Source organism: Paenibacillus sp. 79R4 (assembly GCF_013393165.1).
Lineage (GTDB): Bacteria > Bacillota > Bacilli > Paenibacillales > Paenibacillaceae > Fontibacillus.
Genome location: NZ_QJOT01000001.1, coordinates 1 through 230,686, shown reverse-complemented (window position 1 = coordinate 230,686; position 230,686 = coordinate 1). Strand labels below are relative to the sequence as shown.

Sequence of the window (230,686 nt, the reverse complement as noted above, 5' to 3'; positions counted from 1 at the left end):
GGACATATCGATGATTCTCTCCTCGTAGCTGGAGGAATGGAAGGATTCATTCGCAAACCGGCTCTCTTCATGCTCCGGACTAAATAATTCAGTCAGTGAATCCTCTTTCATCAGATTGATATAATTGTACAGGGAGTGCGTGATATCCTCTTCCTTAATCGCCAGCCCCTGTTTATTCTGGCTCCGATACTGATTGGGCGCCATGCCAAAATGCTTCTTGAACCTGTCATTAAATGAGCTGATCGAATTAAAGCCTCTGGAAAAAATAATATCGCTAATCTTCCGGTCAGTAATCACCAGATCAGAGCAGACAAGCTGCAGCCGATACTCAAAAATATAGGTCATCATATTGATGCCAAAGCTCTTCTTAAACAGCTTCGACAGATAAGCCGGGCTCATATTGAACTCCCTCGCGGTATCTTCCAGCGTCAGCGGCTCAGCAATATTATTGTTGATATACAAGAGAATATCCGTAATCTTTCTATCCAGGGAGAGAGCGCCCTCGGGCTCCTGCTTCTCTCGTGAAAAGCGCTGCTCAATCAAATTTAATATTTCAAGGATCTTCACCTTGCGAAGAATAGGTGTATTCCTCTTCTTCTTAATGTCCAGGAGCGCTAACTCGGATAAATATCTCTTCATAAGAGCAATGTCATTCGCTGTCGTCTGATGAGCCATTCCGAAGGTTAACGAATCGAAGCATTCCATCTCGCTGCGCAGAAAATCTTCACGAATTTGCAGAGCACAGACGATATTTTGAGTGGTCAGCGACTGAATGGAGTGACGGTAACAGCTATTCACAATAGCGACCTCCCCTTCGCTGAGCATCATCTCCTGCTTCTCTACCTCCAGCTTGATCGAGCCTTTGATGACAAAAATAATCTCTATAAAATCATGCCAGTGATAGGGGACCACCCTCACCTGGTGAATGAGTAATCTATAAGGAACCGTGTAGTTCTGCGGTAACACAATACTTTCATATTGCAAATATATCCCTCCTGATCAGCGGGTTCACCTTCCGTCATTTTCTCTACTATCGTGGAAAAACGGGTATATGGCAATAACAAAGATTTTTAGCTTGCGACTAAATGTTCAGATTTCCTACGCAATTAGCCATCCAGTACCATTGCCTATCATTCTTATACTTAGTAATATACAATTATTTAGGAAAATATTAGAAGTCACATTTATAAAGGAGAGAAACTAATGACTATTCAGCAACAAGCAGCCATGCAGTCGATGATCGAATGGCTGGAGCATGAGAATGAACTTGGGCGGAAGCCCAGCAAAATCGAGATTGCGGGAGAATTTGAACTGCATGAGATGCACTACTATATTTTTAAGTACAAGAAATCGATGTTGGGCAAATGGATGCTCGGAGTCTGCGGTGGATATGAAGATCCATCCGATACGCAGCATTGCGGTCATATTTTCAGTGAGATGCAGCCTTATAATCCGGCTACTGCAGAGCAGGAAGCCATCGCGATGGTTGAGATGATTCGCGAGTATTGGATGAAGCAGGCGGCAGCCATTGAAGCCGAGCAATCGGAAAATGAGGACACCGAAGAAGAGGAAGGCGCATCGGGCATATTCAACGGGTTTGTCCTGCTGAATACTCACGAATGCGATATTGAACAGATCAAAGCCAATTTACAGCAAGATTGGGGCATCGTCTGTCCGCCGGCTGATGGGACAGATGCAAGCTCTGCGGAGAACGAAGGCACGATTGTATTTGAAGCAGACGGCTTCACCCTGGCACTCAGCTTCGTAGATGCGCCTGTACCGGATGGGGAAGCCGAGCATTTTGCACAAGCCAATTACCTCTGGAAGGAGGCGGCTCAGGTCACCAGTACACATGTCTCCCAGATCATTTTGGCTGTTTTTACGCGCTCCGGCTCCTCTCTCGACAGCGCCAAGCTATTTACCAAGCTGGCGGCAAGCTGCTTGAAGCTGCCTAATGCGATAGGCATTTATACGGCAGGAACTGTATTCCAGCCTGAAATGTATATAGAAATGACCGAGATCATGAAGCAAGAGAACATACTGCCACTGCTCAATCTGGTCCACTTCGGTCTGGTCGGGACCGAAACCGGGTCAGGGGCTTATACCTACGGGTTGAGAGCATTCGGGAAGGATGAGATCGAGATCATCGACAGCCAGACTACACCAAGCGAGCTGCGCGACTTCCTGATCAGTATTACGGATTATGTGCTTGAATATAACGTCACTTTGCGGGACGGAGAGACGATCGGCTTCTCGGAGGAACAGAAGCTGCAAATCATCCGATCCGAAGGCGTGTACGTGGATGGAGACAGTGTAAAAATTAAATTCTAACACCCCTGCTTCGACTAACAGCCGAGCGCTGCGTTAGAGATCACCTCGTCGCTCGTCACTGCTGTTGTCTGCATCCACCGGTAAAAAAGCTGATAAACTGCTGTTTTTCACATACGAAATGGCTTGTTTAGAATAAACCTGCAAATCTGCAGGTTTATTCGGCTTTTTCTTTCGAATCAGGCCGATCCACAACTCCATAGTTGTTATCTCTAGCCTCTGACCACCGCGCGGTTAATTAGCCATTGCTATCATATTCATAAGCTGTTGTTCAATCCCTGTAATTTTATGATTCTCCCGGCAGCAGATATATTTCTCAAGCTCACAAGCGTGATGGTCGATCACCCGATAATCCCTGATTCCAAGCGCAGCGGTATCCGATTCCGGGATGAGAGTTACCCCCATGCCAAGCTGGCACATGCTGATCAGAGACTCCAATGCAGCGATTTCTACGAAATCTGTACGTACCACCTCATAATCCGCAAGTAATTGATCGAACACTTTCTTGTAATAGCAATTGCTGGAGGAAATAATCAGGTTCTCCCCCTGCAGCAGCATATCCAGCGGCTGATCCAGATTTCTGCCGATCAATACTAATCTCTCAGCTCCGTATTTCTTATAATGAAGCAGCTTCGTATCTGTTTTCCCTACCAGGAAGCCGATGTCGATCCCCCCGTCAGCAATTTCATTCTCAATTTTCTGCGTACTCCCGGTCTTCACCGTCACTTTGAGGTTCTTATACTTTTCATATAATGTCTCCATCGCTTGATTGAAATTAGGCGGGTTTTTGCTTACCATAAGCCCGATTCTCAACGCGGGATTCTCCTGACTCATCATGCTCCGGGTCTCTTCCCATAACAATACGATCTTCTTAAATTGCGCATAGAGCTTCTTGCCCTGCTCATTTAATTCCATTCCTCTTGGTCTTCTATAGAACAGTTCTGTATCAAATTCGCTCTCGATCTTCTTAATCTTGGCTGTCATATTGGATTGCAATTGATGCAGCTCCTGCGCAGCAGACGAGATGCTCCCCTGCTCTGCGACCGTGATGAACGCCCTCATATTCTCTATATCCAACAGGCCTCACCCCTTACGTATCACTTATTTTGATATATAAATTAAATATATACATTATTTTTAATATCACAACCATATTATACTACTCTAAAGACAGGGAGGTTATAGGATGAACAAAATTAAAACAGGCATCATCGGGGGTTCGATCCGAAACCGCTGGGCCAGCTCAACGCATATTCCGGCTCTGCTCCATAGTGGGCTTCATGAAATCACAGCAATAGCAACCACAAATATAGCTTCAGCCCAAGAAGCGGCGGACCAAATTGGACATGTCAATGCCTATGACGATTACATCAAAATGCTTGAATCGAACGATGTCGACATGGTTATAGTCAGTGTCAAAGCCCCTTATCACCATAAAGTTCTACTGGATGCAATCCGTGCCAATAAGCATATTTACTGTGAATGGCCTCTGGCTGTTACTGCGAGCGAAATCGACGAGATCATGGCGCAGCTCCATACCTCTCGGGTCAAGCATGCCATCGGTCTACAATCCCGTCAGGCCGACGAGGTACGCAGGGTTAAAGAAATGATCGATCGGCATGAAATCGGCAGAATACTGTCCGTTAATATCAAGTCCTCCACACAGGCCAAGGGCAATTGGACGGACTCCGGCAGCAGCTATATTCTGGATCGCAGCAATGGAGCGACACTACTGACAATCAACGGCGGTCACATTTTGGATATGGTCAGCTACCTGTTCGGGCATTTTACCGAAGTTCAGGCCAGCCACCATACGCACTATACCGAAGCCCGCTTCACGGATCAGAGTCGTACTATCGCAAAAAATATAGAAGATCAGTACATCATTCAAGGTAAAATCAACCGGGAAATCCCCGTTTCGGTCCATCTTCAGGGCGGAGCCTACCCTCAATTTATATTGGAGGTTCAGGGCGAACAGGGGATCATCCGCCTCTATCAGAACCGTTCTATCGGTCATCCGCAATACGGTGGTCTGAGTGTGTCCTTGGTAAAATACGAATCAAGTCAAGCAATTGCTTCGAGCCGGCCCGATGATTTCACATTGGTAATGGAGGATACGAAGGAGTTCCCCCTTACCAATGTAGCCCGAGCCCACCAGTCTTTTGCCGAAGACATACTTTCGAATTCAGATAATCCCAAGACGCCGGACTTTCATTATGCCGCTTACTTGCATCGATTGATTCGTGCTATAGAGGAATCGGCAAGAACCGGCAAGCGGATATATCTGAATTGAGGAGAATGCTTCTCCGCGAAATCAACTTCAATAAGGACACCTCCTGAGGTGTCCTTATTACGTAAGACATGGTCTGATGTCTCCTTCCCTAGAACAACAACAGTAGAGTCCCCCCTACGACGAGCAGCAGGCCAATAAAGGATCTGGCCGACAGCCTCTCTCTAAGAAATATGTACGAAAAGATCACGGTAACTACAATGCTCAGCTTGTCGATCGGCACCACGAGACTGGCCTTGCCATCCTGCAGAGCCCGGTAGTAGCATAACCAGGATAGGCCGGTTGCCAGGCCGGACAGACCGATGAACAGCCAGTTCTTCCTGTCGATCTCCCTCATCAGCGTATGCTTCTTCTGGAACAACACGATGCCCCAAGCGATGACTAATACAACAACCGTACGGATAGCGGTGCCCAGATTGGATTCGATATCCTGAATCCCTATTTTGCCAAGGATCGAAGTGAGAGCAGCGAAGATCGCGGATAACAGCGCATAGATCAGCCAGGTTCTTCGTCCCGAAGCAGAAGATCCCGCAGCCTCCGTCTTCTTCTCGATCATCAGATAGGTCCCCAGCCCAAGCAGGATGATCCCGATTCCCATAAATAACGTCGGCACCTCTCCCAGGAATAAAAAAGCGAGCAAAATCGTAAGAATCGTGCTGCTCTTGTCGATCGGTGTAACTTGATTAACCGTGCCCAGTTGTAAAGCTCTGAAATAACATAACCAGGAAGCCCCGGTCGCAGCGCCGGACAGAATCAGAAATAAAAGCGTCCGGGCGGAGATGGAGTCTATCGTATTCTGTGAACCAACCACAAACACCATCACCCAGGAGAACAGCAGCACGATTATCGTGCGCAGCGCCGTAGCCAGATTGGAGTCCGTATTCTTAATGCCGATCTTGGCCAGAATGGAGGTCATGCCCGCAAATAAAGCCGATCCGCACGCATAAAGCAGCCACATAAATCCCACTTCCTTATGAACTATGAATGATATCGTTTCATGAATGGAGTCTAGGTTCAAGTATATTATAACTTTCCGCTATTTTCTCCCCCACGCTTAACAAATCGCCAATAATTCCAAGTTCGAGTTAACGATCCATTAACAAACCGGATGTATACTGTTCGTACAGCAAAGTAAAACACATCATTCGAAGAAAGGGATGTAAAAGAGATGGGAATCCATACGTACTTTCAGTCGTTAACGGATCTGGAGCGGATTATCCGTTGTCCGGGCAGATTCAAATTCCAGGAGCATAGCGTATCCGAACATTCCTGGAAGGTCGTGCAATACGCCAAGACGCTTGCGGACATCGAGGAAAGCCATGGAACCACTGTGGATTGGAAGAAGTTATACGAGATTACGAGCAGCCATGATTACGGCGAGATCTTCATCGGGGATATCAAGACACCTGTGAAGCACTATTCCTTGGAACTGCGGGCGATGCTGCAGAAGGTTGAAGAGGGAATGGTCGCTCATTTTATTGATGAGCATATACCTGAGGAATTTCAAGCTATCTTCCGCAGACAGCTGCGCGAAGGGAAGGACGATTCCGTTGAGGGGCAAATCCTTGAGGTGGCCGACAAGCTGGATCAGATCTATGAAGCATTTGCTGAGTTGCAACGGGGGAACACCGAGAAGGAGTTCATCACGATGTACCGCAGCGCTTTGATTAAGATCAAACAGATCAAGCTGCACTGTGTCGATTATTTCCTGCATCAAATTCTGCCGGATCTGGTTCGTGAAGGCTCACAATCCCCGGTCGACATTGAACAGATTACAAATGAAGCACTGGCCTCTGTCTCCCACACTTAACCCCCGCTTCAGCCTCAAATGACAATTTCAACCTGGATTCAGCTTAACTGCCTCATCATAGCGGATCGGCCTGATCCCTCTTTGCTTGTATTGGACAGATAGTCGCGGATTGGACCAGAACTGGCTGTCATATTGCCGGGTTCTGGCAATTTGCTGTCCCGACTCATAGGCATTGCCTAATGCTCTCATCTCCTCCGAGTCCACAGCCGGATGGGTAACCAGTAAATATCGCCCGGCCCCAAGGGCTTCAATCTGCTCAAGATGCTTGGTTACAACGTCGTCAGCCGCGCTAATGCTTATATTTTCGAATAAGTAGTCCCACCAATAGACCAGTCCTCGAGCAGTACACCAGGCACGGAGCTCATCTTCCAGACCAGGGATCGCTAACTCGGGTACCATATGCGTATCAACATAGGCGATACGGAAGCCCAACTCTGTTAGCTTGGCGAACTGAGCCTCAAGTTCGAGCATGACCTCCCTCATGAGGGGCGGATGCTCTTTGAAGTAATCAGGATGCGGACTGAACCAGCCATCTGCCTCAATTAAAGAAGGAACCGACGCAGGGTCCGCCACCGGACCCCATTTGATATCGTTCCATTCGGCATTCAGGACGAAATGCAGTCCGAAGCAGATGTCAGCCCTCCCTGCGAACATCTGCGCCGCTTCGCGGACGGCTGGACAGGTCGCCATAATGGAGACATTCTTCAACACGCCACCTTCCAGCGCTCTCTCAATACCCAGGTTCGCAGCATGGTTGCTTCCGCCATCGTCAGCTCTCGTGATGATGCAGATCTCTTTATCCATAGGTCACCTCCTGCGTTATTACGGAGCAAGCCTTTTTCGCTATTTCAGCCTCTATTACTTTACAGCCCCTTCGGCAATCCCCTTGATAATATACTTCTGGGCGATAGCATAGAAGATGACGACAGGAATAATGGTCAAGGTCAAACCCGCCATAGCCTGGTTCCAGACGATCGTGAACTCTCCGAAGAAGTAGAACGTCGACAGTTGGATCGTCCGCAGTCCCTTATCAGACAGCGTCAAGGAAGGCAGCAGGTAGTCATTCCACGTACTGATTACATCCAGTATTGCAACAGTAATCGTTATCGTCTTCAGCATCGGGAACACGATTCTCCAGAACACGCCAAACTTGCTGCAGCCGTCCAGCGTAGCGGCCTCCTCCAATGCAATCGGAATCGACTTTATAAATCCATGGTACAAAAATACGGCGATACTGGCATGGAAGCCGACATTCATGAAGATCAGACCGCCATGCGTATTCAGCATCGGAATATGAAGGTAGGTGCGAATCCAGTCCATTACTTGCATCAACGGCATCATCAGCGTCTGGAAAGGAATCAGCATCGTCGAGATAAAGGCCATGAACATCAATTTACTGAGTTTATTATCCGTTCTCACCAGCATCCATGCGGTCATGGAGGCAAGAACGACCACGAAGATCACGGTCAGCACGGTAACGAAGGTGGAGTTGCCCAGAACCGTCAGGAAATTCATCTTCTTCATCGCGGCTTCAAAATATTGAAGGCTGAAGGATTCCGGCAATGCCAGCGCATTATTATACAATTCCGCCCGCGTCTTGAAGGAGTTCACGAGCATAATGTAAATCGGCGACAGGAACAGGAGGGCAAGAAGGGCCAACAGAATGGAGCTGATTGCTCTGCTAGTTCGTCTCATTACATCTGCACCTCTTTCTTCTTCGTGATGATTACCTGCGTCAATGTCACCAGGGCCACGATCAAGAAGAACAGGATCGCCTTCGCCTGACCCACTCCATATCGTCCGTAACCGAAGATCTCATTAAAGATGTTCATCGCGAACATCTCTGTCGAGTGAACCGGTCCGCCGTTCGTCAAGCTCAGGTTCACGTCATAAATCTTGAACGCACCGGATAACGTCATGAAGAAGCAGATTGTAAAGGATGGCATAAGCAGCGGGAAGGTAATCTTCGTCAGCCTGTGCCAGATATTCGCACCATCCACCTTGGCTGCCTCCAGCAGTTCATCAGGAATCCCTTGAATCCCGGCAATATAGATGATCATCGTATATCCGGCCATCTGCCAAGTAAATACGATAACCAGGGCATATAAAGCAAAATCAGGGTTGATCAGCCAGTTGAAGAAGATTCCTTCAAGCCCGGTCTTGCCACCGAGGAACTTGAACGCATCTGTGAAGATAAACTTCCAGATGTAACCAAGGATCAATCCGCCAATCAGATTCGGCATAAAGAAGAACGTACGAGCCAGCTTGCTAGTACGCAGCCCGTTCGTAACCAGCAATGAAAAGGCTAAGCCCAGCAGATTCACACTAATGAGTGCCAGCAGTGTGAATTTAAGTGTATGCCCTGCGGAAGAGAAGAATCGCTCATCCTGGAATATCGTTACGTAGTTGTCCAGACCGACAAATACTTTCGGATTAGCCGAGATTCCATCCCAGCTAATGAATGAATAAGCAATCCCGATAATAAACGGAATAATGACGACGATCGTAAAAATGGTGAACAAGGGCATCGTAAATAACCCGAACCAAAGTTTGTCTTTTCTTTTCATTACCACACGCCCTCTCCAGTTCAGTCTAATTTGATACAGGGTTGATGAAACACAAAAGCCTAACACTAGGGAGTAGGCTAGGCTTTTTAGAAGGTGGTTCAAAAAGTCCGCTTTGGATAAGCAAACCGGCCTTTTTGAACGCACTTTTCATGTCTCATCCTCGATGTTCAAATCGATTATTTAGCGGCTTTTGCCCATGCATCATCCAGATTCTTCAGATACTGCTCTCCGGTTATACCATTATCCAGGAAGAATTCAGAGGTTACCGGTGTCAGATCGTTTACGATAATGCCTTGCGGGAAGTAGTTCATCGCCCACGGAATGGTATTGCCACTCTTCGTTGCCTCGAATACGGCTTGAGACAATGGGTCCAGTCCCTCTGCTTCAATATTGGTCATTGCCGGAATGAACTTGAATTTATTCACGATCGTATCCTTACCGGTCTCACTGTTATAGAGCCAATCCAGGAACGCGTTAGCCGCCTTGATCTCCTCTGGTTTCGCGCCGTTGTTGATCACCCAGCCGCCCGGAATATCGACGGACAGCTTGCTATTGCCAGCGATCGGCAGCGCCATCATGCCGATGTCGAGATCGCCATAATCGGCCAGCATGCCATAGCTCCAGTTGCCTTGGTGTACCATTGCCGTCTTGCCCGTAGCAAAGTCACCCATTTGCGTATCATAAGTAACTTCCATCGGATTCACAGAATTCTGTCTGATCACTTCCATAAACTTGGCGAACTCCTGGAATTCCTTCGTATCAGCCATCTTGACTTCGCCGTTATTCAGCTTATTGATATAATCAATCGGATCGGCCTGAAGGGCAAACGGTGTATTCAAAATATGTCCGATCAGGAAGTAAGCTTCCTGGGATAGGCTCAGCCCGTTAATTCCTTCAGCCTTCAAGCTCTCCATCTTGCTCGTAAAGGAAGCGAGATCGGTTACGTCCTTCGGATCAACCAGACTCTTGTTGTACACCAGACCGAAGCCTTCAACCCCGATCGGAACGCCAACAACCTTGCCGTCGACTTCCAGAGCCATATTCGGCGCGATATTTTTAACATAGCTCTCATTGCTCATGTCATAATAGTAAGACTTAAATTTCTCCGCTTCTGCCCCGGACGCAATACTGAAGATTGTAGGACCTTCCTTCGCGGCCAGCTTCGCTTGGAGTTGAGTGATATAGGCATCGCCAGCGGAGCCCCAAACCTCAACCTCGTTCCCGGTCTCTTCTTTGTATTTGTTGGCCAGCTCCTCCAATGCTTCAGCAATCTCAACCTTGCTCTGGAAAAGCGAGATTTTCGCTTGCTTCTCCGTGCCTCCGGATGTATTCGAAGAATTTGTGTCTGTGCCTGAATTTGCAGTATTTCCATTAGTCTTGCCGCCGCAAGCGACGAGAGATGCGATCAATACCATCATCGCCAGGAAACCAAATGCCTTTTTTGTCTTCTTCATGCTTTCGCCCCCGTTAGATATTTTTGACCAGATCGATTCATATTAAGCAGATTCCCTCAGAGATCATAGTCTGAAACTCTTGCCGCTTCAACTTGACAACGTTTTCAAACTATTATGCCCTTACTGCTGCTAAGTTAATTATATTTCGCCAAGATCTGTCTCCAATAGGGAAACTCTTCGCCAGTATAGGTAAAATCTGAATCATTCCGAGCCGTTCAACGTTCCTGCTGCTTCTTGCGATATTGAGAAGGAGATTCACCGACATGCTTCCTGAACACTTTGCCAAAGTAATTATCATCCTCATAGCCTACGATCCGGGAAATCTCGATAATGCTAATGTCCGAATGGCCCAGCAGCGATTTGGCCTTCTCCATCCGCAGCTGCGTAAGATAGCTCATGATCGTCGTATCATAGTTCTCCTTGAACTTCTTGGAGATATATTGCGGACTGAAATAGAATCTGTCAGCGAGTGAAGTCAGGCTGATATCCTCGCCAAGATGGGATTCAATATAATGCCGGATCGCATGAATACTGCGCAACGAGGCCAGATTCTCCCTCTCCGATTCAATCATCATCCAGAAGGTATGTGTCAGAGCCTTCTCCCACTCCTCCAAGTCGCTAAGCCACAGCGATAAAGGCTCGATATGCGGCTCCAGCTCAAGCTGCCGAGAAATACGCATAATGAGCAAATTGGCCTCGATGGTGTAATGCTGCAATTCTTTTAACGATAAATAACCCCTGGCTCGCAGTTCCTGCACAAAGGAGCGGATCAATTCCCCCAAATACTCCTTGTCCTGCTTCTTCAACGCCTCCAGCACCAATAGTTCCCGATCCATGAGTCCAGGCATTTGCCGCTGATCATTCTCTATCCGCTGCCCATCCAGCATGTTGGATTTCAGAATTTCCCTCTTCGCCTCTTTCAATCCGGTCAGAATATCCCGGTAGCCAAGCTTCAGTCGGGACAACCCTGAGAAGGTCTCTACCCGAATGGTGGAAGCCCAGGATTCCTCCAGCTTCCGGCGATAATAATCCATCTCGGCGGCTGAAATATTCCCTGCTGTAAATACGCAGAGGAAGGATTCCATACGGAAGAAATAGTGATGGGTTAACGGATTTAGTACATCGCGCAAAATGTTCCTGACGGAGAACAAGAGCAATGACTCATCCCCCATAAAATGCCGATCCACGACCTCGCCGGCATTCCGGGGCAGGAAGAGCAGAATATAGAAGTCTTCCAACGGGAAGCCTTCCTCTGTGAGCAATTGCCGGACTCCTTCGTGATTCGCCGTCTCGCTCTGCAGATAAGTCGCCATCTTCTGTTCATTAAGCAGCGCTTGCGCCTCATTTACCTGATGGCTCCTTCTCCATTCCTCGCTTTTATTCTGCTTGCTCTCTACAATCGCTTCAACCGCCCGGGCAATCGCTTTATCCAGATCGTCGATTTTAAAGGGCTTCAGCAAATAATCCACACCATCAGCCAGCAGAGTAGCCCGGGCGTAACGGAATTCCTGGTACCCGCTCAATACGATAACTTTAGAATCCCAGCCCTCCTTGCGGAGTGCTTCAAGAAAGCCAATCCCATCCATCCGTGGCATGCTCATATCGCAAATAATCAATTCCGGAGTCTCCCGCCGGACGATGTCCAGCGCCTCGATTCCGTCACCAGCCATATATATCTCAGTAATGTCGTAATTGGCCCATTTGATGGACAACTCTACACTCTCCCGAACAGGCTGTTCATCGTCTACAATCAGTACTTTCACTTTCTTCACACTCCTTGTTCTGTATAAGTTGAACTACAGATTGCACCGAGGAAGACGGCCGGGTGTTCTCTCTTAGTTCAACTCCCCTGCTGATATGGAATTTCCAGGGTTACCGTCGTGCGGACGTATGGCTCGCTTTCGATACTCCAGACGAAGCCCTCGCCACAATATAATTGCAGGCGCTTAAATACATTGATCAGACCGATCCTCGGTCGGGAGGCATGCTGGATCAACTGTTCCGAATACTGATCGCGAATCTCCCGGATCGTCTCTTCACTAAATCCGCGCCCATTATCAACAACACGAAGGATCAGCTTCTTAGCCGCCTCAATCTCTACATGGATCTCGCCGGTGCCTTCACCCCTCTCAATGCCATGCACGATGCTGTTCTCAACGAGCGGCTGCAGCACCATCTTGGGAACAGGGATGGCTAATGCTTCCTCCTGACAGCTCTGTTTGAACTGTATCCTATCTTGATATCTGCCAATCTGCAACGAAATATAGTAATTCAAGTGCTCTAGCTCATCCTGCAGACGAACCTCCTCCGTATCGATATCCATACTGTAGCGGAACATCGCCCCTAGCTCCGCCAGCTTATCGCTGACCTCCGGCACATTCTTCTTAATCGCGAGCGAACCGATCGATTGCAGCGTGTTGAACAGGAAATGAGGATTAATCTGCGCCTGCAGCATTTTCAGACGGGCCGTCGAGACCTCCAGCTGATAGCGGTACTGCTGATTCCAGAGGATATCAAGCTGCTTAATCATTTCCTGGAACCGATCCTCCAGAACCCCCAGCTCGTCAGAACTGGTCGATTTCGCCTGGATATCGAAGTTCCCCATCTGAATATGCTTAATATGCTTGAGAATCCGCTTAATCCGGAACAGCATGAAGTACGAGATCAGACCTGCCATCACCGTGATGAACACGGTTACAATCAATTGAATGGTGAAGGATTCATTGAGCGCCTGCTTTCCCGCCTGGTCAATAACCGCTTGTGGGATAAACCTTACCAGTGTAATCGGAAGATTATAGGCATCATCCTTATAGTAGATGTATATTCCCTTGGGATCATTAAGCAGCCCCTTGACCGCTCTGGGCTCCTCGCGCAGCCGCTTTATCCAGTCCTGATCTTCATCCGGACCCGGTGTCGCATACAATAGCTGCAGATCATCCTGGAGGAAAATATACGTCCTGCTATCTTCATCGGTTCCTAAAGGATTGGCCAGCTGCTTCAATTCCGCGTCGCGTACGATCATCGTCGTCATCCCGAGCAGCTCCCGGTTCGACGTATCGATGAAGGTCTTGTTAATCCGCAGTCTCCTCTCTCCGCCCCACTCCACAACCGAATATTCCTGACTGAATTCACCGCCGTCCTCCACTGCCTGAGGCTGCCCGGCAAAGTCCGGCATCGGAATTCGCTCATTGAGATCGGATTTAACAATGAATGGCTTGTTCGTTAATGCACTTTTGTAGACGATCGACCTGATCTCCGGAAAAGCTGCATAATTTCGTCCTATTCTCTGCTTGATATATACAGATTCCGCTGGCGTCTGCGTCTCCCGCTTGGTCAGAAGCCGCATTAATTCAGGGTCTCCATAATACGTATAGGAGAGCAGCGATACGTCATGAATATACTTCGTGATGCCCGACATCTTGATCGCCATTGAGCTCTGGTTCAATTCGACCAGCTGCTCTTTGACGGCGCGCCCGATCGTATGATAGGACATATAATTGGTGATTAACAGGGGAACTGTTGTTGTAATCAGCATACTTAGCAGGATTTTGGCGAACAGACTCCGCTTCATCAAGAACATCCTAATCCTCTCCTATAACCAAATAAGTTACCTCTATTCTAAAACAAAAAAGATTCTCCCGTAACGGAAGAATCTTCTATTGCTATCAAACAATTACTTATTTCTGCGGTGTCTCTATATCCGCATTATAATTATAGAATACGTCTCGCTTGTTCCATTCCACGTAGAAGCTGAGACTCTTGCCCCTCCACAAACGGGTGCCAATAATCTGATCATGCTCCAGGCCCTGCAATTGGGCAGATAGATACCTTGGCTGGGAAGCGGCTTCTGTAAGCGGCAGCACCGCGATATCATTCTTATCTGCGCCCAGTGCAACATCGATGGCGGCCCATAACCCCGCTTCGTCAATTATCATCATCGACGACTCCGTTGCCCCGTCAAGAATACCTAGCAACGTGAACGTCCCCTTATCCCAATCGTAACGCATCAGGCGCATCCGATGATGGTCACCCTGCTGCTGTTTGACCAGAAACCAGATCGTTCGGCCGCCGCCCGATTCACGATAGACGATATTTCCGAAGCCGATATTTGACCAGCCACGATCCACCGGAACTTGATCAACACGGAAAATCAGTTGATCACGCTGATCATCCACCGTCGTTGTGACCATTTGGTCGTTCCAGTCCGTTATACGGGTGCTGTCGATCTCCTCCATATTGTCGATCAAATATCCTCCACTTCCTCGCGAGAGGGAGAAGCGATAAGTATCAACCCGATAATACGGATCGTAATTGGAGTAATCAATCTTTGCCGTGACCACCGCCTTGCCGTCCGCTTCAGTTGTCGTATTCACAATGGTATAGCCGACCTGACGCGGAGATGTCCCTTTTAAATATCCGGGATCATTACTAAAAAACTCATGGGCATGCCGTTCGTCCCGGTAAATAAGCGCCTCAATCGCCTGTCCAACTACTTCTTCCGGATCGGCCTCCCGCTCTGCTAGCGTATACCGGACAAGCTGCCTCCACTCCACATTGGTCTCTGTAACCTGATACATAGCAACGCTCTGTCCATCGGTGCTCCAGACGAGACCCTCCAGGCTGTAGGAAGGCTGAACCTCCCCTTCCTTCGGTTGGCCCTTCTCCCATGCATCCATCGGGCGGTTACGGGTAATCATCTGCTCGGTCTGACGATCCAGATCGGATACCCAAGCATCCTCCAATTGGGGGACGCCGCCATCCTTCCGGATATAAAGCACATACTTGCCATCCGGAGAGATCACTGGCGAATATCCATCGCTCCATCGCTCCTCTGTACCGGATTCCAGATCAAGCGTGTAAATCTGCTCCTGCCGGGTATATAGTATTTTTTCCGCATTCGAAAAATAAGACGGAGAGCTTCCCTTGGTCAAATACCGCTGTTCGCCGGAGGATAGCTGCGCCTCCCAAATGGTATCCGTAGCCGGATCATGCCGCACGTAAGCAAGCCGCTTCCCATCCTGTGACCAGGCTAATTCGCCGAGCGACACCGGTGCTTCCAAGACCCGCTGCGTCTGTTTCGTATCCGTCTCCCAGATAAGAAGCTCATGTCCAGCCACATAAGCCAGCCGCTTCCCATCCGGGGAGATCGCAAGCTCCGACACTTTTCCCGCTATGATCTGTTCATAGCTAAATCCATGCTGACGGTAGACTCCCTCCGTAGGTATCGCATAATAAGTCGTGTCCTGATCGATCGCTACAGCTATACTTGTCTCCTGTCCGAGCTGCTGCACCGTATTAAATTGCAGCTTCAGCTTCAAGTCGGCGGCGTTAACACGCAGCATGTTCTGAACGGGCAGCAAGTTCCAAAGCAGCACTATTGTCGCAACCATTGCTGCGGCAGCGCCCCAAGCTAAATATTTTCGCCATCGCTTGTCTTGTGGACGCCTATAATGCCTAGCTTGCGGATAGCCTTGCCCTTCCTCCATAAGGGAGCGCCGCAGTTCCGCCTTGAAATTCTCATCAACCTGCAACCGATCATGAATCTTCTTCAGATCATCCACCCACTTCGGATTCTGCTCAGACATGATTCATCCCTCCTCCAGACAGCGATCAATGTCGATAGCAAGTCTCTTCCGTATCCGATGCATGCGCGTACGCAGCCAACCTTCCGTCTTGTCCAGCATCCGGCTCATCTCATGGTAAGCGAAGCCAACCATATACTTCAGATGCACCATCTCGCGATCCTTATTTCCTAGCTGCAGCAGCGCTTCCTCCAAACATTCGTTCTGAACTGACGTCTCCTGGAACATCTTCCGGATATGCCCGTAGTCCCCCTGTTCCGGATCAACGCCGTAAGCGGTCTCCTTCCTGCGACGATAATGGTCAACAATCCGATTATGTGCAATGGCAAACAACCAGGCCCGGTCGTATTCCGGGATCGTTCCGCCATGCTTACAGCTGTATTCCAGCGCCTTGCGAAAAATATCGCTAACTAGATCGTCCGCGTCCCAGCGATTGCCAACCCGGAACAGCACATACCGGTACAAGTCGTCGAAATAGTCATCGTATATTTTCAGAAATGCGTCCACCCTTTCACTCCCTTTCCTCTCCTCATGGGAAGTAACGATAAAGCCTTTATATTTGTATCATTTAGAAAAAAAATATACTGCATCCTTAGCAGCATAGATGAATATAGACGATTTAACGCTTTGAAAACGCTTTAAAAGCGTGGTACGCTAAATTTGTTCTTGATTCTATCATTTTAACGCTAGGAAGTGAGCCATTGTTCCAATCCCGTAAGCCGAGACTCAAAAAGAAGAACAGCGTCTATATCATCTTTGTCTTGTCTTATATCTCCATCCTTGTTCTTACGCTCTCCAGCGCATTCGTCTACTATGCTGAGATCAACCAGCGGATTACGAAGCAGACCGAGCTATCCACGGTAACCCTGTTGAATCAGCTTAAGACAGGAATCGAAGACGACCTTCTCTATATTAGCGAGCTAAGCAATGAGATTGTGTTTAATAAAAAGCTGGAACTCGCCGCCAAAGGGGCTACGGACAGCTACAGCGAGCTGATGAAGGACATGGCCAGCAAAAGAAAGCCCCGCGAGCTTCTGTTCGACTATTTCGTCTATATGAATCGTACAGATGAGATTGTTACGCCTAATATTCAAATGGATGCCCAGCGGTTCTTCCATCTGATGTATGAATTCAAGGATTTGGATTATGGCACCTTTGCCAAGGACTATTTGCAAGGCAATCACTTTCAGGAATATATGGAAATCCAGACGATGAATCAATACGAGAGCAACACGATTGAAGTGCTGCCCTATATCCAGTCGTTCCCGATGACAACAAGCTCCAGGCCGCTGGGACAGGTCATCTTCTTCATCGATGCCAAGAATATGTTCACCCTCGTCAATCAGCTGCGCCAGGTGACTAATTCGGATGTGTATATCCTGGATGAGAACAACCACCTGATCATCAGCTCGGATAACGCGCCGGGCATCGATATGCAGAAGATAGACGGGCTGGTAAATGGCAGAAGCTCACATGAGGAAATTATTAATAAAGTTGTATCCGAGAAGAACGGATGGAAATATATCTCTTCTACACCAAAAGGCCTGTACTTCAAAGAGAATACAAAATACTTAATGAATTTTATCGCTATCTTCCTTATCTATCTGGTCGGAGGGCTGTTTATTGTCCGCTTCTTGGCTAAACGAAGCTATAAGCCGCTGAAGGAGATCCATGATCTGATCCAGTCGCATGCTCAAGCTCCGGGAGACAGCCGGAACGAATACGAGAATATTAAAAATACGCTGCTGGACCAAATCAAGAATGGCAAAGAGCTGAACGAGGTCATTGAGAAGCAAATCCCCATCGTACGGCGCGATTATCTACTGAACTTAATTCGGGGCATGATGACGAATTATGATGAAGCCGCTCAGCAGATCGCTTCGATCGGCATCCATTTCGCCAGCGACACCTTCTTAATTGGCGCGCTGGAGATCGATATGGACAGCTCATTTTTTATGGACCATGTAAACTTGTCCGAGAAGAGCCTGTCCCTCACGCGCGTCGTAGCGGAAAATGTCGGCTGCGAGCTGATGAGCGAGTACTTTATATGCTATTTCCTCGACGCCGGTCGCAATCAATCGATCTACCTGCTTAATCTGCGGGAAGGTCGCAATCCTGCTGAAGCGGTTGCGTTGGCCAGGCAGCAGGCGAATACGTTGATCCAATTTGCCGCCAGGCATTATCGGCTGAATTTAAACCTGGGTATCAGTTCCCCTCATTCAAGGCTGATCAATCTGCAGAATTGCTATGACGAAGCCAAGAAAGCGCTGGAGTACAGCAAGCTGCGGGATATTTGCGAAACCGTCTGCTTCGGAGATCTGGGTCATCTGCATTTTGACTATTATTATTCGATGGAGACCGAACATCAGCTCATAGAACTGCTGAAGAGGGGGCAATACGAAGAGGCCAAGGAATTTTTGAATACGATCTTTGAGATTAATACGTCCAAAAATATCGGAGTCGGAGCAGCCAAGCTGCTGCTCTACGAGGTTGCTTCCACGCTGCTGAAGGTGATGAATTTCTCCCTTGTCACCAATGGAAATGATCCGGTGACCGATGAACGGATCATTGAGCAGATGATTGACCACGCTTCACTCGATGTGGCCAAGAGGCGCTTCCTCGAAATGATCGACAACATCGCTGAGCTGTCGGAGCATCGGGTGATCAGCAAAACGGAGAAGCTGGTTCAGCAGATTGCCGAATATATCGATCAGAACGCCGGAGAGCACTGGCTTGACCTGAACCGCTTGTCGCAGGAGTTCGAGGTAACGCCCCAGTACATCTCCAATGTATTCAAGAAGTATAAGCATGAAAATGTCAAAGATTATATCGCCAGGCATATGCTAGGCAGAGCGAAGGAACTGCTCGTAAAGACGGATTTGTCCATCAGGGAGATTGCCTTGCAATTGGGGTATGCAAGCGAGGTTGGCATTACCCGACTGTTCAAGAAATACGAGGGCGTAACGCCGGGCGATTATCGGCAGGAAAACAAAGAGAACCGGAATGGGTCATAGCTTTTCAAGGCTTGCATCTGTCTGTTGCTGCTGCCCAAAAAAGAGACCGCCATCTCTACATGTCAAGTGTAGAAATGGCGATCCTTTATGTTTCCGGAATAAACATAGCTACACACTCACTGGTTGGGCGTTCATCACCCGTTTCTCGAAATCAGCGATCTGTACGATTCTCCCGGTCAGGCGCGACTCCTCAACAGCAAAGGCCATCACATGGCTGTGAACCGATTGCTCGATCAGGTTGGTGTTATTCCTCTCCCCCTTAATCATTGCGACCAGCTCCTCCATGATGCCTTCGTCTCCGCCGCTGTGCTTGGCGCTGCCCGGATTGATCCTGTATTCATTCGTTGTACCGGTGGCAAATTCCGTAACCTCGATCACGTTCTTCTCCATCGAAGCCCGGATCTCCCCCTTCGTTCCCATGAATTTCATCGTCCTGTCGCAATCGTTCGTGAAGGCGCACATGGTGAAGGCAACGGTTACGCCGTTATCGAATAGCAGGGTCGCAACCTGGTGATCAACTACATCATTATCATTATGGAATACGCATTTGCCATAAGGCCCTTCCACCAAGGCCCGCTTCCTCGCTTCGTAGCTCATATCCGAGCCAAGACAGGAGGTCGGCCAGCTGGTATCTTCAGTCAGATAAATGTCAGGCGCATAATACGGGCAGGTGCCGCTATGACTGCATCCGTCGGTACAACGCTCCGGCGAGCCTTCGGGCGCGTTCTCCTTCTTGAAATACTTCAGATCGCCGAAGGAGGATACGGCGCTGCATTTTGAATCCAGCAGCCAAGCGAGGATGTCCATGTCATGGCAGCATTTGGCCAGAATCATCGGCGAAGAGTTGGCCGTCACATGCCAATTGCCTCGTACATAGCTATGCGCATAATGCCAATAGGCCACGTTCTCCGCATGGGTCACGGAGACGATGTCGCCGATGATCCGGCTGTCGATCAGCTCCTTCATTTTGCGGTAAAATTTCGTATAGCGCAGCACATGGCATACCACCACCGTCGTCCCGTATTGCTCCGCCATTCTCTGCAGCTCCAGGCATTCCTGCAATTTCGGAGATATCGGCTTCTCCAGCATAAGGATATAACCCTTGCGAATCGCCTGACAGGCGTAATCGAAATGCTGGTTATCCTGCGTGCAGATCAGCACCGCATCCGCCAGCTTCGGTTGGGCCAAGAGCTGCTCGCCTGAGGCGAACGCCATCTCATCCTTAATATGATATTCCTTCTGGAAGGACGCACGTCTGCCCGCATTGGGATCGGCCACCGCCACAAATTCAAGCTCATATTCATGTGTTCTGGCGTAAGGAGCATAAGAGAACTGCCCCCGTTCACCTGCTCCAACCAGAGCCAACGTAATTTTTGCCATGATGCAACCCTCTCCTCAAGTCCTGAAATGATTGATTCCTATTTAACAAGCATGAAGTTGCGCTGCTCTATAATTCATCCCGAACCCTAATTTTGTTCGTTACTGCCTGGGCCCCTTCGCGCGCAATTTCGATCCCGTCCGCGAAGGCACAGTCCTGTACGACATTTGGACGCCGGGAACGCGAACTCCGCTGCGTAAAAATCAGCTTATCGGCGGTGCAGCCGCGGATTTGCACGCCATCGGTATTAATCAGCATCGTACCGCACTGGGGATAATTCTTCGTCTTCACGATGTGCACATCCTCGAGCGTCAGGTCAGAGACCTTGGAGCGGGCAATCATCCAGCAGCCGGAGTGCCGCTTCACAGCAATCCTTCTGGCGCTCTCCCCCCAGGTTGGCCCGCTGTTGGCAAAGGAAATCAGGCCGGAATTTCCGATATAGGTCAAATCGTGCTCGAACTGGCCGTGCGTGACAAAGGCGCCATGATAGTCGCCGTCGCCGTGGCAGTTCTCGACCATACAATAGGCGCTGCCAGTAAAGTCGTTCAGATGGCGCGCATTGCTGGTCGTACAGTCACGTACCTTGCCATACAAACAATGAATTTGCTGCGTTAAATAACCCGTGCCGCCTACGATCACCTCCACGGGATTAACAAGCGTGCAGCCCTCGGTCACATAATGGGTATTGTGCCTGCGCATAATGACAGGCCAATAGGTATGATAAGCCTTAAGCCCGGAGGCGTTGCATTCCACCGCATACTCGAAGGCTAAGGGCTGGGCGCCTTGCTGCTCGCCTCCAGCATTTCCCCAGAACACCATATTGCGCACATGGATCTGGCGCACAGGCTGGGCTTTCTGATAAGTAAGCAGGCGTCCTTCAGCAAGCTCCCAGCCCATTTTATAGTTAAACCGGACATGTGTCGCATCGATAATCTCCGTCACCATCAGCAGCTTGTCGATCTCCTTTTCTTCCTTGCCGGCCAAAGGATTTACCGTCACCACCCACCATTCGTATAGCCGGAAGGCGCTGCTGTCCGCAACCTCGAAGATATCCTCCAGCTCCCGCAGCGGTTCGGTCAGTGTTAACTGCTGTGTGCTCCCGGTAAGTCTGCCGCAGAAATGCATAATAGCGCCAAAAGGATCATTAGGCTGTGCGGGCTCGATGCCATCCGCAGTAACCGTGCAGTTGTTGAAGTCCAGCTCCAGCCCGCTGCGGTGAAATTTGTGCCGCTTCGTAAAGCGCAGATCCGTATAGCCCTCAATCCGCTTGATCTCCGGATCGTTCACCATCGCCTCAAGCGCCTGATCTGCAGGCCGCTCGGGGCCAAAGATACCAAAGTAGCGAAAATCGCCTACGCCGCCATGCAGCAGCCGCCATCTTCCAGGAGGCAACGGGGCGCTCACCTCACCTGGAGACACGCCGGGGATCCTGGCGGCCCCCTGTCCCGCAAGCCCGGCTTCGTCAGCACGCCGCATGTCCTCAGGCGCGATCACCGTGCCGCCGTTATGGCTTAGCGTACAATCCGGCTGCCACTCCAGCCTTGCAGCGATTCCCCCTGACCCCACGTGCTCAGGCAAGCAGGACAGAACGGCGGTATCGCCGTTCTGCAGCCCCTCCATCGGCAGAGCCATTAACTCATCAATCGAATCGATATGATAGATCACAAGTATCCCTCCGTTCGCCCGATAGAAGGCAACGTTATTTTATCGCTTCATTCCATCTTTGCAGCGCCGCCGTTTTAATTTCCATCAGCTCCGGCAGCCCCATTTTGTCCAGTGTCCCAATATAGTTGTTGAAGTTATCCAGGCTCTCCTCGCCAATAATGAACTTCGTCGTCATCAGATTGACATATGAGAACAGATCGTTCTCAATGACATTTCCTCTCTCCGATTCCTTCGTTGTGTAGCGGGCATTCACCGGATACGCATCCCGGTAATACGGAACCTGATTCTGGTTGACCTGATTTACCTTCATCTCCATGAGAGGGTAGTTCGCCGGGATAGCCATGAAATCCAGCAGCCCAGGCAGCTCCATATTGACGGAGACCGATTTGTTAATATCCCCGAAGCCCGTAATCGGTGGAATCCATTCATATTGGGCCTTGCTGTCGTCTGTATATTTCCAATGCTCGCCTTCATAACCCAGGAAGACTGTATTGCCATAGAAGCCGTCTACCGCGTTCTCCTCTGTCGCGTAGAACATATCGAGCAGCCGGATCGCAGCCTCCGGATATTTGCATTTATCCGTAATAACAGCACGGCTGGTGTATAGATTATCCGGCGTCTTCACAACCCGCTTATCATTCGTCGGAGAGGTGAGCGGAACCAGGCTAAGCTGCTCCGTTTTGGTTGTCTCAGGGTCAAGCAGGGTTGGAGAAGCGTTGTATACGCCCACCAATCCGCCCTTCACCTTGGCTTGCCACTGCTGTGAGGTTTGAGTGGAGAACTCCCGGTCGATCAGGCCCTCTTTATACAGCTTGTTGGCGTAAGCCAGAAACTCCTTATACTCAGGCATCGCCGGCACATAGACAACTTCGCCCGCATCGTTAACATCAAAGCCGATGCCGCCGGTCATTCCGGTAAACGCAGGAATCAGCAGGTTCTGCATGGCGATCAGGCCAACGCCGGAGAACGGAATCTCGTCATTCGGATCGCCGTTGCCGTTCGCATCCTGCTCCTTGAACGCCTTCAGCATCGTATAGAGCTCATCCGTCGTCGTTGGAGGAGTCTCGATACCGACATTCTTCATCCACTGCTCATCAAAAAAGCTAAGATGCCCCTGTGTAGTCGCCGTCTTGAAGTAGTAAGGCAGACCGTAGATTTTCCCATCCATCGAAGTTACAGCAGCTCGGACAGACGGCTCCTTAGCAAGCAGCGCCTTAATATTCGGCGCATACTTATCGATCAGATCGGTTAGGTCAAGGAAAATCCCCTGTGGGCCATAGGTCTCTTCATCGGTCTTCTCCGCGCCCCTCAGGATAATGTCGGCATATTCCCCGCCAACCAGCGCGATATTCTTCTTCTCATTAAAGGTGTCGCCCTCAGCCAGCTCGAACTTCAGATCAATGTTGGTCTTCTCCGCCAACCGTTTGAAGATCTCCAGCTCGCTCCATTCGGTGCCGCCCGGGTCCTTCTTGCCCATCACCGTCAACGTAATTCGGTCCTTTGTAATCGGATATTCGCCAACCGGATTCATATAATCCGGCCCTGCACCCGCCGGCCCTTCGTTGTTCGAGGCCGAGGAATTATTCTTCGTCCCTGTACCCGAATTCGAGTTGGATGATGCAGAACAGCCCATCATTGAGGCGAACATCAGAATCAGAACCATAAACCCTGCGAAGCTTCTTGCTTTTACCCCTCTTTTCATTCCCTTGCTCCTCCTTTATTTAGGTTTATATTGTCAGCCCTTGACCGATCCAAGCGTGACCCCTTTGACAAAATACTTCTGGACAAAAGGGTACATCGCCATCACCGGCAAAGACGCAATGACGATCAGGGCATACTTGATCTGCTCCGCCGCCCGCAGCTCCTCCTGCAGCAATCCTGCCGTATCGCCGCCCTGCTGCAGCAGATTGGCGTTGAATTGACTCTTCAGCAGCGTCTCACGCAGCACAATCTGCAGCGGCTGCCACTGCTCATCCCGAATGTAGATCAGAGCGGTGAAGTAGCCGTTCCAGTGAGCGACGGCGCTGAACAAGGCCATAACGGCCACGATGGCCGAGGATAGCGGGAGCACGACCTGCAGGAACAAGCGAATGTTGGAGCAGCCGTCAATCTGCGCCGCCTCCTGAACCTCCGTCGGGATCGTTGTCTGAAAGAAAGTCCTTGTAATAATGATGTTAGTCATGGATGTAGCCCCCAGAATGACCATCACCCAGGGTGAGTTGTATAACCCTACGCTCTTCACCGTCATAAACGTCGGAATAAGTCCGCCGGAGAAGAACATCGTGATGAGGAACATAATGGTAAAAAATTTGCCCCCTACAAAATCCTTGCGCGATAGCGCATACCCCGCCAGCACGGTCACCATAACATTGATTGCCGTTCCGCCAGCCGTATAGAGAATCGTGTTGAAGTATCCTCTGAGTATGCTGTTATCATGGAAAATGCTCTTATAGCCGGCGAAGGAAATATCCTTGGGCCATAGCAGCATTTTGCCGGAATTGACCAGGTCCGGATTACTAATCGAAGCGCTTACAATAAACCATAACGGATACAGCGTGAGCAGCAAAATAGCAACCAGGATAACCATGTTCGTTGTATTAAAAAGCTTATCGGCCTTCGTCTCTTGTACTTGCACAAAAACTCCTCCTTACCACAATGAGGTCTCGCCGACTTTGCGGGCGATTCTATTAACCATGATGAGCAGAGCCAGATTGATGAGGTTGTTGAACAGGCCGACCGCGGACGATAAGCTGTATTGCGCCTTCTGAATCCCCAGCTTGTACACATAGGTGGAAATGACCTCCGAGCTGGCGATATTGATATCCTTCTGCATCAGCAGCACCTTCTCGAAGCTCAGGTTCATAATCCCGCCGACACTGATAATCAGCATAATAATGATCGTCGGCATGATCGCCGGAATATTGACGTGGATGACCCGCTGGAGGCGTGTCGCTCCATCGATCGTAGCTGCCTCATGCAGCTCGGGCGATACTCCGGCCAGCGCCGCAAAATAGATGACCGAACCGTACCCTGTCGCCTGCCATACGCCTGACCATACATACATATGATCGAATAACGCTTCCTTTTGCAGAAATAATACCGGTTCGAGGCCAAATAATCCTGTCAGTTGGTTGACCAGCCCCGAGTTGGAGAAGAACAGATCGATCATGCCTACCAGAACAACGGTGGAGATGAAGTAGGGCATATAAGTAATATTCTGCACCAGCTTCTTGAACCGGGTACCGCGAACCTCGTTGATCATCAGCGCCAGTATAATCGGAGCCGGAAAGCTGATAAGCAAATAATACAGGGAGATCCGGATGGTATTCCAGAAGATTTCACCGAACCGCACCGAGCTAAAGAAGGTTATAAAGTGCTTCAATAGGGGATCGGCCCACGGACTGCCTCCAAAGCCCTTCGTAGCGATAAAATCCTTGAACGCGATCTGCACGCCGTACATTGGAATATAAGCAAATATAAAAAAGTACAAAAATGCCGGTAGTATAAATAAGTATAACGCCTTGTTGCGTTTCACCATCAGCCATTTATAATTCCTGCCCGCTGCCGTTCTTGTATGGGTTGCACCCGCAGGAGCCCGCTGCTTCTTGGCTATTAACAAATTGTTCCCCTCCTGTTGTAAATGAATGAGGCTGCTATCCGTCGACGATAACCTGCCCTAATCATAAGAGGAGCCTACCCATCCGTAAATCGCCGTTATTTAATTCCGACACTCAAAATTTATAATCTTAAAAAATGAATGCCCAGCTTAAATGATGATCGTTTACGAACAGAGACCCTCCGCATATACTGTCCTTACTGTGTAAGCCGGGCTGTGGATAGTTCGTTACGTCAAGAGCAATCCCCGGCTTGCTGATTACTGTGAGATTGTTGCTGGGGGGGCTGGAGTTGAACATTCTGCTTATTATTGTCGCCATTCTGCTGTTCGCAGGGCAGACGCTGTCGATGAAGCTGATCAGGGCACAGCATTTACGAGACAGATTACTGATCAATGCCGGGTTTACACTAATCGCATCTGCGGGATTGCTGTTGTTCAGTCTCGTTCAGCCCGATATTCGGCAAATTAGTGTTAATACGTGGGTGTTAGGAAGCTTGTTTGGCCTTTGCTTCACGCTGACGATCATTTTCTATAATCTGGCGATCAGCACAGGGCCGCTCTCTTACACGGCCTTCTACTTTTCGGCAAGCATGATTATCCCGGCGCTCACCGGCATAGCTGCTTTTGGCGAAGCGCTGAAGCTTACCGTCGTCGTGGCGGTGCTGCTGTTCCTGGCCGCCTTTTATTTCATTAATAAAAATCCCGATAATAGCGAGCCAAGGGGCCATGCAGATCCAGTGAGGAATGGGAGTCGATCAAGGTGGAAATTGTACTGCCTGTTAACCTTCTTGAGCAACGGCATGTTAGCGGTTATTCAGCGGTTCCATCAATTCAGAATGGAGGGCACCGAGTCCAAGGGGCTGATGCTGGTTGGCTTCTTATTTGCCTGTCTGTTTTATACATTGACTTATACAGTACTGGCCGTTAGGGGGAATAAAAAAGAACGCCTCTCCCTATCCCGGGAAAGCGCTCTGCTGTATCAAAATATATTGCCGCTCCTACTGCTGGCAGCTACCTCGCTAATGGGCAATCTAATCCTCACCTATTTGGCCGGAGTGGTCCCCAGCTCCTATTTGTTCCCGCTCGTGCAAGGAAGCATGATCGTGTCGATTACCCTATGCTCGGTGCTTATCTTCCGCGAGAAGCTCAGCCGCCTGGGCCGGATCGGCATCTCGCTTGGTGTGCTGGCGATTGTGGTCATCAACTTATAAAAAAATGTACGACCTCGTGACCGATTGCTGCAGCTCAGACGCCAGCTCGCTTCTGCAGCGGAAGCATTCGATATTCCCTCTTATATAAAACATAGAAGTGTGTTTTATTCTGAAAGCCCACCTGTTCGATGATGTCATTCACCGGCATTTGAGTTGATTCTATGAGCAGGTTGGCGGCCAGAATCTTTTGCTTATTCACTAATTCCGTAAAGGTGGAGCCCGTCTTCTTCTTGATGATATTGCTCAAGTAATTTTTGTTATAGCCCAGCTTTTGTGCCGCCGTGCTCAACGTAATATCGCGATATTCCTGTTCGATGAGCTGCAGCGTGTTAAGCGCTACGTTATGGGTCTCTGAATAGATGCTCTGGACCTCATCAGACAGATATGTGTCGCACTTGCGAACCAGCTCGGTGAAAAGAATAGGCAGGTACAGCGTGATAATCCTGGTAGAAAACTCCTCATCCCGGAAATATTCGGTGATGATTTGTTCCAGGATTCGCCGGATATGCGGAATACTCGCACTCTTGAAAATAATATATTTCTTCATCGGATTGCCATCAACCGCTGATCGCAACAGGAAATCAAAGACCAGACTATTCTTCTTCTTGATTCCCGTAAGCCATTCCAGATTGATATTCTGATCACGGAACAAAATGTTGATAAGAATATCATCCTCCCCCAGCGCCTGAATCGAATGACTGGAGCTTGTATCAAGCAGCAGCAATTCGCCCTCCTGCAGCAGTTCCTCCTTACCCTCAATGATCTGACAGCAATTCCCCTGCAGCATATAGTTCAGCTCCAGAAATTGATGCGAGTGAAGAGGGTAATCGGCAAAACGATTATGCCGGCTAACATAAATATCCTTGTTCCTGAAAAAATACTCATTCAGCAAATTCATATGGCCATCTTCTTTGGAGAACGAGTTGTGCGGGTAGTCCATAATGAACTGGCCGGTTCCTTTCTGCTGTCTCTCTATGCTGTTGATCTGGTAGATCTGTCTCCTGATCGCCTCATCCATCCCGATCACAACCTGTAAATTTGATACTTTTATCATAATCTCCCGTCATTGTAAACGCAATTTCCCAAACATATATTGGTGGTAATCACTTTAATAAACGTGAAATGCGTTATTACGCTGCGGCGATCCTGGCACATGAGTGGACAACGGGTCAAAAGAACCGCTTTACCAAGAGGGGACGGGATTGACATGAAGAGCTACCTTGCAGTGGATATCGGCGCTTCCAGCGGACGGCTTATGCTTGGCAACGTGGTGGAAGGCAAGCTGCGGGTTCGCGAGGTGCATCGCTTCAAGAATAGCTTCTCCCTTCGCGACGGGCATGAGCGCTGGGATATCGACGGACTTATTGGCGAGATCTTCACCGGATTAGAGAAGCTGCGGCAAGAAGGCCTCACAGAATGCACGTTAGGCATCGATACCTGGGCGGTGGATTACGTGCTTGTTGGGCCGAATAACGAGAAGCTGGCCGACCCGATCAGCTATCGGGACCGCCGCACCGCCGGCAAAATCACCGAGCTGACCGCAAAAATACCGAAGCAAGATATTTACGAGAGAACCGGCATCCAATTTCTTGAGCTCAACACGTTGTACCAGTTGTATGCAGAGGAGCCGGAACGCATCAGGCAAGCGGAGCAAATTCTGCTCATCCCCGATTATATCGGCTACGTGCTGACCGGCAGAAGAGTTGCTGAGGCGACCAATGCTTCCACCATGCAAATGCTGAATTTACGCGAACAGAACTTCGATCGGGAGTTATTGAATTTTCTAAAAATAGATCGCAATCAATTTGCGGAGCTTACCGATGCAGGCACCTATCTGGGGGAGCTCCAATCAAAATGGCATGAGAGGTACGATATCCCTGCTTGCCATGTAATTACAGTGGCTACTCATGATACCGCCTCTGCGGTAGTTGGAACCCCAGCTCTGGGCAAGAACTGGGCCTTCCTGAGCAGCGGCACCTGGTCGTTGATTGGAATGGAGCTGCCCGAGCCCGTGTGTGGGCCGATAGCTTTTGCAGAGAACTATACCAATGAATGGGGCGCATACGGCACCTATCGCTTCCTGAAGAACATTATGGGGTTATGGATGGTGCAGGAGATCGCCAGAAATACGGATTACAAATACAGCTTCGCGGAAATGGCCGACCAGGCCAGCCAATATCCGCCCTTCAGGCAGTTGATTGACGTTAATGATCCGCGCTTCAACCATCCGGGTCATATGATCACCGAGATTCAGGACTACTGCCGCGAGACGGGCCAGGAGATTCCCGGGTCAATCGGTGAATTGGCCCAATGTGTGTACGGCAGTCTGGCGCTGCGTTATGCCAAGGAGCTGGAACAAATGAAGCGAATGACCGGGCGTGAAATCGATTCGCTCTACATCGTTGGCGGCGGCAGCCATGTGGCGATGCTTAACCAATGGACCGCCAATCTGGCAGGGATCACGGTCTACGCCGGCCCTTCCGAAGCGACAGCAATCGGAAACCTATGCGTGCAAATGATTGCTGACCATGAGCTGGGGAATGTGCGGGAAGCGCGTGAGCTGATTCGGAATTCTTGTGCCATCGAAGAGTACCCACCACAACAAGGGGATACATCCCTTATCCTAAAAACCTATAACGAGATCATCAGCAATAAATAAATGGGAGGCCATATTGATGAGTCAAGTTGAAGCATGTTATCAAGCAGCGAAGGAACGTTATGCAGCCATCGGAGTCGACACGGACCAAGCGCTGGAGAAGCTGCAAAAGGTTAAGATTTCAGTACATTGTTGGCAGGGGGATGATGTGAAGGGCTTCATGAACCCCCGCGGCGATTTGACGGGCGGTATTATGGCCACCGGTCATTATCCCGGCGCAGCCAGAACAGCGGAGGAGCTGCGCGCCGACCTGGAGCAAGCCTTCTCCCTCATTCCAGGCAAGCACAAAGTGAACCTGCATGCGATCTATAGGGATACCTCCGAGAAAGTGGACCTGAATGAGCTGGAGCCCAAGCATTTTGCAACTTGGGTTGATTGGGCGAAGAAGCAAGGGCTGGGGCTCGACTTCAACCCAACATTCTTTTCTCATCCGATGTTTAAAGATAACTACACCCTAGCCTCCCCGGACAAAAGCGTTCGCGATTTCTGGGTGGAGCACGGCAAACGTACCCGTAAGATCGCTGCGTATTTCGGTAAAGAGCTTGGCCAGACAAGCATCAACAATTTCTGGGTTCCCGATGGGATGAAGGATAATCCGATCGACCGCCTGGCGCCGCGTCAACGCCTGATGGATGCTCTGGACGAAATATTTGCCGAGAAGCTGGATGAAGCCTATACGCAGGAATCGGTCGAAAGCAAGCTGTTTGGTATCGGTGCCGAAGCTTATACAGTCGGATCGCATGAATTTTATATGGGCTACGGTATTACGCGTAATAAGCTGATCTGTCTGGATGCCGGACACTTCCATCCGACGGAGGTTATCTCCAATAAGCTCTCTTCACTGGCGCTGTTCAGCAAGGGAATTATGCTGCATGTCAGCCGTCCGGTTCGCTGGGATAGCGACCATGTCGTATTGATGGATGACGAGCTAATTGAGATCGGGCGTGAGCTGGTGCGCAACGATCTGCTGAAGGTTACCCATATCGGACTCGATTTCTTCGATGCCACGATCAACCGTGTAGCGGCCTGGGTAGTCGGCACGCGCAACACGCAGAAGGCTCTGCTAAGGGCCTTCCTGGAGCCAACCGAAGAACTGAAGAAGCTGGAACTGGCGAACGACTTCACCGCACGAATGGTCATCACTGAGGAATTGAAGGATTTCCCTTATGGCGATATATGGAACCATTTTTGTGAAATTAATGGCGTACCTGTAGGTCTGGAGTGGTTCAAGAAAGCACAAGCTTACGAAGAAGGGGTACTTCTGAAGCGATAGAGTCATTAAATATAGAAGTTGAACGCTCCGGCTGCTTGGCTCTGGATCTTTACCCGTTCAACGAGAAATCGCACCGAGAGGAGGACATCATCCGTCATGGAAAGAATCGCATGCATCATGTATTTACTTCCGGGGAATCAATTTGAATATCACAAACGCCATAATCAGCTATGGTCGGACATGAAGCAGGCCCTGAAGGAACACGGCGCTTCCAACTACTCGATCTTCCTCGATCAGGAGTCCGATACCCTGTTCGCTTATCTGGAGGTTGAGAGTCAAGCCGATTTCAATAAAATCGCAGAGACAGACATCTGCAAAAAATGGTGGGCTTATATGGCCCCCATTATGAAGTCCAATCCCGACAACAGCCCTGTGACGAAAAACCTGAAGCAAGTGTTCTACTTGCCATGAATCAAAAAGGAGCCGCAGACCTGCGGCTCCTTTTCACTATTCGCAAAACATCCGTTATTCCATAGCACGCCGCTTCAGCGTTCACTAATGTGTGTTCTAATTGAGCACTGAGCATAACGATCTCTAACGAAACGTGGTATCGTTATTTGCACCAAATCGGCCCGCTTGGAATTTTAACGAAACAGGATATCGTTATTGAGCCAAATAAGCAGCTTTTACCCCTTTTTTTGTCCGAATAACGATATGGTGTTTCGTTAGATTTTATTCACGTCTGTTTTGGCCCTAATAGCGATATGGTGTTTCGTTAGAAGACGGAATAAGGAGCAAACGGCCGCATGTCCACATAAAGGTGCTCTTCGATGGAGGTAACGAGTGGTCCTTCTATGTTCTTCACTATGTCCTTATTGTACTCACACGCTTTCCGGCAGCAGCGGATAAAGGAATCGAGAAAGGTTACTGGAATCTAAGGCAATCCACGATCCTACTTACGTCTTACGTCATCCCCCAGACAAACCTCAATGAAAAACCGCAGGATGCAAGCTCGGTCAGCTATGCACGCTCTGCGGTAAACTTTTTTCGTCAGATTATCTTCTATACCTTCTATATATACTATCCTCTAATTAGCCCAGCTTTTGACCGCAATTCGGACAGAAATTAGCACCTTCGTTCTTCGCGCCGCAGTTTGGACAGAAGTTCGGTTTAGCGCCGCCTGCTTGTGGAGCCGAAGGGGTGTTGACGGGCTGCTGGGATGGGCTCCCGGCGGCTGACTGCGGATTCGCACCTTGATTTGTACCTTGATTCATATTTTTCATCATTTCATTCGCCATGTTCATTCCCATCATCATCCCGGCCATATCCGAAGCTGCGCCACCGCCCTGCAATTTACCGGAGGCCATGGCATCGGTGATGCTGACTTGCTGATATTTCTGCAAGTTGCCGATCATTTCATGGGATGCCGTCTTCGTGATCATATCCTGAATTTCTTGCGGATAATTGAAGCTCATCACCTGGAAGCCTGTGATTGTCATACCATTCGCCATAACTTCCATATCCAGATCCTCGCGAATCCCCTTGGCGATGTCGGAGGCATTAGCCTGCAGATTGAACATGTCCTTGCCTTCGCGACTGATCCACTTCATTAATAGCTGATCCAGTATGGAAGTGATGCGGATCTTGACATCCTCAACAAGGTAGCTCTCCTTCATTCCGGCGATTCGATCGATCAGCGTCACATAATCATTGACTTTAAAATTGAACGTACCGTTCGCACGAATCGGCATACCGCCTGGAAGCTGCGCAGTCGGGATCAGAATCGGATTCTGGGTCCCCCATCTCACAGTAAATTCCTTCGTGTTCACGAAGAGGACTTCCACCCTCATACCGCTGTTAAAGCCAAACTTGAAGCCTTTTAGCGTAGATAAGAACGGAATGATCTCGGATTCGATGTTATACTCTCCGTCTTCCTGGAAAATCCCCTCGATCTTGCCGCCATTCATAAAAATAGCGTCCTGACCTGCACGGATAATCAGCTTACTGCCCTTCTTGATCTCCCGGTTGCTCCACTTCCAGAAGATCATATCATCACGGAACTCTTCCCATTCTACAACGTTGGCAAATTGATTCTTAAAAAATCCCATCTAAATCCCCTCCCAAAATCTCTTATCGTTTTTGTTTAATAAACCGGTCTATCCGCACCGTAGCCATAGCATGTACTTTCGATATGGCGCTTCAGTGAATTCAGCGGGCATTTTGAGCTCTCCTGATATTCAGAACGAGCCTCTGCTGCCGCTGTGCGAGTGTCCCCCGCCGGTAATTCCGCCACCGCCGCCTCCACCGGAACTGCTGGAGCTGCCGGAGCTTTTCTCGATCTTTTGCTTCGTGACCGTTGTCCGAATGTACCGATCCTCCTTACCCACGATCCCTGACGTACTGCCATCCTCATAGGTTTGCCGGCTCACCGTGACACGTCCGCCAGTACGAGCAGCCATAGTACCAACTACTATGGCTCCAATCGCCAAGGCCAGGGCCAATTGGAACCAAATATTAAACATAATATTGTCCGGGTTCACCCCGGGCTTGAAGCCTAAATATTTATAGGACGTTCTGATATATTTCTCGAATCCTTGCCCATAATCGCCCTCGGAGAAATCCGGTGTTATCTTGCCGCGGATCTTATCTAGTCTATCATCGCCCAAATAATCCTTTGCTTTATAGAATCCGGCCAGATACACCTCGCGATTCCTCATATCCAGTGTTAGAAGGACCGCATTGCCATGCGGCTTATCGTACCCCGGTGCCTGAGTATCATAGAACTTTTCCGTAATCGCTACGACATCCAGGTTCTGATCATTATGGGTGGTAATAATTATAATGTCCGTGTCTCTTTTGGCTCCTAATTCATTAGCCAGCTTATTCAGCTTAAGATATTCATCCTCTGTAAGCAGATTCGCTTTATCGAAGATTAATTTTTTCGTCTCTTCAGCTGCAGCAAGTGGAGCCGTGCCAAACAGATATCCGACCAGAAGCAGCAGAACGGCCGCTAAACCTAGTAATGCACCACCACGTTTCTTCATAGAAACCCTCCCCCCATCGCCCAAGAGATAAGCTTAAGTGCCAGGAAGGAAAAGCTGGTAACACCGGCAAACCATGCTGCCACCTTCCCCATGCTAAGCGGGGGCTTGCCTACCACTTTGCCTGTCTGGCCATTCATCGCGAAGGTGTAGCTCTTGCGGTTAAAGTCGTATTGGAACATCCAGACCGGCACCATACAGTACTCTGCATTCCTCATTTTCGTATCAATCTGCCTATCGGTAAAATGGAAGGTCGTATATCCCGATACGGATGAAGAGATTGACTCTTCGATATACTGCCTGATCTTATCCTTAGCCCGTGGCAGCAGATCCGTCTCGGTATAGCTGTACTTCTCCGCTGCATAGCCGGCCAAATAAGGAGTCTTGAAGCTCTTAAGTTGTTCATAGGGAAAGGGCTCCAGGCGATCCATCAGCTTATCATCCATCTTCTTCGAGGCATCGATCGGTACGCGTAAATAGTTCAGACGCAGCCCCCGATAGATATCAAAATGCTTCGTTTCCGTGTAGCGGTAATCCCCCATGGTATACGTCCGCACCTTCGTCGCATGTCCATGGGCATCCACCTTGTTATGTAATTCATACAACCAGAAGGGGACATACACTCCTGTCATCCCTTTGATCCGATTGGCGGCCATAAATCCGCTTGGGGTCAGCAGGCCATTTCTGCACCATTTCTTGAAAGCCTGCGTCGCCTGCTCCTTACTGATCGAGAAGGGAATCACTAACGAGGGGGCGAGCCTCCCGCTCAAGCGATCGCCAAGAACGACAGCGGAGCCACAGAAATTACACGTCGTAGCCGCTGTGTCCACATCTGCAATAATGACCGCACCGCAGCTTGTGCAATGGTATTCCTGCACTTCTCCTGCCTGGATTGTCTGCTGGCCAAGAGGATCCTGGCTCTGCTCGATATTATCCTGTCTGCCGCAGCTATGGCAGGTCAGTGTTCCTTTCTCCGAATCAAAGACCATACCGCCGCCGCAATTCGGACACTTGTACTCAATTACGTTCATCTGCTCACCTCAATCACATTAAAATAACCAAAAACAAGATTACTTGTTATTCGGATCATCCTTCCGAAGCTCGGCCAGCGCTTCCGCCTCATGGATCGCCCGTGTCATCCGCTCTTCAATGTCCCGGAACGAGGCCTGACCGGAGGATAGACCGTCAGAACTCAATTCCTGTTGGAGTCTGGTTTCAGCCAGCTTTCCCTTCAGTTCGATTCGTCTCTGCTCCAGCGCTGCCAGATCCGCTATCAGTCTATCCTGAACCTGCTTCATGCTGGCCGCCTTTGAAGCAGCCAGATTGTAGGCATTCTGCAGGTCATTTAGCCTCTCGCCAAGCTTCCCTGCTTGCTCCAGAAACTTCCGCGATTCAGCCTCATTGCCTGCTTCTACCGATTTATCTGCATATCGCTGCATTTTTATGATTTCGGCACAGCACTCGTCCAGCGCGTTCTTTGCCCTTCGCTCCTCCGCGAGCAAAGAAGCCGTCTCTGCTTTCACTTTCCCCAGATCGCTGTTTAAGCTGCGCATATACTCGTCCATCGACTTTCCAGGATCATCCGATTGATCTCTCCAAGAGTTTACATTGGCTCTCGTCATATTCTTCAATCTTGAAAAAATCCCCACCAATTACCGCTCCCTTCCTAGAAGTACATCTTCCATATAATACAGCAGTTCCAGGCAAAAAGTTTCAATCGGGGGCAATACAATATATAACATACCTTCATTGCTTCCCGGCATCAAGGTAAATTCGCACCCCGAAATTGGCTTCATAAGTGCTAATTATGCAGGCTCATAATAACCTGATTTGAGTCTGCCTTGGTGAAGTCGGAATATATTTGCTAGAATCAAAAATAATACTTTATGTCTAATCGGAGGGTACCCATGTCTTATGAAGCCTTCAGAAGAGCGAACTCCCTTCTTAACCAACATATCTCACGAATTAGCGGGAATCAGGCAGGCTTCAAAATTTACTATTGGGGCTTCATGCCTCTTCATTACAACAACTCTCTGCACCGGCACTCCTTTTTTGAAATTTGCTACGTGTTGGAGGGCGCCGGCGAGTACACAGACAACGGTGTCGATTATCCATTGCAGACTGGAACTTTATTCTGTTCTAAGCCCGGGGTATGGCATCAAATTCGCAGTGAACAGGGCCTTGCTTTGTTTTTTGTAGCTTTTGAAGTCGATGAATCGCAGACCTCTGAAGCTTATACAAGAGGCTTCCGCAGCATAGCTCACCATGGCAAGATTATCGCCAGCCCGGAAGACGCTCAGATCACAGCGCAGATTTGGCAGACGATTCTAGACCTGATCGGGAGTACACGGCCTATCCCTGGAGACATGCTGCAGCACCTTGTCCTCTCGCTATTTCTATCCTTTCTGCATGGACTCTCTTCCGCGCCGAATATAAATGACGATGCTCTAAATGAGGACACCGAAGAGCATCGTCAGTGGAGACGAGCCAAGCTTTATATAGAGGATAATCTCTCTTCACCTTTACGAATGGAGCAGGTCTCTCAAGAGCTTGGTATTTCCTCGCGGCACTTATCCAGGCTGTTCCGCACCCAGCTAGGCCAAACCTTTGTGCATTATGTGCAGGAACGAAGGGTACAAAAGGCCAAAGAATGGCTGCTTAATAGTGACTTAGCTATCAAGGATATCGCTGAACGCGCCGGGTTTGAATCGGTCCATTATTTTACCCGTGTATTTACAAGAAAGCTGGGCGTTGCCCCGGCCAAGTTCCGAAAAGCTCAATTTACGGATGGACGGCAAAATAGAAAGCAGACCTGACTCGGTTTTCCACACCGCGCGCAGCTCCCAGCGCGCGGTGCTTCGCTGCATGACGGCGGTCGGTCAACCACATATCCTCTCACTCGCTCTCACTCGCAATGTCCGAATTGTACAAAAAACAGGGGCCAGTTTCTAAAGATTTACGTCTTAATTCTCCTTACAATGAAGCTAATCATTTGTATAGGAGTGTGGCTTGAATGTTTCAGAAAAGGCCTGTCAACCCCGTTCGTTCTTATCCGATCCAGCCTGATTCGGCGATACCTTATGCTAAGGCTGGCTTGCAGCAAGGATATGAAGCGATATCCGCCCCATTGATCTCTCTGGCCGAGCAGGCTCGGCCTGACCTCATTCACATCGCTCTTGATGGAACTCATGGAGCCCAGTTCCAGCCGGTTCTGCACAGCATGATCGAAGCGCTTGAGCAACAGGGCTACTCCACTCTTGTCTTGGATACAAGCCGCTTTATCAAGACAAGTGAGGTCCTGCGTCAGCATTTTCAGCAAAATATTACGGATAACCGCGCCTTCGGCTATTTCACAGAAGGGACGATTGAAGATTATTTTCGGCCCAACGCCAAGCAGGAGGCCATCAGTACCCTACATGATGCGAGAACAGCCGCTCATTCTTCCAGAACGCTTTGTGTCATCAACTATGGTCCTGGTGCTTATTGGCTGGGCGACGGTAATTTCGACATTGCCTACTTCCTGGATATCTCACGAGAGCATCAGCAAATCGAGTACAAGCAGCAGCTGGTGAATTTCGGATTCGATAAGAACGAAGATGACACAGAGAAGTACAAAATAGCGCTGTTTGTGGAATGGCCTATTTTTGAAACCTATCGCAAGCAGATTTTGAACGCTGTCCACTACTATATCGATATGAATCAACCTGAGGCTCCCGTGATGACAACAACCTGTACGCTGCGTCAAATGATCTCCAGTATCGCTCAGGCGCCTATGCGTGTGAAGCCGTTTTTTGCGCCAGGGGTTTGGGGTGGTCAGTACCTCAAAAAAATCGCCGATCTGCCCGCAGATTGGGTCAACTGCGCGTGGAGCTTTGAACCGATCGCTCCGGAGAACTCTATCATCATGGAATATGAAGGCAAGCAGATCGAAGTTCCCTTTCTCCTGATCATGCACTATGAACATGCCTCGATTCTCGGAGAACGGCTCGTTAAGCTATTTGGCGATTATTTTCCGATTCGCTTTGACTATCTGGATACGATGGATGGCAGTAATTTGTCCTGTCAGGTTCATCCGAAGCAGGAATATATCCGTAACCAGTTCAACGAGTTCATGGCGCAGCAGGAGTCCTATTATATTATGGAGAATAAGGGCAGCTCCGAGGTGTACCTGGGGCTGACGGAGTCCTGTACCAAAGAGGGCTTCTATACCGCTGTCCAAACCGCTCAAGAGACTGGAATCCCGATGGAGATCACGGATTATGTTAACTCTTATCCTGCGAAGAAGGGCGATCTCTTCCTTATCCCAACTGGAACAGTACACGCCTCGGGGAAAGATAATCTAGTGCTTGAAATCTCATCTACTACATGGTGGTTCACCTTCAAAATCTATGATTATCTGCGTCAGGGCCTGGACGGAAAACCACGCCCCATCAATATCGATCATGCGTTTGAGAATATCGACTTCTTCAAGAAGACGAACTGGGTTGAGGAGCATCTTATTCCATCCCCAACCCTGCTGCGGTCGCAGAACGGTAACGAGGAGTATTTATTAGGTCAGCATGCTGATTTACTGTTTTATGTCCATCGAGTGCATTTGCATGATACATGGGAGGATCATACGAACGCTGAAATGGTGATGTACAATCTCGTCGAGGGCGAACAGGTACGGATCATATCATGCGCGGATGAATCTGTGCAGGTTGAGTTGAAATATGCTGAATCCTATATTCTGCCTGCCCACTTCGGAGCTTACCGAATCGTTAATCTTGGCAATGGGCCATGCAAACTGATTAAAGCAGGCGTATCCCAGACCTGGGATGTGAGTCTCATTGAAGCGTAACATCGTTATTGCGCTTGATGTAGGGGGAAGCTATATCAAAAGCTGCATCCTGCTGAACCATGTCCCTATAACCGCTAGCCAGAAGGAATTTCCCTCGTTGGCAGACCAAGACCAGGAGACGATTATCGAGCAATTGATTCATATTTTTAAATACCAGGCGGATTTTTACCATTCGCAATTCATAGAACAAGACGGTCATTGGCGGATCGGTTTGGCCTTTCCCGGCCCCTTTGATTATAAGCAAGGCATTTGCTACGTTCAGGGATTGGATAAATTCGAATCGCTTTACGGATATCATGTAAAAGAGGCCTTATATGAGCGGCTGGCACAAGAACAAGGCTCCTGGGCGCGACCGCTTCAATCGGCAGAGATCAGGTTTGAGAATGATGCCAGATTATTTGCGTTAGGCTTTAGCACGAATTATCCGCAGGCTCGCTTCATGGCGCTAACTTTAGGCACCGGACTGGGCTCTGCTTATATCGACAAATCCACCATCATGGATCATTCCCAGGGCATTCCGGCCAACGGCTGGCTGTACAATCAACCTTACCGTGATGGAATCGTGGATGATGCTTTCTCCAAGCGGGGAATCCTCCAGCTCGCCCGCAGTCTGGGGGTGATGAAGCCTGATCTCGATGTGAAGGAGCTGGCTGAAGATGCTATAGCCGGTGATCGTTTATCCCAAGAGGTTTTTATGGAGTTTGGCCATCGCCTGGCTGATATGCTTATTCCGTACATTCAGGCCTATCAACCCGATCTTCTCGTATTTGGAGGACAGCTCTCCAAAAGCTTTCATTTATTCAGCGGGGCCCTGCAAAGCTTCGCCGATCAGCATCGCATTCAAATACACACCTCAGAACGGATGCTAGAAAACACTTTCCTGGGTATTTCACATATGTTCCGCTTTTGTCACAAACTTTAAAGGAGAGATCTACATGCCAAGTCAAAAACCGTGGAAAATTTACGCCATACATCATTCTCATACGGATATCGGGTATACGGAACGCCAAGAGAAAATCCAGCAATACCATGTAAATTTCATACGTCAGGCCCTGCAAATTTTACGTGAAATTCGTTCAGGTCGCCACCCGGAATGGGCAGGCTTTAAATGGGTATGTGAGACATTTTGGCCGGTTGAATCCTTTATGAAGAGAGCAAGCGAGCAAGAAAAGGCGGAATTTGCAGCGGCAGTTCGCCACGGTGAGATCGGTCTCTCCGGAACCTACCTCAATATGAGCGAATTGATGGACAAGGAGCTGCTAGAGTCAATGATCGGACGCATTCAAAGCTATGGGAAGTCTATTGAGGCTCCGGTTACATCCGCCATGACAGCCGATATTACCGGCTTTGGCTGGGGATATGGCCAGGTCCTGCTCGATGCCGGCATTCAAAACCTGATGACCTGTATTCATACGCACCATTCCATGTACCCCCTATGGAAGAAGCAGCAGCCCTTCTGGTGGGAAATGCCCAGCGGCGAACGACTGTTAACCTGGAATGGCGAGCACTATATGTTCGGCAATGATCTCGGATTGGTCCCGGGCATCGGCGGCTCCTATACCATCAAGGATGAACTCGACACCAGCCAAGGCGTGACCTTCGAGATCGCAGAGACGCGAATCCAGCGTTATATTCAACGCTTGGAGCAGGATGGCTATGCGTTCCGCTTCGCTCCGGTCATGTTCTCCGGCTTGCCGACGGACAATGGCTCACCTAATCCACAAGTCATGGAGTTCATCCAGCAGTGGAACGCCAAGCATGGGGAACAGATCATGATCGTATCGTCGACTTTAGAGGAATTCTTCACGGAAGTCCGGGAACATGCGGCAAACCATCCCGAGGATATCCCGGTCCATCGCGGCGATTGGCCGGATTGGTGGACGGATGGCGTAGGTTCAACGCCAAAGCATGTGCAGGTCTACCGCGAAGCTGTACGTGCGTATCACAAGGTGAAGAGATTAGATCCCCATTGCCAGACCGTATCCCCGGATACCATGAGGGATATCGAATATCAACTTGCCTTGTTTGCAGAGCATACGTGGGGATACCATTCCTCGGTCACCGAGCCGTGGAATCCATTTGTTCAGGAATTAGGCGTGCGCAAAGAAGCCTTTGCGGCAAATGCGAGCGCTGCGGCACATCGCGCGCTCTATGACATTCTGGAGCATAAGGGAGAGGCACTTCTATCTCCACATCGACCGATGAAATTCAAGCTATTCAATCCCTTCGACTTCGTTCAGGAGGATTTTGCCCAGCTTATAATGGAGAGCTGGCACTACAGCTTGATTAAAGATGGATTTGAGGTGCGAGATGTAGACACTGGCGAATTGTACCCTTCACAGCTCCGGCTCGCCTCGCGTGGCGTCATTATAAGCATTCCCGTTACCCTTCAGCCCGGGGAGGAAAAAACCGTCCATATTCAGGCCGTTCCATCCAGTAAATTCAGAACCGCCTACCGCAACGACTATGTTGGAGCTGACCGAATGATGGATCTCGATGTGACGAGTGATGTACGGGCATTCAAGGTGACCTCGACCTATATAGACACCCCGTTTGTCCACATCACATGGACCAAAGGAGATGGCATTACCTCCTGGATCGATAAACGCATGGACAAGGAAATGCTGCGTCAGGATCGCCATCACCACGCCTTTACACCCGTATATGATGTAACCCGGGCAGCCAAGGTCGAGGATCAGTACGAGGTGCGGCGCAAAATGGGGCGTAATCGCAAAGGCTCTGATGCTGTTACTTCAACGGGAGTACTCACGAAAGCCGAAGTCATCTCCGAAGGCGATGTGTACGGCACCGTGGAATTAACCTTCGAGGTAGCCGGCTGCTCTCATTATTCGCTGCTTGTTACAGCTTACGCCCAGCATCCTCGGGTGGATGTCGCGGCTCGTATCCACAAGGATAGCATCTGGGATCCGGAGAACTTATATATCTCTCTGCCTTTTGGAAGTCCAGCTGTAAGTAAAACCGAGGAGCTATGGATCGATAAAATGAATGCCCTGACTCGTCCGCGCAAAGACCAATTGACAGGCAGCTTGGCGGATTACTATTGCGTAGGCGAGGGTGCTGCTTATGTATCGGCTGATCATGGCACCGCGATAGCCATGCCGGATACGCCGCTCATTCAACTCGGTTCATTGAATCATCAGTTTCGCCTGCTCCACGGCGACACCAAGCTGCAGCAAGACCCCGCTCATTTATATGCCTGGCCGATGAATAATTATTGGGAGACCAACTTCGCAGCGACCTTGGGCGGATTTTACGAATTTCGCTATCTTGTAGCTTGGGGAGAGCAATACCAGACTCCGGAAGCCGCCATGGATGCGTGTCGCAGCATGAATGCCGGTATTCTGACCTGGAGGGTTCGCTAATCTGCTGAATTTGCAAGGCATATTATTAGTAAATCGTTGTTTACAGAGCGTCGATCGCTTGATCGATGCTCTTTGCTATTTTCTCCAGCATATACTTTGCAGTTTTTGACCTCCGTCAAAGTAACGCTTCGAAATATCACTTACACTAAAGCCATGAAAGGAAATCCATTCAAATCAGGAGGCCGTTGAAAATGACAACCAAAACTTATCAATTAGAAACAGTAACATGCCCCAGCTGCATCGCAAAAATCGAAGGGATGCTCAAGAAGCTCAGCGGTATCCATACCTCCGAGGTCATGTTCAACTCTTCAAAGGTCAAGGTGAGCTTTAATGAATCCATAACTTCTTCAGAAGTTATCAAGGGGAGTATCGAAAAATTAGGCTATAAGGTTCTCGCAGAAAAATAAGAGAAATGGAGCGTCTTGTTATGAAAATCACTAAAGGTCAGACGGCATTGCTCTCGGGTTCACTGGCGACTGCGTCGTTACTGCTAAAAGAACTGCTGGGATATCAAGCAATTACAGTTATTCTTATGTTAGCGACTACCGTAGTAGCGGGGGCTCCTATTATTAAAAGGGCTGTCGGAGCCTTAAGATACAAGATAGTAGGGATTGATACGCTTGTAACCATAGCAGTCATCGGGGCCATCTTGATCGGGGAATACTGGGAGGCTGCAGCAGTCACCTTCTTATTTATGCTGGGAGACTATTTGGAATCAAGAACCATCGACAAGACTCGCTCCTCGATCAAATCGCTCCTTGATCTGGCACCGGATAGAACCAGAGTGATCAGAAACGGCATGGAAGTGGAACTTCCGCCTGAGGAAGTCGCCCCGGGCGAGATCGTCCTGGTGAAGCCGGGCGAGAAAATATCGATCGACGGTACGATTATCGAGGGTTCAGCTTATATCAATCAGGCCGCGATTACCGGCGAATCGATCCCGGTTAACCGCAGTGTGGAAGAGAATGTCTTTTCAGGAACTGTTATTGAAGCGGGCTATTTAATGATCAGAGCGGAAAAAGTCGGGGATGATACGACCTTCGCCAGAATTTTGCAAATGGTTGAGGAAGCCCAGGATAAAAAAGCGAACACGCAGAAATTTCTGGAGAAGTTCTCTCGATACTATACACCGTCCATTATTTTGTTAACTATAATTACGTTTCTCATTACAAGGGATATCCATCTGTCCCTGACCTTGTTAGTCATCGCGTGCCCCGGCGCGCTTGTGATCTCGACCCCGGTCTCCATAGTCGCAGGAATCGGGAATGGCGCCAAGCATGGGGTATTAGTCAAGGGCGGGGAAATCATGGAGAAGCTGGGTACCGTTAAGGCCGTAGCCTTCGATAAAACCGGAACCTTAACCGTTGGCAAACCAAGTGTCACCCGGATGAAAGCCTATGGAACCAGTGAAGATGAGCTATTGCGAATAGCCGCAGTGGGTGAAGCTTATTCAGAGCACCCGCTAGCAAGGGCCATCCTCTCCAAAGCCGCTGACAAGCTCGGCCCCGTTACGGAAATATCGGAGAATGCGGAAATGCTTACAGGGCGAGGCATTAAATTTACACTTAATAATGAAGAGTACTATATAGGCAACAGAAGGTTGTTTGAGGACCACGGCATAAGCCTGGCTATGCAGGAGGATGATTTTGTAGCCGAGGAGACCAAGGGGCAAACCGTAGTTATCGTAGGTTGCATTAAAAGAGTTATTGGTATAATAGCCATAGCAGATACAGTTCGTGAGGAAGCGAGAAGCTTAGTATCCAACCTTAAAGCCTTAGGCGTCAGAAAGGTAATTATGCTGACGGGTGATAATCAGAATGCTGCTAAGGCTATCGCTGCAGAGGTTGGACTGGATGAATATTATAGTGAGCTTCTTCCTGAAGACAAGGTTGCTGTTCTGAATCAGCTTCAAGAGAAATATGGAAAGGTCGCCATGATTGGCGACGGGGTCAATGACGCGCCTGCGCTGGCTAAAGCGGACCTGGGCATTGCGATTGGCGGCGCCGGTGCAGATGTGGCCATGGAGACGGCTGATGTCGTGCTCATGTCCCAGGAGATCAAGAGGCTCTCTTATGCGATGGGATTAAGTCGCGCGACTGTGCGCAATATGAAACAGAATATTGCTTTTGCGATTGGGGTAGCAGGCTTGTTACTGGCAGGCATATTCATCAAGACCGTGAACCTTTCCTTCGGTATGCTTGTACATGAGGCGTCGGTATTGTTAGTTATTATCAATGCTACTCGACTATTGCGATTCGGAAAATCAAAAACCAAGACCAATATAGCGATATAACGATGTTACTGGAGGATTCTTATATGGATAACTGCTCCCACACGCAGAACCACGCAAATTGTATTGAAAATGTACCGATATTTAGCGGCTTGAATGACAAGGAGATGCTGGAAATTGCCCATATCACCACCGCGCAAACCTTTAAAAAAGGGGAAATGCTGTATTTAGCCGGAGATATGAGCGGAAAGCTATATGTTTTGCATACCGGCAAGGTAAAGGTAGCCCGCTTTAATCCAAATGGCAAGGAACAGGTGATTCGCCTGATCGGCCCGGGAGAATTTATGGGTGAGCTCTCTTTGTTCAGCTCTGTTCCGTTAACAGACAATGCGGAGGCATTAGAAACCTCGACCCTGTGCATTATTGAAGGCTCCAAATTAATGGAGCGGATGGGGAAATATCCTACCATCGCTTTTAAAGTCATGGATGTGCTGAGCAAACGTCTGGAAAAGGCAGAGAACCTGATCGAGGAGATCAGTCTTACTTCCGTAGAACAACGTATAGCCGGAGCTTTATTAAGCTCAGCCGATGCGTCGGGGAATATTGTTCTGGGCATGAAAAAAGGGGACTTTGCTTCACAGCTAGGTATGAGCCAGGAGACACTAAGCAGAAAATTGGCTGCCTTTCAAGAGGAAGGGCTGATTGAACTAAGTGGCCCCAGGAAAATGAAAATTGTCGATATCGCCGAGTTATCCAGCAAAAGAGACACCGCGATGAACGATGTCTCTTCATAATATTTTATAGAAAATACTTGAGTGATCTGGCCTTGTTATTGATATTTGCTTACCTTATTCATACCGCAGTGATTCAATCGGGTGCAGCTTGGAGGCTTTATTGGCCGGGTATAGACCAAAGAAGATTCCTACTGCAGCGGAGAAGCCAAAGGCTAATGCCATTGCCCAAATGCTCACCACAAATGGCCAGCCGGTGACCATAGCAAATAGGAAAGCAATAAACAGCCCTAACAATGCCCCAAGCGCCCCGCCGATAAAGGACAAAATGATCGCCTCGATCATAAATTGCACCATAATGGTGCCCGGCGTAGCGCCGATCGCTTTGCGAATCCCGATTTCCCTTGTGCGTTCAGTTACCGAGACCAGCATAATGTTCATGACCCCGATACCGCCAACCAGCAGAGAAATGCCGGCAATGGAGCCAATGATCGTCTGCAAAATGCTAAAGGTGCTGGACACCATCTGCTCCGCTTCTTTCCCGGTCTGAGAGAGATACTGTCCGACATCCGCATTGTTCTTCTTGGCGAACCACTCCTTCACGTCCTTCACCGTCTGGTCCATATTTTCGGGTGATGAGGCGAGAACCTCAATCACACCCAGACGTATATTATCCCCATCCTCGCCCCTTGGCATCGTGGTAATGGGAGCATAACCCGTATAATGCTCCCCCTCCATTCCGCTCAGAATGCTCTCCTGCGGCTTGTATACGCCGATAATACGATAGGTTCCCGTCGAGGTGACCAGCTTTCTCCCCACCGCACCTGCTTCAGAGCCAAACGCCTTGATTGCGTATTTGCTATCCACAATGATTACCTTCTGACGCCCTCTCTCTTCCTGCGCGCTGAAGAATCGGCCAGCCACCATATCGAGATTCATCATCTTCGTCATGTCCGACTTCGTTGCAGTGATGGAGAATCTAAGCTCCTCATTCTTCAGCTTCGTTGCCAGTGAATATGTAATCGAAGAAGAGACATATCTGACCCCTGGCAGCTTGGCAACCTCATTTAAATCCCTAAGACGAATCTCCGCATCCGCCCCGGATGGTGCGCTGGAGTAATTGTTATAGACGACAAAATATCCATCTTTATAGCTCGAAACGGTAGAAATAATCGATTTCTGACCCGCCTGTCCGATCGATACGACAGTAACGACCGCGGCGACGCCAAATACGATCCCGATCATGGTCAGAAAAGAACGCAGCTTATTAATGCGAAGATTGTCCAGTGCAACAAGAATACTCTCCCAAATACTCATGGACTCACACTTCCTTTGCGCGTATCCTTGAGCAGCTTGCCATCGCCGAAGAGAAGCACACGGTCAGCATGTTCCGCAATATCAGGCTCATGGGTGACAAGTACAATCGTCGTCCCATCCGCATGGATTTGCTTAAACAATTCCATAATCTCATAGGATGATTTCGTATCCAGATTACCGGTCGGTTCGTCGGCTAATAGAATCGGCGCCTTCATCGTTAACGCGCGGGCAATAGCGACGCGCTGCTTCTGGCCGCCGGAGAGCTCTGTCGGACGATGCTTTACGCGATCGGCGAGACCCACCTTAGCCAGCAGCTCCAGCGCTCTCTCATGCCTTGTCTCTCTGGGAATACCGGCATACATCATCGGGAGCATCACATTTTGCAATACCGTCTGACGTCCAAGCAGATTAAAGCTTTGAAATACAAAGCCGATCTTCTGGTTCCGCACTCTGGACAACTGATCTTCATTTAATGTATGGACTTCCTGCCCATCAAGCGCGTAGCTGCCCGACGTCGGGACATCCAGGCAACCGATAATGTTCATCAGCGTAGACTTGCCCGAGCCCGAAGAGCCCATAATCGCTATGAATTCTCCACGCTCCACCTGTAAAGTAACCGGGCTGAGCGCCTGAACCTCGAGCAAGCCATTTTTATATACCTTGGTGATGTCCGTCAAAGTAATCATTCGACCTTCACCTTGTCGCCATCGTGAAGTTGATCTGCGCCCCCTACGACAACTCGGTCACCCTTGGAGACTCCTGTCACGATCTCGACCTGACCGTCTCCCTCTTTGCCGATTTTTATCACTGATTTGACAGCTCTGTCTTCTTCAATTTTAAAAACATAGGCTTCCTCGCCCTCATACTTTACAGCTTCGATCGGGACGAGAAGTCGGGGCTTGTCCGGTATTTCCATCTCAAGGGCCACATTATATCCGGGACGCAGCTCCGCGGCTTGATCCTGGAGCGTGACCTCCATTTCAACAGAGGCATCCTTCGAAGCCGCATCGTTCAGCACAGCGGTCGGGGATAGATAAGTAACCTCTCCATGATATGTACCCGAGATCGATTCACCGGTCACTACGGCCTTCATCCCCGCAGCTACCTTGCCTGCATCCAGCTCTGTCAGATTGGCTTTAACCTTATAGGAGGACAAATCGGCCAAGGTTGCAAGCGGACTGCCTTCAGCCATAAGCTGGCCCTCTTTGACCGATAGCTGCGTTACTACCCCACCTGCCGAGGCGTATACCGTGCTGTTGTTCAACTGCTGCTCCAGGGAAGAAATCGTCAATTGACTGCTGCGAATTCTTAAATCGTAGGAGGTTAAGTCGAGCTCTTCGACCGTTTGCTCAGGGTCCTCAGCCATCTGCTGCTTGAACTTGGCAAAATGCTGCCTCTTCGCAGCAAGCCTCTCGGCTTCGGTCAACTCCAGACTGAGCTTCTCCTTCTCCAGCTGCTCCTTCACGGTGTCCATCTTAAGTGTCAGCAGCGCTTGACCTTCGGTAACCGTATCCCCTGTCTTGATATTAAGCGCTTGGACCACACCGCCCACCGGCGAGAAAATCTCAACGGACTTGACCGGTTCAAGCCGGCCATTCGTATAGACCTGCTCCAAAATCTCACCTTCCGTAGCCTCTGCTGCTCTTACACTTTCTGTACGATTTAACCCTCTCAGATTGACCAGCACAAGCACGATCAGCACCAGGCCAAATATAACACCCCATACCCACTTCTTCTTCAACAAAAGATCTCACTCCCATCCTCTATCTGTCATTAGGCCAATAGCAATGAACCGAAAGAAAGAACTAACCAGGCAAGGACAATCCATATCGCCACTTGCTTTTTAGGGCGGTTCATCATGACAGCCGCACCGATAATGTACAGGACCAAGGTCCAGATACTGAACGGGTTAATGACCGACAGAACTCTGAATAAGTCGCTGCCTTTATCCTGAACGAACGCTCCCAAGCTGATCGATATATCACTTATGGCCTGGGCATTCGTTACCTTTAGCAAGATTGCGGTTAAGACCCCGTCAATCATTCCAGGCAGGGAAGCAAACGCGGCAACCGTAACCAATTGCATATACTTCGCTTCACCGCGAACCACTAAATTCAGCAGCAAAAACAGAAGACCACTAATAAATAACGTAGCTACGGAAGTAATAACAACAACGACATAAGAAATAGTCCTGTTTCCGTCCATCACGGTATCATAACTCTCCGGTGAAATCTGCGGATTACTCTTCAGACTATCCAGCACCGTTTGTTCAATCATCGGCATTTCCACGTAAATCACAGCAAATGAAATGACCAACAGGACAATCAGGCAAATGAGCCAAGCCAGCTTGCTGCTTTTGAGTCTCTCAAAAGTCATTTCCGGAGAAGAAAAAATTGTAAAAAAATTTCCCAAATAGAACCCTCCTCAAATTTAAGGTTGCCGGTCTCTCTATGTATGTATTTGTTACATTCTTACTATATGTACGATGATACCATTCCCAGGGATTCATGTATTGGATATTTTTCTCATAGAGAAGCCTTCGGAGCTGGAGAACATGACGCTATTATCCTGCTGATAGTAAAAGCTGTCGACATTGTTGAATGCCGACAGCCTGACCCACCCAATAGAAGTGGGGATTTGATATTTAGTTATCCATGCTTCTTACTGCGGGTTAGTCGTCCAAATGCCTGCAGTTTTGATAAACACACGGGGAGGCAATTTCAAGGTAGCCAGTGCCAGCTCTGCAACATCCTCTGGTTGCATCATCCGATCTTCGTCCCCAATTTTCAATCCAGCATTAACTGCTAAATCCGTAGCAACTGTACTAGGTGTTAGTGCTACCACCCGGATGTTCGATTTGCGAACTTCCTGTAATAGAGACTCCGTTAAGCCGAGAAGGCCGAACTTAGACGCACAATAAGCGGAACCCGTGGCAAAACCACGCTCACCCGCAGTGGAAGCTACGTTGATGATATCTCCCCTATTTTGCTCCAGCATGAACGGAAGTGCAGCACGAGTTACATAGTAAGTTCCCATCAGGTTCACTTGAATAATTCGTTCCCATGTACTTGGTTCCATGTCCATCAATGTGCCAAACTGCGCGATTCCCGCATTGTTGATTAGAATATCTACCGAACCAAGCTGCTCCTGGAGTTTCAGCACGGCAGCTTCAGCTTCTTGCTGAATGGAAATATCCGCTGTTGCCATAAATACTTTTACGGAATACTCCGTCTGCAAAGAATTTTGCAATGATTCGAGATCAGTGGCTGTGCGCGCAATGAGGCCAAGGTTTACGCCTTCCTTCGCCAAAGCGATTGCGATTGACCTTCCGATCCCTTTTCCTGCTCCAGTAATAATGGCCGTTTTATTGGTAAGCTGCATCTCTAATTCCCTCCATATCTGCTTCTAATAATTAAGTTTACCTATTTATTCTATATTATATTTGGGGTAGATTGTAAGGGCAGAGGTAGTATGCAATTAGCAATTTATTGTCCTGTTTAGGTTATCCCGAATCTCATTTTTGCAAAATCCTTAATCGATCCGGAACTGTAGCCCATCAAAAATGATCATTCCAGTTACCCCGCCATTTATAACAGGCCAACCTATCACCTTGTCTGAACGTATTAGGTATCTGGTTACTTTATCCTTCCTCAATAGAAGGATGTCGTTGTAATTGCGTTCATATAACTGCAGGCTTGATAGTTCTCCATCCTCATCGACCAATTCAAAGACATGGCTGCCTATCGAAAGCTTTAATTCCGCAAGCATCAACGGGGATAAAATACTGAATTCAAAATAGTTGTTCATGGCACCATCGCTGATATCCCATAAATAAGTATCAATGATCCTCATATCATACCATTTACCGCAGTTTCTTGGATTCATTTCATTTAACAGGCTCTTATAAGCCTCTGACCAATAAATTTCTCCTACATATAGATCCTCAAACGGTTTCTGCTGCAGATTATCAGGATTTTGTATATAACGCTTAAATGATTCTATATCGCTATTATTGATCAGAAAAGGCTTTGTACTGTGAAGTTCATTATTCACCTTATACCTAATCCGATTCACGGATATCCAATCGATCTGATTTAATGATTTCTCCGCATACGAACGAAAATGACTCAATAAATCCTCACTTGTCATTGTTGTCCTTTTATACTGATAATCCCGTGTGTCAAAAGGGCTATAATAGTCGATACTTGGATCCATTTTCCTGAAAAATGTAAACTGCCAGACCCCCTCGAACTTCACCGGACAGTCTTCGGAAAATCTCTGGCAAATATATTGCTTGCTGTCCAAATAAATAGTGAGAACTTTATTTAGGGCTATCCATTCATATTTCTGTCCTAAGCTGTCCATCTGGTTATTATCAGCACTTAAGTCAAATTGTCCGAATTTAATAAAATTGTAGCCCATCTGAAAAATTTCCTTGATCACCATTCGAACGAAATTTTCCCTGCATTCTGGCAAGATCTGATCGATGATTTCTACCGTTTGAAAATGGATTCTATTCCCGTATTGAATAGGAACGTTAGTATAACAGGCTTGAAGATCATCAATGATGCTGGTCTGATATGTAAAATACATCTCTAAATCTAGAACACGGCCGCTGTAGGAATCATACGGATCCAGCCTGCTAATTTCTGCATCAGAGGGTTCTATTCTAAGATCGTCAATTACATCCTGCTTGACTTCATGGTATACATACCGGTTCTGAAACGGGGGTTTTATGTCATCGACATGAATATTTCTACAGAGCCCCTTAGACAGAGCAAACTCCAGGATCCCCGTCAAATAGTTGCGAATCATGGCATGAGGAATAACTTCTTTCCCGTCAAAAAACTCCTCATAGAGATATAAGGCCAAGCCTTCTGCTTGATCCATGTCTCGCGTATTCATCACACATCCATAGGCAGCACAAAATAGCGCTTCTAAGATATAGGCATCATTAACCCTTTCAAACTTCTTGATAATATCTGTCAAAATATCGATCCGGTTCGTAAAGAGCCTCACCATGGCTTTAATAGAAACATCTCTTACGCGATCGTATGTGCTTGCCATAAACCAGGTAATATTCATCCCTAATAACTGTACGGATTCATCATCCAGCTGAGACTGGTCCGTATGCTCTTTCCATGCCCACTTCATGATCGTCTTGAAGCTGTCATTCTGAGCAAAGCGTTTGCTGACATAAACCGTCCAGAAAGCGTTAAATTCATCAAGCTTAAGTTCAATTAATTGTCTGTACAGAAATTTCGCATTATAGTAATGATCTTTTACAATCGTATATTTTAGTACTTCATCCCAGAATTCATACATATGATATGGATCAATATAGCTCCTATATAGAGATTCATTTAATATATACGAATGCGATATTCCATTGATTCCTCCCGGTCTTCTCCAAGTAAGACTATTATAGTAGGCCGCTTTAAAGTCAATCTCCTTGTACTTCAGTATGCGTTTCGGCCAATTAAACATTTCGAACTCCTCTGTATACTCAGTGGACAACGTATCTGGTATCTGCACGGCTAGTGCTTCAAATATTCCTTGATTCGAGCGCCGATCGGAAAGCAAATGAAAATAGCGGTTTTGATCCGAGAAGAAATCTTCTAGATCCCGTGCTTTAGTATAGGTATGAACCTCATTCGCTTCTATAATCTTCTTGGCTGTGATGTACTCTTCAAATAATTCAAAAGCGATATAGACGATATTCTTTTCTTCCCCGTTTGGGGTTATGGTGTTCACTGTAATGATCTTCTCATTAATTAACTCGTCAAAGAAATGGATACCTAGTCCATGGTGCATCATAGCCTGATTTACTTCCCTGGAAGCCACTTCGTATAAAAGGTTCGATTCACTGCCCTTGTGCTTAAGCTTGGCATCGATAAAATAGTACAAAGCTTCAACGACCAAATTTCCGAACTTCGGGTAGTTCTCGATCCTTAATTTTAAGTTCTCATTGATCTTTTTGAAATAGTTATTAAAAATACCTTCAATGCTCTCCGTGCCGGATCTATTAACCTGATCGTATGCCATGCAATACATTTTCAAGAATAGAGGATTTTGGAATTCATATTTCAGATAGTCATTTAAATTTAGCGGCACTTGATAGTAATTAAAGAACTCCTGAATGGCTTGATCCAGATCATCGAACCCTTCAAATTTATATTTGTTCACGTTATTTCTTCTATAAAATCCCTCAGGTATGATCTCATCTTCATAGGTATCTCGCACACTCATCACTAAGGCCACGTTGTTAAGTTTTCTTAGCCTCTCGACGAAGCCGCCAAGCGAATTCAGCCAATAATGTTTACCTCTCCCCTCGTTAAGAGCATCGATGAAAATGACGACGCGCTCCCCCTTAGCCAACCCATAATCATTAAACACTTCAAATACAGCTTCCATCTCTTCATCACTTGCAATGACTAATTGCTTTCTAATTTGTGACAGGATGGTATCCTCTGAATGAAATAACTGACCTAACAGAAAAATGCTCATCTTATTAGCGTTTATTCTCTTCAGTACCTCATCCGCCATGTAGTGAGATTTACCAGCACCTGCCTCTCCAGATATCACTACGTAAGGATTCAACGCTATTCGAAGAAGACTGATATCATTGTCCACGTACTTGGAGTAGAAGTCGTTGACCTCGTATCTTAAGGGCCCACTCGGACCCTTATAGAACACTTATCGCGTTGCCAGTTGTATCCAAAGTACATATAATCATAATGTAAGTTATGGGCTATACACCTGCATTAAAAAAATCGTCTATGAGTAAATAAATACCATGGCCAAGCTCTTACAAGCAGCGTACTACTTCGTTCGAATTCTCCTTATCATTCTTTTTGAAATCGATAAGTAGAACTTAGCCCTTAAGGGGCAATAAACCCAAAAAAAGCAGCTCTTCCAACATAACGAACGGTACTTATGGATGTAACCGCCAAGTTTCCCATCCATAGGTAAACCTAACCCAATATAGGTCAGTGTAGCCGGAATCTGCTTTCCTTCGGGTTTATTTATTATTATTTACTATTTTTATGTAATACAAACAAAAAAGAGACCCTAACCGCCAAGTAAAGGTCTCTTTTTCAATCGTCTATGGCCGTATAAGAATAAAATTACGTAGAAGTAGTTAATTCTTTTGCTGATTACATTGTATCACGATCTTCGGAAGATAGAAAGAATTTAGAAAAAATTATATTGACAAAGCAGGTTATCCCTCCTCTGCAGGTTTGTACCTCTCAATCCTGAACCTTACCCGATCCTGGACAATGCTCCGGAAGATCCGCCTGGGAGGAATGCAGTTTGATGGTACTGAGAAACTTTGCCCCATCTACCTCAATACGGAGAGGTTATATATAAAGAAAGGAGGTTGTCCTCCTTTCTTTATTGTTCATCTGTGTTTAATTGTTAAGATAACCAATTTTGTCCGAAACTTGTGCTTTATAAACATTTTTTCCCATATAGATTTCAGTATTTGCTTGAATTGCTGTACTCGTAATTCCGATATAAGATGTGGCATGGGAAGGATCACTACTAGTAACTATTAACCAGTCACCAGACATAGGGTCAGATTTCCATGTGATTGTATTAGTACTAGGAGAAAAAGTAATACTTGGTTTATCAGAAAAAGTTACAGACGCAGAGATACCATTATACGTAGTAGAATAAGACAAATACATTTTGTCAGGATATCCTGTAGGAAGATAAAAAGCTTTTAATTCGCTTTGATTGACACCCATTTCGCTATAATTATAGCTGCCTACTGGGCCTACAGAACTATATCCACTAGCTCTCCATAGAATTTTTGCCTTATCAGGTGCAGTAAGATCATACCCTTCCAATTCTCTACTCCAATTAAATCCAACACCAAAAGGGGTAATTTCCGGCTTCTGTTCCCCTTTAATCAAATTGCCTACAAAGTCTGCTACTTCGGTTTTATTTCTTACTTCTGTTGGAACTGTATAAATTTTTGTACCATCTGAATCCTTCCAAGTCCGTACTTCAAATTGTTCTCCATTAAGTTCGTAACTTTTAGAATCTACTAAAGACAAATTTGAGCTACCATTAGCACTAGCACTACCAATTGGTAAGGATACGCACATAATGGCTATCGCACAACAAAAACTAAGCAACTTTTTCATTTAATATACTCCCCTTCACGATAGTTTTTATATCAATTTTAATTGATATCAAATTATTCAGTTAAAGAAGAAACATTAATTGCTTTAATACTTTCTAGTAGTTGGTCTTTTTTGGGTATTGTAATATTTAACTTAGTTAAAATGTCAACAGCTAGATAGGTTGATAAAGCATTATAACCATCTGTATAACCCTCCATATTAAACAAACCATTAGATTGCTGAATCTTGTTCATATAAGATGAAATTTCTTTATTATCTAATTTCAAATCAATATTCGGATAAAATTCCATTAGATCTAAAGCTGTAGAATATTTATCTATCGATGAAGGAGCTTTTTTAAACAAGTCTACTAAATCATCCAAATTAGTATGAATAGTATCTATCCTATTAGTATCTTCGCTATTGATAATATCTATGATCTCATTAATAAGAACTATGAAACCACCTTCAGAAACAAAATCTAATTCACTCTTACTTATTTCAAAATCAGTTTGTTGAAGATATTTATAAACATTCTCTTTATTAGGTATATCCATCTGTAATTCCCTAAATATTTCCATAGCCATTTTGGTATCCAGTAAGTATAAATAAGGCTTTAAACTCCCATTTTGATTTTTTTCTTTATAACTTGCATAATAATGGCCCTTGTCAGATTCTAAACCTTTTATAAAATCAACAATCTTATTTTTTTCGTTTTCATTTACTTGTACAGACATTACATACAGCCAGGTATCAAATATACTTGTTAATTGCGGTAAGTTAGAATTTGTCTTCAATTTAGAGAAATTTGTCTCTTTTTCAAGCAAATTAATTGTTTTTGCAGAATAAAGATAATCATAGTAATCATTTGATTTTAAATCTGAAGGGTAGTTAAAAATAATATTATTATCAGCATCAAAAAATTCTATTGATGTTAAATTAATACCACTTTTTTCATTAGAAGCATCAGCAAGTGGAATTATCAAGCTTACTTCATTCTCGTTTTTTCTATCAATATCTTTTTGAATATTGTTATAAAAAATTGATATCTTCTTTGATTTCAAAAGAAGGTCTTCATTATAAAATGTCAAAATTATATAACATAACCCATTATTAACGCCTAAAATTTCAACTTTTTTTTCAGTATAAACTGCCGTAGTTAAAGCCTTTTTAAAATCAAGCTTGCCATTATGATTAGTTGCTTCGATTGATCCTATTTCATTGTCTCTCCTGTATGAAATTACGGTTACCGGAATATCTTTACTAACTATAATCTCTTTATTTAGTAGAGTTATTTTTTCTTTTTCTACAATTTCTGAGATTTGCTCCTCTGAAACTTCCTTATATTCTTGTCTCAAACTAAATTTAGAAATAAAAATAATTCCAACTACCATAATTAAAATTCCAATGATTAGAAATTTTTTATTATTTTTCATAATTTACCTCTTTAGAATATTTTACAACTTCGGAATATTTTACAACATAATTATACAAAATTATACATGGTAATATTACCCAACCTTATACTCAATTTAGTTAGACTAAAGTAGTAATCCTGCCAAATTAATTTACATTAATATGAAATCGATAACAATATATCCAACATTAAATAAAATAGGTAAATTTTCTAGTCGCTTGGTCGTTGCGTGAGTGGTGTGTTGAGGGAACAAGATTCGAGGTTTAGGGGTTTAAAAATGAGACAAAAAAAGCCCGACAGCAAAGCAACTATCGGACTTTATAGAACACTTCTCACATTGCCAGTTGTATCTAAAGCACATATAATCAAAATGTACGTTATAGGCTATACCCCTGCATTAAAAATCAACTATGTTCAAAAAAACAAGAATATGAGGAGGAGGATGCGATGGATCAATTTCATTACAAAGCTGTTTCAGGCAGCTTACTTTTTTGTTCGATTTTCTCCTTATCCCTCTATTGGAAGAGCTGCTTTTATTTCGGGTTTATTTACCCCCAAGGGCTAGATTCTACATAGTGTATTTTATATCGTTTTTCTTGCAATTGTATAGCTTTCGCCTATAGATAAAGACTGAATTGTTTTTTTCTGAACTTGACTAAGCAACATAAAAAACTCTCACCCTATTTCTTAAGCTTGGATGTTTTTATCTGTTCTAGTTGCTTTCTTTCCAGGGCTGCATACCTTCCTTCAAGTTCCTTGATTTCCTTTGGATCTCCATTTCAATTCATACGTAATTATCCTAGTTGTTTTGAAATTATGTTGCTTTTCATATGTAATTGGGTTTTCGTCTTTCTACATCGGTAGTTTTTTGAAAGTCATAAATATTTCTCCTTACTATACGATTCATCAAAGGAATATGAGCCTTCATCTTTTTAGAGGATAAATTTCTTTGGGATACAACTTATCTTTCGTTCTATAAACTAATCTGCCCGTTAGCTGAATAAAGGCAGCCGATTGTTTTCTGGTCGGCTGCCTTCTTGTCTCTGTTGAGCTAACATACCCGTTAACGATCTATTGAGTAAGTTTACTTATGATAAGATTACTCCTTTACTGAATACCATCTCAAATCCTCTTGCCGTATATAGTGAGTATTTGTTGGATAGCGATACTCATAAAGTAGTTCACCACTTTTATTAAATGCCTTTGGATACAGGAAATTCAGTTGGACTGGAATATCCCATGAGAATGTCATAGGCTTCCCTAAATCTACTTCTCTCTTCACTCGGTTACTTTCAGGTCCCACTTCTAGGTAAGAAACATCAGGATCATCGACTATAATACTGATCACTGTTGCATCTGGATTATTTAAGGTTCCACCACCGATTGTGATAATCCGGTCATCTCGGTGATCATGGTTAATTACTATTCTCGAAGACCATAAATAGCGATAAGATTTTAATGTGATTACAGTAACTGGCTTTTTTTCGGGAGAGTCAAAAATATAAAATCGTCCCCAACTATAATCGACTTCATCTATTAAAATGGAATCTTTAGATACAAATGAATTTGCCCTTGCCGCGCTTAAAGCATCAAACCTATATCCACCCATATAACCAAAACCTATTATTAGAGAAATTATTAGGACAACTAACGTTATTCTGGACTTTTTCATTTAATCACTCCAAATTGTTGAGTTCCAACTTCCTGGTACTTCCAATATCTATACGGTTAAAATTTGAATTTTATTACGCTTAACTGCCCGTTAGCTTAATGAACTAATGCGGTGAAATGTAGTTTAATTCTTATCTAATCGGCTATAGGACTATGTTCTGTCCTTTACGGCAATCGGTACAACTTGTACCGATAAACAAAAAAAACGCTAAATTTCGCCTTTAATTGGGACCATGTTCTTGCCCCTCGACAAAAATGTAAAAAACGGAACGGAAATACGACTAATTTTGTTGCAAAGTAAACACCCTCGAAATATCTGAAGGTGTTTGATTGCCTAGCCACCAATTATCAGATTTCTCCTTTTCGTTTAAAAATAAATAAGAAGTTCTTTGAACTTATCAGTGTCATATTCGTTATATCCATCTCCATTAATGACCAGATGAAAATCGTCCTCACCTGTATTAGGGTTTCTATGATTGTTGCTTGAATGATACAGGATTCTCCTTCAATAATTCTATCTACACAGAAGCTGCAATCAGTTAGTTTCTGCCTCCTAGGATGATTCTTAATTAATAGATAAAGGAGTTTTTTCTTTTCATTATCTGGAAAGCGACATCGTCTTTTGTCCATTCAGTAAAACGATTATAAATGGTTCCATAAAAATCTCCATGTTCGATCTTTACTTGTAGATCTCTTAATGCATCCGCGCAGTCATACTCTTTCGCAGACTTAAATTTTTCACTTTGTCGTTCCATTTCTTTGATAAGTAACGATACGTCCATAACGATCCCCTTTCATTTAGATACAAATTATGTTAACTGGATGATTTACTTTCATTCTAACATTAATTTATCGGCTCAAGTGATCATTTTTCACCAGAATTAGCTGGGATCATAAAAGTCTCAAGGTACTGATCGGACCAGATCAGAAAAATGCGCCGTAAAGTTCATTTTGTAATAAAGCCACACTACCTCTGGAGTAATATATATGAATTAGCTCGCATCCAGAGTAAGCATTTATTGAAAACCCTGCAAGCAGGTTTTAAGTTTATAGAAAATGAATCCTTCGATAGCACATTTCGGGGATTGTTTTCGGAGGTTAACCTTGACTCTGATAAACTCGGAAAGAATTATGAATCGCGTAATACAATGTTATGTTCAATTATAACTGAAATAGCAAAAGGTTTAACGGGATTCCCTAACGAAAGTGACATATTGGGTGATGCCTATGAATATTTAATAAGTCAATTTGCAGCGGGTTCAGGCAAAAAGGCTGGGGAGTTTTATACGCCTCAGCAAATTTCAACCACCCTTTCTCGCATAGTTACTCTTGACAGCCAAGACCCGAGCACATGTAAAAAGAAGCAACTCAAAAACGTGCTTGACTTTGCATGTGGCTCCGGCTCGCTTCTGATTAATGTTAGAAAGCAGCTTGGTGCTAATTGTATCGGTCAGATATATGGACAGGAAAAGAATATAACAACTTACAACCTTGCTCGGATGAATATGCCTCTGCATGGGCTTAAAGATTCTGAGTTTAAAATCTTCCATGGTGATTCACTACTTAATGATTGGGACATTCTCAATGAAATGAACCAGCAAAAAAGTTGGAATGTGATGCAGTAGTGCCAATCCACCTTTTAGCTACCGCTGGGAGACTAATGACACTCTGGCAGAGGATTTCCGCTTTAAAGGCTACGGCCTTGCACCAAAATCAGCGGCCGACTTTGCATTTTTACTGCATGGGTTTCACTTTTTAAGTGATGAGGGAACAATGGCAATCATCTTGCCTCATGGTGTTCTGTTCCGTGGTGGTGCGGAGGAGAAAATCAGAAAAAAGCTACTTAAGGATGGGAATATTGATACGATTATTGGTTACCGGCTAATCTGTTTTTCTCAACAGGTATTCCGGTTTGTATTTTTGTTCTTGTTGGCGCATGCCTTCACGTGCGTGGCGTCAATAAACAAAATGTCCGGTTCCACGAAGCCATGTTTCATAGCTTCTTCTAGGACTCGAGTGAAGATCGACTCGAAGATATCGGTATCGCGAAAGCGGCATGCGTAGTTTTTCCCGAATGTTGTGAAATGCGGAATCGGTTGAGTGAAGTCGTAACCGAGAAACCAGCGATAAGCCACGTTTGTTTCGATTTCCTTGATCGTCTGACGCATCGAACGGATGCCCAAAAGTTACTGAATGAGTACAATTTTGATAAGAACGACAGGGGCGACACTTGGGCGCCCAGTCTCTGCGCTATATTGATCTCGAACGAGTTCATTTATAAAACTAAAGTCGATAGCATTTTCAATTTTTCGTACCAAATGTTCCTTTTGACACGAGCTCGTCCAAGGAATAAACCGGAACCTGAAAGCGACCTTCGTTACTGCTCTTACTTAGCATCCTCCACACCTCAACCCACTGTCTCCTTACCTATTCGACAAAAAAACCTGTAGAACCTGCTCCTTTCGGAACTTTGTCTACAGGCTGAGAGAGCAGATATACTGCTCTCTTTTTCGTGTCAATTTAAACAAGTTGACAACGAGTAAAAAACTCACGAAACACTAGTTGATTTCTTTACGGCGTAACACGTTATATCCAGTATCGTCTTTTAGTTTTGTAATATCTTCCGCTTGTTCTTTTTCTACTTCATCCGGCATACGTAAAAGTAAATCTTCTAGTTGTTGAATGAGCCCTTCCCTTATGTTATTTTTGTTTTGAAAAAAATCATTAACTATACTATCCTTTGCCCTTTTATATAACGTAAAAGTTATAATTACCGCCACAGAGAGGAGCGTGCTTTCCAGAAATAGCACCAGTACCTCGTATGGTTGCATCAGTTCCTTATCTTTGTAAATATAAAAGAGGAATTGAGTTAGATTAGGAGTCAACACTGCTAGGAATAGACTAGGTGCAATTAATGGAGGTAATTTGGACTTCTCTCTATCATTTTTATATAACTCAATTAATTTTTCTACCTTCCATCTCGTTTTTAAATTATTATTATGGAGAAAGTCGGCGAGCTTATTCGATTGTAGCTCTTTAAATTTCTCAGTTCTCCATGTTCCCTTCCCAATACTTATTTTATATCTCTTTCTAATGACTTTTTTGGCAGCATTGGAAAAGCTATAACCCGAATATAAAAATACAGCCATTGAGGCTATAGATGAAATAAATAACCATAACCCACTACCTTCTTTAAATACAAAAATATAAATACAGGTTACTACTATTCCAGGGCAGAGTATCATCATAGTATTGAGAAAATAATAATGTTTCTTGATATGTTTATAAACCAATGCATGAGCCCTTACTTTGTTTTGGTAATGTTTAAAAACTAGATCTTTCATCAGGATCTCAACTTTCCTAGAATTCTAAACTGTCTATTCACCCCCCCTACTCCTCCACTCGAATCTCCACCACAGATCCCGCCAAATCCACATGAGTATTATCCAGCTGTACTTTGACCTTGCCGACTCTCCGGGCTTCGCGCCATTTCCTCAGATCCTCATCATTCTCTAGCTTTAATTCCGCAATTTCACTGGCACGATCAAACATGTATTTGCTCGTATACAGACAGGTATAGATTCTCCGTCCACCTAAGACGATAGGCTTGTCCCGTCGTTCCCATTGTTCAATCGTGAATTTAACATACAGTACCTCTTCCGTGCCGGGCCGGGCAGGCCGTTCTGTGATCTCGCTCCTTCGAACGACCTGCCAATCCTGAACCCGGCCATACCAATAGATGCCCGTGTTTCCTGGCCCCTTAAAATTTTTACGCGACTGGCACATCGCAATATATTCGATTTGCGTGAGGAGCTTGTGATCAACGATATTTTTAAGCGGCATATGATAAAAACGTTGTGACAAAGCCACCTCCAATTGGGAGGGTTCTCGCAACGAACCAACAAGGACATTTTTACCCTCAAACTTATTGAAATAGTATTCTTTGGTCCCGCGAGGCCGAGTTGAACGTTCATAAGCCTTTTCTGGACTGTCTTGAATCATTTCATCAAGAAGTTGCTCCATGAGGCTCGTTGCGTTCGGTAAAAAAGGGATAGCCCCAATGTTGACTAGCTGAATGCTTTTATAGAAAGGGTGCTCCTTAAACTTTTCCTCATCTGGATAGGGAAACAGTACGTACGCCCCAAACATACTCCGCTCATACTCCCCGTTCCGAAGATCCTTGTACACAATCGCATCCCGATAACGATGCATCGTGTTAATATCCTCTTCTTCTGGGCCTGGCTGCTTATACTTATTCCAATATGGACTTCCCTCATAAGCTGGATTCAGACGATATTTCGCATCAAAGATATATTTATACTCAATCGATGCATCATTCTTTTTCAAGGTCAGTACATTATCTGGCCTTTGATCGAGGGTAGAACCGCTATCTTCCTCAGGCAAAAAATTGTAGTAAAGAGTAAACACTTCTCCATTCCGCGGATTTCGATAGACCATCTTAGCCTTTTCCCCTCGTTTCAGCGTAACAAAAAGACCATTCCGGTTCACCTTAATCAAATCTTGACTGACCAACTCATATTTACGCTGGATTAACTGGTGGATTTTCAGGAAGCACCAATATTCATATAGCTGTGCCAGGTCCTTCATCGATAACCGGAACAAATCTCCTTGAATCGAAAGGCCCTTCATCAGTAAGAGATAAATCCGATATACTTCCCGATAACCTGGGGCCATTTGTAAAACAAGGGTCAGGGAAACCTGCGTCATGTCACCCACATCTAAAAAATCTTGCTTCAACAGCCGCTGTAACTGCGAACCCATGATGTCGATTCTCTTAAGCAGCACGGGATCCGGGTTGCCCTTCTTTGTTACATGAGCTCTGAGCTCCTTCAATTTCGAGGAAATGCGTAGCAATGCCCAGCGAATGAACCGATTTTCTGCCGTATCGAAGTCCATATATCGCCTTCTTTCAAGCACATGGGTAGGATGTGGGTGTCCTTGGATAAAAAGCTCCGGCCTTTTGCGCAAAAACACTATATTCTCCTTCCCCACCCTTCTTGCTCTCGATGCTTCTACGACATGAGATTCACGTCTCATTTTGGAATGAGGTGCGTTTTTAATGCGATCCACGCCTTGGATTAACTGTTGAAAAAACTGCTGTAATATCGTGAAAAATTCAGTAATACTCTGATACCTTGTCTCCCTTAACCCCGTTAGATGAAATGTCCTGCGGAGAAAATCAAAAGAAAGATTATAAATCTGTTCATTGACCTCACGTAGAATCACCTCGTAATCGCGCTTGTAATCCATTTTTGAGGGAAACACTTCGAGCTGCAACTTGAAAATAACCTCACCTTGTAGGCGAAGCTCAAGCTCCGAGAAGCCCACTTCATTTTGGAAGTTAAGCACACCGGACAATAAACTATCACTCAATGGTTGTATAGCCTGCCTAAGGTGAATATTCTCATGAAAGAAGACAATCGGTAGATCCTGCTTCTTTTCAATAACGAGCTCATAGGTTTGCGTTTCAAAAAATAAAGGCTCTGCTTGGTCACCATGATCCCACGATTGAAGGCCTAACGTCTGCCGAGAAAAAACTTGAACCGAACTGAATTCCACCTTCGAAGAGGGAACATCAACATGAAAATGAGCATCGGACCAGACCTCCCCCTCCTGACGATGAAGCTGTAAAGTTTCGACGGTCGGATGAAATGGTTTCCCTTTAATATATAAATTAAATAGATTAGTTTCTATTTGTAGAAGTTTAACCGGTGCATCACGATAACCAGTAAGAGGTAAATCCATCTTCTTCTAGCCTCCGTAACATAGAAGCGATTTTCTTTGCACTTTGAGGATACTTCGCCTGATTTATCAGTTCATTGAACTTGCGTTCCTCAAACAACAATTCCATATTCTCTGAATAGTCTTTGATGACAAAAGAAGAGCCTACACACACCTTCATCAAGTTCAAGAGAGCTCTTCTTATTGAAGCGCTACTGCCTTGAATCCTTGGCAATATTTTTTGAAGTAATTGGCGATCAAACGCCTCGTCCTCGGAAAACAATTTGTACCGCTGGCTGTAGAGCATATAGAAGCATACTGCATCCCGAGTTCGAAACCCTACATGAGCGTGATTTTCCTCTAAGATGTTGTTGATTCGTACAAGAGCCTCGGTCGTTTTCGTAATAAGTGCCTTTGTATCGGCATGGAAAGCATCCACGAGTCGAAGATAGTCACTTCGCAGAAACTGATTTGGAACAGGCTCTGGACTTAATTTCGCCTCCGGGTCTTCCTCGGGAAATTGAGGCAAATAGATATCATTGAACTCGATTGTATTCGCCCGGTCGAGTACCTTTTTACTAAAAGGATGCGTTGTCTCATCCATATTGACCGTTCCAATCAAGTAGAGGTTTTCAGGAATAGACAAATTGCCATATACTACCCGATCCTCATTCTGCACAAGTGATTTATCGTGAATGATCGGATCAGTAATTATTCTGTCGTCCTGCCATTCCTGCGTCTCAAGAATACTAAGTATATCGCTAAAATAATGCTCCACTCTAGCCAGGTTCATCTCATCCAAGCAAATGAAATAAGGCTTACCAGGGTTTCGAGATGCCTCCAGTAGCACCTCAACTAACCGCCCCGGGCGAAATTTGCCTGACAAGTCACTATAGCCTATCAGATCAGAGGGATCGCTCCAGTCCGGACGAACAGGTATTAGTGTAAACTGTCCATTTTGTGAAGTGGCCCCCATGGACTCAGCAAATAGTTTGATTAGCTTGGTTTTTCCCGTTCCTGAAACGCCAGCCAAAATGACGAAGGGTTTTGTCTTGAGTGAAAGGTAAAAGTTTTCAATGAGGTGTGGTGGATAATAAAAACCTTGCTGCTGAATATAAGCTTTGATTTTACTTAAAACTACTGCTACTTCTCCGTCCCCAATTATGGTTTGCATAGGCTCCACCTCATCCAAGTCCTCATTGTTTTCAACTTCAAAGCGTGTAAATTCGGGCCAGGTTACATCTGGTGAATGACTTTGAATGATGTTTAGTCCTTCGATTGAAAGGCGAAATAAGTATCCTTGTTTTACCCCTCCACCCGAATGAATAGGACCTTGAGCAATATTTAATTCTAGAATCTCTTGGGAAAAACTATTTAAGGGAATATTGGGCTCAATTGGGAAGTACTCAGCACGAATTAGCCTCCCCTGTTCGTCCCATACCGATTCTGACATAGATCTAGGTTTCTTAGCATTTATCGAATCTTCAATAGCTCTGCTTACATAATGCAATAATCCATTAGCATAATGTAAGATAATATCCCCTTTTCTTACTTCATCCATGGTATCCCAGTGGTATTGTGAGCGACCACCTTTACCAGACAAAGGCGCCCACAGTATCCCTTCTTTAAGTTCCTCATTAAGAGTTGAGCCTTGATTGACCCACCATATGCTTGGTGTTTTCAAGTCATGACCAGGTATCAATTTCATTTCATATATGAAGGGTGAATCAGTTGAATAGAATTCAATATATTCGGCTAATTCATCTGGAACGTTCACTTGCTTCTTTTTTCCTGGATCGGTAGGCTTCCGTTCTAATATGTATTTATAACTAGATTTAAAAACAGACACCATTAACTCTTTTATTTCATTAGAGTGAAACCGTAATTGTAATGTCTCCCTACCTGCACTTGATTGATCAACATTTCTTAGTGAAGCACTGTAATGCTTATCATCATAAATTAGAGTTACTTGCCTACCGCTGCCTTTTTTGATCTCTTCTCCATCATTAGCTTGGGAAAAATACACTTTAAAGTCGTTTGGTATCGTAGACCCATATTCAAATATAGACCAATCCACTTTCTTCCTACCAATTAAATTAGGGATTGAATTGTCATGTATCCAACTTCTTATCTGAGTAATCATGCTGACCCTCATTTCCAAAAAAATGTTTGTTAGGAAATTCTATAATAAAAGCCATTTGACCAATAAGGACCTGTCTTACTTTACTTCCACACTTTCCGACAATTTCCTGTAAGAACGTCGGCTACTGCCACTAAAAAAAATCGCCGATACCTTACGAACAGATAACGTAAATATTAATAAAGCTCGATATTTGTTGAAAAAAATGGTATATCAGGGAAAAACATCACAGAGATAAATTAATATATTTGTTACTATCTCCAAAAAAAGGAGGTGAATAATTTGAAGGCTTATACTAAACCGGAAATCAAACCAATACTACTTTGGAGTAAGAATCACATCACTGGTACCAGCCCAATTAAGAAAAGTGCCTAAAAAAATTTTAGTAGAGCTAGGGCAACACGTCTTAGCTCTACTAAACAGTTAGGGGATTTATTATGATGAGTACTGGCCATTATAGAAGACCTTATTATGCGGATGTTCAGGTTACTTCTAGATGCAATTTAAAATGTGATTTTTGCTCGGCTTCCGCACCTGGGATTCACTCAAATGTAAATCAGTTGAAAATAGAAGATATCAATAGAATATTCAAAGAACTTGATGAGTTAGGAATATTACGGGTGAGCTTAGAAGGAGGTGAACCTTTTTTAAGGAATGACTTCTTAGACATAATGAAATTAGCAGATATATACGATTTTGAGTATTATGTTAACACAAATGCTACTTTGATAAATAAAAAAATGGCTAAAGAAATTAGTAGGACAAGTGTCAGAAAACTTTGTATAAGCATCGATGGACCCAACGAAACGATCCATGATATCTGTAGAGGACAAAAGGGGGCATTTGAGAAAACAATTGACGCAATTAAAAACCTACAAGAATACAACATTAATATAGACGGTATCATCACCCTTTCAAGATTAAACGTTAACTGTTTAATTGAGACTATCGAGTTCATATCAAGTCTTGGTATTTCAAATGTTGCAATTATGTTGTTAGCCTCAGTAGGCTATGCATCCAATAATTTTTCACAAGTTTATTTGCCATTTGATGAATGGTCCCATACATTGCTTACCCTTACTGATTTAAAAAAGAGTAATTTACTTACTGCAGATGTTAGAATTGTATCAACTGGAGAAAGTAAATGTCCTTGGGAACTTTATCTCCCTCTTTTAAAAAACAACAGGCAAGACGATATAGATTCTTGGATTCGACAGGACTCGTTGACCAACTTTAGTGAAGGTGAGTTTTTCTGTACCGCCGGTAAGGATAATCTCGCTATAGATGGGGCAGGAAATGTGTATGGATGTAGTCTTATGGTATCTGAACCCGGACTTCGCGCTGGAAATGTTCTAAAAGAAGGATTAATAGATATTTGGGATAAATCAGTGGTTTTTAACGAATTAAGGAGCAATCAAAGATCAGACGTAAAAGGAGCTTGTGCTTCATGTGAATTATTGAATACATGCGGTGGGGGTTGTAGGGCTTGTGCATTTGCACTAAATAAAGATTTATTGTACTCAGATACTAGATGCCCAATAGCCCAGTAGTAATCATGTAAGATAAGCTCTAATTTGATGATGCGCGGAGGAATGGTATGAAAGAGAAAATTAGGAACATTGGAACGGAGTTTATTTTGCGAACTGAAGATGATGGGGACGGTATAATTGCTATAAACGGGAATATATTAAGGGTTAACCCTATAACATTAGAAATCATTAAACGTTTGGAATCAAATCAAAGTATCGATGAAATATCCTTGATTCTTTCTTCAAGTTATAATGTGACCCCGGAAGAGGTACACCAAGATATAATGGATTTCTTATATGAACTGAACTCGTATGTTAATATCACAAGACCAGATTTAGTTGATTTGTTATATGGTTAAACAATGGTTGCATAAAAATAGAACCGATATTAAATCAATTAATAGCTTGGTTATACCGATGTTGTTCGCACAAATTCTTATGCTTCTTTTCCAATTAGGAGATCAAGCTATTGTGGGCAGACTTGGGGTCAAAGAATTCGCAGCTGTTGGCATCGCTTCGTCATTTATATTTTTAGTTACTGGAACAATTGGTATATTATCAGCTGCTTTCAACATTGTTGGCGGAAGATACTTCGGGCAAAATGATATTTCGAAATTTGGCAAATCGTTTAACACAAGCATGTCTTTTTCTATTATTATTGGAATCGTTAGCGAGATACTTATCCTTGTTTTTGGTAGGTGGATACTAGAATCTATCTATGCAATAGACACAACTATAATAAATGCAGCCAGCAAGTATTTGTATATCAGTGGTTTAGGCATTGGCATGAATATAATTTTATTTATTTTTTCTGCCTACTTCAAAAATATTAAAAAAGCAAAAATCTTAATAATAAGCTTTGCATCTGCCGGTATCGTAAATATCATACTTGATTATACACTGGTGTTCGGAAAGTTTGGTGCTCCCAAATTGGGCATAAGTGGAGCCGCTATAGGATCGGTTGTAGGCTTCGCTGTAAGTATTGGTATTAGCATGGTCTTTTTCCATAAAAGCAGATTATTCAGTTTCTCCCTCCAAATTAATAAACCCATTGCAAAGCAATTAATAAAGTTATACTTTCCATTGGCCTTACAAGACCTAATAGAGTATACATTATTCGCAATAGGGATTACGGTGATTATATCTAGAATGAGCGTACAGATGATCGCTGCTTATACTGTATTAACAACCCTTATGGAAATTATTATGATACCTGTTTATGGGTTCTCCGGTAGTTGCATGACTCTTACTGCTCAAGCTTATGGAAATAAGAGAAAAGATTATCTTAAATATTCACATCTGTCTTCTCAGTTGTTGATGCTAATATACATTCCCTTAGCATTGTTAATCATTTTTCTTCCCTTTCCATTGGCCAGAATCGTCACCGATAAAGACTCCATTCTAGTAGTAGTTCAGCAAGTCCTTCCATTGGTTCTTATTGTTAATTTATTTAATGGGCTACAAATAATAATGAAGTCAACACTTCAAGCCATAGATTATGAGAAGTGGGCGCTTATATACTCCGCGATAATTTATACTGTTTTCTTGGCAATTATATACTTTGCAGCTAAATTTGAATTGGCAGGGGTGTATGGTGGATTTGGCTTATGCTACATATTTTTATCTTTAGGTTATATTGTGAAACTAAATAAAACAAATCTAGCAAAGAATTTAACTAAGAGCGAGTAGACGCAGCTATTACAGAAATCTTAAAGCACCCGAAGGTGCTTTTTTATTTAGGCCATGTTTAATTATAATGTTGATTTCTACGTCCACTCCCTTCGCAGAGGCAGCGACACAATGGACGATCGGCAAGTTTCAATAGAAATGGATTCTTGGACCCCTATTCGTCGCTGCTTTGAGTTTTATCCAGACTAACCTTTAGTTCTTCTCACCCCAACCTCTCATCCACCATCAACTGCAACTGCACCCCAAACGGATCTTGGATAATCCCGTATGCTTTGCTGAACACATTACCTGCTAGCGGGACAATAACCCTTACTCGATCATCCGAGGTTAAGCTTTCATAAAAGTTCGTGATTTCCTCCAAATCCGCGCTTTGAATGCACAGGGAGGTGTTATTGCCGACGGTGTATTTTGCACGGGGGTCCATGGTATCTTCGGCGATCATGATTTTGGTCTTTCCGATTCTTAGGACGGAGTGGGTAATGTGATGCTTATTCTCCTCCGTGAGTGGGAACGAGGGGTCGCGTTGGGCCATCTCTTCGTAGGTGACGAGCAGTAGTTGCTCGGCGTTGAGGTGTTTTTTGTAAAAGTCAATTGCCTCTTGGGCTCTGCCATTCATGGATAAGAATATAGCTACTTCTAGTGTTGCGCTCATGGGATCGATCTCCTTTAAGTTTGATTTTTGATCTTGAGTTCATGATAATACATATGGGTAGCAAAACGTGACACCTTTAAACAAAGAGATTATGGATGAAGAAATCGGAAAGATTGAACGACATGATCCGGTATTGAAGTGTATGCTTTGTACTTTGCCATACTGATGCTGGAGGCTTATCAATCGCTCCCCTTACATCTTAGTGTGAATCAACTAAATGAGAGGTTTGAGCAATGTCTATCTGACCGGCAGATCAAGCAGATTTGCAAGATGAAGCAGGTCCTGCAATTTGAGATGTATCAGCATCATCATGTGAGCCGTTATTTGGACCAGATTCTGATGAGCATTCTTCATGAGAGCCCCAACAGGATTCAATATTCAAAAATAGCCAAGAAACAAGCTACGAGGTGCATTTTTCAAAATCTCAGGTCTGGTCAATGGTTCGCCACTGGAATCGACTGACTGCATGGATACTACATGGATAGTACTACAAAAATAAATAACACATGATCTTGCTATGGAATATACAGATTTAATGAAAGAGGTCTCAGAAGGCCATACCGATGAGGAGTTCGTGGCAAAGGACTGCCAAATGGAAAAAGAAGTGATAGAGACTTATCCGGATATATTGACATAGCCTAGTTCAGTCTGTGCAGATAATTAATTGAAAAGGAGAACCACCCTCAGCTGCTGCGTCGAGGTGGTTCCTTTTTATTCAACCGCTTTCACCCAGGTCGTATGCGCCATGGACGCAAATTAATCAGCGCTGCACCCATGTGCTACTCAGCCCCATTGGGCACCACGGGACTCGGTTGGTTGTGCTATTCAGGAAGCGCGTGTCCATTGCGATGAGCCATTCGCTCTATGCTATCAGCGGTTATTTTGTACAGTTGGTGCGGCAAGTCGTGTCCCATACCGTCAACCAACATTAGCTCGGCGCCCGGGATGGCAGAAGCTGTGTCCTCGCCACACGCCGGGACGAACATGGGATCATCCATCCCATGAATGACAAGTGCTGGTACTTTTACGGTCGCCAGCCGTGGACGACGGTCACCGGAGACAGCGATCGCAGCAATTTGTCGTCCGACACTGCCTGGATCGTAGGCTCGCTGGACTTCCTCAAGAATGAGCGCCCGATAAGCGTCCTCTTCAAACGGATAGCCGGTGCCGGCGATGCGTTTGGCAAAAGCGAGGCTGTGCGCCAAAAATCCTGCTTCATCCTCAAATGGGTTCGGTGCCGATTTCGTCATCATCGCCATGACATCCGGGGAAGTTTGCGGAAGGGCGGGATTACCAGAACTGGACATAATGGAGGTGAGTGATAGCACCCGGTCAGGGTACTCACTGGCTGCAATCTGAGCGATCATTCCGCCCATCGACCTGCCAACGAAATGTGCCCGGTCAATTGAAAGGGCATCGAGCAGTCCGATAGCATCGTTAGACATGTCATCGAGAGTGTAAGGGATGTCCGGTCTCTGTCCTGACATGAGAGCAGTCGCCAGTGCGTCAAAATTCAGTGCCTGATAATCGCTAAAGTGCGTCGAGCAACCTGCATCGCGATTGTCAAAGCGGATTACTCGAAAGCCCCGCGCCGCCAATATTTCACAAAACGGAACCGTCCATCGGACCATCTGGGTTCCAAGCCCCGCGATTAGGATAATCGCCTCGTCATTTTCGCTACCGAAACTATCATAGGCCAACTCAACACCGTTGACTTTCAGAATATTCATAATTATGTTCTCCTTTTATAAGTTCCCTTCAGGGAATGCATTAGCGGCTAATCTTTTGATATAGTTCCTGATATCAGGTGCCCAATCATCGATGAAGTGGTAAAAATGATCCAAGTCACCTGCATACAGTGCCCGCAGAGCTTCTTCATATTGAGGAAAATTCCCGGCCATAGCTGTTATAAAGTAATGTGTTGCTTCTTGCGACTCTCGTATCTTGCTCTGTTCTCCTCCAGCATGGCGAGCCTCATCAACAAGTTTTCGTAGGGTTACTGACGCTCCTCCAGGTTGACTCTTGAGCCATTCCCAATGCCGTGGCAATAACGTAACCTCACCGGATACAACCCCTAGCTTGGGTCGACCAATCCGCCGGGGAGGCAGCTGACTCGCTTCCGTATCGGGTAAATCACCAAACTGTTCTCCTAATCGTTTGCCCACGTCATCTGTCTTCCCACGAAAATCTACATCTATTTGCTTCCCGGTGGTATCGTCAAATATAAACAGCTGTATGAGGTCTCTGTCACCCAGAGCCTCCTTCACTGTAGAAACAACGTGTTGTAAGGAACCACTGGCGACGACTCCCATACCCAAAAATGCCGTGCAGTAAAAGTCTGTTTTGGTCATTTCTATGCTGTACCTCCTCCTCTGAATGTCTCACCAATTATACCCGGGTAAAAATAAAAAATCAATATTACCCGGGTATAATATATTTTGTCATGGTCGATCCATCCAGGGATTGATCAAAGTAAACGATATTGGCAGCAGATCCGTTAATTATGCCACCATTGTAAACCGTCGCTTTTAATAACTCGGAAATAGGACTTTTACCGAGGGGATAGAGAGCAAGCGGATTTGCAGCATGCTGTCTCTACAGAGTTCAAATAGCTACCAAGGAGATAAACTATCCGTGGTCAGTTGAGGACAAGATTACACCTGGTAAGTGGCGGGTTCAGGAGCTAGAGTCTCATTTGGGAGTTTTTTTAATATGCGTAGATGATCGATGATTCCTACACTGCAAATGTCCGGGCAAATTAATGATTGCGAGGCGAATTTATGCCTAAACATGTATGGGATCGATCTCCTTTAAGTTTGATTTTTGATCTTGAATTCATAATAATACATATAGGTAGCAAAACATGACACCTTTAAGCAAGGAGATTATGGATGAAGAAATCGGAAAGATTGAACGACATGATCCGGTACTTGAACGGCAGAGAGTTCTTTAATTTACAGGACCTGATGGGCAAATATCATATTTCCAAAAGTACAGCGCTGCGGGATATCAGCTCATTAGAGCAATTGGGCATGCCGATTTATTCGGAGTATGGAAGACATGGGCGGTATGGGATCCTGCAGAATCGGTTGCTGTCTCCTATTATTTTCACAATGGATGAAGTGTATGCTCTATATTTTTCCATGCTGACGCTGGAGGCCTATCAATCAACGCCCTTCCATCTCAGTGTGAATCAACTGAATGAGAAGTTTGAGCACTGTCTATCTGATGGGCAGATCGAGCAGATTCGCAAGATGAAGCAGGTGCTACAATTTGAGATGTATCAGCATCATCATGAGAGTCGTTATTTGGATCAGATTCTAATGAGCATTCTTAATGAGAGCCCCTGCAGGATTCAATATTTGAAAAATAGTCAGGAAAAAAGCTACGAGGTGCAATTCTTCAAAATCTCGGCCAGGTTCGGTCAATGGTATGCCACTGGAATCGAGCTAAGTACGAATAAGTACCGGGTATTCAGATGTGACCGGATCACTTCAATTGAGGAAGCGGACACGCAATCCCGCTTTTCTATAGATGAGCTTATGAGTCGTTCCATGGAGATGTATCAATCTATGAATAGTATTCACTTCGAGGTGGAGATCTCCGAGCAAGCCGAGGATCTTTTCTATAAGGAGCATTATCCATCCATGCATCTAGAAACGGGTGATAAGACCGTCATTAAAGGGTTCTACAATCCGGAAGAAGAGGAGTTTATAGCGGATTATTTCATAAGGTTTGGCAGAGATGTGGTATCCGTGAAGCCTGACACCTTAAAGCAAGCACTGCAGGATCGGGTAGAGAGTCTCTTACAACACTATCGAGAATTATAAAGCGTGCTAAGAATTAAATCTTCTAAATTCTCCAAAATCAGAAGAAAGTCGAAAATCTCAATGAATACCAAATAGTTGAAAAAAACACTAATCTAAGTTCATCAACGAAGTATTGTATAAATAAAAACCAGCCAATACTTGTCAAGCATTTCATGTTGGTTACTTCATTGGCGTGAAGATTAGAAATATTTCTTTTAACATTCTCAGAGAAGCCAAAATTCCATTGACACGACGTTCTACAATCCTCATCGTATAAGGAAACACACAAAAGTGACCTTACAAGGTCATTTTTGTGATGATATTGGTTAAGTCGAAAGGGGTCCCCTGTCCGAAGACAGGCTTCTACGGGTGTAGTCAAAGTTTTGATGTCATCGTAGCGCGCAGTAATTTAATCTATCAGTGTCCCCAAAAACCAGCATTTATATAGATGAAGTATCGTTAAATCATAGGGGTCTTGTAAAGGACATTTAGGTTATTTCACAAAGTAAACACGTTCTACTTTAGTTCCCAGTACTTACTCTTACTTGCCTCTTTCAATATTCCTTTTTTCCTTAATACTGTAGCCTGTCACCTATAATCATATTGCCAAGTATAGAAAAGACCCCCTGATTGTCTTAACTGCTCTTCATGATTAGTCCATATATACTTGCTTACATCTACTAGCGTGGCTTTTCCACCGTTTTGATTCAAACAATCAATAATGAATTGACCCAAATCAGTTTTTGATAGCATATTTGTCTCTCCCTCTAAATTAATACAACATGCAGTTCGAATGAATTAATAAACAAATCATTTTTTCGTACAGACTACTAATTTTAACAAATCTCTAGTGATTCGATACCGTATTTTTGAAAGCTAAATTCGTACTTAAATCTCTCAAAGGTTTTATTTGGGCTAAATAACGATTTCAAGAAGCCTTTATTTCTCAAATAATCTAAATAAAATAAGTATGGAATAAATTCTTGAATGATCCAGTGATGTGTATAGTCAACCCTCCATTTAATCAGATTATCGAATCCCTCCATTTTGCTTTGTGATGGTGTATACCCTGATTTCCAAATAATATCCACATAATTAGAACTTAAATCTTTAACGTGTAACTCAGCTAGTATATCCGCTTTAATTTTATTCAAGTGATTCTTGTAAATAATAATTCGGTCTTTTTCGTATAGATTAAGTGGATGGAATATATCCCATTTTGTTTCACCCAAATAGTGGTCATGTTTTTGTGCAAAGTCCACCATTGCTAACCAAATATAATTAGGTACTCTCAATATTTGAAATTCACCCGGTTGTTCTTCTGCAAATTTGGTAGCTCCTATTATACCAAGTATTTCTTCACGTATACTTAAATAATTCTTATGAAGTCGAGTAATAATATCACATAATTGTTTTACTGTTTCACTATCCGTTACAAATCTATTATTCGGAAGTTTGATTCCTATTTTGTCCCCATCTATATACCATATAAATTTCCGTTCCTCAATACTACCAAAATCATTATCACCATAAAACAATAAATCCTTGATTGAATCTTCCTCAAGTGTAATCATACAGTCCGACAGACCTGGTTGTTGAAAGAGTATAAGACACGAAAGCCTTTGTTCAAAATTGACTGGTATGTAAGCATCAATTCTAACCCTTCCTAACCCAAGGGCATAGTAGCATAAATGTTTATCTCTTAAAATAGTCTCATCAATATAGAGACTTTTGTCTTCTTCGACCGATCTAATTAACTTTATAATATTGCTGCCAAATTCAAACTCAAAGAAATGGAATATATCCTCTAGCTCTGAAGTAGTTTTCTTTGCAATTTCTTTAAATAAATCATTAATATCTAACAAATTTTTATTGGCGATAAATTCAAATTCTGGATACTCAAATTTGCTTCTTGTCTTGATTTTGTTCCCAATTATCAAGATGTTTATAACATCAAATTCTTTGTACAATTTCAAAGACCTGAATTGATCTAAAGTCTTTTTTATTTTACCAGAAGTAGATTCAGCAGTTATCTGATAGCAAATACGATTCTCCTTATCTCCTAGATCAATAGCAGGGAAATTCATTTTCAATTTATTCATATTCATTAAATTTAAATTAAACAACAGATTTAAAAGACCACTAAAAAAATCTTCACTTCTCTTATTAATGTCACTGTCTCCAACGTCATTACTGAGCTCAATATAGTACTTTAAAATACTCATATATCCTTTTATCATATTAAGTAATTCTGAAGATTTTAGCGTGTTTTTCTCCTCCTATGCAAATAGCTTGAAAATGTTTTGATTTATTCCTTAATATCACTAAAAATACTAAAACCCAATTTCCTTTTGCAATTCGCTGTATACATCTATAAAAGAAGTTCAAAAGATTATTTTTTGGGGGCAGATGCCTTGATCGTCAGGGTTGTTGTGCTCTTATCCCATTTCACCTCAGCCCCAAGCAATGGGGATAGATCGCGGGCCATGATATAGGAGACCCCTGAAAAGGTATAGAAATGGGTTACCGTTTTGCTGTTTATCGTTGGCGCTTTCTGGACGCTGTCATAGCCTACATCAACTCCCAATAGCTTGCTGACAGACCGCAATGGAACGTAAACGGTGCCGTCAAACAGTCGTCCGGGTTCCGCGGTTTTGCCATTCACCTTTATCTGAACAGCAGTAGCTGCTGCGAAGCTTCTCTCATTCGGGATCCTTGTTATGATGACACGGATTACTTCTTCTTCAATTAATTCGGGGGCGTTCGCCGGGTAGACCGTAACCTCATGTTTGCCAGTGACAGAACCTAAAGTGGCCGTGACCGAAGCTTTTCCTAAACCAATTGCCTTAATATTCCCCTGGGCCCGAGCCTGTATAACCTGTGGGTCTGTCGTTTCCCAAGATGTTAGCTCGGTTACATAGGCCGTGTCCCCATTATCGAAAACCGCCAGCGCATTTAATTCCATACCGTTATTTATGCTTAGTTTGAAAGTATCCGAGGTGGGCGGAAGAGTCCCGCGAACAATTTCAATTTTTTGAGGAGCACCTACAAGAAGATGCGCAGAGGTTGTGCCATAGCCGTGAACGGGTTTTCCTGCGGCATCCTCCAGCACGGTTCCCTCAGATACGATATGGATTGAAGTATCCTGGGTCTTGACCTCTTCTTTGACCCTTAGGAAAAAGGAGGCAAACGCCTCATCGGTCGCCTGATTGATCGTTTTGTTATTTAGCGCTGATATAGACAGCACCACTTCCTGCCTGCCATCAGCAGGTTTGGAATCCTCCAGATACGGATTTTCGATACGATAATCGGTGGTCTCGAAGGTTTTGGAAGGAATGAAAAAGGTATCGTCTCTCCATATGTACTTCCCAAGATCCTCATCGAAGCGTATGTTACCCTCGGTCGTAAACACATTTTCATCATAGCTTAGGACAACTTTGGCGGAACGAAGCCCACCCAGATCAGAGGGAATATTCGAGATTTTGACGTTCACCAAGACACTTTGTCCGGGGACCAAGGTCGTATAATTGGTTGCAACATCAACAGATACCTTCTTAGCGTCCGCTGCTGATGCTATACCTGCCAAGCTGGCGATCGACACGAGCAAAGCAAGCAGCGCCGCTGTTATTTTCCTTAAGAGATACATCTAATAAAACCTCCATCCTTAATAAACAGTTAAAATTTATATCGGCTGGATGGAGGAATCTTTAAATTTGTGAATCATTTCACTTAATAACTATAATATATTTCCCTATTTATAGATCTACTACTCTATGACGCTAAAGAGAACCGCTTCAGCTACTTGCTGATCTTCGTTCGATAACCAAACTCTAACCGTGGGAGCAATATCCCTAGTTTCTAACAAGGGGGCTATATCAGAACTTGTTACCTCTTCATACTTGCTGATCACGGTATTTTTATCGGAAGAGATATATCTAGTAAATATTTTAGTTGCATCATCTATTTGTATATGAATATACTCCTTGTCCGTTTCTTTCTCTGTTGTTCGCACAGATTTAGGATTCATATACATGGTGATCTGATTGGCTTCAGCAGCTTCCAAATCTCCAAACAAGCCTGCCTCTGCTTCATTCCATCCCGCCATGATCTCATTATTTTCATAAATATATTCGACCTTAGAATTCGTAAGAGACAACAGCTCAGGCTCTACCATTCTAATAACGACACCCCCAGAAAGCCCTGCAACCAAGAGGAAACCAACAAGAGACATCACGAATTGATTCTGGGAGGATGTTGATTTATGGAGCCATTTATATACACCTACACCTATAGCCCCGCCAGCACAATTCAATAGAATATCATCGATGTCGCTGCTCCCCAAAGCAAACACATACTGAATAACTTCGAACGCAAATGAGGTCAGCAGCAGGCAAAGAAATGAAAAACGCAGAGGCTTGCTCCGTGCAGCATAAGCTACGAAAATCCCCAAAGGAACAAAGATAGCAATATTCCCCCCTATATTGGCCAACGCCCTCCCCATGTCAATATTCTCGCTTGTCATAAATTCAATAATCGTATTAAAAGGAATGATATGAATGCTTCTTAATGCTGACATGATGCCTGAATGAAACAGTGCTGACAAAGGAATGGTCTTAAACAAAATAACTTTAATGGCCATAAAAGCATAGGCGATAAACATGGCGTAAAATAGGACAAGCCATAATCTGTTGGCACCGGCTTTTCCCGGGTTGTCCCCCCATCTTTTGTTCATCTCAGAATTCACGCTGCAGTCACCTTTCTTTAGATTCTTTTTTCGTGTCCAAACAAATGATTCAATTATATGGAAAACGTTTATCTTCAATAATTAGTTACATTTCTCTTATTTTCTTTTTTTTGTAATCCCTAAAGATCGTAATCATTCATTCCAAATGAGCACTACCCTTCTATAAATCTAGGAACTGGCAATAGGAGCGTCACTAGTAACAGGATATCAGAGATACTGTTACAATCCAGAATGAGTCGAACGTTGACCTTGCTGTTTATTATTTCCTACAACCTATGTATAATTGTTATAACAGTTGAATAGTATGATGAGGAGGGAAAATAATTGTCCAAGGTGATCGAAATGGAACGTAAAGTAACAAAGTTCGGAAATAGCCTCGGGATTACCATGACCGAAGCCTTGAAGCAAATCGGACTTGAACTCGGAGACGTAGTGCTTATCGACGTGAAGGAAGCCGATGGAGAGATCGTTATTCGCAAGGCCAATAAGGTTACTTTGCCAGCAGGAATAAGTACTGAATTTCTTGAAACGCTCTCCAATGTGATGGAAGAGTACGATGAAACATTGAAAGGCCTGAAGGATCGTTAACATGACCGTACGATACCTATCCGTCCAAGAGGTTATTGCCATTAATGTCGCAATGGTACAGAAATATAGTCCCAGGGAAGATGTCGGCGTTAAAGATGGAGGCATGTTAGAATCTGCGGTATTTCGGCCGCAATCCTCTGCTTTTGGCGAAGAGGCATACCCTTCTTTGTTTGAGAAAGCTGCCGCGCTGTTTCAATCCCTGGGACAGAATCATCCCTTTCAAAACGCTAACAAACGGACCGCGTTTACCGCTTTAGTAATCTTTTTACGGCTGAATGACTACTCCTTTGTCATGGACCAGAAAGCAGCCGAAGATTTTACCGTCAACATGGTAAACCATCATTATGAATTTCAAGAACTCGCACAAGTGATTCAACAGTATTCTAACAAAACCCAACAATGATGGACTGCACTTACTTCGAAATATCCAGAAAGCCTTCTCCAAACACATCCCGTACTTCGTGGATGGTAAGGAACGCAGCTTGATCGATGGATTTGACGATCTTCTTCAGCGTGGATACCTCTTGCTTGCTGATGACGATATAGAGGACTTCCTTCGGGTTCTTCGTATAATACCCATGGCCCGACAGCACGGTAACTCCGCGGTCCATCTCGGTAATGACCATCTCGGCGATGTCGTTCTGCTTCTCGGAAATGATCATAATCGCCTTCTTAGGGTTCAGCCCTTCGATAATGAAGTCCATCACCTTGGTGCCTACATACAAAGCGACGATGGTCAGCATCAGCTTTTCCGGACCGATAATGAAGTATGAGGAAAGGGCCACAATCAAATCGAAAAACAAGAGCGCATAGCTGATATTCCAGTCAAGATATTTATTAGCAATCCGGGCCAAAATGACGGTTCCCGCCGTCGTTCCCCCAACCCGTACGATCAGGCCAATTCCGGTTCCCACAAGCACACCCGCGAAAACCGCATTAATGGTTGGCTCATGCGAAGCGATCGTCCAGCCTTCCGTTAAATGCAGAAACAGCGAGTTAAAAGCGACCGCGAGAATCGTATACACCGTCGTCTGCCGATCCAGAAACTTGTAGCCAACAATCAGCAGCAAGCCATTGATCACGATGTTAACGATGGAAGGAGACCACTTGAACAAATAATACAGAATAATGGTGACCCCTGTAACGCCCCCCTCGCCGAACTCATTCGGGATGACAAACAGGTTGACGGCCAACGCAAATAAGAAGGCACCTACAATTATCGTAGCGATATCCGCAATTCTCTTTTTCATATCTACTCTGATCCTCCTGCAGCATTTCTAGCCTTACAACCAGATCATCGTATCTGACTTGCAACTAGGAAGTCAATATGGCTTTGACACTTTAATTCGCTATCTAATTCACTCAAAAAAGAACAGGCGAAGCAAGAGAGAACCCTCCTGGCCGCCCATTCTTCCCGGTGGATCTATGGCTTTTATGCCTTCAAAACATTACAACAAGCTCCCCCAACACCCTGTCGCCTTGTATTCTTTACCTCTTCCCCTCAACCTACTCATGAAAACAGCCCTCTCCGCCAAAAAGCAGAAGAAGGCTTATAGCGAGCATTCCGAAAAAGTAACTGCCAATAAACTGAGTTTAATCTTCTCCCCTGGCAAACCTGTTCAATTTAGCCTCTCCTGCAAGGATAGCAGCATCAATGATATTTCCACGGCTAATCTTCCCTCTTCTGAAATACAGGCTGCGGAGAAAGTTTTTGCTATTTACGCGGGCGATCCTCGGACCACGGCTTTGCGGCACATCAGCGCAGTGTGTCAGCCCACCGATCCAGTCAGCGATCTCCTGCGGCGGGAGCAGGCTTTTGTCAATCATCGTATCCACGATTCTGGCCATCCGCTCGTCTTCTTCTTCGTTAAAAATCTGCATCCCGTTATGTAACTTCCCTTGGATTGCAGCAAGTACCTCATGCTGTAGCGCACCATCGCTCTCCGGACACTGCACCAGCTCATCCAAAGCATCCGCACCGTGTGCCGCGCTGTGGGCCCAACCTTCTTCCGGCAGGTAGCCGCGCAGATCCTTCTCCTCTCTATAGTAGCGGAGCACCGAATACTTAAGATGCTGAAATTCGGCTTGATCCAGAAAAGGCTGTTTTCTATGGCGTTCCGCAATCAATGCAATGGGCAGAATGGAGAATGCTCTCGTAAATACAGACGAATCATTCACACTGCCAATCTGATAGAATAAATGCTGCTCATCGGTCAGAACAGCCAGAAGACTGTGCAATTCCGTTGCCGTCAACATATTCTCGTCTTGAAACCATTCATAAAATGTCGTACAGATCAGATCATCCCGCAATTCCGGCTGAGGGTCCCCGATATATTGCAGCATCCAAGTTAAAAAATCCTGCAATTGCTCACCTTCACGAAGCTGGTAATGCTCCTTCCCGATTCTTTGCAGCTCCGTCATGAGTTTTAACCTTGTATTGTCCACAATTCCATCCCCTTTTAACATACTAACCAATCTCCTCTACAACAATCTCCGGTTCATCATGATGAATATAGTGTCCGCTTCGTTCCGCGATTCTGATCTTGCTTATCGTTGACAGCCGACGAAAAAAAGGTTGAGGCAACCTGCGATATCCGGTCCTGTACCACATCCCATGACTCTGAGCTATCGCCTAACCCTGCGATAAATATTACGCTTGGTGTGCCTTTTAACGAATATTTGCTGAACAACTCGTGGTCATGACAAGTATGGAGGGCCTCAACGATACGTATGGGTGTTCCACTCCTTATACCGTGTATACCTCTACAATAAAACAAAACGACTGACATCATTATGTCAGCCATTGTATAGGTGCAATATTTTCTTTACATAGTCTCGTAATTCATCTCTTAAATAACGGGGCTCTAGGATCTCGCATTCCTGGCCAAAACTTAAAATATATTTGAGCAATCCTTCCTCATACGGAAAATGATCTACAACAATATATTGGCCTTCTTCCGTTTGTTGAATGTTCTCCTCTTGAAAATACTCGGTTAGCTGCTTGCCCATTCGCTTGGAAAATTTCAAAGTAACCCTAATACTGGACTTGCGGTAGCCTTCGTCAAAAATTCCCTCGATTTCTTCCCTCGTGATATCTCTCTGGGCAAAGCTGTCGCCCAGCTTCAGATTATTGATCCGTACCAGCTTGAACCTTCTGTAATCATCCCGATACCTGCAAAACCCCACCAAAAACCACTGGCCGGCGGTAAATGCAATTTGAATCGGCTCGACTATTCTTTCGGAATACTCCATTTGTCTGTTGCAATAATCAAATACCAGCAGCTTATTTTCTTCAATGGCCTGATTGATCAGAAACAGGTATTCCTTTAATTCATTTTCCATACTGAAATGGGACATGTTAATACTCAGCTTATCGGTATTTTTCTCTCGGTTATATGTATTCTCGATCTTTAGAACCATATCATTAAAATGTGCGTTGTTGCCAAACAGGAAATTCAGGTTATTCATGATCGCCATGAACGTCGAAGCCTCATCTTTTTTCAGAAAAAGATTGTCCACATTATAGTTCTCCATCATGTAATAACCCCCGCCTTTACCCCCTATAGATGCGATCGGAATACCCGCTTCGCCTAATTTTTCTATATCCCTGTATATGGTTCGTAATGAGACCTCAAAATGTTCCGCAAGCTCTTTGCCTGTCACCATCCCCTTTTTTGAAATAATGAGTAACATGGAGAGCAATCGATCTACTCGCATGGTTCACCGCCCTGAAATGATAAGCCAAGTATAGCATAATGACCTCATCCGCCCACTTCCCCAAGCAGATAGTCTTTTCCTCATTTCCTGAACATACTCATTAAAATTGGATAGTCAAAAATATTGTTATTTACTACCCTTTACAAGCTGAAATACCAAGGGTATGATAGACACGATTCAAATAAAAATTCCTTTGAAGCTGTCGGGAGAGCAAGCTCTTTCGTTGGCTTCTTTTTACGATATATGAATTGGAGGACATGTTGTTGGCTCTACTTAGTAAAATGCGAGGTTGGCTGGAGAAACGCTCACCTGCTCAGGTGATCACCGGCTATTATCTACTTGCCGTAACCATATCTGTTGGATTATTCAGCCTTCCGGGCGTATATCGACGCGGTACAGAGGTTAGCTTCTTTGATACGGTATTCACTGCGGTAAGCGTAGTCAGCGACACCGGGCTTGCCGTACTGAATGTGGCAAATACGTTTAGCGTATTTGGATATTTCATTATTATGTTAGTACTGCAATTTGGTGGTCTTGGGATTATGGCGATGAGCACCTTCTTCTGGATCCTCATCGGACGCAAGATTGGACTGCGCGAACGGCAGCTGATCATGATTGACAACAACCAGTTTCAATTATCAGGACTGGTTCAATTTATTAAGGAAATTTTAAAAATTATTTTGCTTACAGAGCTCATTGGAGCTGTTATTTTTGGACTTCATTTTCTTAATTATTTTCCGACCTGGCATGAGGCCTTCCTGCAAGGTTTATTCGCATCCGTCAGTGCTACGACAAACGCCGGGGTAGATATTACAGGGCAATCGCTGGTGCCTTTCGCCAATGATTATTTTGTACAAGTCGTTACCAGTATCTTAATCATATTTGGAGCCATCGGATTCCCTGTACTAATTGAGATCAAGACTTTTTTATCGAGAAGAAGGGACAAGCAGGCTCCGCCCTTTCGCTTCTCCCTATTTGCTAAATTAACGACATCGACGTATCTCATTCTTTTGGTCATTGGGACGATTCTTATTTTCTTGCTTGAGTTTCAGCATTATTTTAAGGGCATGTCCTGGCATGAGAGGTTCTTCTACTCGTTCTTCCAATCGACTTCGACCCGAAGCGCCGGATTAACGACGATGGATATCACTCAATTGTCAGAGCCTACCCTGCTTGTCATGAGTATCTACATGTTTATTGGCGGATCTCCAAACTCTGTAGGCGGAGGAATTCGAACCACTACCTTTGCAGTGTGCATCTTGTTTATGTATAACTACGTCAGAGGGAATCGTGAGATCAAAATATTCAATCGGGAGGTTCACCCGGATGATGTTATGAAATCACTAGCCATTATGCTGCTGGCCATTGTGATGTGCGGGGCTTCCGCCATTGTGATCAACATTACCGATCCGCAGCATCAGCTGATATCGATCATCTTGGAGGTATGCTCTGCCTTTGGTACGGTAGGCATGTCCACGGGCATCACGCCAGAGCTAAGCGTCTTTGCCAAATTTCTGCTGATGATGCTTATGTTCATTGGTAGAATCGGTCTGACATCGTTCATCTTCATTATTGGAGGCAAAAAGAAGAAACCAAAGATTAACTATCCTGTAGAAAGAGTAATCTCCGGATAAGATAGACAACAAACTTTCAGCCCTTTCGCCTCCGGTAGGAGGTCGGAAGGGCTTTATGGTATATCCCGCGCCACGCCAACACATTTCTCAACCACCACGGCTGATATTCGTTATTGTGAAGTTGCTTAGTCCCGCTTCTGATCCTTAAGCCGCAGCGTACTGAGGACTCAGGTTGGTTTAAAACTTGTATTTACGGTCTCAAGACCTGAACCGATCCCATTCAAGTAAAGTACTCCAGCTTGGCCTGCGGAAAAAACTTTCTCATGTAGGCGGAAAGATGGCTTTTGATATCTTCTTCCTCTTCTCTGGAATAAATGTATTTGCCGATTCCATATCTTCCCCACTTGTATCTTCTCTTTTCCTCATCCAGCTCCAGCTTGGTCATCGGGTAATTCTTCTCAATCACCCGTTTGGCAGGCTTTGTGAACCGATGCTGTATAAATTCAAACGTAATATCATCCCGCACGTTGGCGGGCAGCTCGGCATCAAGGCGTTCGAACATGTGATAATAGCCCTCCTGCCAGCCCTCATGGAGGTAGATCGGGGCAACGATAAATCCGAGCGGATATCCTGCTCTGGCCACTTTCCCTGCCGCTTCAATTCTTAAATGCAATGGCGAAGTTCCAGGTTCAAAGTTCTTAATAACATAGTCGGCATTCACACTAAAGCGGAATCGGGTCCTGCCCTGGTGATTGGCATCCAGCAAATGATCGACATGATGGAATTTCGTAACAAACCGCAGTCTCCCGAGTTCAGATTTGCCGAAATGTTCTATGGCGTGTTTTAAGGTATGCGTCAGGTGGTCAATCCCTACAATATCGGAAGTGCAGGATGCTTCAAAGCGGGTGATGTCCGGAGCCCGTTCCGCCATATACTTGTCCGCCGCTTCCAAGATCTCCTCTACATTAACGTAAGTCCGAATATACGGCTTGCTGCCCATCGTCGTCTGCAAATAGCAATAATGGCAGTGCCCCATACATCCGGTAGCAAAAGGGATCGCATATTCTGCCGACGGCTTGGACGTATCGAACTTTAAGGTCTTGCGGATCCCCACGACCAGGGTCGACTTGGCTACCCGATATTTCTGGAAGTCATTATCCCCGGGGAGATTGCGCACCTGGTTATGAGAGGTAGTCTGGCGAATTTCAACATCCATCTGTTCGAACTTCTGCAGCAGCTTTTGTCCGAGCGGGTAATCCAGAGCATCCGGTTCAAAATAAACCAGCTTGGGCATAAAAGGGTTCATTCAAAGCTCTCCTCTTGACTAGAACCGAAATAATAGGCATAGGCCTGCTCCGCCTCGGCGGCTGTCGAATAGATCGCCATATCGCTGGATAACGGATAATACGTCTCATACAGAAATACAGCCAGCTCACCGGGCTGCTCCGGACTGTTGATCACTGCGGCTTGCTGAATATTGGCTACATCTTGCGTATGCGGGTTGCGGTAAAATACATAAACAACATCCCCTGCCTGATAAGTTCCTTGTGTTCCGGACATGCTCATCATTCCCTTCTTTTTCTAAATTAAGTGTCCATTCTTAGAATCTTCCCCATTCTAGCTGGTAATTATGTTTCCTTTTTCCATTGCAAAATCCTGATTGATTCTCATAGCTGCGATGAATCGGCATTCCCTCGCTCATTTCCCCTTCACCCTCTTCATATAATGGGTTAAAAAGAGGCCCGGAGGTAACCAGCAAATGCGCGATGTGCAAAGTAACGTGAAGGGGGAACTAGAGCGGCTGACGATAGCGCTGATCGAGCAGCAGCGGGAAGATGGGTCCTGGCGTTATTGCTTTGAGAACGGGACGGCTATCGATGCTTATGTGGTCATTCTCTTTCGAGTGCTGAATATCCCGAACGAGGCGCTGATTCGGCAGCTGCATGACCGGATTGTTGCTGCCCAGCAGCCCGATGGCTGCTGGAGGCTGTTCGCCGATGAAGAGGAAGGGAACCTGTCCGCTTCGGTTGAAGCCTATTATGCCCTGCTCTATTCCGGGTACAGTCAGGCAACTGATGAGCCGATCCAGCGGGCCAGACGATATATTTTATCCCAAGGCGGTCTTGGCAAAATCACCAATATTCTGACGAAGGCCATCCTCTCCATTACCGGACAACGCAAATGGCCAACGTCCATCTCCTCGATTCCGCTTGAGATTATGCTATTCCCCCAATATTTTCCGGTCAATATATATGATTTCTCGGGATACTCCAGGATTCACCTGATCCCGATGCTTATTATGGGCGAAAAGCAGTTCTTGATCACTAACGCTCATACGCCGGATTTGTCAGATCTTTATGTGCGACCATGCGATGAGCAAGAACCGCTCCCCCGCGGATATCAGGAGTTGCAGAATAACATCAAGACAGGTCTCGGCTGGCTGATCGGCACTCCCCGCCATATCCATGAGATCGCGATAACCAAGGCAGAGAATTTCATACTGAAGCGAATTGAAGCCGATGGCACGCTCTACAGCTACGCGAGCTGTACCATTCTCATGATCTTCGCCCTGCTGGCCCTGGGGTATGAACAGCAGCATCCCAGGATCAAAGCTGCCATTCAGGGACTTACCGAGATGCAGTTTCGTTATGACGAGACAACGACGATACAGAACTCTCCTTCGACAGTATGGGATACGGCGCTGCTCGCCTACGCTCTACAGGAAGCGGGTATTCCCGCTGATCATCCGGCGATCCGGCGTGCCGCCGCTTATCTATTGCCCAGACAACAGCATAAGACCGCCGATTGGAGCGTCCACAATCCGGGAACGCAGCCCGGGGGCTGGGGTTTCTCGGAGAGCAACACGATCAATCCCGACGTGGATGATTCAACCGCGGCGCTAAGGGCGATTCTAGACTTCTCCAATACCGGTAGTCCTGCCTATCTGGAAGCGTGGAATCGCGGCCTGAACTGGGTACTGTCAATGCAAAATAAAGACGGTGGCTGGCCCGCGTTTGAGAAGGATACCAACAACGAAATGCTCACCTGGCTGGCTATCGACGGGGCCAAGTCGGCAGCCATTGACCCTTCAGAAGCGGACCTGACCGGTCGCACCCTGGAGTATCTTGGGAACTTCTCCGGACTGGACCTTCGGTACCCCTTTATCAAGCGGGGAGCCGATTGGCTAATCGGACACCAGGAGCAGGACGGTTCCTGGTACGGAAGATGGGGCGTCTGTTATATCTACGGAACCTGGGCATCGTTAACCGGGTTAACGGCTGTGGGCCTCCCCGGTAGCCATAAGACTGTACAACAAGGAGTAAGTTGGCTCCTGGATATTCAGAACGCGGATGGCGGATGGGGAGAATCCTGCCGCAGCGATCGGCTGCAGCGTTATGTGCCTTTAGGGGAAAGCACACCTTCTCAAACTGCGTGGGCATTGGACGCGCTAATCGCTGTTCAGGCGCAGCCAACCGCAGCGATCGATCGAGGAATACAGAGGCTGATCACCTTAATGCACGAAGAGGACTGGAAGAGCACTTACCCGACGGGCGCCGGCCTTCCCGGTCACTTTTATTCCCATTATCATAGTTATCGTTACATCTGGCCGCTTCTTACGCTAAGCCATTACAAACAGAAATATGGAATTAATTGATATTAAGCCACAGCCTTGCAGACCTCTGATTAGATGACCGTTATATTCGCAACAAAGAAACCTCCGCCCAATGGCGGAGGTTCTTATGTGGACTAACCTAATGCTGCTTAATATTCGTCTGCTCCAATATCTATGTTTCCGCCTTTCACGCGATCGCTTCCTTTGAAGTCCTTGTCTCCCACGATCGGGCCCAAATTTTCTCCGCCATTTATCGCCGGGGAAGAGGAGCTGAGCGTATAGTTTCCAGTGTTCGGGTCAACGAGCAGTGGATCGGCAAATACGGAGTGGCTATCCAGGGATGTGCCCGATTTATAAGCGGCAAAGCCTGTGTAGCTGACATTTTTCCACTGCCATTGGGCCGTGTTGGCCCCGCCCGTTACATAATACAGGTTATAATCCACCTGGTTTCCGGTATTTTGAATAAATGGATTCGAGATCATCAGCTTGGAGCTGCTTGCTACAAAAATATTATTCTTGATAACATTATTCTTCGTATCATATTGCAGCAGCATTTGACCGCCATCCAGATCCTTCGTATCGTTCTTGTATAAAGTGTTGCCGGTGATTGTACAATTCACGGTAGAGCCGCGCTTCTTATCATAACCCCCCATAGCGATGCCCGTATAATTATTGTTCGCCACGATATTGTTCCTCACGACGATATTGCTGGTGGACTTCCCGCTATGCTCGCTGGCAATCTCAATGCCAATATCATTGTTATAGCTCATATTGCGTTCGATAATCGTGTCCTTGCCGCCGTCGACATAGATGCCGTCCGCCCCATAGGAATCGTTGGGCATCGGCTTGCCGTAAGACGGATTGTTAATCGAAGTAATATTGTACACCCGATTCTCTCTGATGATGCCATTGCGCGCCTGGTCGTAAGCAGAGTTAGGCGACGTACCCTCGAAGCCGATCACATCAATTCCGATATTGTCATTGTCGTGGACGACGTTTCCTTCGATCAAGAAGCCATCCACATTGCCGTTGACGACCATCGACTCGCTGGAGCCGAGGATGAGGTTGCTTAATGTATTGCCAACAATCGAAATGTTGCTAAGCGACTGGGGCGCCTTCGTGCCATATACCGCAATCCCGTGCGCATCGCGTCCGGACAGATCACTGCGCAGGGTCGCGTTATTTTCGATCGCATGGATATAGTTGTTGCGAATCGTAATGTTGCTGCCGGCCCCGGTAATCAGAATCCCTGACGGGACTTTATCCTTGGTAGTGGTTTTATAATTGCGAATTTCAAAATCTTCAAGAACGATATGACTGGCATCGGTTATTTCAATCAAGCCTTCTGAATCCGCTACAGATAGTCCTGTTCCGTCCAGAATAGCGGTTTGCGGGGCATAACTCTTGAACGTAATCGGCCCCTCCGCTGCCGACCCGGAATGCGTAATCTTCAGCTTCTGCTGATACACGCCGTCCATGACATATACGGTATCGCCCGCGCCCGCACTGTCAGCCGCATGCTGCAAGGTTTTCCAAGCCTTACTGGTGCTTGTGCCTGAGTTGCTGTCACTGCCGGTCGGCGATACATAGTAGTTCGCACCCGCAGCATAGGTTGTTGCTCCCCCCAAGCCAATACCTCCCAGCACCATACTTGCCGTAAGCATCAATACTGTCCCACACATTCTGAGCTTTCTCCAAGCCGTCTTGCGAGCTGCTGTTGTTAACATTCGTATCCTCTCCTTCGTTTTAAAATACAAACTCCGCTTGCTTCATCTCTGCATTAAACGCTCAGCATCCGCAACAGTAGGCAGACTGCCCGTTCCTCCAATCGCCTGAACCGACAATGCGCCGCAGGCACAGGCGAAGCGCAGCAGTTCCTCCACCCGAAGCCCTGTTCCATAACCGTAGATCAGCCCTGCATTGAAGCAGTCCCCGGCCCCTGTCGTATCCTTGACATCTACAGTATAGGCCGGCACCTTGATCAAAGGCTGATGCCGCTTGAACAGGGCTGCACCCCGCGAGCCGCATTTCACAGCCACCGTCCCGGTTAACGCCTCAGACGGCAGCGCTGCCCAGACGTCGTCCAGCGCCTCAGCCCGGTACAGATGCATCAGCTCCTCCTCGCTCGGAATAAACAGATCCGTTACAGGAAGGAGACGGTCAATCCCTTCATGCCGCCATTCGTCCGATACGTCCCAACCTGTATCAAAGGAAGTCGTCTTCCCCGAGCGTTGAACCTTGGCAAACAAGGAGGCCCATTCCTCCCTCATCCGCGCCTGCAAGAAGTAAGAGCCAAAATGAACATGATCCGCTTCCTCCAGCAGCGCTTCAGGGATATGCTCCGGGGCAAGAAGCGAAATGGTCCCCGGATAGGTGAGCAGGCTGCGGTCGCCTCCTGCCGAGAACGACAAGGTAATCCCTGTCTGCAGCCTGGCATCAACAGTTACAAATCGGGTCGACACCCCCATTCTCCGCAGCTCTGCGAGACAAAACCGGCCGTAATCATCGTCGCCGACCAGACTGACGAATTCCACCTCTGCCCCAAGCGAGGCCAGAGCACAGGCCGTAATCGCCGAGGAGGAGCCCAGCACCAGCTCCATGCCGTCAAGCAGCTTCTCCCGATTCATCTCCGGCATGATATCCGAACCCGTCAAGATCATATCCACATTCAATTCACCCAATACAGCTACTTTCATCGCTTCATTCCACTCCTTGAATGTATTGCTCTCTGAGCTGTTTGCTTCTATCCGTCCTCTATCGTGCGGTCTGCGCCCCTTACCTCATTTCCGGCATAAAGCGACGCTCCGCTTCATACAGCTCTTCGAACATGTCCTTGATTTCTTCCAACGAGCATACCGCTGAGGTTAGCGGATCAACCATCAGCGCGTGCATCGCCATCTCTTTATCCTTACTCAGTACCGCCGATACGGCAAGCTCAAAGAAAGCCATATTGCTGCGGCATAACGCGGCAAGATGCTCAGGCAGCGCTCCGAATTGGCATGGATTCACCCCGTTGTGGTCCACCATACAGGCGACTTCCACTACGCCATCCAGCGGCAGGTTCGAGATCAATCCGCCATTCGGAACACTTCCGTAGATCGTTTTCACTTCATTTTTTACCATCGCTTCAATAATGATCGGCGCATATTCATGGCTGGACTTCAGCTCAATCGGCCGTTCTCCCGAAAGCTGCTGCTTGATCTCCTCGTCATTCGTACGGCGCCAGATCGGCCAGTTGTCCGCATAATAACCCGTAGCACCGTTATAACCTGTACTGCAATGGCGGTCAATCAAGTCTTGCCGCTTGCGATAATACGGGATGTATTCCGAGAAGTGTCCGCTGGATTCCGAGACAAAGGCGCCCAAATACTTCATCGCATCAAATCGTACCGGATCTTTGGCCAGAAGACTCGGATCTGCAATTTTCTCTAATAAGACAGGATACAGATCCCGACCTTGATGAGTCAGCTCCACAAACCATGACATATGGTTGATACCGCCTGCACGCCACTGCATTTCTTCATAGGGTACGCCTGCGTATTTTGCCAGCTGTCTGGAGGTGTTCTGGATGGAATGGCAGAGCCCCACCACCGGCAGCTCCGTAATCCGGGAAGTAAGCAGCGTAACCGCGGACATCGGATTGGTATAGTTCAGAATGATGCAGTCCGGACAGAGTTCCTCCACATCGCGGACAATTTCGATCCAGCTCGGTAATGTACGCAGCGTTTTGAATAATCCGCCCGGACCCAGCGTGTCGCCAATACACTGATTCACCCCGTATTTAAGCGGAATTTCGTACTCGTAGCGAACCGTCTCCAGCCCAACAACCTCAATCTGGTTGATTACAAAATTCGAGCCAGCTATCACCTCGCGACGATCAGTAGATGCTAGCACCTGCCACTTCTTTCCGGTCATTTCTATAATCTTGTTCACCAAGTCACGGGCAATCGCCAGCCGTTCCGGATCGATGTCGACCAGAGCGATAGTTCCCTCCTCAAAGTCTTCAATCTTAAAAATATCTACAATAATTTCCCGGGTAAATGCGCTTCCAGCGCCGATAATCGAAATTTTGGTCATAAGTATTTTCTCCATTCCTGGTTATTAGGTATCTCTGCCGGCTCTACTTCATGCCTGTCATGGTCAGCCCTTTAATAAATTGCTTCTGGAAAATAAGGAACACGATAATAACAGGCAATGTAATAAGCACAGCGGCAGACATGACTACGTTGTAATTCACCTGATGCGCACCATTGAAGAAGACAAGCGCCATCGGTACCGTCATTCGATCCATATCATTGATGGCAATCAGCGGCCATAAATAGTTGTTCCACGCGGCCATAAAGGTGAAGATGCCAAGGGCCGACAGCATCGGCAAAATCAGCGGCATGACAATACCCCACATAATACGAAGCTCTCCCGCGCCGTCGATGCGTGCCGCCTCAAGCAAATCCCGCGGAATATCTTCAATAAACTGCTTCGCCAGAAATACCCCGTAAGAGCTGATTAAGCTGGGTACAATGATGGCCGTCAAATTGTTGATCAGACCCAGCTTGGAAATAATCAAATACGTTGGAATCATAATCACTTGAAACGGAATCATCATCGTCGCCAGTACAAGCAAAAACATCAGCTTCTTGCCCGGGAATGTAAATTTAGCAAAAATGTAGCCGGCCAACGCACTTGTAAACAAGGTGGCAGCCGTAATAATAATGGCCGTTATAGCACTGTTAAGCAGCCAGGTGAGAAATGGCGCCTCTTCAAACACCGCTCGGTAGCCTTCCAATGTCGGGTTTTGCGGTACAAAAGAAGTTGCCGACGAAATGATCTCCAAATTGCTCTTGAAGGAAGACAGCACCATCCACAAATACGGCAGCAGCATGATCGCTGCACAGACCAGCAGGACAGCAATAATTACTCCTTCAAGCCATGTGAAACGTCTGGTCATTCTGATCCCCTCCTTCCGTTCAATGTTCCCATTGGGAGCGCCCTGCTCTTAACTGGATTAACGTGACCAGCAGAATAATGAGCAGCAGGACAGCCGCCATTGCAGACGCATAACCCATATTGGAGTTGGAGAAGGCCTGATCATAGATGTGGAGCGCCAGTACCCTCGTCTCGTTGAACGGCTCGCCCTTGGTCATAATCTGGAATTGCGGAAAAGCCTGAAAATAAGACACAATCGTCGTCACCGAAACAAACAGCGTTGTCCTGCTCAAAAGCGGCAGCGTAATATGCCAAAATGTCTGCAGCCGGGTCGCACCTTCAAGCCGGGCGGCTTCATAATACATATCCGGCACCGAATCCAGGCCGGCCATGAACAAAACCACGTTATAGCCGATATCAGCCCATAACGTCAGCATAATAACGGAAAAGAGGGCATATGCCGGGTCGCCCAGCCAGTTGATCGGCGCCAGATGGAACTGGGCCAGAATCATGTTGAAGAGCCCGTTATCATAATTAAACATGGTGCTCCAGACCACCGCTGTACCTGCCAGCGGCGCAATCGCCGGAAGGAAGAAGACTGTTCGGAACAGGCTGCGCAGACCGCGGAAGCGCACACTGTTGATCGCGATCGCAATCAGCAGCGTAATGATAATGTTGGAAATGACCGCTGCTGCGACAAATTTAAACGTGACTCCCAGCGATTTCAGGAACAGCTCATCACTGAACAATCGGATGTAATTCTCCAGCCCAATAAAAGGCGATTCCTCACGCAGCGGACTGTATTGGTAGAAGGACAAAATGAGGCTCCAGACAATCGGAACAAATGCAAATACGGTAAACAGAATAAAGATAGGCGTCAGGGACGCGGTTACGAACAGACGCTGCTTGCGATGGACGGTCTGGGAGCGGAGCCTCCGACCCGACCCGCGCTCCCGCTTCAAACTGCTGATTTCCATATGTGAACACTCCCGGTTTACTTATGTTGGTCTTGACTCGTATTGACCGCCTCTTCGATCTTGCGCAAGCCATCCTCCACCGTGATTTTGCCGGCAACGATAAGCTGGAAATGATCATTAATCTGCTTGAACAGATAGTCGCGATCCCAGATAGGCCCAATCCAGCGGCCATATTCCAGAATATCGATAGACGTCTTCATGTACGGGTTTTCCTTTACGAACTCCGGATCGCTGGCAACCTCCTTCTTGGCCGGCACCGTAAATGTGTCCAGATTCCATTTGCGAAGCTGCTCCTTGCTCGTCACATAGTTGATGAAATCCCATGCTTCCCTGGCATGCTTGCTTTTCTTGGAGACGACGAGCCCCCATCCCGATTCCGCTGCAAACAGCGGCGGCTCCGAGGTATAGGAGGGCACGGGGATATACTCGAAATCGTCTACCTTATAGCTGTCCAGACCCGTAGCGATCGTCCAGGGACCGCGATAGGCCATCGCCGATCCGCCCTTGAAGAAGTAATCCGAGGTGTCGAGCTGTCCGCCAAAGGTTGTTAAATCAGCTACTTTATCCTCTACAATCAGATTTTTCAACTCTGTCATTGCCTTAACGGCTTCCGGCGTCTGGAAATTGACATGGCCATTCTCGCCCCAATAATCGCCCTTCTGCTGCAAAATAAAGGACAAGAAGGTAAAGGTAATATTGTCGCCGGACACAAAATCAAAGCCTTTAACCTTGAGGCTGTCCCCATTCGCTACCGTCAGCTTCTTGGCCGCCTCCACAAGCTCAGGCCATGTGGCCAGCGGATAAGCAATCCCTTTGTCCTTGAACATTTGCGGATGAATCAGCATCCCGCCGTTCTCGATGTTATATTCCATCGGCAAGCCATACAGCTTGCCATCATGCATATATCCGCCCAGCGGCGCTTCAAAATACTCCTCCTTCCTGCTTTCGCCCTCCGGCACCTCGGCCAGCAGTCCATTGTTCGAGTATTCCGGAACCCAGGTTCCAAACACCTCGGCCAGATCAGGCGGATGGCTTGCGGAAAACGACGCCTTCAGCTTCTGGTTGTATGCATCATAAGGATAGTTCTGAAAGTCAATCTTCACATTGGGATGATCCTGCTCATACTGATCGATCATGGAACGATAGCTTTTGATAAAGGCATCTGCCTGGTGGCTCCAGAATACAAGCTTCACTTGTTCATCTTTGCCTCCTGCCCCGCCGGAATCTTTGCCCACTTTTGCATTCGAGCAACCGCTCAGGGCAAAAGCTGCAAAAATAGCGGCAAGCAAACAAAAAACAGCCGTATTTCTAACGTTTTTCATTGCAAACCCCTTCCTCTTTTTTATGTTTAACCGCTTTCATAGTGTAGAATGTAACTTTTTTCTAGACAAATGTCAATGCATATTTCTCATTAATTTGCGGCAAATAAATAATAATTTTGCGCGCAAAATTTCACATGGTTTTCCGCAATATTTCAGTTGACCTTGTTGTTTTTTTTGCTTAACATATAGAAGTGAGAAGTTGCAGGCATATGGAAAAAGCAGTTGCAACTTTAAGTGCAACATGCACCAAATGCAACCAGAAAGGGACGGTTGATGATATGGCGACTTTAAAAGATATAGCGGTCAAGGTAGGAGTGTCCGTCTCCACGGTCTCCCGCGTGCTGGCCAACGATTCCAACCGGCTCGTGAATACAGATACCAAGCAAAGAATTTGGGATGTTGCAAATGAGCTCGGCTACCAGGTGAAGTCCCCGTCATCGAACACCTCCCAGGCTGTAAGGCAGATTGGCTGTGTGGTGTCGACCATGCAAAAACGCCACTACCATCCATACTTCTCCGTGATCTTTGACGGGATCGAGAAGGAATTGTCCAAGCATGGCTACAAGATTGCTTATACCTATACACAAGAGGAGCTGCAAAGGCCTGAAGTGCTGCGCAGCGCGCTGCATGACAGTCCTCTGGACGGCCTGATCGTTATCGAGGGAATCGATAACAAAATTTATCAGCATTTCAAGAAGCATGTGAAGGCGGTCGTTGGTATTGATGTCTCCGATCCGGAGATCCCGTGCATTGCATATGATCGGGTAGAAGCAGCACGAGTTGCCGTCACGCATATGATTGATCAGGGATATCGGGATATTATGTTTATTGGCGGAACGGGGTTGTCGGGCCGCTTCGAGAAGGAGAAACGCTATCGGGGGTATAAGCTCGCCCTGGAGCAGGCGGGATTATCGGTGCGGGAGGACCGCGTTCTGGACGCCTCCTGGGAGCCGGATAATGCCTATCGCCTCATGCTGCAATATTTGGAGAAACATGCGGGGAATTTGCCAACCGCTGTCTTTGCAGCAAGCGACATTATGGCGATGGCCAGCATGCGGGCTATCTCCGAGAAGGGCTACAGCATCCCGGATGATTTTGCCGTCATGGGGTTTGATGATAATGAGCCCTCTCGCTATACGGTGCCGCCGCTGTCTACGATTCGCATCCCGACCTTCGAGATCGGCGTCATAGCAGCAAAGACGATGCTGCAGTGCATTCGCGATCCGTATCCGCTGCCGATTCGGATTCATGTGCCGTTTGAGCCGATCTTCCGCCAGTCGACAGCGAAGGCTGGAGATTAATCAAGCGAAGCGGCTGTAGGCTTTATTCAATTGGCGATTGCTCCCCCTGTACCAGCCGTTTTCTAACGGAACTGAGCGCCGTTATTTCTACCAAATCAGGCATTTTTGCAATCTAACGGAAATAGGGGGCCTTATTCGTCCGTTTTCTTGGGTAACTGCCCTTTTTCAGGCAAATAAGTGCACTCATTTCCGTTAGATTGCAAAACACCACGTTTAGCGCAAAATAACGCCCCTCAGTTCCGTTAGAATTCCAATGAGCGCAAACACAACAAAAAGCACGAAAAAAACCCCAGCCCTCACCCGGGCTGGGGTTCTTCAATGGACGCGGGGGCCCTCCTTCCAGGAACGCCTGTATAAGCGGCTCCCAAGCAGGTACATTCACGGTGCTGTCGTGAATTTAGGCTCTTGCTCCATGATCTGATAAAGATTATTGATTCCGGATCATATAATCGAATGCGCCAAGCGCTGCAGTAGCACCTGAGCCCATCGAAATAATGATCTGCTTAAATGGCGAATTCGTGCAGTCACCTGCGGCAAATACGCCAGGAACGGACGTTGCGCCGCGGTTGTCGACGACAATCTCTCCCATACGAGTACGTTCTACAGTGTCGGCTAACCAATCTGTATTTGGGACAAGCCCGATTTGGACAAATACCCCTTGCAGATCGATATGCTTCTCTTCACCGCTCTCACGCTCGATGTAAGTTACACCGTCCACCTTATTGGTGCCGGTAATTTCCTTCACTTGAGCATTCTTGATCACCGTGGTGTTCGGCAAGCTGTTTAGGCGTTCCTGAAGAACAGAATCCGCCTTGAGCTCTGGCATGAATTCAAGAACAGTAACATGGCCGGCAACGCCTGCCAGATCAATAGCTGCCTCAATACCAGAGTTGCCGCCGCCAACAACGGCGACATGCTTGCCAGCGAACAGAGGACCATCACAGTGCGGGCAATAAGCCACGCCTTTGTTCTTGAACTCCGCTTCGCCAGGTACACCCAGGTTACGCCAACGAGCACCTGTGGACACAATGACGGTCTTACTCTTCAGAATCGCACCGTTCTCCAATTCAACCTCAACGAAATCCTTCTTCTCAAGACGCTTCGCCATCTGAGATTTCATGATGTCAATGTTGTATTCCTTCGCATGCTCCTCGAGGCTGGCAGCAAGCTTGGGGCCTTCTGTGTATTTCGTACCGATCAGGTTCTCAATACCCAGTGTATCATTTACTTGTCCGCCGAAGCGTTCAGCAATAATACCTGTGCGAATGCCTTTGCGTGCCGCGTAGATCGCTCCGCTCGCGCCAGCTGGACCACCACCGACAACCAATACGTCATATGGCTCTTTATTCTCAAACTCGGAAGTATCCTCCGAGCTGCCCATTTTATTTAAAATATCTTCCACCGTCATACGGCCGCTCTCGAAGAATTCAGCGTTGAGATAGACACTTGGCACGGCCATAATGTCCTTGCTCTCCACTTCTTCCTTGAAGGCTGCGCCGTCAATCATGGTGTGAGTGATGTTAGGATTAAGCACGCTCATCATGTTCAGCGCCTGCACCACGTCAGGACAGTTGTGGCAGGACAAGCTGACATAAGTTTCAAAGTGATATTCCCCTTGAATCGCCTTAACCCGGTCAATGACGCTCTGCTCCACCTTAGGCGGTCTACCGCTAACTTGAAGCAAGGCGAGTACCAACGAAGTGAACTCATGGCCTAATGGTACCCCAGCAAATGTAACGCCAGTGTCTTCACCTGCACGGTTTACGCTAAAGCTTGGAGTTCTGGGCAATGTAGTATGCTCTACCGTAATTTTATCAGACATGCCGGATAATTCATTTACTAAATCCAGCATGTCGTTAGATACCGAATCGGATCCTGCACTGACTTTCAGCAGAACATTGCCTTCCAAGAGCTGGAGATATTGCGCCAGTTGTGATTTGATGTCTGCATCCAGTTTCATGATCTCTCTCCTTAAATCTTGCCTACAAGGTCAAGGCTAGGCTTCAAGGTTTCTCCGCCTTCCTTCCACTTAGCAGGGCAAACTTCACCCGGATGGTTGCGAACATATTGAGCAGCCTTGATCTTGTCGATCAGAATGCTTGCGTCACGTCCGATGCCGCCGGCAGTAATTTCAACCGCTTGGATCACTCCGTCTGGGTCGATAATGAAGGTACCGCGGTCTGCCACGCCTTCTTCTTCGATCAAGACATCAAAGTTGCGGGAAATGGTATGTGAAGGGTCGCCAATCATAATGTAAGTAACTTTGCCGATCGCTTCGGAGCTATCGTGCCAAGCTTTGTGTACGAAATGGGAATCCGTAGATACGGAGTATACTTCAACGCCAAGCTCTTTCAAAGTTGCATATTGATCTTGCAAGTCTTCAAGCTCAGTAGGGCACACGAATGTGAAGTCTGCAGGGTAGAAGCAAACTACACTCCATTTTCCTTTGAAATTCTCTTCAGAGACTTCGATGAAATCCCCGTTGTGATAAGCATTAGCTTTAAATGGTAGTACTTCTTTTCCAATCAATGACATGATTATTCGTACCTCCCAGGTATATTGTTTTATTGAAGAATTAGCATAGAGACATTTGAGCAGTGCATGCACATTTCCCAGGTGAGCTATACTAATTTCTTATTTATAATAATTATTATATATTAATCATTCTCAATGTCAAACCAGTTCACCAAGTCTTCATATTCTTAGTATTCACAGGAATTCCGTTCCCATTCTTCCGGATGATCATAAATTTCCTACCTATAATATAACCACTGCCAGTCCCGTTCTCAGCGCATAGACTCCCTCCAATACAAGTTCGTTCTACGTCTCCACTTGTCAGCAAGGATAGCTCGTACCACTGCTCTTGCAAACATGGTCTCTATATTTAATAGAATAACTCTTTTTTTGGAAAATAGATGTAGCTATTCTCGCAAATTGGCGCGAGGCCACAAGAAAATCTACTTTTTTTACAATGATATGTAATAATATCGGAACCTTCTTTAATTCCGAACTAGATGCATGAGGGGATAAATAATATGATTTGATTCTGAAAGGAGGACCAGTTCGACCATATATGAAAGCGCTTAACCATAATATTTATAAGGGAGGGTGCAAAGAACGCATGAGAAAGATGATCAAACGATCCATCGCGATTCTGCTCGCGGCAATCCTGTTCATCCCTTCGGGCTGGATAGCTTTAGGAGCCAAGGCTGATACTGGAAGCGCTTCGGAACCGGTAGTGGTATATCATGAGGACTTTGCTAACGGTAAAGGTGCTGCAACACAATCGGGTAGCGCCACACTGGAACATGTCACAGGGAAGGTTTTTGAAGGAAATGAAGACGGCGGGGCTTTATATGTAGGCAACCGAGCTGCAAACTATGATGCCGCTGATTTCAAATTTGCGGATATCGGGCTGAAAGATGGTAAGGAATATACGGTGACCGTAGCTGTTTATGTTGATGCTAATGTTAATGTACCGGGTGATGCTCAAGCATACTTACAAACGGTAGATAGTTATGCATGGCTGGACGGCGCGAAGTTTGAAGCAGGCAAGGCCTTAACCCTATCCAAAACGTTTACCGTTGATACCTCCAAAGATCGGGCTCTTCGGGTCCAATCCAACGACCCCGGTGCCACCGTCCCCTTCTACATTGGAGATATCCTGATCACTGAGGATTCCGGCAGTACTCAACCGGAACAACCTAGACCGCCAGCAAAGGCATTTACTACGATTACCTTTGAAGATTTGGAGATGGGCGGTTTTGGAGGCAGGTCAGGCAAGGAAACATTGACCATTACAAATGAAGCTAACCATACCGAAGGCGGCTCTTACGCTTTGAAAGTCGAAGACAGAACCGAGACTTGGCACGGCCCGTCACTGCGTGTCGAGCAATATGTCGACAAGGGTAGTGAATATAAGGTGTCAGCATGGGTCAAGCTGATCAGTCCGGCAAGCTCACAACTTCAATTGTCCACGCAGATTGGCGATGGAGGCAGCGCGAATTATGTTGCCCTCTCCCCTAAGACTATCAGCACCAATGACGGCTGGGTGCAATTCGAAGGCAGCTACCGTTATAACAGCGTCGGTGGCGAATATCTGACAATCTACGTTGAAAGCTCAAATAATGCGACGGCCTCTTTCTATATTGACGATATCAGCTTCGTGAAGACCGCAGGTCCGATCGATATCCAGCGGGATCTAACCCCGATCAAGGAGGTATACAACCATGACTTCCTGATCGGTAATGCTATTTCAGCAGAGGATTTGGGCGGTATGCGTATGGACCTGCTGAGCATGCATTATAATGTTGCTACCGCAGGCAATGCGATGAAGCCGGATGCGCTGCAGCGTGAGAAAGGCCAATTTACTTTTGACGCCGCAGACGACATGGTAAATCAAGTGCTGGATGCAGGCATACAAATGCACGGTCATGTCCTGGTATGGCACCAGCAATCGCCGACTTGGATGAATACAACTGTAAATTCGGAAGGAAACAGCGCACCTCTGAGTCGGGACGAAGCTCTTGAGAACATGCAGACTCATATTAAGACAGTGATGGAGCATTTCGGCGACAAAGTGATTTCCTGGGATGTCGTTAACGAAGCGATGAACGATAATCCGAATAACCCTTCCGACTGGCAGGGAGCACTGCGCAAATCTCCTTGGTATCAAGCCATCGGCCCCGACTATATTGAGCAAGCCTTCCTCGCCGCCAGAGAGGTACTGAATGAGAAGGGCTGGGATATTAAGCTGTATTATAACGACTACAACGATGATAACCCGAATAAAGCGGAAGCCATCTACCAAATGGTCAAAGAGATCAACGACAATTACGCCACCGCTCATCCAGGCCAGCTGCTCATCGATGGCGTTGGCATGCAGGCCCACTATTCAATAAATACCAATCCGGTAAATGTGGAGCTGTCGCTGGAGAAATTCATCTCGCTTGGTGTCGAGGTCAGCATCACCGAGCTGGACATTCAGGCCGGAAGCGACTATCAGCTTCCTGCCAATCTTGCGAATGCTCAAGGATATCTGTATGCCCAGATATTCAATATATATAAAGAGCATTCCGATCATATCAAGCGCGTTACTTTCTGGGGATTGGATGATGGCACGAGCTGGAGATCCTCAACGAATCCACTGCTGTTTGATAAAAATCTGCAAGCCAAACCAGCTTATTATGCCGTCATTGATCCGGATCGATTTATCGAAGAGCATCGGCCTGATGAGACTGATGCCAATCATTCGACAGCGAATTATGCTACACCAACTATTGATGGAACCGTAGATGCAGCCTGGAGCGAGGCCCCAGAGATGCCGATCAACCGGTACCAATCAGCCTGGCAGGGAGCTACCGGAGTAGCTAAAGCACTATGGGACGATGAGAACCTGTATGTATTGATACAGGTAAGCGACTCACAGCTAGACAAATCAAGTGCTAATGAATGGGAGCAGGATTCGGTTGAAGTCTTCCTTGACGAGAATAACAGAAAGACTACTTTCTATCAGGATGACGACGGGCAATATCGAGTGAACTTCGACAACGAGACTTCTTTCAAGCCTGAAGGCATGGCCGAAGGGTTCGAATCGGCGACCAAGGTATCCGGCTCCAATTATACGGTTGAGATGAAGATCCCGTTCAAGACGATCACTCCGGCTAATCATACAAAAGTAGGCTTCGATGCGCAGATCAACGATGCTAAGGACGGCGCCCGCCAGAGCGTCGCAGCTTGGAATGACACAACAGGCAACGGCTTCCAAGACACCTCCGTCTTTGGTGTCCTTACGCTCGCCGGCAAGCCCGGGGGCTCCAATGGCGGCGGGAGCAATGGCAGCGATTACGGCAGCAGCAATAATAGCAGCAGTAGCCCTGGCAGCAGCAGTTTTGTTCCGTCGGCGCCTGCCGTAGGGAATAAAGACGGTGTAATAACGATCACGCCGCCTGTAAAGAACGAAAACGGGGTAGCCAAAGCTGCGATCTCCAAGGAGACGCTGAGCAAGGCCCTTGAGCAGGCAACAACCGAAGCTAACGGCAAGAAGCAAATCGTCATCGACGTGCCGAAGCAGACGAATGCAGAATCTTACGAGGTGCAATTGCCGTCTCAATATTTGACGGGCCAAGTCAACCTGGACCTGCTGTTGCAAACAGAGCATGGCTCCGTTCGAATTCCAGGCCAAATGCTATCTAATATAACCATGGATGAAGAGCAAGTAACGTTCCGTATCGCCAAAGTCTCCGCAGACGGTCTATCGGGCTCTGTCCGCGAGCGGGTTGGCGATCGTCCGATGATCGATCTGAGTATATCAGTCGGAGATCGGGTAATCGCCTGGAATAACCCTGCGGCACCTATCACAGTATCCATCCCTTATACACCATTAGCAGATGAACTAAGCCATCTGAACAATCTCGTCATCTGGCATATCGACAGCAAAGGCAAGGCCACGCCTATTCCAAATGGACGATATAATGCGGCAAGTGAAGCGGTTGTATTCCGTACAACTCATTTCAGCACGTATGCTATAGCCTACGCATCCAGGACCTTCGAGGATCTGACTGGCGTTGCTTCGGGTAAACAAGCGATTGAGACGTTGGCAGCCCGCGAAATTATCAAGGGGATGAATGAGAATAGCTTCTCCCCGGAATCTCCAATCAGAAGGGCCGATCTTATTGTACTTCTGGTGAGAACCCTTGAACTGCAAGGAAATGGCAGCAATGAAGCGAGCTTTAACGACACTCCTGCTGGTGCTTATTATAGTAAGGAACTGGCCATCGCCAAGGAACTCGGCATTGCCATCGGCTATCAGGACAACACATTCAAACCCAGCAGCACAGTCTCCCGGCAGGATATGATGGTCATGACGACGCGTGCGCTCGCTGCAGCCGGCATACAGCTGGAGGACAGCGACGGGCTTGATGCCTATTCGGATGCAGCAAGCCTGTCGGGCTACGCCTTAGACAGCGCCACTAAGCTGCTCGGGAACAGAATTGTAAGCGGTAAAGATAATAAGGTCGCTCCTCAGGACCCGGTTACGCGGGCTGAAGCGGCAGTTATCTTATACAATGTCTGGAGCCTGTAATCTCCAGCTTAGAGAAGATAAAGACCTCCTATCCGCCTTTGGCGGACAGGAGGTCTTTATTTAACTTTATACTGCAGGCGCCAGCCAAGCGGCCAGCTCCTCTGTCTGGGACAGTACAGCTACCGGATCATAGTACCAGGAGCGCTCCTCCTTCCAGACATAGACCTGGCCGTTCTTGATCGCAGGCAGTGTGCCCCACATCGGGTCCTGACGCAAATCCTCCAATGTAAGATTGTTCGAGGTGATCACCAGATAGTCGCCGGCATAATCCGGCAGCTTCTCCGCACTGATCTCTGCCCACTGCTTCTCCATAATCTCCGCCGCTACTTTTTCCGGAGCCTTGCGCCCCAGAGCCTGATATACTGGCTGACCGCCGCGGCCGAAGTTGTCCCCATACACGAAGATCGACTTGTCCGTGACCTCCAGGATCGAGAAGCTGGCTTCCGCAGGGATCGCCTGCTCAACACGCGCCCGCGCCGCAGCAATCCGCTCATCATAGCTTTGCAGCCAGGCCGCTGCTTTCTCTCGCTTGTCCAGCAGCTCTCCGAAATAAGTTAACTCCTCGTGAGCGTTCTTCAAATTCCCCCAAGGTACAACGACTGTAGGCGCAATCTTGCTAAGCTGCGCATAGTTGTCGTTATTGGCGGACAGAATCAAGTCGGGATTCAGATCCAGAATTCTCTCCAGATTCATTTTCCCATAGTCGCCGGTATCGGCCACTCCCTTCAAGGCTTCCTTGAAGTAGACGTTGTTAAGCGTCAATCCGGGTGCCCCTACCGGAATAACCTCAAGCGGAATCAAGCTGCCCAAGTATTCCTCAGCTACAATCCGCAAGGGGTGAGCAGGAATTTCGATCTCTCCGTTCACAGTCTGAACACTCTTTACCTCCGACTGGGAGGAGGTTGACCGGTTAGGATCGGATTCGGAAGAAGCGCTGTTCTCCGTCTTATTTCCGCTAGCTTCGTCCGCGCTTCCACAAGCAGACAGCAACAGCGGTAAGGCCAGACAGCCTGCCGCCAGTAGTTTATGCCATGATTTCATGCTTGAAGCCCCCTGTTTCATTGATATTCATTCTCAATTACAGAATACACAGGGTCCTGACGCTTGACCATGACTGTCCGTGATATTCGGCCATAGATTATTATGATCATGCTGTTGTTGTCATCTATGCAGCAGCACTCGTTCAAGCACTGCGAGCTGTTCGTGGCTCGACAAGGGATCGTAGCCGAAAAATAGTTCGGGATTGTCCAGCATATAGACATTCCCGGAGCTTGCCGCCTTCAAGCTGCACCATTTCCTGGATTGCAGCATTGTCCCCAGCCTTAAAGCCACCTCTCTGGAGCGAGGCATCCCGGTCAAGAAGATCAAATCCGCCTCAAACTCAGGCATCTCGCTTATTCCGGTCTGGACGTATCCTCGTTCCAGCAATCCCCGCTCGAGCAGCGAGTCCGGCATCTGAAAGCCCAGCTCGCCATACAGCAGCTGCGCTCCCCGTCCGTTACTCGCTCCAATAGCATAGGCCGTTCCGTTATTGCCGATCTCCCAGACAATAACGCTGCGGCCTGTTCCATAACACTGAAGCAGCCCCCCCCGCAGCCTGTCGGCTCTCTCGCCGATCTGCTCAAGGAGCTCTTCCGCTTGACGGCTGCGGCCGACGAGATCAGCGATGCGTCTGAACTGGCCCTGCCAATCGAGCCGCTTATGCGGCAGCTGTATAATTGGCGCAAGCTCAAGTAAACTTGTAGCCGGGCGCTCCAGTTCATAGCTGATGAATACATCCGGCCGCCCACTGCAGAATTGTCGGCTGCAGTCACCGATCAGCAAAACATCGGGACTGTATCTTGCTTGCGCTCCATGAGCTTGTGTCAGCCAGTCGGAGAATACGCCCCACTCCGGATGGATGCCAAGTGCCCATAACGAAGCGCTATGATTCACGTTAAGCGCTGCCGGGCGGACGGATACCTTCCGGTAGAGCGTCGGGGCAACGCCTGTCGTTTGCTTGAATCTTCTGCTTAAATACATCCCCTCGCGGTAACCAACCTCCCTAGCCACTTGATCCAATGTAACGGGGCGGCCGGACAGCAGAATTTCCTGCGCCTTGCGCACGCGAAGCAAGGTTAAATATTCGGTCAGCGTATGCCCTGTATGAACACGAAAGCAGCGGGAATAATGCTCCGGGCTTACCCCGGCCCGCTCCGCCAGCCTCTCCCGGCTTAATTCGTTATGATACTGTGCGTGAATATAATTCAAGCTCTCCTCCAGCCAGGAGCCGGATCGCTCCTGCCCCATCCTGGAGGCTTCCTCGACCTGCTGCATCAGATCCACGAACAGCCATTGCAGCTCCCACGGCTGTCTCGACCCGAGCCTCCAATGCTGAGTTATCCGTTGGGCTGTTTCTGTTATTTTGTCTGCCTGGCGAAGCAGCAGAGGATTTAAGCCCAGCATGGGGGAATCAGCAGCTCCGGTAATAAGGAACTCCAGTAGACATCCCTCTACGGACTCCTCCGGGTCCACCTCGACCTGGATGCGGTCTCCTGGAGAAAGAATCAACAAATCACCTTCGCACAACCACAGCAGCCCACCCGCTTCAGCGTCAGGCCGCGGGATCCCCAGCTTGCCTTTCCATACCGCTAACAGCTTCCGAAGGCTGTCCGCTCCTTCTGATTCCAAAGTAGACGGCTCCAGGTCCTCTAAGGCCAGCAGCCGAACGGGCATCCCAAATATCGCTCCCTGTGGACTCTGTGGACTTGTACTCTTTATCACCTCAGCGCCCCCTCTGTCTCCCAGTTGATAATCATTCTCAATTATTATCTCTAGCCATCTAACCCTTGTCAATGAAGTATGCGCTGGGTACAGGATATTTCAGGAAAGTAACTATTTATTTACCTTTTATGTATCATCTTGTATAGGGCATTTCCCCTTAATCTGATAGACTAGCAAATGTACATATATATACTAGGAGGAAACCATGAAAAACTTTGCAAAATTTCTGTCCATTTTATTTGCCGCTGTGATTATATTATCTGGATGCTCCAGCAATAATGCTGCCGACTCGAAGAAGCTATCCTCGGATGAGAAGCTGGCATTGTCCTATGTCACCGATTTCTACAATGGAACAAAGGAAGACAGGGAGAAGTTCGTTGAAGAGAGTGTGCATCCTGAAATTCAGGCCCTATTCCGCTTAGGGGCCGCGTCTGAAGCTTCGGAGGACAAGAAGCTGAAGGATCCAAAGGTAGCCGAATCAGTACCCTATGATGACGAAGACGGGAAAGGGGCCGTAGTACTCATTCAGGCCGCAAACCATCAGGAAATGATTGTGCTGATTATCGATAATAAAGTAGCTTTTGGTTATGCTGCATCCGAGAATGCCGAGTCTCAAGAATTGTTCGATCAAATGCGCAGTCAATTCAAAGCAGCTAAATAGTAACCCATACATTTCATCAGCCAGTCGCCGCATTCATCGGCAACTGGCTGTTCTATTATTGATGTAAATTACTTCTCTGCCCCTTCCTCAGCCATAGCAATGGCCTTGGTCGCTTGGACAGTTCCATGCGGATGGTTAGGCGGAGCATAGATGGTGTAGAGCTTAAGCGGCTTCCTGCCTGTATTGGTCACATTATGCCAGGTTCCGGCTGGAACGATAATAGCGTCGTCTTCATGAACCTTCTCCTGAAAATTCAAATGGTCTTTCTTGTCCCCCATCTGGACAAGTCCTTCCCCTTCTTCAATCCGCAGAAATTGATCGACATTAGGATGAACCTCCAGACCGATGTCCTCGCCAACCTGGATACTCATCAAGGTAACTTGCAGATGATCCCCTGTCCATATAGCAGTACGGTAATTTTTATTCCGTTCTGTGGCTTCTTCAATATTGATGACGAACGGCCTTGGTCCGTAATCCTCAACTGTATTAGCTCTGTAGAATGGGCTCCAGCTATGCTCACTCGTACTGCTCGAGCTACAGTATGAATTGCCGCCATGACTCCAATCGTAACCATTCCAGCCGTATTGTCCAGGATTACCCCACTGCTGCGGGTCCCACGGTTTGTCGTGCAACATTCATTCTCCTCTCATAGCCTATAACTTTTTATAGTCATCCTATGCGGGTGCCTATTTATCGGGAACCTGTCCTCCCGAAATAATATAAAACACCCCCAGGGCTCCGCCTCTCTTGCGATAGGCGTCATTCCTTGAAGGTGCTTCAAAGGGGACAAACTACCTGAATTTATCAATTTTCATGCCCCGGTCTGACTGTATCTTACTCCTTGACACTACCAGGTCTTTTGCCTTCCGCCAGCCATCCGTTGATCCGCTCAATCAACGGCGGAAGCTCCGACATTGTATGGATTGTGAAATCGGCTCCCTGCTGCATGAAGCCTTGTTTCGTCCTGGCAATAACTGCCTCTTTATCCGCATCGGACAAGGCCTGGTACTCCTGCTCGCTAAGCCCCATCTCCGAACTTCCAACCGCAACGCCAACTGACCATACGCCAGCCTGCACGCCTTCCTTAATATCGGAGGGGGTATCCCCTACCTTCACGACCTTCCATGCCGCGGATAACTTTAAAGCTTCCATATTGCGATAGATCATATAAGGATAAGGTCTTCCATAGGAATCCGTGTCATCCGGTGTAACAACATGATCCGGGCTGTAGCCTTTAGCCTTGGCGCCAGAGATGACAACCTCCATCATGGAATTGGTATAGCCTGTCGAAGATCCGATCTTCAAACCTTGCGAGCGCAGCGCCTCAACGGTATGGATCACGCCTGGTATCGGCTCTGTATATTCAGACAAGGAGGCCATAAGCGCGGGCTCAAATTCGCCATACAAGCGATTTACATCTTCCTCGTTAGAAGCTCTACCGTACTTCTCTTCCCATAACGCCGCTACTCTCGGCATGGACAGCATGGCGCGAATATGATCGATCTTCAGCATCCCCATCGGGGCCCTGGCTTCCTCCATCGTCACCTCAATGCCAGCCTGCTTAAAAATATCAACAAATACATTCACCGGAGCAAAGCATCCGAAATCTACCGCAGTCCCCGCCCAATCCAAAATAACGCCCTCGATTTGATTCATTGTTCAGTTCCTCCCATGTAATCGCTAATAATGCTGCATAATTGTTCGATGTCTTGCAGGTAAATCTCCCCGATATTGCCGATCCGGAACGTATCCGCATCCGTCAGCTTGCCCGGATAAATCACATATCCCCGCCCCTTCACATATTTGTAGAACTCAGTGAAATCGAAGCTTGCATTCGGGAATAGGAATGTTGTAATTATCGGCGACTGCTTATCCTCTGAAATATAAGCTTCAATACCTATTTCAGCAAGTTTGCTTCGCAGGATGCGATTGTTCTCGCTGTAGCGTGCATTCCGTGCGGATACCCCGCCCTCCTCAATAAGCTCGTCAATGGCTTTGGCAAAAGCAGCTACGACATGCGTGGGTGATGTGAAGCGCCATTTGCCGTCCTTGTCCATTCCCTTCCACTGATCGTACAGATCGAGTGACAAGCTGTGCGCTACCCCTTGGCAGGCTTTCAGCCGCTCGAGCTTGGCAATGACAAAGCCGAAGCCAGGCACACCCTGGATACATTTATTTGCACTACTGATCAAATAGTCGATTCCCAGTCCGGCCACATCGATCTCAATCCCGCCAAAGCTGCTCATGGCATCGATGATCAAGGTTTTGCCATATTCCCGGGACAACCCAGCTACCATCTCAAGCGGATTTAAAATACCTGTTGTCGTCTCACAGTGGACCATAGCGATGTGGGTAATCGCTGCATCTTCCTCCAGCAGCGCCCGAAGCGCCGCTTCCTTGGGCTGCTTGTCATAACTGACCCGGTGCTCGGAATAATTCAGGTCGAGATACTCCGCCATTTGCACGATCCGTTCACCATAAGCTCCATTAGTGATGATCAGCAGCTTATCTGTCCTGGACACCGCCGAGGTCATAACCGACTCCACCGCGAAGGTGCCGCTGCCTTGCATCAGCACAGCTGTGTACTCTGTCGAATCAGCTCCGGCAATCGTCAAAAGCTGAGACCTGATCTTCTGCGTAATTGATTTATAATCCTCATCCCATGTACAGCGGTCCAGAAGCATCTCTTTCTTAACGGTGCTAGTCGTGGTGAGCGGTCCTGGGGTCAATAGCTTGTATGCATTCATTTTGCCTTACTCCCTTGTTAGATGGATTTAACGCCTAAATTGGGTCATCAATCGATCTGTCGCTTTCTAATCTATGAATTATTGTTGAGCGCTCTTGAAAAATTCCTGATGTTCTTTAAGCAGCTCCACCGTCAGCGATTGCTCAAACTTCAACGATTGAGCCGGTTTGTTCACATCGTCTACGCTCTCGCCGTCGTACAGAGCTACCGGATAGTTGGCGATCAGGTCCTTACGTGCGTCCTTAATAATGACTTCCGCCATTTTCATAGCCAACTCTGTCGTAGCATTCTTCTTATCCACTACAGCGAGGGATTCTGTCAGAGAGAAATTCCCCTCAATCGGGTCCACATAATCGATCGGCGCACCTGCCGCCTTCGCTTTAACCGCCTGGTGGCGCAGACCAAATCCGGCAGCAACCTCGCCCGCTTGAACCTTCTTGAGCGGGCCGGAACCCGAGCTCTCCAGATGCGGACCTACATTAGTAATCAGGTCATGCAATACCGTCTTGCCCTCGTCTTGCCCATATTGGCCAATAATGGCTTGAACAAGCAGCCAGGCGGTAGAAGAGTCCATAATGTTCGGGATGGAGACGAGCCCTTTAAACTCAGGGGCAGTCAAATCCTTGATGGAGGTCGGCAACGACAGTCCTTTCTCCTTCAACACTTCCGTGTTTATAAAGATTGAGCCGGTATTTGCCAAGATTGGCGTATAATAAGCCGGGTACTGCTCCAGTGCACCCGTCTTAAAGGAGAGATCTTTGAACATCAGGTGCTGACTCTGCGAGCTTTCGATAAAATAAGAGCTCATTGTGATCAAATCGGCTTCTATGTTGTCTCCCTCAGCCATCAGCTTGCCGCCAAGCTCTGAGGTCCCAAACGTTTGCAGCACGTATTTCCCGTCATAGCCGGCACTTTTTAGCGCGGTCTCCATGGAGGTTACCGCCTCTTCATCAGCATTTGTATAGATAACTACCTTCTTTGCTTCCTCCGCTTTGCTGCTGCCGCTGCCGCAGCCCGCCATTGCGAGAACCAGACTTATCGCCAAAAGTGTAAGCAACATACCTTTCATTGATTTGAACACTGTATAATCCCTCTCTCTTTTCATAGTTTTGATATGGATGATTCAACTAATCATGATATGCGGCTACATGACTTGCCATATTCAGCTTGGGCTGATCAGGACACCGCCCTTCTTCTCTGCATCCAATCGCAAAGGATCTTTATGACCAGATTGGTGAGGAAGATCAGCAGCGACAGGACAAAAATCTCGTTAAACTTGGCAAAGTGCTGCAACTCCTTGATTTTGCTAGCCATAACGGATGTCTGCGCCGATACGAGGAAAATAATCCCGCTGATCGTCACCATCGAATTGACAAAGTAATAACTGAACATCTCCAGCACCGTTGATACCGAGTTCGGCAGAACGACCCGGCGCACGGTTTTGAACCAGCTGTCACCCAGCAGTTCTCCTGTCGTCTCCCAAGAAGGATTCATCTTGGACAAAGAATTTTTGGCCATGAGATAGGGCGTCGTGAACAGGTGAACGATATTGCATAATACGATAATCGTGAAGGTTCCCTTCAAGCTGCTGCCGTTGAACAAGAGCAGATACGAGATCCCGAGTACCATGCCCGGCACAGTATTGGTAATCATCGACACGATATCGCTTGCCTCCCTGCCCTTCAGCTTGGTCCGCACATTCAGCAGCGCGGCTCCATAGGCCATTACTGTCCCGAACAGAGACGTTAACAGCGCCACCCCTAGCGAATTCTTATATACACCCGTCAAATCGGAGGTGAGTACATCCCTTACATGCTTGAGGGTGAAGTGAAGGTCGTAGGGAAAGCTGTTCAAGAACGGTGCGATGAACATGATCGCGAAGATCGATAGCAATCCCAGTACAATCGCGCAGGAGATTACTCCCAACGCGATATCACGGGTGCGGTGTCTCGGCAGCTCGATGTCGCTGATCTTGTCATAATGGAAGTTAAGCCGCTCCAGGTAATTTAACAGCCAGATCCCGAACACCGCTGGAATCAGCATCAGCACGGCAATAACCGCTCCCTGATTAAAGTTCGGGATAGCACCGAGCATAACCTGATAGAGCCGGGTAGCAACGACCGGGTAGGTTCCTCCTACGGAGGCCGGGATCCCGAAATCCGTGAAGCTCAGAATAAAGGAGAGGACAAACGCCCCGCCCAGCGCCCCAACGAGCGGCCGCACAATCGTGTTGGCGAAGCTTCTCACCGCTCCATCACCCATTAGCCGCGAGACAATAATGATCTTTTTATCGATATAACCGAAGGCGTTATGGATCAGCAGGAATGCCGAGGGCAATGTATAAATGACATAGCCTGTCAGCAGGCCGTTAAAGCCATAAATTTCAAACAGGTTCCTGCCAAACAGCTTGGTCAGCAAGCCCTGGTTGCCGAACGAGTACATTATGGCAAAGCCATAAGTGATCGTCGGTAATAACATGGGTAGAATAATTGCCGTTCGCAGCGCCCCCTTGATCGGGCTGTATATTCTAGTACAGTGAATCGAATAAGCTAGAATGAAGCCTGATACCGTGGCGATGATCGCCGCCGCAGCTGAAACTTTGACACTATTCCAGGCAGCCGCGAGCATATCTGGCTCTTTCCAGACGGCGATATAATTGGCGAGAGAGATTCCTTGATCCGTCTCGAAGGAACGAATCAGTAATATGATCAACGGTAAGAACAGGAACACAGCGAACAACAGCAGAATCAGGATGAATACCACCCGCATCTCGGGCTTGATTTTATGCATGTGCATACAGCTCACCGAACAGGTTATAGATGTTTTGCCGTTTGATTAGCAACTGCTTAATAATGAATTGCTTCACGAACTCATTTTCCGGCTGATTAATAATTTGCTGCGGTGATCCAAATTGCGAGATTTTGCCCTGATTGATAATCAATATTTTGTCAGACAGGGTTAAGGCTTCCTCCGGATCATGCGTTACAATAATTGTCGTCAGCTTGAACTCTCTGGCAATCGATTGAATTCGCTGTTTGATAGATTCCTTAATGACCCCGTCCAGCGCGCTTAGCGGCTCATCGAGCAGCAGGATTTTCGGCTTTGTAACCAACGTTCTTGCCAAAGCCACCCGTTGCTTCTGTCCTCCGGACAACTCACCTATTCTTTTATTCAGATGCGGGGCCAACTCCAGAAAGTCGATATATTCTTGAACCTCTTGTTCACTTGCAGTCCCTTTCTTATTGCGAAGACCGTATACGATGTTGTCATACGCACTCAAGTTCGGAAACAGGGCGTAGTCCTGGAACACGATGTTGAATCCGCGCTTCTTCATGGGCACATGGGTCAGATCCTCTTCACCGAAGATGATGCTTCCGCGATCAGCTCCCGTCAGGCCAAGAATCAGATGGAGCAGGGTTGTCTTCCCGCTTCCGCTTGGACCGAGGAGCGACATAATCTCACCTGAACCCATCTCGAAGCTGATGTCATCAAGAACTGTTTTGCCGTCAAATTGTTTGCTAATATTTTGCAGCTTCAGCAAGCCGCCCACCTCCTTCAACACAATCCCAGTATAAAAACCGTATGTCATCCGGAATGAGCGACTATGTAAAATTTAAGTAAATCTTGCATATATTATTCATTACTTATGCATAACTCTAGCCCATATTGGGCAGTTGAACATGCCGATCTTTGTAAACTCTATTGAATCTTGAAGAGGTAGCCGATACACTGAAATTGTTCTAATACTAATGCGTGCTCAAAAAGGACGGTATGGAATTCTTCCCTTAATTCGCGGTCACTCATCCCTGAACTGACCTCGATCTGGATTCTTTTATCCAAACCGAACTTTTTAAGCTGCCTCTAAAATCTGTATTTAGCAGGTGAGAAGATGCTGCCACTAGAAAGGCAAAAGAAAATGCTTGATCTGTTAACCGTTAGAGAGGTACTCAAAATCAATGAGCTGACCGAAGCGCTGGATATATCGATCGACACCCTTAGAAGAGATATCAATCTGCTTACCAAACAGGGGAAAATCGAAAAAATATATGGCGGCATCAAGCTGGTGGGGCGGTTCGGAGAGTCCTCAATGGAGGAACGGATGATCAATCATCTGGAAGAGAAGGAACAGATTGCTCGCAAGTGCTGTGAATTTATTGAGGATGGCGACTGTATCTATATTGATAGCGGGTCCACCACCTACCAAATTGCCAAGTATATGAAGCATAAAAAGAAGCTCACGGTCATCACGAGCTCCATCCCTGTCATCCAAGAGCTTGTCCATAGTGATGTGGATCTCATTATTATCGGAGGGAAAATTCGAAAAGAAGAGCAATCCGTGGTGGCTTATGACTATATCTTCAATTTTCATGAGTTGAATATCCGGAAGGCGTTCATCTGCTGTAGCGGGATCACCATCGAGAGAGGAATCTCGGATTATAACATGGAGGAGGCCATCACCCGTAAAAAGATGATTGACCTTGCTAGCGAGGTCTACGTCGCCGCCGATAGTACCAAATTCGGCAAAGATGTCATGGTCTCCATTGCGCCGCTGGAGCGAATTGACACCATCGTGACGGATGTGAATGTTGATCGCAGCTATCAAGCCAAATTCAGGAAGACCGACACCAAATTGATAATTGCAGACGCTTGAAGATGTACGAATTCAAAGCATCGATTATGAACCAACATCCGAGGCATTCCCATTTCCATACAATATGAGTGATAGTCAAAGAGCCACCGGATTCCGGTGGCTCTTATCTGGATATGAGCCCTATGAAGCACACTTATAGGGTACAGTAAGGCTTACCCAAGCGCCGCCTTGAGTACGATTCCCGGCTTCGATCTTTCCGCCGTGCTTCTCCACGAGCAGCTTCGCTGTGTACAGGCCCAGTCCGGAGTGGCCTTGAGCCTGAGATCTGGAGGTATCCCCGGAATAGAATCTATCGAACATGAAGCGCAGATCTTGCTCGCTGAAGCCCGGCCCCGTATCCTTTACCTCGAAAATAATATGCTGCTCATATACCGAGATCGTCCACTCTATTTCTCCACCTATTGGTGTAAATCTTAATCCGTTTGTAATGACGTTATCGAGAACTTGCTCCAGCCTTGCGGAATCGAGAAGAAGCAGATGCTCTGCATGGTGATGCCACTGCTGGCGTGAACAGCAAAGCGTAACCCCTTTTTCGCGGCACAGCAGATCGAACTCTTGCCTCTTCCGTTCACAGAAGGCGGCTAAATCCGTCGGCAGATACTCCAAGATGAAGTCAGGCATATCGATCCGGTTTAGGAACAGCAGCTCGGTCAGCATTTTATCGGCACGCTGGGTGCTGTTTCGAATAGTCAGCAGATACCGCTCCAGCCGCTCGGGATGTCGTGCGCCGTTCTCGATCAGGTTATCCGCGTGGCCCCGGATAATCGTCAACGGGGTCCGCAGATCATGGGCAATCGCCGAGATCATATCGCGTCTTTCTTGCTCCAACTGCCATTCACGCTTCAAAGACTGCTCCAGCGCACTTCGCATCTCTTCAAAAGCGTTCGAAAGCTCGGTCAATTCCTTTGACCCGCCCTCTCCAGCGACTGAGAAATTAAGATCATTCTGCTGAATTCGCCGCGCCCCCCCAATAATCCGGGTAATCGACGGTTCGAGCCGCTTGCCTAGCCTCCTGGCGAAGATCGCAGAGAACAGGACTATAAATACGAATGGGGCGATCAGGCTGCCCAATACGAGACTAACGAGCAACCCATTCCTAGGATTATTGGCAGTCACATTAAGACTATAGCGGAGCAGGAGCATCCCCTTCAGCCGCTGCTGTGCATCAAGAATAGGACTGAACTTAACAAATCTGCCGTTATAACTATCCGTCCTGTTCAGCTTTTCGATCAAATCCTCCGGACCATTGACATAGCTCTCTCCCTTCCATCCGTAGACAATCCGTCCGTCGAGATCGATAACTTGATATTGGATGCCCTGAAGCGGGATCACTTTCTCCAGTTCATCCTGCATCTGAGGAGATAACAAGGCAGCCTGCTGCCTAGCGGCATATTCCAGAATCCGCGGGATTTGCCGCTCGTAATGATTAGCCGGAAGGACCCCCCTCCCCGTCTGATGAATCAAAAAATAAAGAGTAACCCCCCATACCATAAGTGAACATAGGAAACTAAATAACAGGATAAGCACAAACGCGCTCATAAATTGTCGGCGCAGCGGCCTTCTACTCGTCTTCACGGTCTGTTGAATTTGTATCCTACCCCCCATACCGTCGTCACAAATGTCTGCTCAGGCGCTGCCGTTGTCAGCTTGGCACGGATGTTCTTAATATGCTCTGTCACCGTAGCGGCGTCTCCCTCGGCATCATACCCCCAAACTTTCTCATACATCTGTTCGCGGGAGAATACCTGGTTCGGGTGCATGAAGAGAAGCTGGAGCAATTCGAATTCCCGACTGGTTAAAGGGATAAGGATGTTCTTGTAAAATAATTGCAGGCTATCCAGGTCCATCGTCAGATGGCCGTGATGGAGCAGCTTCGGATGTCGGCCCATGTGCCCCCGCTGCTCGCGGCGCAAATGCGCTCTGATTCTCGCCTTGAGCTCCTGCATACTAAAGGGCTTAACGATATAATCGTCACCGCCGACAGCAAGTCCCCGGATGCGATCGGCTTCGGCGGAGCGTGCGCTTAAGAACAAAATAGGGCAAGCTACCCGATCCCTAATCACCTGACACACCTCAAGGCCATCGAGATGAGGCATCATAATATCTAAAATGATCAGATCAAACTGCTCATGCTCTTCAAGCCGGTCCAGCACCTGGCTGCCGTCATATGCGATCCGCACATCGTAACCATCATCCTCCAGTGCGTCGCGCATGAACTCTACAATTTCCCGCTCATCGTCAGCAATCAGAATCTTTTCTCTCATTTTCACAGATGTCCTTTCAACTACTATCCCTTTTATTGTACATGCACACACGGCAAAAATCCCCCTGAAATGCAACATCGCTGCCACTTCACGGGGATTCGTATTAATATTCCGTCGTCGGCTCCTTCACCTGATCGAAGACGATAATGCCATCATACTGCTCTCTGGGGATAAACCTCATCGCGTTCGGGGCAATAATCTCCGAGGTCATTCCATCCTCAGCGGCATAGTTCATTCTGAACATCCAGGAGTTGCTCTTGTCCGGCGTCTTATGCTGGGACAGATCGGCGAAGGCAATCTTATAACCGCTGCCCATTACGATCTGCTCCAGGCTGCCCTTCGGCATCGGCTTGATATCGAAGAGCTGCTGCGTCGTAATCGTGCTCGCTCTACCGCTGTTCATATAGAAGCCAATTACATATCCCTTGTCCCTGAGCTTCTTATGAAGCAGCTCTCCCATGCTGGTGAAGCTGTGAATCCACTTGCCCTGCTCCTTCGTCATCATTCCCGACGTATTTTTGGCCAGGTGATCGTTATGCGCCCATAAAATCACTTTTTTGCCCGGGTACATCACCTGCATCAGCCACTCGACATTATCGGCCATGATCCGATCTCTGAATTCATAGCTCTCCTTCGTGCCGTACAACCCCATTTTGATAAAGCTGATCCGGTCCTCCAACGTTTTCAGAGCAATATCGACCATCTTGGCATTTTGCGGAAATGCTGCGGCGAGCTGCTCCTTGTTCTCTTGGATAAACTGAATGATCGCTCTATATTTAGGTTCATACTTATTCAATACTTTTTGAATCTCCTGCTTCGCTTGAGGATTGTTGTCAAAGTCTAGGCCATATTCGTTAATCACCGTATAAAAGTCAGTTATTGCCTGCATCTCGAAGTCAAAGTAATCCTTGCCTTGCTGCTCATCTACCTTGGCGATCCAGCCGGCAATAAACTGAGTCAAGTATCCCGATGTAAACTGCATATCATACCCGGCAAGATATAGGGGATTCTCCGTGCTCTTCTGCTGCTTGATATAATCGAACAGCTCCAGCGTCTCCTTGGAGTGCCAGATCGGGAAGATGGAGCCCTCCATCATTCCTTTGGCCGGTAAAATGTCGGCATTCTCGTAAGCCATAAAGGAATCACCCAGCCCGGACTCGAACATAACGACATCAAAATCAAGCTCTTCATGCAAATACTTAATCAACCTCGTCTTCATGCTGCTGTATTCCGCCACACGGTGGAAGTTCTCGCCCAGGCTGACGACGGTCTTATCCTTCAATAACGGCTTAAGAAACTCCAGATCCGTATAATCCTCTGACGTTGCCGATTTGATCTCGCGGAAATTGTCCTGGAACCCCGTGTTGATCCCCGTTTCCTGCTGCCCAGCCGCTGAGACATTTATCGGCGATAGCAGCAACGTCAAGGCCATTCCCGCCGCCACGATCCCTGCTAATCTCTTGCTTGCTTTCATTGCTTTTTCCTCCCTATAAAATCCATTGAATTGTTCACGTATCCACCTTCCCGGTTATCGTAGCAACTATTTCTAAGGAATTTATAAAGACTGCACTGACATGCCGAAAATCGATGTCGATGTATCTCTGCAGGACGCAACGGGAAAAGTATGACGCTCGCCCGTATCCTGTCTAACGAACCGTGGTATCGTTATTTGCGCTAATAAGAGCCGTCTGAAATTTTAACGAAACAGAGGAGCGTTATTTAGGTAAAATAGTGATCTTTTGCTTGATTATTCCGCAAATAACGTTATGGTGTTTCCTTAGGTTCCAACAAGGATCGTTTTTGCAGAAATAGCGCTCTGTAGTTTCGTTACAGAAGACCCACTCTTCAGCTGGTTTCGACGTTCACTGGCAGGTATCACTTTTTTGCGATGTGCTATACTGGTTGTCCTGTCCCAACAATACCTTCTCAAACCTTTCCACAAAATACCTGTAAATAAAATTTAAAAATTTATATTGCCGAATGAATAAACTCCTGCTAATATAAAAGAGCAATTTGGAAAGTCGGTATTCAATATATTTTGCGAGTCTTTCCAAGCAGATAATTTTTTGACCACTTCCTTCCCGGGGAGTTAAGGCCATACGGACAGCCGGGTCAAATGCCGATCGGCAACCTAGCGTTGCCTTATTGATTGAGTTAAAAGCTCAAATTTTATAAGTTGGTTACTTTACAACCAGTGCATTATGCACATCAACTTGTGAAACGGTCAATAAGAGTGGTAAAGGCGATTATTTGCTATATAGACTCTGATCAAGCAGGATATATTTGAATATTGAGGGATCATTGTGCTTCGCGAATTCGTTATGTGTATTTTGCGTTGGCATGGTGATATATGTCCGATTTCTATTGGAGATACTTAATATCGATATATCAGAAGCAAGTGATGTGTGCGCTAAGCGCATGTATTCACTTGCTTTTTTTGCGTGATTGACCACCAAAAATTCATTGAGATAGGGGATATGGACAATGGGAAAAGCACTAATTATCGGTTGCGGCGGCGTAGCTTCGGTAGCCATCCATAAATGCTGCCAAAACAGTGAGGTTTTTGAGGAAATTTGCATCGCCAGCCGTACGAAATCCAAATGTGATGCGCTTAAGGCAAAGCTGGACGGGGGCAAGACGAAAATTACAACCGCACAGGTTGATGCCAACAATGTCGACGAGCTGATTGCTCTGATTAACGAAGTCAAGCCGGATATCGTGATGAACCTGGCTCTGCCATATCAAGATTTGACGATCATGGATGCTTGCCTGGCTACCAAGACCAACTATATGGATACCGCGAACTATGAGCCGGAAGATACGGCGAAATTCGAATACAAATGGCAATGGGAATACCGTGAGCGCTTCGAGCAAGCTGGAATCACTGCCTTGCTGGGCAGCGGCTTCGATCCAGGCGTAACCGGCGTATTCTCCGCCCATGCTTTGAAGCATCATTTTGACGAAATTGAATACATCGACATTCTCGACTGCAACGCTGGCGACCACGGGTATCCGTTCGCTACCAACTTCAACCCTGAGATCAATATCCGTGAAGTAACCGCCAACGGCAGCTACTGGGAGAACGGCGAGTGGGTTGAGACTGAACCGATGGAGATCAAACGCGTATACGACTTCCCTGAAATCGGGGAAAAAGATATGTATCTGCTGCACCACGAAGAAATTGAGTCGCTGGCCCTGAACATTCCGGGCGTGAAGCGGATCCGCTTCTTCATGACCTTCGGACAGAGCTACCTGACCCACCTGAAATGCCTTGAAAATGTTGGCATGACCTCGATCGAGCCGATCGAATTTGAAGGCAAGCAGATTATTCCGCTGCAATTCCTGAAGGCGGTATTGCCGGATCCTTCTTCCCTTGGTCCGCGTACGAAGGGCAAGACGAATATTGGCTGTATCTTCAAAGGCAAAAAGGATGGCAAAGACAAGTTGTACTATGTCTACAACGTATGCAACCACGAGGAGTGCTACCAAGAGGTTGGGTCGCAAGCAGTCGCTTATACCACCGGCGTTCCTGCCATGATCGGCGCTATGATGGTAATGACAGGCAAATGGAACAAACCAGGCGTCTACAACATTGAAGAATTCGATCCGGATCCATTTATGGATGCATTGAACAAATGGGGACTTCCATGGCAAGAAAGCTTCAATCCGGATCTCGTGGATGCTTATCCGGAAGACGAAGCAACCGCTGGCAAAGAGCGTGAAACGGAGCTGGTTCGCTAACATGCGCTTCGAAGAACTGCCTACCCCATGTTATGTAGTAGATGAAGCTCTATTGGAACGAAACCTTGAAATATTAGGCGGTATTATGGAGCGCACCGGTGCCAAGATCATACTGGCGCAGAAGGCTTTCTCGATGTATACAACCTACCCGCTGATCGGCCGCTATCTGAGTGGAACAGCCTCCAGCGGTTTGTACGAGGCCCGGTTGGGTCATGAGGAAATGGGCAAGGAGAATCACTGCTTTGCCCCGGCTTACCGGGAGGATCAGATCGATGAGATCATTGAGCTCTGCGATCACATTATTTTCAACTCCTTCTCCCAGGTAGAGAAGTTCGGTCATAAAGTACTGGCCGCAGGCAAGAAGTACGGTCTGCGCATCAATCCGGAATGTTCAACACAGGTTGGGCATGACATTTACAATCCTTGTGCCGTCGGTTCCCGATTTGGCGTGACCCGTGAGCATTTTCGCCCGGATCTGCTGGAGGGAATCTCCGGACTGCACTTCCATACATTGTGCCAGCAGAATTCCGATGATCTGGCGACGACACTGGATGCCGTAGAAGAGAAATTCGGACCGTGGCTGTCGCAAATGGAATGGATCAACTTTGGCGGAGGGCATCATATTACGAGAGAGGATTATGATATCCCTCTGCTGGAGCAATGCATCCGCCGCATGCAGGATAAATACGGCCTCGAGGTCTATCTTGAGCCTGGAGAAGCCGTTGCTCTGAATGCGGGCTTTCTGATCACGTCGGTGCTCGATACGATGAAGAATGGAATGGATATTGCCATTCTGGATACGTCCGCTTCCTGCCATATGCCAGACGTGCTGGAAATGCCGTATCGCCCGCCGCTGCTTGGCTCCGGGGAACCCGGTGAGAAGCCTTATACGTATCGGCTCGGCGGGCCTACCTGTCTCTCGGGCGACAACATCGGCGATTACTCGTTCGATCAGCCGCTGAAGAACGGCGACCGCCTCGTCTTCGGCGACATGGCGATTTACTCCATGGTGAAGAACACGACCTTTAACGGCATGCCGTTGCCAGCCCTTGTGCTGCGCGACAAAACCGGGAGCTGTCAGATCGTGCATGAATTTGGCTACGAAGACTTCAGAATGCGATTGGCTTAGGAGATTTAGGCGCTTTGTATTTCAAGAATAGTTGCAGAAATGCAATTATACTCAGGAATTCGCCTCGAAATTGGGGAATAGCTGCATGTATGCAACTATTCCCTGATTCCGACCCTAATTAAGGAATGATCCAGCCAAATAGTTGCATATTAGTACTTATGATCAGGCACATAAAAAGGACTTGGCATTAGCCAAGTCCTTTTTGCTATTTATTGAACGGTCGTTAAGCTATATAACAAACGATGCAGGAATACAGCTGCTTCGGCACGGGTCGCCTGGTCGCGCGGTTTGATCCGATCACGGTCTCCCTGAATCAGACCCTGCTCAACCATTCCCGCGATATGACTTGCTGCGTAATCGGCTACCACCGCCGTATCCTTGAAGCCTTCCAGCGATGCCAAGCTGCCCGAGATCTCTTGTCCCTTTGCCGCCTGGATCGCCCGAGCTGCCATTACCATCATGTCTTGTCTCGTTATCTTCCCTTGCGGAACGAACTTATCGCCATCCATCCCCGTGACGATGCCAAGCTGCTTCGCAATCGATACCGCATCATAATAGTAATCCTGTGATTGCACATCGGTGAATGCACCGCTTCCGTCTGCCTTCAAATCCAGTGCCCTCACCAGCATGACAATAAAGTCTGCACGGCTTACCTGCTCGGTCGGACTAAATGTTGCCGCTGATGTCCCCTTTACAATCCCTAAGGCGGCCAGCTGCTCGATCGCTTCCTGTGCCCAGGCATGTTTGCCCAGATCGGTAAACTGCACAGCAGACCGCTCAGCAAATACTCCATACGTTCCGATCTGACCGACCTGGAAGCTGATTTCCTGGCTCACATCGGAGTACGATGCTCCTGGAATGATATTAGCCGCATCCTGGTTATTGATCGCTAGAATGCCCAGGCTGGAAGCGGCCTCCGTATTAGCTCTAACATACGGAATTGCCATAGTAACTGGTGCCTCCTCATTCTTCCAAGCTATGCTCTTGCCATCGATCTTCACTTCCAGCCGAATGAGCGGTCTGCTGCCGATTTGGGCCTGTGCGGATTTGCTCAGGGCTTGAACATCCCCTGTACCAATGATCCAGCGTATTTGCTTGCCCAGATCAGCAGATTTGTCGAACATCTGCCCGGATAGAACAATTGACGCTTTTGGCGTGTTCATCTTGATCGACAGATTCGGATACTCGGAGAGGAATAAGGCCGGAAGATCCAGCGCATAATTCGCTGCATCACTAATGCTGTCCATCTTAAGCGTGATATTCAGCTTGCCATCCGCATCCGCCTTGGCTTCAGCCATCGCTTTCTGCAGATCCTGTTCGCTCACCATCCCCACGGCTGTTTTCCCATCGGAATCCAGCTTTGTACTTACCTCGCCCAAAACCGAGCCATCGGCTTGTGGCCTCAGTTCAACAGACGTTGAAGCAGAAGGCGAAGTTGGAACAGAGGAACCGCCGCCGCTTCCCCCACTACCATTATTACCGTTATTGCCATGGCCTTCATTCCCGTTGCCATTGCCTGGGTCTGCCTTCTTGTAGTCAAAGCTCACCTTAGCGGGCGTCACCATACCGTCTGTCGATACGTATGCCTCATAGGTTCCTTCCAATTGACCCTTCAGCGTAAATGCGAATTGGACTTTCCCCTCTGCGGTGCTTGCCTTCTGCTCTTCATAATCAACCTTGCCTTGAGGATCCAACACCTTCAAGCTTACTGCGGCTTGGGCTTCGCCATTCATTAGCAATCCGTCAATCATGACTTTCCTTGCTGCCGTGTCCACGGTAGCTTGCAAGCCGTCAATAGCCTGCACCTCAACGTCGCCGGAGAGGTTATATACTCCAAACTCGTAGAAGGAATAACCATAATCCGTGTTCCGATCAACCCCTTGGAATTTGATATATCTCGCGGTTACCGGGGAGAATTGCACCGTTTCTTTGCCATCCTGCGCTGTAATAACTCCGTCATTAGCCATAACATTAGTCCAGGTCTTTTTATCGTCGGATACAAGCAGCTTGTAGGTCTTAGCCCGGGCATATTCCCAATCGATGCGGATCGTATTGAACTCTTGCGCTGCGCCCAGATCAACTTGGAACCAGGTATTGTCTACATAGTCACTCGCCCATCTTGAGGCAGGAAACCCGTCGACGGCCTTTGCCGGTACATAATTAGGATTGCCCCCCTCCGTTGAAGAGGCTTCAACGGCTTTATCCTGTGCCAAGTTGCCTGTGAGATAATATACGATCTCCTTCAGTGTGTTGCAGGCCTCCGTCTTTACCATTCCGGCCTTCGTAAATTGATCCAGCTTAACGTTAAAGCCTTTAAGATACTTGGCAGCTTGTGCCGCGTCCTTTCCTTCATAGCGCTTCATCATTTCCAAGTAGTTAATCAAGGAATGCACCGCTGCTGCATCTGTAATTTTCTGTTCTTCTGCAAAGCGGTCAACGTATGCCCGGATTCCCTCTGCATTCGTGGACGCCTCCACTATATATGAGATTTTAACCGATTTGCCGGAGGTTACCGTAATGAGTAATTCATGTTTTCCCAGCTTGCCAGCCAGAGGGATGACTGTTCCCGACTCATATGCCTTTCCATCAAACAGCGCATTCACCTTGGTCAGTCCGTCATCCTCTCTCAGCTTCCAGGTGAACTGAACCGACTCTGTCTCCGGCAGCACAACACCGCTTTGGAATGGCTCGCCATTCATCAGTACATCTACTTCGGGAGGCACCGCATTATTCATCTGATACGTCCCTTGTACATATTGATACAGCCAATCATATAGAACCCTGTTGCTCGGATCCGGACTCTTCGCACTGTTATATACAGCGTTATTTCCTTGATAGTATGCATTGAAGCCACCCCTCATCAGGCCGGTCTCAACACCGCTGTTCAAGTAATCGATATATCGTTCGCGGAAGACCCCGTCGGTCAGCATCCGGTCATCGAATTCGAATTCATTGGTCATCCCGTACCGCTTCGCAATATTCGCCGCGTCCTCCAGACGATCATAATCCATCGGTTCAAAGAAATAGTTCGGCTGGAAGGCTACAGCATCAAACCCGACATCCTTCCACATGAAGCTCTTATAAGCCAGGAAATGAGGAATCCAGAAAAATTTCATATTGCTGCGGCCGGAAACCGTCATCGTATGGACCTGGTCGCTAACCAAGCGGATCAACTCCGGTCCATTGTGATCGGTGCCAATCTGCTCTTCCAGCCAGTACATCCCGACAAGCTCAAGATGGGAGTAATCCGCCGCTTCCCATCTTTGCTTCACTTCATCCAGGTACCATTGAACCGCCTTTACCCGGTCTGTAAGCGCTTTAAAATTTTCGGATATATTATCGCCATCCACATCGCCGAAACTGGTTACTCCCTCATCCGGATAAGGGATCATCAGCACAACCTTCTCTTTCTGATTCGGCTGATTCAGCTTGGCGCCCACTTCCTTGGTCGCTTCATTAAGCTGGTCCATGTCTCCTTCGGGAGCAAATGTCTTATTCAAATACCATTCCCAATCCTCTTTCAGCGACGGATTACCTGATCCGGCACCAAACCCGCGGCCCAGATCCGAGAAGGTCCCCAAATACAGAACACCGTCAAAGAGCCAATCGGTTGGCTCCCCGGCCTTATCCACGTAGCTGATATTCGGAATGATCCGCTCCTTCTTCCAGGTTCCCAGATCATTGCTGTAATGCCCGTTATAGAGCAATCCAAGATGCTTAATCCCGGCCGTCGCCTCGCCTGGAGTAAGGAATGCTGGCTGCTGCGTTGGAACGGTTACCGCACCTTGCACCTGTCCGTCGCTACCCCAAATTTCAATCTCATCCACGAAGCTCATCGCCTTGGTATGCATCGAGAACATAACCTTTACGTAACGGGCATAAGCGATTTTCGCATCAGGACCTATGCTCTTGATGCCATCCTTGCTTCCATCCCACTCATAGTTCTCCTTGTATTGTCCGTCTCTCCAGAGCGTCTGAGTGGCATAATGCGAGAGCAGTCCCCAATTCTGCTTATCATCGGAGACATACATCGAGACTGTCAGCGGCATAAGCACATTATTATTTGGCCAGTCCTGCAGGAAGTTCGCCTTAATCTTCGTGATCGACTTCGGGTCACCGAGATCAAATACGACTTCACGCGTCTTCTTCTTGAGATGTCCTACCCAGGCTGGATCGGATATGTCCAGCTCTCCGTATTTGCCATCCGTCAGTTTGCCGCCATCATCCGAATATGCCGCCTCCGGCGCTTCTGACCATTCATAAGTGAGACCAAGAGCCAAATTATATGGCTGATCATATACCGCTGAGGTTACGTTTTGCGGCTCTGCACCCAGGGCCTGCTCAGCAGGTGGAACAACCTGATCCGTGCCTTGAGCGGCTTCGTTAGTCGGATCAATGGCCCCTTCTCCAGGTAAGGCTGCCGGAACTGATCCCAAGCCACCCTCGTCCCTCTGTTCTGCCGGCACCTGACCATCAGGCTGAGCAACCGGTTCTAAATTCAGGTCGCCACGCGCGTCCTGACCGGCAACAACCTGCTTGCTGTCCTGTGACGATGTTGCCTCTGCCGCATACGCAGCCGGAATAAGCGTGAATAGCATGACTGCAATTATGACCATTGATAACCATCGTTTACTTCTCATACATGCTAGCCCCTTTCTTTTACTCCCTATCCTTTGCATCGATCAAGAAACCAGATTAACTTTCTTCAAGCAAGCTATACTTTACAAGCTGAATTCGATGCTCCCTCCTCCTTTCCGTGATTTTATCACGTGATCGAGCACCATAAGCAACGACCTACTGTAACAGTATGAAACTTGGCTCTGAATTCAAATAGATTAATCATGACCTTGTATATACATTTATTTACCTGTCCCGAAAATAAGGCAGCTAATCTTCCTCTCCCCTCCGAACTTCCTAAGACAATACAACCAGGCATAGAGATTCAGAATCTAAGGAGTCGGGCATACAGAACTATGACGTCCATTGGCCAGCCGCCGGAGCAAACACAAAAGCCCCTGACTTCTTAGTCAGGAGCTGCGAAACGTGGGAAATATACTTTCACAAAGGTTAACGAGGATTTCTAGCATCGCACCTCATTAACCTTCCATTTGACGTGGTGTCATCTGTTTCTTCTGCCTGCTCAACTTGATCTTATAGATGATTTGCTGGACGGCCAACGCTGAATACATCAGCAGGAGCACCACCGTCGGGTAACCATATCTCGAAAAGGCAATAAACGGAACATAAATTCCTGTAAAATACAAGATCGTCAACAAAACAGGCAAACGACGCTTCCGTTCCTCCGATCTTCGCGACATCACCATGCCGGCAATGCTTAGCCCGATCAGCAGCGCTTGAATCACATGCGCAGTCACCAGATCCAGACCCAAGATCGGCAGCCAGTAATAGGCTTCGAAATATAATCCGATAAATTTACCCAGCGTATACCATAACAGATACAGTAGCGGAGCATGGGTAAAGCCGTATTTCAATATGTCGATTCCTTTGGCTGCTGCAGTTGCATCGTGGCCTTGAAAGAGCGTCTCCGGATGATATTGCGGATAAGCCTCAAAGAACCCGTCAGGCGGCATAAGATGAAAAATCTGAGTTCCCAGTAAAAATGGGCTGCCCCCCGATTCCGTAAAAAGAATAAAGTGACCCAATGTAATTATGTTGCGAACCCACCATGGAGACAGCAGAACAATATACACCATGCCGATCATACAGGTGAAACGCAGCATTTCCTTCCATGTATACTTCTCTCTCCACCATAAAATAAGTAGAACGGCAGGGAACAAAGAAGCCTGGGGCTTAAAATAAGCCGCGACGGCAGTAAGCACGCCGATCAGTACATAGCATTCCCATCGTTTGGACTGTACGGCGGAGATAAGCGCGCAGACTAACAGCAGCACAATGATCCGGAATATCGTCTCCGACAGAATGACGCCCGATGAGAAGTAGTCTGGAGGATATAAGGCGCTTATTACGCAGGCTATTAAGGCAGTCCGCGAATTAAATATATAACGTGCAATAATGAAGATAAAATAGAGAGAACCCGCTTGAAGCAAGCACTGAAATAGTCGAAAGGCCACTATCCCTCCTCCATCCTGCCCAAAGACCGCCAGAAATCCCGCCAGGATCAGCGGAAAGCCCGGCATAATAAATGAAGTAGGTTCTGTTCCGGTATTGTAGGCAAGCGTCCCTTCGTTCAGCAAAATTTTTGCCGTCTGAATATATTTCACATCATCATTATTGGGAGCATTCGGATCTCCCAGAAAGAAATAATCGCCATAATACAGCACAATCGATACGGATAGTACTAACACAAATGCCATTAGCCCAAACAAAATTTTTCTGTCTTTAGGACCCCCGATTTTATATGAAAACAAGTTTTCTCTCTCCCATTCTCCTTAACAATACACCTTGTAAAATTATTTCTTTCCCAATTGCTCACATGAGCATATCACAAATTATTTTATATGTCCCCCGCCCCGGGCGTATACGCGCGACTGGACTATTTAAATAACGTCTATCAAGACGGAGTCGACAAATCCTTATGTCTTGTTATAGGATACAAATGGATTGTAGAGAATAAAACAGAACGGATGGTGACTTTATGTTACAGCTGCTGCCTTTCATGATCGAAAAAATAGGTATTATTGTGACTGCAGCCTTTTTACTCTCTCAAATGAAATCATTCCGTCAAATTGTACAAGGTGAACACAAAACAAGTGAGAAACTGAAACTCACTATCCTGTTCGGGACATTTGGAATTATTAGCAACTATACGGGGATTGAAATTCACCACAGTACAATTGCCCACCATAATTGGCATTGGCTAGCTTCTATTGGTTCCGAGAATGCAATTGCCAACACCAGAGTCATGGGCGTTTTCATTGGAGGCTTGCTGGGAGGGCCTGCAGTTGGAATAGGAAGTGGACTGATTGCCGGTTTACACCGTTATTCACTTGGAGGTTTTACCGCTGCAGCCTGCGCCCTATCAACTGTTTTGGCAGGCGCTACGGCCGGATATATAGGAAAATGGCTAGGAATGACATTAGAAGCGGTCCAGATGATAATTATTTTGATCATGGCCAGACCATTCGCAAATGCCTGGGAGCTTGTCCAGCTAATCGGACTGCCCATGATTATTGGGAACGGCTTTGGGACTTTGCTATTTGTCTTTATCATTCAGTCAGTGCTGAATGATAAAGAAAGGACCCGCGCATTCCAAACCAATCGAACCTTTCAAATCGCAGAGCAAACGCTTCCTTTTTTTCGGCAGGGCTTGAACCCGGATTCGTGTAAGGAGATCTCCAAAATTATACTCTTGGGAACGGATGCGGATGCTGTAGCTATTACTGACGATAACAAGCCACTGTCACATGTTGGTGTTGCTTCCGATCATCATGCACCTCTTGAGGGACTGGCCACTAAATTAACTAAAAAAGTGCTTGAACAAGGTGTGATTCATGTAGCGAGATCAAAAAAAGATATTCATTGCTTTCAAGCTGACTGCCCATTGCAGGCCGCTATTGTGATTCCTTTAAAAGTCCATGGGACAACGGTCGGATCACTTAAAATGTATTTCACACGGCCGGACAAATTAACAGAAGTTCAGCAAGAATTAGCTGAAGGATTAGCCAATCTATTCTCCACCCAGCTAGAATTAGCTCAAGCTGAGCAGCAATCGAAGCTGCTGAAGGACGCGGAAATCAGAGCTTTACAAGCGCAAATACATCCTCATTTCTTCTTTAATGCGATTAATACCATTTCTGCATTATGCCGTACTGATGTCGAAAGAGCGCGAGAACTGCTCATTGATCTAAGTAATTTCTATCGTAGTAATTTGCAAGGGGCACGGCAATTGCTCATTCCCCTGGACAAAGAAATTGAACATGTTGAGGCCTATTTGTCACTAGAGCAAGCTCGCTTTCCGAATAAGTACCAAATTGTGTGGAATATCAGGCCAGGCCTAGAGAAAGTCCTTCTGCCTCCATTTTCCTTACAACCCCTTGTGGAGAACGCCATTCACCATGCCTTTACAAATATAAAAGAGAACAGAAAAATGACCATCAGCATTGATGCCGCAAAGGAATCTATGAATATAGTAGTTGAGGATAACGGGACAGGCATTAATAGCGACAAAATGCGTGTACTGGGTGAGCAAACAGTTGATTCCCAAAAAGGAACTGGAACGGCAATTTTTAATATTACTGAACGCTTAGAAGGCATTTATAATGGACGAGCTTCATTAAGGATCCAGAGTGAAGTTGGCAAGGGAACTATAGTCACCATGTCTATCCCTCTTGATCATACAGAGGTTGTTTAAAAAGTCACCCTTTTGATTGATCACGAAGCTATTTGGGAAGCGTATTTGACATCGAATCTGAACCCAGCCGGCCCTTCCGGGCTCACTTACAAGCTGCGTCATTCGCTCCTCATGACCTAGCTTTATCCAGCCTTCTCAGTGCTGAAAATCCGACTTTTTAAACACACACATAAAGGAGAGAATGAGTCATGCTGAGAGCATTTATCGTAGATGATGAACCGCTTGCCAGAGATGAGCTAAAATATCTTTTGCTTCGGAGTAAACAGGTAGAGATCGTCGGTGAAGCGGATTGTAAAGAAGACGCACTCGACCAAATTCCAGCTTTGAGGCCAGATGTTGTATTTTTGGACATCGAGCTCGCAGAAGATAACGGGCTTGAGTTAGCCAAGCAATTGCTAACCTTGAATCCGACTCCTGTTATTGTATTTGCTACAGCCTATGATGAATACGCCCTAAAGTCATTCGAATTAAATGCGATTGATTATATCTTAAAACCATTTAATGAAAAGCGAATCCAACAAACGTTGGAGAAAGTAAATAAAATACACAGAGTTCCGGAGGAAATTCATCAGATAACTCCACCGTCCACCCAATTTGGCAAGATAGCTGTCCTTATTGAGGAACGAATCGTCTTAATCGATTATCAAAAGATCTCTTACGTAGGCTCGTGTGAAGGCAAATGCGCAATTAAAACATTGGAACGTGAGTACAAGGTTTGTGATTCGCTCACTATGCTAGAGAAGAAACTCAATTCCGACCAATTTATTAGGGTTCATCGCGGATTCATCGTCAATATCGATCACATTACTGAAATCCAGCCTTGGTTCAATTCAACCTACAATCTGATCATGAAGGAAGGGTCCAGTATACCTGTGAGTCGTACTTACGTAAAAGATTTAAAAAATTTATTCGGTTTTTAGATTAAAAAGCTATTCGTCTCACTATTTCTCACGATGTAAGCGCTTTTGTATTTCGTCGTTCCCTTTTTGTAATCCATCCCCTCTTTTCGGTGTTCTAAGATGAAAATCATAAATTTCAGTTTTCATCAGGTATGATTATCTCAAATTCTCATTATTTTCATCCGATGGGGGGATCATAATATGAATGCGGTTACAATAGTAGTCGGTTCCATATGTATCTTGTTAATTGCTTACCGTCTATACGGTACATTTGTGGCAGCAAAAATATTGAAGCTTGAGGAGATGGATGCCGCAAAGGACACACCCGCCCATGAACTGGAGGATGGCAAAGATTATGTGCCCACCAATAAATGGGTCACCTTTGGTCACCACTTTGCAGCCATCGCTGCCGCAGGTCCATTAGTAGGTCCTATCTTGGCCGCGCAGTTCGGTTGCTTGCCTGGACTCCTCTGGTTGCTTATTGGGGCTGTTATCGGCGGAGCCGTACATGATGCCGTTGTCTTATTTGCTTCCATGAGAAAAAATGGACAATCCCTCTCTGAAGTTGCCAAAGAGGAGTTGGGTCCCGTTGCGGCTTTTTGTACAGGACTTGCCATGTTATTTATCATCACGATCACCATGGCCGGACTTTCTATGGTAGTACTTCATGCCCTGGAGCACAATCCTTGGGGTGTTTTCTCCGTGGGCATTACCATCCCGATTGCTATGGGCGTAGGGGTCTACCACCGGATTACAGGCCATTTAAAGGGAGCAACCATCGTCGGCTTTATCTTGATTATGTCATGGTGGAGGTCCCATCGTCGCAGGTCCCGTTTGGCCATTCATTTCCATTACCATTGCTTGTGGCGCCATTTCAGGATTTCACGCATTCGTAGGATCAGGCACTACACCTAAAATGATCAATCGCTGGAAGGATATTAAGCCCGTGGCCTTCGGTGCTATGCTTGTTGAATGTCTGGTAGCCATTATGGCTTTGATCGCTGCTGTTTCCCTTCAGCCGGGAGATTACTTTGCAATTAACTCCTCACCTGAAGCATTCGCCGCCCTCGGAATGGATACCGTTCATCTGAAAGATTTAGCCGCAGAGGTTGGCATGGATCTGGAAGGACGTACGGGTGGAGCGGTCACGCTGGCTGTGGGTATGACTTATATCTTCACTAAACTTCCATGGTTTGCAAACTTAGCTTCTTACTTCTACCAATTTGTCATTCTGTTTGAAGCGGTCTTTATTCTTACGGCAATCGACTCTGGTACTCGTGTAGCACGCTATTTGATTCAGGATTTCTTCGGAGATCTCTATAAACCATTAAAAAGAACGGATTGGCTGCCTGGCAACATTTTCGCAAGTGGGTTGGCGTGTTTCGTCTGGGGCTATCTTCTCTATTCGGGGGACATCAGCTCGATCTGGGCATTATTCGGAGTTTCCAACCAATTGATGGCATCCATTGGATTAATTGTTGGCGCGACAATTGTTCTGAAGATTGCAGATAAACGCTGGTATGTGCTCACATGCTTGGTACCGCTAGCCTATCTATACGTAACTGTCAACGCCGCAGGCTACTGGATGGTGAAACATGTGTATCTGAACCCAGCTTCCAATAGTTATAGCTTGTTAAATGGCATTCTTTCCATCGTCATGTTGATATTAGGGTTAATTATTATGATTACCGCGATCAAGAAGTGGATTGAGCTCTGGAGAGTCCCACAGACCGAATTAGCAAGAGAATATGGCATATAATCAATCATTAAAATGGCAAAACCCCGGCCACAATATCCTTTTGCACTTAATCATTGGATATCTGCCCGGCGGCCGCACCTCTATCATCAAAAAAACCACTAAACGTTAGGTTTAGTGGTTTTTGATAACCTTACATTCTGGCCTCTTCGTGGATCAGGTTCAACTTAGTCTCTGTGTCCGGATTCTCATTCTCCATATAATAGTCCTTCAATTCATCCTGAGCGCTCTCCTCTGCCAATGGCACTTGATGACGATAGGCTGCCCGGCAGATCACGTGAGCCGCTACCGGAGCTGTCAGAAATACAAAGAAGATGCCCAAGATGAGGCGGATGCTGAAATAACCGTCGGAAATCAAGAAGTACAGCAAGGTTCCAACCAACGTACATAGCACGCCAAGCGTAGAACTTTTAGATGCAGCATGAGATCTCGTATACACATCCGGCAGTCGAACATTACCGATAGCGCTGATCAAGCTAATAATGGCCCCGATCAGGATAAAAACCGCACCGACGACTTCACTGCTTCCGCTCAATGACAACACCTCTTTCAATGAACCTGGCAAAGGCCACCGTTCCTATAAACGACAGGATGCCGATCAATAAAATCAGATCAAAGAAGGCATGGGTGTGCAATAACACAGAGAACACAGCAATACTAGCGATCAGATTAATGCCGATCGAATCGAGGGCTTGAACCCGATCCGCACTGGATGGTCCCTTGATAACCCGATATAAATTAGCCATAATCGCCAGCATTAACAGACATAAAGCGATCGTTAATATGATTTCAAAGATCATTTTCTCGTCACATCCTTTATCGCTTTTTCAAACACTAATTTTGACTTTAACACCGAATCCTTGGACTCAGGCATATTCAGACCATGCACGTACAACACTTTCTCATCTGGGGTGATCTCCATAACGACTGAACCTGGTGTTAAGCAGATCAATAAGGACAGGAGCGTAATTTCCAAATCCCCCTCCAAATCCGTCTCCACTTTGAAAATTCCCGGTTTGACATCGAGCTTAGGACGGAGTACATGCTTCATAACCATCAACGAGGAAGTAGCCAGCTCGTGAATAAATATGATCAGCAGCTTGCCAACCGCAGCCAGTGTGAAGGGATAAAATGGCTTTTGAAAGAAGCGACGCATAAAGAACAGAACCAGTAAACCAACAAAATAGCCGCTGATAAAGTTAATGATGCTCGTGCTGTCCTGAAGAAACATCCATAAGTAGGCTATAAATATATTGAGTAGAACCTGAACGGGCAAAGTGATCTCCCCCCTTTAGTCAAACACTGCATGAATATACAGACTCGGATCAAGCAATTCTTCTGCGGCTTGGGCCACATATCCGGCAAGGCCTTCAGCGCCAATTCCCAGGGTAAGACTGGCGATGGTCAATAGAGCAATTGGAAGCAGCAAACCCTTTGTGGTTCCCTTCTCTTCCTCCGCACTCAGGATCGTCTCCCCCCAGAATGCATTCATAAAGATTTTGATCATGGAGTACAGAATGAACAAGCTTGCCAGCAGACCGATTCCGCCAAGCCAGAAATAACCGGCCTCAAAAGTCCCCTGCGTGATAAACACTTTACCGAGAAACCCACTTAACGGCGGTATCCCTACCATGGATAAAGCGGCAATGAAGAACATCCAACCCAACTGCGGATGAAGGCGAATCAAGCCGCTGATATCCTTCAGATTACTCGTTCCCGTCAGATGGATAAGGGTCCCCCCGATCAGAAATACAAGCGCCTTAATCAACATGTCGTGGATCAAATAATAGATGGAGCCCGTGATGCCGGCCGGGGTTAATGCGACGAGTCCAGCCATAATAAACCCGACACTGATGACCACATTAAACGTTAATATTTTTCGCAAATCCCAATAACCTATCGCTCCGAGCCCGCCTAAGACCATCGTAATCGCAGCCAATATTCCTATAAGGAGATGGGTGATCTGAGGCTCGTGGTAGAAGATCAGCGTGAACATTCTGAAAATAGCGTAGATCCCCACCTTGGTGAGCAGCGCGGCAAAGATGCTGGCGATGGCCGTTGGCGGCACGCTGTAGGACCCCGGCAGCCAGTAATACAGCAGCAGTCCCGCTTTTAGGGCAAATACAATCAAAAATAGAAAGGCAACGGTTGTAATTAACCCGTCCTGGCCGACCTCAGCAATCCGAATCGACAAATGGGCGAGATTGAGCGTACCTGTGATGGAGTATAAATAAGCAATACCTATTAGAAAGAAGGCCGATGAAATAATATTTGTAAAAATATATTTAAGCGACTCCCCAAGCTGTCTCTTCTCTCCCCCCATCGTAATTAACACATAAGAGGCAACCAGGAATACTTCAAAAAAGACATATAAGTTAAATAAGTCTCCCGTTAAGAACGAGCCGTTAACACCAGTAACCAGGAACAAAAACAACGGATAGAAATACAGCTTCTCTTGCTTGCGGCCTATCGATGAGAAGGCATAGATCAGACAGCATATCGAGACCACCGAGGTTGCCAGCAGCAGCAACGCGCTGAACATATCGCCAACAAAGCTGATGCCAAACGGCGCTTCCCAGCCGCCTAACTGCAAGGTTTGAATACCGTCATCTCTAATCTGGTTCATTAACAAAACGGATATTACACTTGTCACCAATAAAGCAATCAGGCTAAGCACCCGCTGAAGCTTAATATTTCTCTGGAAAAGGATCAGCACCATTCCTATAAACAGAGGAATGACGACGGGAGTAATCAATAAATTATTCATGCTCATTTCCCCTTAATTGCTCCATGTCATCCGTCCCGAAGTTTTGATAGGTACGATAACACAAAACTAGTACTACCGCTGTCACAGCGAAATTGATAACGATGGCTGTTAGAATCAATGCTTGCGGGATCGCATCCGTATAGGTGGCCACCTTCTCTCCAAGAAGCGGCGCGCTCCCCGTCTTCAGGCCCCCTGAAGTGATAATCAGTAAATTTACGGCATGACTTAGAATAGATGCGCCAAGCACAATTCGCAGCAACTGCCTCGACAGAATCAAATAGGTTCCAATGGATACTAAAATACCGACAAGTATGACAATAAGCGTCTCCATATTAGCGGTCCTCACTTATGCTTAGAATAATGTTGACTGCGGTCCCTATCACAGCTAGGGCAACCCCGGTATCAAAGATTAAAGCAGAAGCAAGCTCAGTATCGCCAAAAATGGGCAAATCAACATGACCGAAGGTCTGGGTCAGGAACGGCTTGCCGAACAGTACACTTACCGTTCCCGTTCCAATAGCGATAAGCACGCCGATGGCGGCAAGCTTCTTGAAATCCATTCGTATATTCTCCCTGACCTTCTCGACTCCAAAGGAAAGATACATGAGGACAATCGCCGCTGCGGTACTCAGCCCGCCAATAAATCCGCCTCCGGGATTATGGTGACCGTTCATAAACAAGTAAAATGAGAAGGTTAGAATAATGACTACGGCGACTCGGGTGACACTTCTCAATATCACATTATTCGGTTTCACGTTGTTCCCTCCTTTTAGAGCGCTGATGCACCAGGATGTATACCCCCAAACCAGCAATCGTTAGAACGGATATCTCCAGCATCGTATCAAAGCCGCGGAAATCGACTAGTATCGCATTAACGATATTTTTGGCCCCTGCCAGCTCATACGCATTTTCAAAAAATGAGGTAATCGGTTCAAACAGCTTATGTCCATTCGCGGACAAAGCCAGTATAGTTACTGTTAATCCTACAGCGATGGATATAATCAGGTTCGTCAGTTTAAAAGGAATACGTTCGATCCTCTTCGTCATCTTCGGCAGATGGTAGAAGCACAACAAGAACAGTACCGTTGTTACCGTCTCAACAACCATTTGTGTCAATGCCAGATCCGGTGCCCGGAAGATCACAAAGAACATAGAAACCATATATCCTAACGCGCCCAAGGCAACAATCGCCAATATTCGATTGCCCGCTAGCAATACGGTTAATGAGGCAATAATCATAGCGACTACGAGCCCGGCCTCATAAATGCTAATCGCTGCGTCATTGGAGAAATCAAACTGGATGCCATGGAACAGCAGTAGCGATCCCAGCAGCAAAATTACGAAGAACGAGAAGATGTAGATTAAATAATGTCTCAGCGATCCTGTCATATATCGATTGGTCAGGGAAGCCGACAGCCTCTCGGTTCCTGATAAGCCCACATTGTAAAAATGATTAAGCGTTAGTCCCTGCGGATAGTTCCGCATGATCTGGATCCACCGCTTCGCTGTTTTAAAGAGGAGCAGACCGATAACCACCACCCCGATCGTCATGATGAGCTCTAAATTTAGTCCATGCCAGGCGCTTATTTTTACATCATAGGAAGAAATTGGGATGCCGGGTAAAATCGAAGTTAATGCTGGGGTAAGAATGTATTTCCCCAACACATTCGGGAAGAAGAAGATGATTATGACGAACAAACCTAATACAATTGGAGAGATCAACATCCCCAGAGGAGCCTCATGCACTTGGCGCGTCAGCTTTTCGGGACGATACACCCCGCCAAAGGTTTTGAAAATGAAAATCATGCAGTAGACAAACGTAAATATGCTGGCTACCCAAGCAATGATCGGGAACAACAACCCTATCTTGCCCAACCCGAAAATGCCGGCTTGGGATACGTCATTCACCGCGGCAAAGAACATTTCCTTACTCAAAAATCCGTTAAATGGCGGTAAACCTGCCATAGACAAGCCACCGACCAAGGCGATCGTGAACGTGATCGGCATCACTTGCATAAGACCGCCTAAATAGCGAATATCCCGACGGCCCGTCTCATGGTCAATAATTCCGACAACCATAAACAAGCTGCCTTTAAAGGTAGAGTGATTGAACAAATGGAATAAGGCAGCAAATGTAGCCACCATGAACACCGTTCCAGTCTCGCCAGGTCCAAAATAGACCGCTAAAGAACCGATACCCAATAAACACATGATCAGCCCTAATTGGCTAATAGTAGAATAGGCCAGTAACGCCTTCAAATCCGTCTGTCTAAGCGCAGTTAATGAGCCATAGAGAAGCGTAACAAGTCCAATTCCAGCTACAAGCCAGAACCACACCGCGCTGCCGCCAAAAATCGGAGTCATTCTCGCGACTAAATAAATGCCCGCTTTGACCATCGTCGCAGAATGGAGATAACTGCTCACAGGGGTTGGCGCTTCCATCGCGCCCGGCAACCATATTCCGAATGGAAACTGAGCTGACTTCGTAAAAGCTCCTAATAAAATGCAAAGCAGCGCAGGAATGAACAGGGTATGCCCTTGGATGACATCCATATTCGCAATGAGTTCCCGAATACTGTAGGTATCCCCCATCATGATGAGCATAATAAACCCGGCCAACATACCGAAGCCGCCCAATACAGTAATCAATAGCGCTCTCAATGCGCCCTGACGCGAACCCTTCCGCTCATACCAATAGGCGATAAGCAAGAAAGAGGAGACGCTGGTCAACTCCCAGAATCCATACAGAACCAATAAATGATCCGAGAATACGAGCCCCAGCATTGCGCCCATGAATAAGAGCAGGTATACATAGAAGTTATGGAGAGCCTCCCGAACCTTAGACATATAGAAGATAGAATAAATGATAACTAAGGTCCCGACGCCCGTAATAAGTAGAGCGAATAGCAATCCGAGGCCGTCAATATAGGACGTAATACTAATTCCGAAGCTCGGAATCCAGGTCAAGGTATATTCAAATGTTGTCCCGGATGCTACGCCAGGTATATATTTCAGCAGGTAGATAAAGATGGTTAAGGGTACTAATAATACAAACCACCCTGTGTGTACTTGACGATTCAAATACTTATACAAGAAGGGGACAAGCAACGCGAAAATAAACGGAAGAAAAACAAAGCTATAGAACGTAATCAAAGTACTCCTCCCCACTAATGAGTTTTATCAATCTTATTGTCTTAATTAGGGTTTGACTCTTTGGTTAACATCAATTATAGTCTTACATAGTTTAAAGGAGCCTTACTATTAAACTTGAGGTGAAAAGGTCAAAAATGAATAATTTGTATAACGAAAGTATCCTTGTCTGCGTTTATTATGGACCAAATGGAGAGCGGCTAATCAAGCGCGGTTGTAAGATCGCCAACATGCTACAGGCCCCACTCTATATACTCACAATTGATCCCAAGCCGTTCGATGAACTCGATGCCGAGAAGGTATTTTATATTGAACAATGGAAGAAGTTCGCCAATTCTCATGAATCCGCACAATTTATTATCAAGGATAATGAAAGCCGCCCTATTTCCAAAGTCATTGCAGAAGTAGCCAGAGATCACAACATTACACAGATCGTTCTCGGCCAGACGGCCCATAGTCGTTGGGAGCAAATCACGAAGGGATCGATTATCAATTCCTTAGTCCGTGATATCCCATTTGTTGATTTGCACATTATTTCTGTTGCCCGCTATATCCGGGATGAAGAAGGGATTTATGAAAAGGGTGTACGTGCTTATCTGATGAAGGATGAAGATAAATTTCAGCTTAGCTTCAATCATGACAAAGATACCGTATATGAAGGCATCTTCTTCAAAGAAGTTGATACTGACTTCGATAATGGGATATTCCGCTTTATGAAAGACGCTGAAACTCTGCAAGTTCTGGTTACCGATGGAACGGTTACCGAATTGAAAAATGTGGATATCCCGCCAGCGTTGAATCTAGACCATGTAGAGGAATAAAAAAGGAAATGTATTCAAGCTCTCCGCATCATTGCATGTGGGGAGCTTTTATTATGCCGCAAGACGGACCCTTATAAATTCACATCTACTTTGATAGGCTGATTTTCGCTGCGATCGACCCCTAAATACTTCAAGGTTTCTGCTGTAGAGTGATGATTCAAAATCGACTTGATGATGGAAATGGCAATGCCCTTATGGTACGCATGATAACCAAATGTCTTCCTCAGTGTATGCGCCCCGATCTTCTCTGAAATCCCTACCTCCCTGGCTACGTGATTAATAATACGGTAAACCTGCTGGCGAGTAATAGGCTGGGAATCCTTCTTCGACTTGAACAGGTAATCCGCTGCCTTCCAATCCATACTGGACAGATACTCCACTAAAATCTCCGCAATTTTGCTGTTCAGGTAATAGGCCTTTTCTTCCCCAGTCTTCTCATCCTTAACATAAAGGTACTGCTTAGCACTTTGGCCATCCCAGACATCCTGTACAGTAAGGTGCAATAAATCAAAAAGGTTAATCCCTGTATTTATTCCTAATACAAACAGCAACAGGTCTCTTATTGAACTCTTCCTCAGCTCCAGTTTCATCGCTTGAATCGTCTCAACGTCTCGAATCGGATTTACATATTGCACCGAGTATCCCTCCGAAATAATGTTACATAATTGAAGTTTAACATATATTAAGTAACATAACAAACCAAAAAACACTTCATTTTGCTGATTTATTTTCCCAAAACACAGCAATTTTCTGCTCAAAATTACAAGAAAGTGACCTGTTAAAACGCAAAAAGACCACCTTTATGGTGGTCTTTTAACGATGAATAGGATACGGGCTTAATCCAAACAGGCCATATGATCAGATCACCCTGCTCTGTCTGGCAGACAATTGTAAATCGCGTGTTGCCGTCGGATACTTTAACATCCGGCCATCCTCCAAGCTGGTTAACGGAAAACCGATCATATTGAAAAAATTGATTGTCTGACGAGCACCAAATTGCTGCAGAACCGGGACCGATTATTCACCTTGCAGACACCTTTTTAAACTCGTCACATAGGCTAATGAATAGACCGATCTAGGAGGATTGTTATGAGATACCGCTGTCCCTTTTGCGGCTATTGGCGGGCTGACCCTACCATCATCAATGAATGGGATGCCGTAATCCCCCCGCCTGCGCCAGAGTTAAAGTCGATCTACGTTGATCCCAAAAGTACCGCACTCCTTATCCTGGATATGGAGAATTCGATATGCAACAAGCATCGCTGCGTGGCGTCCATTCCCAGAATCAAGAGCTTACTGAATAAGGCACGTCAGGCAGGCATGTCAGTTGTCTATAGCCTTACCCGTACAGGGAATATAGCCGACATTAATCAGCATTTAAGTCCCTACACTACAGATCCCATCGTAAAATCGAACGTAGATAAATTCTACGAAACAAACTTGGAAGATATTTTACGTAAACACCATATTCAGAACGTTATTATCACGGGGTATGCAGCAAACGGAGCTGTTCTTCATACAGCGGTAGCCGCCGCATTCCGTGGATATCAGGTCGCGGTTCCCGTTGACGGAATGTCAGCTGCCCATCTATACCCCGAACAATACACAGCATGGCATCTTCTCCACAGTCCAGGATCCCGGGACCAAGCAGTCTTAACGAGGACCGATTTAATATCAATTTCAAGTGAGCCTTCAAATCATGTAAAATAACATAAATTATTGTCATATTTTCCAAGCGACCCTATAATAGCTTGTAGAGTCGATACCCTAATTTTTTCCACATGGAGGGCTTTTTATTGAAAAATCCAACTGCATTTAAAATTTTACTATAAACATACTCTATGGTCTAAGCCTGCTATTGTATCCTGTAATGCTTATCATCGTTATCTACTCCGGTGATGGTCCCGCCGGTAGAACCTTGAGTTGGGCCGACTATGGCCTTTGCAACAATATTAATCAGTTATCCGTTGGGACCACTTCTGTCGTATTTTGCTGGTTGTTTCACAAATATATCTCCATGAAATGGGCCTATATCATTGCGAATCTACCATTGCTATGGTTGCTCGCATTAATAATATGTATCACTTCTGGCTGGTGACCTAAGCGACCTTATTGGTCGCTTTTCCTGTTTAATAGAGAGTCATTATTTGCTCCGGGGCCAAACACCACAATGGTAAAAGCTCGGATTAGTCCAAACAACCTGTTCAGTGCTGCAATATAATATCTTCAGGATGTACTAATTCTGTTGTATATATGATTAAGAGTGGGGTTGATGATATTCTTATGATCTATACAGCTCTTGGAGATTCCATCACCTATGGGGAGAATGCCTCTTCACTGGCTAAGGCTTATCCCAGGTTAGCCGTATCTGCAATGGATTCGGATTCATGCAAGGTTCGCGGGTTCGTTCTGGCCCAGCCTGGCTGGAATAGCCACGATCTATTGGACGCTGTGATATGGCGGGGAGGCCCTGTCATCCAACCTGCCTCTGTCGTATCTGTGTGGATTGGAGGCGTAGACTTGGCCAATGCGGCCCTGTCTTCGCTCAAAAGCAACAAGCCACTAGCCATAAAACCATTTGTCACCAACTATAGACGTAATCTAGGCGCCATTTTTACTCATATCCGGAAAGGATGCCACGCTCGGATCATATGCTGTACGCAGTATAACCCGTTTCCGAACAGTCCCCTCGCGGTCGAATCGATCAGTGGGCTTAACCAAATCATAAGCGAATTGGCCCAGCACTTTAATGTCACGGTAGCCCCCGCTCATAAATGGTTTAAAGGAAGACAGGCGGAGCTTATCTACGGATATCAAAACGGAAAAATAGAAGATGCGTTAAGCGGACGACTGCCTATCCACCCCAATGATCGGGGACATCGTGTTATCGCATCGCGAATCACCCCATACCTCTTCCCACAAAGTCAAACCTGCGGACGGATCTCTGCCCGAAAGAAAACCACTAAACGTTAGGTTTAGTGGTTTTATGTGTAGATTCTTAAACACTATTGTCGCTTTTTTCAAGTTTTCCTATAATGTAACATGTAGAACTAGTATAATTGATCCCCTCTGGAGGACTTTTATTTGAAAAATCAAAAAGCATTTACGATTCTGCTTATTTTAAACATCTTCTACAGTCTGACCCTGCTACTGTATCCTATGATGCTCATATTGTTGCCTTTTCAGGTGATGGTCCCGGCAACTCACCCGCAAATAGGTTCATAGGTGCTTTTGCAATAATTATGATGAGTTATCCACTCGGTCCCCTTTTGTCGTATTTTTGCTGGCTATTTTACAAACGCCTCTCCTTTAAATGGGCTTATGTCATGGCAAATCTACCGCTATTATGGGTAATCGTGATCGCGATAGTTATATTCCTTATTCAGAACACCCGCAGTTAGTCTGCCAGCCGAAGAACGTCATCCTCCTATTCTGCTCTACAAAAACAACACTCCGACCTCTTGCGGTCAGAGTGTTGTTGGTTTTTTAGTAGAGGCCTATTCTTACAAGTTCGGGATTTGCCAATCAATTTCCGGGAGCCCCGCCTCGCGCAGAAATTCATTCGTACGAGAAAATGGCCTGCTGCCAAAAAATCCCCGATGCGCAGACAACGGACTTGGATGCGGCGAACGAATAATCCTGTGCCGCGGGTTTGTAATAAGCTCCACTTTCTTCTGAGCATGACTTCCCCATAACAGGAACACGACAGGCTCCTCTTTCCGGTTAACAGTCTCAATCACTTTATCCGTAAAGCTCTCCCAGCCCTGGTTTTTATGAGAATTCGCCTCATGCGCCCTTACTGTAAGCACCGTGTTTAGCAGCAGTACCCCTTGCTGTGTCCATTTCACCAGATGACCGTTGTTAGGAATATAGCAGCCCAGATCATCGCGAAGCTCTTTGAACATATTTTGCAAGGATGGGGGTGCACTAACGCCCTCTTTTACAGAAAAGCTTAAGCCGTGAGCCTGTCCCGGTCCATGATACGGATCCTGCCCTAAGATGACCACCCTCGTATCCGCTAATGATGTATAGTGCAAAGCATTGAAAATATCGTATTTATCCGGAAAAATAGTTCTCGTCCGATACTCCTCCTTCAGAAATTGTCGAAGATTTAAATAGTATGGCTTCGAAAACTCCTTCTCCAGTTCAGACGCCCAGTCATTCTTCAAAATAGCCATTTCAAGTTTTATCCTCCCGCCAGTGAAAATGATAACTAAATTATAACATAAGCTTTCTATCTCGTTGGGTCTTGATGTATCGTAGATAGATATAGGCTGTTCATATGGTAAAAATAAAAGGAGATCCGCAGATCTCTGTCGAAGCTAAGCCTGAAATCGTTTATTTTTAATTTTGAGGTTGAGAAGGTGGAAAAGTGTCAAAGCAAAAGTTCTATGTGGTCTGGGCAGGCCGAAGACCTGGAATATATCATACGTGGGCCGAATGTCAGGCGCAGACGAATCAATACGTCGATGCAAAGTATAAGTCATACCATTCTTATAAAGAGGCCGAGCAAGCGTTCCAGGAGGGGTGGCATAAGCATTGGGGTCAAAAAAGCACCGCGAAGCCCGTCCAGCAGAAACAGGAAGCACTCGCCAAAAACCAAACTGGGGACATAGATATGGATAGTATCAGCGTTGATGTCGGTTGCAGTGGAAATCCGGGAATTGTTGAATACAAAGGCGTAGATACACAAACGGGCGAGCTTCTCTTTTATCACGGTCCCATTCAGAAAGGCACCAATAATCTCGGAGAATTCATTGCGATTATTCACGGACTAGCCTATTTAAAGGAAAAGGGCAGCAACAAGACCGTCTACTCGGACTCCAGAACGGCCCTTAGCTGGCTGAAAAAGAAAGAAATCAACTCTAATCTTGTAAGAGATTCTTCTACGAAGGAGATTTGGGAGCTGGCTGACCGAGCCCTGAATTGGCTTCGTTCAAACACTTATAACAACAAAGTCTTAAAGTGGAATACCGAAGCCTGGGGCGAGATTAAGGCAGATTTCGGCCGAAAGTGATCAGTAAGTTATATAGGCGCAGCCTGAAGGAGATCTCTTGATGAAACACCTTATTATCGCGGAAAAGTGGAAATCGACGGGGATTGTAACGATCGGTGGCATATTGATAGGCGCAGGGCTTGCCGATTGTCTGTTTGCCATGAATCAACTGGATTTAAACCAAATCGCTAGAGGTTTGACGGTCTTTAGTGCAGGCCTCACCATCCTGGTCATTATGGATAATTCCAAAACGCAGAAAAACACCGAGAAAATCCAGCAAGAAGCCCAAGTTCAGCTGGAAAAAGTAGCGGAACAGCTACAGGCCATTCATCAATCGCAGCAAATAACTGAGGAACAAGTCCGTGAAATAAAGGAGCTTTTGAATAAATCGGATACGTAGAGGACCATCCTTCCAAGAGTCCCTGTGATTCTTGTATAAACACTTTTCTAATCGTGCATTTTATGAAACTGTATAATTCTTCTAAACACTTACAATAATGAAGAAGGAGATAAAGTAGGGATAGCCCATATTAAAGCTGTATTAAAGCCAAAACATAGGAGGTCATCATGGGTAGATTAGTTCACTTCGAGGTTCACGTCGATGATATGGAACGCGCAAAAAAATTTTATGAAGAGGTCTTTGGATGGACGTTTGAAGATTGGAGCGACTATGCCGGAATGCCCTATTTCGGGGCAGTGACGGGCGATGATAATGAATTAGGAATCAACGGGGCTTTAGTGAAACGTCACGGTATTTCCCCCCAACCCGGTCAGCCTATGAACGGCTATGCCTGTACTATAGGAGTAGGAGATTACGACTCCACCGAAGCAAAAATCCTTCAGCTTGGAGGCAAACTCGCATTACCCAAATACGCGTTGCCCGGAATGGCTTGGCAAGGGTATTACATCGATACAGAAGGAAATACATTCGGTATTCATCAACCCGATAAGAACGCCAAATAAATATAGCTTTGCACACTGAACCCCCGGCCTAGCGGTCGGGGGTTCAGTGTGGTGGTGAGGGAATTGAACTGGTTTACCTTTATAAGAGGCATCATTCTTAATCAAAAACATATTATTCAAACGCTCCTTGCAAGCTTTGAACTTCCCAGGCTACCGCAAACTGGCCAGCTTCTCCAGAAAATCCGCCACGATTTCCAAAGATGCCGCGTCGAAACCGGCCAATAGTTCCATTGCTTTCTGATCTTTCTCCTGGTGAAAGAGCCTATGCAGCTCCGCCAATTCGGCACCAAGCGGAGTGACCAGGAAATAAATCTCCTTTTGATTGTCCGGCAGTTGGGTCTTCCGAATCAGCCCCTGCTCCAGCAACCTTCGGGTAATTTTGGAGACGGTGCCTTTTGTTATGCTCATTTCACGTGCGATATCAATCCCTTTAATACCATCATGTGCATAGATAACTTCCAAAATGTGCAGACCAGAGACGGATATGCGGGGAAGCAGCTTTTTCAGCCGGTTTTCGGTGATACGCTCCGTAAGCCAAAGCCGATCATGATCCTCATCCGTTTCGCTGATGAAGATCCGATACATTGATTTTTCAATACGGTTCTTAAGCTGAAGCAAATCATGATTCATATCTGTCATAAGGCAAGCCTACCTTTTTTCTTTTCATTATATCATGGTTTCCATAGAAACCATTTGACGAAAAATCATTTTCTTGTTAATATGGTTTCCATAGAAACTATGTATAAAACTAAACTTTGTACAGATACAGAAAACATCTAATTGGAGGGGAATTTATGAATGACGTTATTCAAATAATCCACAAGCATCGCTCTATCCGTAAATTTAAAAATATTCCGTTAACAGATGAGCAAATCCAACCGATCGTCGATGCGGCGCAAATGGCACCTACCTCGGCAAATATGCAGCCGTTTTCGATCATTGGCATTACGGACCAAGATCTACGAAGGAAGATCGCAACACGTTCGGATAATCCGTGGATTGAAACCTGTGGATATTTTTTTGTTTTTTGCGCCGATCTTCATCGCATGAGACTAGCTGCCGGGCCCGACCAACAGGAAAAAATGAACCACAACCTTAGCTTTTCGTATTTTTACCAGACCTCTGTACTGAGCACCGCGCTTGCCCTGCAAAACGCCAATTTAACAGCCGAATCGATGGGACTCGGAGCCGTGATCATTGGCGGAATTACCGGAGCCCTGCCGGAACTGGACGAATGGCTTGGACTGCCGGACTTCGTCATTCCTCTGGTAGGTCTTGCGGTAGGCGTCCCTGACGAGTTCCCCGAGCAAAAGCCACGGTTGCCACGCTCCGCTGTGTTCTTTGAAAACCAGTATAATCACGATCTGAAATCACAAATCGAAAAGTATGACCAGGAAATTGAAGAGTATTACGGTGCACGAACAAACAACAAACAGAAAACCAGCTGGTCCGGAAAGTTCATCTCTATGCTGGATCGGGATCTGCCACTGGGTGGATATACGGAATACGTGAGAAGCAAAGGGTTTGATTTGAGGTAGTTGTAGAATTTAAAAAGCTTAAATATCGCTGAAATGCAAAAATCCACAACCTCTGGGGTTGTGGATTTTTAGGTATAGTAGCAAAACATAGCTGTTCAAAGCCTCAATGCGCCGGGGACGACATTAACGAGTTCTCACCCCCCTCCCCTTACAGAGTATTCAGTAACACAAATGGGCTAATGCACATAGACTGGTTTAAATATAGACCAGATTCTTTTGCATTGGAGATGTGAGAATTGAGTAATACGAAAATAAAGGATAAAACCAAGCAAATACCTATGAAAAAGCTTTCTCCCGTAAGCATTGTAAGGGAGCTTCCACCCGTCCACGGTAATGTAAGAATCTCCTCCTCAAATCCTAAGCCTACTGATCATGAAAAAGGGACGTCATCGGCTATCAATGCATGTGTAGATCGCGCTTTTCGAATTCCTATATTTTTGAGTACAACAAACACGGTAAATGATCTGCAGGGGCAATTTCTGAACCGTCTTATTGCGGAAATTGAGGACGCGCTGCTCTTTCCCCGTACATTGCCTGTAAGTGAACAATATCCGGAGAACATTCTGACGAATATACGGCGTTTGGTTTTTTCCAGCTATGGTTTGCTCGCAATCAACTTTCGCAGATTTCTTGTTGAAATTCTTCAATCCAATGTGGGGCAACCGCCAACGACCGTTCCGTTCTGGGAAGGATCAACTTTTTCTCAAATCGAGCCTGCCATGGCTTTTCAATTCGGAATTCCCATATTATTAGTTAGAGAGATGGGAACGGACGACAGTAATGGAATTTGGGCTGGAGGCATCACACCTCTCAACATATTTGTGGATTGGGATTCTGAAAATCAATCCGTAGATGATTTCTTTAAAAGCGTTCAATGGAGAGAAGTCTTTGCAAACTGGGCCGCAGAGGTAAGAGGCAACTATTTACTCCGCACCGAACCTCCCTTCAATAACCAGCATTAACTAGAAATCCACAGCCTGAATGGCTGTGGATTTTATGAATAGAGGCGAACTATGGCTGTGCAAATCCACAATTCGCCGGCCTGTATTCCCTGCGTGCGGAGAGCGAACAACTATCAAAATTTTTCCAAGGTGCCTGTAAGTTGATCAGCAAGTGCCGTCGCGGCGGAATAGCCGGAGCTCCAGGCCCATTGCAGGTTATAGCCACCACAATCTCCATCCACATCCATCACTTCGCCGGCAAAATAAAGTCCAGGTACTAGCTTCGATTCTAGCGTTCCTTCTCTTAACTCTGTTGTATCGATGCCGCCAGCCGTCGTTTGTGCATTCGTGAAGCCATTGGTATCGGTTACGATAAATTCCCAACGCTTTATGAGTTGGCACAAGATTTTCTTAGTTTTCCACAATAAATCCTGACATAGGAGGTTCGGCTCTTGGTCGATCCCCGCCTCTTTTAACAGAATAGGGACCAGCTTCTTGTTAAAGATGCCGATCATGGAAGCTGCAACAGTCCGGTATCCGAACATTCCCCAATGCGTATCGAGAAAATCGACGACTTCTTCCTCCGTGCGGTCTGGCATCAAATCAAGCGATAAGGTTACTGTTTCTCCTCTTTTGAGCTGATACGCAGCCTTCCGGCTTAGCTGGAGAATCGGTGGGCCGGAGACGCCGTAGTCTGTAAACAGGATTTCCCCATATTCGCTGCGGATAACTTCGCCGTTGACGATGATATGGCCCAATCCCTCGAATTTGACTCCGGACAACTCCTTTAGATTTGGATATTGCAGCTTCAATTGTACGATCCCAGGTACAGGATCGATCAGTGTGTGTCCCAACCGCTGGGCAAGCGTGTAACCAGATCCATCCGTTCCTGTCTTTGGTGCGGTAAGGCCGCCCGTACATATAAAGAGATAATCGCTGGTATACACGACCTCTCCCTCTGTCTCCGTTTGGCACAAAATCGTGAATCGCGGATGTCCCTTCGATACGGTAACATCCAATACTTTGGTCTTGAAGTGTATCGGAACATACCGATCCTCTAGTGCAATTCGGAAAACTTCCAATACAGATGCAGCCTGCAACGACATCGGATACATCCGGCCATTCTCCACGGCGACCAACGGAAGGCCAAGTCTGTTGAAGAAATCGATGGTTTGGCGGACGCCGAATTGCTGCAGCACGGGCAGCGGGAATTCCATTTGATTGCTGTGATATTTACGCGATAGTGCGATCGCTTCGTCCGTACCCTTCGCCGTGGATTGGTTCGTAATGTTACAGCGACCATTGCCGGTCGTAAGTACCTTCTTTCCTACCCGGTCGTTGCCTTCAATGATCGCGGTATCGATCCCTCGGTCTCGCGCGGTCACGGCGGCCATAAGACCTGAAGCACCTGCACCGATAATGAACAGCTCGTGGTGCATTGTAGATTTCGACTTATACATATGTGTTAAATTCATTCCTTTTTCTAATGGCTTCATTTGAAAATGTGTTTCCCTAACGCCATCGCGGCCGCATAGCCGGAACTCCAGGCCCATTGCAGATTGTAGCCGCCGAACTCGCCGTCCACATCCATCACCTCACCAGCAAAATAGAGACCCGGCACGAGCTTGGATTCTAACGTGTCGGCAAAGAGATCTTTTGTAACGATGCCTCCGGCTGTCGCTTGTGCCTTCTCGAAGCTATGGGTATCTGTTACTTTAAAGTCCCAACGCTTCAATATTTTATAAAAGATCCCTTTCGTTTTCCGCGAGAGATCCTGGCAAAGTAGGTTTGGCTCTTGGTCGATTCCTGCCTCCTTCATCAGGACAGGGACCAGCTTCTTATGTAGGAATCCGACGAAGGATTCCGCGACCGGCCGATGTGCGAATGTTCCCCAGTTCATCTCCAGGAATTCGATAACCTCCTCCTTCGTGCGGCTCGGCATCAAATCGACGGACAAAGTCACAGAATCCCCTCTTGAGAGATGAACGGCGGCTATCCGGCTGAGTTGAAGAATCGGTGGGCCGGAAAAGCCGTAATCGGCGAAATGAATTTCACCGGATTCGCTGCGAACGACCTCGCCATTCACGAGGATGTGGGCTCGTCCCTGGAGTTTGATGCCAGATAGAGCCTTCATATATGGATATTGCACCTTTAATTGCACTATTGCCGGCACGGGCTCTACCATGGCGTGCCCCATGTTTTGGGCAAGCACATACCCGGACCCATCCGTCCCCGCATTCTGGCCAGTGAGGCCGCCCGTACAGATAAACAGGTATTCGCTGGTATAGACAACCTGCTCCTCTGTCTCGTTTTGGCATGTAATCTTGAATCGCGGCTGATCCGTTGATGCGGTAACCTCCAGCACCTTGTTGTTAAGGTATACCGGAACGTTCCGTTCCTCCAGAGCAAGTTCGAAAATATCCAACACGGATGCAGCCTGCAGCGACATCGGATACATTAAGCCCTCTTTCAATTTTGTAAGTGGCAATCCAAGCATATTAAAAAAATCAATGGTTTGACGGATACCGAATTGCCGCAGCACAGGCAACGGAAATTCAGCCTGACTGCTATGGTACTTGCGCGATAAGGCCATCACTTCGTCGTCCGTACCCGTCATAGTGGAATCATTCGTAATATTGCAACGACCGTCACCTGTCATTGAGATTTTTTTCCCAATCCGGTCGTTACCTTCTAAAATGGCGGTGTCGATACCCAAATCCCGCGCAGTAACAGCAGCCATGAGTCCTGATGCGCCTGCACCGATAATAATCAACTTGTGGTGCAAGAAAGTCTGATAATCGTGCATGGTTGGTTAATGCACTCCTTGTCCAATAGATTTATATATAGGAAATGTATTTTTTCGAATGAACTGCGCTATATGTAATTATAGCATAACCAATAGAATTCTCCCGACATCACGTCTTTCCTGCGGGTGGGCGATCCCTCACAGGAATTGAACTCCCTAATATCGCCTTGTATCGCCTGCGACCAAACGCAAAAAAGACACCGCTGAGGTGTCTTTTTTCATGGTTAAGTGGAGGCGAGGGGAGTCGAACCCCTGTCCGAAGGCAACGCCACATAGGTTTCTACGGGTGTAGTCACGGTTTTGATGTCACCTTAGCAAGCGCCCCGTAACCGGCTATCGCTAAGGTCAGCCTGATTGTCTTCTTCAGCACACCCCAGGCGGAGATGTGACAGCGTATCCCACTAAAGTTGGGCCCCTATCCCGGCACATGGGCGATGCAGAGTAGGAGCTCGCTAACAGGTTATTAAGCTGCTAATGCGAAGTTGTTTTGTTGTTTGCCGTTTAATTGGCTTTAGCGTTGATGAAGTGGACGCGTCCCCACTACCCGCTACCCATGCTCGATCTACCCCCGTCGAATCCAAAAACGCCCCCGAATGATAAAGGCTGGATCTCAAGAGTTATCCGGCAAAGGTGCATCATAAATCATTACTTTCTTACATCACTCAGTATAGCATACTTTGAGTCCACTTTGCTTATGGACTTCAAGGAAGAACAGGCAATATATAGCCTATCCATTTATCGGAGTATCTATCTTGCCACTTTCTGCTTCTCCCGCAAAATACGTTGAATATCACGTTGAGCATCCCGCTTGGCGGCCGCCTCACGCTTATCGTATTGCTTCTTGCCTTTACCAAGCCCGATCAGCAGCTTCGCGTATCCGTTGCGAACATAAATCTTCAGCGGAACAATCGAGTAGCCTTCCTGCTTGGAGAGACCGAGAAGCTTGTTAATCTGTGCTTTATGCATCAGCAGCTTGCGAGCCCGGGTCGGATCCGTCGGATTATACCGATTCCCTTGCTCAAAAGGGCTAATATGCATGTTATGAATATGAATCTCACCATTACGAATCGTCGCAAAAGCATCATTAATATTCACCCGGGCATTGCGAACGGATTTAATCTCCGTGCCCGTCAGCACCATGCCTGCCTCAAAAGTTTCTTCGATGAAGTAGTCATGGGAAGCTTTTTTATTCTGCGCTAAAACCTTGCCATCATTTTTCTTGCCCATGTCCATTCTCCTCCTCATCGTTCAACCAATCGATCAAGCACGCTAGAGATTAATTGTACCAACTCTACAGGCTAAAATCAAGAATCTGCCCACACCACATTATCACTCAGAAAGATCACCTAAAAAGCCATTAGTCTCCTCAGATTAGCTAATAACGAGATAAAAATATATCGTACAATCATTGATTATATGATATACAAATAAACACACAATAACGCATATATAAATGCATAATTTTGATATACAATCAATATATCAGAATACGCAAGCTCAATGGCAAACCAATCAACATGGGAGGACCTGATCCAATTTTGAAAATTTCCTCTAAGTTAATGAATTATAATCTATTATGGCCCACTCAGATAACTCATTATCCTATGATGCACCTTAAATATATATAATCATAAACAATAATATACATACACTTTTGATATATTTTCTCTCCAACTACGTCTCTTTCACATGGACAAATCCCAAAAATGTCCTCTCAAAAGGTGGACACTGGAGATATAATCGACTTCGTCGCCAAAAAACAATATATAGAATCTCAAATTACAAAATCATCTATATATATTGTATCCATAAACTTTACACACTTAACTCGACCCTAGCCGAGTGGCCACCTTTCAAAAGACATTTTGACGAAAAGTTCCCATACAGAGGACAACGCAAGTAATTTCAAAAGTCCAGTAATCCAATTTACATTCGGCGGCCAAAGAGCTAAAAAAAGAGCGAACGAAGCACCTGGCTCCATCCGCTCCTCTAACAAGTCTCTTTCGACAAAGATATTCCCCTGCATTTCTATCCTTGATAAGATCCAGGCAGGCTTACTTTCTCTTCTTGCGTACAAAAGCTGCGGTGCTACTCCCACCAGACTTGGCTTTGCGGCTACTGCTGCTGCTCTTACCGCCACGTCCCTTACGCGGTGGCGCTGCCATGGACTCATCAGCGACAATCCCTTCGCCACCACCCATGTTCTCCTCACTCGTACGCTCATTGCGCCGCGGGCGCTTCTCTCCGCTGCGATAGCCACCACCGCCATTACGGCTGACGGTAACCGATCCGGCGGCATAACCCCCCTTGCCGGAGCCAAAACCAAAGTTCACCAATGGCGAGTCCCCAGCGCCGTCGCCCGCGGACTCCTTGCGCTTGCCACGCTTTGCTTTATACATTCCATTATCAATAGGAATACTATCTATCCAATTCTCGCCCGCACCAGCCTGATCTGCACTAGTTGTTGCCGAGCCCTTACCCGCCTTACCACTCTTACCGCTCTTTCCGCTAACGGACTTATCCGTTTTGCTTACTTTGCCACTTTTTCCGTCCGCCTTGCCTCGGGTTTTATCTCCAGCCTTGACGGCCTTTCCTGGTTTACCACCGGACTTGCCTCCGGCTCCGGCACGAGCACCGCTGCCCTCACCATCGCCAGTTCTGCCGCCACGGCGTTTACCTGCTCGGAGACCACCACCGCCACGCGCGTCGCGTCCACCGCCTTCGCCACCGAAGAAGCCCTCTCGCTTCCGCGGCTTCATATCGACAAGCTCAAAATCTATCGTATGCTCGTCCATATTGACCCGAGCCACACGGATCTCCACTTCATCGCCGATGCGGAAAATTCGTGAAGTCCGCTCCCCGATCAGCGCCATATGCTGTTCATGGAAATGATAATAATCGTCTGTCATCGCACTTAAACGAATCAGACCCTCTACCGTATTCTCCAGCTCGATGAACATGCCGAAGCTTGTCACACTGCTGATCATGCCAGGGAATACCTCTCCGACCTTATCGAGCATATATTCGGCCTTCTTGAGCTGTTCTGTATCCCGTTCCGCTTCGACAGCAACGCGCTCACGCTCAGACGACTGCTGTGCAATCTCCTGCATCCGGCTAGCCAGGTACTCCTGCCGATCTGCAGGCAGTGTGCCGTTATGCTCTATCACCTCGCGGATAATGCGGTGAATTACAAGGTCAGGATAACGGCGAATTGGCGAAGTGAAGTGTGTATAGAACTCCGCAGCCAGCCCGAAGTGCCCTGTGCTCTCCGCATCATACTTCGCCTGCTTCATCGACCGCAGCATCATCGTGCTGATTACTGTCTGCTCCTTCATGCCCTGAATATCCTCTAGCAATTTCTGCAGCGCACGCGGATGCACCTTATTGCCCTTTCCACCCTTCACAGCATAACCAAAGTTAGCAACAAAGGCCATAAAGTTCATCAGTTTCTCCTGATCCGGGTCTTCATGAATTCGATAGATGAACGGAACCTTCAACCAGTGGAAATGCTCGGCCACTGTCTCGTTCGCTGCCAGCATGAACTCCTCGATGATCTGCTCGGCGATCGAACGCTCTCTTTTGACAATATCCGTCACCTTGCCGTTCTCATCTACCAATACCTTCGATTCTTCAAAATCGAAGTCGACCGCGCCGCGCTTCATCCGCTTCGAACGCAGCTTCATCGCCAGGTCGCGCATCGTCTTGAACATATCAACCAGATCGCTGTAACGCTCGGTTACCTCTGGATCTTCTTCAAGCAATATTTTGCGGACATTGGTGTACGTCATTCGCTCCGTTGTCCGGATCACGCTTGCAAAAATATCATGCTTCACCACATGCAGCTTATCATCGAACTCCATCTCGCAGGACAGTGTGAAACGGTCCACCTTCGGATTCAGCGAGCAAATCCCATTCGATAATCGATGTGGCAGCATTGGAATAACCCGGTCGACCAAGTAAACACTGCAGCCCCGGTTATACGCCTCATGATCCAGCTTGGAGCCTTCTCTGACATAATAGCCTACATCAGCAATATGCACGCTGAGCTTATAATGCCCGTTGGACAGCAGCTCCACATTGACCGCATCATCCAGGTCCTTGGCGTCCTCACCATCAATAGTAACAATGACTTTATCGCGCAGATCACGCCGTCCCTGCTTTGCGATCTCTTCTTTATCAATCTCATCCGGAGCAGCTGCCGCTTCAGCCATCACATCATCCGGAAACGCCTCTGGAAGCTGATGCTTGCGAATGATCGAGAGGATATCAACACCCGGATCATCCTTATGTCCGAGAATCTCAATAATCTCGCCCTCTGCAGCCGACCTTCCCTCCGGATAGTTCACGATGCGAACAACAACCTTCTCCCCGTCAACGGCCCCGGCAAAAGACTCCTTCGGAATAAAAATATCGCGATTAATCCGCTTATCATCCGGCAGTACAAAGCCATACACATCAAAGTTCTGAAAGACACCAACTACCTGAACAACGGCCCGGTTCACAATACGGACAACTTCTCCCTCCAGCTTGCCGCCGGCTACGCTCTTCGAGTTAATCCGCACCAGCACCGTATCGCCATTCATCGCGCTCTTCAGATCATTAGCATGAATATATACATCCGGATGCTCACGGTCTTCAGGAATCAAAAATGCAAATCCTTTGGCATGCGCCTGCAAACGGCCGCGCACCAGATTCATTCGCTCCGGAATGCCATAACGTTGGCTGCGTGTCAGTAATATTTCCCCTTCTTGTTCCAATCTGTTGAGCAGCTTGAGGAACTCCTTAAACTCCGCTGCATCGGATATTTGAAAGTGCTGCTCCAATTCTTGATACGTCATCGGTTTATATGCCTGTTCGCGCATGAACGCGAGCAGTTCTGTTTCCGTAATCATAAATTCCCACCTCAGGCCGGCTGTCCACTTTACCGGTATGTATTTGAATTTTTCATCATTGCCTGAATATAATTCCAATAGTTCTCTCTACTCTAGTATACACGAAATGCCATTCCCGCATCCCTTTTTCGCGAACGAGCCAACACCTGTGTACAACAAAAAAGGGTTGTCCCTAATATCTTAACGATAAGGACAACCCTTCATTACATTAGTTAAGTAACAGACTACTTCGCGAAAATAGCCACGACGATCGCCATAATGAAGAAACCGGCGGCCAGCACTACTGTGGTCCGTTCAAGCACGAGTTCCATACCGCGTGCCTTCTTCTTCCCGAAGAGATGTTCTGCACCCCCGGAGATGGCGCCGGCGAGACCTGCGCTCTTCCCTTCCTGCAGCAATACAACTGCAATCAAACCAACTGAGAAAATAACGAGCAGTACCTCTAAAAAGACATTCATCCAAATCCACCTCCTAAGTCAGAACTCACGGAAAATGTATTTCCCTACCAACTTAAATTTAGATATAAAAACAGCATTATTATTGTAGCATAATACCCAGAGAATAACAACCAGAACACAGGAAGGACCTGCCGACGTCTCGGACAGGTCCTTCTTTGTTGACTGACTATGATGCTTGAACTAGCTAGTAAGGTTGCACAGATTCTTGGATGACTGACATACTTATGAAGCTGCTCCGTTTAGTCTTGATGACTGACTTGGTGCGCATTGAACGAAGAGCAGCATTTAGTCGAGATCCCCTATATCTTAGGAACGCTTCAAGTTGTAGAAGGATTTCAAGCCGTTATATTGAGCAAGCTCGCCCAATTGGTCTTCGATACGAAGCAATTGGTTGTACTTCGCGATACGGTCTGTACGGGAAGGAGCACCCGTCTTGATTTGGCCAGCGTTTGTAGCAACCGCAATGTCAGCGATTGTGCTGTCTTCGGATTCACCGGAACGGTGGGAGACAACAGCTGTGTAACCAGCACGTTTAGCCATTTCGATAGCATCGAAGGTTTCTGTCAAAGTACCGATTTGGTTAACCTTGATCAAGATGGAGTTACCGATTCCTTCGTTGATACCTTTTTCAAGACGCTCAGTATTCGTTACGAACAAGTCGTCACCAACGAGTTGGATCTTGTTGCCGAGCTTCTCAGTAAGAAGCTTCCAGCCTTCCCAGTCGTCTTCGGAGCAACCGTCTTCGATCGTGATGATCGGATATTTATCAACCCAAGAAGCAAGCAGGTCAACGAACTCAGCAGAAGTGTAAGACTTGCCTTCACCTTCAAGATGGTATTTGCCATCTTTGAAGAATTCAGTTGAAGCTACGTCCATACCGAGGAATACATCAACACCTGGTTTGTAACCTGCTTTTTCGATAGCTTCCATGATGGAAGACAATGCATCTTCGTTGGAAGTGAAGTTAGGAGCAAAGCCGCCTTCGTCACCAACCGCAGTGTTCAGGCCTTTAGCCTTCAATACGGATTTCAGGTTGTGGAAGATTTCTGCGCCAGTACGAAGAGCTTCCTTGAAAGTAGGAGCGCCCACAGGCAAGACCATAAATTCTTGAACGTCAACGTTGTTGTCGGCATGTGCGCCACCGTTAACGATGTTCATCATAGGAACTGGCAATTGTTTTGCGTTAAATCCGCCAAGGTATACATACAGTGGAAGATCCAAAGCGTCTGCTGCTGCCCGTGCTACTGCCATCGATACAGCCAAAATAGCGTTAGCGCCGAATTTGCCTTTGTTAGGCGTTCCGTCCAAAGCGATCATCAATTTATCGATGCCGAGTTGATCAAGAGCATCCATACCGATGATTTCTGGAGCGATATGTTCATTTACGTTCTCAACGGCTTTCAATACACCTTTACCGAGGTAACGGGATTTGTCGTCGTCACGAAGCTCAACAGCTTCATGGGCACCAGTGGAGGCACCGGATGGTACGATAGCGCGGCCGATCGCACCGGATTCCAGATAAACTTCAACTTCTACAGTTGGGTTACCGCGGGAGTCAAGGACTTCGCGAGCGTATACGTCAGAAATAATCGTCATTGAAATATCTCCTTTATAGGTGTTTTTAAATTGATTGGTTTATATCATGTATCTTGCTAGAATACCTTAATATTTATGCTTTGCGGCTGGCAATCATTGATTGGCCAGTCATCTCTTCCGGCTTAGGAAGTCCCATCAGATCAAGCAGCGTTGGAGCCACGTCAGCCAGAATACCGCTCTCGCGGAGCACAACGTTCTCATCGGTCACGATGAATGGTACAGGGTTCGTTGTATGCGCAGTGTGTGGACGTCCGAGCTCGTCGAACTCCATATCCGCATTACCATGGTCAGCGATAATAATAACTACGCCGCCTTTGGCCTTAACTGCATCAACAACCTTGCCTACACATTCGTCGGTTACTTCAACCGCTTTAATAGTCGGTTCCAGCATACCGGAGTGACCTACCATGTCCGGGTTGGCGAAGTTGAGAATGATTGCATCATGCACGTCCTTCTCGATTTCCTTCACACAAGCCTCAGCCACTTCATAAGCACTCATCTCAGGCTGAAGGTCATAGGTTGCAACCTTCGGCGAGTTGATCAGTACGCGAGTCTCGCCTGGAAGCTCAACATCGCGTCCGCCGCTGAAGAAGAACGTAACATGCGGATACTTCTCGGTCTCAGCAATACGAAGCTGCTTCTTGCCTTGCTGTACCAGCACTTCGCCAAATGTATTGTCCAGGTTCTTCGGAGAATATGCCACATATCCGTTCACGGTCTCCGAGAACAGCGTCAAGCATACGAAGTAGAGATCCTTTGGACATTTCGGCCCACGGTCAAAACCGCGGAAATCTTCGTTCGTAAATGCATTGGACAATTGAATCGCACGGTCAGGACGGAAGTTCAGGAAGATTACGGAATCTTCCGATTCAACCAAACCAACAGGCTGATCATTCTTATCCACGATAACTGTCGGCATCACGAACTCATCAAATACGGATTTCTCGTAAGATTCCGTAACCGCCTTGATAGGATCGGTATATTTCGGTCCTTCGCCATATACGATAGCACGGTAGGATTTCTCTACACGTTCCCAACGCTTGTCGCGGTCCATCGCATAATAACGGCCTTGCACCGTAGCAATCTTGCCAATGCCAATCTCATTGATCTTGTTGATCACAGTCTCCAGATATTTCTTCGAACTGTCTGGAGCTACGTCACGGCCATCGAGGAAGGCATGAATATAAACTTCATGCATATCTTCTTTCTTAGCCAGATCGAGCATCGCCAGCATATGGTTAATATGGCTGTGCACGCCGCCGTCGGACAGAAGGCCATACAGATGAAGCTTTTTGCCTTTGTTCTTGGCACTGCGTATCGCATTTACTAGGGTTTCGTTCTCAAAGAATTCACCTTCGCGAATCGACTTCGAGATCCGGGTCAAGTCTTGATATACGATCCGGCCGGCGCCGATGTTAAGGTGACCTACTTCGGAGTTGCCCATTTGACCTTCAGGAAGACCCACCGCTTCTCCACTAGCTGTCAGTGTAGTATGCGGATATTGCTTCAGATAACGGTCATAGTTAGGCTTATTCGCTTGAGCAACCGCGTTGCCTTCTACTTCCTTACGAAGTCCGAAGCCGTCCATGATGATTAATGCTACCGGTTTTGGAGTCGTCATCTTACTTTGCCCCCTCAACCAATTGAATATAGGAAGCCGGCTGCAGGCTAGCACCGCCAACAAGCGCGCCATCGATATCGCTTTGGCCCATATATTCCTTCACGTTCTCAGGTTTCACACTTCCGCCGTATTGGATACGGATCTTGCCAGCTACCTCATCATTGTACAAGCCTTGTACCAGGCTGCGGATGTAAGAGATAACTTCGTTGGCATCTTCAGAAGTAGAAGATTTGCCCGTGCCGATCGCCCAGATTGGCTCATAAGCGATAACAACTTCAGCAGCTTGTTCAGCAGTCAATCCTTTCAGAGCAGCCTCGGTTTGACCCTTAACTACATCCTTCGTCTTGCCAGCTTCACGTTCTTCCAGCTTCTCGCCTACGCAAGGGATTGGTGTCAAGCCATGCTTGAATGCAGCATGTACTTTCTTATTAACAATCTCATCGGTTTCTGCAAAATAAGCGCGGCGCTCGGAGTGTCCGATAATGACATAATCAACGCCCAGCTCTTTCAGCATTCCTCCGCTAATTTCTCCGGTGAATGCACCTTCCTCTTCGAAATGCAGGTTTTGAGCGCCGATCTTGATCGACGTTCCTTTGGCGGCTTCCACCAAAGCCGGAAGGTTCGTAAATGGAGCGCAAATTACGCTCTCTACACCGTCTACCTCCGCTTTACCTTTCACCGCTTCGAAGAATGCTTTTGCTTCAGGAACAGTCTTGAACATCTTCCAGTTCCCTGCAATAATCGGTGTTCTCATGCGGCTCAACTCCTTTATGTTACTTAGTTTAGATCAGCTTATTTATCGTTCAGAGCCACTACGCCTGGAAGCGCCTTGCCTTCCATGAATTCCAGGGAAGCGCCACCGCCAGTGGAGATGTGGTCCATTTTATCGGCCAGATGGAATTTCTCAGCTGCTGCTGCGGAATCGCCGCCACCGATAATCGTGTAGCCTTCAGTTGTTGCACAAGCTTCAGCAACTTCTTTTGTTCCGTTCGCGAAGATGTCGATTTCAAATACGCCCATTGGTCCATTCCATACAACCAGCTTGGAGTTCTTGATAACATCAGCGTAAAGTGCACGTGTCTTCGGTCCGATGTCCACACCTTCCCAATCTGCAGGAATGCTGTCGATATCTACAGCCTTATGGTTCGCATCTGCACTGAAGTCATCAGCTACTACGCAGTCCACTGGAAGATAGAAGTTCTTGCCGAGCTTCTTCGCCTTTTCAATGAATCCCAGCGCCGCATCCAGCTTCGTGTCATCAAGCAAGGACTTGCCGATTTCATGGCCTTGCGCCTTGAAGAAGGTGTAAGCCAAGCCACCGCCAATCAATACATTGTCAGCGATGTTAAGCAAGTTATCAATTACATCGATCTTATCCTTAACCTTGGAACCGCCGATAATTGCGGTGAAAGGACGATCCGGGTTAGACAAGGCTTTGCCAAGCACGGACAATTCTTTCTCCATCAAAAGGCCGGATACTGCTGGCAAGAAATGAGCGATACCTTCTGTCGAAGCGTGTGCACGGTGAGCCGCGCCGAACGCATCGTTCACGAACAGGTCAGCCAATTCTGCGAATTGCTTAGCCAGCTCAGGATCATTCTTCTCTTCACCTGGGTAGAAACGAACGTTCTCAAGCACCAATACGTCGCCGTTGTTCATAGCTGCTACTTTTGCTTTAACCGCGTCGCCTACAGCTTCGTCAGCCTTGGCAACTTCTTTGCCAAGCAATTCGGACAAGCGCTGAGCCGGAACAGTCAGACGCATCGATTCGTTCACTTGGCCCTTTGGACGGCCAAGGTGGCTGGCAAGAATTACTTTTGCACCATTTTCGATCAAGTATTTAACCGTTGGCAAAGTCTCACGAATACGAGTATCATCTGTAATCTGGCCATCCTGCATTGGCACGTTAAAATCTACACGCACAAATACGCGTTTGCCGGTTACTTCCACATCACGTACGCTTTTCTTGTTCATCTCCACGTTCCTCCTATTAAATATGCACGGTGCCGCTCCCTCACTCACTAGCTTCATCCTACCTTCTCGGTGCTGATAAACCGATCTTTGTGAACTCACACTAATTATGAAATGGCCGCTCCCTCACAAATTCAAATATGACTTCGATTTCTCTCCTAAGCGGTAATGCTCTCTATCTAATTTATATGTGTGTGTGAATGTCCATCTAAAAACTTAGATTTACATAGTAATTTATAATCAATTCATGAATCAAAGAGGAGTCCTTATAGCAGGTCGCTCCTCTTTGGTATGTGATATTTCAATAAACAGAAATTACTTAACTTTCTTTGCGAAGTATTCCAGGGAACGAACCAATTGAGCAGTGTAGGACATTTCGTTGTCGTACCAAGCTACAGTTTTAACGAGTTGTTTATCGCCAACTGTCAATACTTTAGTTTGTGTAGCATCGAACAGGGAACCGAAAGTCATACCCTTGATATCGGAAGATACGATTTCATCTTCAGTGTATCCATAAGTTTCTGGGTCAGCAGCAGCCTTCATTGCAGCGTTGATCTCGTCAACAGTTACGTTCTTCTCAAGAACAGTAACCAATTCAGTCAGGGAACCAGTTGGAACTGGAACGCGTTGAGCCGCGCCATCCAATTTACCTTGCAATTCTGGGATAACCAAGCCGATTGCCTTTGCAGCACCAGTTGTGTTAGGGATGATGTTCTCAGCAGCTGCGCGAGCACGACGGAAGTCGCCTTTCGCATGAGGAGCATCCAACGTGTTTTGGTCGCCAGTATAAGCGTGGATCGTAGTCATCAAGCCTTCTACGATGCCGAATTTGTCTTGAAGTACTTTAGCCATAGGAGCCAAGCAGTTTGTTGTGCAAGAAGCACCGGAGATAACCGTTTCGGAGCCATCAAGAATTTCATGGTTTACGTTGTATACAACGGTCTTCATGTCGCCAGTAGCTGGAGCGGAGATAACGACCTTTTTAGCGCCGCCTTTAAGGTGAAGTTCAGCTTTTTCTTTAGTTGTGAAGAAGCCTGTGCATTCAAGAACGATGTCTACGCCAAGCTCTCCCCAAGGCAATTCTTCAGGGTTGCGGTTAGCAAGAACCTTAACCTCTTTACCGTTAACTTTGAAGAAGCCGTCATGAACTTCAACATCGCCGTCAAATTTGCCTTGCGTAGTATCATATTTCAACAAATGAGCCAACATTTTAGCATCTGTCAGGTCATTGATTGCTACTACTTCGATGCCTTCAACATTTTGAATACGACGGAAAGCCAAACGTCCAATACGTCCAAATCCATTAATACCTACTTTTACACTCATGATTGATCCTCCCAGTGTTCTTTTTTATTATTCAAGACAAGGCAAGTAAGCCTGTCATGAGTAAACCATAGTCATGCTGCTTATTTGCTTTCGATTGTCCCCTGCCGCTCCATCTCTCTCACGATCTCAACTGCTGCCACTTCGTCCACAACGAGAATATCCTCGTGCCCGAACTTAAGTACGGCGTGGATGGCCTTCGCCTTATCCTTGCCTCCGGCAATGCCCACGACCGTGTCGGCCTTTATGATGTCCTCCAGACGAAGTCCAAGGGTCAGCATCTTATGAACGACGACTCCATCCTCATTGAAATAGTAGCCAAAAGACTCAGCAAGGGCTCCATCTCTTTGCAGCTCTTCAATGACCGGCTGCTCCAATTTGCGGCGCCGAGCCATCTGCATAGCATCCCCGATGCCGTGTACGATAATCCGCGCCTGGCGGATCATATCCACGATATCATGGATGTTCGGATCATGTACCAATGAATCATATGCGTCTTTTCCCAGAAGATCAGGTACATGCAGCAGTCTGTATCCAGCTCCGACCCTCTTGGCCATGCCAGAGGCGATCGTATTCGCTTGAATCTCCAGACTTTCACCAAGCCCGCCCCGCGCTGGAACGAACCAACTTTGCTTCAATGATATATTCGCTGGCGGAGTAAGCTGCTCCGCAACTTCTGCCAGCGTTGTCCCGCCGGTTACAGCGACAACATCATCACCTTGCATCGCATGGAGCAAAGCCTTGGCACCAGCCTTCCCTAGTTCGCGCTTAACGAGCGGGGAAGCCTCGCTATCACCGGCAACCACCACAACCTTACGAAGTCCGTAATGGTTGCGGATTATCTCCTCCAGATTGGCCAGACCGAAGATTTCCTTCACTACCGGCTCCAAGCCCTCCAGTAGTTTTCTGCCCGAATCACTGATTCTCATGCCTATATTCTCGATTTCTATCAGGCCCTGAGCCTTCAGGAGATCCGTCTCGGCCCGCAACACACGCTCTGTCATGTTCAGTGAGACCGCTAGCGTTCTGCGGCCGATCACATCCGACAACATGATCTGGTGAAGAATGGTATACCTTTTCTTGAGAATTTCCATGAGATCAGGAAGAAGCTGCCTTTGCATTTCTAAAATTTCACGCATGCTTTCCACTCCTGCAAGCTTCGTCTTCTCTCTCCTTCTCCTGGTCTTAAAACGTCCCGGGTTAACTTTTTAAGTCCCACTGTCATTTTAACCAATTTTTATTCCAGTTGCAAGCCTGACGTCCGTATATTTCTCAATACTATAACCACTTATGCATGCAATTGAATATCACTTCATATTTGAAATCTGGAGAGAAGGCTTCTGCACCGCACAAATACCTATTTTACGCGCAAAAAGAGCCTCTAATTTGCAAATAGATTGTGCATCTATTCACAATAAGAGAGGCTCTCATGGGGAAGCTTTATACTATTTATTTTTGAATAAAAACCGTCATTGCACTTTTAGCCTCTAGCTGGAAACTTAATACAGATTCTTCCTGAAGCTTTAACTCAATATTGCCTGTCTGCTCACTATCATTAAATAAAATAACCGCAATGGATCCATCGGTATTTTTGAAGGCAACGGAACGAATGTGGTCATAACTGCTGGAACCGATACGTACTGCCTTAGGACGAACGAACTTGCTGAAATGAGCTAATGCATAGTAGTCCAGCGTGTAGGTCAGCTCACGGGTCTGCTTATTCACCAGCACGATTCCACGGCAGGTACTCTGTCCAAACCCGGGAACCGTAGGCCCGTTATGCTCGTCCAGAGCCATATTCCATAGCACAAATGATTTACTATGATTCCGCAAAATCTCAATCCCGGTTCTCATCACATTGGAGAAAGCCGGCTCAAAGGATGGAATCCACTCGCCGCCAGAGCCCTCAGTAAAATGGACCTCCTTCGTCGGATAAGCCTGGTGAACATCGCTCTGCGCTGACGGAATGCCACCGTACCAATGCCAGGCAACGCCATCCACCTCGTCGTGTGCTTGCTCCAGTACAGTCAGAGGATAATCCGGGCGATCCCAGTTATGATCGTAGCACAATATTTTCGTATCGATCTGATTTTTAACGAATTCAGGCTTCAGATGATTCTTAATGAATTCGCTCTGCGCCTCAGGCAACATCAGCATACCAGGATAGTGGCCGGGCACGAACAAAGCTTCATTTTGCGGCGTGATTGCGTATATCGGCAGTCCATGCGAAGCATAGGCCTTAATATAACGCACGAAATATTCAGCATAGACTGGATAGTAGTCCTGCTTAAGTTCCCCGCCGATCATATGGCCGCTTGTCTTCATCCAGCCCGGAGCGCTCCATGGCGATGCCATCAGCTTGATCTCAGGGTTGAACTTCACCGCTTTCTGCAGCAGAGGAATGATGTCCTCTTCGTCATGGGAAATAGAGAATCGCTTCAATTCCAGATCTGTCTCGTTCTCCGGAAGATCATTATAGCTGTATATCTCACGAGCATAGTCGGATGCGCCCATCGGGTTGCGTAGAACCGATAGTCCAATCCCTTGATCGGGATCGAACAGCTTGCTCATCAATTCGCCCCTTTGCGCCTCATCCAATACTTGATGAATCAAATAAGCCGCTGAATCGGTAAAAGAAGCCCCAAATCCATCCATGACCTGATAGGTCTCCTGCTCATTAATGCCAATTGTACTTACCGGGTGTTCTGTCGAGATCGCCGCCAGTTGCTCTGGGCTCCTGCTCACAAACAGTTCATTCTCCCCATTCGACTGATAGATGCTTAGCTTCAGCATGTATGTTCCTCCACTTCTATTGTGATCTTGTATATGTTAGCCATGCCAAACCTGGTTTGAATAAAGAAGGCCCCTGGTTAAGGGGCCCGCTCAAATAATGAAAGCTGTTATTTTATACCCAATTTTTCTTTATTTTGTTGCATTTTCTCCGTACGGACCTTCAGGATCTTATCCCAGTTGTTCTCATCCAGGAAGGACTTGTAGGATGCCAGATTGTTGTTGAATTCATTGTCATCCTTCGAGCGAATCATGCTGACCATCGTTGTATTCCACTTCGTGTTGATAGCGCTAAGCGAACGTGCCTCAAGGCTGCCTTGGTCCGGATCGATATTCTCCAATATGAAGTGCGGTACCAGCTTGCCCTTGCCCCACTCTTGCATTTGTTTAATCGATTCAGGGAAGGAGTCTGTGCTGAGCGCTTTATAACGGTCATGACCGAAGAAAATGAACTCGCCCATGCGATATTCCTTCTTGAATTTGTCCGGATTGTTCAATTGCAGGTCCTTCACTTCAGGCAACAACTCATATTTGCCGTCGCCGATCGATTTATATGTTTCGCCTTCGATTCCGTAGTTCACCAGCATTTGACCTTCGTCACTAAGCAGGTAGGTGAAGATTTGAATCGCCTTGGCAGGGTCCTTACAATCCTTCGTAATAAAGTTAATCATCCAGCCGGTAATTCCGGATTGGTCCAATGTCGGCTGGTTGCCAACGGTACTCTGTGGTCCATCAATCGCAATATATTCTTTACCCTGATTCGCACTCAGGAAGATCTGCAGGTTGCCGCCCTGCTGCGGTGTTCCGTCAAGAAGCATCGTTGCATATTTACCGGACTTAACTTTCTCTTCGAAGGCTGGACCGTCATCAGCGAAGCTGTCATCGCTAATGCTGCCATCCCTATAAACGGTGTTCAGGGTTTTCAGCCATGTCAGATAGTCTTCGTCCAGGTTACGGTTGTAGAAGCCGTTGTTGCTATCTTCGAGCGGTACACCGATGAAGTCCTGCAATACTTCACCCAGAGAACCGGTGCCCTCCCCGATGGAGTTGAAGCCAAATGGAATCAGGCTTGGGAACTTCGCTTTAATATCCTTCAGTACACTTTGGAATTCCTCCGGTTTGCTCATGCTTGGATTACCCAGCGCTTCGTATACGTCCTTGCGGATTACGAAAGCTGTCTTCGCCGGGATTTGTCCACTATCATAGTCCACCTGCGTATTGGAATAGTCCGGATATCCATAGGTCTTGCCGTCCTTCAGCTTGAACCAGTTCAACGTATCCTGCGCCGCTACTTTATTGAAATAAGGATCATACTTCTCAGCCAGATCGTTCAGGGAATACGCCCATGTATCTGCCTTCTGTACAACAGGAGAGCTGGCACCAAATGTCGTGATCAGATCCGGCATTTCGCCACCGGCGAAAAAGGTGTTCAACTTGGTGTCATCACCCGTAATGAACTTGATATTTACGTTCAGATCCTCCTGGATCTTTTTCGTTACGACATCTTTGCCAAATTCCGTGTTCCACCAGTCAGCATTCACATACCAGGTCAACTCGGTTGGCGCTTCTTTCTTATCCAACTGCCATGCCGGCGTATCCGCGCTTGGCGTGTAACGGTCTTCAATGGAAGCTAATTCGCCTTTCTTGCCTCCGCCCTTGGAGCCACCGCAACCGCTAACAATTAAAGCTACAGCCATCAAGGCAATACCAAGCTTAATTCCCGTCCTTCTCATGCTCTTCTTGCTCTCTTTCATTTTTTACCCTCCCTTTGATAGATAGAACTTTAAGACTGTGCGCTTATTCAGAAGTATTCCTACTCTTTTACCGCCCCTAACATCATGCCTGAGATGAAGTACTTCTGTAATATTGGATACATCACAACGATCGGCAATGTCGTAATGACAATCGTTGCTAGTTGGACCCCTTTGGTCGTTGTCTCGATGACCGCTGAACCCCCGATATTTTGCATCGACTGGGTTTGCGACTGAACGATAATTTCATACAGCTTCATCTGCAGCGGATACAGAGTCTTATCCGTCACATACAGCTTGGTTGTCATGAAGTCGTTCCACTGGCCAACCCCGTTGAACAGCGCAATCGTGGCAATCGCCGGCATGGACAGAGGGATGAATATTTTCAGGAATACCCGCCAGTCTCCCGCCCCGTCCATCTTTGCCGATTCTTCGAGCGAATCAGGCACATTACGGAAGAAGTTCATCAGGATAATTACGTCGTAATAGCTGAATAATGCCGGTATGATATACACCCAGAAGCTGTTCAGCAAACCGAGCGATTTGATTAACAGGTATGTTGGAATCATTCCGCCGGAGAAGAACATCGTAATGACCCCCATCGTCACATACATCTTGCGGCCGCGAACCTTCTGCTTGCTAAGCCCGTAACCGATCATGGCACAGAAGAAGACGTGGGTGATAACCCCAATAACGGTCTTGGCAACAGATATGAAAAAGGATTGCCAAATGCTTGAATCTCTAAATACAGCTTCATAGTTCTCGAGCGAAAATTCCTTTGGCCAGAAGATGAATCCGCCCTCGGCGAGGGACTTTCCCGAGCTGAAGGAAGATATAATGACATTCCACAGCGGAACGATAATAATAATGCTAAAGATCAGGAGCAGCGTTACATTCACAGTGTCAAATATTCGACTATCGATGTCTTTTTTAAGCGTATTTCGATTCACAAGAATGCCCCCTCTATAAAACCGATTGGTTGTCGTTTAATTTACTTGTCACCTTATTTGCAGTAACAAGCAGAATGACGGAGACGATAGAGACGCCTAAACCAACCGCGGTTGCATATGAGAAGTCGCCTTGCGTCATCCCCATACGATACACATAGGAATTGATAACTTCCGCTCTGACACGGTTCTGCGAGTTTATCAGAACGAGCGTCTGATCAAGGTTCGACCCCAATAAACCGCTTACAGTAAGGATCAAGTTCAAGCTGATAATCATCTTCATGTTCGGCAGGGTAATATTCCAGATCTGTCTCATACGGCTCGCACCATCAATCTTTGCTGCCTCATAATAGGTCGGATCAATCTTGGCCATTATCGCCAAATACAAAATTGTCCCCCAGCCTGCCTCCTTCCAGATGTCCGACAAGGTAGCAATCCACCAATACTTGCCCGGATCGAGCAAAATATTTTGCGGGTTAGTGATCACCCCAAGTCCGATTAAAATCTGGTTGAACAAGCCCGAAGTGGAGAGCCAAGTAATCAGCATACCGCCGAGTACGATCCAGGACAGGAAGTGCGGAAGATACGAGATGGTCTGTACCATCTTCTTGAACCGCCCCATGCCCAGTTCATAAATCATAATTGCCAATATGATGGGGATAACGAAGCCGATCAATAGCTTCAGGAAGCTGATGCCCAGCGTATTGATTACGGAATCCCAGAAATATCGGTCCGACAGGATGATTCTGAAATTCTCAAGCCCTACCCAAGGCGCAGAATCCAGAGTATCGATAACGGTGTAATTCTTGAAAGCGATCGTCAGACCATAAATGGGTACGTAACAAAAAATAATCATAAAAATAACGCCCGGGATAATCATCGATTGAATTTCCCACTGGTTCTTGAAGTCTACGCAAAATTGCTTAACCCTTTGTCCCATAGGCTTCTTAGCAGGTGCTCCGGCTAACTTCTCCATTTAAGACTCCCCCTCTTTTAGTAGCAAATCCAATAAAAACGTTTTTATTTTTGCAAAAAATGGCCCTACTCGCTGCAAAAAAAGGAATGACCCTATATTTGTCTTTCTAAATAAGATCATCCCGCTTTATCTTTACCTGACAAGAACCGCGCACTACAATCTCGCTAGACAGCTTCTGCAGTTTGCCCTGCTCCTTCTTCTGAATCAATCGAACCAGGTGATCGATGACAAGCATCCCTTGTCTGGCAATCTGGTTCCTTACCGTCGTGAGCGGCGGCGAGAAATATTGAGCAATTTCAATATCGTCGAAGCCCATGACGCTTATATCCTCGGGAATTCTGTATCCCTCTGACTTTAAGGCGCGAATACATCCGATTGCACTCAAATCGTTCCCCGCCAAATATGCGTCCGGTACTTTGTCATGATGCGAGCGGAGGAATGATTTCACCACATTGTAAGATCCTTCTTCCTCAAAATACCCTTGTAAAATATAATCTTCATCCGTCTCCAGCCGATGCTCCCGAAGTGCAGCCAAATATCCTTCTCGCCGCTGTACGCTGTCATACATTGTATCAACGCCTGATATATAAGCGATTTTCTTATGTCCCAGACTAATCAAATATTTAGTCGCCTCATAACCGGCCACATACGAATCGAAGATCACGCTTCCCATCGTCTCGTTCTCCATGACCCGATCCAGAAATACCGCCTTGATCTTGTCTTTCTCCATCGCTGCGATGTCGTTCTCATCAATTTTGAGCTCTTCGTAAATAACCACACCATCGACACGCCGACCAAGAATATTGCTCATAATAACCTGTTTCTCCTTGGTAACGAATACGTTCAAGCCATAACCCAGGCGCTCACATTCGCGGGCCATCGACTCAACCAAAATGTAGAAATACGGCCCTGACACGCTGGTTGTAAAGAAGCCCAGCATCTTCGTCTTGCCTGACTTCAGCAGCTTCCCATTCAAGTTCGGCACATAATTCATACGCTTTGCTACCTTGAGTACATGCGACTTCGTCTCCGGAGTCAACACATCCACATCGTTTAATGCATTGGAAACCGTAGAAATGGATACCCCGGCTTCTCTAGCAACGTCCTTAATTGTAACTTTCGCCATTGGTGATCGTCCTTTTTAACAAAAACGTTTTTATAGATTTAAATTAACATAAAACGCTTTCAAAGACAATAACTTTATTTTATATCTCAAAAAGCTTTATTTCAGCGGGCTAACTCTCTACTTTCCGCCAATCAATATAGAGATTCAGGGAGCTATTTGATCAAACTCAATAGAAGACAGGCCGTTCAAACCTCAGCCAGCGGTTCTCGAGCCGCAACTCCTTATAGTCAATAGGCAATCAATTTTAAGGAGTAATGAATTTCTCTTGCATTTTAGTCTCTAATGCCATATAATCAATTTTGTTGCACTAAAATTACGCGCCCGTGGTCCAATGGATATGACGTAGGCCTCCGGAGCCTGAGATCGAGGTTCGATTCCTCGCGGGCGCGCCATAATTTTTCATACAAAACCCGTTGTGGGCTTTTTTATTGCCTTGAGTTTGACTATCTTTGACTTTTGATAAAAAGTTAGTTATTATAGGATTACAAATCATCAATTCCGTCAATTCTGGAATTGATCGAACTAATATATGAACAGCTTGAAACCAAGGGAGCTTCCCTGTGGGCTAATAATAAGGAGGGTTTATCGGTGAGTTATATTCCAATGGTTGTTGAACAGAGTAACCGTGGCGAACGTGCTTACGACATTTATTCCAGATTGCTGAAAGACCGCATCATTTTCCTTGGTACACAGGTTAATGACGTCGTAGCCAATTCCATTATTGCGCAGATGTTATTCCTGGATGCCGAAGATCCCGGCAAAGACATTCATTTGTACATTAACAGCCCTGGCGGTTCGATTACAGCCGGCATGGCCATTTTCGATACGATGCAATTTATCAAATCCGATGTATCCACCATTTGTGTTGGTTTAGCTGCTTCCATGGGAGCTTTCCTGCTGAATGCAGGCGCACCTGGCAAGCGATTTGCCCTGCCGAACAGTGAGATTATGATCCATCAGCCGCTTGGCGGCGCAGAAGGTCAAGCGACGGATATCGAGATCCGCGCCCGCCGCATTCTCAAAATGCGCGACAATTTGAATCGGATTCTCGCCGAGCGTACTGGCAAGCCGCTGGAGCAAATCGAGCGCGATACGGACCGCGACAACTTCATGAGCGCTGTAGAGGCCATGGAATACGGATTGGTCGACAAGGTTATCGATAAAGCCAACGCTTAATAGGGACAATAAGAACAGCAGGCCTGGACTTCCAGACCTGCTGTTTTGCTGTCTTTTATGTGATGATGGGCTCGGGCTCCTACTTAGCGATTTTCGACGGTTTCACCCCAAGCTCTGAGAATGAGAAATAGAACTCAGGGAAGCCGTTCACATAAGGCAAATACTCGTACAACGGCAGGAAGATTACGACTCCATCATTTTTCAGATAATAGCTTGGATTCTTGCCAATTGTCTTGAAGCCGCCAAAATACCCCTCGGTCGCCTCCAATTGCTTGGCAATCGCCGGATCGACAATGTTGCGGTAATCCGGATTGTCCTTCAGCACTTCGTCGAGCGTCAGCAGCTTTCCGTCACTGAGCCGGAAGGTCAAGCCTTCACGAACAGGGTTGCCATGTGCCCCACCCGTATATGAATAATACTGCAAGAGAATACTTAACAGCCCTTCACGATTGAATGTCACCGTGTAGTTGCCCAAAAACTGATAGGGCTCACCATTTGGAGAGGGACCTGCCTTTGTCTCTTGTAGCGATTGCTTGATAAATTCATCCGTCTTGCTCTGCAGTACGCTGTTGATTTTCCGCTCCGCAGTTTTATTCTTAAGTCCGCTGACCTGAGGGTACTCGACCTTAATCATGGCCTCGGGGATCGACTTATCGACCACGCGGGTCCCTACTCTGATCTTGTTCAGCTTATGCGGAACGAGGTCCAGCGTCTGCTTGGACGCATCATAAGTCGAGGTAAATCCCAGATGATCTGTCAGTACCTTGGCCGATACATAAGGCTGACCATTCAGCTCTTTCCATTCATAGGGAAGCACTTGCGTACTCCCGTTTACAACCGCCCAAGCTCCGTCCTCTTTCGGGGTGAGCTGAACTACAACATGATCTCGTCTCAGAAAATAGCGGTTGCTGCCTTTATCGTATTTAACCTTTACTTTTAACCCTCTCTCGATAAGCTCCAGCGGAACAAGCACATCCTGTTGCCCTTGTATGCCCTGCAGCTTCAGCGGCTTGCCCTTTAGGGTAATCTGCACAGAGGCAGGCTCCTGGTCAGAGTTCCGTACAGCAGCCCCCTGAGGCAGGGATTCTGCCCCGCCTGTTTCACCTGTTATGTGGTTGTTGTCCAATATAGCAGCCGATGCAGGTACAGAACCCCCTAGACCGCTTATAGTAATTACTGCTATCAACACAATAGCCAGAGCAGAAGCCATTACCTTTGAGATCCTAGTTGTCATTGGACTTCTCGTCCTCCTTTCATAGTTATCCCAATTTTTCCCCTGCTGTCCAGAATTCATGCAAATGACGGAAGATTACTGCTTTATAAGGGACAATAAATAGATACAGGAGATAAACATACCACTTGAGGGCTAGTACCTATGAAGGAACGGAATCCATAACAGGCTCGATCAACTTCGGCCTAATCTAACGAAACTGAGGAACGCTATGTAAGGGAAAATCCGCATGATGTGAATCTAACGAAACGGTAGAGCGTTATTCATGCTAATTTAGACCCGAATAGCTCTTTTTTGATCAAATAGCGATATCCTGTTTCGTTAGATTTTTTGGAGGCCACTTTATGCCCAAATAACGATTGCCAGTTTCGTTAACACGATCAAACTAGGGCCTCCGTCCATGCATGCGCCAATACTGCCGTTTTTTTTCGTCGCGAACCGTAACACCCAGCTTGGAAAGCTCTTTGCGCAGATCCTCCGCATCCTCTTTATCTTCTCTGTCAATAGCCTTCTCCCTTGCCAGGAATAATGCATTTGCACCCGGGGACAGCCCGGGAGCATCGGCTACCCATCGCGCATATTCTTCAGCAAATGGGTCTTGCTCACGCCAGTCATATCCGGCGCGGATAAACGCTTCCGCTATAGCTTTAGACTTCCCATCCGCCTCGTCCCGGAAAAGCTCACGCCCGTTCATATCCAACAGGACCAACTGCTTCCGATCCAGAAAGATCGCGGCCACCTCCTGTCTTGCAAAGACCCGTTCCTCATCGTGGATCTTCAACCGGACCTCCCGATCAGAGAGACGAATTTGCAAGCTTTCCTTCACCGCGATTATGGAGAGAATTCCCCCGCCAACCAGGCCAAGCGCCGTCATCACGGTTGAGCCCCAAGCCCCGTGCATAGAAGAGACCAACTTGAACACTCCCTGAAAGGGAAACCATGGTAATGCCACGATCCATTCGGCCAACACCGGTATAAACCAGCCGGCCACTGCCCCAAGAATCGGGAACACCGCCCAAATTATTATTTTGTCCTTCCTGGAGACCCCTAGCTCCATCCATTGCGATTGCGATTCATATTGCAACGCTATTCTCCCCTTCCTGAGCAAACATCTGCTGTCTCTTTTGTATTTTTTCGCGGGAACTTCATGATCACCTTGGCACCCTGTTGCGGCTCCGACTCCACCCGAATCTGCCCTTTATGGGCGATCACGATCGCTTGGGCAATACTCATGCCCAGACCTGCCCCGTCGGTCGTCTCATCCGTGCTTGTGCCACGATAATACCGCTCGAACAAATTGTTCCGCGTCTCTTCATCCATTCCCTGGCCATTGTCCGATACACAAATCCAGGCGTAATCCCCTTCCGTACCGGTGCTTACTGTAATCTCCGTTCCCTCAGGATTGTGCTTCACCGCATTGGTAATAATATTGTCCAGCATACGCCGGAACCACTTCGGATTGGCCATGATCCTCAGTTCATCGTCATATTCCTCATAAGAGAAGGTTGCTGTTTCAATCGTAGCGTCATTGACATACCGCAGGACAGAACGACGAACGAACTCGTTCATCTCAATCGGCTCCAGCACCATTTGCTCTGCATTATTCTTAATCTGGAAGGTTAACGAGAAATCCTGGAGCAGCTCCAGCATAAAGTCGCCTTTTTCCCGGATGACCTTGCCCATTTCTTTCAGTTCGGCTTCATTCCAAGTGAATTGTCCGCTCTCCAACAGATGGCCATATCCTTGAATCGATGATAGCGGCGTCCTCAGATCATGGGATATACCGACCATCCACTCCTCCCGAGTCTGTTCCAGCAGCCTGCGATCCCGCTGTGAGGCATCCAGCTTGGTGGCCATTTCGTAAAATCCAGCGATAACCTCTTTATAAAGTCTGTAGCGCATGCGGATCTTGCCATTACGCCGGAATACCTTTTTACGTTCCTTCTCCGTCAACGCTTCACTGTATCTCCCCTCACTCATCCGTTCGAACCAGCTGGCGAATAGGGTTAGTGGCTGCCCGTAGCGATATCCATGCCAAATCGATACCCCCAACGTCACCACCATGACACCGGCTCCCAAAATAACAAGCGCCCGGATAAGGTCATAGAAGATCGACTGTCTTTCTACAGCGCGCCCTGGTTTGCCTTGATGCAGTAGCCAGGTATAACCCGTACCGCCATCATATTGAGCCGATAATTCCGTCGGATAGTTGCCTGGCTCCGAGCGAATCGACACCAAATCAAGCGGATAATATTTGTTGATTTGGCTATTGTCCGAGTGCCCGATAGATTGCAGTATGGTCCCGTCTTTATCCACGACCTGCAAATAATCGTCATTGCCATTCAGCTGCTGCTCCAGCTCCGCCATGGCATCCTCCCGAACTAGCCCGTTCCGGTTATACTTCTGATACCATTCATCCAGCCGCTTTGTACCCAAATCCTGTCTTCCCATTAAATAAAGGACGGATTTCGAACCATCCGTTTCCGGTTCCAGCGAGGCCATCACCCGGTAGGAGTCAAGCCTCCGCGTCTCCTGAATATTCAGCAGCTCCGCAGCCCCGTATTTCGTCTTCAAATCGGCAGGTGCGTTCAGGGAATAAATTACACGCCCCTCCTCATTGACAACCTGGAGCCAATATCCCTGCTCGTTCAATAAATTTTTCCAGCGACGATTCATTTTCACTTCATCCTGATGGATAAAGGTCTCCGACTTGATCGCATCCACGGCCCCTGTAGAAAAGGTCCGCTTCAAATCGTTGTTGGCTATATAATTGAACAAGATGAGCAACAGAATCGTCATGGTCAGTATAATCAACACCCACTGCAGCAACAGCTGATAGGTAAAATGCAGGGCAAGACGAGTTTTGATCCTCCTCATAGGTTCACCTTAACCAGCTTGTAACCAAGGCCGCGAACCGTCAGCAGGCATTCGGGATTGCCCGGGTCCTTTTCAATCCGCTCGCGGATCTTGCGAATATGCACCATTACGGTGTTGTCATCCCCAAGCCCATCCATGCCCCATACCTCTTCATAGAGCTGCGCCTTCGAGAAGACGATGCCGGGATGCTTGCACAGGAACAACAGCAGCTGATAGGCCTGAGCAGGGCAAGGAACCTCCTGGCCTTCTACAAGCAGCATGCCCGAAAACTCATCGAGAACAAATCGGCCAAATTCGTAGCGGCTGCGGCTCTCCTCCAATCTGGACGGTGCAGGCGTTGCAATCCCTCTGCGCAATCTGGCCTTCACACGGGCAGCAATCTCCAGCGGATTAAACGGCTTGGTTACGTAATCATCCCCGCCCGTCGCAAAGCCTGTTAATACATCGAGATCCGAAGTTCGGGCTGTCAAATAAATAATATGAGCATCCGAAGCATTACGAATTTGCGGACATAAATCGAAGCCCGTCTGATCGGGCAACATGACATCCAGCAAAATAATATCCATCAGGTGGCGCTTAACGATCTCCAAAGCCTCTTTACCGTTATACGCCGTATAAATATGGCGGAAGCCCTCCTTGCGCAGCACCATTTCGATTAATTGAACAATCGCCTTTTCATCATCAACCAACAGAATCTTGGCATTGTACATCTGATAACCACCTCAGACAGCATTGTACCAGATGGATCTTAATTCGAGCTAAACATATTCCGGACTGTTTAACAAATATTAAGCTGAACTTTACTTCTGCTTTAATGCGCACTGTTAGACTGATTCCGAGGTGATTCATATTGACTAGCAAAAGGATACGTATGATCGATTGTTTACGCGGATTCAGCCTACTTGGCATTCTACTTGCCAATATGCTGATTTTTCAGTACGGGATGCATGGGAAGGATATGCTTCAGTTATTTCATGTAACGACCGTCGAATCAACGGCTCATCAATTTGTGCAACTGTTCGTAGAAGGAAGTTTTATGCCGATTTTTACGTTTGTGTTTGGATTTGGCATGATCAAAATGAAAGAGAGCCTAAACGCAAAGAAAAGAAAAGCCGGCTTGCCTTTGCTGCGCAGATTCGCTTTACTAGGGGGGATCGGGTTCCTTCACAGCACCTTTCTGTGGGAAGGGGATATTTTGCTCTATTATGGCATGATCGGGATTTTGCTTCTCATCTTCATGAACCGTCAACCCAAGACACTGATCATTTGGTCCTGTGTTCTGCTCACATTGGTGGGGTTATTAGGGTTATTTCCGGAAAATAAAGAAGACAAAAGCGCAAAGGAAACGAAGCAGCATATAGAGGCATATGTCAAAAGCACTGTTACGCTTTATGCTGAAGGAAGCTATACGGAGATCAAGCATGATCGTGCAACCGCTGATCCTATGGGCAAATCGCCAACAGAAATGCTGGTTCTAACCATGATTGCACCGATGCTGCATATGCCTTTATTTTTGCTTGGCATGTATGCCGCGAAAAGGCGTTGGTTTGCCGACCCCGCACAGAAAAGCGCTATCTACCGTAAATATATGCTGATTTTCCTGCCGCTTGGACTTCTGTTCAAATCATACAACCTCCTGTATCCGGCGCAGATCGGCGCGGGAACCGGGCTGCTGGTTGGAGGGAGCCTGCTGTCCATCGGCTATATGATGGCTTTTGCCTTAACCTATTCCAAATTTTCCTCGTCACGGCTATTTGAATATTTTGAGGCTGTAGGCAAGCTGTCGCTCACCAACTATTTAATGCAAACGGTAATCTGTACAACAATTTTTTATGGCTACGGATTAGGCTGGTTTGGTAAAATCGGCATCATTCTGGGCTGCGTTCTGGCGTTCTTGATCTATGCTTTACAGATGTCTATCAGTATCTGGTATAACTCACGCTTCAAATCTGGCCCGATGGAACGGATTTTGCGAATGTGGACCTATTTCTCTTTCGACGGCAAGGCCAAGCGGAACAAGCGGAAGAAGACCACTCCAGCTATAGAGATGTGAGCTTCTTTTTATGTTATATATCCTGGACTAAACTCAAAAAGGCCCTCCCTCAGCAGACATAACTGCTTAGGGAAGGCCTCTTCTTATATCCTGTTGGTGATTTATTCCCGACCGCTCTTCAGCTCAGTCCAGAAACGGTCGTACAGACTCAATTTATCGCCTACATCACCGAGCCATTCTGTACGTGACAATTCATCCTCAGACAAGTTAATCATCTTGTCAGCATTGTATTCCGCACTATGGAACGGGGTGGCATTCTTATTTGGATCGCTGTATCCGATGGATTCATAGTTCTTCGCGCTTACTTCAGGCTCAAGCATGTAGTTAATGAACTTCTCAGCCAGTTCCTTATGCTTGGCATCCTTAGGAATCGCGTAATTATCCGCGAAGATCGTGCTGCCTTCCTTCGGAATAACGAAAGCGACATCCGGATTATCCTTAGCGATAAAGGAAGCATCCCCGGACCATACAGTACCAATCCAGCCCTCTTCTTGAATCATTTTTTGCTTAATATTATCTGTATCAAAAGCGAGCACGCTTGGCAGTAGTGTCTTCAGATCGTTAACGGCTGCGGTAACTTCCGACTCGTCCTTCGAGCTATTGGAATGTCCGGCTTTCTTCAATGCCATTCCGATGATCTCACGGTTATCGTCGAGCAGAATCACCTTGCCTTTATATTTAGGATCCCATAGATCCTCCCAGCTATTGATTTCATCCTTAACGTATTTGGTATTGTAAGCAATACCTGTTACGCCTGACATATAGACGATGGAATATTTGTTTCCAGGATCAAAAGTAGGATTCTTATAGGCTTCAGCCAGATTCTCAAAGTTCGGAATGTTGTTCATATCGAGTGGAGCGAGCAAATCCTGCTTGATCATCGTCTCAACCATGTAATCGGAAGGCTGAATCAGATCATACCCCGTACCCCCTGCCTTAATCTTGGCCAGAAGGTCCTCATTGTTCGCAAACACATCATACTTCACCTTGACATCGTATTGCTTCTCGAAATCCTTAATGACGTCCATATCGAAATTGTCAGCCCAACTGTAGATATTCAGCGTCTCCTTCGACGATCCGCAACCGGACAACAAACCAACTACCATCATTACTGCCAGCAACAAGCCAGCCCACTTCATTCTTTTCAATTCCTTTATCTCCTCTCTTTCATGAAACTTTATTATATTTAAACCATTTTCTTACTTCGTAATCAAAAGTAGCTTTGGGAACTTCCTCTTCAAAATATAGGTTCAAAAATTGGTTTTCAGCACCGAAGCCGATACTTCTGACGTGCGTTTTTCAAACGCTTAAGTTGAATGAAACTTAAGGCATAAGGGAGCGTAGCTACGTAGTTGGTACATAAGCACGGAAAACCCGGCTGAATTCAAGATTCGATGTCGAATAAACCTTCAGTGTTGCTTCGTGATCAAAAGCGACTTTTTGAAATTCCCCCTCAAATAAAGGTTCAAAAAGTCGGTTTTCAGCACCGAGAAGGTTGAATGAAGCCTAGGGCGTGAGGAGCGCAGTGTACGTAGTTGGTACATGAGCACCGGAAGGCCCGGCTGAATTCAAGATTCGATGTCGAATAAACCTTCAGTGTTGCTTCGTGATCAAAAGCGACTTTTTGAAATTCCTCCTCAAATAAAGGTTCAAAAAGTCGGTTTTCAGCACCGGGAAGGTTGAATGAAGCCTAGGGCGTGAGGAGCGCAGTGTACGTAGTTGGTACATGAGCACCGGAAGGCCCGGTTGAATTCAAGATTCGATGTCGAATAAACCTTCAGTGTTGCTTCGTGATCAAAAGCGACTTTTTGAAATTCCTCTCTAGAAAGGAAGTACGGATTGCTTCTTTTGGCCCTTACCCTTATTCAAAATAAACTGAGCCAGGAATATCAATGTCACGCTGACGATAATCAATATCGTACATAATGCGTTAATTTCCGGGGAAATACCCCGTTTGACTTGTCCATAGATATAAATCGGCAAAGTTGTCGAATTCGGGCCGCTAACGAAGAAGCTGACCATGAAGTCATCGAGCGACATCGTAAAGGCAATAATTGCCCCGGAGATGATGCCCGGCAAAATCTGCGGCATCGTTACAAAGCGGAACGTCTGCCATGCTCCAGCGCCCAGATCCTGCGCTGCTTCCTCCAGACCATCCTTCATTCCGGCCAGACGTGTAGAGACAACGACATGCACATAAGAAATACTGAATGTAATATGGGCAATAATGATCGTCAATCTTCCGAGCGGAATATGGAATTGGGTGAACAGCATTAATAGCGACAAACCCATGATAATATCCGGAATAATGATTGGCAAGTATATTAAACCGCCCATTCCTGCCTTTATTTTCTTGCTCACCTTGCGCATCGACAACGCGGACATCGTTCCTAGCAGAGTAGATACCAAGGTAGATACCACTGCCACAATCAAAGTGTTCGTCAAAGCTTCCATCACATAGCTATTGTCGAACAAAGAGATATACCAATCAAACGTAAAGCCGCTCCAGTTCGAAGCCAGACGAGAGCTGTTAAATGAGTAAACAATGATGATAATGATCGGGATGTAAATAAAGATCATCATCAGTAAGGAGTGGATGCCGAGAAGCGGATGATTCTTGCTTTTCATTAGCTCTCCTCCTTCACTTTCAAATGTCTAGATGTCATCGCCCGATTAAAGAGAGCGATCATAATCAGCGAAGTAATGACGAATATCACGGACAAGGCTGACCCGAACGGCCAGTTCCGAGCCCCTAAGAATTGACTCTGAATGATGTTGCTGATCATCGCCGATTTGGCCCCGCCGAGAATGTCGGTAACGACGAACATCCCAGTTGTTGATACATACACGAGCACCGCACCTGTCATAACTCCCGATTTAGTCTGCGGCAGAGTAATATGCCAGAACGATTTCCAAGAGGTAGCCCCCAGATCGCTGGCCGCCTCCAGCAGCTTCTTATCCATTTGCTCGAGCGCCACATAAATTGGCAGCACCATAAACGGGATAAAGGTATACACCATCCCGAGCAGCACGGCCCCTTTAGTATACAGCATCTGCAACGGCTCATGAATGAAGCCCAGATCAAGCAGCAATGAATTCACAACGCCCTGAGTTCTCAGCAGCAGGACCCAAGCATACGTACGAATCAGGAAATTAATCCAGAATGGAATCGTAATGAGTACGAGTCCCCAGGTTTGCATTCTCGGGCCCGCGTTCGCGATATAATAGGCAAGCGGATAGCTCAGCAGAAGACATATCGCCGTTGTCACGACCGACAATACGATCGTATCCCAATAGATACCCAGATATAATGGATCGAAGAACGTCGCATAAGAGTCCAGATTGAAATGATAGACTACATTCCCGAGCTCATCGCGGTCCATGAAGGAAATGCCTACCACCATCAGCATCGGTAAGATCAGGAACAGGGATAACCATAAAAATACCGGCAGGAGGCTTAGGTTTGACTTCCTCATGATCCGATATTCACCTCATCCCGAATGTTCCAATGAACTCCAATTCTCCCCCCGACTTCCCACATATGGTTGTCTTCAGAATCGAGTACAATCGACACGGTCATTGGTTCCTCATCAAGCTGGACGATGACTTTATGGACACTTCCCAAATACTGTACATCAATAATCTCACCGGTACGCTTCGCACCATTAAGATCAGGAGTACCGTGAAGCTTTTCCGGCCGCACGGCGAACAGGCGTCCATCCTCGGAAAATATGTTGTTCTCCCCGATGAAGGTAGCCGAGAAAAGTGTCGTTGGCGTAGCATACACCTCGCGAGGTGTGCCAATTTGCTCCACTTGCCCGTTATTCATAATGACGATCCGGTCTGACATCATCATCGCTTCATCCTGATCATGCGTTACATATACAAACGTAATCCCAAGGCTGCGCTGCAAATGCTTCAATTCAGACTGAAGATTCTTACGCAGTTGCAAGTCAAGTGCACCTAGCGGTTCGTCCAGAAGCAGTACCTTGGGTTTATTTGCAATCGCGCGGGCAATGGCAACACGCTGCTGTTGTCCGCCCGATAATTGATGGGGATAGCGTTTCGTAAGCGGGGTTAATTGCGTCATCGCCACCGCTTCTTCTATTCGTTCACGCCGCTCTTTAGCAGGCAGCTTTTTCATTTTTAGTCCAAAATCAATATTATCTTCCACCGTCATATGCGGAAATAGAGCATAATGTTGAAAGACAAGGTTCAAATCCCGTTGATTTGGAGGCAGCTTCGTCAGATCTGCACCATCGAGTAATATTTTGCCTTTCGAAGGTTGCTCAAATCCTGCGATCATGCGAAGAATCGTCGTCTTGCCACAGCCGCTCGGACCCAACAAGGTCAGGAATTCCCCTTCCTTAATCGTAAGCGATAGCGGATGCACTACAACTTGTCCTGCAAAGTGCTTCTCAACCCCAGCCAGTTCAATCATGTATGCATCAACTCCTTTAGAAGTAATGGAATGTCTCAAAGTCCTCTTTAAATGGACAATCAGATATCGAGATTTAGTGTTCTGAACTGCCTCATTAAGAAAAAAAAGCCATATCCATTGGTATGGCTTTTACAGGTCTATTGATTCATTTTTGCAATATACACTATACCTTTTTTTAGACTGAGTTACAACACTTTTCTAAGCTATCGGACAGGATTTCCCTGAATCATTGCCCGAATCGACAAAATATTTGCCCACATTATGCGCAAAATGGATTTACCCCTCTCGTTTGCTAATAATATCCCCTGTCCGTTCAAAAAATAAGCGGAAAAATAGCGAAATAGCCAAAACATAAAAAGGAGCATGCCGCGTTTTCATCGCCGCATACCCCTTTTTAAACTCGCGATAGCTTCTTATTTCATCTCATAAGTAATACTTAAAGAAGTAGAAACCGTAATCTCACCTGGCTCGACAGATGTCCCTGCGTCCGAAGCCGGCATCGCCATATCCTTCATGACATAATTCTGTGCGTACATCGATACGTTGCCACCCGATTGAGTGATATTCAACGCCGCACCCAGCTGACGGTTTGCTGCCTTAGCAATGGCGTTTGCCTTCATATTGGCATTGTTCATCGCCTTCTGGATTGCCTCGGCCAAATACTGGTCCGAATTTTCTACACTGAAGTGGATATTGTCGATACGGTTAGCTCCTGCCTCTGTAGCTGCGTCGAGCAATGCTCCGACCTTCTCCAGATCACGATAAGTCACGCTCAAGGTATGCGTGGCCGTATAACCCGTCAATTTCTGACCGTCCTTCTCGTTATACGTATAATTCGGCTGTACATAGAACTGCCCTGTTTTCAGATCCTTGCTATCGATCTTCCAAGTTTCTTTGAGCAGCTTATTCACTTGAGCAACCTTGGCAGCATTGGCGCTTTGCGCTTCTTTGGCTGTCTTGGCCTGCGTCTCCACACCGATTGAGAGGTAAGCAACATCCGGCTTCACCGTCATTTCTCCATTGCCGACTACATTAATCACGTTCTTCTGCACCTCGTCCGCATAAGCTGGAGTGGCCTGGAATACTCCGCCGAACACCGGTCCTCCAAGCAGCAGCGCTCCTGTAATCATAACTACTCCTACGGGCTTCAACCATTTTCTCATCATTATACCCTCCATTACTTGGTGAATTCTAACTACTAAACGAAGATGGCTGAGAAATGTTGCAGGATTATAAATTTAATTAAAAAGACCTCCATTCAATAGTTATGAACAGAGGTCCTTCTAGTTCTTGTCGTAGCGAAAAGGCGATTATTGGTTCTCCAATTCTTCCTTGCTAACCAGGTTGATTAAAGCGTTTGCAGCCTGTTCGGCGTCCGCACCTTCAGCACTGATGTAGATTTCCGTACCGGTACTGATCGCGAGACTCATAATGCCCATGATACTTTTAGCATTCACTTTTTTATCGTCTTTCTCAACGAAGATTTCAGAAGAATATTTATTCGCTTCCTGAACGAACAACGCCGCTGGACGGGCGTGCAGACCAGTCTTCAATTTTACAACAACTGGGTTCTTGATCATAAACCTATACCCCCCTATTACATTATCAATCAACAGTTTTTATTATATTATTATAGCATACAGACCAGTAGCACACTAGCAGAACAAATTCAGGCGTTGCGAATTTTTTCCGCCATCTCATCAATTTTGCGCAGACGGTGATTTACGCCGGATTTACTAACCGTTCCTTTGAGCAATTCACCGACTTCCTTCAGATTCATATCCGGGTGGGCCAGCCTTACCTCGGCTACCTCACGCAGCTTGTCCGGCAGATTCTCCAGACCGATCTCCCGCTCCAACAGCTTGATATTATCGATCTGTCTTACCGCTGCCCCAATCGTCTTGTTCAGATTCGCCGTCTCGCAATTGACGATTCGATTGACCGAATTACGCATATCTCGCATAATTCGCACATCCTCGAACTTGAACAACGCTTGGTGCGCGCCGATAATATTCAGCAGCTCAATAATCTTCTCACCTTCCTTGATGTAGAAGATGAAGCCTTTCTTGCGTTCAATACAGCGCGCATTCAGATGAAATTCATTAGCCAGATCGACCAGCGCCCGGCAATGCTCTTCATACATCGAAGCAATCTCCAAGTGATAGGAGGAGCCCTCCGGGTTATTCACCGACCCGCCTGCCATGAAAGCGCCTCGCAAGTAAGCTCTCTTACAACAGTTTTTCCGAGTAAGCTGCGGATTAATCCCCTCTGTGAAAATAAAACCCTCAGATACGATGTGCAATTCCCTCAAAATCTCTTCGACTCGAACTGGAATACGTACAATGTATACATTGTTCTTCTTCAACCGCATCTTCTTGCGGACCAGCAGCTCCGTATGGATCTGGAAGTGCTTCTTCAACAAGGAATATATTCGCCTAGCAATCGCGGCGTTTTCCGTAGAGATATCCAAAACAACCTTTTTATTCGAAACCTGAACCGAACCGTTCATGCGAATCAGGGCGGATAACTCAGCCCTCTCGCAGCAGGGTTCTGCCTCGACCAAGGTTAATTCTTTTTTGGTTTGCGCCGCAAACGACAAGGAACTCACCCCTTCCGTGTAATCCAGTCCTGTACAAGCTGATATATATGATGGCTTAGTTTGTCCGCATCATGCCTTAAATATCTGCGGAACATGACTAGCGTATCAGCAATCACCTTATAGCCGCGGCTCGTGACGACATCCCAGTCGATCTGAACCGGCTTGGCGCCCTTCTCGGCGTAATAGTCCTGCACCTGTGTAGGAATCTCGCCGTCATTCACGATGACATAATCGAACAAATGATGTCCGACATGCTCATATACGGCCTTCAAATGGTCGCTGACCGTATAGTCATCCGTCTCGCCTGGCTGGGTCATCACGTTACAGACAAAGATCTTGATCGCATTCTTGTTCTCCAGCACCGCCTCAGCCAGCTTCGGTACGAGCAGATTCGGAATAATACTCGTGTACAAGCTGCCCGGGCCAATCAATATCGCATCGGCATCCCGAATCGCCTCTACAGCCTCCGGCAGAGGCTCAACGATTTCCGGCTCCAGGAAGATTCGTTTGATCTTGCCTCCAGCTTCGGGAATCTTCGATTCCCCAGTAACGATCGTACCATCTTCCATCTCCGCATGTAAAATGACCGCTTGGTCCGCCGCCGGCAGCACCCGTCCACGGACGGCAAATACGCGGCTAAGCTCGCGTACGGCCGTTACGAAATCACCGGAGATGTCCGTAATAGCAGCAAGAATAAGATTTCCCAAACTGTGTCCTGCAAGTCCGGAGCCTGATGAGAAGCGATAATTCAACATTTCAGACAGCAGCGGCCCTACATCGGCCAGCGCCGTTAATACGTTGCGAATATCCCCTGGAGGAGGCATATGCAGCTCGTTCCGTAAAATACCGGAGCTGCCCCCATCGTCGGCGACAGTTACAATCGCTGTTATATCTATAGGTTTGTGCTTTAATCCGCGGAGCATGACAGATAGGCCAGTTCCCCCGCCCATCACCACAATTCGTGGAATTCTTCCTTCATTCTTTCGATTGGCCACTAATTGACTCACCTCTTACTGTCGGTCCCTGCCTGCATCGCGATGGCTGACACGAACCGTCTCTGTCTCACTCGCTCCAAGCATACGGCCCAGATATTCGGCTATTGCTACAGAACGATGCTTGCCTCCGGTACAGCCAATCCCGATAATCACCTGACTCTTTCCCTCTTTACGATACTGAGGCAGCAAGAAATGCAGCATGTCTAGCAGTTTCGTTAAGAAAGCTTGCGTCTCCGGCCACTTCATAACATAATCATATACATCATCGTCTTGTCCCGTGTGTGGACGAAGTTGCTCAATGTAATGAGGGTTAGGCAAGAAGCGAACATCAAACACAAGATCGGCATCGATCGGTATCCCGTATTTAAACCCGAATGAGGTCACGTTCACCGATAGACTGCCGTCCTCCGAATGTGAGAATCTGGAGATTATCTTCTCCTTCAATTGCGAAGGCTTCATATTACTGGTATCGATGATTTGGGTCGCTGATACCTTCAATTCATCAAGCATTTTGCGTTCAAGCCGGATCCCGTCAAGCGGCATGCCTTCCGGAGCAAGCGGATGACGCCGCCGACTCTCCTTGTACCTCTGTACAAGCACCGAGTCCGTGGCATCCAGGAACAGAATCTCACTGTTCATGGTGAAATGCTCCTTGATATAGGCAAGCGACTCCGACAATGCCGTGAAAAACTCCCGGCCACGCAAATCAATCACAAGTGCGACCTTGGCGATCTTGCCTTTGGATTGTTCAATCAACTCAGCAAACTTGGGAATTAACACTGGAGGTAAATTGTCCACACAGAAGAAACCTAAATCCTCCAGACTACGGACAGCAAGTGACTTTCCTGCCCCCGACATGCCAGTGATGATTACAAGATTGGCAACGGAAGCTCCTTCTTTATCCGACATAAAATTCCCTCCTCGCAATTCTCCATTCCCTTATCTATATTTAACTTTTATAGCACAAGAGCACAAGAAAACCTGCCGTTGAATTACGGTCGCTCGTTCTTGGGGTAACTTCGATCGCTTTCTTATCAAAAGCGGACCTCTTGAGCAACCTCTATATGAATCTCTGCTTCTTGTAATATTTTATGCAGCTGATAGATGCATGTTGCCCCTATTTCTTATGAACGGAGAAATAGACCGGCTGCACCGACCATACCCGCATCATTGCCAAGTGTAGCAGGTTCAATCCTTAGTCCGGCCTGTACAGGCTCCGGTGTAAGCTGTGCAAATACACTGCGAACTTCATTAAACAAAATATCACCGGCTTTCGATACCCCGCCACCGATAATAAATACTTCCGGATTAAGCACTACAGCTACAGCTGCAAGAGATTTGCCAAGATAGAAGGCTGCGCGATTAACGATTCGCATGGCAACCTCATCACCAACCTTAGCTGCATCAAATACATCCTTCGCCGTGATGTTCTCAACCAGCGCCAGTTCTGTACGGTCGCCACGAGCTACTGCATCATTGGCCATACGGATAATTCCGGTCGCCGAAGAGACCGTCTCCAGACAGCCCATTTTGCCGCAGCCACACTGAATCGCTTCCAGATCCGGAACTACGGACATATGGCCAAGCTCCCCAGCCAAGCCGGAGAAACCTTGATATATTTTACCATCGATAATAATACCGCCGCCAACGCCCGTACCAAGCGTATAGCACACACAGTTATCAATTCCTTTGCCAGCGCCGCCCCAGGCTTCACCGAGAGCCGCTACGTTAGCATCGTTGTCTATTTTAACAGGCTTGTCCAGACGCTCCTCTAATATTTGGCGAATATGGAAGTCTTTCAAACCTACATTCGGCGCAAAAATAATGATCCCTTCGCGTACATTGGTAAAGCCAGCTACACCAGCACCAACACCTGCTACCTGTTCCCAATCGAATGGAGATTGCTCTACAACGAGACGCACATAACGCTCGATATTATCTACAATCGTCTCCGGGCCCTTATCCACTTCAGTCGGTCCCTCATACGTATGCAGAAGCTGTCCTTCTTCATTACAAATTCCGACTTTAATCGCCGTTCCGCCCAGGTCCACGCCAATGTAGATTTTTTCAGACATGATACAAGCCACCTTTTCCTCTATAATGTTCCTTAAGATTTAATTAAAATTATGACTTTTATGAAGATATACCTACGTACCAACTATAAGCGAACCCTTCTTTTCGGTCAAGAAGGGGACCACCGTAAGAGCCTATAAGGACAAGGCTTTTTACGGACGTGATCCGATTCACATATTGTGGAAATATAAAAAACCGCCTTGGAATTCACGCTTGTGAACTCTCTAAAGCGGCTCTTCATATGATCCAGTCCATCGGTTCAAGACATGATTCTTTTCTGTCCGGAAATAGCCTGGATCGGCGCGATATTCTGGGTAAACTCCAAGGTTCCCATGTACTCCCCAGCCTCGCTGCGCACGGCAAAGTAACGAATCAGAACGAATTTATCCTTCAATGGAATCCAGAAATCCTCGGCATCCTTCTTCCCGGATTTGAAATCCTCCAACAATTGATTGACAACATGTACACTTTGCGGCGGATGGCAATTCTGGACCGTACGACCGATTACCGCCTTCGTGCGAGCAAAAATCCGTTCCTTGCCATGCGAGAAATAACGAACCACATCGTTCTCGTCAATAAAGGTAAGATCTACTGGAAGATGATTCAACACCGCTTCAAGCTGTTGTACAGAGAGAATCCCTGTCTGGAACCTTACATAACCCTGGGGGATTTCGTTGCTCTGTTCTGGCTCTACAGCTGTATTCTCTATTTCCAGAGGAACCCGCTCGGGAATCCACTCCTGCTCCGGCGCCGTCAGACAGAATCCAATCTGATCGCTCTCCCGGGCGATCTTCAGCCATTCATCCTCGGTCAGCTTCTCCAAAGCCATAGGAAGCAATATATTCTCTTCTTTAAAGATCATCTCATTAACTTCCCTAATAACGAGCTCCAAATCGGTAATCAATTCCTGCTGATTGCCTTTATAATCGCTTAGCTTGCCTTTCACTTCTTTGATCATGGCGCGAATGACATCATCCACTCCCCACATCACCTTCGTCGGGCCGAAAATCCCGTATTTCTCCAGATAAGGGAAGAGCAAATTCTCCTTGCGGCTATAATGCTTGTCAAGATCAAGCAGCAGCCCCAAATCCTCGAGCAGCTTGATAATCGTCCCGGGAGCATCCTCCTTGCGGAACTGATCCAGATGCAGCTCCAGCTTGAAGTTAACGAGCCGTTCAATCTCCCGATTCTCTAATTTGAAGGTATGCACAGGATGGCCTGGCTGATCCTCAGGTCTGCTGGAACGGTGAATCTCCTCGATCGATCCTTTGAATATTGCCGTATGAACCGAACACAGCCGCTGTACCTCCGATACCGGAATACCTTCTTCCTCCATAAGAGCATGCTCCATAGCCGAGATCTCCGCAACCGTTACGTCGCCTACCGCCTCTTCAAAGCGGGCCTTCACTTCCTCGACACTCTTGCCCTGATGCAGCTGCTTGATGATCTCTTTCAGCATCTCCTGCCTCTTCGTCTGCTCCGATATTCCTTGCTCGCGATTATTAATGAGTTCGCTCACGATTCTTCCCCTCCGATTTATACTGATCTAGGCCTATTGGTTTAGCGCTATTCCTCTATGCTATAGCCTCTGTCTAAAAAGGCCTTCTTAATTACATCCATATCCAGCTTTTTCAATCTGGCTCCCTTGGGAATGGTCATGAAGCGACCGGCACTCTGCAGCATGCCAGGCTGGGTAATTTGTTCAAAGCCAAGCTCCGCCATAACCTCGATTACTTCCGGATCGGATGAGCACAGCTCGTAGACCGTCTTGCTTAAATCGATAACTTTGCCCATGTCTCTATCCCACCTTAGTCAATGTAAATAGAAGCTTTGGTGCTGGAAAATAAGTCTTCTTAAACGCAAACCTATTATCAAAAATCATTGAGAACTGTTCTCAGCTAAAACTTAACATACCTTACCTGGCCTCCTTGTGACTGGGATCACAAATTGTTTTATAATGATGTATGTTTATTTTTAGGCTTTGTTTTGCCACAATAGAGGCGGGAGGGATTTTACATGTCAGTATCAAATGCAAACTTACTATATATAGAAGATGATCAGGAGATTGGAACCTTTATTAGCGGTGAATTAAGCAGCCGGGGCTATGAAGTTACCTGGTTAACTAGCGGAGAGCGTGCCATGGAGCTAGCAGAGACAAGCAATCTGGTTATTCTCGATGTCATGCTGCCGGGGCTTGATGGATTCACCGTCGGACAACGTCTGAAGAAGCAGTTCCCGCATCTCCCGATCCTGATGCTATCGGCTCGGGCCTCGATCGATGACAAGCTTCATGGTCTGCAGTTCGCTGATGATTATTTGACGAAGCCGTTTCATCCTGAAGAATTGGCAGCCCGGATTGAAGTATTGCTGCGCCGCAGCGGGGCTCCATCGGCTGCGCCATTACAGCTGCGCCACTTACTCATTCACGAGAAGGAGAATATCATCGTGAATCAGGATACCGGAAAAGAGATTATTTTGACCGGTAAACAGTTTCACATCTTTCAATTCCTACTGCAGCATCTCGGACAAATTTTAACCAAGGAACAAATATACGAAGGCGTCTGGGGAGAGCCCTATCTGGACGGAGACAAGACATTAATGGTGCACATCCGCCATCTGCGGGAGAAAATCGAACGCGACCCAGCAGCCCCTGAGATTATTGAGACGATTCGCGGCATCGGTTACCGGGTGCGGTCATGAGACAGCATCACTGGAACAAGCCGAAATTTCGCAATTCGCTGCTATCCAGATACGTTCTGATCATCGCGATTGCTTTTCTATTCATTCCGGTGGCGGTTCCTGCCGGTCTCGTTCTGTCCTTCACTGTGAATTACTATTTCTTCCCTGAGCACCAGGTGGAACAGCCTCTAGGATACAATTCAGATGATCTGGAAAAGATGTGGCATAACGAAGCCAAGCAGCTTGGCGGTCATAAAGCTCCGGAAGAGATAGATGCCAAGCTGCGTGAGATTAAGGAGAAATATCCCCAGGCCTCTCTATTCTGGGTGGATGGTGCAGAGAGAACGCGTCTGCAGTTACCCGAACAGAGCGATCTGCCCGCAAAATGGTCTACCGAGAATACGATTCAATTCATGAAGACGGTATCCAATAAAAAAAACTTTGGCGTCGTTGCTTTTATTGGTGATGATAAGACTGGAGGGGAAGGGTTCATGGTTTTGAAGATTCCTCGCCATTATTTGATGCAGGGCAGGGAATTCGAAAACCGTTTCTATGGTCTCTTCTTGCTGATCTTGCTATCGATATTCCTGCTCCTCTCCTATCTCTTCTTCCGGAATATCCGCAAGCGGCTGCTTAACCTGGAGTCAGGCATGATGCGTACGAATAAGCATGGATTGCCGATACGAATTGATGAAGGGCGCGCGGATGAAATCGGCAGCCTGGAGAAGGCTTTCAATCATATGGTTGGCAAGCTGGAGGAAGGTAAACGGCGGGAACAAGAGGAAGAGAAGCTGCGCAAGAACTTGATCAATAATTTATCGCATGATTTACGGACACCGTTAACCGTACTGTCCGGGCATATCTATGCCCTGGATAAACAACCGCTGCCCGAAGAGGCACATGAGTCCGTACAACTCATGAAGACGAAGATCAGCGACCTCGATCATCTGATTGACCATCTGCTATCCTACAATCTGCTTACTAGCGGACGGTATGCCATGTCGGCGAAAACTCAGGATATACTCCGCATAGTCCGGGTAAGCGCCGCCGCTTGGTATCCGATCTGGGAGAAAGCAGAGCTTACGATCGACATTGATCTTCCCGATGAACCGCTGGTGTGGGAAGTGGACGAGCAGGCATTCCGTCGGATTCTGGACAATCTGTTCCAGAACCTGTACCGCTATGCAAGCTCCGGTAAATATGTAGGCATTGCTACTGTACAGAGATATGGACGGATGGCCCTGGTCATCGCCGATCACGGCCCCGGCTTTCACGCGGACGCCCCTTCCAAGGGAGCGGGACTTGGACTGGCCATCGTTGACCTCTTAATGAAGCAAATGAAACTAGTTCTGGATATAGACTCCACAGATTCAGGCACGCGCATTTATATTTATCCGGTCAGCCACTCATCTTAGGCGGTTTAAAAAATCCACTTTAATAGCAAGGTAATCATGAAGCCATTTAACATCGGAACCTTAGTTCAGCCGGACCTTTTAAACACGCGCTTATAAGGATCTGGCGGCTTCCAAATAATTAAACCATTCTTAAACTTCGGCCTTCTTTCATTTAAACTTGCCCCGGTAATATGATAGCCGAGGTGATTAATTGTGAATGATATGGTCATTCAAACCAAGGGACTAACGAAAAAATATCGCGCACGAGCCGCAGTCAATCAATTGAACCTTGAAATCAAAAAAGGGGATATATATGGCTTCCTGGGACCCAACGGGGCTGGCAAGACAACGACGATTCGAATGCTGCTCGGTCTGATAAAGCCGACATCGGGCTCCATCTCCATCTTCGGCCGCGATTTGCGTAAAGATAAATTGGCGATTCTGAAGCGGATCGGCTCTTTAGTTGAATATCCTTCCTATTATGGCCATCTAAGCGCTATCGACAATCTGGAAGCACTGCGCCGGATCCTGGACGTACCCAAATCCCGGATCGACGAAGTGCTGGAGATTGTCTCATTAACTTCAGAAGCACGCCGACCCGTTAAAGGCTATTCACTCGGGATGAGACAGCGCCTTGGCATCGCCGCTTCCCTGCTGGGCAACCCGGAGATGCTTATCCTTGACGAACCGACGAACGGCTTGGATCCATCGGGGATTCATGAGATCCGTGAGTTAATTAAAAGAATGCCGGAGCAGTATGGCATTACCGTTCTGGTCTCCAGTCACTTACTGAGCGAAATTGAGCAAATGGCCGGAACGGTTGGCATTATTCGGGAAGGCCAAATGGTGTTCCAGGATACAATCTCTAATCTCCAAATGAAGGCTTCCCATCATATCAAGCTTGTGGTTTCCGAGCCGGAATCGGCGCTTTGGCTTGCCCGGGATCTCGGTTCTATCGGCGGCCTTGAGGAGAATACATTGGTCTTCCCGGATATGCAGGACGCCAGGATCGCTGCGTTAGTCAAACGTCTGGTAGAGAATGGCCATGATATATACAGGGTAGAGCAGGAGAGAAAATCACTCGAGGATATCTTCATGCAGGTTATCGGGGAGGGGAATTAGCCATGATGCTTCGTTCGCTATCGGCTGACTTCCTGAAAATCCGCGGCAAAGGAATTTGGCTTCTCATCATTCTTGCGCCGCTCGGAGTGGTAGCTATTGAAGCGCTGAACTTCGGGCTTCGCTTCGACTACCTGGGTAAAAGATATGCCGACGACCTCTGGGGGGGTCTTATCGGGGAAACCGCCATGTTCGTTCCAATCTCCTTATATTTAGGCTGTACATTAGTCAGCTCGCTTATCGCTAATGTCGAGCATCAGCTCAATTCCTGGAAGCAACTGCTCGCGCTGCCTATCTCGCGTACAGCGGTATTTGCCGGTAAGTTTACACTTAGCGTGCTTCTCCTATTTGTATCCTGTATTGTTCTGTCGATCGGAACGATCATACTCGGGATGTCGCTGGGATTCGATGCACAGTTGCCTTGGAAAGACCTGCTTACCATGGGCTTCTTCCCATTCCTGGCGACTATGCCGGTCTTGTCCCTGCAGCTATGGCTTTCACTTACGTTCCAAAATCAGACGTTGCCGGTATCGCTAGGCGTCCTAATCTCATTGATGTCGCCCTTCCTCATGCAATTCTCCGAATGGTTCCCGTTGAACTGGCCCATAATGGCCCTTCGTTCCGAGCATCAGCTCTGGTTCATCGGTACTGGCATTGGGGTAGGGATGATTATTATGCTGATTGGCCTTGTTCATTTTAATAAAAAGGACGTGGATTAAGATGCAGACTTATGCGCGAATACTATCTTCCGAACAGCTTAAAATGTCGAAGTCGCGTCTGTGGCTTATTTTGATCGTCAGTCCCATCCTCGCCGGTCTGATCGGGATCTTCGCCAATCTGCCGCCAGGTCCGGTAGCATGGCCGATGTTAATTGCCTCCATGGTTATGCTCCATGGCATGCTGATCCTGCCGATCATAACCGGGGTACTCTCAGCCTCTATTTGCCGCTATGAGCACAATGGCGGAGGCTGGAAGCAGCTCTTGGCCATGCCGGTATCACGCGCATCCGTATATTTCGCCAAGCTAACTATCGTTGCCGGCTTGTTAGCATTCTGCCAGTTGCTTATGCTCGGGGCTTTCCTGATTACCGGAGCGTTCCATGGCATATTGGGCGATATCCCCTGGGGAACCTTGGCTATCAGCCTGATCGGCGGATGGATCGCCTGCTTGCCGCTGGCTACCCTACAGCTTGGTGTCTCCCTGGGCTGGGCCAGCTTCGCTGCTCCACTTGCCGTGAATGTCTCATTAACAATACCCAACATGCTCATCGTGAATTCACCGACATATGCTCCATTTTATCCATGGGCACAACCTTTGTTAGCCATGATGCCTACGGGGCAAAAGGAATTCGGAGCCTTCAACCTCCCGTTAGAGAGTCTGATGATCACCGTGTTAGGCAGCTTGATCGTCTTCATGATCATTGGCCTCGTCCATTTTCAGCGTAAAGAAATCTAATCGTCGGGGTTGTCCGATAAGTCGCCAGAGATGACTTGGGACAACTCCGTTTCCCTATATAAAGAGATCAAAATAACGTAGTACCTGCTTTAATATTTAATGAGCACAATGACGGCTTATTTAAAAAGATCGCTTCTACATGCTTGTTTTCGGCATAGTCGCGGCAAGCAAAGCCCCCTTAGATACGCAGCTCAGTACACATAAAAAAAGGCTACCCTGCACCAAAACTTTGTGCAGGATAGCCCGTTTTATTTTAGCGTTTGGCGTATTTCTTTGTCCGTTCGTCCTCGATTACGCCGCTCCAGTTCAGCCCATAAGCGAAATCATATACATGCTGCTCATAATCCACATGGCACTCCATATCATGCGCCACATCCTCAAGCTGCTCCTCCACCGTCCTCATATGGGCCGGCATCTGCATCGGCAGCAAGCCGGAAGGTTCAAAGGCCCCGCTTATCACATCCATGATCGCTTGATCCTGCAAGCCGAAGTTGACCAGAATCGCCTCGACCTCAGGCTCAAACTCCGCCACAACCGCCGGGTTAGAGAGGCGCAGGGATACGATGACAGGCTTGCCATTCATCCGTTTCTTCGTCTCCAGCACCATATCCAAATCCGACTCATTTTTAGACGATACCGTCTTACCTTTATAGGAGCGATTCAATACATCGCCATCACGAGCATCTCCCGCCAGACTCGTCTCGCGTGCATGTTCGGCTGTATATGGACGATATTGAAGGCTTAATGGAACATATCCGTTGCCCCCCTGCTCCACATCCTCACGGCTGTATCCGGTCATCCCGGAGCTTGGGCCTTCGATAAACACTAACGCGAAGTCCGCTTCTTCCGGATTCTCCGTGACTGTAAAATAACGACTCACAATATCGAGATTCACCGGGTCCACCAGCTTCTCTGCAACCGGGTTTCCGAACCAGTCATGGCCCGCTGCGATATACCGTTTTGGAATATACACTTTGCTCTTTGCTGCTAATGGCAGCACACTCTCCTTATTCTTAAGCATAACAACGGATTTCAACTGTGCATCATAACCGGCTTGCATAAATTCAGGTCGGCCGACCGTCTTGGAGCTTAACACCGGATCCAGGTACGGATTCTCAAACAACCCCAGGCGGAAAATATTAAGCAGCAAACGCACTGCGGATTGCTCAAACCGTTCGCGCATATAGGCTTCGCCGTGCTCGGCCACACCCATCCGGTAAGCCTCCAGCACAGGCCCTTTATCATTGTTTCCGCCGAATTGATCTGCCCCCGCCATCAGCACCTTATAATGACGCTCAGCTACCGTAAGACCTTCAACCCCCCATGACTTACCGCTCAGGAACTCATCGCGACTCGTCTCATCGCCAGTAATCATCCAGTCCGTACATACTACACCTTCGTAACCATACTTATCGCGCAGCAAATCCTTGATCAGATAACGGCTATATGAATTGCCGACATTCTCATAATAGACTGGATCCTGATCCGTCGAAATCGTATAATACGGCATCACCGCGGAAGCTTGCCCTGTCTTGCCATCCAGCTTAAAGGCTCCATCTACAAAAGGAAGCAGATGCTCTTCAAAGTTATTGCCCGGATAAACTGCATACTTCCCGCTGCCGAAATGCGCATCCCGGCCGGACTCGCCAGAACCGCCGCCAGGCCAATGCTTCACCATCGCATTAACGCTATCATAGCCCCAGCCTTCGACCAGTTCACTCTCGCCTTCGGAATTCTGAAAGCCATCTACATAGGCCCTGGCCAAATCAGTCGAGAGTTTAGAGTCCTCGCCAAAGGTACCGTTGAAGCGGAACCAGCGCGGATCAGTCGCCATATCGATCTGCGGCGACAATGCTGTGGTCAGACCAAGCGCTCGGTACTCCTTGGAAGCAACCTCGCCGAACTGCTTCACGACGTCCGAATCGAAGGACGCCGCCAGGCCCAACGTCTCCGGCCACATGGAGATCGTGCCGCCTGAACCGGCATTGAACTCGGAACTCGTCTGTGTCCCATGCCGCGGATCAGAGCTATTGTTGGCCGGAATCCCCAGGCCCACTCCCTCAACAAAGGCCTGAACCTGGTTGTTCCAACGGGCCGCCACCTCCGGGCTCTCTACCGCAGCGACGAGAATATGACGCAGATGATCCTTGGCGAGAAAACCCATCTGCTCATCTGTCATCTCCCAAGGCTTGGCACCGCTCTCCTCGTAACTCTTTCCTCCATAAGTGCCTGAGAACCAACCGCCGCTGGCTGCCGGCACATTCTGGTGACTGCTGTACAGCATCAAACCGGCGATTTGCTCTATGGTCATTTTTGAGGCAAGGTCCTTGGCCCGCTCTTCCGCTGGCAATCTCCAATCCTCATATTTATCCAGCTTGCCGTCCTTGCTCAGGTCCTTGAATAAGAGACCGTCCTGTTCCAGAATCCGGACACCCGACGAGGTAGAATACCCAAGCGTTGGCCCTCCCGAATTTTGTACATACCTAATTTGCTTGATAGTATCCTCTTGCTCTCCCATCGTTTAAACTCCTCCTATCACGTATTTATCTATTTTGTCGACGGGCTCAACAGTTGGCCCGGATCATTTGCTTACAGACCTAGCTTCTGATTCAAATCATCAATGAGCTTCTGAAAATCCGCTTCCGATGTACCTGAGCCAAAGAAACTGATCATGGAACGCAGTCCGTCATATTTCTTCCATTTCGCTACTTCTTCAAATAATAGAAGCAAACCTCCGTCCTCCATACTCTCCGCGAAGAGTGCTCCCATATGCTTAATGCTCTCGAGACTGTCATTCATCGCTTTCTCGGCAAATTCAACGGTCTCTGGGATAGCCAACAGCTCATAGAACTTCGTATTACGGGTCACCTTGCGGAATGGAACCATCGTGGATACCACTTTGATCGTCGCTCTGAGCGGCGTTACAGCAGAAGAAGAACCGATGACGATATCATAGGAGCCCGTTTCCGCGAACCAGTCATGGATTTCCGTGTTGAAATAAGCAAAGGAGCGTTGGTCGAGCGTAAAGCTTACCTCTGTAGATTCTCCCGCTTGCAGTTCCACCTTCTCGAATCCTTTGAGCTCCTTCACAGGTCTTACCACCGTGCTGTCCAGCGGCTGTACATAGAGCTGCACGATTTCTTTCCCCGCGCGATCTCCGGTATTGCGTACAGTAACGATAACCTCAGCCGTATCGCTATCCTTCATAATCTCTTTGCTTAATCTGATATTTTCGTAAGCGAAGCTGGTATAACTAAGGCCATAGCCAAATGGGAACAACGGCTGCTCCTCCTTGGCCTCGTAATAGCGGTATCCCACAAACAAGCCTTCGCCGTAATTAACCTCGCTCTTCCCTCCCGGGAAGTTCAAGTAGGCCGGAGTTTGCTTCAGGCTGGCCGGGAAGGTCTCAGCCAATTTACCGCTAGGGTTCACCTTGCCGAAGAGAATATCCGCTGCGGCGCCTCCGCCGGCTTGCCCGCCCAAATACCCCTCAAGAACCGCTTTGGCGGAATCCAGCCAAGGCATAACTACCGGTGCGCCGTTGGATAGTACCACGATCGTATTCGGCTGTACCTCGGCAACCCTGCGGATCAGCTCGCAATGGGATTCCGGCATATCCAGATGCTTACGATCAAAGCCCTCTGATTCGAAGCTGTCTGGCAGCCCCGCGAATATAATTGCTGCATCCTTGCCGGCTGCAAGTTGAACCGCTTCAGCGATCAGAGCTTCATCAACGACATCTTGATTCAAATGATAGCCCTCGGCAAACCCGACCCCGTCGCCGACGATTTCACGGATTGAATCCAGAGCATCGTCCAACTGCGTCGGGGAAATATGCGAGCTGCCTCCGCCTTGATAGCAAGGTTTTGCTGCAAAGGCGCCGATCACAGCCACCGACCGCTGCGGATCAAGTGGCAGCAGCCTATCTTCATTCTTAAGCAAAACCATACATTCAGCAGCCGTTCGCCTTGCCAGCGCGTGATGCTCCTGTTTGTTGTAAGAGAAGCCTTCCTTCCGGGCATCATAGGTCTTGAAGATGACGTTCAGTAGCCGTTCAACCGCTTGATCAAGCACGGCTTCATCCATCTTGCCTGATTTTACAGCGTCAACGATCATCTGATCGCGATCCGGCCCGCTATAAGGCATTTCCAGCTCAAGTCCCGCTTCAAGCCCTTTGACGCGTTCGTTAATAGCGCCCCAATCGGTCATCACAAACCCTTGATGGCCCCATCTTTTCTTCAATACATCCGTCAGCAGATATTCATTCTCCGAGCAGAACTCCCCATTCACGAGGTTATAGGCGCACATAACCGTCCAGGCATCGGCCTTGGTAATCGTCCCTTCAAAAGCCCGTAAATAAATCTCGTTCAAAGTACGCTCATCCACAATCGTATTGATCGAGTTGCGCAGCGTCTCCTGGTTATTAGCTGCAAAATGCTTCACAGAGGTGCCTACGCCTTGCTCCTGCACACCCAATACATGATGGGCCCCCATTTCCGATGCGAGGAACGGGTCCTCCGAGAAATACTCGAAGTTGCGTCCGCAAAGCGGTGAACGCTTAATGTTTACAGCCGGGCCGAGAATGATCTGAACGTCCTCCGCCTGACATTCCTCGCCGAGCGCGCGTCCGACTTCTTGAATAAGCTCACGGTCCCAGGATGAGGCCAATGCCGCACCGCTAGGAAAACAGGTTGCCGGTACGCTCTTGCTGGACATATCGCCCGGATTTGCCTGCTTGCGAAGACCATGTGGACCATCGGTCATCACGATGGAAGGAATACCAACCCTTTCCACCGCTTTGGTCTGCCACATATTCAGGCCGGAGCAGAGACTTGCTTTCTCTTCTGTTGTCATTTGAGAGATGATCGCCTGTATATTTCTATCTAAATTTTGTGTCATAACTTAAGAATCCTCCTTCATAATTTACTCTGGTTCCATCGATACGGAATAATCGCCGAATTACTTCTGCCCAATTTCAGGCAATGGCTTAACCGCCATCATGCTAAGCACTACGCAGAGCGCCAGTACAACGTAGAAGAATGACCAACCGCCGATGCCCAGCAGAACCGGCGCGATTGCAGGCACAATCGATTGCGGCAAGGCATTAGCGACATTCATTAAGCCGAAGTCCTTGGCCGAATCCTCTTTGCGAGGCAAAATGCGAGCGACCAGAGCCATATCGACTGCCGTAAAGCAACCTCCGCCTAAACCGATAATCGCTGCAGCGATAACAAACATGATGTAGTTCGGAACAAAGGCAAACATCAGCAGGCCGATAATCATAATAAAAGCGGAGCCATACAGGAACGGTTTCTGCTTGCGGTATTTATCGGATAGAACACCGCCGAAGATGCTTGTTAACGCCATAGCCAGCATGGATATAATGTTGATTGTCCCCACGCTATTCGTTGCTTGTGTCTCCGAGAAGCCCATTCGATTCACCAGCATGACCGTCAAATAAAGAGTGCTGCAATAGCCCATCATAAGCAGAAACTTCGAAACCAGCGCCCAGGTGAAATGCGGAAACTTCCGCGGACTTGGATAAATTTTGCTCAGCTTCTCACCCAGGGGAATCCGCTCTTTAGGAGCCCGTTCGATCTCTATCTTGCCATCGCGGATGAAGAAGCAGCTGATTACCGGTCCGATAATTCCCAGAGAACCCAGCAAAGTCCACTTCGTAACCGAGGATACGTTAGGCATCAACATCATCAGTACCATGCCCACCGTCATAGCAATTGGCAGAATCAGGCCAATAAGGCCCGAGATTGTCCCCTGCTTCTCCTGCTTGACCTGGTCAGGTATGAGCGCGGTATAGGCCGCCATAGCAAAGTTGAAGAACAATTGCGCAACGGACCAGCCAATGATAATCTGCCACACCTGAGTAGCTGTGCCTACCCAGAGCAAGGCCAGACTACCGATCACGGAACCGATAAAAATCCAGGTGCGGCGGCGGCCAAACCCGATATTCGTCCGGTCGCTGATCGCACCGCCAAGCGGATTGCCAATCAGGGCAAAGAAAGCACCGATACCGGCGACCAGGCCGTAGGATGAGGTATATCCATCGGGATCAATCTCTATCATTTTAAAAGTAAGCAGCAGAACTGCCGGAGTCATTAGCGCTAACATCATTAACCCGTAACCCAGCATGATGCCGGTTGTTAATCTTCCTAACGGTGTTACGACCTGCCCTTTTATTTTGGACTCAGCCATTTGAAGGACCTCCCTTATAATAAATAAATATTTGATAGCGCTTTCATACTTCTATGATATAAAACAACGCCCGTCTTCTGACAGGCGCTGAATTAGCTTCTTGTATGTTCATATTTAATCATTTTTATGCAAGCGCTTCACTCTGATTCGGAAAGGACATTAAATAACGACATACTCCCGATAAACCTCCTTGTCCGTTAAAGCAGAGGCGTCAGCACCATCAATTCTATTGCATGCGGCTCAAGCTGCGCTATATAAGTCATTCCGCCATGAATTTCAAGCTCTTGTACATGCCTCCGGGGACGTGAAGCGGCGGTCAAATAGATACGATCCTCTTCCGTTACATAATCCGGCGCTCCCATCCTGACCCATTCATCATAGCTGCTGCCTTGCTGACGTGATACCGAGTAGGTTTCCATCCGGTATTTGCCTTCCGGAATCCCTTGAAGATCCAGCTCCAGCTTAATGACCTTCTCATGCTTAAATCCGTTATAACGATTCGTTGCGTTAATAAATGAGTTATCCCCCATCGCATACAGATCATCGAAGTGGCAGTAATTATAGCTTAACACTTGATAACTGCCGCTAGCTTCGGTTACGACATAACCATTGCCTTGAACCAGCAGCCGATCCCCCAGCCTGGCCAAAAGCTCGTAAGCTGTCATCGCAGCCTTGGGAATTCCGTATTGGGCAATCAGACCAAGACCTCCATGGAACAAATGCTCCGAGGCCGGCGTCTCTTCGATATTATCACTAAGCACCCAGTACCCGAAGCCTTCGATGCTATCCAGATTCTCAACGATATTCTTCGCGATATAAGCCGACTTATATAGCGTATCATTCGTGAGCTCACGATGGTATGCCGTAGAGTTCCACTCTGTCAAATAGAGATCGAGGTGAGATAATCCCAGATCATCCAGCATCCTCTTCTCATGCTTCAACATATCGCGGAGAATATCCGGGTTCGGTGATATCGACACAAATTGCTCCATGACAACGCGGAAGGACAAGTCGTTTACGGTATACAAATGCTCTAATTTGCGATGGTCATTCTCGATCAGATCCTCATGGGGGTAGAAATGAACCGGAAGAAAATCAGGCAAACAATCATGCTCCTGGCAAAATGAAATGAAATTGTGAAAATACGCCGCCGTGTCCATCGAGATAATCCGCCCTGGAGCACCGATCTGCAACCTGTCTGAGACCCGTTTTAATGTACGATACGAATGCAGGTAGAATTCATTGTACTCGTCCACTGTCCCCGGCCAAAATACGGCCAGCTCCGGTTCATTCCAGAATTCCAGCTTCCAGCTCTCCACTTCTTCACGGCCATACCGATTAATGCAGTGGCGCAGAAATCGATCCAACAGCTCACACCAGCGTATTATGGAGCTTGGTCCGCTCACGAAGCTGGGGATGAAGAATACCGACTTGCTCTGTTCAGCCGCAAGCTCAGAAGGCATAAACCCTAACTCGATAAACGGCTTCAAACCGATGGATAGCAGGAAGTCAAACAGCTGGTCTACAAAGCGAAAGTTATAATGAGGCTGCCCCTCATCCTCGCGGTAAATCATCATGCTGTCATCAAAAATCCCGTGGAAGCGAATTTCTCGAAAAGGGCAGCGCTGCTGTAAATAACGCAGCTGATTCTGTACATCCTCATGCAGCCCTTCCTTGGCCTTTCCGATCGTAATGAGATTCCTCCAGGTATGCCGCAGCTGACGCCCCTGTACCGACAGGTCAACAGTCTGGTTCATTGCTTCGATTCCCAGAACCTGCAGCTCCTGACCGGATTGGCTCCGCTGCAAATACTGGTTGATGATGCCCAGCGCGCTGGCCCTATTGAAGGCGAGATAGCCCTGCGATATTCTCTCATTCGCCTTCCCCATGGCTGGATTGTACTGCTTGCGGTATTCGCTTGGGGTCAAGTGATAGCGATTCTTGAACACAGTATAGAACGATTTCGAATTGGGGAAGCCGTGCTTCAGCGCAATTTCATGGACCGGCGTCTCCATATGATTAAGCATGTCGTCCACCGCATTTTTCAAGCGTATTCCACTTACGAAGGATTGGAAATTGAGGCCGATCTGCTCGCTCAGGAACTTCGATAAATACGGCACCGATAAAAATTCCTGCTCCGCAATTTCCTGCAGCGTGATCGGTTCTTGATAATGCTCTTCTATGTAGTTGATAATGCGCAGCATGCGATCCATATATTTCTCCTTAATCGCACCTTCCCCCTCCGACTCTTCTGCCCGGAAACGCTGCATCAGAATCGAAAACACACTCAGCATACGAATCCGCATTTCCAGCTCGTATACCTCGCCTCTTTTATATGTCATCTGTACCATCTCCGCCAGCAGCTGACGAATACGATCCAGAGCAGGGCGCGATTCCTTGCCCGCTGTACTGGAATCACAATCGAAGTAAACATGCTCCACGCCTTTGATATTCCCCTTAATAAAGGTATCCGGAATTAAAAAGGTCGCGATGATATTGTTATGGAAGCCAATGACCTCATGCACATGCCCGGAATTAATCAGCTTTACATCGCCCTCTGACAATGTCTGCTGCTTATGACCTACCGTCACTTCCAGGCTTCCGCGGAGGACAAAGATCATCTCCACACTGTTATGCCAGTGGCTCGGTACATAATTCACACTATGCAAGGAGACATCAAACGGTAAAGTATCGCTTGTCTCCACCAGTTCGTAGATCGATTTTCTCGTCTTCATCATTAGCCTCCTCGAGAATCAAGTTAAAATAGAGCATCCGATTCATATTTATGACATCTGTCACTTTGAAGTCATGACAAAGCTTACTACTAAGGTTTTTGAAAAATCTATATCTTTAGATTATAGAGATTAATCAAAACGAATGCGTTATGCAAAAACGCACACCGGGGGCATACAATTTTATGCTGAAAGCCTGATTTGAAACAGGCATGCACAGGCATCAAAGCTAAACAAGTACCATAAATGATGGAGGCGAATATCTTGAATCCTATTATTGAACTGCATCACACGAGCAAAACCTTTAACCATAGAATAGCGGTAAATGATGTATCATTTCAAATCGAACCGGGCTCGGTTACGGCGATCCTTGGCCCTAATGGAGCCGGCAAGACGACCACTCTCTCGATGATGCTCGGCCTGCTGGAGCCATCCCGGGGAACGGTCAAGCTGTTTGGCCGCTCGCCCAAAGAACGGTCCGTCAGAGAACGGATCGGAGTCATGCTGCAGCATGTCAGCATCATGGATCGCTTGAAGGTGCGAGAGATTCTCGAACTGACTCGCAGCTATTATCCGAATCCCATGGACATGGAATTCCTTATTCACCTCACCGGTCTAACCACCGGCGACCTGAACCGCTATACCGAGAAGCTGTCCGGCGGACAGAAGCGCAGCCTGGGCTTCGCCATGGCATTGGCCGGCGACCCGGAGGTACTGTTCTTCGATGAGCCTACCGTGGGTCTCGATACCATGGCAAGACGCCGTTTCTGGGAGACGGTGCATAAGCTGGCCAAGCAAGGTAAGACGATTCTGTTCACTACCCATTATTTGCAGGAGGCCGATGATACGGCGAACCGCATCATCCTGTTCAACCAGGGCTCGATCGTTGCTGATGGAACTCCAGGGGAGATTAAATCAAGGATTATCCATAGCTCTCTATCTTTTCTATCTGACCAGGACGGACCGGAACTTCGGTCCAAGCTCAGCTTATTGCCACCGGTTACGAACTGTTATGACCGGGACGGAAGAATTTATGTATCCGCCGACAACACCGATGCCGCGCTTGCAGCCATTTTTGCAGCCAAACTGCCTGTCCGGGATATAAAGATTCATTCAGGAAGCCTTGATGAAGTATTTGAACAGTTAACGACGACCCAGGAGGAGACCGCTATATGAAGCTGGTAATTACGCAATTTAAAATGGAGCTGCTGCGGATATTTCGCAATCCCTATTATGTATTCTGGTCGCTGGCTATGCCGATCATCTTCTATTTTCTTTTTACACGTATTATAAGCACCGGAGCTACCGATGCTGCGGCCTGGAACAATCACTACCTCATGTCGATGGCCACTTTCAGTGTCATGGGCTCGGCGATTATGACCTTGGGCATACGCATCGTCCAGGAACGCAACCATGGCTGGAGCACCTATATGCGTGTAACTCCGCTGCCGGGAGCGATATATTTCCTGGGCAAAATGTTCGGACAGACGATTATGCATCTGACCTCGATCATCTTCATTTTTGCAGCAGGTTACCTGATCAACGGCGTCTCTTTGCCTGCATTAACCTGGATTTATTGCGGGCTGTGGATTCTCATTGCCTCCCTGCCCTTCCTGGCGCTGGGTACGCTTGTCGGCTGTATGAAGCGGGTCGATACCGCTTCTGGTATAAGCAATGCCATCTATCTGGTGATGGCCCTCCTGGGCGGAATGTGGATGCCGCTCGAGATATTGCCCAATATTATGCAAAATATCGGTAAATGGCTGCCTTCCTACAACTTCGGCAATGGAGCCTGGGAGCTTGTTCAGGGAAATCCACCGGAATGGAGCAATATCCTCATATTGGCAGGTTACTTCCTCCTATTTATGATAATATCCATATATACAAGAAAGAAGCAGGAAGCCATCTAATCGTAAATGCTACGGCAGGAAGGAGTTCTCTGAATGTTCCCCAGAAAATATGGATTCTTCCCTTATATATGGCTCATTTATATCATTCTGCCGGTCATCAACATTCAGAATGAATCCGGGATCAAGCTGATGATCGGTTATATGATGATCGGCTTGTTCGTCCTGACGTATCGTCAATTGTATTTCGCCACGGGGAGAAGCTTCTCCTTTTGGCTTGCACTGCAGATGCTGATTATCGCCATTATGAGCGGATTCTACAGCTTCTATAACCTCTATATGGGCTTCTATACCGCCAATTTCATCGGCTGGTTCACCGATAAGCGAAAATTCAAGATCGCAATGATCGCCTTTGCCGCCGTAGAATTAATACCGGTAGCCCTTCTAGTGAAGCAAGTTCATCTTCAAGAGCTGGTGTTCAGCCTCCCCTTCTTCCTTATTATGCTGGTCTCTCCGTTTGGCATTCGCTCCATGAACCGGCGGCAACAGTTGGAGAAAGAGCTGGATCAAGCCAATGAGCGAATTAAGGAGCTCGTCAAGCGGGAAGAACGGGTTCGTATCGCTCGTGACCTGCATGATACATTGGGGCATACCTTGTCGCTAATTATATTGAAGAGTCAACTGGTTGAGAAAATGACGATCAAAGATCCACAGCGTGCCCAAAATGAGGCGAGGGAAATCTATCAGACCTCACGGGCCGCGCTAAAGCAAGTGAGGGAGCTTGTCTCCGATATGAGAGCTATCACCGTTGTCGAGGAACTGGCTGAAGCGGCTGAGTTATTAAAGGTGGCGAATATTAAGCTGGAGATCGAAGGAGATGCAACGCTGGAGGATGTCGCCCTCTTGAATCAGAACATCATTAGCCTCTGTATCAAGGAAGGGATTACGAACATCGTCAAGCATAGCCAAGCAACGCATTGCCAGATTACGATAACAAGAACAGAGCGAAAAATTACAGTTCAAATCGAGGATAACGGAGTTGGTCCTGTACAGCAGGATGTTGCAGAGATCAGATATGGCAATGGACTGAATGGCATGTGCGAGCGGCTGTCTCTTATTGAAGGCTCCCTGTCGGTCGCTTCCGGAGCCGGACAAGGAACGATTATGACGGTGACGATACCGCAAATTATTAAGGAACGGGAAGATGGTGAGACCGCATGATTAAGATCCTTATCGCAGAAGATCAGCGCCTTCTGCGCGGCGCTCTGGCTTCACTACTTGACCTTGAGGACGATATTGAGGTTGTTGGACAGGCATCGGACGGCGCAGAGGCGCTGGAGCTGATCTGCCAGCTTCAGCCGGACATCTGTCTCATGGATATTGAGATGCCGCAGCTTAGCGGTCTGGATGTCGCAGAAAAGATACAGGCCAAGGCTCTGCCCAGCCGCGTTATTATTCTAACAACCTTCGCGCGCCCGGGCTATTTCGAGCGGGCCATCAAGGCGAATATCCATGGCTACTTGCTTAAGGATGAGCCCAGCGACAGAATAGCTGAAGCGATCCGCCGCGTTATGGCAGGGCATCGCGAGGTCTCGCCAGAACTCATCTTCGGCAGCTTGCACAATGAGAATCCATTAACAGCCAGAGAGATCGATATTCTCAAATTGGCTGCCCAAGGAGGCAGCGCCGCGGATATTGCCAAGTCGATGCATCTATCCTACGGTACGGTGCGCAATTATATATCCGAGATCATTAATAAACTTGAGGCCAAAAATCGCATGGAGGCTGTCCGAACCGCAGAAGAAAAGGGTTGGATATAAAGCTCCTCCTTCATTTTTGCAATCCCTCTTATCGCACTAGAGCATCTTGCTCCAGTCATGGACCATATCTCCTTCCAGGTACTTCTCGCAATCCATTGCAGCCATGCAGCCTGAACCTGCGGCCGTAATCGCCTGGCGATAGTGGGTATCCTGTACATCGCCGCAAGCGAATACCCCCGGGCTGCTTGTTCTGGTTGTGCCTGGCGCAACGATGATGTAACCTTGTTCATCCGTCTTTACCGCACCCTCCAGGAACTTTGTATTCGGAGTATGACCGATGGCGACAAATACTCCTTCCGCTTCAATCAGCTCCTCCTGCCCGTTCGCGTTATTACGCACCTTTAAGCCAATCACGGCGCCTCCAGCATCTGTAGCAACCTCGAGCGGTAGTCGGTTCAGCGCCCATTTCACCTTCTCATTCTTCCGTACCCGTTCCTGCATAATCTTGGAAGCGCGAAGCTCATCGCGGCGGTGAACCACCGTGACGCTCGTAGCGAACCGAGTCAGAAATCCCGCTTCCTCCATGGCTGAATCACCGCCCCCAACGATGATAATTCGCTTGCCGCGGAAGAAGAAGCCGTCGCAGGTCGCACAGGTGCTTACTCCACGTCCGACATTATCCTGCTCTCCGGGGATGCCCAGATATTTGGCTGAAGCCCCCGTAGACACGATTACCGTCTCCGCAGTAAGCTCTTCTCCACCTTCCAAAGTCAGTTTTAATGGCTTATTTGAGAAATCCACCTTCTCCACCCATCCATTTCTGAACTCTGCGCCAAAGCGCTCAGCCTGTTTGCGCATCCGTTCCATCAGCTCCGGTCCCAGAATGCCCTCGGGAAAGCCGGGAAAGTTCTCTACCTCTGTCGTCGTCGTTAACTGTCCTCCAGGCTGAACCCCCTCGATTACCAATGGATTCAGATTAGCTCGCGCCAGATAGATCGCTGCCGTCAGGCCGGATGGACCTGTGCCAATTACAATTGATTTATACATGGTTAATCCCCTCTCGATCAAGAGATATATTCATTTGGCATACATAGACTCAGATATAGAATAGGATTGTTCCGCCAGGCGTTTTATATTCTGCCCGGACATAAGTTTCATCCCATTCTCCCTCATGGATACATGGAGACGTAAAAAGCCGATCCTTCGCTCCCCATAAAATCAGGAGGAAGAAATCGGCTTATATTAGGATACAGAATGATTTCAATTGTTATTTACACATCGGGAAGATCGTCTTCAATGCGTCCTCTGCCCCGCATACCTCATCAATCCGGCGGCAATATCTCCTCACCGTCGAAGATGAAATACCGTACCGTTCCGCGATCTTCTCATAGGACATCGAACGGTGATTCATTTTCGCTGTGAGATATTCCAACGCGGCGGCCCAGCCCTCAATATGTGAAATCGATGGGGTATCAGGATAAGATAAGTTCAAATATTGCACCCATAATGATTCCAAGTCATGCTGCTGCTGGATATCTGCGCTGCTGCGCATATGCTCACTAGCCAAGTCCAATACGGCCTGCCACTCGCGCTTCCAGATTGGAAGCTGCGGCGAAGTTCGGCTCGGGTCTATCATAAGCGTGGCTTCCCCGGTACATACGGGCAATTCATAATTAACGCCGAGACTACGCAGTACATAAAGCGCCAGATCCTTTAGATACAGGTCTTCATTCGGCTCCAGCAGGAACGACTTCAGCGCCTCTTCCACTTCATGATCACCTATAAGTCCAAAAGCTTGAATCACTTGAAGCTTGGTTCGATTATCTCCATAACGCAGGGCCCAGAAGAAAGAGGATCGGACCAATGGATTATCGGCTAGATCTGCGGGAACCCCTTCCCCCGGCAGCTCCCATTGCTTGATCTGCTCCTCAAACGGGAGATGATAATGATAATGGGTCGGTATCGGTATCGTTCCTGCCTTCATCTTTTCCATCTGGCTTAAGTAATACTCGGATACTCCACTGTCCGGGTCAAGCCTGTCTACGTGACGCCATAACACCCTGGCCTCCGTAAACCGCCCGATATTGCAGGCGGCTACAGCGGTATAATGATAAAGCGCAGGATCCAGCCTTAAATCCTCGTCCTTGAGTAGACGCCGAAAATGTCTGTATGCCACATCATGTGAGCCAAGCACTCCCATCGTCGTCGCTATTTTAAAGAGATGCTCTTGATGGAAGGGAATAATCTTGCGAAGCTTATGCTCAAGCTCCTGCAGCAATGCAGTCTCTCCCTCATGCTGATACAGGATAGCCAAATTGCATAAAGCGTGCAAATTGCCAGGTTCCTGCTCAAGCACCCCATATATTGTCTCAATCGCTTTAGAACATTGCCCCATATAGTAATAGCCCAGAGCCAGGTTATTGCGCGCCGCCCAGAAATCGGGCTGATCCTCCACGATGCTCTCCAGCAGCTTCACAGCTTCGGTGAATTTCCCCTGCTCTAACAGATCGCGGGCTCGGTCATGCTCCAGAACGCCGGCCAATGACTTGATCTTCGTCACTTTTGCAGGACGTTCAAGCTCGTACTGAAGCAGCTCCATCATTTCCTCAGCTTCGGCCAGAAATTGTCCGTTCGGGTCCTCTTCCAAATAAGTAATCAGGGCGTTCTCCGCTTCTTCAAACATATCCATATTCGCATAATTATTTGCCATATAAAAATAGCACTCTGTCATCGCAGGATCGATCTTCTCCAATATAACGGACAAAGCATCGTTTGAAGCCTCGTAATCGCCCATCTCCGACAGGATGCCTGCCATATTGCAATGATTGACCGGATTATCCGGTTCATACTCTACTGCTTTGCGAAAATACTTCAATGCCTTGTCATAGTGAAAACGATCCAACGAAGAGACAGCTCTCTCAAAGAAAAAGCCAGCATCCATAGATATAGGCAGCACTTTGGACCTGTTGCTTCTCCCAGGTTGCCTGGTCTCCTTCAAACAAGGCACCTCCTTCTTCATTCATTCTTGTAAAATACTTGTTCAAAATGACCTATTCTTATAACTATCCATTTCACAGTATAACACAGCCAGCCCCGTCCTCCCATGATAAATACTGCTGGAGAATTACGGGTGTTAACTGAAAAGGCATGATAAATCTAATATTTAAGCGTTGTAGCCCAACCTAAATGGGAAAATAATTATTAGCCATAGATTTATTAGAAAGGGTGGAATAATTTGTGGTAGAGGTCTTCTGGGGAAATATAATTATTATTCTAATCGCAATCGCGTTCTTAGTAGCATGTATGGGTGGCTTGGTATACTGGCTAGTAACTATTTAGAAATATATGGGGGTTCCAAAAATAGCGGGGATTTTTACGGCAGCGATATTGCGATAATCAGCACTATTGCTACGGCCCGGATTCTATACGATTCCAAAGAGGAATGAAGTCCACTAAGTCCGGGAATCGAATACTCTACAATACTTGTATTCGATTTCATAATAGAACATGCCAGATTTTACTGCAAAGCCCAGGGTAGGCTTATATGTCAGCTTATTATATGCCCTGGTCTTTGAACAGCGTAGCGATCGAACCGCCATCAAGAATATATTGCGTTGCCCGCGCCAGCATGGGAGCTACGGATAGGACAGTAACATGCGGACCATGTTGATCCGGTTGAGCAATCGAGTCCGTAACAACCACTTGGGAGATCCAAGGATGACGCAGCCGCTCTTCCGCATGGTCTGAGAACAGGCCGTGCGTCGCACACACTATAGCTTCGCTTGCTCCGCGATCCTTCAATCCCTGGGCCACATTGACAATCGTTGTACCCGTATCAATCAAATCCTCGATAATGATGGGCGTATAGCCCTCTACATCACCGATGACATGCGTAATGACCGACTCGTTATGAGCTGGACGCTTCTTGATCATGATCGCAAACGGAGCATCAAGACCGCTGGCCAGTTTCTCTGCCATCGAGGCTCGTCCTGCATCCGGAGATACGACGACCGGGTTAGCGATATTTTGTGACTTCAGATAATCTGTCATTAAATCCAGCGCGGTTAAATGATCGACAGGAATGTTGAAGAAGCCCTGGATGGCCGCCGCGTGCAGGTCGATAGTTACAACCCGACTTGCTCCGGCTGTAGTAAGTACATCGGCTACCATCTTGGCCGAGATCGGCTCGCGCGGAGCCGATTTGCGCTCCTGCCTCGCATAGCCGTAATAAGGCATAATGATATTGATCGTTCGGGCCGATGCCCGCTTGGCAGCATCTATCATCACGAGCAATTCAACAAACAGCTCATTAATCGGATGCGCCAGAGATTGGACCAGGAACACATCGCAATTGCGGATGCTCTCTTCATAATGAACATAAATCTCGCCGCTCTTGAAGCGGGACAAAGTGATTCTACCTGGTTCAACCCCCAGCCGCTCGCAAATTTGCCGCGTCAGTACCGGGTTGGAAGAGCCTGCAAAAATCCGTAACTTGCCTTCCATAATGCCCTCCTAAAGTTCATTGAATTGCTTGCTCCATGTCCTTAAGCTGTACCACTATTATATCACTACTGCCGAACATTATTATGGCCGTTCTTGAGCTGCAAGGGGACCATCACCCTCTGCCGCTGTTCGAATGTCGCCAATTCGCGGACTCCCAGCTTGCACAATGTATTTCGAGCGATATCCAGGTTCTCGCTCAGCTTCTTCGGATCGTGGGCATCGGAGCCGACCGTTAACGGAATGCCTAATTCTATCGCAGCCTGCAATATTCTGTTGCTAGGAAACATCTCTGCGCACGGCTTCGTTAATCCCGAAGCGTTCAATTCCATCGCTATCCCCGCCTCAGCGATAGCGGTGAGGGTCTTTTGCTCCAGTTCAACTATCTCTGACTGATGCCCCTCCGGCTTATAATTGAACCGCTTAATCACGTCCAAATGCCCCATGATATCATAGAATCCCGTTTTGGCCGCCTTTTGCACAGCGTCATAATAGGTCTGGTATACCTCGAATATGTCCCGTCCTTCCCAATGATGGACTTGACGAAAATCCGAGACATCCCATTCCCCAAGGAAATGCACCGAGCCAATGACGTAATCCCACGGGTAATCATTAATGATCTTCGCAATCTCGTTCTCCCAGCCTTCAATATAATCGGCCTCAAGCCCAACTCGAACTGAAATCGAAGAAGCGTATTTCTGCTTCAGCTCAAATGCTTCCTCCACATAGTTGGGCAGTTCCTCCATTGGCATAGCCATCTCCGGATAATAAGCCTGCGGGTTCACATGCAGAAGCGGCATATGATCGGATACGCCGATCTGGGACAAGCCGATTTGGATACCGCGCCGGATGTACTCTTCAAGTGTTCCAACGGCATGCCCGCAGCGGGCATGATGCGTATGGTAATCTATAAGCATATTGCCTCACCTCTGCCTTTAGTCGCGGCGCGGACGCTCATGTCGGCGTTCCAGCTCAGTCATAATATCATCCAGGGGCAGATTCCTCTCCCGCAGCAGCACCAGCAAATGATAGATGAGATCACTGACCTCGTATCGCAGCTCGTCGTTATCCTGATTTTTAGCGGCGATAATCGATTCCGCGGTCTCTTCGCCTACCTTCTTCAGAATCTTATCAATCCCTTTTTCAAATAAATAAGTCGTATAAGCCCCTTCAGGACGTTCCATATAACGCTGGGCGATCAGGCTTTCCAATTCAGCTAAGACGGCAAAGCGGCGATCTGCTTCTACTTCGGAAATGCCTGAGGCTGCCTGTGACAAAGCATTTGAGGTTGGTCTGGCCGACGGATTCAAGCTCCCCCTCATCGAACCCTCTGTTGCTATTCCCTCTTGATCTGCAACAGCCAACGACCGATAGAAACAAGTTGTCTCCCCCGTATGGCAAGCTGGACCTTGCGGGTTCACAAGTGCCAGAAGGGTATCCCCGTCACAATCATAATTCAGCGAGAGTATTTGCTGCGTATTGCCTGAAGTAGCCCCTTTATTCCACAGCTCGGAACGAGAACGGCTCCAGAACCAGGTTTGGCCCGTCTCAATGGATTTCTGCAATGACTCTTCATTCATATAAGCGAGCATCAGCACTTCCTTTGTTGCAGCGTCTTGGACGACCGCAGGGACAAGCCCATCCGCATCCCATTTTATATTTTGCTTCAGCTCTGTGTAGGATAACGCCAATTGCAGCGGCTGATTCATCGTCATCTTACTTCCACCCCTCTGGCCTTCAAGTCTGCCTTAAGCTCAGGTACTGCTATTTCTTTATAGTGAAAAATTGTCGCTGCCAGCGCAGCGTCCGCCTGTCCTTCCGTGAATACATCGAAGAAATCCGCCAGCTTGCCAGCTCCGCCGGATGCGATCACCGGTATGCCAACCTGGCTGCTGACCGCCTTTGTTAGCGCAAGATCGAAGCCATCCTTAGTACCGTCCGCATCCATACTCGTCAGCAGGATCTCGCCCGCTCCCTTCGCCTCTGCCTCCTGAATCCAAGCTAATGCCCTCATCCCTGTAGGCTTGCGGCCTCCGTGAGTGAATACTTCCCAATCACCCCAATCTGCATTGTACTTGGCGTCTACAGCTACTACAATGCACTGCGAGCCGAATCTTCTCGCTCCGTCCGAGATCAGCTCGGGATGAGTTACAGCGGCGGTGTTGATGGCAATCTTGTCAGCTCCAGCCCTCAAAATTCGCTTCATATCGTCCACATGCGATATGCCTCCGCCGACCGTGAAAGGAATAGCGATCTCGCCAGCGGTCTGACGCACTACCTCAATCATCGTAGCCCGACCTTCATGGGAAGCGGATATATCCAGAAATACGATCTCATCGGCTCCCTCCCGGTCGTAGAGAGCAGCCAGCTCCACGGGATCTCCAGCATCGCGAAGATTCACGAAATTAACGCCCTTGACTACCCGGCCATCCTTCACGTCGAGGCAAGGAATAATACGCTTTACGAGCATGTTCATCGCTCTCCTCTCCAAATTTTACGGTGTATCAGCCAGCCTTGTTGAGCACGCACTTACAATGCAGAGACTGCCTGAATGGCCTTGGCCAGATCAATATTGCCGGTATAAAGCGCCTTGCCGACAATGGCCCCGCCGATACCTTGCTTGGCATAAGCTGCGAGCTTCAGCAGATCATCCTGTACCGTCACCCCGCCGGAGGCGATCACCGTCCGTCCTGATACTTCAGCCAGGCGGCGAATCGCTTCTACATTCGGTCCCTGCATCATACCGTCGCGCGATATATCGGTAAAAATAAACGTCTCGGCTCCTTTGGAGGCCAATTCCTTGGCCAGTTCCTCTGCCTTAACCTCCGATGTCTCCAGCCAACCGCGTGTGGCAACAAGTCCGTCCCGGGCATCGATGCCAATCGCCACTTTATCGCCATAAGCACCCAGCACCGACTCGGTAAACTCCCGATCTTCAATCGCTGCCGTCCCGATAATGACCCGGCTAACCCCAAGGGACAGCAGGCGTTCCACATCCTGAACCGAGCGCAGCCCGCCTCCAACCTGAACCGGAACCTGCACCGCCCGTGCGATCTCGCCGATCAGCTGGTCGTTCACCGGATGACCGGCCTTGGCTCCATCAAGATCAACCAGGTGGATGAACTGTCCGCCCTGCTTCTCCCATGACTTGGCCACTTCAACCGGACTATCGTTATATACTGTCTCCTGGTTATAATCGCCCTGAATGAGGCGAACGCATTTACCGCCACGGATATCAATCGCCGGGTAAATTATGAATGATGACATTTTCCCTTCCCCCTGCACTGGTTAGTAGATTCTAAGCAACAATATAAGTTCAACTTGACCCTTCGGTCTCCGCACCAATTTACCTCTTTAGCTTATCGCTGCACCTGACGCAACCAGCGCAAGGAAATTGCGCAGCAGCGCCATGCCGAGCTCACCGCTCTTCTCGGGATGGAACTGCATCCCGAACACATTACCGCGACCTACAATCGCGGTAACTGGCTGGCCGTAATCGGTCACGGCCAGAAGATCCTGCTCCCGCTCTGGCAGTACATGATAGGAGTGAACGAAGTACACATGTCCTTCGTCCAATCCTGACAGAAGCGGGTGCTCCGGCTGCTTGAACTGCAGCCGGTTCCAGCCCATGTGCGGCACCTTCAGGCCGCACTCCGGGCTGAAGCGCACGGCATGGCCGGGCAGCAGGCCCAGGCCGTCATGCAAGCCATGCTCTTCGCTGGCGGAGAAGAGCAGCTGCATGCCGAGGCAGATACCGAGCAGCGGCTTGCCGCTGTCCGCAGCCTGCCTCAGCGTGCCATCGAGCCCGGAGGCGGTTAGCTGCTCCATCGCGTCGCCGAAGGCGCCGACTCCAGGCAGCAATATGCCGTCCGCAGCCAGAAGCACAGCTGCCTCGCCGCTCACGACGGCCTCGTAGCCAAGGCGCTCGATAGCTTTGGCAACGCTATGCAAGTTGCCCATCCCATAATCGACAATCGCGAGCTTCATAACTAGAGGACTCCCTTCGTCGAAGGCACGCCGCTTACGCGCGGATCGATGCTCGTCGCCTCATCAAGCGCCCGTCCCAGAGCCTTGAATACCGCCTCAATCATATGATGGGTGTTCTGTCCATAATGTACGATGACATGCAGCGTAATCCGCGCTTCCAGAGCCAGCTTCCACAGGAACTCCTGCACAAGCTGTACATCAAAGCTGCCGACGCGATCCGAAGGATATTCGGCCCGATATTCAAAGTGCGGGCGGTTGCTGACATCGATGACTACCTGAGCTAATGCCTCATCCATAGGGACGAATACACTGGCATACCGTTTGATCCCCCGCTTGTCACCCAGCGCATGATATAGACATTGGCCCAGACAAATTCCGATATCCTCCACCGTATGGTGATCATCGATTTCAATATCCCCCCGGGCCTGTACTGACAAATCAAACTGGCCGTGCTTCGTGAGCAAGTCCAGCATATGGTTCAAAAACGGAACATCCGTCTCCAATTCGGACTTGCCGCTGCCATCCAGGCCAAAGCTCAGCTGAATCTGCGTCTCATTCGTGACACGGCTGATCTCCCCTTGCCTTACTGCTACCTTCTCTTTATTTGTCGCCATCGTATGCCCCCGCCTTTCCTTCTAATGCAGTGTCAGATTGTATTTCTTCCTTGCGAAGCCGGACCTCAATTGCTCGGGCGTGGCCCTCCAGCCCTTCGCGACGCGCCAGCTCCATAATGGTCTCTCCGTTCGCAAGCAGAGCTTCCTTGCTATAGTAAATCAAGCTTGATTTTTTCATATAATCATCCACATCGACTGGCGACGAGAAGCGAGCTGTACCATTGGTCGGAATAATATGATTCGGTCCGGCAAAATAATCTCCAACCGGCTCCGAACTGTACGGTCCCAGGAAAATTGCGCCCGCATTCTCTATCTTGCCGAGGTGAACAAGCGGGTCTTCCACGATCAGCTCAAAATGCTCCGGTGCGAGCCGATTTATGACCGCGATTCCCTCATCGATCGAGTCTACTATAATGATCGCGCCGTAATCCGTGATGGAGGCCGCCGCGATATCCCGGCGCGGCAGCTCTGCCAATTGACGTTCCACTTCAGCCTGGCAGGCGGATGCGAACGAAGCGGACGGTGTGACCAGAATAGCTGATGCCATCTCGTCATGCTCTGCCTGGGACAGCAAATCCGCGGCAATATACGCCGGATCGGCGCTGTCATCGGCCAGCACAGCAATCTCGCTCGGACCAGCGATACTGTCGATATCTACGACTCCATACACTTCCCGCTTGGCCAAAGCTACGTAAATATTGCCTGGTCCACAGATTTTATCTACCGGGGCGATCGTGTCCGTACCGTAGGCCAATGCAGCGATCGCCTGTGCGCCGCCAATCCGGTAGATCTCATTTACACCAGCCTCAGCCGCAGCAACGAGAATGTAGGGGTCAATTCCTTCCTTTCCGCCTGTTGCAGGCGGAGTTGCCATGACGATCTCGGGAACGCCGGCGACCTGGGCAGGGATGACGTTCATCAGTACAGAGGATGGATAGGCCGCCTTGCCGCCAGGGACGTATACGCCCACCCGCTTCAGCGGGCGGATGATCTGTCCAAGCAGACTGCCATCCGGCTGTAGATCCATCCAGGAGTTTCGCTTCTGTCTGGCATGGAACGCGCGGATATTTGCGGCAGCCGCAGATATCGCCGTGACGAACGAAGGCTCAACGTGATCGTATGCGGCCTGCAGCTCAGCTTCAGTAACCCGCAGCGCTCCCGCGTCCAGTCTCACCCTATCAAACTGCTCCGTATATCGGAGCAGCGCCGCATCGCCTTGCAGCTTCACATCCGCAACGATTTGACGCACCGCAGCATTCTGCTCTGCTGAGCCATACTCCACTTCCCGCTTCAAATCAAAATCCTGTGCCCTTACGATCTTCATCCTGGCTCCTCCTCATCAATACTGCTTCGCATTCATCCTGCCCATGGGGCTGAAAGGTCTCTGTTACTATCTATCCCAATCGCTCGAGCGGCTTCCTATTCCCGTTCGATCACCAAGGCCAAAGCATCACATAGAGCCTGGATCTCGGCGTTTTTCATCCGATAACTGACCCGGTTAGCAACAAGCCGACTCGTAATTTCAAATATACGCTCCATTTCAAGAAGTCCGTTCTCCCGGAGCGTCTGCCCCGTCTCTACCATATCCACAATCCGGTCGGCCAGTCCGATCAAGGGAGCAAGCTCAATCGACCCGTTCAGCTTAATCACTTCTACCTGCTGCCCCTGTTCCCTGAAGTATCTCGAAGCTACGTTTGGATATTTGGTAGCCACCCGCTGATGGATACCCGGCTTCCAGTCCGGCAGCCCGATAACCGACATCCGGCAGCGCGCAATGCCCAGATCGAGCAGCTCATATACGTCACGATCCTCCTCCATCAGCACGTCTTTGCCAACGATACCGATATCTGCTACACCGTACTCTACATAAGTGGGCACATCTACCGGCTTGGCGAGAATAAACTCCATACCGATCTCCGGCAATGGAATAACCAGCTTCCGGGTCTCATCCACATCGTTCGGGATATGGAAGCCCGCCTCTCTGAACAGTGCCGAAGCTTTTTTATAGATACGCCCCTTAGGCATGGCAACCTTAATAATCTCACTCATGAAGACCCGCCTCCTCTCATCAGTACTGCCTTATCTCAAATTGATATTATCTCAACCTGGTCAAGTTCTACTCTAACCTGAAATGCCAGCCTGTTTAAAAATCTACCCATGTTATAACGTCGTCCCCAGTCCTTAATTCATCAGGCCCAGATACAAGCCGCATCCGCACGCTTTTCCCCTCACTGCGCAGTCGCTCGGCCTCTATATAAGCCCTTCTGCGATTAGATGCATCATACTGCATCAATAAAGGCAGCTCGCGTCCAACCTTCAAACCATCGACCCCATCCAGAATCCGGTTCGTCTTAAGAGAGAAGCCCGTGGCTGGGGCTGGGCGGCCAAATTGTTGCAGCAGCTTATCATAACGCCCCCCGCCACAGACAGGGAAGCCGATATCGGCCGCATATCCCTCAAAGATCAACCCTGTATAATAAGAGAAATCCCCAATCATCGTCAGATCGATGATGACATGTCTGGCCACATCGAAGTCCTCCAGAGCCTCCCACACCGCACTCAAATATTCAATCGAGCTCCGAACGAGTGAATTATTGCTTAGCTCCAGCGCCTCACGGCAAACTTCCTTGCCGCCGCGCAGCTTCAGAATGCCAGTCAACTCGTCACGCTGGCCTGCCGATAGATCAAGCCGGGCCAAAATCTCACGATATCCTACGAAGTCCCGTCCCAGCAATCGATCCTTTAGCTCCTGCTGCACATCCTCACGCCCCGGAATCGCCTCTTCCAGCAGACCATTCAAGAAACCAACATGCCCGAGGGCAATCTTGAAGGAAGATACCCCGGCAGCTTGCAGGGATGCTACGGCAAGCGCCACCACTTCGGCATCCGCCTCGGCGGAGTTATCCCCGACCAGCTCAACCCCGGTCTGATAGAACTCCGCTTCCTTGCCCGCTTCTTCTTCAATAGAGCGGAAGACATTCGCATGGTAGGACAAGCGCAGCGGCAAAAGCTCCTCCTTTAACAGGGAAGATACAACCCGGGCAATCGGCGTTGTCATATCGGAACGAAGAACCATCGTCGTCCCCCGATTGTTAAGCAATTTGAACAGCTTTTGATCCGACGTAGAGCTAGCTACCCCAACCGTGTCATAGTATTCCATCGTTGGCGTCATGATCTGACGGTAACCCCAGCCAGCCATGCAATCCAGCACGCGACGCTCAATCTCCCTTAGCTTCTCGACTGCAAACGGTAAATAATCCCGTACGCCAGCCGGTTTCTCAAAGCCCTTCGGTTTTGACAATGTCCTCACCTCTCACTCGCTTAAAATAAAGCCATTATAAGTTCGTTTATTTTATCGCATTAAAGTACTACCATACTACCAAAATAAAGAATATGGCATATCTTATCATACTTTATCTGGAACCGTCAACGATCAATCCCCTGAGTATTTTAGCGTCAGGCCCCTAGCATATTATTGCAAAATCCATTAAATTTGCAGGTATTTTATCCTTATCAGATTATAGCGGTTATAAATAGATCATTAACTCCGAATATATCAATTTTACATAAATATAGTGATATATGCTCATTATTTTTCATCTGTATAAACAAATAGCCGGCTGGGATTTCCCCAACCGACTATTCTTTTTATCCATTCATCTTCACTGTACGGTCCTGGCCAGGTCCGTGCATGCCCGGTGCTTTCTTCTTTTTCTTGAGTGAATATGGAACACTGCCCAAGAAAACAGACGCAAAAGGAAGCCTTCTGAAGCAAACCTGGGTAAAAACCCATGAAATGGCCAGCGCACACGCCGAACCACCGATGATGTACAGGAAATACATCGCAGAGTCGCCAGGGATCGTAAAGTGATCCCTTAGTTTCCGGTAGTAGAGCAGCACAACCGGATGGAATAAATAAACGGCGAAGGATAACTCGCCCAGGCGAGTCAGCGCCTTATTCCAGAATGCTGAGCCCTTCCGCTGAATCAAGAAGGAGGCTCGCATCAATACTAGTGCCGACAGCAGGGTATGAACATTCCACAGCACTTCAAACCAGGTAGAGTTCGGACTGCTCCAGTGCTGGCGATAAGAGAACCAGATCTGGACATGGGTAAAGGCGACAATCAGCCAGCTCCCCCATAGCAAGCCGGTCCACATTTTCTGCTTTCCGGACATATCCTTCCAGTCGCTCTTCAGCCAGCCTTTGAGATGTTCAAAATAGATAGCGATGCCCGCCCCCATGAAATAGTAGGCCATATAGGACGGAGCATAGCTCCCTTTATTAGGAATATGGAGCTCAACCTTGTTCCAGAAATAGAAGCCGTACTGAATTGCCAAGCCAAGCGGTATGATTAAGGCTAACAGTATCTTGCTCTTCCGGAACGATTGGAATAGCCATAACAGCAGCGGGAACAGGATATAGAATTGAATGCTGATGAATACGAAATACAAATGCGTATAAGACGTACCCGTGAGCAGCTTCATGCCAAGCTGCTGCAGCTCATACATTTTGGAATTGCTGGCCAGCTCCCCGCGCTGCCAAGCGACCAACAAGAAATAACAGCAAGAGACCAATATATAAGGGAGAATAATATACGTAAGACGTTTCTTATAGAAATGTCCAATCAGTTCCTTGTTTACAGGTCGATCATAATAGTTATAGAACAATACAAAGCTGCTTAGAAAGATAAAGCAAGGGGTACCAATTTTGAAGAAAATATTCATCCAATTATAAAAATAATAGATTGGTGAGTTCAAGGCTTGCTCCGCTGCCGCAAAGGAAGAAGAGTGTACCTGAATAACACAGAAGATAGCCATCGCCCTAAACAGATCAAGCTGAGGCAGTCTCTCCTTTTTGATGCTTTGACTCACTGTATCAACTCCCGGTAATCATAGTTTCCATCGTCTTGCTACCATCCTTTATGATACCTTATCTAGGACGAGTTGGGGAGAGCGTTTGCAATATTACCTCATTTCCCATTTCTTCAGCACGCTGAAAATCTCAGTAAAGCCTAATAAAAATAAGCAATTAGAGCGCCTGTTCAGACTGCTCCAATTGCTTATTTATTGCAAGTATCTGTGCCTTGTAACATTCATCTGGATATTCTATCCGTTATTCCTGACCTCGGATTCACGGACTCCCTCCGGGCTTTTACGCTCGATTTCTCGCAGCGGATTCCCGCCAACGAAGCTTCCGGGCGCTACATCCTTGTGAACCACCGAGCCGGCTGCGACAACTGCACCATCTCCAATTGTTACACCCGGCAATATCGTCGTGTTGGCCCCGATCATCACTTCATTACCGATATGGACCTCCCCAAGTCGATACTCGCGAATTAAGTATTCATGGGCCAGGATAGTCGTGTTATAGCCGATGACCGAATTACGACCGATCGTCAGCTTCTCCGGGAAGAAGACATCCACCATAACCATCAGGCCAAAGGCCGTATGCTCTCCGACCTTCATCCCGAGAATATGGCGATAAATCCAGTTCTTCAGCGATAAAATCGGACAATATCTGGCGATTTGTATGAAGATGAAGTTTTTGACGCCCTTCCAGGGGCTGACGGTCCGGTACAACTGCCATAACGCATTTGGGCCGTTCACTGGATAACGCTCCACTTTCCTCACTTAGTTCCTGGCTCCCATCCTCACAAGATCATATAGATCAGTCATATCATGAAGGATATAATCCGGATCATACTTCTGCAGCTCCTTAGCGCCTTTCAGCGACCATGCTACCGCCGCAGAGCGTACGCCTGCCGCGTGAGCAGACTTCAAGTCCGCGGCGCTATCTCCAACCATCAACGTGCTGGCTGGATCTGCATCCAATTGACTCATCGCCGTTAGAATGGGTTCCGCATGCGGTTTAGGATGCTGGACATCCTCCACAGTAATGATCGCATCCATATATTGTCTCAGATCGAACATCTCCAAGGCACGCATCGCCGTTCGCCGAATTTTCGTCGTCACCACGCCAAGCTTGATGCCCTTCTCATGCAGCTCGCGGATCACTTCCAGAACATGAGGGAACTCCTGGATCAATTCATCATGATGCTCGCTGTTATAGGTACGATACTCCTTCACCAGATGGCTTACTTCCTCGTTGCCTGAAAATATCTGCAGCTGCTCCTCCAGCGTCATCCCCATGTAAGGAATAATCTGCTCACGCGTATACGGCTTGTCCAGATGCTTGTCTATTACATGCATAAAAGTCTTAATAATTAACTCATTTGTATTTACAATTGTTCCATCCAAGTCAAATAATACTGTGCGTATCATGCAGTCTTTTTACTCCTTTTTATCCTCTGTACTCTCCGGCTCATTCAGCGTATTCGCTTCTTTAGCCGGGGTTGTACCGTTGTCTTGCTCAGCAGCAGTCTTAGCTGCCGGAGCAGGCATTTGCAGGGTAGCGCTATCGATTTCCGCAGCCTTGATCGATACAATCGGGTCAAGATAATGCGGCAAATTCGGGATCGTCTTGCGTCTAACAATGATGAACAGGGCGGCAGCGACTACAATTAGAAGGGCCAGCAATTGCGATATCCGCACATTCCCATAAGACGGTGCCAGATATCCCTGTTCAAATCCGATCCATTGCATCGGAGCCCACAGGCCGTTCACAAAGGATGCCAGCCAAGCGGCACCTTGGAAGGCCAAGCTGTCCGTACGGAGTGCCTCAATGAAGAAGCGACCGATCGAATACCATATAAAGTAGGAACAGAACAGTTCTCCGGCACGCAGAAATTTGCGTCTGCGCAAGACTAGAAGCAGGAGCAAGCCTACCAGGTTCCATACTGATTCATAGAGGAATGTTGGATGACGGAAGATGCCCTCCACATTCATTTGATTTACAATAAATGAAGGCAAGTGCAGATAATCTCTCAGGAATGCCTCTGTTGTCTCGCCGCCATATGCTTCTTGGTTGACGAAATTCCCCCAACGGCCAATCAATTGACCGACGAGCAATGACGGTGCGCAAATGTCCGCTATCCGCCAGAAGTTATAACCGCGCTTCTTCACGAAGATCAAGGCGCAGATAATGGCCCCGATCAGCGCTCCATAGATAGCTATGCCACCGTTCCAGATTTTAAAGATATCCCAGAGATTATGCTTATAATCCTCCCATTTGAAGGCAACGAAATAAATCCTTGCCCCGACAATCGCCGATGGAACCCCAAACAGAAGCAAGTCCATGAAGAACTCCTGCGGGATTTTGAATCTCTTCCCTTCCCAGATGGCGAAGAGCAAGCCCATTAGCGCACCTGTTCCCAGGATCAGACCATACCAATGCACTTCCAATGCACCGATAGAAAAAGCTATCGGGTTTAATAACAAGGTACCCATCGTTCACGCTCCTAATCTAAATCATCGATATCTTCAGCAATCGTCTCTGTCAGCTTTGATGTAAACTGCAAGGCCGCATTATAGCCCATTCGCTTCAAGCGGAAGTTCATGGCTGCTACTTCGATAATGACCGCGAGGTTACGCCCAGGACGTACAGGGATCGTTACTAACGGTACGTCCGTATCGATGATGCGCGTCGTCTCTTCATCCAGTCCAAGCCTGTCATACTGCTTCTCTTGCTGCCAGGCCTCGAGCTTGACGACGAGAGTAATTCTCTTATTGTTGCGGATGGCTCCTGCACCGAATAACGTCATAACATTAATAATACCGACGCCGCGAATCTCAAGCAGGTGACGAATCAATTCAGGCGCTGTACCATGCAGCTGATTGTCCGATGTTTGGCGAATTTCAACGGCATCATCCGCAATCAGTCGATGGCCACGCTTCACCAGCTCAAGCGCTGTCTCGCTCTTCCCGATTCCGCTGCTGCCTGTAATCAGCATACCTACGCCATACACATCGACCAATACGCCGTGAATCGTGGCGGTAGGAGCCAGCTTCTTCTCCAGGAAGCTCGTAATGCGGCTGGACAAAATTGTCGTAGCCATACTGCTGCGCAGTACAGGAAGATTCTTCTCTGCACTGATCTCGATCAGTTCCTCAGGCACCTTCCATGCTCTCGTTACAATAATACAAGGTGTCTCATCGTTGCTGCACAACAGCTGCATCCGTTCCCGACGCTGTTCCATCGTCAATGTCTCGTAAAAAGCGAGTTCCGTCTTACCTAAGATTTGAACGCGTTCTGGTGGATGGTATTCAAAATAACCGGCCATTTCCAGACCCGGACGATATAGATCGTCAACCGTAATCACACGTTTTAGCCCTTGTTCACCGGAAATGACCTCGAGTCCAAATTGACCCACCAATTCCGATACCTTAACCTTTTTTGCCATGGTGTTCTTCCTTTCCTATCAGGCATCCGGGCCCAGGGGGATCTACCTCTGAACAGGATGTCTGCCGATTATGTTAAGCTGTAAACAAAATCCAATTTATACCGTGCTAATGTATTCATCGTAAATGAAAATGCCTCGTAAATCAATCACAGCTGCGGACTGAACTTGTAACTATAAACAAAAAGCCGCCCTAGGGGACGGCTCTTTGAGAGATAATCCGAGGATTACCTTATTTGTTAAAGAATTAGTTGTAGAAAACGTTTTGTTCTGTTTCCTTGTCAAAGATATGAATCTTGTTCATATCGATAGCAAGTTTAACCTTGTCGCCTTCACGAGTGTTGGAACGACCGTCAACGCGAGCGATCAGGGAGTCAGTACCTACACCGTTCAAGTACAGTTGCATTTCATGACCAAGGTTCTCAGTCAAATATACGTCTGCAGTGAATGCAGTATGTGGAGAAGCTTCCAAGAATACTGGCTCTTCATGAATGTCCTCTGGACGAATACCCATAATTACTTCTTTGCCAATAAATCCTTTTTCTTTCAATACCGTAGCTTTGCCTTGTGGAACCACTACGTTCAGGTTAGAAGTCTTGAAGCGAACTTCTCCGCCTTCTTCAGACAATGTACCATTTACAAAGTTCATCGTAGGGGAACCGATAAATCCAGCTACGAAGATATTATTTGGTTGGTTATACAATTCTTCCGGAGAAGCAGCTTGCTGAATGATACCGTCATGCATAACAACGATACGGTCACCCATGGTCATAGCCTCGATTTGGTCATGTGTTACGTAAATGCAAGTGGTTTCCAGACGTTTAACCAGCTTTGTAATTTCCGCACGCATTTGACCACGAAGTTTAGCGTCCAAGTTGGAAAGAGGTTCGTCCATGAGGAACACTTGAGGATCGCGGACGATCGCGCGGCCCAAGGCAACCCGTTGACGCTGACCACCGGAAAGAGCTTTTGGCTTACGATCAAGCAAATGCTCGATATCGAGGATCCTAGCAGCTTCGCGTACGCGTTGGTCGATTTCTTCCTTCTTCACTTTGCGAAGTTTCAGACCGAACGCCATGTTTTGATACACGTTCATATGCGGATACAAAGCGTAGGATTGGAATACCATCGCGATGTCACGGTCTTTCGGAGCTACGTCGTTCACGACGCGGTCGCCGATGTACAATTTACCTTCTGTAATTTCTTCAAGACCAGCGATCATACGAAGAGTTGTGGATTTACCGCAACCGGAAGGACCTACGAGTACGAGGAACTCCTTATCTGCGATATCAAGGTTAACGTCCATAACGGTTGCTTTATCAGCACCTGCATATTTCTTGTAAATGTGTTCTAAGCGTACGCCTGCCATTTGTTTTCCTCCTAATATAAATGATTTATAAACTGTCTTTGCTTAAATGTAATCGGATACAACTTCTGTATATATAGTAACCCATAAGCCCAATAGACTACCATCCACAAACTGCACAAAAATACTATAGCCTTTTCGTAACTTTATACAATAGGATCCTCAGCTTCACCAGAACCGCATCCTGAAAGCTTCTGACATCAAGCCCCGTCTCTTGTTTGAACTTATCCAGCCGGTACAGCAAGGTATTGCGATGGATATACAGGCGCTTTGCTGTCTCGCTTACGTTACAATCCAGCTGAAAGAAAGTCTCAAGTGTAATCAGCGTCTCTTCATCCTCAAGCAGATGGGAGCCAACCCCGCTCTCCTCAATAAATTGCTGTCTCCGGTCGTCCGGTATATGGTATATAAGCCGCTCAAGCTCCAAATCCCAAGGCAGATAGATATGCTCTGACACCTGGAAGATCCGCCCGAGCAGCATTGTCTCTTGCAGGGCGATCGTCGCCGATACAAGCCGCCCCTGGTTGATCAGCTTGTCCCCTACTGTCAAGCGGAATCCTCCTCCGCCCCATTCGTTGGCGATTAGCTCGTACAATCCCTGACAAAGCGCACCTAACATATCGCGTTCTGTCTCAATCCCCTCATTGCTCTCATCCTGCACATCCAGCAGCAGAGCCTCCCGAACCAGGACAAGCCATGATTCCGTCATCGGAACGAGGACAATCTCGCCCCCAAAATAACTGCGCAGTAATTTGTTAAGCTTGGAATATTGGACATCCTGACCCAGGCGATCCTCGCAGCTTAACAGAAAGGGGAATAAGTTCTCCGCTAGTTTAGGCTTAATCGCCATATCCTCCGGGATAGCACTTTGCAGGTTGCCGCTACTGATCTGTTCCCTCAGCCATTTGCCCAGCTCGATGCAACGGGATTCATCATCTCGTTTGGACGAAAAAGAGGGATGGTTCGATTTCTCACGGGCTGCTGACAGCAGAAGATCAATTAATCTAATTTCCCGTTCGCTTAACGGTGTCTCGGCCACAAAAACATGGACCTTGGAGGAATCTGTTTTCCATAACCATCGAGGCTGGTCGTGCAACCGAGCCATTCCGGAAGCGGGTTGATCCAAGCTATTGTCATTTGCCAAGCCAGTCCAAATCTCTGGATCCATCTCTAATAAAGTTAAGGAGGATCCTATAATCTCCTCTAACTGTTGCTTCAGCTCTTTTATATCCATACCTCGATTGCCTCTCTGATCTATAGGTTTTGGTTGTATAAATTCATTGTATCACAAACAAGGCGGCAAAAATTTCCTCCGGTTTGTAATTGAAATCACAAAACACCCTCTAGCTCAATCCTATGCTTGGAGTGAAAAGATGAACGAAAGGAGAAGGAGCATGAAGAACAATAAAGCTCAAAACTCATTTTTAAAAGGTGTATTGATATCCACCCTAATTATATGCTTCACTGTACTGATTGCCGGCGGATTCTGGATTTTCAAATCCCAGGCCCCTATCCCGCTAAAAGTAGTAAATAGCCAAGGTGATGTGCTTACTACGCAGGAACAAATCACCGGCGGTCAGGCAGTATTCCAGAAATACGGGCTGATGGACTATGCTACGGTGCTTGGATATGGTTCCTATCTCGGCCCGGATTATACTGCAGAGTCACTTAAAATTATGGTCGATGCAATGCATGATCAGCATGCCCAAGCCGAATACGGGAAACCTTATGCAGAGCTCACTCAAGATCAACAAACATCGATATTCGATCAAGTAAAGCACGAGATGAAGCAAAATCGCTACGACAAGCCAAGTCATACCTTAACCCTGACAGATGGCCAGGCAGGAGGGCTAGCCCAAATAAGGGCCTATTACGAAAAAATATTCACGCAGGGAGACGGACTGGGCGTTCCAGCGAATCTGATTAAAGATGTTGATGCTTCTGAGGACAGCGCTGCCTATATTGCCGCTGGCGATATGAAGCAGCAAATGGCCGACTTCTTCTTCTGGACAGCATGGGTTTCCGGTACAGAGCGGCCAGGCGATACCATCACCTATACGAACAATTGGCCTTATTTTGAAGACGCGGGAAATACCATGTCCTACTCAGCTCTCTTATGGAGTGGCGTTAGTGTCACCTTGCTGTTATTAGTCCTGGGCTTTGTACTGTTTGTATATAACCGGTATAAGCTTCATATGCATGAGGCGTATACGCCGGATCGGTTCCCGGTCTTCAATCTTGATAAGCAGCCAGTTACACGAAGTCAGGTGAAAACGGGCAAGTTCTTCTTGGTTGTTGTGCTGTTGTTCCTGATTCAAGCTGCTTTTGGCGGCCTGCTGGCCCATTATTATTCTGAACCGAATAATTTCTACGGTATGAACTTTATCGCCGATCTGTTCCCCTTTAATATCGCCAAGTCATATCATCTCCAGCTGGCTATTTTGTGGATTGCTACTGCTTGGCTCGGGATGGGGATTTATGTAGCTCCACTGGTAGGTGGCAAGGAGCCTAAACGTCAGGGACTGCTCGTTGATATTCTTTTCTGGGCTTTGGTTGTTCTCACTGCCGGCAGCTCTATCGGTGAATGGCTGGGTGCAAAGGGCTATCTCAAAAAAAGCTGGTTCTGGCTTGGTCATCAAGGCTGGGAATATCTTGAGTTAGGCCGCTTCTGGCAGATCCTGCTTGTGATCGGAATGTCCATCTGGTTATACATCGTTTATCGGGCAATTCGTACGGCGCTGAAGAAAGAAACGGATAAAGGCGGTTTAACACACCTGCTGTTTTACTCCGCAATCGCTGTTCCGTTCTTTTATATCTTTGCATTCTTTTTAATCCGAATTCATCATTTACTTATTCTGATTACTGGCGTTGGTGGATTATCCACCTTTGGGTTGAGGGCATCTTTGAAGTGTTCGCGGTTGTAGTTATCGGCTTCTTGATGGTACGAATGAATCTGGTTACGAAACAATCGACGGTACGCGCCCTATTGTTCCAGTTCACATTGCTTATGGGCGGCGGTATCCTTGGTATCGGTCACCATTACTATTACAACGGTTCCTCCGAAATTTGGATCTCCCTTGGTGCGGTGTTCTCCGCACTGGAGGTTATACCGCTTACCCTTTTGATCATGGAGGCGTACGATCAATACAAAGTCATGAAAGACGGCGGAACGAACTTTCCGTATACTTCGTCCTTCCGTTTTCTGGTTTCAACTGCGGTTTGGAATCTACTCGGCGCCGGAGTGCTGGGCTTCCTGATCAATCTGCCTGCGGTTAGCTATTTTGAACATGGATCAACGTTAACCACTGCGCATGCCCACGGCTCCATGATGGGGGTTTATGGTATGTTTGCCGTTGCCGTCCTGTTATATTCACTGCGCAATATTGTGAAGTCGAATGAATGGAATGATAAGCTATTGCGTCTCTCCTGCTGGGGGTTAAATATCGGATTGACCGGCATGATCGTCATTACCCTTTTGCCTGTCGGATTTATGCAACTCAAGAGAGCTTTTGACTTCGGCTTCTGGTCTGCGCGTGACATCTCATTCTATCAAGATGGGACAGTTAACCTGCTGCTCTGGATTCGGATGATTCCGGATACTATCTTTATCGTTCTTGGAATTTTGCCATTGGTGTATGTAGTTGCCCGCTCCATGTTCCATTTACGCAAGCCAAATGTTAATGAAGAAGAGAACTTTTAATAGAAAAAACCACCTTTCCTTGTAGTCAAAATGGAGGGGTGGCTTTCTAATATTTAAAAATGTAACCATTTTGGATTATTTGCTGTGACCCCCCTCACGATTCACTCCCTTTCTACGTTTTTATAATGAAGTAGTAAGGTTCTTTTTAGCAAAAATACATTTGTTGAGGGGGTATCCTCATGGATATTACTATAGATGCACTTCGGTCGGTCAATCTACTCCATGACCTTAATTCTGATGAATTGGAGCGAGTCCGAAGCATGGGTGCTACCCGTACCCTGCCTAGAAGATCTACCATCTTTCGTGAAGGAGAAGAGGTCACCTCCATCTACTTCATTATTCATGGACTCATTAAAACCCATAAAATTGATGAAAAAGGCAATGAACAGATTCTCTCTTTATTAAAAACAGGAGATATGTTTCCCCATACCGGGCAATTTGGCTCTAACCCTTACCCTACCACGGCTACTACTGTCATTAACACAGAACTGTTTACATTGCCTATTTCTTCTTTTGAGCAAATTTTGGCGGGCTCGCCGGGTATTGCCTTCAAAATGATGGCGGTTATGGCCAGTGAAATTAGAGAGTTGCAAAATAAACTACAAGGATTTACTTCAAGAAATCTAGAAGATCGAGGCATCTCTTTCTTGATTAAATTAGCTGAGGATTTTGGTATCAATATCGAGGGAAAGGTGCTGATTCATGTTCCTATGACGCATCAGGAAATTGCTAATCTGATCGGATTCACCAGAGAATCGGTCACCCGTTTATTAAGCAGCTTGTGTAAAGAAGGACTACTGGCCGTTAATCGCAAAGGTTTTCTGATCCACAATCTTCAAGCTTTGCGAGAGCGAGTATGTGTCAAGGAGAACTGTGCCTACTGCCGCGAACACAAACTATATGAGCGATCATAAGCAAAGAACCCTTTCCTTGTAGCATAATAGCTACTTGGAAAGGGTTCTTGTTGGAATGAGCCATGAAGGACTCGAACCTTCGACACCCTGATTAAAAGTCAGGTGCTCTACCAACTGAGCTAATGGCTCATAAAATGGTGGAGGCTGATGGATTCGAACCACCGAACTCGTAGAGAGCAGATTTACAGTCTGCCGTGTTTAGCCACTTCACTAAGCCTCCATATATTATGCCAGCTTTAGGCTTGTCCTAAAACTTGCAAAGTGGCTCGGGACGGAATCGAACCGCCGACACGAGGATTTTCAGTCCTCTGCTCTACCGACTGAGCTACCGAGCCATATGTAATTTGGTCAAAAAAATAATGGGTAAGTCTTGATAACTTTCCCACTTCTTGGTGGAAACATTCATTTAAAATAAATGGCGGAGCCGACGGGATTCGAACCCGCGGTCTCCTGCGTGACAGGCAGGCATGTTAGGCCTCTACACCACGGCTCCGCGCTGTGATACAAATGGTGCCGGCGAGAGGACTTGAACCCCCAACCTACTGATTACAAGTCAGTTGCTCTACCAATTGAGCTACACCGGCATATAAAATTAAAATGGTGGAGGCTAACGGGATCGAACCGCTGACCCTCTGCTTGTAAGGCAGATGCTCTCCCAGCTGAGCTAAGCCTCCAGGTAAATATGGTAGCGGCGGAGGGGATCGAACCCCCGACCTCACGGGTATGAACCGTACGCTCTAGCCAGCTGAGCTACACCGCCATATTATAATTTATAGCTTGTATACTAATGGCGGAGAGAGAGGGATTCGAACCCTCGCACCGCTTACGCAGTCTAACCCCTTAGCAGAGGGTCCCCTTATAGCCACTTGGGTATCTCTCCAAAGCCATAAATTCAAGGTTAATCCTTGAAAACTGGATACGAAACTCATTTTGCATATTTAGATGTTTTTTGGATAAGCCCTCGACCGATTAGTACCTGTCAGCTCCATACATTGCTGCACTTCCACCTCAGGCCTATCAACCTCGTCGTCTTCAAGGGGTCTTACTCATTGGGAAATCTCATCTTGAGGGGGGCTTCACGCTTAGATGCTTTCAGCGCTTATCCCTTCCGCACTTAGCTACCCAGCTATGCTCCTGGCGGAACAACTGGTACACCAGCGGTGCGTCCATCCCGGTCCTCTCGTACTAAGGACAGCTCCTCTCAAATTTCCTACGCCCACGACAGATAGGGACCGAACTGTCTCACGACGTTCTGAACCCAGCTCGCGTACCGCTTTAATGGGCGAACAGCCCAACCCTTGGGACCTACTTCAGCCCCAGGATGCGATGAGCCGACATCGAG

The 230,686-nt window shown here is 47.2% G+C and carries 186 protein-coding genes, 9 tRNA genes, 1 rRNA gene, 1 other RNA gene and 4 pseudogenes (1 of these 201 cut by a window edge); 58 read left to right on the top strand and 143 right to left on the bottom strand.

The genetic code is table 11. The features are described 5' to 3' along the window. Window positions 1–984: the start of a GH39 family glycosyl hydrolase gene (locus DMN77_RS01000; RefSeq protein WP_179013136.1), read on the bottom strand. The gene continues 1,506 nt to the left of window position 1, outside the view; 984 of the gene's 2,490 nt are visible here — the first part of the coding sequence; its start codon is at window positions 982–984; its stop codon lies off the left edge, out of view. A 219-nt stretch (window positions 985–1,203) separates the two neighbouring features. Between DMN77_RS01000 and DMN77_RS00995 the strand changes: the two genes are divergently transcribed. Further along, window positions 1,204–2,331 (top strand): DUF4261 domain-containing protein, encoded by a 1,128-nt coding sequence (locus tag DMN77_RS00995; protein WP_179013135.1) that lies wholly within the window; start codon window positions 1,204–1,206, stop codon window positions 2,329–2,331. A gap of 33 nt (window positions 2,332–2,364) precedes the next feature. On the opposite strand, the gene DMN77_RS00990 is transcribed toward DMN77_RS00995, so the two are convergent. Together DMN77_RS00990 and DMN77_RS00985 are read right to left on the bottom strand one after the other, a co-directional pair. Then, the gene (locus DMN77_RS00990) at window positions 2,365–2,529 is read right to left on the bottom strand and encodes a hypothetical protein (RefSeq protein WP_179013133.1); all 165 of its coding nucleotides are present in this window, start codon (window positions 2,527–2,529) and stop codon (window positions 2,365–2,367) included. A 33-nt stretch (window positions 2,530–2,562) separates the two neighbouring features. Beyond that, the gene (locus DMN77_RS00985; protein ID WP_179013131.1) at window positions 2,563–3,405 is read right to left on the bottom strand and encodes a LysR family transcriptional regulator; all 843 of its coding nucleotides are present in this window, start codon (window positions 3,403–3,405) and stop codon (window positions 2,563–2,565) included. Between the two features lie 109 nt (window positions 3,406–3,514). Here DMN77_RS00985 and DMN77_RS00980 point away from each other — a divergent pair, with 109 nt between their 5' ends. Further along, window positions 3,515–4,621: a Gfo/Idh/MocA family protein gene (locus DMN77_RS00980; protein ID WP_179013130.1), complete on the top strand. Its 1,107-nt coding sequence runs from the start codon at window positions 3,515–3,517 to the stop codon at window positions 4,619–4,621. An 88-nt stretch (window positions 4,622–4,709) separates the two neighbouring features. On the opposite strand, the gene DMN77_RS00975 is transcribed toward DMN77_RS00980, so the two are convergent. Beyond that, the gene (locus DMN77_RS00975; protein ID WP_179013128.1) at window positions 4,710–5,576 is read right to left on the bottom strand and encodes an EamA family transporter; all 867 of its coding nucleotides are present in this window, start codon (window positions 5,574–5,576) and stop codon (window positions 4,710–4,712) included. 210 nt (window positions 5,577–5,786) lie between these two features. On the opposite strand from DMN77_RS00975, the gene DMN77_RS00970 reads away from it, so the two are divergent. Then, a complete protein-coding gene (locus DMN77_RS00970) occupies window positions 5,787–6,428 on the top strand; it encodes an HD domain-containing protein (protein WP_068779316.1) in 642 nt (213 codons plus the stop codon). Between the two features lie 27 nt (window positions 6,429–6,455). On the opposite strand, the gene DMN77_RS00965 is transcribed toward DMN77_RS00970, so the two are convergent. The 8 genes from DMN77_RS00965 to DMN77_RS00930 form a co-directional block, all read right to left on the bottom strand. Continuing rightward, window positions 6,456–7,232, bottom strand: a complete 777-nt coding sequence (locus tag DMN77_RS00965) for a ChbG/HpnK family deacetylase (RefSeq protein WP_179013127.1) — start codon at window positions 7,230–7,232, stop codon at window positions 6,456–6,458. Between the two features lie 54 nt (window positions 7,233–7,286). Then, window positions 7,287–8,123: a carbohydrate ABC transporter permease gene (locus tag DMN77_RS00960; RefSeq protein ID WP_068779314.1), complete on the bottom strand. Its 837-nt coding sequence runs from the start codon at window positions 8,121–8,123 to the stop codon at window positions 7,287–7,289. Beyond that, entirely contained in the window at window positions 8,123–8,995 is an 873-nt protein-coding gene (locus DMN77_RS00955; RefSeq protein WP_068779313.1) for a carbohydrate ABC transporter permease, read from the bottom strand. The genes DMN77_RS00960 and DMN77_RS00955 overlap by 1 nt, the downstream gene beginning before the upstream one ends. A gap of 176 nt (window positions 8,996–9,171) precedes the next feature. Next, complete coding sequence (locus DMN77_RS00950; RefSeq protein WP_068779312.1) at window positions 9,172–10,449, bottom strand: sugar ABC transporter substrate-binding protein; 1,278 nt, start codon at window positions 10,447–10,449, stop codon at window positions 9,172–9,174. Window positions 10,450–10,664: 215 nt separating this feature from the next. Continuing rightward, window positions 10,665–12,212 (bottom strand): response regulator, encoded by a 1,548-nt coding sequence (locus DMN77_RS00945; RefSeq protein ID WP_179013125.1) that lies wholly within the window; start codon window positions 12,210–12,212, stop codon window positions 10,665–10,667. A 77-nt stretch (window positions 12,213–12,289) separates the two neighbouring features. Next, window positions 12,290–14,029 (bottom strand): sensor histidine kinase, encoded by a 1,740-nt coding sequence (locus DMN77_RS00940; protein WP_179013124.1) that lies wholly within the window; start codon window positions 14,027–14,029, stop codon window positions 12,290–12,292. A gap of 97 nt (window positions 14,030–14,126) precedes the next feature. After that, complete coding sequence (locus tag DMN77_RS00935) at window positions 14,127–16,034, bottom strand: TolB family protein (RefSeq protein WP_179013122.1); 1,908 nt, start codon at window positions 16,032–16,034, stop codon at window positions 14,127–14,129. 3 nt (window positions 16,035–16,037) lie between these two features. Beyond that, entirely contained in the window at window positions 16,038–16,538 is a 501-nt protein-coding gene (locus DMN77_RS00930) for an RNA polymerase sigma factor (protein WP_179013120.1), read from the bottom strand. A 194-nt stretch (window positions 16,539–16,732) separates the two neighbouring features. On the opposite strand from DMN77_RS00930, the gene DMN77_RS00925 reads away from it, so the two are divergent. Further along, entirely contained in the window at window positions 16,733–19,045 is a 2,313-nt protein-coding gene (locus DMN77_RS00925) for a helix-turn-helix domain-containing protein (RefSeq protein ID WP_179013118.1), read from the top strand. Between the two features lie 108 nt (window positions 19,046–19,153). Here the strand turns inward: DMN77_RS00925 and DMN77_RS00920 are convergent, their stop codons facing one another. The 5 genes from DMN77_RS00920 to DMN77_RS00900 all read right to left on the bottom strand — a co-directional run bounded on the left by DMN77_RS00920 (window position 19,154) and on the right by DMN77_RS00900 (window position 25,701). Then, on the bottom strand, window positions 19,154–20,425 hold the full coding sequence (locus DMN77_RS00920; protein WP_068779306.1) for a Gfo/Idh/MocA family protein: 1,272 nt from the start codon (window positions 20,423–20,425) through the stop codon (window positions 19,154–19,156). Window positions 20,426–20,492: 67 nt separating this feature from the next. After that, on the bottom strand, window positions 20,493–22,088 hold the full coding sequence (locus tag DMN77_RS00915) for a hypothetical protein (protein ID WP_179013117.1): 1,596 nt from the start codon (window positions 22,086–22,088) through the stop codon (window positions 20,493–20,495). Window positions 22,089–22,122: 34 nt separating this feature from the next. Continuing rightward, window positions 22,123–23,790, bottom strand: coding sequence for an extracellular solute-binding protein (locus DMN77_RS00910; RefSeq protein ID WP_218652812.1), 1,668 nt, complete (start codon window positions 23,788–23,790; stop codon window positions 22,123–22,125). A 33-nt stretch (window positions 23,791–23,823) separates the two neighbouring features. Continuing rightward, the gene (locus DMN77_RS00905) at window positions 23,824–24,723 is read right to left on the bottom strand and encodes a carbohydrate ABC transporter permease (protein WP_372775143.1); all 900 of its coding nucleotides are present in this window, start codon (window positions 24,721–24,723) and stop codon (window positions 23,824–23,826) included. Window positions 24,724–24,735: 12 nt separating this feature from the next. Next, window positions 24,736–25,701 carry an ABC transporter permease gene (locus DMN77_RS00900; protein WP_068779472.1) on the bottom strand — a complete coding sequence of 322 codons (966 nt, stop codon included), beginning with the start codon at window positions 25,699–25,701 and terminating at the stop codon, window positions 24,736–24,738. Between the two features lie 293 nt (window positions 25,702–25,994). On the opposite strand from DMN77_RS00900, the gene DMN77_RS00895 reads away from it, so the two are divergent. Next, entirely contained in the window at window positions 25,995–26,915 is a 921-nt protein-coding gene (locus DMN77_RS00895; RefSeq protein ID WP_179013115.1) for an EamA family transporter, read from the top strand. Window positions 26,916–26,949: 34 nt separating this feature from the next. Here DMN77_RS00895 and DMN77_RS00890 read toward each other — a convergent pair whose 3' ends face one another. Further along, window positions 26,950–27,933 (bottom strand): AraC family transcriptional regulator, encoded by a 984-nt coding sequence (locus DMN77_RS00890; protein ID WP_179013289.1) that lies wholly within the window; start codon window positions 27,931–27,933, stop codon window positions 26,950–26,952. Window positions 27,934–28,122: 189 nt separating this feature from the next. On the opposite strand from DMN77_RS00890, the gene rhaB reads away from it, so the two are divergent. From rhaB to rhaM, 3 genes are all read left to right on the top strand, one after another. Next, on the top strand, window positions 28,123–29,574 hold the full coding sequence (rhaB, locus tag DMN77_RS00885) for a rhamnulokinase (protein WP_179013114.1): 1,452 nt from the start codon (window positions 28,123–28,125) through the stop codon (window positions 29,572–29,574). 16 nt (window positions 29,575–29,590) lie between these two features. Beyond that, the gene (gene rhaA / locus DMN77_RS00880) at window positions 29,591–30,844 is read left to right on the top strand and encodes an L-rhamnose isomerase (RefSeq protein ID WP_179013112.1); all 1,254 of its coding nucleotides are present in this window, start codon (window positions 29,591–29,593) and stop codon (window positions 30,842–30,844) included. 96 nt (window positions 30,845–30,940) lie between these two features. Beyond that, window positions 30,941–31,255, top strand: coding sequence for an L-rhamnose mutarotase (gene rhaM / locus DMN77_RS00875; protein WP_179013110.1), 315 nt, complete (start codon window positions 30,941–30,943; stop codon window positions 31,253–31,255). A 620-nt stretch (window positions 31,256–31,875) separates the two neighbouring features. Here rhaM and DMN77_RS00870 read toward each other — a convergent pair. From DMN77_RS00870 to DMN77_RS00855, 4 genes are all read right to left on the bottom strand, one after another. After that, entirely contained in the window at window positions 31,876–32,892 is a 1,017-nt protein-coding gene (locus tag DMN77_RS00870) for an SPFH domain-containing protein (protein WP_179013109.1), read from the bottom strand. A gap of 129 nt (window positions 32,893–33,021) precedes the next feature. Beyond that, window positions 33,022–33,828, bottom strand: a complete 807-nt coding sequence (locus DMN77_RS00865; protein WP_179013107.1) for a TPM domain-containing protein — start codon at window positions 33,826–33,828, stop codon at window positions 33,022–33,024. After that, window positions 33,825–34,856, bottom strand: coding sequence for a primosomal protein N' (locus DMN77_RS00860; protein WP_179013106.1), 1,032 nt, complete (start codon window positions 34,854–34,856; stop codon window positions 33,825–33,827). The genes DMN77_RS00865 and DMN77_RS00860 overlap by 4 nt, the downstream gene beginning before the upstream one ends. Before the next feature lie 39 nt (window positions 34,857–34,895). Continuing rightward, window positions 34,896–35,474, bottom strand: a complete 579-nt coding sequence (locus DMN77_RS00855) for a PspA/IM30 family protein (RefSeq protein ID WP_082789987.1) — start codon at window positions 35,472–35,474, stop codon at window positions 34,896–34,898. A gap of 258 nt (window positions 35,475–35,732) precedes the next feature. On the opposite strand from DMN77_RS00855, the gene DMN77_RS00850 reads away from it, so the two are divergent. From DMN77_RS00850 to DMN77_RS00820, 7 genes are all read left to right on the top strand, one after another. Further along, the gene (locus DMN77_RS00850; protein WP_179013104.1) at window positions 35,733–36,641 is read left to right on the top strand and encodes an AraC family transcriptional regulator; all 909 of its coding nucleotides are present in this window, start codon (window positions 35,733–35,735) and stop codon (window positions 36,639–36,641) included. Between the two features lie 197 nt (window positions 36,642–36,838). Further along, window positions 36,839–38,665 carry a class I mannose-6-phosphate isomerase gene (locus DMN77_RS00845; RefSeq protein ID WP_179013103.1) on the top strand — a complete coding sequence of 609 codons (1,827 nt, stop codon included), beginning with the start codon at window positions 36,839–36,841 and terminating at the stop codon, window positions 38,663–38,665. Then, complete coding sequence (locus DMN77_RS00840; RefSeq protein WP_068779296.1) at window positions 38,655–39,587, top strand: ROK family protein; 933 nt, start codon at window positions 38,655–38,657, stop codon at window positions 39,585–39,587. The genes DMN77_RS00845 and DMN77_RS00840 overlap by 11 nt, the downstream gene beginning before the upstream one ends. A 13-nt stretch (window positions 39,588–39,600) precedes the next feature. Beyond that, complete coding sequence (locus DMN77_RS00835; protein ID WP_179013101.1) at window positions 39,601–42,048, top strand: glycoside hydrolase family 38 N-terminal domain-containing protein; 2,448 nt, start codon at window positions 39,601–39,603, stop codon at window positions 42,046–42,048. A 191-nt stretch (window positions 42,049–42,239) separates the two neighbouring features. Then, window positions 42,240–42,455 carry a heavy-metal-associated domain-containing protein gene (locus tag DMN77_RS00830; RefSeq protein WP_068779294.1) on the top strand — a complete coding sequence of 72 codons (216 nt, stop codon included), beginning with the start codon at window positions 42,240–42,242 and terminating at the stop codon, window positions 42,453–42,455. Between the two features lie 20 nt (window positions 42,456–42,475). Beyond that, complete coding sequence (locus tag DMN77_RS00825) at window positions 42,476–44,341, top strand: heavy metal translocating P-type ATPase (protein ID WP_179013100.1); 1,866 nt, start codon at window positions 42,476–42,478, stop codon at window positions 44,339–44,341. Window positions 44,342–44,364: 23 nt separating this feature from the next. After that, a complete protein-coding gene (locus tag DMN77_RS00820; protein ID WP_179013098.1) occupies window positions 44,365–45,072 on the top strand; it encodes a Crp/Fnr family transcriptional regulator in 708 nt (235 codons plus the stop codon). A 54-nt stretch (window positions 45,073–45,126) separates the two neighbouring features. Here the strand turns inward: DMN77_RS00820 and DMN77_RS00815 are convergent, their stop codons facing one another. The 8 genes from DMN77_RS00815 to DMN77_RS00780 form a co-directional block, all read right to left on the bottom strand. After that, a complete protein-coding gene (locus tag DMN77_RS00815; protein ID WP_179013097.1) occupies window positions 45,127–46,326 on the bottom strand; it encodes an ABC transporter permease in 1,200 nt (399 codons plus the stop codon). Further along, complete coding sequence (locus tag DMN77_RS00810) at window positions 46,323–47,012, bottom strand: ABC transporter ATP-binding protein (protein WP_068779290.1); 690 nt, start codon at window positions 47,010–47,012, stop codon at window positions 46,323–46,325. Before DMN77_RS00810 ends, DMN77_RS00815 begins: the two co-directional genes overlap by 4 nt. Beyond that, complete coding sequence (locus tag DMN77_RS00805; RefSeq protein WP_179013095.1) at window positions 47,009–48,070, bottom strand: efflux RND transporter periplasmic adaptor subunit; 1,062 nt, start codon at window positions 48,068–48,070, stop codon at window positions 47,009–47,011. The genes DMN77_RS00810 and DMN77_RS00805 overlap by 4 nt, the downstream gene beginning before the upstream one ends. 29 nt (window positions 48,071–48,099) lie before the next feature. Next, window positions 48,100–48,738: a YIP1 family protein gene (locus DMN77_RS00800; protein WP_068779288.1), complete on the bottom strand. Its 639-nt coding sequence runs from the start codon at window positions 48,736–48,738 to the stop codon at window positions 48,100–48,102. A gap of 249 nt (window positions 48,739–48,987) precedes the next feature. Further along, on the bottom strand, window positions 48,988–49,707 hold the full coding sequence (locus DMN77_RS00795) for a 3-ketoacyl-ACP reductase (protein WP_068779287.1): 720 nt from the start codon (window positions 49,705–49,707) through the stop codon (window positions 48,988–48,990). Window positions 49,708–49,857: 150 nt separating this feature from the next. Then, entirely contained in the window at window positions 49,858–52,872 is a 3,015-nt protein-coding gene (locus DMN77_RS00790; RefSeq protein ID WP_179013093.1) for an NACHT domain-containing protein, read from the bottom strand. Window positions 52,873–53,738: 866 nt separating this feature from the next. Next, a complete protein-coding gene (locus DMN77_RS00785) occupies window positions 53,739–54,479 on the bottom strand; it encodes a hypothetical protein (RefSeq protein ID WP_179013092.1) in 741 nt (246 codons plus the stop codon). Window positions 54,480–54,532: 53 nt separating this feature from the next. Continuing rightward, entirely contained in the window at window positions 54,533–55,894 is a 1,362-nt protein-coding gene (locus DMN77_RS00780; RefSeq protein WP_179013090.1) for a hypothetical protein, read from the bottom strand. Window positions 55,895–56,152: 258 nt separating this feature from the next. On the opposite strand from DMN77_RS00780, the gene DMN77_RS00775 reads away from it, so the two are divergent. Next, window positions 56,153–56,440 carry a hypothetical protein gene (locus DMN77_RS00775; RefSeq protein WP_179013089.1) on the top strand — a complete coding sequence of 96 codons (288 nt, stop codon included), beginning with the start codon at window positions 56,153–56,155 and terminating at the stop codon, window positions 56,438–56,440. A 534-nt stretch (window positions 56,441–56,974) separates the two neighbouring features. Here DMN77_RS00775 and DMN77_RS00770 read toward each other — a convergent pair. Then, the gene (locus DMN77_RS00770; RefSeq protein ID WP_179013087.1) at window positions 56,975–57,547 is read right to left on the bottom strand and encodes a hypothetical protein; all 573 of its coding nucleotides are present in this window, start codon (window positions 57,545–57,547) and stop codon (window positions 56,975–56,977) included. A gap of 568 nt (window positions 57,548–58,115) precedes the next feature. After that, complete coding sequence (locus DMN77_RS00765) at window positions 58,116–58,328, bottom strand: hypothetical protein (protein WP_179013086.1); 213 nt, start codon at window positions 58,326–58,328, stop codon at window positions 58,116–58,118. A gap of 150 nt (window positions 58,329–58,478) precedes the next feature. Here DMN77_RS00765 and DMN77_RS23610 point away from each other — a divergent pair, with 150 nt between their 5' ends. Together DMN77_RS23610 and DMN77_RS23605 are read left to right on the top strand one after the other, a co-directional pair. Continuing rightward, complete coding sequence (locus DMN77_RS23610; RefSeq protein WP_218652810.1) at window positions 58,479–59,171, top strand: N-6 DNA methylase; 693 nt, start codon at window positions 58,479–58,481, stop codon at window positions 59,169–59,171. 43 nt (window positions 59,172–59,214) lie between these two features. Next, window positions 59,215–59,415, top strand: a pseudogene (locus DMN77_RS23605) (N-6 DNA methylase); the annotation flags it as partial. Between the two features lie 50 nt (window positions 59,416–59,465). On the opposite strand, the pseudogene DMN77_RS00755 reads toward DMN77_RS23605, so the two are convergent. The 4 genes and pseudogenes from DMN77_RS00755 to DMN77_RS00740 form a co-directional block, all read right to left on the bottom strand. After that, window positions 59,466–59,943 (bottom strand): annotated as a pseudogene (locus DMN77_RS00755) (transposase); the annotation flags it as partial. A gap of 161 nt (window positions 59,944–60,104) precedes the next feature. Next, complete coding sequence (locus DMN77_RS00750; RefSeq protein WP_179013084.1) at window positions 60,105–60,890, bottom strand: hypothetical protein; 786 nt, start codon at window positions 60,888–60,890, stop codon at window positions 60,105–60,107. A gap of 46 nt (window positions 60,891–60,936) precedes the next feature. Continuing rightward, window positions 60,937–63,312, bottom strand: coding sequence for a DUF2357 domain-containing protein (locus DMN77_RS00745; protein ID WP_179013083.1), 2,376 nt, complete (start codon window positions 63,310–63,312; stop codon window positions 60,937–60,939). Then, window positions 63,284–65,431, bottom strand: coding sequence for an McrB family protein (locus DMN77_RS00740; protein WP_256872179.1), 2,148 nt, complete (start codon window positions 65,429–65,431; stop codon window positions 63,284–63,286). Before DMN77_RS00740 ends, DMN77_RS00745 begins: the two co-directional genes overlap by 29 nt. A gap of 434 nt (window positions 65,432–65,865) precedes the next feature. Here DMN77_RS00740 and DMN77_RS00735 point away from each other — a divergent pair, with 434 nt between their 5' ends. The 3 genes from DMN77_RS00735 to DMN77_RS00725 are packed head-to-tail and all read left to right on the top strand — an operon-like array spanning window position 65,866 to window position 68,646. Beyond that, window positions 65,866–66,978, top strand: coding sequence for a radical SAM/SPASM domain-containing protein (locus DMN77_RS00735; protein ID WP_179013081.1), 1,113 nt, complete (start codon window positions 65,866–65,868; stop codon window positions 66,976–66,978). A gap of 47 nt (window positions 66,979–67,025) precedes the next feature. After that, the gene (locus DMN77_RS00730; RefSeq protein WP_179013079.1) at window positions 67,026–67,316 is read left to right on the top strand and encodes a PqqD family protein; all 291 of its coding nucleotides are present in this window, start codon (window positions 67,026–67,028) and stop codon (window positions 67,314–67,316) included. Further along, a complete protein-coding gene (locus DMN77_RS00725) occupies window positions 67,309–68,646 on the top strand; it encodes an MATE family efflux transporter (protein ID WP_179013078.1) in 1,338 nt (445 codons plus the stop codon). The genes DMN77_RS00730 and DMN77_RS00725 overlap by 8 nt, the downstream gene beginning before the upstream one ends. Before the next feature lie 202 nt (window positions 68,647–68,848). Here the strand turns inward: DMN77_RS00725 and DMN77_RS00720 are convergent, their stop codons facing one another. From DMN77_RS00720 to DMN77_RS00710, 3 genes are all read right to left on the bottom strand, one after another. Then, entirely contained in the window at window positions 68,849–69,298 is a 450-nt protein-coding gene (locus tag DMN77_RS00720; RefSeq protein ID WP_179013076.1) for a VOC family protein, read from the bottom strand. An 821-nt stretch (window positions 69,299–70,119) separates the two neighbouring features. After that, on the bottom strand, window positions 70,120–71,028 hold the full coding sequence (locus DMN77_RS00715; RefSeq protein WP_179013075.1) for an alpha/beta fold hydrolase: 909 nt from the start codon (window positions 71,026–71,028) through the stop codon (window positions 70,120–70,122). A gap of 15 nt (window positions 71,029–71,043) precedes the next feature. Next, window positions 71,044–71,649 carry a DUF2239 family protein gene (locus tag DMN77_RS00710; RefSeq protein ID WP_179013073.1) on the bottom strand — a complete coding sequence of 202 codons (606 nt, stop codon included), beginning with the start codon at window positions 71,647–71,649 and terminating at the stop codon, window positions 71,044–71,046. A 540-nt stretch (window positions 71,650–72,189) separates the two neighbouring features. Here DMN77_RS00710 and DMN77_RS00705 point away from each other — a divergent pair. Continuing rightward, on the top strand, window positions 72,190–73,128 hold the full coding sequence (locus DMN77_RS00705) for a helix-turn-helix transcriptional regulator (protein ID WP_179013072.1): 939 nt from the start codon (window positions 72,190–72,192) through the stop codon (window positions 73,126–73,128). 815 nt (window positions 73,129–73,943) lie between these two features. On the opposite strand, the gene DMN77_RS00700 is transcribed toward DMN77_RS00705, so the two are convergent. The 3 genes from DMN77_RS00700 to DMN77_RS00690 form a co-directional block, all read right to left on the bottom strand. Next, complete coding sequence (locus DMN77_RS00700) at window positions 73,944–75,347, bottom strand: SMEK domain-containing protein (protein ID WP_256872178.1); 1,404 nt, start codon at window positions 75,345–75,347, stop codon at window positions 73,944–73,946. 152 nt (window positions 75,348–75,499) lie between these two features. Then, window positions 75,500–76,753 carry a stalk domain-containing protein gene (locus DMN77_RS00695; RefSeq protein ID WP_179013069.1) on the bottom strand — a complete coding sequence of 418 codons (1,254 nt, stop codon included), beginning with the start codon at window positions 76,751–76,753 and terminating at the stop codon, window positions 75,500–75,502. 120 nt (window positions 76,754–76,873) lie between these two features. Beyond that, window positions 76,874–77,851: a VanZ family protein gene (locus DMN77_RS00690; RefSeq protein WP_179013067.1), complete on the bottom strand. Its 978-nt coding sequence runs from the start codon at window positions 77,849–77,851 to the stop codon at window positions 76,874–76,876. Between the two features lie 324 nt (window positions 77,852–78,175). Between DMN77_RS00690 and DMN77_RS00685 the strand changes: the two genes are divergently transcribed. Both DMN77_RS00685 and DMN77_RS00680 read left to right on the top strand, forming a co-directional pair. Continuing rightward, window positions 78,176–78,439, top strand: coding sequence for an AbrB/MazE/SpoVT family DNA-binding domain-containing protein (locus tag DMN77_RS00685; RefSeq protein WP_068779270.1), 264 nt, complete (start codon window positions 78,176–78,178; stop codon window positions 78,437–78,439). Window position 78,440: 1 nt separating this feature from the next. Then, window positions 78,441–78,842: a type II toxin-antitoxin system death-on-curing family toxin gene (locus DMN77_RS00680; protein ID WP_068779269.1), complete on the top strand. Its 402-nt coding sequence runs from the start codon at window positions 78,441–78,443 to the stop codon at window positions 78,840–78,842. A gap of 10 nt (window positions 78,843–78,852) precedes the next feature. On the opposite strand, the gene DMN77_RS00675 is transcribed toward DMN77_RS00680, so the two are convergent. From DMN77_RS00675 to DMN77_RS00665, 3 genes are all read right to left on the bottom strand, one after another. Next, on the bottom strand, window positions 78,853–79,689 hold the full coding sequence (locus DMN77_RS00675; protein WP_068779268.1) for a YitT family protein: 837 nt from the start codon (window positions 79,687–79,689) through the stop codon (window positions 78,853–78,855). 343 nt (window positions 79,690–80,032) lie between these two features. Further along, window positions 80,033–80,884 carry a DUF2785 domain-containing protein gene (locus DMN77_RS00670; RefSeq protein WP_068779469.1) on the bottom strand — a complete coding sequence of 284 codons (852 nt, stop codon included), beginning with the start codon at window positions 80,882–80,884 and terminating at the stop codon, window positions 80,033–80,035. A 351-nt stretch (window positions 80,885–81,235) separates the two neighbouring features. Next, complete coding sequence (locus DMN77_RS00665) at window positions 81,236–82,156, bottom strand: helix-turn-helix transcriptional regulator (RefSeq protein ID WP_179013066.1); 921 nt, start codon at window positions 82,154–82,156, stop codon at window positions 81,236–81,238. A gap of 281 nt (window positions 82,157–82,437) precedes the next feature. Between DMN77_RS00665 and DMN77_RS00660 the strand changes: the two genes are divergently transcribed. Then, window positions 82,438–83,790: a TrkH family potassium uptake protein gene (locus DMN77_RS00660; protein WP_068779266.1), complete on the top strand. Its 1,353-nt coding sequence runs from the start codon at window positions 82,438–82,440 to the stop codon at window positions 83,788–83,790. 220 nt (window positions 83,791–84,010) lie between these two features. Here the strand turns inward: DMN77_RS00660 and splB are convergent, their stop codons facing one another. Together splB and DMN77_RS00650 are read right to left on the bottom strand one after the other, a co-directional pair. Continuing rightward, a complete protein-coding gene (gene splB / locus DMN77_RS00655; protein ID WP_068779265.1) occupies window positions 84,011–85,036 on the bottom strand; it encodes a spore photoproduct lyase in 1,026 nt (341 codons plus the stop codon). Continuing rightward, window positions 85,033–85,296 (bottom strand): transcriptional regulator SplA domain-containing protein, encoded by a 264-nt coding sequence (locus DMN77_RS00650; protein ID WP_068779264.1) that lies wholly within the window; start codon window positions 85,294–85,296, stop codon window positions 85,033–85,035. Before DMN77_RS00650 ends, splB begins: the two co-directional genes overlap by 4 nt. Before the next feature lie 193 nt (window positions 85,297–85,489). On the opposite strand from DMN77_RS00650, the gene shc reads away from it, so the two are divergent. Continuing rightward, the gene (gene shc, locus DMN77_RS00645) at window positions 85,490–87,385 is read left to right on the top strand and encodes a squalene--hopene cyclase (RefSeq protein ID WP_179013064.1); all 1,896 of its coding nucleotides are present in this window, start codon (window positions 85,490–85,492) and stop codon (window positions 87,383–87,385) included. Window positions 87,386–87,492: 107 nt separating this feature from the next. Here the strand turns inward: shc and DMN77_RS00640 are convergent, their stop codons facing one another. The 6 genes from DMN77_RS00640 to DMN77_RS00615 all read right to left on the bottom strand — a co-directional run bounded on the left by DMN77_RS00640 (window position 87,493) and on the right by DMN77_RS00615 (window position 94,565). Next, window positions 87,493–89,070, bottom strand: coding sequence for a choice-of-anchor Q domain-containing protein (locus DMN77_RS00640; RefSeq protein ID WP_372775129.1), 1,578 nt, complete (start codon window positions 89,068–89,070; stop codon window positions 87,493–87,495). Between the two features lie 42 nt (window positions 89,071–89,112). Further along, on the bottom strand, window positions 89,113–90,039 hold the full coding sequence (locus DMN77_RS00635) for a carbohydrate kinase family protein (RefSeq protein WP_179013063.1): 927 nt from the start codon (window positions 90,037–90,039) through the stop codon (window positions 89,113–89,115). Window positions 90,040–90,118: 79 nt separating this feature from the next. Next, entirely contained in the window at window positions 90,119–91,420 is a 1,302-nt protein-coding gene (melA, locus tag DMN77_RS00630; RefSeq protein ID WP_179013061.1) for an alpha-galactosidase, read from the bottom strand. A 43-nt stretch (window positions 91,421–91,463) separates the two neighbouring features. Continuing rightward, window positions 91,464–92,288, bottom strand: a complete 825-nt coding sequence (locus DMN77_RS00625; RefSeq protein WP_179013060.1) for a carbohydrate ABC transporter permease — start codon at window positions 92,286–92,288, stop codon at window positions 91,464–91,466. 19 nt (window positions 92,289–92,307) lie between these two features. After that, on the bottom strand, window positions 92,308–93,243 hold the full coding sequence (locus tag DMN77_RS00620; RefSeq protein ID WP_179013058.1) for a carbohydrate ABC transporter permease: 936 nt from the start codon (window positions 93,241–93,243) through the stop codon (window positions 92,308–92,310). A gap of 17 nt (window positions 93,244–93,260) precedes the next feature. Then, window positions 93,261–94,565, bottom strand: a complete 1,305-nt coding sequence (locus DMN77_RS00615) for an ABC transporter substrate-binding protein (RefSeq protein ID WP_068779259.1) — start codon at window positions 94,563–94,565, stop codon at window positions 93,261–93,263. Between the two features lie 209 nt (window positions 94,566–94,774). On the opposite strand from DMN77_RS00615, the gene DMN77_RS00610 reads away from it, so the two are divergent. Continuing rightward, a complete protein-coding gene (locus DMN77_RS00610; protein WP_256872176.1) occupies window positions 94,775–95,866 on the top strand; it encodes a LacI family DNA-binding transcriptional regulator in 1,092 nt (363 codons plus the stop codon). Between the two features lie 427 nt (window positions 95,867–96,293). Here the strand turns inward: DMN77_RS00610 and ahpF are convergent, their stop codons facing one another. After that, complete coding sequence (gene ahpF, locus DMN77_RS00605) at window positions 96,294–97,826, bottom strand: alkyl hydroperoxide reductase subunit F (protein WP_179013057.1); 1,533 nt, start codon at window positions 97,824–97,826, stop codon at window positions 96,294–96,296. Between the two features lie 11 nt (window positions 97,827–97,837). Beyond that, window positions 97,838–98,401 (bottom strand): alkyl hydroperoxide reductase subunit C, encoded by a 564-nt coding sequence (ahpC, locus tag DMN77_RS00600; RefSeq protein ID WP_068779257.1) that lies wholly within the window; start codon window positions 98,399–98,401, stop codon window positions 97,838–97,840. Between the two features lie 586 nt (window positions 98,402–98,987). On the opposite strand from ahpC, the gene DMN77_RS00595 reads away from it, so the two are divergent. Then, window positions 98,988–102,950: an endo-1,4-beta-xylanase gene (locus DMN77_RS00595; RefSeq protein WP_179013055.1), complete on the top strand. Its 3,963-nt coding sequence runs from the start codon at window positions 98,988–98,990 to the stop codon at window positions 102,948–102,950. Window positions 102,951–103,016: 66 nt separating this feature from the next. On the opposite strand, the gene DMN77_RS00590 is transcribed toward DMN77_RS00595, so the two are convergent. Beyond that, complete coding sequence (locus DMN77_RS00590; RefSeq protein WP_179013053.1) at window positions 103,017–103,991, bottom strand: ABC transporter substrate-binding protein; 975 nt, start codon at window positions 103,989–103,991, stop codon at window positions 103,017–103,019. A gap of 120 nt (window positions 103,992–104,111) precedes the next feature. Next, window positions 104,112–105,713: a helix-turn-helix domain-containing protein gene (locus tag DMN77_RS00585; protein ID WP_179013052.1), complete on the bottom strand. Its 1,602-nt coding sequence runs from the start codon at window positions 105,711–105,713 to the stop codon at window positions 104,112–104,114. 205 nt (window positions 105,714–105,918) lie between these two features. On the opposite strand from DMN77_RS00585, the gene DMN77_RS00580 reads away from it, so the two are divergent. Then, a complete protein-coding gene (locus tag DMN77_RS00580) occupies window positions 105,919–106,374 on the top strand; it encodes a hypothetical protein (RefSeq protein WP_068779254.1) in 456 nt (151 codons plus the stop codon). 68 nt (window positions 106,375–106,442) lie between these two features. Here DMN77_RS00580 and DMN77_RS00575 read toward each other — a convergent pair whose 3' ends face one another. The 6 genes from DMN77_RS00575 to DMN77_RS00550 form a co-directional block, all read right to left on the bottom strand. After that, window positions 106,443–107,006, bottom strand: coding sequence for a cupin domain-containing protein (locus tag DMN77_RS00575; protein ID WP_372775198.1), 564 nt, complete (start codon window positions 107,004–107,006; stop codon window positions 106,443–106,445). A 202-nt stretch (window positions 107,007–107,208) separates the two neighbouring features. Next, window positions 107,209–108,030 (bottom strand): phosphonoacetaldehyde hydrolase, encoded by an 822-nt coding sequence (phnX, locus tag DMN77_RS00570; protein ID WP_179013050.1) that lies wholly within the window; start codon window positions 108,028–108,030, stop codon window positions 107,209–107,211. Then, window positions 108,027–109,121, bottom strand: coding sequence for a 2-aminoethylphosphonate--pyruvate transaminase (gene phnW, locus DMN77_RS00565; RefSeq protein WP_068779251.1), 1,095 nt, complete (start codon window positions 109,119–109,121; stop codon window positions 108,027–108,029). Before phnW ends, phnX begins: the two co-directional genes overlap by 4 nt. Window positions 109,122–109,199: 78 nt before the next feature. Further along, window positions 109,200–110,201, bottom strand: coding sequence for an extracellular solute-binding protein (locus DMN77_RS00560; protein WP_372775124.1), 1,002 nt, complete (start codon window positions 110,199–110,201; stop codon window positions 109,200–109,202). Window positions 110,202–110,296: 95 nt separating this feature from the next. Next, window positions 110,297–111,910, bottom strand: a complete 1,614-nt coding sequence (locus DMN77_RS00555; RefSeq protein WP_179013049.1) for an ABC transporter permease subunit — start codon at window positions 111,908–111,910, stop codon at window positions 110,297–110,299. Continuing rightward, window positions 111,903–112,661 (bottom strand): ABC transporter ATP-binding protein, encoded by a 759-nt coding sequence (locus DMN77_RS00550; RefSeq protein ID WP_068779248.1) that lies wholly within the window; start codon window positions 112,659–112,661, stop codon window positions 111,903–111,905. The genes DMN77_RS00555 and DMN77_RS00550 overlap by 8 nt, the downstream gene beginning before the upstream one ends. Before the next feature lie 348 nt (window positions 112,662–113,009). Between DMN77_RS00550 and DMN77_RS00545 the strand changes: the two genes are divergently transcribed. After that, a complete protein-coding gene (locus DMN77_RS00545) occupies window positions 113,010–113,771 on the top strand; it encodes a DeoR/GlpR family DNA-binding transcription regulator (protein WP_068779247.1) in 762 nt (253 codons plus the stop codon). A 120-nt stretch (window positions 113,772–113,891) separates the two neighbouring features. On the opposite strand, the gene DMN77_RS00540 is transcribed toward DMN77_RS00545, so the two are convergent. The 3 genes from DMN77_RS00540 to DMN77_RS00530 form a co-directional block, all read right to left on the bottom strand. Beyond that, window positions 113,892–115,235: a sensor histidine kinase gene (locus DMN77_RS00540; RefSeq protein WP_256872175.1), complete on the bottom strand. Its 1,344-nt coding sequence runs from the start codon at window positions 115,233–115,235 to the stop codon at window positions 113,892–113,894. 107 nt (window positions 115,236–115,342) lie between these two features. Next, entirely contained in the window at window positions 115,343–116,035 is a 693-nt protein-coding gene (locus tag DMN77_RS00535) for a response regulator transcription factor (RefSeq protein ID WP_179013047.1), read from the bottom strand. A 103-nt stretch (window positions 116,036–116,138) separates the two neighbouring features. Next, entirely contained in the window at window positions 116,139–117,509 is a 1,371-nt protein-coding gene (locus DMN77_RS00530; protein WP_179013046.1) for an erythromycin esterase family protein, read from the bottom strand. A gap of 1,010 nt (window positions 117,510–118,519) precedes the next feature. Between DMN77_RS00530 and DMN77_RS00525 the strand changes: the two genes are divergently transcribed. Both DMN77_RS00525 and nspC read left to right on the top strand, forming a co-directional pair. After that, window positions 118,520–119,776 carry a saccharopine dehydrogenase family protein gene (locus DMN77_RS00525; protein WP_179013044.1) on the top strand — a complete coding sequence of 419 codons (1,257 nt, stop codon included), beginning with the start codon at window positions 118,520–118,522 and terminating at the stop codon, window positions 119,774–119,776. A gap of 1 nt (window position 119,777) precedes the next feature. Beyond that, the gene (gene nspC, locus DMN77_RS00520) at window positions 119,778–120,905 is read left to right on the top strand and encodes a carboxynorspermidine decarboxylase (protein WP_179013043.1); all 1,128 of its coding nucleotides are present in this window, start codon (window positions 119,778–119,780) and stop codon (window positions 120,903–120,905) included. A 209-nt stretch (window positions 120,906–121,114) separates the two neighbouring features. On the opposite strand, the gene DMN77_RS00515 is transcribed toward nspC, so the two are convergent. Both DMN77_RS00515 and DMN77_RS00510 read right to left on the bottom strand, forming a co-directional pair. Further along, window positions 121,115–125,545 carry a DUF4855 domain-containing protein gene (locus DMN77_RS00515; RefSeq protein ID WP_179013041.1) on the bottom strand — a complete coding sequence of 1,477 codons (4,431 nt, stop codon included), beginning with the start codon at window positions 125,543–125,545 and terminating at the stop codon, window positions 121,115–121,117. A gap of 456 nt (window positions 125,546–126,001) precedes the next feature. Beyond that, the gene (locus tag DMN77_RS00510; protein ID WP_069188301.1) at window positions 126,002–127,294 is read right to left on the bottom strand and encodes an ArnT family glycosyltransferase; all 1,293 of its coding nucleotides are present in this window, start codon (window positions 127,292–127,294) and stop codon (window positions 126,002–126,004) included. 227 nt (window positions 127,295–127,521) lie between these two features. Here DMN77_RS00510 and DMN77_RS00505 point away from each other — a divergent pair, with 227 nt between their 5' ends. From DMN77_RS00505 to DMN77_RS00495, 3 genes and pseudogenes are all read left to right on the top strand, one after another. After that, complete coding sequence (locus DMN77_RS00505) at window positions 127,522–129,237, top strand: sensor histidine kinase (RefSeq protein WP_179013040.1); 1,716 nt, start codon at window positions 127,522–127,524, stop codon at window positions 129,235–129,237. A 188-nt stretch (window positions 129,238–129,425) separates the two neighbouring features. Then, a complete protein-coding gene (locus tag DMN77_RS00500; RefSeq protein ID WP_068779230.1) occupies window positions 129,426–130,157 on the top strand; it encodes a LytR/AlgR family response regulator transcription factor in 732 nt (243 codons plus the stop codon). A 180-nt stretch (window positions 130,158–130,337) separates the two neighbouring features. Then, window positions 130,338–131,895 (top strand): annotated as a pseudogene (locus tag DMN77_RS00495) (carbon starvation CstA family protein). 130 nt (window positions 131,896–132,025) lie between these two features. On the opposite strand, the gene DMN77_RS00490 reads toward DMN77_RS00495, so the two are convergent. Genes DMN77_RS00490 through DMN77_RS00460 form a run of 7 tightly spaced genes read right to left on the bottom strand, consistent with a single transcriptional unit; the run spans window position 132,026 to window position 137,812 of the window. After that, window positions 132,026–132,427, bottom strand: a complete 402-nt coding sequence (locus DMN77_RS00490) for a Na+/H+ antiporter subunit G (protein WP_068779228.1) — start codon at window positions 132,425–132,427, stop codon at window positions 132,026–132,028. After that, complete coding sequence (locus DMN77_RS00485) at window positions 132,411–132,692, bottom strand: Na(+)/H(+) antiporter subunit F1 (protein ID WP_068779227.1); 282 nt, start codon at window positions 132,690–132,692, stop codon at window positions 132,411–132,413. The genes DMN77_RS00490 and DMN77_RS00485 overlap by 17 nt, the downstream gene beginning before the upstream one ends. Beyond that, entirely contained in the window at window positions 132,689–133,168 is a 480-nt protein-coding gene (locus DMN77_RS00480) for a Na+/H+ antiporter subunit E (protein ID WP_068779226.1), read from the bottom strand. The genes DMN77_RS00485 and DMN77_RS00480 overlap by 4 nt, the downstream gene beginning before the upstream one ends. Before the next feature lie 15 nt (window positions 133,169–133,183). Further along, window positions 133,184–134,659, bottom strand: a complete 1,476-nt coding sequence (locus DMN77_RS00475; protein ID WP_068779225.1) for a Na+/H+ antiporter subunit D — start codon at window positions 134,657–134,659, stop codon at window positions 133,184–133,186. Beyond that, the gene (locus tag DMN77_RS00470; protein ID WP_068779224.1) at window positions 134,652–134,990 is read right to left on the bottom strand and encodes a Na(+)/H(+) antiporter subunit C; all 339 of its coding nucleotides are present in this window, start codon (window positions 134,988–134,990) and stop codon (window positions 134,652–134,654) included. Before DMN77_RS00470 ends, DMN77_RS00475 begins: the two co-directional genes overlap by 8 nt. Before the next feature lies 1 nt (window position 134,991). Then, on the bottom strand, window positions 134,992–135,414 hold the full coding sequence (locus tag DMN77_RS00465) for a Na(+)/H(+) antiporter subunit B (protein ID WP_068779223.1): 423 nt from the start codon (window positions 135,412–135,414) through the stop codon (window positions 134,992–134,994). Beyond that, the gene (locus DMN77_RS00460) at window positions 135,401–137,812 is read right to left on the bottom strand and encodes a Na+/H+ antiporter subunit A (RefSeq protein ID WP_179013038.1); all 2,412 of its coding nucleotides are present in this window, start codon (window positions 137,810–137,812) and stop codon (window positions 135,401–135,403) included. Before DMN77_RS00460 ends, DMN77_RS00465 begins: the two co-directional genes overlap by 14 nt. Window positions 137,813–137,946: 134 nt before the next feature. Between DMN77_RS00460 and DMN77_RS00455 the strand changes: the two genes are divergently transcribed. Further along, on the top strand, window positions 137,947–138,630 hold the full coding sequence (locus DMN77_RS00455; protein WP_068779221.1) for a universal stress protein: 684 nt from the start codon (window positions 137,947–137,949) through the stop codon (window positions 138,628–138,630). A gap of 71 nt (window positions 138,631–138,701) precedes the next feature. Here DMN77_RS00455 and DMN77_RS00450 read toward each other — a convergent pair whose 3' ends face one another. Then, on the bottom strand, window positions 138,702–139,265 hold the full coding sequence (locus tag DMN77_RS00450; protein WP_068779220.1) for a tyrosine-type recombinase/integrase: 564 nt from the start codon (window positions 139,263–139,265) through the stop codon (window positions 138,702–138,704). Window positions 139,266–139,719: 454 nt separating this feature from the next. Here DMN77_RS00450 and DMN77_RS00445 point away from each other — a divergent pair, with 454 nt between their 5' ends. The 3 genes from DMN77_RS00445 (at window position 139,720) to DMN77_RS23695 (ending at window position 141,855) form a co-directional block, all read left to right on the top strand. Continuing rightward, a complete protein-coding gene (locus tag DMN77_RS00445; protein WP_179013036.1) occupies window positions 139,720–140,340 on the top strand; it encodes a cysteine hydrolase family protein in 621 nt (206 codons plus the stop codon). Between the two features lie 573 nt (window positions 140,341–140,913). After that, a complete protein-coding gene (locus DMN77_RS00440; protein ID WP_179013035.1) occupies window positions 140,914–141,603 on the top strand; it encodes an SGNH/GDSL hydrolase family protein in 690 nt (229 codons plus the stop codon). Window positions 141,604–141,714: 111 nt separating this feature from the next. Then, window positions 141,715–141,855: a hypothetical protein gene (locus tag DMN77_RS23695; RefSeq protein ID WP_256872174.1), complete on the top strand. Its 141-nt coding sequence runs from the start codon at window positions 141,715–141,717 to the stop codon at window positions 141,853–141,855. Between the two features lie 278 nt (window positions 141,856–142,133). Here the strand turns inward: DMN77_RS23695 and DMN77_RS00430 are convergent, their stop codons facing one another. Then, a complete protein-coding gene (locus DMN77_RS00430; protein WP_068779217.1) occupies window positions 142,134–142,808 on the bottom strand; it encodes a uracil-DNA glycosylase in 675 nt (224 codons plus the stop codon). A gap of 194 nt (window positions 142,809–143,002) precedes the next feature. On the opposite strand from DMN77_RS00430, the gene rnhA reads away from it, so the two are divergent. From rnhA to DMN77_RS00415, 3 genes are all read left to right on the top strand, one after another. Beyond that, complete coding sequence (rnhA, locus tag DMN77_RS00425; protein ID WP_068779216.1) at window positions 143,003–143,647, top strand: ribonuclease H; 645 nt, start codon at window positions 143,003–143,005, stop codon at window positions 143,645–143,647. A gap of 40 nt (window positions 143,648–143,687) precedes the next feature. Then, entirely contained in the window at window positions 143,688–144,026 is a 339-nt protein-coding gene (locus tag DMN77_RS00420; RefSeq protein ID WP_068779215.1) for a hypothetical protein, read from the top strand. A 167-nt stretch (window positions 144,027–144,193) separates the two neighbouring features. Next, window positions 144,194–144,589: a VOC family protein gene (locus tag DMN77_RS00415; RefSeq protein ID WP_179013033.1), complete on the top strand. Its 396-nt coding sequence runs from the start codon at window positions 144,194–144,196 to the stop codon at window positions 144,587–144,589. Between the two features lie 150 nt (window positions 144,590–144,739). On the opposite strand, the gene DMN77_RS00410 is transcribed toward DMN77_RS00415, so the two are convergent. After that, entirely contained in the window at window positions 144,740–145,228 is a 489-nt protein-coding gene (locus DMN77_RS00410) for a MarR family transcriptional regulator (RefSeq protein WP_179013032.1), read from the bottom strand. Between the two features lie 155 nt (window positions 145,229–145,383). Here DMN77_RS00410 and DMN77_RS00405 point away from each other — a divergent pair, with 155 nt between their 5' ends. Next, complete coding sequence (locus DMN77_RS00405; RefSeq protein WP_179013030.1) at window positions 145,384–146,127, top strand: NADPH-dependent oxidoreductase; 744 nt, start codon at window positions 145,384–145,386, stop codon at window positions 146,125–146,127. A 236-nt stretch (window positions 146,128–146,363) separates the two neighbouring features. Further along, the gene (locus DMN77_RS00400) at window positions 146,364–147,089 is read left to right on the top strand and encodes a hypothetical protein (RefSeq protein ID WP_082789969.1); all 726 of its coding nucleotides are present in this window, start codon (window positions 146,364–146,366) and stop codon (window positions 147,087–147,089) included. A gap of 113 nt (window positions 147,090–147,202) precedes the next feature. Here the strand turns inward: DMN77_RS00400 and DMN77_RS00395 are convergent, their stop codons facing one another. The 17 genes from DMN77_RS00395 to DMN77_RS00315 form a co-directional block, all read right to left on the bottom strand. Then, on the bottom strand, window positions 147,203–148,528 hold the full coding sequence (locus DMN77_RS00395) for a BaiN/RdsA family NAD(P)/FAD-dependent oxidoreductase (RefSeq protein ID WP_179013028.1): 1,326 nt from the start codon (window positions 148,526–148,528) through the stop codon (window positions 147,203–147,205). Window positions 148,529–148,560: 32 nt separating this feature from the next. Beyond that, window positions 148,561–149,874, bottom strand: coding sequence for a BaiN/RdsA family NAD(P)/FAD-dependent oxidoreductase (locus DMN77_RS00390; protein ID WP_179013027.1), 1,314 nt, complete (start codon window positions 149,872–149,874; stop codon window positions 148,561–148,563). Between the two features lie 226 nt (window positions 149,875–150,100). Next, window positions 150,101–150,465, bottom strand: a transfer-messenger RNA (tmRNA) gene (gene ssrA / locus DMN77_RS00385). Between the two features lie 156 nt (window positions 150,466–150,621). Continuing rightward, a complete protein-coding gene (gene smpB, locus DMN77_RS00380; protein ID WP_068779208.1) occupies window positions 150,622–151,101 on the bottom strand; it encodes an SsrA-binding protein SmpB in 480 nt (159 codons plus the stop codon). Window positions 151,102–151,928: 827 nt separating this feature from the next. Continuing rightward, window positions 151,929–154,766: a ribonuclease R gene (gene rnr, locus DMN77_RS00375; RefSeq protein ID WP_068779206.1), complete on the bottom strand. Its 2,838-nt coding sequence runs from the start codon at window positions 154,764–154,766 to the stop codon at window positions 151,929–151,931. A 224-nt stretch (window positions 154,767–154,990) separates the two neighbouring features. Next, window positions 154,991–155,224, bottom strand: coding sequence for a preprotein translocase subunit SecG (gene secG, locus DMN77_RS00370; protein ID WP_068779205.1), 234 nt, complete (start codon window positions 155,222–155,224; stop codon window positions 154,991–154,993). 306 nt (window positions 155,225–155,530) lie between these two features. Continuing rightward, window positions 155,531–156,820 (bottom strand): phosphopyruvate hydratase, encoded by a 1,290-nt coding sequence (eno, locus tag DMN77_RS00365; RefSeq protein ID WP_068779204.1) that lies wholly within the window; start codon window positions 156,818–156,820, stop codon window positions 155,531–155,533. Window positions 156,821–156,893: 73 nt separating this feature from the next. Beyond that, window positions 156,894–158,441 carry a 2,3-bisphosphoglycerate-independent phosphoglycerate mutase gene (gene gpmI / locus DMN77_RS00360; protein WP_179013026.1) on the bottom strand — a complete coding sequence of 516 codons (1,548 nt, stop codon included), beginning with the start codon at window positions 158,439–158,441 and terminating at the stop codon, window positions 156,894–156,896. A gap of 1 nt (window position 158,442) precedes the next feature. Beyond that, window positions 158,443–159,195, bottom strand: coding sequence for a triose-phosphate isomerase (tpiA, locus tag DMN77_RS00355; RefSeq protein ID WP_068779202.1), 753 nt, complete (start codon window positions 159,193–159,195; stop codon window positions 158,443–158,445). A 38-nt stretch (window positions 159,196–159,233) separates the two neighbouring features. Continuing rightward, window positions 159,234–160,415, bottom strand: coding sequence for a phosphoglycerate kinase (locus DMN77_RS00350; protein WP_068779201.1), 1,182 nt, complete (start codon window positions 160,413–160,415; stop codon window positions 159,234–159,236). 312 nt (window positions 160,416–160,727) lie between these two features. Beyond that, window positions 160,728–161,738 carry a type I glyceraldehyde-3-phosphate dehydrogenase gene (gene gap, locus DMN77_RS00345; RefSeq protein ID WP_068779200.1) on the bottom strand — a complete coding sequence of 337 codons (1,011 nt, stop codon included), beginning with the start codon at window positions 161,736–161,738 and terminating at the stop codon, window positions 160,728–160,730. An 80-nt stretch (window positions 161,739–161,818) separates the two neighbouring features. Next, window positions 161,819–162,874 carry a sugar-binding transcriptional regulator gene (locus tag DMN77_RS00340; RefSeq protein WP_068779199.1) on the bottom strand — a complete coding sequence of 352 codons (1,056 nt, stop codon included), beginning with the start codon at window positions 162,872–162,874 and terminating at the stop codon, window positions 161,819–161,821. Between the two features lie 310 nt (window positions 162,875–163,184). Next, window positions 163,185–164,528, bottom strand: coding sequence for a glycoside hydrolase family 30 protein (locus tag DMN77_RS00335; protein WP_179013024.1), 1,344 nt, complete (start codon window positions 164,526–164,528; stop codon window positions 163,185–163,187). A gap of 107 nt (window positions 164,529–164,635) precedes the next feature. Continuing rightward, window positions 164,636–166,279, bottom strand: a complete 1,644-nt coding sequence (locus DMN77_RS00330) for a type 2 periplasmic-binding domain-containing protein (RefSeq protein WP_179013023.1) — start codon at window positions 166,277–166,279, stop codon at window positions 164,636–164,638. 59 nt (window positions 166,280–166,338) lie between these two features. Continuing rightward, window positions 166,339–167,226 (bottom strand): carbohydrate ABC transporter permease, encoded by an 888-nt coding sequence (locus DMN77_RS00325; RefSeq protein WP_179013021.1) that lies wholly within the window; start codon window positions 167,224–167,226, stop codon window positions 166,339–166,341. Window positions 167,227–167,239: 13 nt separating this feature from the next. Beyond that, entirely contained in the window at window positions 167,240–168,199 is a 960-nt protein-coding gene (locus tag DMN77_RS00320) for an ABC transporter permease (RefSeq protein WP_068779195.1), read from the bottom strand. A gap of 106 nt (window positions 168,200–168,305) precedes the next feature. Continuing rightward, window positions 168,306–169,325: a LacI family DNA-binding transcriptional regulator gene (locus DMN77_RS00315; protein WP_068779194.1), complete on the bottom strand. Its 1,020-nt coding sequence runs from the start codon at window positions 169,323–169,325 to the stop codon at window positions 168,306–168,308. Between the two features lie 317 nt (window positions 169,326–169,642). Between DMN77_RS00315 and DMN77_RS00310 the strand changes: the two genes are divergently transcribed. After that, window positions 169,643–169,717 (top strand) — tRNA-Arg (locus tag DMN77_RS00310). A gap of 196 nt (window positions 169,718–169,913) precedes the next feature. Beyond that, window positions 169,914–170,501, top strand: a complete 588-nt coding sequence (clpP, locus tag DMN77_RS00305; protein WP_068779193.1) for an ATP-dependent Clp endopeptidase proteolytic subunit ClpP — start codon at window positions 169,914–169,916, stop codon at window positions 170,499–170,501. 79 nt (window positions 170,502–170,580) lie between these two features. On the opposite strand, the gene DMN77_RS00300 is transcribed toward clpP, so the two are convergent. The 4 genes from DMN77_RS00300 to DMN77_RS00285 all read right to left on the bottom strand — a co-directional run bounded on the left by DMN77_RS00300 (window position 170,581) and on the right by DMN77_RS00285 (window position 175,319). Beyond that, the gene (locus DMN77_RS00300) at window positions 170,581–171,735 is read right to left on the bottom strand and encodes a PdaC/SigV domain-containing protein (protein ID WP_068779192.1); all 1,155 of its coding nucleotides are present in this window, start codon (window positions 171,733–171,735) and stop codon (window positions 170,581–170,583) included. 382 nt (window positions 171,736–172,117) lie between these two features. Beyond that, a complete protein-coding gene (locus tag DMN77_RS00295; RefSeq protein WP_256872173.1) occupies window positions 172,118–172,816 on the bottom strand; it encodes a YqeB family protein in 699 nt (232 codons plus the stop codon). A gap of 2 nt (window positions 172,817–172,818) precedes the next feature. Continuing rightward, the gene (locus DMN77_RS00290; protein ID WP_179013020.1) at window positions 172,819–174,609 is read right to left on the bottom strand and encodes a HAMP domain-containing sensor histidine kinase; all 1,791 of its coding nucleotides are present in this window, start codon (window positions 174,607–174,609) and stop codon (window positions 172,819–172,821) included. Then, a complete protein-coding gene (locus DMN77_RS00285) occupies window positions 174,606–175,319 on the bottom strand; it encodes a response regulator transcription factor (protein ID WP_068779190.1) in 714 nt (237 codons plus the stop codon). Before DMN77_RS00285 ends, DMN77_RS00290 begins: the two co-directional genes overlap by 4 nt. 161 nt (window positions 175,320–175,480) lie before the next feature. On the opposite strand from DMN77_RS00285, the gene DMN77_RS00280 reads away from it, so the two are divergent. Continuing rightward, entirely contained in the window at window positions 175,481–176,662 is a 1,182-nt protein-coding gene (locus DMN77_RS00280) for a DUF418 domain-containing protein (protein ID WP_068779189.1), read from the top strand. A 101-nt stretch (window positions 176,663–176,763) separates the two neighbouring features. On the opposite strand, the gene DMN77_RS00275 is transcribed toward DMN77_RS00280, so the two are convergent. From DMN77_RS00275 to DMN77_RS00220, 12 genes are all read right to left on the bottom strand, one after another. Further along, window positions 176,764–177,801 carry an ABC transporter substrate-binding protein gene (locus DMN77_RS00275; protein WP_179013277.1) on the bottom strand — a complete coding sequence of 346 codons (1,038 nt, stop codon included), beginning with the start codon at window positions 177,799–177,801 and terminating at the stop codon, window positions 176,764–176,766. 682 nt (window positions 177,802–178,483) lie between these two features. Further along, window positions 178,484–179,290, bottom strand: a complete 807-nt coding sequence (locus tag DMN77_RS00270; protein ID WP_068779187.1) for an ABC transporter permease — start codon at window positions 179,288–179,290, stop codon at window positions 178,484–178,486. Further along, window positions 179,290–180,138 carry an ABC transporter permease gene (locus DMN77_RS00265; protein WP_068779186.1) on the bottom strand — a complete coding sequence of 283 codons (849 nt, stop codon included), beginning with the start codon at window positions 180,136–180,138 and terminating at the stop codon, window positions 179,290–179,292. The genes DMN77_RS00270 and DMN77_RS00265 overlap by 1 nt, the downstream gene beginning before the upstream one ends. Beyond that, on the bottom strand, window positions 180,135–181,103 hold the full coding sequence (locus DMN77_RS00260; protein ID WP_068779185.1) for an ABC transporter ATP-binding protein: 969 nt from the start codon (window positions 181,101–181,103) through the stop codon (window positions 180,135–180,137). Before DMN77_RS00260 ends, DMN77_RS00265 begins: the two co-directional genes overlap by 4 nt. A 413-nt stretch (window positions 181,104–181,516) precedes the next feature. Continuing rightward, on the bottom strand, window positions 181,517–182,269 hold the full coding sequence (locus tag DMN77_RS00255) for an SIMPL domain-containing protein (protein WP_306294226.1): 753 nt from the start codon (window positions 182,267–182,269) through the stop codon (window positions 181,517–181,519). A gap of 144 nt (window positions 182,270–182,413) precedes the next feature. Continuing rightward, window positions 182,414–182,683 (bottom strand): HPr family phosphocarrier protein, encoded by a 270-nt coding sequence (locus tag DMN77_RS00250; RefSeq protein WP_068779183.1) that lies wholly within the window; start codon window positions 182,681–182,683, stop codon window positions 182,414–182,416. 89 nt (window positions 182,684–182,772) lie between these two features. Further along, window positions 182,773–183,702, bottom strand: coding sequence for a DNA-binding protein WhiA (gene whiA, locus DMN77_RS00245; RefSeq protein ID WP_068779182.1), 930 nt, complete (start codon window positions 183,700–183,702; stop codon window positions 182,773–182,775). Between the two features lie 5 nt (window positions 183,703–183,707). Next, window positions 183,708–184,652, bottom strand: coding sequence for a gluconeogenesis factor YvcK family protein (locus tag DMN77_RS00240; protein WP_179013275.1), 945 nt, complete (start codon window positions 184,650–184,652; stop codon window positions 183,708–183,710). Window positions 184,653–184,712: 60 nt separating this feature from the next. Further along, window positions 184,713–185,606: an RNase adapter RapZ gene (gene rapZ, locus DMN77_RS00235; protein ID WP_068779181.1), complete on the bottom strand. Its 894-nt coding sequence runs from the start codon at window positions 185,604–185,606 to the stop codon at window positions 184,713–184,715. Between the two features lie 215 nt (window positions 185,607–185,821). Then, the gene (locus DMN77_RS00230) at window positions 185,822–186,772 is read right to left on the bottom strand and encodes an ROK family glucokinase (protein WP_068779180.1); all 951 of its coding nucleotides are present in this window, start codon (window positions 186,770–186,772) and stop codon (window positions 185,822–185,824) included. 257 nt (window positions 186,773–187,029) lie between these two features. Next, window positions 187,030–188,289 carry a DUF438 domain-containing protein gene (locus DMN77_RS00225; protein ID WP_068779179.1) on the bottom strand — a complete coding sequence of 420 codons (1,260 nt, stop codon included), beginning with the start codon at window positions 188,287–188,289 and terminating at the stop codon, window positions 187,030–187,032. Between the two features lie 47 nt (window positions 188,290–188,336). After that, window positions 188,337–188,564 (bottom strand): DUF1858 domain-containing protein, encoded by a 228-nt coding sequence (locus tag DMN77_RS00220; protein WP_068779178.1) that lies wholly within the window; start codon window positions 188,562–188,564, stop codon window positions 188,337–188,339. A 222-nt stretch (window positions 188,565–188,786) separates the two neighbouring features. Here DMN77_RS00220 and DMN77_RS00215 point away from each other — a divergent pair, with 222 nt between their 5' ends. From DMN77_RS00215 to DMN77_RS00195, 5 genes are all read left to right on the top strand, one after another. Next, window positions 188,787–189,470 carry a response regulator transcription factor gene (locus DMN77_RS00215; protein ID WP_068779177.1) on the top strand — a complete coding sequence of 228 codons (684 nt, stop codon included), beginning with the start codon at window positions 188,787–188,789 and terminating at the stop codon, window positions 189,468–189,470. Beyond that, window positions 189,467–190,864, top strand: coding sequence for a HAMP domain-containing sensor histidine kinase (locus DMN77_RS00210; RefSeq protein WP_068779176.1), 1,398 nt, complete (start codon window positions 189,467–189,469; stop codon window positions 190,862–190,864). Before DMN77_RS00215 ends, DMN77_RS00210 begins: the two co-directional genes overlap by 4 nt. Window positions 190,865–191,056: 192 nt before the next feature. Then, window positions 191,057–191,965 carry an ABC transporter ATP-binding protein gene (locus DMN77_RS00205; RefSeq protein WP_068779175.1) on the top strand — a complete coding sequence of 303 codons (909 nt, stop codon included), beginning with the start codon at window positions 191,057–191,059 and terminating at the stop codon, window positions 191,963–191,965. 2 nt (window positions 191,966–191,967) lie between these two features. Then, window positions 191,968–192,681, top strand: a complete 714-nt coding sequence (locus tag DMN77_RS00200) for an ABC transporter permease (protein ID WP_068779174.1) — start codon at window positions 191,968–191,970, stop codon at window positions 192,679–192,681. 1 nt (window position 192,682) lies between these two features. Continuing rightward, a complete protein-coding gene (locus DMN77_RS00195) occupies window positions 192,683–193,417 on the top strand; it encodes an ABC transporter permease (RefSeq protein ID WP_068779173.1) in 735 nt (244 codons plus the stop codon). Window positions 193,418–193,670: 253 nt separating this feature from the next. Here DMN77_RS00195 and DMN77_RS00190 read toward each other — a convergent pair whose 3' ends face one another. The 4 genes from DMN77_RS00190 to DMN77_RS00175 all read right to left on the bottom strand — a co-directional run bounded on the left by DMN77_RS00190 (window position 193,671) and on the right by DMN77_RS00175 (window position 202,365). Further along, the gene (locus tag DMN77_RS00190; protein ID WP_179013018.1) at window positions 193,671–195,935 is read right to left on the bottom strand and encodes a glycoside hydrolase family 3 protein; all 2,265 of its coding nucleotides are present in this window, start codon (window positions 195,933–195,935) and stop codon (window positions 193,671–193,673) included. Window positions 195,936–196,006: 71 nt separating this feature from the next. Further along, window positions 196,007–198,316, bottom strand: coding sequence for a beta-glucosidase family protein (locus tag DMN77_RS00185; RefSeq protein WP_179013017.1), 2,310 nt, complete (start codon window positions 198,314–198,316; stop codon window positions 196,007–196,009). A 60-nt stretch (window positions 198,317–198,376) separates the two neighbouring features. Next, entirely contained in the window at window positions 198,377–199,627 is a 1,251-nt protein-coding gene (locus DMN77_RS00180) for an MFS transporter (RefSeq protein ID WP_068779170.1), read from the bottom strand. Window positions 199,628–199,824: 197 nt separating this feature from the next. Further along, a complete protein-coding gene (locus tag DMN77_RS00175) occupies window positions 199,825–202,365 on the bottom strand; it encodes a GH39 family glycosyl hydrolase (protein ID WP_256872172.1) in 2,541 nt (846 codons plus the stop codon). Window positions 202,366–202,623: 258 nt separating this feature from the next. Here DMN77_RS00175 and DMN77_RS00170 point away from each other — a divergent pair, with 258 nt between their 5' ends. Genes DMN77_RS00170 through DMN77_RS00155 form a run of 4 tightly spaced genes read left to right on the top strand, consistent with a single transcriptional unit; the run spans window position 202,624 to window position 206,026 of the window. Continuing rightward, a complete protein-coding gene (locus tag DMN77_RS00170; RefSeq protein WP_179013016.1) occupies window positions 202,624–203,535 on the top strand; it encodes an ABC transporter ATP-binding protein in 912 nt (303 codons plus the stop codon). Next, the gene (locus DMN77_RS00165; RefSeq protein ID WP_179013015.1) at window positions 203,532–204,269 is read left to right on the top strand and encodes an ABC transporter permease; all 738 of its coding nucleotides are present in this window, start codon (window positions 203,532–203,534) and stop codon (window positions 204,267–204,269) included. Before DMN77_RS00170 ends, DMN77_RS00165 begins: the two co-directional genes overlap by 4 nt. A 33-nt stretch (window positions 204,270–204,302) precedes the next feature. Next, window positions 204,303–205,427, top strand: coding sequence for a sensor histidine kinase (locus DMN77_RS00160; protein WP_068779167.1), 1,125 nt, complete (start codon window positions 204,303–204,305; stop codon window positions 205,425–205,427). Further along, on the top strand, window positions 205,424–206,026 hold the full coding sequence (locus DMN77_RS00155) for a response regulator transcription factor (RefSeq protein ID WP_068779166.1): 603 nt from the start codon (window positions 205,424–205,426) through the stop codon (window positions 206,024–206,026). Before DMN77_RS00160 ends, DMN77_RS00155 begins: the two co-directional genes overlap by 4 nt. Window positions 206,027–206,062: 36 nt before the next feature. Here the strand turns inward: DMN77_RS00155 and trxB are convergent, their stop codons facing one another. The 19 genes from trxB to DMN77_RS00060 form a co-directional block, all read right to left on the bottom strand. Then, a complete protein-coding gene (trxB, locus tag DMN77_RS00150; protein ID WP_179013014.1) occupies window positions 206,063–207,013 on the bottom strand; it encodes a thioredoxin-disulfide reductase in 951 nt (316 codons plus the stop codon). Between the two features lie 220 nt (window positions 207,014–207,233). Continuing rightward, a complete protein-coding gene (locus DMN77_RS00145) occupies window positions 207,234–208,964 on the bottom strand; it encodes a tetratricopeptide repeat protein (RefSeq protein WP_306294225.1) in 1,731 nt (576 codons plus the stop codon). A gap of 557 nt (window positions 208,965–209,521) precedes the next feature. Then, window positions 209,522–210,469, bottom strand: a complete 948-nt coding sequence (locus DMN77_RS00140) for a ribose-phosphate diphosphokinase (protein WP_068779163.1) — start codon at window positions 210,467–210,469, stop codon at window positions 209,522–209,524. Between the two features lie 65 nt (window positions 210,470–210,534). Beyond that, window positions 210,535–211,383: a histidinol-phosphatase HisJ gene (hisJ, locus tag DMN77_RS00135; protein ID WP_179013012.1), complete on the bottom strand. Its 849-nt coding sequence runs from the start codon at window positions 211,381–211,383 to the stop codon at window positions 210,535–210,537. Window positions 211,384–211,401: 18 nt separating this feature from the next. Further along, a complete protein-coding gene (gene hisIE, locus DMN77_RS00130) occupies window positions 211,402–212,175 on the bottom strand; it encodes a bifunctional phosphoribosyl-AMP cyclohydrolase/phosphoribosyl-ATP diphosphatase HisIE (protein ID WP_179013272.1) in 774 nt (257 codons plus the stop codon). Between the two features lie 2 nt (window positions 212,176–212,177). After that, window positions 212,178–212,936 (bottom strand): imidazole glycerol phosphate synthase subunit HisF, encoded by a 759-nt coding sequence (gene hisF, locus DMN77_RS00125; RefSeq protein WP_179013271.1) that lies wholly within the window; start codon window positions 212,934–212,936, stop codon window positions 212,178–212,180. Window positions 212,937–212,995: 59 nt separating this feature from the next. Continuing rightward, window positions 212,996–213,733: a 1-(5-phosphoribosyl)-5-[(5-phosphoribosylamino)methylideneamino]imidazole-4-carboxamide isomerase gene (gene hisA / locus DMN77_RS00120; protein WP_179013011.1), complete on the bottom strand. Its 738-nt coding sequence runs from the start codon at window positions 213,731–213,733 to the stop codon at window positions 212,996–212,998. Window positions 213,734–213,820: 87 nt separating this feature from the next. Then, complete coding sequence (gene hisH / locus DMN77_RS00115) at window positions 213,821–214,453, bottom strand: imidazole glycerol phosphate synthase subunit HisH (RefSeq protein WP_179013010.1); 633 nt, start codon at window positions 214,451–214,453, stop codon at window positions 213,821–213,823. A gap of 2 nt (window positions 214,454–214,455) precedes the next feature. Continuing rightward, window positions 214,456–215,067 (bottom strand): imidazoleglycerol-phosphate dehydratase HisB, encoded by a 612-nt coding sequence (hisB, locus tag DMN77_RS00110; protein WP_068779157.1) that lies wholly within the window; start codon window positions 215,065–215,067, stop codon window positions 214,456–214,458. Further along, window positions 215,054–216,391: a histidinol dehydrogenase gene (hisD, locus tag DMN77_RS00105; protein WP_179013009.1), complete on the bottom strand. Its 1,338-nt coding sequence runs from the start codon at window positions 216,389–216,391 to the stop codon at window positions 215,054–215,056. Before hisD ends, hisB begins: the two co-directional genes overlap by 14 nt. A gap of 95 nt (window positions 216,392–216,486) precedes the next feature. Next, on the bottom strand, window positions 216,487–217,116 hold the full coding sequence (gene hisG / locus DMN77_RS00100) for an ATP phosphoribosyltransferase (RefSeq protein WP_068779155.1): 630 nt from the start codon (window positions 217,114–217,116) through the stop codon (window positions 216,487–216,489). Window positions 217,117–217,210: 94 nt separating this feature from the next. Continuing rightward, window positions 217,211–218,368 (bottom strand): ATP phosphoribosyltransferase regulatory subunit, encoded by a 1,158-nt coding sequence (locus DMN77_RS00095; RefSeq protein ID WP_068779154.1) that lies wholly within the window; start codon window positions 218,366–218,368, stop codon window positions 217,211–217,213. Between the two features lie 347 nt (window positions 218,369–218,715). After that, a complete protein-coding gene (locus DMN77_RS00090; RefSeq protein WP_229520875.1) occupies window positions 218,716–219,939 on the bottom strand; it encodes an acyltransferase in 1,224 nt (407 codons plus the stop codon). Between the two features lie 234 nt (window positions 219,940–220,173). Next, window positions 220,174–220,698: an acyltransferase gene (locus DMN77_RS00085; RefSeq protein ID WP_068779153.1), complete on the bottom strand. Its 525-nt coding sequence runs from the start codon at window positions 220,696–220,698 to the stop codon at window positions 220,174–220,176. Then, on the bottom strand, window positions 220,699–221,349 hold the full coding sequence (gene ppaX / locus DMN77_RS00080) for a pyrophosphatase PpaX (RefSeq protein ID WP_068779152.1): 651 nt from the start codon (window positions 221,347–221,349) through the stop codon (window positions 220,699–220,701). A gap of 9 nt (window positions 221,350–221,358) precedes the next feature. Continuing rightward, window positions 221,359–222,414: a prolipoprotein diacylglyceryl transferase gene (gene lgt, locus DMN77_RS00075; protein ID WP_179013008.1), complete on the bottom strand. Its 1,056-nt coding sequence runs from the start codon at window positions 222,412–222,414 to the stop codon at window positions 221,359–221,361. Between the two features lie 11 nt (window positions 222,415–222,425). Further along, a complete protein-coding gene (gene hprK, locus DMN77_RS00070; RefSeq protein ID WP_068779150.1) occupies window positions 222,426–223,367 on the bottom strand; it encodes an HPr(Ser) kinase/phosphatase in 942 nt (313 codons plus the stop codon). A gap of 244 nt (window positions 223,368–223,611) precedes the next feature. After that, window positions 223,612–224,733 (bottom strand): ABC transporter ATP-binding protein, encoded by a 1,122-nt coding sequence (locus DMN77_RS00065; protein ID WP_068779149.1) that lies wholly within the window; start codon window positions 224,731–224,733, stop codon window positions 223,612–223,614. 124 nt (window positions 224,734–224,857) lie between these two features. Continuing rightward, window positions 224,858–225,964: a PucR family transcriptional regulator gene (locus DMN77_RS00060; protein ID WP_179013007.1), complete on the bottom strand. Its 1,107-nt coding sequence runs from the start codon at window positions 225,962–225,964 to the stop codon at window positions 224,858–224,860. Window positions 225,965–226,103: 139 nt separating this feature from the next. On the opposite strand from DMN77_RS00060, the pseudogene DMN77_RS24105 reads away from it, so the two are divergent. Both DMN77_RS24105 and DMN77_RS00050 read left to right on the top strand, forming a co-directional pair. Continuing rightward, window positions 226,104–228,430, top strand: a pseudogene (locus tag DMN77_RS24105) (nitric-oxide reductase large subunit). A 179-nt stretch (window positions 228,431–228,609) separates the two neighbouring features. Further along, window positions 228,610–229,344: a Crp/Fnr family transcriptional regulator gene (locus tag DMN77_RS00050; protein ID WP_068779146.1), complete on the top strand. Its 735-nt coding sequence runs from the start codon at window positions 228,610–228,612 to the stop codon at window positions 229,342–229,344. A gap of 56 nt (window positions 229,345–229,400) precedes the next feature. On the opposite strand, the gene DMN77_RS00045 is transcribed toward DMN77_RS00050, so the two are convergent. The 9 genes from DMN77_RS00045 to DMN77_RS00005 form a co-directional block, all read right to left on the bottom strand. Further along, a tRNA-Lys gene (locus tag DMN77_RS00045) sits at window positions 229,401–229,473 on the bottom strand. A 6-nt stretch (window positions 229,474–229,479) separates the two neighbouring features. After that, window positions 229,480–229,564: transfer RNA gene (locus DMN77_RS00040), tRNA-Tyr, on the bottom strand. A 42-nt stretch (window positions 229,565–229,606) separates the two neighbouring features. Then, window positions 229,607–229,679 (bottom strand) — tRNA-Phe (locus DMN77_RS00035). Between the two features lie 81 nt (window positions 229,680–229,760). Beyond that, window positions 229,761–229,837: transfer RNA gene (locus DMN77_RS00030), tRNA-Asp, on the bottom strand. A gap of 15 nt (window positions 229,838–229,852) precedes the next feature. Beyond that, window positions 229,853–229,928 (bottom strand) — tRNA-Thr (locus DMN77_RS00025). A 14-nt stretch (window positions 229,929–229,942) separates the two neighbouring features. Continuing rightward, window positions 229,943–230,018: transfer RNA gene (locus DMN77_RS00020), tRNA-Val, on the bottom strand. A 9-nt stretch (window positions 230,019–230,027) separates the two neighbouring features. Continuing rightward, window positions 230,028–230,104: transfer RNA gene (locus tag DMN77_RS00015), tRNA-Met, on the bottom strand. 28 nt (window positions 230,105–230,132) lie between these two features. Continuing rightward, window positions 230,133–230,224: transfer RNA gene (locus DMN77_RS00010), tRNA-Ser, on the bottom strand. A 69-nt stretch (window positions 230,225–230,293) separates the two neighbouring features. Next, window positions 230,294–230,686: ribosomal RNA gene (locus DMN77_RS00005) — 23S ribosomal RNA — on the bottom strand; the annotation flags it as partial.

Coding starts and splice junctions, on each gene's coding strand:
- DMN77_RS00995 (WP_179013135.1), top strand. CDS start 1,204: ATGACTATTCAGCAACAAGCAGCCATGCAGTCGATGATCGAATGGCTG.
- DMN77_RS00990 (WP_179013133.1), bottom strand. CDS start 2,529: ATGGAGTTGTGGATCGGCCTGATTCGAAAGAAAAAGCCGAATAAACCT.
- DMN77_RS00980 (WP_179013130.1), top strand. CDS start 3,515: ATGAACAAAATTAAAACAGGCATCATCGGGGGTTCGATCCGAAACCGC.
- DMN77_RS00975 (WP_179013128.1), bottom strand. CDS start 5,576: ATGTGGCTGCTTTATGCGTGCGGATCGGCTTTATTTGCGGGCATGACC.
- DMN77_RS00970 (WP_068779316.1), top strand. CDS start 5,787: ATGGGAATCCATACGTACTTTCAGTCGTTAACGGATCTGGAGCGGATT.
- DMN77_RS00965 (WP_179013127.1), bottom strand. CDS start 7,232: ATGGATAAAGAGATCTGCATCATCACGAGAGCTGACGATGGCGGAAGC.
- DMN77_RS00960 (WP_068779314.1), bottom strand. CDS start 8,123: ATGAGACGAACTAGCAGAGCAATCAGCTCCATTCTGTTGGCCCTTCTT.
- DMN77_RS00955 (WP_068779313.1), bottom strand. CDS start 8,995: ATGAAAAGAAAAGACAAACTTTGGTTCGGGTTATTTACGATGCCCTTG.
- DMN77_RS00950 (WP_068779312.1), bottom strand. CDS start 10,449: ATGAAGAAGACAAAAAAGGCATTTGGTTTCCTGGCGATGATGGTATTG.
- DMN77_RS00940 (WP_179013124.1), bottom strand. CDS start 14,029: ATGTTCTTGATGAAGCGGAGTCTGTTCGCCAAAATCCTGCTAAGTATG.
- DMN77_RS00935 (WP_179013122.1), bottom strand. CDS start 16,034: ATGTCTGAGCAGAATCCGAAGTGGGTGGATGATCTGAAGAAGATTCAT.
- DMN77_RS00920 (WP_068779306.1), bottom strand. CDS start 20,425: ATGGCAAAAATTACGTTGGCTCTGGTTGGAGCAGGTGAACGGGGGCAG.
- DMN77_RS00910 (WP_218652812.1), bottom strand. CDS start 23,790: ATGAAAAGAGGGGTAAAAGCAAGAAGCTTCGCAGGGTTTATGGTTCTG.
- DMN77_RS00890 (WP_179013289.1), bottom strand. CDS start 27,933: ATGGATGAGGCGATCAGGAGACAGATCTACCAGATCAACAGCATAGAG.
- rhaB (WP_179013114.1), top strand. CDS start 28,123: ATGAAGAGCTACCTTGCAGTGGATATCGGCGCTTCCAGCGGACGGCTT.
- rhaA (WP_179013112.1), top strand. CDS start 29,591: ATGAGTCAAGTTGAAGCATGTTATCAAGCAGCGAAGGAACGTTATGCA.
- rhaM (WP_179013110.1), top strand. CDS start 30,941: ATGGAAAGAATCGCATGCATCATGTATTTACTTCCGGGGAATCAATTT.
- DMN77_RS00870 (WP_179013109.1), bottom strand. CDS start 32,892: ATGGGATTTTTTAAGAATCAATTTGCCAACGTTGTAGAATGGGAAGAG.
- DMN77_RS00865 (WP_179013107.1), bottom strand. CDS start 33,828: ATGAAGAAACGTGGTGGTGCATTACTAGGTTTAGCGGCCGTTCTGCTG.
- DMN77_RS00860 (WP_179013106.1), bottom strand. CDS start 34,856: ATGAACGTAATTGAGTACAAGTGTCCGAATTGCGGCGGCGGTATGGTC.
- DMN77_RS00850 (WP_179013104.1), top strand. CDS start 35,733: ATGTCTTATGAAGCCTTCAGAAGAGCGAACTCCCTTCTTAACCAACAT.
- DMN77_RS00845 (WP_179013103.1), top strand. CDS start 36,839: ATGTTTCAGAAAAGGCCTGTCAACCCCGTTCGTTCTTATCCGATCCAG.
- DMN77_RS00835 (WP_179013101.1), top strand. CDS start 39,601: ATGCCAAGTCAAAAACCGTGGAAAATTTACGCCATACATCATTCTCAT.
- DMN77_RS00830 (WP_068779294.1), top strand. CDS start 42,240: ATGACAACCAAAACTTATCAATTAGAAACAGTAACATGCCCCAGCTGC.
- DMN77_RS00825 (WP_179013100.1), top strand. CDS start 42,476: ATGAAAATCACTAAAGGTCAGACGGCATTGCTCTCGGGTTCACTGGCG.
- DMN77_RS00820 (WP_179013098.1), top strand. CDS start 44,365: ATGGATAACTGCTCCCACACGCAGAACCACGCAAATTGTATTGAAAAT.
- DMN77_RS00815 (WP_179013097.1), bottom strand. CDS start 46,326: ATGAGTATTTGGGAGAGTATTCTTGTTGCACTGGACAATCTTCGCATT.
- DMN77_RS00810 (WP_068779290.1), bottom strand. CDS start 47,012: ATGATTACTTTGACGGACATCACCAAGGTATATAAAAATGGCTTGCTC.
- DMN77_RS00795 (WP_068779287.1), bottom strand. CDS start 49,707: ATGCAGCTTACCAATAAAACGGCCATTATTACTGGAGCAGGAAAAGGG.
- DMN77_RS00790 (WP_179013093.1), bottom strand. CDS start 52,872: ATGGCGGATGAGGTACTGAAGAGAATAAACGCTAATAAGATGAGCATT.
- DMN77_RS00785 (WP_179013092.1), bottom strand. CDS start 54,479: ATGAAAAAGTTGCTTAGTTTTTGTTGTGCGATAGCCATTATGTGCGTA.
- DMN77_RS00780 (WP_179013090.1), bottom strand. CDS start 55,894: ATGAAAAATAATAAAAAATTTCTAATCATTGGAATTTTAATTATGGTA.
- DMN77_RS00775 (WP_179013089.1), top strand. CDS start 56,153: ATGAGACAAAAAAAGCCCGACAGCAAAGCAACTATCGGACTTTATAGA.
- DMN77_RS00770 (WP_179013087.1), bottom strand. CDS start 57,547: ATGAAAAAGTCCAGAATAACGTTAGTTGTCCTAATAATTTCTCTAATA.
- DMN77_RS00765 (WP_179013086.1), bottom strand. CDS start 58,328: ATGGACGTATCGTTACTTATCAAAGAAATGGAACGACAAAGTGAAAAA.
- DMN77_RS23610 (WP_218652810.1), top strand. CDS start 58,479: ATGCGCCGTAAAGTTCATTTTGTAATAAAGCCACACTACCTCTGGAGT.
- DMN77_RS00750 (WP_179013084.1), bottom strand. CDS start 60,890: ATGAAAGATCTAGTTTTTAAACATTACCAAAACAAAGTAAGGGCTCAT.
- DMN77_RS00745 (WP_179013083.1), bottom strand. CDS start 63,312: ATGGATTTACCTCTTACTGGTTATCGTGATGCACCGGTTAAACTTCTA.
- DMN77_RS00740 (WP_256872179.1), bottom strand. CDS start 65,431: ATGATTACTCAGATAAGAAGTTGGATACATGACAATTCAATCCCTAAT.
- DMN77_RS00735 (WP_179013081.1), top strand. CDS start 65,866: ATGATGAGTACTGGCCATTATAGAAGACCTTATTATGCGGATGTTCAG.
- DMN77_RS00730 (WP_179013079.1), top strand. CDS start 67,026: ATGAAAGAGAAAATTAGGAACATTGGAACGGAGTTTATTTTGCGAACT.
- DMN77_RS00725 (WP_179013078.1), top strand. CDS start 67,309: ATGGTTAAACAATGGTTGCATAAAAATAGAACCGATATTAAATCAATT.
- DMN77_RS00720 (WP_179013076.1), bottom strand. CDS start 69,298: ATGAGCGCAACACTAGAAGTAGCTATATTCTTATCCATGAATGGCAGA.
- DMN77_RS00715 (WP_179013075.1), bottom strand. CDS start 71,028: ATGAATATTCTGAAAGTCAACGGTGTTGAGTTGGCCTATGATAGTTTC.
- DMN77_RS00710 (WP_179013073.1), bottom strand. CDS start 71,649: ATGACCAAAACAGACTTTTACTGCACGGCATTTTTGGGTATGGGAGTC.
- DMN77_RS00705 (WP_179013072.1), top strand. CDS start 72,190: ATGAAGAAATCGGAAAGATTGAACGACATGATCCGGTACTTGAACGGC.
- DMN77_RS00700 (WP_256872178.1), bottom strand. CDS start 75,347: ATGATAAAAGGATATATGAGTATTTTAAAGTACTATATTGAGCTCAGT.
- DMN77_RS00695 (WP_179013069.1), bottom strand. CDS start 76,753: ATGTATCTCTTAAGGAAAATAACAGCGGCGCTGCTTGCTTTGCTCGTG.
- DMN77_RS00680 (WP_068779269.1), top strand. CDS start 78,441: ATGACCGTACGATACCTATCCGTCCAAGAGGTTATTGCCATTAATGTC.
- DMN77_RS00675 (WP_068779268.1), bottom strand. CDS start 79,689: ATGAAAAAGAGAATTGCGGATATCGCTACGATAATTGTAGGTGCCTTC.
- DMN77_RS00665 (WP_179013066.1), bottom strand. CDS start 82,156: ATGCGAGTAGATCGATTGCTCTCCATGTTACTCATTATTTCAAAAAAG.
- DMN77_RS00660 (WP_068779266.1), top strand. CDS start 82,438: ATGCGAGGTTGGCTGGAGAAACGCTCACCTGCTCAGGTGATCACCGGC.
- splB (WP_068779265.1), bottom strand. CDS start 85,036: ATGAACCCTTTTATGCCCAAGCTGGTTTATTTTGAACCGGATGCTCTG.
- DMN77_RS00650 (WP_068779264.1), bottom strand. CDS start 85,296: ATGAGCATGTCCGGAACACAAGGAACTTATCAGGCAGGGGATGTTGTT.
- shc (WP_179013064.1), top strand. CDS start 85,490: ATGCGCGATGTGCAAAGTAACGTGAAGGGGGAACTAGAGCGGCTGACG.
- DMN77_RS00640 (WP_372775129.1), bottom strand. CDS start 89,070: ATGTTAACAACAGCAGCTCGCAAGACGGCTTGGAGAAAGCTCAGAATG.
- DMN77_RS00635 (WP_179013063.1), bottom strand. CDS start 90,039: ATGAAAGTAGCTGTATTGGGTGAATTGAATGTGGATATGATCTTGACG.
- melA (WP_179013061.1), bottom strand. CDS start 91,420: ATGACCAAAATTTCGATTATCGGCGCTGGAAGCGCATTTACCCGGGAA.
- DMN77_RS00625 (WP_179013060.1), bottom strand. CDS start 92,288: ATGACCAGACGTTTCACATGGCTTGAAGGAGTAATTATTGCTGTCCTG.
- DMN77_RS00620 (WP_179013058.1), bottom strand. CDS start 93,243: ATGGAAATCAGCAGTTTGAAGCGGGAGCGCGGGTCGGGTCGGAGGCTC.
- DMN77_RS00615 (WP_068779259.1), bottom strand. CDS start 94,565: ATGAAAAACGTTAGAAATACGGCTGTTTTTTGTTTGCTTGCCGCTATT.
- DMN77_RS00610 (WP_256872176.1), top strand. CDS start 94,775: ATGGAAAAAGCAGTTGCAACTTTAAGTGCAACATGCACCAAATGCAAC.
- ahpF (WP_179013057.1), bottom strand. CDS start 97,826: ATGAAACTGGATGCAGACATCAAATCACAACTGGCGCAATATCTCCAG.
- ahpC (WP_068779257.1), bottom strand. CDS start 98,401: ATGTCATTGATTGGAAAAGAAGTACTACCATTTAAAGCTAATGCTTAT.
- DMN77_RS00595 (WP_179013055.1), top strand. CDS start 98,988: ATGAGAAAGATGATCAAACGATCCATCGCGATTCTGCTCGCGGCAATC.
- DMN77_RS00590 (WP_179013053.1), bottom strand. CDS start 103,991: ATGAAATCATGGCATAAACTACTGGCGGCAGGCTGTCTGGCCTTACCG.
- DMN77_RS00580 (WP_068779254.1), top strand. CDS start 105,919: ATGAAAAACTTTGCAAAATTTCTGTCCATTTTATTTGCCGCTGTGATT.
- phnX (WP_179013050.1), bottom strand. CDS start 108,030: ATGAATCAAATCGAGGGCGTTATTTTGGATTGGGCGGGGACTGCGGTA.
- phnW (WP_068779251.1), bottom strand. CDS start 109,121: ATGAATGCATACAAGCTATTGACCCCAGGACCGCTCACCACGACTAGC.
- DMN77_RS00555 (WP_179013049.1), bottom strand. CDS start 111,910: ATGCATAAAATCAAGCCCGAGATGCGGGTGGTATTCATCCTGATTCTG.
- DMN77_RS00545 (WP_068779247.1), top strand. CDS start 113,010: ATGCTGCCACTAGAAAGGCAAAAGAAAATGCTTGATCTGTTAACCGTT.
- DMN77_RS00535 (WP_179013047.1), bottom strand. CDS start 116,035: ATGAGAGAAAAGATTCTGATTGCTGACGATGAGCGGGAAATTGTAGAG.
- DMN77_RS00530 (WP_179013046.1), bottom strand. CDS start 117,509: ATGAAAGCAAGCAAGAGATTAGCAGGGATCGTGGCGGCGGGAATGGCC.
- DMN77_RS00525 (WP_179013044.1), top strand. CDS start 118,520: ATGGGAAAAGCACTAATTATCGGTTGCGGCGGCGTAGCTTCGGTAGCC.
- nspC (WP_179013043.1), top strand. CDS start 119,778: ATGCGCTTCGAAGAACTGCCTACCCCATGTTATGTAGTAGATGAAGCT.
- DMN77_RS00515 (WP_179013041.1), bottom strand. CDS start 125,545: ATGAGAAGTAAACGATGGTTATCAATGGTCATAATTGCAGTCATGCTA.
- DMN77_RS00505 (WP_179013040.1), top strand. CDS start 127,522: ATGTTACAGCTGCTGCCTTTCATGATCGAAAAAATAGGTATTATTGTG.
- DMN77_RS00500 (WP_068779230.1), top strand. CDS start 129,426: ATGCTGAGAGCATTTATCGTAGATGATGAACCGCTTGCCAGAGATGAG.
- DMN77_RS00485 (WP_068779227.1), bottom strand. CDS start 132,692: ATGATCTTTGAAATCATATTAACGATCGCTTTATGTCTGTTAATGCTG.
- DMN77_RS00475 (WP_068779225.1), bottom strand. CDS start 134,659: ATGAATAATTTATTGATTACTCCCGTCGTCATTCCTCTGTTTATAGGA.
- DMN77_RS00470 (WP_068779224.1), bottom strand. CDS start 134,990: ATGGAGACGCTTATTGTCATACTTGTCGGTATTTTAGTATCCATTGGA.
- DMN77_RS00455 (WP_068779221.1), top strand. CDS start 137,947: ATGAATAATTTGTATAACGAAAGTATCCTTGTCTGCGTTTATTATGGA.
- DMN77_RS00445 (WP_179013036.1), top strand. CDS start 139,720: ATGAGATACCGCTGTCCCTTTTGCGGCTATTGGCGGGCTGACCCTACC.
- DMN77_RS00440 (WP_179013035.1), top strand. CDS start 140,914: ATGATCTATACAGCTCTTGGAGATTCCATCACCTATGGGGAGAATGCC.
- DMN77_RS00430 (WP_068779217.1), bottom strand. CDS start 142,808: ATGGCTATTTTGAAGAATGACTGGGCGTCTGAACTGGAGAAGGAGTTT.
- DMN77_RS00420 (WP_068779215.1), top strand. CDS start 143,688: ATGAAACACCTTATTATCGCGGAAAAGTGGAAATCGACGGGGATTGTA.
- DMN77_RS00415 (WP_179013033.1), top strand. CDS start 144,194: ATGGGTAGATTAGTTCACTTCGAGGTTCACGTCGATGATATGGAACGC.
- DMN77_RS00410 (WP_179013032.1), bottom strand. CDS start 145,228: ATGACAGATATGAATCATGATTTGCTTCAGCTTAAGAACCGTATTGAA.
- DMN77_RS00405 (WP_179013030.1), top strand. CDS start 145,384: ATGAATGACGTTATTCAAATAATCCACAAGCATCGCTCTATCCGTAAA.
- DMN77_RS00395 (WP_179013028.1), bottom strand. CDS start 148,528: ATGTATAAGTCGAAATCTACAATGCACCACGAGCTGTTCATTATCGGT.
- DMN77_RS00390 (WP_179013027.1), bottom strand. CDS start 149,874: ATGCACGATTATCAGACTTTCTTGCACCACAAGTTGATTATTATCGGT.
- smpB (WP_068779208.1), bottom strand. CDS start 151,101: ATGGGCAAGAAAAATGATGGCAAGGTTTTAGCGCAGAATAAAAAAGCT.
- rnr (WP_068779206.1), bottom strand. CDS start 154,766: ATGATTACGGAAACAGAACTGCTCGCGTTCATGCGCGAACAGGCATAT.
- secG (WP_068779205.1), bottom strand. CDS start 155,224: ATGAATGTCTTTTTAGAGGTACTGCTCGTTATTTTCTCAGTTGGTTTG.
- eno (WP_068779204.1), bottom strand. CDS start 156,820: ATGACGATTATTTCTGACGTATACGCTCGCGAAGTCCTTGACTCCCGC.
- gpmI (WP_179013026.1), bottom strand. CDS start 158,441: ATGACGACTCCAAAACCGGTAGCATTAATCATCATGGACGGCTTCGGA.
- tpiA (WP_068779202.1), bottom strand. CDS start 159,195: ATGAGAACACCGATTATTGCAGGGAACTGGAAGATGTTCAAGACTGTT.
- DMN77_RS00350 (WP_068779201.1), bottom strand. CDS start 160,415: ATGAACAAGAAAAGCGTACGTGATGTGGAAGTAACCGGCAAACGCGTA.
- gap (WP_068779200.1), bottom strand. CDS start 161,738: ATGAGTGTAAAAGTAGGTATTAATGGATTTGGACGTATTGGACGTTTG.
- DMN77_RS00340 (WP_068779199.1), bottom strand. CDS start 162,874: ATGCGTGAAATTTTAGAAATGCAAAGGCAGCTTCTTCCTGATCTCATG.
- DMN77_RS00335 (WP_179013024.1), bottom strand. CDS start 164,528: ATGCTGAAGCTAAGCATCTATCAGTCGAATGGGGAGAATGAACTGTTT.
- DMN77_RS00330 (WP_179013023.1), bottom strand. CDS start 166,279: ATGAAAGAGAGCAAGAAGAGCATGAGAAGGACGGGAATTAAGCTTGGT.
- DMN77_RS00320 (WP_068779195.1), bottom strand. CDS start 168,199: ATGGAGAAGTTAGCCGGAGCACCTGCTAAGAAGCCTATGGGACAAAGG.
- DMN77_RS00315 (WP_068779194.1), bottom strand. CDS start 169,325: ATGGCGAAAGTTACAATTAAGGACGTTGCTAGAGAAGCCGGGGTATCC.
- DMN77_RS00300 (WP_068779192.1), bottom strand. CDS start 171,735: ATGACAACTAGGATCTCAAAGGTAATGGCTTCTGCTCTGGCTATTGTG.
- DMN77_RS00290 (WP_179013020.1), bottom strand. CDS start 174,609: ATGAGGAGGATCAAAACTCGTCTTGCCCTGCATTTTACCTATCAGCTG.
- DMN77_RS00285 (WP_068779190.1), bottom strand. CDS start 175,319: ATGTACAATGCCAAGATTCTGTTGGTTGATGATGAAAAGGCGATTGTT.
- DMN77_RS00280 (WP_068779189.1), top strand. CDS start 175,481: ATGATCGATTGTTTACGCGGATTCAGCCTACTTGGCATTCTACTTGCC.
- DMN77_RS00275 (WP_179013277.1), bottom strand. CDS start 177,801: ATGAAGTGGGCTGGCTTGTTGCTGGCAGTAATGATGGTAGTTGGTTTG.
- DMN77_RS00270 (WP_068779187.1), bottom strand. CDS start 179,290: ATGAAAAGCAAGAATCATCCGCTTCTCGGCATCCACTCCTTACTGATG.
- DMN77_RS00265 (WP_068779186.1), bottom strand. CDS start 180,138: ATGAGGAAGTCAAACCTAAGCCTCCTGCCGGTATTTTTATGGTTATCC.
- DMN77_RS00260 (WP_068779185.1), bottom strand. CDS start 181,103: ATGATTGAACTGGCTGGGGTTGAGAAGCACTTTGCAGGACAAGTTGTA.
- DMN77_RS00255 (WP_306294226.1), bottom strand. CDS start 182,269: ATGATGAGAAAATGGTTGAAGCCCGTAGGAGTAGTTATGATTACAGGA.
- DMN77_RS00250 (WP_068779183.1), bottom strand. CDS start 182,683: ATGATCAAGAACCCAGTTGTTGTAAAATTGAAGACTGGTCTGCACGCC.
- DMN77_RS00240 (WP_179013275.1), bottom strand. CDS start 184,652: ATGGGCGGGGGAACTGGCCTATCTGTCATGCTCCGCGGATTAAAGCAC.
- rapZ (WP_068779181.1), bottom strand. CDS start 185,606: ATGTCGGATAAAGAAGGAGCTTCCGTTGCCAATCTTGTAATCATCACT.
- DMN77_RS00230 (WP_068779180.1), bottom strand. CDS start 186,772: ATGTCTGAAAAAATCTACATTGGCGTGGACCTGGGCGGAACGGCGATT.
- DMN77_RS00220 (WP_068779178.1), bottom strand. CDS start 188,564: ATGGGCAAAGTTATCGATTTAAGCAAGACGGTCTACGAGCTGTGCTCA.
- DMN77_RS00215 (WP_068779177.1), top strand. CDS start 188,787: ATGTCAGTATCAAATGCAAACTTACTATATATAGAAGATGATCAGGAG.
- DMN77_RS00210 (WP_068779176.1), top strand. CDS start 189,467: ATGAGACAGCATCACTGGAACAAGCCGAAATTTCGCAATTCGCTGCTA.
- DMN77_RS00200 (WP_068779174.1), top strand. CDS start 191,968: ATGATGCTTCGTTCGCTATCGGCTGACTTCCTGAAAATCCGCGGCAAA.
- DMN77_RS00195 (WP_068779173.1), top strand. CDS start 192,683: ATGCAGACTTATGCGCGAATACTATCTTCCGAACAGCTTAAAATGTCG.
- DMN77_RS00190 (WP_179013018.1), bottom strand. CDS start 195,935: ATGGGAGAGCAAGAGGATACTATCAAGCAAATTAGGTATGTACAAAAT.
- DMN77_RS00185 (WP_179013017.1), bottom strand. CDS start 198,316: ATGACACAAAATTTAGATAGAAATATACAGGCGATCATCTCTCAAATG.
- DMN77_RS00180 (WP_068779170.1), bottom strand. CDS start 199,627: ATGGCTGAGTCCAAAATAAAAGGGCAGGTCGTAACACCGTTAGGAAGA.
- DMN77_RS00175 (WP_256872172.1), bottom strand. CDS start 202,365: ATGATGAAGACGAGAAAATCGATCTACGAACTGGTGGAGACAAGCGAT.
- DMN77_RS00165 (WP_179013015.1), top strand. CDS start 203,532: ATGAAGCTGGTAATTACGCAATTTAAAATGGAGCTGCTGCGGATATTT.
- DMN77_RS00160 (WP_068779167.1), top strand. CDS start 204,303: ATGTTCCCCAGAAAATATGGATTCTTCCCTTATATATGGCTCATTTAT.
- DMN77_RS00155 (WP_068779166.1), top strand. CDS start 205,424: ATGATTAAGATCCTTATCGCAGAAGATCAGCGCCTTCTGCGCGGCGCT.
- trxB (WP_179013014.1), bottom strand. CDS start 207,013: ATGTATAAATCAATTGTAATTGGCACAGGTCCATCCGGCCTGACGGCA.
- DMN77_RS00140 (WP_068779163.1), bottom strand. CDS start 210,469: ATGGAAGGCAAGTTACGGATTTTTGCAGGCTCTTCCAACCCGGTACTG.
- hisJ (WP_179013012.1), bottom strand. CDS start 211,383: ATGCTTATAGATTACCATACGCATCATGCCCGCTGCGGGCATGCCGTT.
- hisIE (WP_179013272.1), bottom strand. CDS start 212,175: ATGAATCAGCCGCTGCAATTGGCGTTATCCTACACAGAGCTGAAGCAA.
- hisF (WP_179013271.1), bottom strand. CDS start 212,936: ATGCTCGTAAAGCGTATTATTCCTTGCCTCGACGTGAAGGATGGCCGG.
- hisA (WP_179013011.1), bottom strand. CDS start 213,733: ATGTCATCATTCATAATTTACCCGGCGATTGATATCCGTGGCGGTAAA.
- hisH (WP_179013010.1), bottom strand. CDS start 214,453: ATGAAGCTCGCGATTGTCGATTATGGGATGGGCAACTTGCATAGCGTT.
- hisB (WP_068779157.1), bottom strand. CDS start 215,067: ATGGCGACAAATAAAGAGAAGGTAGCAGTAAGGCAAGGGGAGATCAGC.
- hisD (WP_179013009.1), bottom strand. CDS start 216,391: ATGAAGATCGTAAGGGCACAGGATTTTGATTTGAAGCGGGAAGTGGAG.
- hisG (WP_068779155.1), bottom strand. CDS start 217,116: ATGAGTGAGATTATTAAGGTTGCCATGCCTAAGGGGCGTATCTATAAA.
- ppaX (WP_068779152.1), bottom strand. CDS start 221,349: ATGATACGCACAGTATTATTTGACTTGGATGGAACAATTGTAAATACA.
- lgt (WP_179013008.1), bottom strand. CDS start 222,414: ATGGGTACCTTGTTATTAAACCCGATAGCTTTTTCTATCGGTGCATTG.
- hprK (WP_068779150.1), bottom strand. CDS start 223,367: ATGGCAAAAAAGGTTAAGGTATCGGAATTGGTGGGTCAATTTGGACTC.
- DMN77_RS00065 (WP_068779149.1), bottom strand. CDS start 224,733: ATGGCAGGCGTACGCTTAGAACACATTTACAAGAAATATGCAGGTGCT.
- DMN77_RS00060 (WP_179013007.1), bottom strand. CDS start 225,964: ATGGATATAAAAGAGCTGAAGCAACAGTTAGAGGAGATTATAGGATCC.
- DMN77_RS00050 (WP_068779146.1), top strand. CDS start 228,610: ATGGATATTACTATAGATGCACTTCGGTCGGTCAATCTACTCCATGAC.